Below are 163652 nucleotides of genomic sequence, written 5' to 3'. Positions count from 1 at the left end.
CAGGGTCCCGATCCGTGAGGCACTGAGCCGGCTCGAGAGCGAGGGGTTCCTGACCATCGTGCCGTTCCGCGGCGCGTCGGTCTCGGAGAACTCCGAGGCCGACGTGTTCGAGCACATGCAGATCCGGCGGGGCCTGGAGGTCCTCGCCGCGCAGCTCGCCGCGCGGAACCGCGGGGGTGAGGTGCGCGAGGATCTGAAGGCGATCGTCCAACGCGGGTTCGAGGCCGCGCAGGACAACCAGCTTGAGGAACTGCCCGACATCAGCATCGAGTTCCACCGGCTCGTCTACGCGGCCTCCGGCAACGAGCGCCTGCGCCAGATGCTCGAGACGCTGCTCAAACGCATCTCCTGGGGTTTCCGGCTCGACCTCAAGTACCAGGTGAGCACCGCATGGTCCGATCATGCGACGATCGCGGCCGCGATCCTGGAGGGTTCTCCGGTCCAGGCCGGGCACCTGATGAACGAGCACGTCGCCAAGGACGAGGAGCGCTACCGGCAGCTTTCGGCGAAGGCGCACAGCTCCGATCGGGCGGACGTCTCGATGTCCTACAACGGCTAGGACGGCAGCAGGGCTCTCGCACCCCTCCTAGCCCGAGGCACTGTTCCGCCGTGTGGTCGGGAGCGCGACCAGGACCACCGTGAACGCCATGGCCAGGGCAGGGAAGCCCGATGCCCACCATCGGCCGAACGTCAGATCCGCGACGCCGCGGGAGATCATCGCTCCCCATTCCGGTGTCGGAGAGGGCACGCCAACCCCGAGAAAGCCCAGGCCAGCGGTCATCATGATGGCCGAACCGAAGGTGATCGAGAACGTCTCCACGACCGGCCAGGTCGAGTTCGGGAAGACGTGCCGCACCATCACCCGGAACTCCCTGAGGCCCGCCTGGCGAGCGGCGTCCAGGTAGGCATCGCGGCGCACCTTGAGCACCTCGGTCCGGGTGAGCCTGGTCAGGTTGGGTGTCAGCGATGCGGCGATGACCACGGTGAGCGTCGTGACGCTTGGGCCGGTGATCGCGACGACGGCCAACGCGACCAGCATCGGAGGCAGGGCGCTGGACAGTTCGATCGTCCGTGCCATCGCCCGGGCTCCGCGCCCGATCAGGCCCCCGCGCTCCTCCCCCATCCCGATCAGGACCCCGGTGACTGCCCCGGCGATCGAGGCCAGCAACGCCACGGAGAGCCCGATCGCGAGATTGAGACGGGTCGCCGAAACGGTCCGTGAGAAAACGTCGAGTCCTACCGAGTCCGTCCCCATCAGGTGAGTGGCGCCCGGGGTATCGAAGGCTTCGCTACGACCTTCTCTGGATCGAACGGCACCAGTAGCGGGCCGATGATCGCGAACAGGGCGACCGCTGCCAAGGGAACCCAAGGCCACCAGCGGGCCCACCACAGCCTCAGCTCTGCCCGGCTACGCGACCGCCAGGCTGGCAGTTGCACCGGCACCGCAGTAGTCATCGCTCCGCTCCAGTCGATCCGGGACGCCGGCGCGGGTCGAGGAGCATGTTCGTCAGGTCGACCAGCACGAACAGCACCAGCGTCAACGCGCCGACGACGATGAGGAAACCGCGAATCGCGGTCGCGTCGGCCAAGGTCACCGCCGACACGAGGTACTTGCCGAGCCCTCCGAAGCCGAACAACTGCTCCAGTACGATCGCCCCGCCGAGGAGGGTGCCGAGCATGGTCCCGAGCATCGAGACCATGGCCGGCAGCGAGCGCCGCAGGATGCTCAGCCACACATCCCGCCGGCGCACACCGCAGGAGATCCGGAAGATCGTCGGTGGTGCCTGCGCGGCCTGGTGCATGGCGTGGGAAAGCAATCGCATCAGGACCGGTGACTGGTAGAGCGCCAAGGCCAGGACCGGAAGCACGAGATGCCCCGCCATGGACGTCGCGACCGCGACGTTGCCGTCCAGTACCGCGTCCAGAAGCGGGAAACCGGTGATGCGGTTCGGTTCCTCAAGCAGCGGGTCGAAACGCCCGATCGGCGCTGGCGCGATGTGCAGGACCGTGTAGAAGACGACGATGAGCAGGATGCCGACGACGAAGTCCGGAAGCGCACCAGCGAGATCCATGTACCGCCGAAGCACCCGGGAGGTGAACCCGTGCGGGCGGGCCAGCAGGACGAAGCTCCCGGCCAGCGCGATGAGCACCGTGACGGTGAGGCCGATGACCGCCAGTTCGATCGTGGCTGGGAGCACCGTGATGATCTCGCCCAGCACGGGCTTGCCGGAGGCCATGGACGTGCCCAGGTCGAGATGGAGGACATCGCTCATGAAGCGCGCGAACTGCTCCCAGATCGAGTCGGTCAGCCCGAACCTCGCCCGGGCCTGCTCCAACTGCTCTCCGGTCAGGCGCCCGTTGGTCATCGACAGGACGGGGTCGCCAGGAAGGGCGAAGACCAGGAAGAACACGGCCGCCGCGAAGAGGATGGTGTGCACCGGGAGCCAGAGCAGCCGGGTGAACCACCACCGATGTCGGTCGAGTGCGCGGCGTGCCCTGTCGCGCCTGATCACGACGCCGCCTTGAGCAGGCCCGCTGTGTAGGGGTCGGCGGGAGCACGGAGCACCTCGGCGACCGGCCCACGCTCGAGCACGGCACCGCGGTGCATGACCATCAGTTCGTCGGAGATGAACGCGGTGGCCGGGATGCCGTGCGAGACGAACAGCAGGCCGGCATCGTTGGACGCGCAGTAGTCGACCAGCAGGTTCAGGATCGAACCCTGAACCGAGACGTCCAGGGCGGAGACGACCTCGTCGCAGATCAGCAACGATGGTTGCACGACGAGTGCGCGTGCGATCGCGAAGCGTTGGCGCTGCCCTCCGGACACGTCGTACGGCCGACCGCGCGCGGCGGCGATGTCGAGTCCGAGCATCGTCAAGACCGCCTCGGCCCGTTGCAGAGCGGCGCCGTGGTCCAGGTCGGTGAGCCAGCGCATCGGCTGTAGGAGGCTGTCCAGCAGCGAGCGCCTCGGGTCGAACGAGGAGGAGGTGTCCTGAGCGATGTACTGGACTTCCTTACGGAAGCCCCGCCACTCGCGCGGCGTCAGGGAGGCCAGGTTGCGGCCGTTCCAGAAGACAGCGCCGCTACTCGGTCGCTCCAGCCCCACCAGGAGCCGGCTCAACGTGCTCTTCCCGGAGCCGGACTCTCCGATGACGCCGACGCGTCCGTTGCTGTCGACCTCGCCGGTGAACGCCAGCAGGGCGGCGACCTTCGAGCGCCCGTGCCCGTATGCCTTGGCCAGTTCCTCGGCCTGCAAAAGGGTGTAGTTAGCCTTCCTCATCGCGGCCGCCTAGGCCGCCGCATGATGTGCGGGGTGCCAGCATCGGACCAGATGGTCGGCCCCGTCCGACTGGCAGACCGACGTGTCCGGCATGGTCTCGCACAGCGCGGTGCGCCGCGCACAGCGGAATCTGAACGGGCACCCGTCAGCCGCGATGTCCGGATGCGGGACAGGCGCCGGGCTGATCGTGGGAAGCCTCCAGGCTGCTGCGTGGGCGAGCGTGGGCACGCTTTTGAGCAGTGCGTCGGTGTAGGAGTGCCGCGGCTGCGCGGCGAGCTCCGTCGATCTGCCCTCCTCGACCACGCACCCGCCGTACATCACGAGCATCCGGTCGCAGAATTCGCGCGAGAGACTGATGTCGTGGGTGACGACGAGTAGGGCGGTGCCTGCCTCGCTGACGACGTCGCAGATCAGCCGCATCATCTCGCGCGCGAGCGAGGCGTCCAGCGCACTGGTCGGCTCGTCGGCGATGAGGACCCGTGGGCGGCTGGCCATGGCCAGGGCCAGCATCACGCGCTGGCGCATGCCCCGGAGAGCTCATACGGCCGCGCACGCAGCACGCGCTCGGCCTCGTCCAGGCCCACCCGTCGCAGCCAGGATCTGGCCTGCGCGTCCCGCTCGGCTCTCGCGAATCCCGCCGCTCGCAGCACCGCGCCGAACTGACTGCGGACCGTCGACACCGGATCGAGCGAGGTCATCGCGTCCTGGAACATCATTGCCACGCCGTCGCGGCGCCGAGGCAGGCCCCCGGAGGTGGTGCTGATCGTCTTGTCCACGCCGAGGACTGTGAACGTGTTGGCGGCGATGGCCACGCCGGGACCAGACAGGAACCCGGCCAGTGCCAGACAGACGGTCGACTTGCCCGAGCCGGATTCGCCGACGATGGCGACTCGCTCGCCCGCTGCCAGGCGCAGGTCGAACTGCCGCACCGCTGGTACGCGTTCACCTTCGTGGTTTCGCGACGGGTAGCTGACCCGGAGGCCGGCGACCTCCAGCAGCGGCTCGCTGCCCCCGCTCTGCGGGATCGCCGGCTTGGTCGCCACCATCTCGGACATGGTCACCTCCGATCTCTGGCTCGCTGGATCGCGCCCGCTGATCGGGGTGCTCGCGGCTTCAGGGAACCAGCGATCGGTTTCAGAACCGTGTCCGAACTGTGCGGAGTGTTTTTCGCGACTGTAGACAACAGAGCCGCCGACCTGGTCGACTTCTCTAGAAGTGACCGCTAAGAACCGATCCATCTATCCAGCTCCGTATACAATTACCGTGGGCTACCTGGGCGGGACGTTCTGGTTGTGGCGGAAGACGTTCTCCGGGTCGTAGACGCGTTTGATCAGGCGCAGGCGATCCCACGTCGATCCTGGATACGCGGCCCTGACGCGATCGGGGCCTTCGTCGCCCAGGGAGTTCACGTAGGCGGCGCGGTCGGTGGCCACGACCTCCGCCAGGTCGGCGGCCCACGGCTCGTGGTCGGCCGCTTCGTCTGGGGTCGCACCGGTTGCCGAGACCCAACCCGTCCATCCGCGGTTCCGGTGTGCGAACGCCGTTGCCCGGGCCGGCACCCGCGCCATCCGGCCGCCGAGTCGGCGCAGGTTGAACCGGGCGGTCCGGGCCACGGCTCCTGCCACACCCTCGACGATCGTGTCGATGGCGTCGTCGTCGATGGCGTCGGCCAGAAGCGCGCGGCCCACCTCGATCGGCCGATCTGCGCGATCGCCGCGTGCCAGAAGGTCGGGATAGCGCAGACACGCCACGGACTCGGCCATGATCGGGAGGTTGGCCCGGAAGGGCCGCAGCGCCGTGCCGGCCTCCGACTGCACCCCCGCGAAGCAGACGGTGACCTCGACGGCCGGTCGACCGTCGGCCCCGGTCGAACGCGCCGCGTCGAACATGACGAACACCTCCTCCGGCGCATCGAGGGCGGCGTCGATGAGGCGACGCAGGACCGAGCCGGTCAGCGGCAGCCGCAGTCGCACCTGGGTCAACGGGCCCATCGGGTGCAAGCGGTAGGTGAACCGCGTGACGACGCCGAAGTTCCCGCCGCCTCCACGCACCGCCCAGAAAAGGTCGGGTTCGGTCTCCTGATCGATCTCCCGGACGACGCCGTCGGCGGTCACGATCCGTGCCGCCAGCACATGGTCGACCGTCAAGCCGTTCAGCCTGCTGAGGTGGCCGATCCCGCCGCCGAGCGTGATCCCACCCAGCCCGACCCCGCCGGCCTCGCCGAACCCGGTCGCGAGGCCGAACGCGTCGACGGTTGCCGCGTACTGCCCCACCCGTAGCCCCGTGCCGGCGCTCGCCGTTCGCGTCGACGGGTCCACCGTGATGCGACGCAGAGCGGCAAGATCTAGAACCGCGCCGCCGTCGATGACGCTGGTGCGGGCCTGGCAGTGACCACCGCTGCGGACCGCCAGCGGCAACGCGTACTCCTGCGCCCACAGGACCACCCTGCCAACCTCGGCCTCGGTCCGTGGGCGCACGATGACCGCCGGTGACCGAGGCGGATATCCGTCGTGGTTGCGACGCACCTGGTCGTACTCGCGCGACCGCGGGTGATCAGCTCGCCGGTGACCAACGACGCCAAGTGCCGGACCGCGGTCGTCCGATGACGCGCGGACTGTGTGGGCGCCATGTTAGCGAAACAGTGCCTCTCCCGCCGGGATCGGGAAGCCGCCGTCGACGAAGGACTCAACCTCACCGGCGGCGAGTACCTGCTTCGTGGTCAGGAGCAGAGACGGCATCCGTGTCCCGCCGGCCTCGTCGACGATGGCGCGTAACCGGGCAGACGGCAACGCGTAGAGCACCCGCCGGATCCCGGCGGAGAAGATCGCCCCGGAGCACATCGGGCACGGCTCGCAGCTGGCGTACAGCGTGGACTTCTCAAGCTCCTCGCGGGTCATCCGCGGCGCGACCAGCCGGACGAGCTGGGTTTCGGCGTGCTCGGTCGGATCGCCCGTGGTGAGCACTGTGTTGTAGGCACTGCCCTGTTCGAGGCCGTCGGCGTCGAACAGGACGGCACCGAAGGCGAGGTTCCCGGTCGCCTTGGCATCGGCCGCGGCCTGGATGGCCCGGTCCAAGCCGCGGCGGTCGATGCCACTGAGTTCGGCTTCGCTGTACATGCTCGTCATTCCTTTCGGCAGGTGAAATCGGATCGGCCCGTGCGGTTGCCCCGGGGTCCGTCAGCCCGGGCAACCGCGTCCAGCGAGTTAGCCGGCGGTCAGGTTCCCGTAGTCGATGCCCATGTCACTTCGGGTCGCGAAGCCCTCGATCCCATCGCGCAGAGCATCCGCCGGGAAGAGGTTGGCGATGAAGACAATCGGCGCCTCCTTGCGCCACACCTGCTCGACGGCGTTCCACTTCTGCATGCCCTCCGGACCGAGCGAGTCGGGACGGCGAGCGCGGTGGCCATGGCGGCGTAGAAGTCCTTCGACTCCCATTGCGCGAGGTTGAAAGGCGACCCTTTGTCGGTCCAGAGCCGCAGCTGGTATGCCGGCGTCATGACGAACGCGGAGTCGCGGTCCAGGAATGCCTGGAACTTGCCGCTGTTGCGACCGGCGGAGAACTCGGGTGGCGCGATCTCACGGATCTTCACGTTGAAGCCCGCCTCCTCGGCGGACGACTGGATCTGGATGGCTGTGTCCACCGCGTCGGGGATCCCGCTGTTGACGGTGAGCTCCACCGCGACCGGCGTCTGCACACCGGCCTCGGCCAGGATCGACTTCGCCTTCGCCGGGTCGTACGGGATCGTCTCCAGACCGGTGCCGACGTAGTTGGGGCTGTCGGGCCGCAGGACCGAGCTCATCCGCGCGGCCTGTCCCAGGTAGACGTTCTCGATGATCTGGTCGTAGGGGATCGCATAGGCGAATGCCTGGCGTACGGCGATGTTGTCGAACGGGGCCTTCGTGGTGATCAGCGGCATCTTGATGTGCTGGTTGGTGGGCTGCTTGTAGGTCTGCACCGACCCGCCGGTCAGATCCGCGATCTGGGACGGGAGCAGGTCGAGCGCCACGTCGGCATCGCCGGCCTGGATCGCGGCTGCGCGGGTGCCGGCCTCCGGGACCACCTTGAAGGTCAGCTTCTTGATCTCGGGCTCCCCGAGCGGGTAGTTCGGGTTCGCCTCAAGCACGACCGACTCGCCCGGGGTGTACGAGACCATTTTGTACGCGCCGTAGCCCCAGCCACCTTCGGTCTTGGACCAGGTCACCGCGAACGGGTCGTCCGGGGTCGCCTTCGTCTTCAGGAACGTCGAGTCGAAGATCTGCGCGTCCAGGTTGGACAGCAGCGACAACACGGTGATGCCGTCGCCGGCGTGCTGCAAGGTCAGGCTCACGGTGTGCTCGTCGATCTTCTTCCACGCGTCCAGGCCCGATACGTAGGGGGCGAACACGAACTGGGTGGAACTGGTGTCCGCGCTGTAGTGCCGCTCGAAGGACCAGATCACGTCGTCGGCGGTGAACGGGTTGCCGGCCTGGCTCTTGACGCCCTCCCGCAGGTGGAACGTGTAGGTCAGGCCGTTCTCGCCGACGTCCCAGGACGTTGCGAGCACGCCCTCGAAGGCCGACCAGTCCTGCTTGAGCACGCCGGTCGTGGCGTCCTTGATGTACGGGTTGCGGACCAGCGTCGCCTGGGTGTTGATCACGACCGACGTCTGCGTCTTGCCGCTGTATCCGCCCGAGTCGGCGGCGAAGGTGGCCGGGTCGTCGGACGAGACGATCACCAACTGGTCGAGGGTGTCGCTTTTGGGCTCGGAACCGCCACCACACGCGGCGGTCGCCAGGGCGATCGTGACGAGCAGCGCGGCCGGCGCCAGGCGCCGTCCGCGGATCGCGCTCGGCCCGGCGCCGCCCCTCCTGATTCCTCTGTATCGATGCATTGAACTGACTCCTTCGTAAAGCACTGCCTACATGTTTTGTATACAACTTGGCGGATGTTACGGAGCCCGGCTACGCAGGTGAACTGTCTATTGCCCGGCTCGGGACTCCGGCAGCGGACCGGCCGCGGGCCCTCGCAGGGTCATCGGAGAACAACGCGCGAGGTGCCGGCGAGCACGCGAATTGTCGACAATGGCCAGCCGTATGGGTGGGCACCTACGAGACGGAGACCAGGTTGGTCGAGAGCAAGCCGACCCGCACCGCAGTCGCGCGGCGGCGACGCCCGCGTGCTCGCCGTCCCCTCGATCAGAAGTCGAGAAGGTTTTCCCGGAATGTGGTGTGGTTGTAGCCGTCGCGGATGAGTCCGCGGCGGCGCAGGGCGGGGGCGAGTCCGTCGGCGATCTCGGCGATATGCCGGCGGGTGACGGAGGGCGAGAGCAGGAAGCCGTCCCCGCCGACCTCTGCCATCACCTCGCCCATCATCGCCGCGACCGTGTCCGGAGACCCACAAAAGTCCAGCGCCCCATGGGTCCGATACCCTCCGGTCACCGCTTCCCGCAGCGTCCTGCCGTGAGAGCGTTCGATGAAGGCGCGTAGGGTGCTGGTCTCGCCGTTGCCGACGATGTCGGCGACCGGGGCGTCCAGATCGGCCTGGGAGAAGTCGTACTCACCACCAGTGGAATACGTCAGCCCCCACAACTGGTCCTCGATCGCCTCCGGCGTGCTCGCCGCCGCGTGCATGTCCTTCTGCCGCTCCCGCGCGATCGCATCGCTGTCGCCCAGGATCGGATCGATCAGAAACATCACCTTGCACTCGCTCGGCTTACGCCCGTACTTCTCCATCCGGCGATGGATGTCCGCACGGAACGCCTTCATCCACTCGATGCTGGTGCTGTGCGCCAGCATCGTCTCGGCGTAACGCGCAGCCAGCTCACGCCCCGGATCGGAGTTGCCGGCCTGCACGATCACCGGCTTGCCCTGCGGACCCGGGATCGTGCTCAACGGGCCACGCGTCCTGTAGTACTCGCCCTCGAAGTTCGGGACGTGCACCTTCGTGTGATCCGCGTAGACCTCCACCAACTCGTCGGTGTTGACCGCGTCCGGCTCCCACGACTCCCACAACGCGTTCGCCGCGTCCATCCACTCGTGCGCCATCCGGTAACGCTCCGCGTGCCGGTAGTGCTGATCCAGCCCGAAGTTCTGCGCCGACCGATGACTCACCGACGTCACCACGTTCAACCCCACCCGACCCCCGGTCAGATGATCCAACGTCGTCATCGTCCGCGCCGCGTGATACGGGTGATAGAACGACGTCGACAACGTCACCGCCACCCCGATGTGCTTCGTCCGCTGCGTCATCAACGGAATCAACGGCACCGGATCATTCTTCGGACCCATGTGCCCATGAGCCAACGTCGGCTCCAACGACCCCCGGTAGGTGTCCTCCAACATCAACGTGTCCTCAACCAAGATGTAGTCGAAGCCACCACGCTCCAACGACGCAGCCAAGTCGACATACATGTCCGGCTTCGTCCAATCCCACCGGTTCGAGCCCGCCCACGGAGAACCGGACCACGAGTCCCGACTCCAACGCTGTACGGCGTAGCCCTCGCCGAGGAACCAACCCAGGTGAAACATGCTCACCCACCCTTTCTGCGCGCCCGGCATCCATCGGCCCTGGCGACGCATTGAGTTGTGTTCGTACGAGTTGGCTCCGCCTTCCCAGCGCGCCGATCCCCTCCTGCGGGTCGTTCAGGTGGTGGTCAGAAGCTCTAGAAGTCGAGAAGGTTCTCTCGGAATGTGGTGTGGTTGTAGCCGTCGCGGATGAGTCCGCGGCGGCGCAGGGCGGGGCGAGTCCGTCGGCGATCTCGGCGATATGCCGGCGGGTGACGGAGGGCGAGAGCAGGAAGCCGTCCCCGCCGACCTCTGCCATCACCTCGCCCATCATCGCCGCGACCGTGTCCGGAGACCCACAAAAGTCCAGCGCGCCGTGCATGCGGTAGGACGTGAGCGCTTCACGCAGGGTCTTTCCCTCGGCCCTTTGGATGAAGGCGCGTAGGGTGCTGGTCTCGCCGTTGCCGACGATGTCGGCGACCGGGGCGTCCAGATCGGCCTGGGAGAAGTCGTACTCACCACCAGTGGAATACGTCAGCCCCCACAACTGGTCCTCGATCGCCTCCGGCGTGCTCGCCGCCGCGTGCATGTCCTTCTGCCGCTCCCGCGCGATCGCATCGCTGTCGCCCAGGATCGGATCGATCAGAAACATCACCTTGCACTCGCTCGGCTTACGCCCGTACTTCTCCATCCGGCGATGGATGTCCGCACGGAACGCCTTCATCCACTCGATGCTGGTGCTGTGCGCCAGCATCGTCTCGGCGTAACGCGCAGCCAGCTCACGCCCCGGATCGGAGTTGCCGGCCTGCACGATCACCGGCTTGCCCTGCGGACCCGGGATCGTGCTCAACGGGCCACGCGTCCTGTAGTACTCGCCCTCGAAGTTCGGGACGTGCACCTTCGTGTGATCCGCGTAGACCTCCACCAACTCGTCGGTGTTGACCGCGTCCGGCTCCCACGACTCCCACAACGCGTTCGCCGCGTCCATCCACTCGTGCGCCATCCGGTAACGCTCCGCGTGCCGGTAGTGCTGATCCAGCCCGAAGTTCTGCGCCGACCGATGACTCACCGACGTCACCACGTTCAACCCCACCCGACCCCCGGTCAGATGATCCAACGTCGTCATCGTCCGCGCCGCGTGATACGGGTGATAGAACGACGTCGACAACGTCACCGCCACCCCGATGTGCTTCGTCCGCTGCGTCATCAACGGAATCAACGGCACCGGATCATTCTTCGGACCCATGTGCCCATGAGCCAACGTCGGCTCCAACGACCCCCGGTAGGTGTCCTCCAACATCAACGTGTCCTCAACCAAGATGTAGTCGAAGCCACCACGCTCCAACGACGCAGCCAAGTCGACATACATGTCCGGCTTCGTCCAATCCCACCGGTTCGAGCCCGCCCACGGAGAACCGGACCACGAGTCCCGACTCCACCACTGCAGGCTGTAGCCGGATCCCAGGAACCACCCAAGATGAAACATGCCGCTGTCTCCTTCTGCGTTCACTCCCCGGGAAGAGCGTTGAACCTTGTATACAAGGCACTGGTTTCGGTCGCGTAACGCCAGGATTGCCGGATCATCGTGTTCTCTGCCGTCCTGCGTGGTGATCCGCGTGATGCCTGGCCGCACGGGGAGCATCCGTCCCTTGTGACGACAACCTCCCCCGGAGTCGGCCTTCGCCTCCCCCCGACGTGTATACAATCAGAGGCATAGGCGACCACGGGAGGTGTCAGGCCCGATGAGCGAACGACGTGATCGACTCGCGGACGCACAGGCCGAGCGCGCTCGCCAGTTCGCGTTGCGGCGCCCGAAGCCGGCGCTGCACAACAACTCCGTGGACCGGTCCTACGAGCTGCTGCTGTCGGCGTTCTTCTCCTCGATGCCCGTCGGAACCCAGTTGGACGAGGGTGACCTGGCTCGACGGCTCTCCGCCAGCAGGACGACGGTGCGCAAGGTGCTGACGCTGATGGCGGAGCAGGGTCTGCTGGAGCGCAAGCGCAGGGTCGGGACGGTGGTACATCGCCCGGAGGTCCTCCTCGACCCCGACCTGCGCGCGCTCCGGGTGGGCGCGGCACGGGGCGGCGCGACCCTGGGTGAGCCGACGATCAGGACCTTGCAGTCACCACCGCTGATCGGGCATCCTCTGCGGTGCTCCTCCGAGGACCGCACGGTCCTGATCGAGGCCGACCTCCGGGTTCAGGATCGTCGGATCGGGAGCCTCGCCGCCTACGTGACCGTCGGATGCCAGGGCTCCCCCACGCTCCCGCAGAACTCCTCTGAACAGCTGTTCGGCGACATCCTCAGGTCCGTCGCCGTCGCTTCCACCGATCTTCGGGTCCGGATCGCGAGCGTGCCTGCCGGCGCCGAGCGGACAGCGGGGCGGGGCCCACTCTTTGGATCGAGAACTACCTGGTCTCCGACGACGGACAGGTCGTCGCGTTCGTGATCGTCCGCTGCGACGGATCCCAGGTGCTGGTGCCCCCGTCGCGGCGGGTGCTGTCGCGTGTCTGTCCGGGCAATGACCGCCGAACGCACGTGGGTGGCGCCGATCGACGGGACGCCTCGCAACGAGCTGACCATCCGCCGAGCGCGGGTGCCCGGAACAGACGGGCTTCGCGAACTGCACATCGAAGCCGGGCGCGTACGCCGCGACGCACCGCAGTCGAACACAGACCGGGAAGCCGAACCCGGTCTGGATGCTGGCGGTAACCTCCTGCTCCCCGGATTCGTCGACGCGCACGTGCATCTGGACAAGGCATACCTGCTCACCGAGGCCGAGCGCGAACACGGCATACCGGAGGCCACTCTCGCCGGTGCCATCGGGGCGGTCGAACGCCTCGGACGACGCCCGCTCGCGGAGGTCCACGCTCGCGCCACCCGGGCGGTGCGGACGATGGTCGCGTACGGGACGGTCGCCGCCCGGACCCATGTCGAGATTTCCGCGAGCACGAACCCAGGGATCGTCGAAGTCCACCTCGAGTTGCAGCGCGAGCACCACCAGGCATGTCAGCTCCAGCTCTGTGCCTTTCCGCAGCTCGGGCTGGCCGATCCAGAGATTCGCGCCCGGATGCGGGCCGCCCTGGACGACGGCGTGGAGGTGGTCGGCGGCTGCCCGTACGTCGACGCCGCCCCGGCCGCTCACCTGGACTTCGTGTTCAGCCTCGCCGAACTCTACGGCCGCCCGGTCGACCTGCACCTGGATTTCAGCGACGATCCGGCGCAGTCCCAGATCGACCTCGTCGTCGAGCGCACCCGCACGCACGCGCTGCAGGGCAGGGTACTGCTGGGCCACGTGACGACACTGGCGACGATGGACGAGTACAGCCGCCGCAAGCGGCTCGACGCACTCGCCGAGGCGGGCATCGGCATCGCCGCCGCGCCGGCGACCGACCTGTATCTCGGCGGACAGGGCGAGCCGGGGTTCAGGTCATTGGCCCCGGTCTTCGAGGCGATCAGCGCGGGAGTCGCCGTCGCCGTGGTCAGCAACAACATCGCCAACCCGTTCGCGCCGTTCGGGAATGCGAGCCTGCTCCAGGCCGCGGCCCTGGCCGGCGTCACCCACCGCGCATCGGGACCGGCACAGCGTCGCTATCTTCTCGAGGCGATCAGCACGGTGCCGGCCAGCTTGATGGGCCTGCCACCTCATGGCCCTGCGGTGGGACAGGTAGCCGATCTCGCCCTCGTCGCGGCCGAGGAACCGGACGTCGCGGTCACCCAGACGGTCCCCGTCCTGACGACCGTACGCGCCGGATCGGTCGTCGCCCGGTGACGCCGCCGCGCGCTGGCCTTGCCTGTCTCAGGGCGGCGACCGACCTCGACATCTCCCCGGCCGTCGACGTGGTGAAAGGCGTCCGCGGCCGCATCCGGAAGGCGGACTACACCCGATGAGCATCCCCGCCGGTCTGAATGACGCTTTCCAAGCCTACGAACGCGCGCTGATGCAGAACGACCTCGAGACGATGTCACGGCTCTTCGCGGACGAAGGGACGACGCTGCGCGGCGACGGTGGCGGCCTTCTGATCGGCCACGAGCAGATCGACGCGTTCCGTCGTGGCCGAAGCGGAGCCCTCCCCCGCGAGCTCGTCGATGTCCAGATCCAGGTAATCGACGACAACACTGCCCTGATCGTCGCAGTGACCGCAGCGCGACGCGGTGGACACGGGCTCCAGACCCAGCTGTGGCGACGGACAACCGCCGGCTGGCAGGTCACCGCGGCGCATGTCAGCGCACCGCCCACGACCTTCGACCCGGCGGTCTGGCGCATCGTGGGAGATCCGTTGGTCCCGCCAACGGGTACCGGGGATCTCCAGGGCCAGACGGTCGCGGTGAAGGACGTCTTCGCCGTCGCTGGCCATGCGATCGGAGCCGGGGTACCGACGTACCTCGACGGGCAGCCGCACGCCACGACGCACGCCTCGGCCGTCGCCCGGCTCCTCCGCGCCGGCGCCGCCATTCGCGGCATCGCCCGTACCGACCAGCTGACCTACTCGCTCGCCGGTGACAACCCGCACTACGGCACGCCGGTCAACGCCCTCGTGCCGGGCGCCCTCCCGGGCGGCTCATCCAGCGGGCCCGCGACGGCCGTCGCGCTCGGCGCCGCATCGATCGGACTGGGCACCGACACCGCCGGATCGATCCGGGTTCCGGCCTCCTACCAGGGGCTGTGGGGCCTGCGGACGACGCACGGGTCGGTACCGGTGGACGGCATGGTCCCGCTCGCACCCGACTTCGACACGGTCGGATTGCTCACCCGAACACCGCAGTTGCTCCGCTCCGCCGCCATGGCGTTGGCGCCTGAATCGGCGTTCGCGCTCAGCGGTGCGGTGGTGGATCTCGATGAGCTCGGGCTCACGGATCTCGCCACGTACGCCGAGGCGTTCCGGGTACACCAGGCATTCCAAGCCTGGTCTGTGCACGGCGCCTGGATCGCCGAGCATCCAAGGGCCGTCCTCGGCTCGGCAGGCGAGCGCTTCGCGGCAGCATCCAGGATCACCTCGGCCGAGGACGCACGGGCGCGTGAAGTGCTCGACCGCGCACGTTCGACCATCGACGGCCTCCTTGGCGGGGCCGTCCTACGCCTTCCCGCTGCGGCTGGGCCCGCACCGCGACTGTGGACGTCACCGCGCGAGGTCGAGCGGGCCCGCCGCGCAACACTCGAGCTGACCTGCATCGCGGGGATAACCGGCAGGCCCGCTCTGGTTACGCCGGGCAGCTCGACCTCAGAAGGCCCCGTTGGGCGTTGCCTGCTCGGACCACCCAACTCCGAGCTCGCCCTGATCGCATGGACGATGAGGAACGGCGAAGCGGAATGAGGTCGCGATCGACGCGAACACACGACGGTGCGCTGTATTCGGCGGCGTGCCAGTGCTGCCAGACTGGCACGGTGGATCTGGAGTCGGACCCGACGGTGTTCGTCCCGTACTCGGTCCGTCTGAATGGGCGGGAGGTGCGCACTCCTGCGCTCCTGGTCGTGATCGATCAGCGTGGGGTGAACATCGGTCCCGGTCGGATCCCCACGCTAGCGCTCGCCGACGTCGAATCCGGCCGAATCGAGATCCGGCCGGTGCCGGCCGACTGGCGTCGGGTCGCGAGCCGGTGGCGGAGGGTGTCCTCGTCGATCACCAGGCACACGACGAGGTCGAAAAGATCGCGGACGTCTGCCTCGTTCTCCACCGACCCGCACAAGAACGCGATTCGGAAACGAGACTCCTCGAAATCCTCGGCTGCGAGCGATCTACGAAAACCGTGGCGCGACGCCATTTGTTTGCCATCCCCGGCGCCTGCTGACCCTGGCCCGCCGCTAGCCTCACGGCCACTGCCCAGTCAGCTGGACCTGCCCGGCACCGGCCCAGCTCACTGTCGGCGGTCCTCGACCAACACGACCGCGCAGACCACTGTGGACGTTCGTTTGCTCGGCGGTGGCCGCGTGCCGCCACCCGGTATCGACAGCGGCGAAGGCGACGAGACGCCGCCCGCCAACCGCGTAGCAGCTCACGCCGACGATCTCGTCGGTTCCCATCCGTCGGCCTGGCACCACCGCGCCGGCGGCGACCCGACCGCGTTGTGGACGGCCGTCACATGCACGACGCCGCCCATGACGACCTGACCGGGGAACCGCACGATCCACCGACCGGGCGGGCCGGCGTCACCGTCGTCGTTGGTGGGAACTGTTCCGTGACCACGCCGCCGGAGAACAGCGCGAAGGACCGCCGCCCAGGACATCCAATGTCTCACCCTCAGATGCGAGCCTTTCTGTACAGCGGGACGGAAACGGCAAATATAGTTCTACGTGACTGAATGGGTAGAGTTGGATCACCGACCCCTGGTGCGCTTCACGGCGGATCCGTATCGCCCGCGCGGATACCCGCATGGGCATTGATTCTGGTCTATTTATGTGGCAGGCTCGAAGGTGATCCTGCGCCGCGGTTCCACGCCGTGCTGGAGTTGGGCGGGAACGCCGGCTGCGCGTCGGGTCGCCCGCGAGTCGAGGGGACCGTGGCATGCGCACACTTCATTCGATTCGTCCGCGTCTGTCGGCCGCGGTGGTCGCGACGGTGGTCGCCCTGGCCGGGATGGTCGCGTTCGCGGGCGCGACCGCCACGCCCGCCTATGCGGCGTCGGGCTGCCGGGTCGAGTACCGCACGACCTGGGCGACCGGTACGCAGTTCGGGACGAGCATCCTGTTCACGAACACCGGCGACGCGCTCAACGGCTGGGAGCTGCAGTTCGCCTTCCCGGGCGATCAACGGGTCACCGCCGGCTGGCCAGTGACCTGGAGCCAGGCGCTCGGCAGCAACGAAGTGACGGCCGCGAGTAACGCGCCCTGGAGCGACAATCTGGCCACCGGGGCCAGCATCACACTCGGCTTCTACGGCACCCACGGCGGCACGAACACCGATCCGACCGTGTTCACCGTCAACGGAACGACCTGCCTCAGCGTCCCCGCGGCCAACCAGCCGCCGGCGATCAGCATTACGAGCCCGCAGTCCGGCCAGCTCATCCAGGCGCCGGCCCCGGTGCAGTTGGCCGCGACCGCGATCGACGACCACGGCGTGGCCCGGGTTGAGTTCCGGGTGGACGGCACCCTCGTGCTGGCCGACACCACCGCGCCCTATGCGGGGGTCCTCACCGGGTTCCCGGCCGGCGACCACGTCCTGGAGGCCACAGCGATCGACAACGGCGAGCCACCGCTGCGGACGTCGGCCCGGGTCCCGTTCCATGTGGCCGCCCCGACCGGAGCCCTCGTCGTCACTCCGACATCGCTGGTGGTTCCCGATGGTGGCCAATCGTTCTTCGTGGTCCAGATGACCGCACCGCCCCCGAGCGCCGTCATCGTCTTCCTGACCCGGACCGGGGACCCTGGCATTACCTGCATACCGACCACGATCGTGCTCACCCCGACCAACTGGTCGACCGGGGTTGTCATCACGTGCACGGCCACGGTCGGACCGCCAGCCACCACGGTGTACACCCTCAGCGCGACGGGCTACAGCTCGGTGTCCACCATCCTCACCCGACCATAAGGTGCGCCCTTCAACTGTTGTTCGTGCTGTTGTCGTCGACGGTTGCGAGGTGGGTGCGGATCTGGTTGGCCTGCGGCATGCCGAGGTTGGTGTAGAGGGTCAGGGCTTGCTGGTAGTACTGGCGAGCGCGGGCGGAGTTGGCGAGGGTGCGGTGGGCGTGGCCGAGGCCGGTGTGGGCGCGGGCCTGCTGGTCGCCCTCGCCGGTATGTGTGGCGATGCTGAGCGCGGCGGCGTGGTGGGTGACGGCATCGGTGGGCCGGCCGGCGGCGTGGGCGGCTTCGCCTTTGCCGTTGAGTACGGACACTTCGCCGTCGCGCTCTCCGGTCGTGCGGAAGACTGTCAGTGCCCGCTGGTAGTGCTTGGTGGCTTGACTGGGCTGGCCGATGTGGGTGTGGACCCGGCCGAGACCGTCCAGCGCCCAGGCTTGCCCGCTGCGGTTGCTGGTCTGGCGGAACAGGTCCAGGGCTCGCTGGAAGTGGTCGGCGGCCAGACGGTAGCGGCCCAGTTCCAGGTCGAGGTCGCCGAGGTTGGTTGACACCCAGGCATCGCCGGTTCGGTCGCTGGCCCGTCGGTATACGGTCAGGGCCTGGTGGAAGTGGTTGGTGGCTTGCCGATAGCGCCCCAGCCGCCGGTCGACGATGCCGAGGCCGTTGAGGGCACGTGCTTCACCAATGTGGTCGCGGGCCTGTCGCTGTCGGGTCCGGGCGTGGCCGGTGGCCGGCCGGGCGCGACCCGCTGGCGATGCGCCGACGCGGTCGCCGCCACGCCGGAACAGACGCAGGGCTTCTCGCAGATGCACGGTGGCCTGTCGGTACCGGCCCATTTGCAGGTCGATGGCGCCGAGGTTGGTCAGTGCGCGGGCCTGTCCGTTCGGGTCGCCGGTACGGCGAGCGGCCTGGTGGGCGTGGTCGTGGATGGCCAGGGCGTCGGTGAAGTATCCGCTGGCGAGGTAGCGATGCAGGATGACGGACAGCCGAATGGCATGGGACGGCCAGCCGTGGGTGGCGGCGTGCGCGGCGACAGCGACCAGGTTGGCTCGTTCGGTGTCCAGCCAGGCGCGTGCGTTGTCCAGGTCGGTCAGTTTCGGGGTGGGCGTGCCGGGTGGGGGATGTGGGGCCGCCGGTACGCTTCGGCCGGGTAGAGGGCGTCCAAGGCGGTGGCCGCCGTGGCCAGGTAGTGGTCGAAGAGGAGGGTCAGGGCGGCGCGGCGTTCGGGTGGGGGATCTTCGTCGCAGGCCCGGCTGGCGGCGTAGGCGCGGACCAGGTCGTGGAGGGTGTACCTGCCGGCAGTGCCCTGTTGCAGCAGGTGGTCGCCGCACAGGTAGCGCAGGTGGGTCCAGGTGGTGTCAAGGTCGGGGCCGGCCAGGGCAGCGGCGGCGTGGGCGTCGAGGTCCTGCCCGGGGTGCAGCGCCAGTCGCCGCAGCAGCCGTTGTCGGTCGGCGGGTAGCCGCTGGTAGGACAGGCTGAGTGCGAGTTCCACGTCGGTGTCCAGGCGCCGGTCGTGGTGCCGTTCGTCGAGCCGGTCGGCGTGGTCCGTTAATGTCCAGCCGGGTGTTCCCGAATGTGTCCGGCGATCAGCCCCAGGGCCAAGGGTAGGTAGCCGCAGCGGCGGGCGATGCGAGCCGGAGCATTCGGGTCGGAGCCGACGGGTACGTCGGGTACGGCCAGGAACAGCAATCGCAGGGCCTCGTCGGGAGTGAACACGTCCACCGCGACGTGGGTTGCGGGGATCAGGTCGGTGAGGCTTCGTCGACTTGTGACCAAGGTGAGGCAGCCTGGTGCGTCGGCGAGCAGCGGCCGGACCTGATCCGCCTCGGCGGCGTTGTCCAGCACCACCAAAGCACGGGTCTGACCGAGCCGGTCACGGTAGGCGGCGGCGCGGGCGGGCAGGTCATGCGGGATCTGCTGGCCGGGCACCCCGAGCAGGCGAAGGAAGCCGTCCAGGACGGCGGCGGGGTCAGCAGGCGGTTGGGCACAGCCCGGGTGGAATCCGCGCAGGTTGACGAACAGGATCCGGTCGAACGTCTCGTCCTGGGCCAGGAGGTGCCCGGCGTGGACTGCGAGTTGGGTCTTGCCGACCCCGGCCATCCCGGAAATCACCACCGCGCCACCGTTCTGCTGGCTGTGGTGCAGTGCCTCGCGGAGCTGATCCAGTTCGGTTGCGCGGCCGGTGAACCCGGCCAGGTCGGGCGGTAGCGTGTCCTGGACCCGGACCTGCGATGCCGCCTGGGCCTCCCCGCCTATGACCTGCAACGCCTGCCGCCATTGGGTCACGTACCCCACGTCCGGGTGCAACGCCTGGACCACCGCGATCACGAGGTCGGTGTTGAGGCGTCGCCGGCCGTTCTTGAAGCAGTCCGCGACCGTCGCCCTTTTCGCCAACTCGCCACCAGGCCGGCCGGTCGTTCTCCAGGACATGTTGATGCGATGTTTGATCGTCTCGTAGGACGGATCACCGGCCCAGACCTTCAACACCCGCAACCCTTCGGTGAGCTCGTCGAGACTGCCGGCCTGGCCCGGGTCCGGCAGCCCGACGAACCCACCATCCGATCGCGGCACAGCCATAGATCCACCTAAACACGAGCCGGTGGTGAGGTCAGGGGCTATGTCCATGATCCGGCTCGCCGGATCTAACGGCGTAGCTCGATGCCCACGCATCCGGAATCGTCCGGGATTCCCCCACCCCAGCTTCAGCCGCTGAACGCTTACGACAGCCACCGCACTCACAGCACAAACCGTTCCGGGAGGCGAGGATACGTCGTTCACGCGGCGGCACCTGTCGGCGTACTCATCCCGATAACCAGCAAGGAGGAAAGACAAGTGGTAAAAGGTAGGTTGCTCATGCGAGCGTCAACGCTGATCCTGCCGGCGCTGGTCGCTGCGGTCGCTCTAGCGGGGCCCGCAAGCGCAGGCAATGCGCCGGTCTCTCCCGGCGGTGCCGACACGACCACCAGCACAGATGCCGGCACGACCATCAGCACATACGCCGATCTCATTCGCGCCGGGGTCGACCCGAACCTCCAGTCGGTCACGTGCTCGACGCAGTCCTTTCCGGTTCACTGCTTCGTCATCGAACCCACCGTCACCCAGGAGGCGACCACCTACCCGGCGATCCAATTCCAACCCGGGCAGCGCGTGGTGATCGAAGCAGGCGGGTGTGTGCAGACCGGCGGCCGCGGCCTGACCTGGAAGCGCTACGTCAACCCGAGCCCAAACAACGGTCTCTACCATGGCACAATCGCCATTCCCGGCGCCACCAACGGCCTAGTGGTGATCCAGAATGTCATCAACCGGCCGCTCCTGGTGGGCGCGAACGGCGGAGCGCTGCAACTCGGCTACCAGGACGACGGCTATTCCGACAACGGGTATTCGGCGCATGACAACGGTACCGGCGACCAGTGCAAGAACGTCGAGAACGCCTGGGTACACATCACCATCTCCTGATCACCTACACATCCCCGTCCGAGGCCATGCAGGGCGTCGAACATCACGCATACTCCTGTTCCAGGATGGCCAGGTCACGGTTGGCGAACTGCACGTGCGCCCACTCGTCGCTGAAAATGACTTGCAGGCACTCAACCGCCGTACGCTCGGCCGGCCGCGGGCAGCCCATCGTGGTGTTCGGCCCCCGCACCCGGTCCAGCTCCTCCTGCGTGACCTTCGCCAGATACGCGCGCAGATCAGCGATCCGCTCGGCGCGCACGGCGAGGATCTCACCGAGGGTGGGCGCGGCCGACTCGTCGATGCCAAACTCGGCGCCGTTGGTGATGAACGATGCGGGCACCCCGATCGGATGGAACGGATTCGGGCGAAGGGCCGCCGCATGGCCGTACCACGCGTCCACGACGAAGATCGTGTGGCGAAGGGTTTGGGCGAGCGACCATTCGTCGTTCACTGCCCTGTAGACGGCTTCCTGCGGCAGCCCACTGGCACGTCGGACCGTCGCTTGCCACAGCTCCTCGACGACATCCACCGCATCGCGCATCGCCTCGGGTGTGGTCGGCCGCAGTCGCAGCCGTTCGGGATGCAGGCGATCCAGCTCGGCCTCGATCAACGGCATGACCTCCACGCCATTAACGCGCAGCCCGTCGATCGCCCCGTCGATGTCGGCGTTGAACAGCAGCACGCCACGCATCCGGGCGCCGCTGAGATCCACCTCGCGGAAGGTCGCGCTGGCCATTGACAGGTCGATGAACTCCGCACCCTCGTAGTCGGGCTGCTGCACGAATCGCGTCACCGGCACATCGTAGGAGCCCGGTACGACAAAACCACCAGCGCGGAGAGTGAGGTAGGGATGCTGTAGGCAGGCTCGCCAGCCTCGACGCGCTGCTGGCGGGTGCGAGCGCGTATCCGACCGCGGTGGCCGTCGGCGTGGTGTGGGGTACGGCTGGGAGGGCAAGACCTGAATGTGACACCACATTAGGTTCACGTGTGGGGGTTCTGCTCTTTGGGTGAAATTCGTGAGCATTCCCCATAGGCCGGCCAGGGCTGCACCGGCCCATGAGGACAGTGGTCTATCAGGTGGCCTACGTGTGGTACCTGAGCAGAAACAGACGCTCCAGGCTGCCGCCCGCTCGGTCCGTTGCTGCGCACGGTGCGCGTCAGGCGTAGATGAACCAGTAGCCCGGGGGTAGCTGCTGCCAGTCGGATACCAGACGCACTGGAGCGGGCCGGTCCAGCCGTAGTTCTGGATGCCGTAGTTGCCGATCCGGACACATTCCGAGTAGTCGTAGACGACGCCACGAAGGATGGGTGTGGCGTGCGCGGGCGCGGCCCCGACGAACACCGTCGAGCCGACCAGGATCGTCGCCACGATCGCCATCTTGAGTCTGCGCATCTTGCCTCCATCGGTAGAACGACGGAGGTAAGAATAGATGGTGTTCGATCAAAAGGGATCGTCCGTCCCGGCAGTATGTGTCAGCCACCGGCAGGAGCGGTCTGTTACGACGACATCGTCACCGACCCGGACACCGCCGCCGTGGTAGCGATCCGCCGGGGCGACGCCGTCTACACCCGCCACCCACCCGGGCCTGCGCGGGCGGCCGCACGCGCTGAACCACCGACCCGGGTCCTGACCTCGAAGCCCGCAGGCCGCCACGGCCACCGCGCGTGCCCAGCGTGCCCCACATCCTTGCCCGCGCCCGCTGCGGGCCCTCGCCACCAGAACCCCAGCCATCCCGCGGGCAGGATTGCGCATGCCCACGCGCCGCCTATGCGCGCCCATCAGCGACCAGCCATGAAGGAGACCACGGTGGACACCGGTGACCCGTGGCCAGCGTCAGGCACGGCGCTGCGACCGCACCACGGGACTCACGGCCCAACAATCGGTGATCTTCATCATACGGAGAAAGTGCATCGGCGGCGCCCCACTGCTACACAGCGAGAAGGTCGCCCGCCCTCGCCCGCTGACCAAGTTCCATGAGTTCCCGCGAACCCAAGCGTCTCCACCCCAAGCCGGGCCACCAAATCTTGTGTCAGCTGGCTGTCGAGGCCGGCCGCACCGGAGGGATGAGTAACACCGTGGCGTTCGGAGACGGATGCCGCTCGCGCGAACCAGCCGCGGATTCCGGCCCACTACCCACACCGGCGGCCCTCGCGGCCCGGCGCCGCGGGCACCCCTTGCCGCAACGCACGTGCAGCTTCCCGAAAGGCCAGCGCCCAGTTGATGTCTACCAAGTCGACGAGAACGGCTCTAGAGACCTCTCGCGGTGAGGGTGAGGAAATCAAAAGATGTTGAGCTGCCGCGACGCCCGTCGCGGTCCGTGCCGTTGCTCCCGCGGCCTCACCCTCCGCGTCCCACAACCCACAGCCCCTGGGCCAGAGGTGGAGTGCTACCGCGAACAAGCTGACCGGCTCTTCCTCCCTATCGGAAACGGTCCGCCGTCCGCATACCCACCGGCACCGTTCGTCTGTCGATTGTGGACCGCGCAGGGCGAGGCCGCGGGAGCGACGGCACGGACCGCGACGGACATCGCGGTAGCTCAGAACTCGATCCTGAACCTAACCTCAAAATCTCCATAGCTGGCCCGGTGCGGGACTTTCGTTGGTACAAGGGTCGTTGGCGTTCGCGGCGCGGCCGCTGCAGTTGACCGGCCCCGCTGCTGGTCCACACACCGGCGCTGCGACCATTGTGGACATCATCCGCCGCGAAGGACACCGAAGGCGTGCGCGCCAAGCTCGAACGACTTTGGGTACCACACTGTCGATGAGCTGGATGCGTTAGCCTGCCAGTCGACCGAGGGCCAGTGCGTGCGCCTGGTCGAGGGACTCAGCAGCAGTGCAAGGGACGTCCGGCTGCACACCGGTGCCCTCCCAGTTCGCGCCGGAGACGGGGTTGATGGCGCGGCCAGTGGGGACGGTGGTTTCCAGGTGTGGGTGCACGGTCCAGCCCTTGCACGGATGGGCGCCGCCGCGGGTGCGCTCGCCGACGACCACGGCGCGGCCGAGTTGCTGCAGGTCGTACGCCAGCTCCTCAGCGGCAGAGAAGGTGTTGTCACTGGACAATACATACAACGGTTTGCTGCCACCGAAGCGCGCGCCGGGAACGTGCGGCAGGCTCCAGGACTGCTCGCTGCGCTCGCCGTCGCGCCAGTACATGGTGTTGAGGTGAGTGCGCTCGTCCAATAGGTAACTGCAGATGAAGGCGACCGTGTCCGGGTCGCCACCCCGGTTGGCGCGAAGGTCCACGATCAGCGCCTGGGCGCGGGAGGCCAGGGTGAGCGCGGCGCTCAGCGGTTCGGCGGCCCACTCGAGCGGAAACAGCATCGGCGCCAGCTCCACCACGGCGACCCCTCCGCCGAGCAACTCCACCCGGGGCGCACCGCCCAGCGAGGTGTCGAAGTCCCGGCGCATGGAGGCCAGGGTGGCTGCCCCTGCTGGGAGGGCACCGGGTCGGCGTGGTGCTTCAGTCTCAGGTGTCTGTCGTCGTTGGCGGACTGCAGGTCCGCGGTGACCAGACGGGCGAGCTCCTCGGCACCGTCGACGTCATAGGCGCCCTCGGCGAGGCGTCGTTGTAGCAGACCGGCGAGCTGCTCGGCTATCTCAGGGAAAACGTAGTGCTCGGTCAGCAGCCTGGCTATCTCGTCGATGACAGGGGCAGGCTGAAGCTTCGTCAGGGTCGTCACGGCAGGAAGTAGAGCACTGCCCTTACGAAAACGTCAAAGACGTATAGGCACTTTCGGTATGCATGATCAGCCTTCCCCGCGATGGCCGCTTCGGCCGGGCCGGTCCGTGGCGTCGCGCTCGCGGCCCTCGCCTTTGATAACTCGCGCGTTATCGCACGGCGTGCGAAGTTGTCGTTGATCGGGGTCCGGTGTCCAAGCAGGGTATGAGCATGCCCTTGGACATGGCGGCGAGGTACGCCGTACCCGGCGCGCTGCGTCGGGAACTGGAACCCATCGCCCGCGTCACCGCCCGGATCGGCACCGGCCCCAGGCCCGTCCTGCGGGCGTCGACCGGCTCGCGGCAGTTCGAGTTGATGCTGCGGCCATCGACGCCGCTGAGGGGAGATCGACGTGCGCGGCTATAGCCAGCGCGCCTGCGACTTCCTGGTAGGCGAGCTGATGGGCACGCAGCTGCCGGCCTACCATCCCGGCCCATCCCCATCGACCCCCGAATCGCTCGGCGAGCTGTTCGCCTGAGCGCGACACTAAGGACGAGGAATGAGAACCCAATCCCCCGCGACCACGGAGACCGGGGCGCGCGTTTACGGCGTGCATCAGCGTTCGGTCATCCGCGGCAAGGTCTTGCGGCCGGTGGCGGTCACGGCGCTGGCCGCCGCGCTCCTGACCGCGGCGGCCACACCCGGGATCGCCAGTGCGGACAGCAGCGTGACCGTGCCGAAGGCCGCTGCCGTGCAGGATCGCCCAGAGCTGCAGAAGGCCATCCAGGAGTTCGTCGATGCCGGCTTTGCCGGGATGCAGCTGCGCGTGCACGATCAGCGGGGCGAGTGGGCTGGCAGCGCCGGTGTGCGCACGCTGGGCCAGAGCGCCAAGCCGCCGACGAACGGGCGGTTCTGGGCGGGCAGCGTCACCAAGACCTTCACCGCGACCCTGGTGCTGCAACTGGTGGCGGAGGGCAAAATCGCGCTGGACGCCCCGGTGGCTGGCTACCTGCCCGCGCTCGGGCTGGACCGGCGGATCACAGTGCGGATGATGCTGCAGCACACCAGCGGGTTGTTCAACTACACCGGCGAGGACTACGACGACGGGACGGTCGTGCCGGGGATCCCGGCCACCGGCGACGAGTGGCTGGAAAACAGGTTCCACAGCTACCGGCCAGAAGAGCTGGTACGGCTGGCGTTGTCCAAGCCGGCACGGTTTGAGCCGGGCGCGGACCAGAGCTACTCCAACACCAACTACACGCTGGCCCTGCTGCTGATCGAGAAGGTCACCGGCCGCTCGTACGCCCAGGAGATGCAGCGGCGGATCCTGCGGCCGCTCGGCCTGAAGGGCACCGTCGTGCCGGGCAACCGGACGCAACTGCCCGGGCCGCACGCCCACGGCTACTACCGCTACCAGGAGGCCGGCCAGCAGAAGGTAGTCGACATCTCCCGCCAGAACCTCTCCCTCCTGGCCGGCGCCGGTGACCTGATCTCGACCACCCAGGACCTTCACACGTTCATCTCCGCGCTGAATAGCGGCAAGCTCCTGCCGGCCCCGCTGCTGGCCGAGATGCGCAAACCGTACGGGAAGTACAACTACGGATTCGGCCTGTTCGTGCAAGATCTGGGCCCGAACTGCGGCACCGTCTACCAGCACAACGGCAGCCCCCGCACGGCTACGGGGCGCTGATGTACAGCTCACCCGACGGCAGCACGACCCTGACCGCATCGGTGACCTGGGTGGACGAGGCCACAAGAGGCCCGGCGAAGGACTTCCCGACGCTGGTGGACAGGCTTGTCAAGGAGGTGTTCTGCGGCGGGCAGGATAGACCGACCGTGTCTGCTCAGCCGACGAACGACCGCGAACGGAGTGGCAAGTGATAGAGGCCGACGTGATCATTGTGGGCGCTGGCCCGACAGGTCTCATGCTGGCTGCTGAACTGCGTTTGGCCGGTGTGCGACCGCTGGTGTTGGAGCGGCTGCCGCAGCGCCGGGACACCCCGAAGGCCGGTGGTCTCGGCGGGCAGATCCTTCAGCTGCTGCGCTGCCGGGGCTTGCTGGAACGATTCGAGGCAGCCTGCACCGGCCCCGTTCCGGCGCCCCGATTCCCGTTCGGCGGTGTGCATCTGGACTTCACCCAGCTGGCGGATCCCCCGATGCACGCCCTGCCGCTGCCGCAACAGCAGCTTGAACAGTTGCTCGGCGAACGCGCCGACGAACTCGGTGTCGACATCCGCCGCGGGCACGAGGTGATCGGGGTGAGCCAGGACGACGCCGCGGTGACCGTGGACGTGCGGGGACCGGATGGGCCGTACCGGGTGATCGCCCGCTACCTCGTGGGTTGTGACGGCGCGCGCAGCCGGGTCCGTGACTGGGCCGGCATTCCGTTCCCCGGCACCACCTATCCCGAGGTCAACCGGCTGGCCCAGGTCACCTTGCCGGAAACGGTGAGCGTGCGCGGCAACGGTGATCTCGATGTCCCCGGCTTCGGCACGATCCGCGCGGGTTTCACCCGGACCGGTCAGGGTCTGCTCGGAGTCGGCTCATCGCCGGCTTCCAAGGTCGTCTCCCTCTACACGATCGAAGACGAGACCACCGAATACGACGACGACACACCGATGACCGTAACCGAACTCCAGGACAGCATCCGCCGGGTACTCGGCGCGGATCTGCCGGTGGGAGAACCGATTCGGCTGTCACGGTTCACCTTCAAGGCTCGGCAGGCCGAACGATACCGTGACGGGCGCATCCTGCTGGCCGGTGATGCGGCGCATCTGTTCCCCGCCACCGGTGTGGCACTCAACGCCGGCATGCTCGACGCGGTCAACCTGGCCTGGAAGCTGGCCGCCGACATCCACGGCCAGGCGCCGGCCGGCCTGTTGGACACTTACCACGACGAACGCCACTTCGCCGGCACCCGCACCATGCTGCACACCCGAGCTCAGGTGGCACTGCGGCGCGGGCACGACCCGGCCGCTGACGCGCTCCGGGAAGTCTTCCAGGAACTGCTCGCCGACGAGCAGCCGCTGCGCCGGATGGGAGCGCTGGTCGCCGGCACCGACATCCGCTACCCGATGCCCGGCTCCCACCACCACGCGTTGGCCGGCACCTTCACCCCCAACCTCACCCTGCACACCGACCAGGGCATCACCAGCGTCGCGGAACTCATGCACCCCGCACGGCCCATCCTCCTCGACCTCGCCGACCGCCCAGACCTTCGCCGGACCACCCGAGACTGGCAGGATCGCGTCGACATCCACACCGCCAAAACCGATCAGCGACCGGCTGACGTCCTGCTGATCCGTCCGGACGCCCACATCGCCTGGGCCGCAACCCTCGACGAACCTGACGACACCGCCGCGCCCGCGCTGCGAGAAGCACTCTCCGGCTGGTTCGGCACACCCCGCATCAGGTAAGCGGAACTGGGCCACGCCGAGCTCGCCGAGCTCGGCGTGGCTCCTGAATGATCGCCTCGTCGGCCGACGTTTCGGTCGGCCAGCGGTCCCCTCTCGCGGGGCCGCTACGCGGGCCACGTTTTCGGCGGCGGGGAGGTCGGCTGCGATGGTCAGGCTGTTGATTTGAGCAGGGCGGCGGTCACCTTGGGCCGGCAGCACTCATCACGGAGGCTGGTCGTTGTCAAGGCGGGTCCGGTAACCAGTTTGCTCGGCGGGGCGGGTCCGCCAGGATGGCAGTCATGCGGGTTCGTCGTGCCGATGTCACCGACGCGCTGGCGATAGCCGTGGTACACGTGGCCTCATCGCGGGCGGCGTATCAAGGACTGTTGCCCCAGGACGATCCGGACAGTCAGGAAACAGGCCGGCGGCGCGAGGTATGGGAGCGGATCCTGGCCGAAGCGGACTGGCCACGCTCCGCGACGCTGGTGGCTGACAACGACGATGGCATCGTCGGGTTCGCCGATCTGTGCCCGACACGAGACCAGGACGCCGACCCGCTCACGGTCGGCGAGATCACGGCCATCTACCTTCTGCCGGCCGTCTGGGGCGCGGGCGTCGGCGCGCTGCTCATGACAGCGTCCGTCAACGCGCTGGGCGAGGCTGGCTATCGACAGGCGACCCTGTGGGTACTGGAGACAAATCACCGGGCTCGGCGCTTCTACGAAGCGAACGGCTGGCTGGCGGACAAGGCAGTCAAGCAGGACAAGACACGCGGCGTCCTACGGACCATCGTGCGATACCGACGGTCACTCGGCTGACCAGCACCCACTCCACCCATTACATCGTCGATCATCTACATAACGATCCCGGGCTGCCGTACTAGCGTCGAATCCACTCTGGACATCAACACAGAGCCCTCGGCTACACACTCACCAACCTTGCCGTGCCCGTGCCATCCCCACCCGAAGTATCAAGACAGGCTCCGTACGAGGTAGCCGCGAAGAAACCTGGTCAGAGGATGGACAGGCGGGGAGTGCAGGGTCGGAGATGCTAATCAGTTGTCACTCGTAGCCGAGATCTTCTTCGGAGTGCAGGCGCCACCCGTTGTACCGCTTGACCAGGACGAAGGCGGTGCGCTCAAAAACGTCGTAGTACCCGGAATCCGGGTCGTGGCCACATGTGAACCAGAGCGCCTCGACCCGCGCCGTGTCCGGGGTCTCGCTGACGACAGTCACCTTTTCCAGTGTGGACACGGCGCCGAATTCATCAGTTTTGTTGCGGTTATGCGCTTTGGCGTACTCGGCGCAATAGTCAGCAGGGCTCTGGTAGAGCATCTGAACCTCTTGGGTGCGGGGTGCGGCCGGTATGTATGAGCATGATGGCATTGTCGTCGCTCAAGGAAGCCGTAGCTTCTCGGCTCGACACTCGAACCGCGCTTTCCCACCTGAGTTCCAGGGCGTTGAGGACCACAGCCTGCAAGGCTCTGTCCCTCATAACCCACCTTCAGGGTCTTCGCGGAAGCGGTCGGACCCAGTGCGGGCGGTCCGGCCCGCGACCGTTGCCGCCGCGTCGGCCATTCCGTCGCGACCCGGCCGACAAGCGTCGTGTTCCACGCGGACCGTCAGGACACCGAGGCGGCCGGCTGGCGGCATCTGCTGGCACTGATCGTGCGCGGAGCTGTCGGCGCGGTGACCGTAGCCAACGTGGTCTTACCTCGCCAGGGTTCGTGGCAGACTTGGGTCGCATGCTGCGTTTTCGCTCCTGGGACGGCACGGACCTGGCATATCGGGTGGTCGGCTCAGGTCCGCCCCTGGTGTGCGTCCCGGGTGGTCCGGGTCAGGCCGTCGAGTACCTCGGTGAGTTGGGCGGTCTCAGCGATCACCGGACGTTGATCCTGCTGGACAACCGCGGCACGGGCGCGTCGCGGGCCCCGCGGGATCCCACGACGTACCAGGTCGACCGGCTCGTCGAGGACGTCGAGGCGCTGCGCGGCCACCTTGGGCTGGATCGGATTGACCTGTTTGGACACTCGGCGAGCGGTGGGATCTGCCTGTTGTACGCGGCCGAGCATCCGCACCGGCTCGACCGTCTTGTGCTGATCGATCCGTCCCTGCGCGTGGTTGGTATCCAGTCCGACCTTGGCGTGGACGAGGTGCTGGCCCGACGGGAGCATGAGCCGTGGTACGCCGACGCGGTCGCCGCCCTGCGCGCCGAGGCCACATCGCCGCAGGACCTGGAGCGGTACCGCTGGCTGTCGGCGCCGCTGCTGTATGGGCGGTGGGACGCCGCGGCCCAGGCGCAGGCCGCCGCCGAGCCCGCCCAATTCGCCCAGCCGGCCACGGACGGGTTCTACACCGGCTTCGAACCGGACCCGACGCTGCCGAAACGGCTCGCGGCGCTCACGGTGCCGGTGCTGTTGGTGGTCGGTGAGTACGACATCTGGCCAACGTCCGCGGCCGTACGCGACCTGGCCGCCCTTCTCCACAACGCCGACCTGGCGGTGCTGCCCAGAGCCGGGCACTTCCCTTGGGTGGACGACCCAGCCACCTTCGCGGCGACTGTGGAGGCATTCCTCGCCCGCCGCGCGGCACCGCCCGCTACCTAGCCCCGGCTCGACCTCGTCGCGCACTAACCAACCAGGCCCGACAGGCGTGACTACGCGCCCGCCACGTGCACGTACGCACCGGTGAAGTCGTGAAGTGCAGCAACCCGCCGGCCTGCGTGAGCTGTCGACGTGCGCACCGATTCCTCGTGCTGGGCGCATGTGTGGCGCAGCAGGTGTCCGGACCACGCACACCGTCCGATCTTCCTGTATGAGCTTGACGGGAGGCTCCGCGGGCTACGACCCGGTTGGGAAGGCTGGACGTGCCGGCGAGGGATTCGGCTGGTGCGGTCGTAGTAGTTGGTGGGCAGGGTGTAGGTGCCGGGTCTGGGTTGAGCGTGAGCCTGACGTGTGGGCCGGGTCCGCTGCCGGCCGCCGCCTGGTATCCGTGGCCAGGCAGCGGCCGACGCGGCCCACATGTGCCAGCCGTTCGGTTGGCGGCGCTCGACCTGCAAAGGAGATCGGGAAGGACGCTCGACTGGCTGGCCGTATGGAGGATGCCGAAACGTTCGTCGAGCGAGTCCGCCAGCGACCTGTGCCTAGTACCCGTGCACCTCCATACAGGCTCCGACGGTCGGGTACGGGCCGTCCCAGGTGCCGTCGTCCCACTGCAACCACAGGCAGTACAGGAAGGTGTAGATCAAGTCGATGATGCCCTGGCTGGGTTCGGCGTTGGGTACGGCGAGGTCCCGCGTGCACTGGCCCAACGCGACGACGTCGTTGCGTGGCACTCGGGTCGCGCACGGCTCGATGGCGGCCAGCAGTCTCGCCTTGGTCGCCTGGACTTCGGTTGGGCTGGCCGCGGTCGCCGTCGTGCTGGCCGCCGCCGTCGGGCGTGCAGCCGTCGCCGTAGGCGGGATGCCAGCGAGCAGGGCTATCGCGAACGCGGCGGCTGCCGCGGCTCGGGCCGCCCCGCGCAGGGCCCAAGGAGCGTGGATGACAGGCATGACTTTCTCCGATCTGTCGGTGCCCGGGTGTGGTGCCGGACACCGGTGAGAGATATGCCGGCCGCTACCACCAACAACTTCCACCTGTCGGGATCGCGACAGCCGCTTCTGTACCCTCTGGCATTCCATAGGCAGGGTGGCCCCGGGGCGTGATCTTCGGGGCCACGGCTCGGGTGCGAGGGGAGCTACCGTGCCGGAGATGGACGACCGTGGGCTTGTGGCGGCGATGGTCGCCGGCGACCCGCGGGGTCTCGACGGCGCCTACCGCCGCTATGCGCCCCGGCTGTACGCGTACTGCCGGGCGACCCTGCGCGACGCGGACGCGGCCGCCGACGCGGTGCAGGACACGTTCGTCATCGCGGGCCGGCGGGCCGGGCAGCTGCGCGAGCCGGAGCGGCTCCTGCCGTGGCTGTACGCGATCGCCCGGCGCGAGTGCCTGCGCCAGATCCGCGACCGGCGGCGCGAGTCGCCCGCCGAGCTCGACGACACCACCGCGGACACCGCCGATCTCGGCGCGGGTGTGCGGGCGGCGGAGGTGCGCGAGCTCGTGCACGCAGCGGCGGCCGGGCTCGGCGACGGCGACCGCGAGGTGATCGAGCTGGCGCTTCGGCATGGACTGTCAGCGGCGGACATCGGCGCGGTGCTCGGCGTCTCCGCCAACCACGCGCACGCCCGCCTGTCCCGGGCCCGTTCCCAGCTGGAGCGCGCGCTCGGCGTGCTGCTCGTCGCGCGGGCGGCGGCCTGCCCGGGGCTGCGGGAGCTGGTCCCCGGGTGGGACGGCCGGCTCACCCCGCGGCTGCGCAAGCGGCTCGGCCGCCACGTCGATGGATGCGCCCGCTGCGTGGCGAGCCGTGCCGCGCTGCTCAGCCCGGCGGCGCTGCTGACCGGGTACGTAGCGGCGCCGTTCGCGGTGCTGCCCGCCGCCTCGTGGCGCCCGGCCGGGCCGCCGGATGTCCGGCTCGACCGCGACGGGTTTGCGGCGCGGCGGCGGCGAAGCACGCTGGCGGCGGCCGGAGCCGCGGCGGCCATGGCGATGCTGGTCGTGATCGTGCTGACCCGGCCCGGGAAGACCACGCCACCGCCCGACCTGGCGAGCGGATCCGCGCCGCCGGCACCGTCCACATCGGCGTCCGCGGGTCCACCGACACTACCGGTCGCACCCGTGGCGCCCCCGCCGTCGACCGCGCCCTCGGCCGCACCGCCCTCACCGGCCGCCTCGTCATCCGGCCCATCATCCATACCGGACCCGACCGGTCCACTGTCCACACCAGAGCCCGACAGCCCGACACCATCCACAAGCGAACGCCGGCCCGCGTTCGCCGTCACGGCGAGCGGGGACGTACGGTGCGGCTCGGACGGGGCGACGTACACGCTCTTCGCCGACGCCACCGCCAACCGCACCATGACCTCGAGTCGTCTCTACTGGCGGCCCGCCACCGAGTCCGCCCCCCAGAGCGCCGCCATGACCGCGACCACGCGCAGCACCGCCAGCGGCAGCCGCACCGGCCTGCGCCACGTACGGATCGTCTGGTGGGTGCGGGGCACGGCGGCCGACGGCACCACCGACGACAGCCCACACCGGACACTTGCCAACCCGTGCAGCCACGACATTGTTGCCGCTACGCCAGCGAGTCGGGCGCCGTCGGCAACGCGGCGGCCGGTCTCGCCGGCCTGATGCGGGCCTACGACCTGACACTGGTCGACTGGTGCCGCTGCGCCTCGGTCGGCCCGGAGTCCGTCGCGAAGTACCTGCACGCGACGCTGTAGCAGGCGGTCCAGCAACCGCACTGCCACGCCGCCATTCCCTTCCGTCGGGGTGCGGCTGCCCAGCGGCGCCTCTTGTCGCCATTACGTGGGGACGTGCCTGCCGCAGCTCACGATAGCGCCTGAGTGTCGGCTTCACGACCTCGCGACGGGTCTTGCCGAGCGGTCCTCCACAGTAGACTCCTCCTGTGGAGGAACTAGGGCTCGCGGCGGCGTTGGAAGCCTTGCGCGACGAGTTGGAGTCCGCGTGGCGATCGGGTGAGGGGCGCAGCGTGCGGTTCCGCGCCAGCGAGGTGACGCTGACCGTGGAGACCGTGGCCAGGCTGGACAGGGACGGCTCCGGCAAGGTCCGTTGGTACGTGGTCGAGGCCGGCGCTGGCGTGCGTTCCGGCAACGAGCGGACACAGACCCTGGTCTTGACGATGACGCCGCAGCTGCACGACGGCGACGACGGTTCGCCGGGTCCCTTGGACATCTCAGGCGACCAGCCCGCACCGGGCCGGTAGCCGGCTGACGGGTAGCCGGCCGTGGCTCAGCGCTTGTGGGACAGCCGGCTCGCGGAGGTCTGGGCCTGGCCCGGCCGGGCAGGCTCCGGCGTGGCGATCGGCGCGCGCGGGGTCCTGACCGCGCACCACGTGGTGGCCCAAGCGTCGCGGGAGCCGCGTCCCGGGGGCGTCCTGGTTCGCTTGATCCGGCGCGGTGAACCGGCGCCCCGATGGGTGAACGCCCGGGTCTTGGCCGCCGATTCCGCCTGGGACCTGGCCATTCTTGAAGTCGAGCCGGACGCGGACGACGCGCCCGGCTGGGCGGCGCCGCCCTCGGCCGAGCCCGGGTGGTGGCCGTGGGAAGCACGGTAGAGCACGGCTGCGAGACGGTCGGCTTCCCGGACGAGGCCCGCCAGTCCGGCGGCCCGGCCCACATGCGACGGTCCGGCAGTCCGAGCAGGTCTGGGGGACGCTGCTGCCCATGGGGCAGGCCAAGCCACCGGCAGCTCAGGGACATCCCTTGCCCCGGCAGTGGATGCCGTTGGACGTCTCGACCGCCACACCGGTGGCGCGGAGCGGCTGGGGCGGGATGTCCGGCGCCGGGGTGCTGCTGCCGGAGGGGCAGCTGGTCGGCGTGGTGGTCGGCGCCGACGCCGACCGCCAGCAACGCCGCCTCATGGTGGTACCGCTCGAAGCCGCGCTCGCCGCGTCCACCGCTATCTCCCGGGGTGGGCGGCGGTGACCGGCGCGCCGGCCGTGGTGGTCCCCCGCCACGAGCGCACGCTTCCCGATATCAGCCTCTCGCCCGGTCCGGTGGTCCGGTCGGCGTACGTCCACCAGGTGCGGCGGATAGCGCCGGAGACCCTCGTCGATCGGGAGGCGGAGCTCGCCGAGCTGTCCCGGTTCTGCATCGGGTCGGACGGCGATCCGTACCTGTGGTGGCGGGCTCCGGCGTGGACCGGCAAGTCGGCCCTGCTGTCCTGGTTCGTGCTGCACCCGCCGGCGCACGTGCGGGTAGTGGCGTTCTTCGTCACCGGCCGGCTCGCGCATCAGGACGACCGCGACGCCTTCGTTGACGTCGTCCTCGAGCAGCTGGCCGAGCTGCTCGGACAGCCGATGCCGGTGTTCCTCACGCAGTCCACAAAGGACGCCCACCTGCTCGGCATGCTCACCGACGCGGCCGAGGCGTGCCGGCGCCTCGGGAAGCGGCTCGTCCTCGTCGTGGACGGGTTGGACGAAGACGCCGGCGTCGGCACCGCGCACAGCATCGCCAACCTGCTGCCCGACCGGGTGCCGGCCGGGATGCGCGTCGTCGTCGGCAGCCGCCCGAATCCTTCCGTCGAGGCCGCCCTCCGAGCATCCGCCGTCGTACGGAGCCTCGACCAGTCCCCCGCGGTGGTCGACATCCGCGCCGGGGCGGAGCGGGAGCTCGACGAGGTCTTGCACGGCGACCGGGTCGGGTCCGAGCTGCTCGGCCTGATCACCGCCGCCGGGGGCGGTCTCAGCTGCGCCGACCTGGCCGACCTGACCGGCCGGCGGAGGCGTGACGTGGAGTCGTACCTGCAAGGACGGGCCGGACGCGTCTTCACCCGGCGGCTGAGCCTATGGCAGGCCGGTACGGCGCCGGAGGTCTACCTGTTCGGTCATGAGGAGCTCCAGCAGACGGCGGTGCGGCGGCTCGGCGAGGCCGAGCTCGCCGCGCACCGGCAGACCATCCACGCCTGGGCCGACCGGTACCGCGACGCCGGCTGGCCGGCCACGACACCGGAGTACCTGCTGGGCGGCTACCACTCCTTGCTGCGGTCCACCGCAGATCTGCCGCGGATGGTCAGCTGCGGCACCGACGCCGACCGGCACGACCGGATGCTGGACCTGACCGGCGGCGACAGCGCGGCGTTCGCCGAAGTCACCAGCGCCCAGGAGGCCGTACTCGCCGGCGGTGGCAGCGATCTACTGGCGATGGCCAGGCTGATGGTCCACCGCGACCACCTCGCCGGCCGCAACACCGGCATCCCGGAGGCGCTCGCAAGTGTGTGGGCCAGGCTCGGGCAACCCAACCGGGCCGAGGCGCTCGCCCGGTCGATCACCGAACCGGGCCGGCGGTCACGGGCCCTGGCCGACCTCATGACGCTTGCGGCACGCGCCGGCGACCAGGCCAGGGCGGCGTCCCTGGCCGACCTGGCCGAGGCGGCCGCCGTGTCGATCACGGATTCCGACCGCGACGCCGCGCTCGCGTACCTTGCCGGCGCCTGGGCCCGGCGCGGCGACCTCGATCAGGCCGTGCGGCTCACCGTCTCGATCTCGGACGAAGGCAGCCGGGCGGTGCGGTTCGCAACCCTCACCAGGATGCGGGCGGCGACCGGCGACGCCGGACACGCCACGCGGCTCGCCCGTCTCGCCGAGTCCGCCGCGTCCTCGATCAGCGACGCCGGCGAACGCGTCGACGCCCTGATCGACCTGGTGAAGCGGGCCGCGGGTGCCGGCGACGCCGACGAGGTGGCCGCGCTGGTGGCGCGTATCGAGGCGGTGGCCGCGACCATCGAAAACCAGGACGACCGCGAAGGCGTGTACGCCACGCTGGCCCGGACCATCGCCGGCCTCGGCGACGTCGAACGCGCCGAGGCGATAGCCGGCGGGATCACCGACCGGGACTGGCGGGCGGTGGCCCAGGCGGGCCTCGCCCTGGCGCTCGCGGCACTTGGCGAGACCGAGCGGGCGGTCACGCTGGCCGACGCGGCCGCGGCCGGAGCCGAGCAGTCCATCCATCCCAAGCTTCAGGAGGCCGTCCTCTACGACCTGGTCCGGGTGTACGCCCGCGCGGGCCAAATCGGACGGGCGGCCGGCCTGCGCCGGATGCTGTGGGATCCGAAGACCGGCGAGATACCCGGGTCGCGGGTGCTGAACGAGCTGGTCACGGTCCTTGTCGACCTCGGTGATCTCGATGCCGCCGAGCGCGTCGCCAACTCGATCCCTGTGCCGTACGGACGGGCCTGGACCCTGACCGACCTGATCCCGCCGGCGGCCGCGGCGGGTGACACCGAACGGGTGGCACGGCTGACCGAGCGGGCGTACCGGGCCGCGCGCTCCGTCGAGTCCTCGCGGTGGAGCGTGGACACCGCGTCGAACGCGCTAGCCAGGCTCGCGGCGACCACGGCCAGGATCGGCGACATCGACCGGGCCGAGGAGGTGGCGCGTGCGGCCAGCGACCCGCGCCGCCGGTCACAAGCCCTGGCAGAAATCGCCGAGTACGCGGCCAAGGCCGGTCAACCGCGCGCTGCCGCGCTGGCAGCGGACTCGGAGCGAGTCGCTCGATCCGACGCCACTTCCGCCCCACAGGTCGTCGTCGACCTGATCCGACCGCTGGCGGGGCTGGGCGAGTTCGACCGGGCGTCGGCACTGGCCGCCGTTATCCGCGACCCGGAGACGCGGGCCAAGGCGGTCGCCGACGTCGCCGAAGCCTTGGCCCGAGCCCAGGCCGCGTCCCGGTCGACCAACCCGAGCGGCAAGGCGTCCCAGAGCGATCACGCAAGCTTGGTGGACGCCGCGATCCGGGCCGGCGACCTCGACCGGGCCGAGGAGCTGGCCGGTACTTTGTCCGGCAGCGAAACCCGTGCGGGGGCGATTGCGAGAGTCGCCATCGCCGTCGCCGAGGCGGGCGACCTCGACCGCGCGGAGGCCCTGACCCGCTCGCTCGGAAACCACTGGGCGAGCGCGCTGACCGCTGTCGCGGAGACCTTCGCCGACCTCGACCACGTGCCACGGGCGGAGGCGTTGGTCCGGACCATCCGCGACCCCGACGCGCGCGACCGCGCGCTGACCCGGATCGCCGAGGCAGCTCCCGACGTCGACCAGGCGCAGGCACTCGCCGCCACCATCTCCGACCCCCGCCAGCGGGCCCGGACGCTTGCCACGCTGGCCGAGTCGGCGGCCGCCGCGGGAGACGCCGACCGGGCGAGAACCCTCGCCGACGGCGCGGAGGCGGCCGCCGACCTGATCGACAACCCGTACTGGCGTGCCACCACGCTTGTCGAACTGGTACGCCTGGCCCATGGCGACGCCGCGAAGGCCCTCGCGACCAAGGTCGTGGCCCTGATCGACACCACGGCGGACCCGAGGGAACGGCAGTTTGTGATCCGCCAGGCGTTCGCGGCGGTCACCGCGACGCGCGACACCGACCGCGCCGTGGCACTCGCCGTCTCGTCCGCCGACCCCCTGGACCGTCTCCGGTTGCTGGTCAAGATCTTCAAGATCACGGCCGCCGCCGGCGACTCCGGCCGGGCCCGCAGCCTCTTCGGGCTGGCCGAGGCGCAGGTCCAACTCGTCGGCGAGCCGGACCTCCGGCTGCGCGCACTGCTCGATCTGGCCATAGCCGCCGGACCCGAGAACGCGCACCGCCTGCTGGCCACCGCGCTGTTCCACGACTACCCGACGCGGAGCATGCTGTTCTACGACGCGACACCGATGCATGCCCTGGCCGCGGTCGCTCCCGCCGTGCTCGTCGCCGTGGCCGACGAGGTACTCCACCTCAGCTAAACCCTGGAAGGACGCTGTCAAACCCGCTCGGCCAGGGCTCGGGCCTCGTCCACCTCGGGCGAGCCGGCCTGCTCGAACCCGCTGATGGCCGCCGCGACTGCCTCCTGCGCTCCGGCGTCGCCTGCGGCGTGCCGCACCCGGGCCAACTCCAGTTGGGCGCGTGCCTCGTTGAGGATGTCGTCGGCGCCGCGGAGTACCGCGATCGCCTCCGCGAGCCGTTCCGCCGCCGCCTGCAGTCGCCCCTCGTCACGGTCGAGGGCGGCCAGGACCGTGAACGCGATGGCCCGGCGCCTGCCGCCGCCGAAGTCGAGGTAGGTGGTAATCGCCTCGTCCAGCCGCCGCGCGGCCTCCTCGTGGCGGCCTTGGTCGCGATGTGCCTGCGCCATGCTGACCCGCGCGTCGGCCGCGCCGAGCCGCTCGCCGATCTCGGCGTAGATCTCCAGGCACCGCTCGTACGCCGCGACGGCGTCCGCGGGCCGATCGCGCAGCCGGGCGATCCGGCCGAGGGTCATCCGCGCGTACGCTTCGCCGCTGCGGTCGCGGAACTGTGTCTGCATCCGCAGCGACTCGGCGGCGTGCTCTTCGGCCTGGTCGAGGAGTCGCTGGTCGGCGTAGACGACGGCGAGGTGGGTGTGCCCGTAGGCCACGCCGGTCCAGTCCTCGGCATCGGTCCAGGCGGCCTGCGCCTGCTCGAGGTATGAGCGGGCGGTCACCAACCGGCCTCGGTCGAGGGTGACCTCGCCGGCTCCGTTGAGCGCCGCCGCCTGGATCAGCCGGCTGTCGAGCCGGCGCCCGAGGTCGAGGCTGGCCTCGTAGCAGGCGACCGCCTTCGCCGGCAGGCCCGCATCGCGGTAGGCGTTGCCGAGGTTGCGCAGGATGAACGCCTCGCCGCGGGGGTTGTCGGCCCGCCGGGCGGCCTCGACGGCGAGTTCGTGAGTCGTCGTCCAAGGCTTCCACAGGGCGAACACGCGGCAGTGGAAATGCAGCGGATCGGCCAGTTCCCAGGTCATGTCCCACAGGCCGGCCTCGTACGCCTGGGTCACCGCCGCCACGATCCCCTGCGTTTCTACCAGGAACCAGCTGAACGGGGTGGGGCGCATCAGCTCGTCGATGTCGAGCCCGGGTGGCGGCCATTGGGTCGCCCGGCTGGCGAGCGGATCGCGCTTGCTGTTGGGGGCCAGCAGGTACAGGCCGCGCTTGGACAACGCGAGGTACGCGCCGAGAAACCGGCCGCTCGCCGCACCCAGCTCGGCCGGCTCCTCCTCGGCGCGCATCCGCTCCCGGGCGAACGAGCGCAGCAGGTCGTGGAACCGGTATCGGGGCTGGCCGGTGGCGTCGAAGCCGTCCGATTCGAGCAGTTGGGCATCGACCAGTCGTTCCAGCGCCTCCTCCGCGGTTGGGACGTCGGTGTCGAGGACCGCGGCGGCCACCCAGGCGGCGAAGTCGGAGGCGCGGATCAGGCCGAGCCGGCGAAACGCCTGGCGGTCGGCTTCGGCGAGGCCCTCATAGCTGAGCGCGAAGGCGGCACGCACTTCAAGATCACCTGCTCTCAACTCGGCGATCCGCGTGCCCTCGTCGCGTAGCCGTGTGGCCAGATGGGTCAAGGGCCAGCGGGGACGGGCGGCCAACCGCGCGGCGGCGATCCGCAGCGCCAGTGGCAGGTGGCCACAGAGCTCGGCGATCTCAGCCGCGGCGGACTCGCCGCCGGCCACCCGGGACTCTCCCAGGATCTTCGCGAGCAGGTCGATCGACTGCGCCGGCGGCATCACATCGAGGGTGAGCAGGCGGGCGCCGGGCAATGCGGTCAGCAATGGCCGACTGGTCACGATCACCGCGCAGCCGGGGCTGCCCGGCAGCAGCGGCCGCACCTGGGCCTCGCTGGCGGCGTTGTCGAGCAGGACCAGCATCCGCCGGTCGTACAGGAACTGCCGGTACAGGCTGGCCCGCTCTTCCAGCTCTTGCGGGATCGCCGCGCCCGCGACGCCGAAGGCGCGCAGGAACCCGCTGAGCACTTCGGCCGGGTCAAGCCGCTCGGCCTCCACCCCGCGCAGGTTGACGTAGAGCTGGCCATCCGGGTAGCGGTCGGCCAGCTCATGTCCAAGGTGGACGGCGAGCGTGGTCTTGCCGACACCAGCCTTGCCGGCGATAGCGAGCACCGGGACCGCCTGCCGGCTGCCGCTGCCGGCCTCGAACCAGGACAGTGCCTGCCGGATGTCGTCGTCGCGACCGGCGAAGTCGATCACGTGGGCGGGCAGCATGTGGATGCCGCTCGGCGCGGCGACCGGCTGCTGCGGGTGCTGGTGGATGATCAGGTCCCGGCCGGCCACGTACGTGCCGACCAGCCGCACGTCGCCGCCAGCCACGAGGCCGCTGCCGGACACGGTGGACGGAGACGGCGGCACGGGCTCGCCGGTCCCCTCAGGCGTCTCGGTCATGGCGTCCAGTCGATGGCGGCGAGCAGCGTTTCGGTGCCATTAGCCTAACGTCTCGCACCACGCGCAGCCGTCGTCTGACACCATCGGGTGAAATGGGGCCGGGCGTGCGCAGGTCGAGCCGATATCGCGGCCGGTGCCGTCGGCGTCGACGATGCCGGTCATCACCTCGAGCACGTGCCGGCCCAGCGCTCCGCCCGCCCGCTGCGGGCCACGGCCGCGCATCGCGTGTGCGAGATCGACGACGCCGATGCCCCGCCCCGCCGGCCAACGCTGCGGCACCGGCACCTCGATCCAGCGCCGCTGTCCCGCTCGCCGGAGCTGGACCCGGCCGCGGAAGAAGTTCGGGTCCGGTAGGACGAGCGCGCCCCGGGTGCCGTAGATCTCCAGCGGCGGCGTCCGGCTGCCCCAGACGTCGAAGCTCGCGGTGATCGTGCCGGTCACGCCGCTGGCGAAATCGAGAAGGCCGGTGACGTGGGTCGGCACCGTCGACTCGAACGTGGCGCCGGCGCGCGCACCCACGTCGATGGTGCGCAGCGGCGCGGGGCTGGCCCGCATCCCGGTCACCCGGCGCACCGGTCCGAGCAGGCTGACCAGCATCGTCACGTAGTAGACGCCCATGTCCAGCATCGGGCCGGCGCCCGGCTGGTAGAAGGCGTCGGGGGTGGCGCAGCTGCGTTCGTGCCCGGCGGCCAGCATGGCCGCGGCGGCGCCGAGCGGCGTGCCGATCTCGCCGTCGTCGATCAGGCCGCGCACGACCCGGGCGCTCGGACCAAGGAACGTGTCTGGCGCGCAGCCCAGCCACAGCCCAGCCGCGGTGGCCTCGGCGAGCAACCGCGCCCCGGTGGGGGCGTCGACCGCGAGCGGCTTCTCGGTGTACACCGACTTGCCGGCCCGCAGCGCGCGCTCGGTCACGCGCGCGTGCATCTGCGGCGGGGTGAGGTTGACGACCAGTTCGATGCCGGGATCGTCGAGGATCTCATCGACGGTGCCGGGCGCCGCGCCGGTGCGGGCCGCGAGCTCCCCTGCCCGTACGGGCAGCAGGTCCGCGCACCGGGCGACGTGGACCAGCGGGTGCCGGGCGAACGTGGCCGCGTACTTGCGGGAAACGTCGCCACAGCCGATCACGGCCGTAGCCAGCGGCCGCCCACAGAACGGTTCGACATCGACGATGCCGGAATTCTATGACCGTCCACCGTGGCCTGACAGCCTTACGGGATGAGACCGTTTCGTTTCGGCGTGGAAGCGTCCGACTCCTACGACCGGCTCGCCTGGCGGTCGCTGAGCCGCGACGTCGCCGACCTCGGGTACGCGAGCCTGCTCGTGATCGACCATGCCGGCGACCAGTTGGCTCCCCTGCCGGCGATGATGGCCGCCGCGGACGCCGCGCCCGGCCTGCGGGTCGGATCGTTCGTGCTGGCCGAGGGCCTCCGGCATCCCGCCGTGCTCGCCCGCGAGGCGGCGACCGTCGACCGCCTCACCGATGGTCGGGTCGAGCTGGGGCTCGGGGCGGGCTGGCGGCGTACCGACTACGACCGCCTCGGCCTGCTCTTCCCGAGCGGCGCCGAACGGGTGGAACGGCTCGCCGAGGCGCTGGCCATCGTCAAAGCGTTGCTGAGCGGCGGACGGGTCAGCATCACCGGCCGCCACTACACCGTCCATGACTTGGACGGCCTGCCCGCGCCGGCGCAGCGCCCTCATCCGCCCATCCTGGTAGGCGGCGGCGGCCGGCAGGTCCTCACGCTCGCGGCGCGGGAGGCGGACATCGTCGGCCTCAACCCGGTGCACACGGCCACCGAGGGCGTACCGACCGACCTGACGGCCGCGGCGACCCGGCGGAAGGTCGGGTGGATCCGCGCCGCGGCCGGTGAGCGGCTGGACCGGGTCGAGCTGAACATCCGGGCCTATCGCACGGTCGTCGCGCGCGACTGGCGCGCCGCGGCGGACGGGGTCGCCGCGGAGATGCGGCTACCGGTCGAGGAGGTGCTCGCCTCGCCGCACCTGCTCGTGGGCGACATCGAGCGATTGGTGGACGCGTTGGAACGGCACCGCGCGGAGTTCGGCGTCTCGTACGTGGTGGTGACCGCTGACGCGTACCGGGTGTTCGCCCCGGTCGTGGCCCGTATGTCCGGACGGTGAACCAGCGACGAAAGCGTACGGTCGCGACGCCGACTCGGTTAGTATCTGGCTGGCGACAAGGGGGTTCAGGATGGTGCTCGACCCGGTCAGCCAGGCGTTGATCATCAGCGGTGGCGGCGTCCTCGTGAGCGCCATCGCGACTGACGCGTGGGCCGCGGCGCGGGCCGGGTTCGCCCGCCTGTTCGGCCGCGGAGACCAGGACCGGCAAGCCAGCGCGGAGCAGCGGCTCGACCGGTCCGCCACGCAGCTGGACGGGTTGTCCGGTGACGAGCTTGAGCAGGCCCGGCAGGCCCAGGCACAGGCGTGGCAGACCCGCCTGGCCGACCTCGTCGAAGAGCACCCCGAGCTGGCCGGCGAGCTGGCCAGCCTGGTGCGCGAGATCGAGCGGCAGCTGCCGGCTGGCGGCCACCGGGTCCACATCACCGACGCGGGTGCCGTTTCCGTCGGCGGCAACGTCGAGTTGCGCGGCACCTTCGTCGCCGGCCGCGACCTCGACCTCTCCGGCACCGCCACCGTCGGCTCGGAGGGCTCGCCGGCCGAGCCACCACCCGAGCGTCGTTAGTCCAGAGTGGACCCGGTCCGCTCCGGCAAGGGAGGGCACGTCATGGCCGAGTCAGATCTCACCCACCTCCCGCTCGGATACCCGCGCTCGGCGGACCCGTGGGCGGCGCAGGAGGAGTCGGCCATGGTCAACGGGTTCGACGACGGCTGGAGCATCACGGACATCGCCGAGTTGCTGCGCCGCCACCCGGCCGTGGTCCGCGCGCGGCTGCATCTGTTCGGCCGGCTCCCCGCCTGCGATCCGATGCGTGACGAAGAGGACCGCAGGATCGCCGCGCAGTGGCCCCTGCCCACCGAGGAGGTGCCCTCGGACCGCGTCGCGCGGCCGCACGAGGTGGGCACGCCGGCGGGCCGTGGCCTGCTCGGCCGGCTGTACGACCGGTTCCTGCGCATGGGCTGACGCCACTCGCGGCTCCGGCGCCGTCACCGCTTGATCATGCGGTGACCGACCACGATCGCGTCGACGTCGGCCTCGGCCAGCACCCGCATCGCCTCGGCGGGCGTCTCGACGATCGGTTCACCGCGTACGTTCAGCGAGGTGTTGACCAGCACGGGCGGGCCGCCCTGCCGGGCGAACTCGTTGATCAGCCCGGCGAGCAACGGGTTGTGCCGGGTCTCGAGGGTCTGCACGCGGGCGGAGCCGTCGACGTGGCAGATCGCCGGCACGGCCGCGCGCACCGCCTCCCGTACCGGCCAGGAGAACTGCATGTAATGCGCCGGACCCCGGGCGTCGAAGTACCGCTGTGCGTGCTCGGCGAGCACCACGGGCGCGACCGGCCGGAACCACTCTCGTCCCTTGATCTTGTTGATCCGGGCCGGTACCTCGGGGTCGGTCGGGTTGGCGAGCAGGCTGCGGTTGCCGAGCGCCCGCGGCCCGAACTCGGCACCGCCTTGAAACCAGCCCACCACCTGCCCCTGGTGCAGCAGCCCGGCCACCCGCTGGCACAGTTGGTCCTCGGTGAGGACTTCGCCATAACCGTCCAATGTGTCTGGATAGGGCCGGCCGAGGTAGGGCCCCGCATCGATCCGCCACGTCGCACCGGCGCCCGCGGCGGCGAGCCGGGCGGCTACCGCCGCGCCGATGGCCGTGCCGCTGTCACCCGGCGAGTAGACGACGTGCACGTTCTCGAACGGCGTCAGCTCGCTGATCTTCCCGTTGAACGTGCAGTTGAGCGCCACACCACCGGCCAGGCACAGGTTGGGGCAGCGGGTGCGGTCCCACAGCTCCTGCAGCACGTGCAGCAGGACGGTCTCCAGCACCGCCTGCCCTGCCGCCGCGACGCACGCGTTGGTGATGAAGTCATCGGCCAGTGAGCCGCGCTCGATGCCGGCAAGCTGGTCGAGTATGCCGCCGGGGCCGTACATGCGGATCGCGTAGGTTCCGTCCGGACCGAGGTCGACCGGCTCCATCAGGCGATCCACGAAGCGGTCGTCGCCGTACGGCGCCAGGCCCATCGTCTTGCCGGCCTGGAGGAAGCCGAAGCCGATCGCCTCGGTCACCGCGCGGTACAAGTCGCCGAGGGAGTTGGACATCAACGCGTCCGGGTCGTTGGACGTGGCCGCACCGGCCTTGCCGCCGATGACCCGGCCGAGCACGGCGATGTCGTTGCCGCGGCCGAACGCCCAGGTCGTGGTCTCGCGCTCATGATGGTCGGCGGCCGGCCGCCCACCGCCGGCGTCGATCACACTGCCGGCGCCGTCGGCGACCAGGATCGCCGCCTCCTCGAAGGGACTCGTGAAGAAGGTGCTCGTGGCGTGGGTGTGGTGATGGTTCAGCCACGTCGGCGCCACGCCGGGAAGGCGCAGGTCCGGGTCGAGCATGTCGTTGGCGGCGAAGACCCGCACCGCGCCGGCGTCCAGGCCGGCCGCGTCGAGGCAGTACGCCAGCGACGCGCGGCAGGGATCGGGCTCGCCGTAGGCGTACCGGACCCGGCTGAGCCGCTCGTCCTCCACCGCCACCACCCGATCGTCGGGCGTCAGCAGGCACGTCGCGAAGTCGTGGATGGAGCCACCGAAGCCAACGATCACCGAGCCGCCTCGACGCTCCGTATCAGGCATGTCACCGATGGTACCATCCATTGATCAAGAGCAATGCGTCGTTCGGTCAGGGGGAAACCCGTGGTTGCACCGCTCGTCGCCCTGGCACTCGGCGCCGCGTTACTCGTCCTGCATCGGCTGAACCTCGCGGAGGCGGTGAGCCCCGACGGCCACCGCTACCGCGCTCTGGGCCGCCGCGAGCCTGTGCCCATGCCGTTCGCGCTGCGCTGGCTGCTGCCGCTCATGCTCGGCGACGCGGTGTGGCGGTGGCGGCTCAGCGCGTACCTGCACCTGCTCGCGCTGCCGCCGCTCCTCGCGATATGGCTGCGCCCCTGGGTCGACGACGCCCGGCTCCAGGTCGTCGGGGCGCTGCTGGTCTGCGGCCTGTCCGGGGTGTGGCGGATCCACATCCGGTGGCCGGTGCTCGTCGACGGCCCGGCGATGACGTGGGCGCTCGGCTGCGCCGTCGCGTTCCAGTACGACCAGCCGGTGCTCGGCGTGGCGCTCGCCGTGATTGCGGGATCCGTCAAGGAGTCCGGCCCGGTCTTCGCCGCGTGCTTCGCCTGGCACCTGCTGCCGCTGATCGGGCTCACCGTTCCGCTCATCCGGGCGCTGACCGTGCGGATCGGCGTCGACCCGATGGCACAGCCGCACGTCACGCGATACCCGGTGCTGGCCAGCCGGGTGCACCACCTTGGACGGTGGTTCGACGCGCGGTCGATGATCCTGCCCTGGGGCGCAGGCATCCTGGCCGCGCTCGCCACCGACCGGCAGGTGCAGGCGATGCTCGCCGTGACCGCGGCGCTGGCGTACGGGCAACTGGTGATCGCGACCGACACCATCCGCCTGTATCAATGGGCGGCGCCACCGGTGATCCTGGGCGCGATGACGGTCCTGCCACCCGACTGGGCGGTGCTCGCGCTCATCCTGCATCTGTTCAACCCCTGGGCAGGCACCGCCGAGGTCTGACGCGTCAGCGCCCCAGGCGGCGGAAGAGCGGGCCGGGCAGGTGCCGCAGCACCACCATGACCGGGCGCAAACGACCGGGCACCCAGACCTGGCGCCGGCCCGCCCAGACGGCCCGAACGACCACCTCGGCCACCGCCTCCGGCGTCGTGGTCAGCGGCTGCTCGCGAAGCCCCGCGGTCATCCTCGTGCGCACCTGCCCGGGGCGTACGACCACGACCCGGACCCCGCTGCCCTCCAGCCAGTAGCCAAGACCGGTGTAGAACGCGTCCAGGCCGGCCTTCGAGGACCCGTACACAAAGTTGACCCGCCGCGCCCGCTCGCCGGCCACCGACGACAGCGCGACGATGGCCCGTGCCCCTGCGCGCGCAGCCGCCGGGCGAGAAGCACCCCGACGCTCACCGCGCCGACGTAGTTGACCTGCGCCAGCGCGACCGCCTCGCGGTGGTCGAGCGCGGCCACCGGGTGCTCGCCGAGCACGCCAAACGCGACGACGGCGACATCGATGTCGCCACCGGCGAAGATCTGTTCGACGACCGCCGGATGGTCGGCCGGCTGAGCGGCGTCGAACGCCACCGTCTGCACCGTCGCACCGGCCGCCTCAAGATCGATGACCGCCTCGGCGAGGCGCCGCGACGGACGGCCGACCAGCACGATCCGCAGTGGACGGTGTGTGAGATACCGCTGGGCGATCGCGAGCGCTATGTCGGACGCGCCACCGAGCAGCAGCAGCGACTGTGGGATGCCGAGGGCGTCAATCACAGGGACAGCCTCCGGGCCAGGTTCGACATGAACACGCGGCGAGGATCCATTTGTTCGCGCGTCTCGCGGAAGGCGTCGACCCGCGGGTACATCGCCGCCAACAGGTCGGGGCGCAGCCGCGCGTCCTTCGCCAGGTAGACCCGGCCGCCCGCCGCGGCGACGAGTTCGTCGAGGCGGTCCAGCAACGTGACGATCTCAGGCGTGGCCGCGAGGTCCAACGCGAGGGTCCAGCCCGGCATCGGGAACGACAGCGGACCGCCGGCCTCCGCGCCGAGGACCTTGAGCACACCCAGAAACGGGGCGTGTCCGCAGGCGGCGACCCGGTCGACGAGGCGGCGCAGCGCGGGCTCCGCACCGAACGGGAGCGCGGCCTGGTACTGCACGAAGCCGCGCGGGCCGTACAGCCTGTTCCAGTGCGGGACGGCGTCGAGCGGGTGGAAGAACGCCGGCACGGAGGCCAGGGCGCGGGCCCGGCGGCGCGGCGCGCGCCGGAACCACGCCTCGTTGAAGGCCCGCACGCTGACCCGGTTGAGGGTGCCGCCCGGAACCACCGCCGGTACGCCCGGTCGCCGCCGGGCCGGCGCGGGCCCGACCGGGGCCTCGCCCCGCGCGGCGTGCCGTCCCCGAACGACGACACCGCGCCCGGTCGTACCGCCCCGCGCGAGCAGGTCCAGCCAGGCCGCGGCGTACGGATACCCGCGGCCGTCGGCGAGCCGCGCGATCAGCCCGTCCAGGTCGGGCGCCCGCTCCGTCTCGGTCACCAGCCAGGCGCTGGGCGCCGGCGCCAGCCGCAGCGTCGCTCTGAGGATCAGCCCCGTCAGACCCATGCCGCCGCAGGTGGCGTGGAAGACCTCGGGGGTGTCCGCCGGCCCCACGGTGCGGACCACGGCATCCGCCGTCAGAAGGTCCACAGAGGACACATGCCGGGCGAGGGAGCCTACGGCGGGATGGTTCTTGCCATGTACGTCCGCCGCGATCGCGCCGCCGGCGGTCACGTACCCGGTGCCGGGCAGGACCGGGAGAAACCATCCACGCTGGAGCGCCGCGTCAACCAGCCGGCGCAGGCTCACCCCCGCCTCCACCCTGACCGTGCCCTCCGCCAAGTCCCAGCCGAGGATGCGGTCGCGGCCCGTCATGTCCACCACCGCACCGCCCGCGTTGCAGGCGGCGTCACCGTACGACCGGCCCAGCCCGCGCGCCAGGATGCCGCGGGCGCCCGCGTTACGCACCGCCTCCGACAGCGCCGCGTCGTCGCGGCCGCTCAGCACGGTCATCCCGGTCGCCGCCGTACGGCCCCAACCGGTCAACAGCCCCCACCTCGTCATCCGGCAACGACCAACAGCAGCGATGTCGACCACACGACCAGCCACAATTGAAGGCTCCGGTCGCGTAGGACGGCGGCCTCCGGGCTGTCCGCGGCGCCCAGGTCGATGAAGGACACGTACCGCAGCACCGCCAAGGCGAACGGCGCCGCCGACACCGCGGCCCAGGTCCCCTGCCGCTGCGCGTCGAACGCCCACAGGACGTACCCCATGATGGTCACCGCGGCGGCGGTCCCCCACAGGAAACGCAGGTACGACGGGCTGTACCGGGCCAGCACCGGCCGGGCGGCGGCCGCACCCTCGCCGACCTGGACCACCTCGCTGTACCGCTTTCCGGCCGCCACGAGCAGCGAGCCTGACGCGGCGACAACCAGGAACCACGGTGACATCGGCACGCCGGCGATCACGCCGCCGGCGAACGCCCGCAGCACGTAGCCGGCCGCGATCGTCGCGATGTCGACCAGCGGCTGGTGCTTGAGATGGAGCGAGTACAGGACCATGAGGACCACGTACGTCGCCAGGAGCGCGGCGAACCCGAGACCGCCCAGTACTGCGCCCACGGCCAGTCCGGCGACCAGGAGGCCGGCACCCACGACCCCGGCCAGCGGCACCGGGACCAACCTCGCGGCCACCGGGCGCAGGTGCTTCGCGGGGTGGTTACGGTCGATCGTGGCGTCGAGGATGTCGTTGACGAAGTAGACGCCCGATGCGGTCAGGCAGAAGGCAGCGAAGCCGACAACGACCGCGCCGAACACCTCCGGACGCAGGATCTCGCCGCTGGCCAGCGCGGCGCCGGCGACAAGGACGTTTCGCCCCCACTGTCGGAGCCGGGCCATGCCCACGAGGCCGATGAGCACAGACGCCCGGCGAGCCGCCGCGGGGGCGGTGCCGGGCCTGTCCGAGGCGCCCGTCGTGGGGGCTCCGTCGACCCGGTTTGTCATCGGCGCCTCCCTGACGCCGAACGGGATCGGGCGCCGCGACGACGAACATCTCTGGCCATCGATACTACGCCGGAGCGTGTCGAGCAGATACCTCAGCGTGTCCGTCAGACAAGCTCACCCGTGCAGTGGGCGTGGGGGCCACAGCGATAACAGGTGTACGCCATGCACCCGGTGCACACGCCGAGGTTCTCCAGCAGGTACCTGTCCCCACAGACGCGGCACAGCGTGCGCTGGCACAACATGGCGTTCCAGCCGGCTCGCCCACCGAGAGCCTCGTACGAGGCGGTGACGTATTCGGCCAGTTCCGGGTCGTACTCCGGGCCAGCCGGGTCGCGGATCCCATGGTTGTGGCTCCAGCAGTACACCGTGAAGAACGCCTTGTCAGTGACCAGGAGATCACCGTCGCGTCCGGCGCGCAGCCAGGCCGCGCACACCTGCCGTACACGCTCCGGAAAGGGCTCGGCGCCGTTCAGCACCATGAGATCACCGTTCATCGCTGAATTGTGCGATGCCCGATCAACCCCCGATATGCCCCGGCCCGCGCCACCTGCGGGCCGCATGCTCCCGCGGGCACCGCGCAGGTCGGCGGCTCGCAAGCGCTCGCCGAAACCCCCGACCAGCGCTGCCAGCCCCGCGGCACAAGACCCTAGGACAACGGCAGGCATCGCCCGTCGGGGTTGGTCGTGGACCGCGCAGGGTGCGGCCGCGGGAGCGACGGCCTGGACCGCGACGAGCGCCGCGGCAGCTCAGAACTCGATCCTGACTCTGAACCTGACCCCGAAAGGTCTCCAGTCGGCCAAGTGCTGCCGGCGCCGAGGCGGGCGTTTATGGCAGGGCGAGCTCGTAGAGGTGAGTTCGCCGGAGAAAGCGGAAGCCGAGGTGCTCGCGTACGGCAAGCAGGTGGGGATCGTCCTCGGCGGCGGCGGTTTCGATCTCGTTGACGTGCGGGTGGACCTCGCGCAGGCGCTGAATCAGAGCGGCGTTGACCCAGCGGCCCAGCTGCTGTCCGCGATGGTCGGGAAGCACGGCCGGTCCGTACTGCCGAGCGCGGGGCTCGAAGAGCGCGCCGACGACCGCCACGGCGTAGGCCGCCAGGTCGCCGTTCGCGTCCGCGGCGGTCAGCACGGCGTTACCGGGGCGGCTCGGGCTGCGCAGCAGTTCTTCGACACGGGGCGCGTTGGGCAGGTCGCCGGTCCAGTGGGTCAGGCGGTAGCCGGGATGCTCGGCGTCGACGAGCTCACCGAGCCAGGCCCGGTGAACATCGCAGTAGGTGAGCAGGTCGTGGCGCCGGGATCGGGTGTGCCGGAAGCCGTGCCGCTGACAAAATGCCTCGCCCGGCGTGCCCTCGGCCACGTCCGCGACCAGGCGTGGCTCGGCGGTCTGTTCCCGGACGGTGGCCAGCAGCCGGGAGCCGATCCCGCGCCGCCGCCACTGCGGCTCGACGTACAGGCTCACCTCCGGGGCGCCCGGCGTCGTGGCCGGGGCCGGTGGCAGCAGAAGGGCGTGCCCGAATGGGGTGATTGTCCGCAGGGTGGCCACTCCGGCCACAGAGCCGCCCGGTGACACAGCCTGCCACCGCGAACCCTCGAGGTGATCCGACACCCTCACGATGTCGATCAAGGGTTGGCTCATGGCTCCCACGATCGCCCCGACCGTTGTGCGGAACAATGCGAAAGATCGAATCGCCGCATAAGCTACCGGTTATCGTTCGCCGCCAGGGGCGGGTATTCGCGTGCGTCGTGACCGGAGGGAGATGGCCTGGTGGAGCTGCGAGACATCGAGATCTTCCTCACGCTGGCAAAAGAGCTCCATTTCGGACGTACGGCCGAACGCCTCCGCATCTCGCAGGCACGAGTCAGTCAGTCGATCAAGCAGCAGGAGCGCCGGATCGGCGGTGCCCTGTTCGAGCGGACCAGCCGCAGCGTGCGACTCACCCCGCTCGGCGAGCGGCTACGCGACCGGCTCGACGCGGGCTACGGCGAGATCATGGCAGGCATCGACGAAGCTGCCGCCACCGCTCGCGGACAGGTCGGCACCCTGACCGTTGGCACCATGGCCACCCAGCACCAGGGGATCGCGGCCGTCCTCGATCTGTTCCGGCAGCGGTATCCGCAGTGTGAGCTGCGCATGCGCGAGATTCTCCCCAGTGACCCGTTCGGTTGGCTGCGTGCCGGCCGGGTCGACATCGGGCTGGTCTGGCTACCTGTCCGCGAGCCCGACCTGGCCGTTGGGCCGGCGCTGCACACCGAGCATCTGGTGCTGGCCGTCGCCTCCGATCATCCTTTGGCCAGTCGGGAGCGGATCGAGATGGAGGATCTCGGCGATTACCCGGTGGTGTATCCGGACGGGCCTATCCCGGAATACGTGTGGGAGGCGCACACCCCGTCCGTGACACCGGCCGGGCGGCCCATCCGGCGCGGAATCGCCGTGGCCACCCTCGAGGAGGCATTCACGGCGATCGCCGGCGGCAGCGTCGTGTCCCCCGTCGGGGCAGACGCGGCAGCCACCCGGCAGCGCGGCGACATCACGTTTGTGCCCATCACCGATGGACCGATTCTGCGGTACGCGCCGGTGTGGCGCATAACCAGCGAAACGACGCTGGTCCGCGCCTTCGTCCAAGCCGCCGAGGACGCGCAGACCACATAGCGCGCTTTGCCGCGTCCTGCGCTATTACTCGCAACGCCGTTCCACGGCCACTTCTGGCGACTCGCGATAACCAACGCGTTATCAGTCGATACACAAGTCGTCGTTGATCGAGTAGACAAGCCCACCGCACGCTATGGGCGGCGCTGGCCTGTCGTACGGCCACGCCGGACGGGTCTTGAGGGTCGAACGCCGTACGCAAGGGGGATTCATGATGGGACAAGGCAATAGCGGCTTCTCCAAAACGGGGTTGGACAGGGTGCGCGAGGTGCTGGCCGGGCATGTCGAGTCCGGGAGGATTCCCGGTCTGGTCGCTCTGGTCAGCCGGGGTGATGAGACACATGTCGAGGCGATCGGGACGATGCGTCATGACGGTGGCCCGCCGATGCGCCGGGACACGATCTTCCGGATGGCCTCGACGTCGAAGCCGGTCTCGGTCGCGGCGGCGATGGTCCTGCTGGATGAGTGCCGGCTGCGGCTGGACGACCCGGTAGACCCGTGGCTGCCGGAACTGGCCGACCGGCAGGTACTGACCCGGATCGACGGCCCGCTGGACGACACCGTGCCGGCGCGGCGGCCGATTACCGTACGGGACCTGCTGACCTCGACGTTCGGGCTCGGCCTGGACTTTTCGGCGCTGGGCACTCCGATCATGGCTGCCGTCTTCGAGCAAGGGCTCACCCCAAACCTGCCGACGCCGATGCCCGAGCCGGATGAGTGGATGCGCCGCCTTGGCGCGCTCCCGCTGATGCACCAGCCCGGCGAGCACTGGCAGTACCACATCAGCAACGATCTCCTTGGCGTACTCGTGGCCAGGGTCACCGGCCAGTCGTTCGAGACGTTCCTGCGCGAGCGCATCTTCGATCCGCTGGGCATGAAGGACACCGGTTTCCACGTGCCCGCCGACAAGATCGACCGGCTGCCGGCCCTCTACGCCCCCGACCCGCAGACCGGACAGTTCCACGTCTGGGACGAGCCCGCGGGCGGACGGTGGAGCCAGCCTCCGGCGTTCCCGGGCGGCGGCGGTGGACTGGTCTCCACCGTCGACGACTACCACGCCTACTTCCAGATGCTGCTCAACCACGGCATGCACGGCAGCGAACGGATCCTGTCCCGACCCGCCGTCGCGCTGATGACCACCAACCGCCTCACCCCCGAACAACAAGCCGCCCGAACCGCCATGGCCCGCAACAACGTCCACATCTCGTTCGGCCAGGGCCAACACGGCGGCTGGGGCTTCGGCATGGCGGTACGCACCTACCGCGGCGACTACGCGCCCATCGGCCAGTACGGCTGGGACGGCGGAAGCGGCACCTCCACCTACGCCGACCCAGACAACCAACTGGTCGGAATCCTGCTCACCCAGATCGGAACGTCCGTCCCGAATTCGGCATGGGCCTTCCACGACTTCTGGACCACGCTCTACCAGGCAATCGACGACTGACACCGCGTAGCGGACCGTGTCAGCGGTCATGTCAGGCCGGCGTCAGGGTCGCGTCAGGCCGGACGCCGACAGTAGCGGCATAACAGAACACGGCACACCGATCTCACCACCAGATTTCGAGGAGTACACAACCATGTCCATCACCCTTTCCGACCAGGACAAGACCACCTTGCGGACCGCCGCCTACGGCGCCATCACGCTGCTATCTGCCGCTGGTGCGGCCGGTGGCTCGCCACACAAGATCGCCACCAACGGCAGCATCGCGCTGGCCTCGGCCACCGGCCTGGTCGGGCACGTGCTCGCGGAATATCCCAAAGGCAAGGATTTGAACGGCAAGTCCGTGGCCGAGATCGCCGACCGCGTGTTGCCGGCCCTGACGGCAGCCACGAGCCTGCTCAAGCAGCAGGATCCAGCTGAGGCCGACAACTTCCGCAGCACCGTCATCGTCGCCATCGAAGCAGCCACCCGGGCCCACAAGGACGAGCCCAGCCCCACCATGGCCGACATGACCCGCAAGATCACCGCAGCCCTCGACGCCGCTTAATGGATGTCCCCGGGGCCCTCTCCGGGCCCCGGGCCACGGATAACTCTCGCTCCCGGGCCGCGTCGTAGGGGCCGGTCAGTGATTACGCAGATCACTGACCGGCGCCGACCGACAAGACCGCCAGGTTAGCGTGTGTGTTGTGACAGCTGACGTGCTCGTCCTCGCCACCGAGGATCCCTTGGCGGTCGCCGCGGCCGAGGCCATCCATGGCGGAGAGATCGCGACGTTGCGGCGGCTGCTGGCCGAGCACCCGGGCCTCTCGACGGCCCGGATCGGGGACTACGACGGCCGGCCCGACGGTGGCACGTCGCGGACCCTGCTGCACGTGGTCACGGACTGGCCCGGGCACTACCCGAACGGGGCCGCCGCCGTGGCCGCGCTGGTCGAGGCCGGCGCGGACGTCAACGCCCGGTTCACCGGCCCGCATACCGAGACGCCGCTGCATTGGGCAGCCAGCAACGACGACGTTGAGGCGCTCGATGCGCTGCTGAACGCCGGCGCCGAGATCGACGCGCCGGGAGCGGTCATCGGCGGCGGCACCCCGCTGGATGACGCGACGGCGTTCGCGCAATGGCAGGCCGCGCGCCGCCTGGTCGAACGCGGCGCGCGCACGTCGTTGTGGCACACGGCGACCTTGGGGCTGCTCGACCGCCTGCAGGCTTACTTCACCGGCACCACCCGGCCGACGCAGGCCGAGGTCAACGGGGCGTTCTGGGGAGCCTGTCACGGCGGTCAGCAGCGGGCCTGCCGGTTCTTGCTGGACCACGGCGCCGATCTCGACTGGATTCCGGACTGGGAGAACCTGACCCCGCTGGACGCCGCGACCCGCAGCGGCGCCACCGACGTGATCGCCTGGCTGCGCGAACAGGGCGCCAAGACCGCCGCCGAGCTGGGGCGGTAACGCCACCTCCCATGCGGTCTCGCCGACGAAGGGTCTTGCGGCATGAGCGTGTAACTGATCAAGCGGCATCGACGGAAGTGGTCAATGGTGGAGGCTGGCCCGGCCGGTCAGCTCGGCCAGGAGGGCGTGCACCGCGGGTCGTTGCGGCGTGCCGCCGAGTGCGCGGGTGACCGCGAAGATGCGCCGCTCGGTGACCGGTTCGGCCAGAGGCGCGGTGTGTACGCCGGGCGGCACGTGCCGCAGGGCCAGTTCAGGCACCAGTGCGGCGCCCAGTCCGGCGGCGACGAGGTCGAGGGTGAGCGCGAAGTCGACGGCGCGGTGCCGGATGTCCGGCTCGAAGCCGGCGAGCCGGCAGGCGTGCAATGTGGACCGCAGGCATGGGGTGTGCTCGGTGCTGGCGATCCACGGCATGTCCCGCAGCTCGCTGAGCCGGCCGGTGTGCCGGCGCCATCCGATCGGGGTGATTAGGTGCATCGGGTCGGTGGTGACCGGATGCCGGTCCAGATCGTCGACCAGCGGCGCGGGCACGTGGTCGTACTCCTGCAGCACCACCACGTCGAGGGTGCCGGAGTGCAGGTCGAGTCGGCTCTGCTGGTCTTCGGCCTCGATCACCCGTACGTCCAGCTCTGGGTGCTTCGCCCGGGCGCGGGCGGCCGCCGGGCCACCAACGCGCCGGCCGCGGACGCGAACGCGCCGACCCGCACGGTGCCGCTGACCCCGTCGCGAAGCGCGGCGAGCCCGGCCACTGCCTGCTCCACCGCGCCGAGCACCTCCCTGGCGTGGCTGGCCAGTACCTGGCCGGCCGGTGTGAGCACGATCCCGCGCCCGGCCCGCTCGACCAACTCGTGCCCGGCCTCCCGGGACAGCTGGACGAGCTGCTGGGAGACCGCCGACGGGGTCACATGCAGCGCCGCGGCGGCGGCGGTGACGCTGCCGCGCAGCGCCACCTCGTGCAGCACGCGGAGCCGGCGTACGTCAAGGTCCATGTAGCGACGCTACAACGCCGATGAAGAGCTTTGAACTGGTCCTTAAGCATTTCGTCGGGCAGCGTTGCCGGCATGAAAGCGTCACACCGACTTCTCGCCGTGCTCGTCGCCGCCATCTGGGGCGTCAACTTCGTCGCCATCGAACTGGGCCTGCGCGACCTGCCGCCGCTCGTGTTGACCGCGCTGCGCTTCGTCGCGGTGGCGGTGCCACTGGTCTTCCTCGTGCCGCGCCCCAGCGCCCGGCTCCGCTACGTGGTCGGCTACGGGCTGGTGCTCGGAGTACTGAAGTTCGGGGCGCTGTTCACGGCGCTCGCCGCTGGCATGTCAGCCGGCCTGGCCTCGCTGGTGCTGCAGGCGCAGGCGCTGATGTCAGTGCTACTGGCGGCGGCGGTACTCAGCGAGCGACCGGCGCGGTCGCAGGTAGCCGGCGTACTGGTCGGATCGGTCGGGATCGGCGTGCTGGCGGTCGGCAGCGGCGGCCACACCACGGTGATCGGCTTCGCGCTGACACTCTTCGCGGCCGCCTGCTGGGCCGTAGCGAACCTCGTCATGCGGGCCAGCGGCGAGACGCGACCGCTCTCGCTGCTGGCCTGGTCGAGCCTGGTGCCGCCGCTGCCGCTGCTCGGCCTGGCCGGCGTGGTCAACGGCGGACAGGCGGTGCTGGATGCGATCACCGGCCTGTCCGGACGCGGGCTGCTCGCCGTGGCATACGTCGCCTACGTGTCAACCCTCGTCGGCTTCGGGATCTGGAACCGGCTGATCGTCCGATACTCGATCGCACAGGTAGCACCGTTCAGCCTCCTGGTGCCGGTCTTCGGGCTCAGCTCGGCGTGGCTGCTGCTCGACGAGCCCATCGGCCCCACCGAACTGGCCGCCGCCGCCATCGTCCTCGCCGGGCTGGCCCTGGTCGTCCGGCACTCCACAGCAGACCGCAACAACGCCACCACCGCCGGACAGCGCCACGAGCCTGAGTACACCCCGGCCACGGCCGCGTCGGCTCAGACCAATGCCTTCTCGTCGGCCAGGAGCGCGGGCAGCTCGCCCACCGCCCGGGCCCCGATCCCGTCCTCGGTGATCAGTCGAACGTCCATGGCCTACCCCTGTCAGCCGCCCACGTGGGTGCGGGGGCGGCGGTCCGTGCGCGGCTCGCTCTTGCGAATGATCTCGCGGACGACCGGGGGCGCGTCACCTCGTCCGAGCAACAGGTAGCGGAACAGATGAGCGACCAGGCTACTTACGGTTGGGGCGGTTGCTCCGCACCTTGTGTGGCTTGGGCGTCTTCCTCCTCTACCCGGATATAGCCCGCGCTATGAACGGCCACACCCAAGCCCGTGCCAACCAGGATCGCGATCCCGGCGATCGGCATGATGTGCCAGAAGCCGCCGACCACCCCGACGAACCCGAGCCCGAGCGCCACCTGCTGCGCCACCAGCACGACAACGGAACTCGTCATGCGCCGGCGATAGGTCTCATGCCGATTCAACATGATAAGAGCTGACAAGAGTGGGATAGCCAAGGAGAACGCGATCACGCAGATCTTGGCGGACAGATCCAGGGAAGCGGCCCCGGGGTCAGGAACGGCTGCACCATGACGGCTCCGATCGCGATCAGACCGCCGTACATCAGGCTGTTCTGCCGGAGGGACTCCTCCTGCTGTGCTGCCGCCCGTTTCCGCCACCATTCCGCCTGTGCGGCGGCCCGCCGCTTCCACCACGCTTCGTTCGCGATGCTCTCGTCCATGGCGACCATTGTGCAGATGGCGCGAGCCTGGCTGCACCGGCCAATGCCGCTGCTTGGAGCCCCAGCACGGCGTCTTAAGGGGCCGCGTCAGGCAACGGATAGCCCGGCCAGGCCGGCGGCCAAGCCGAGCGTGGCGCTGACTCCGAGGACCCGCAGCACAGACCACCGGAGCCGGAAGATCAGTACGGCGGCGATCGCGGTGATCGCGGCGGGTACCGGCCGAAGGCTGGCCACGTCGGGTACCTGTAGGTGCAGCGGTCCGTCGGTGATGGTGTGGCTGTCGGCGAACAGCGTGTGGACGGCGAAGTAGAGGCCGAGGTTGGCGATGACCCCGACGACCGCGGCGGTGATGCCGGTCAGGGCGGCGGACAGCGTGCGGTTGCCGCGCAGCCGCTCGACGTACGGGGCGCCGAGCAGGATGAACAGGAAGCATGGCACGAATGTGACCCAGGTGGTCAGCAGTGAGCCGACCACCCCGGTCAGCCACGGGTTCAGCGAGCCGGGATGGTGGTAGGCGCCGAGGAACGCCACGAACTGCACCACCATGATCAGCGGGCCGGGGGTGGTTTCGGCGAGGGCGAGGCCGCGGACCATGTCACCGGCCGACAGCCAGCCGAAGTCCTCGACGGCGCGCTGCGCCACGTACGCCAGCACCGCGTAGGCGCCGCCGAAGGTGACCACGGCGGCGCCGGAGAAGAACACACCCTGCTGGGTGTAGACGCTGCCCACGCCGGTGGTCGCGGCGACCACCGCGACCGGGACGAACCAGGCCAGCAACCCGACGCCCAGGATCGTGGCCGCGCGGCGGGCGGTGGGCTGGTCGTGGTGCAGCGCGTCGTCCGCCACCAATGGCGCCGGCCCGCTCTCACCGCCGTTGCCGTGCCCGCCGGTGACGGCCAGGGCGGGCCGCCAGCGGTGCAGCGCCCAGCCGGCCGCGGCAGCGGCCGCGATGACGATCGGGAACGGCACGCCGAACACCGCCAACGCCGCGAACGCGGCCACGGCGAACCCGACCAGGACCGGGTTGGTCAGGGCCCGGATGCCGACCCGCCACACGGCTTGGGCAACGATCGCGACCACGGCCGGGGCCACGCCGGCGAACACCGCCGTCACCGCGGTGGTCTCGCCGTACCCGACATAGATCGCCGACAGGGCCAGCAGCGCCACCATCCCGGGCAACACGAACAGGGAGCCGGCGATCAGGCCACCGCGGACGCCGTTGAGCAGCCAGCCCACATAGATAGCCAGTTGCTGGGCCTCCGGGCCGGGCAGCAGCATGCAGTAGTTCAGGGCGTGCAGGAACCGGCGCTGCCCGATCCAGCGACGCTCGTCGACCAGGTGCCGCTGCATGACCGCGATCTGCCCGGCCGGACCACCGAACGTCTGCAACGAAATCGCGAACCACGCCTTGACCGCGTGCCGCAGCGGCACCACATCGCGGTCGGTCTGCTCCACGCTCGTCATGCCGGCTCCCGGCCCAACAGCGTGGCCCGGCGGTGGTACTCGTACAGGCCGTCGAACAGCGGCCCGGTCAGCTCCAGCACCTCGTGGTCGTCGCGGACCATCGACAGTCCACGCAGGACCACGTCCAGCCCGGCGGCTTCCGGCGCGTCGAACCGCCCGTCGTCCAGGTCCGCCTCGTGGACGATTTCGGCGAGCTTCCACAACACCGGGTCAGCCACCTCGTACCGGCGCAGGATCGTCTCGAACGTGCAGTCCGCGCCGTGGTGGGACAGGTCAACGCCGCGCATGTCGAACGGCGTCGCGTCCGCCGGGACCTCGGCCGGATCGGCGACGAACACGAACCGCGCCCGCGGGTCTATGTGCCGGCGGATCAGCCACGCGCACGCGGCCCGGTCGATGTGCACCCCAGCCCGGGTCGCCCACCTCACGACACAGCCCCAATCACCGGCGCACCGGTGGCCAGATCTCGGATCGCCTGCTGGGCGATCTCCCGCTGCGGGGGCGGGAAGAAGTCCCGCCGCCGGATGCGGTGCAGCTCGGCCCGCAGCCGCCGCACCGCCGCATCCCGGTCCCTGCCGGTCAACGCCCCGGCCGCCTGCGCCTGCGCGGTCACCTTCTCGTACTCGCTCGCGCGGGCGGCAGCCATCTGCCCGGCCAGGTCACGCTCCTGCGCCGCCGACGCCGGCCGGGCCAGCCACACGCTCGCCGACCCACCTGCGGCGAGCACGTCGTCGGCCACCCACTCCAAAGACTCGCGGGTACGCGCGTCCGCGGGCAGCCCGACCAGGCCGTCGCCGAGCTGCGCGACCCCGAGCCGTTTGAGGTTGCGCCAGATCGCGATCCGCGGCGTCGACGGCTCCCGCGGCACCCGGTACGACAGCAGCACCCACTCCCCCGTACTCATCAGGACAGTTCCTCAACCAGTGCCGCGGTCATGGCCCGTAGCTGCGTGCCGGCCGCGGCGTCAGGCCATTGCGCGTCCAGCCGCCAGCGGCGCGCGGTGGGCACCTCGCAGTCGATCCCGACCAGCAGGTCACCGCCCACCTGTGCCAACGCCTGCGGCGCCGACGTGTCAAGCCATCCCGCGGCGTCGCCGAGCAGCCCGGCAGCGTACGGGCTGACCGCGTCCTGCGGCTCCAGCCCGGCGGACGCCGCACGCCAGCCCGCCGGCGCGGCCGCGTTGAACCACGCCGCCGCCACCCGGCTCTTGCCCGCGCCGTGCGCGCACACGAATACCACGGTTCGTTCCATACCCCCAATGTAACCACGGTTGCATCGCAGGGAAAGTGGTCAGCGAGCTGGCCGGAACGGCGCTAGGGCCTGTATCAAACTCGGTCACAGCCACTCGTTGATCGCGGCGATGTGAATGGTGGCTTGGTAGCGCACGGCGAGTTGGTCGAATCGGGTGGCGACGGCAAGGTTGCGTTTGAGGCGGTTGATGCCGCATTCCACGGCGTGGTGGCTCTACGGAGACCACCAGCCGTCCAACCTCAGAGATCATGTCCCGAGATTCTCCAGGGCCGCCCCACAACATCAAAAAGCGGCTTCCCTTATTGAGGGGAGCCGCCGCTGACCTGCCGTTTCTCTGGTGGACCGTACGTGGCGGAATAAGAACCGCGTTTCCCAGTTCACGCCAGATGTGCCAGTCGCAGCGGCGCGCCGACGCACACTGTCATGATCCACCAGTGCCCACCACTACGCACGTGGGTGGGCAACTACCGATGCACCTCATCACACCCGCCAACGCCCGACCGCCGCCGGCAAACCCACGATCGGAGCCGGGCCGCTGACCGCCGACGGGGCGTTTTCGGGCAGTCCTTTCGGGCCGCGGAGGGTGCCCAGCAGTCGAACTCCCGGTGCACACTGTAACTCGGCAGTCCGGTCTTCCCTTAGGCATGCGGCTTCCCCTGCCGCATTCGGGGGTTTCCGACACCAACACGGAGGTGGGCATGTCGACGACGAGAACAGTCCTCTCGGGCCTGGTGACAGCAACTGTGCTCAGCACAGTGGTGGTCGCGGTGCACGCGACGCCGGCGCAGGCGGTGCCGGCCCCGACGCTGTGCGTGGTGCCCTCGACCGGCGGGGTTGCCCGATTCAACCTGGGCGGATCGGGCTTCACCCAGATCCGCACCACGGCCACCGCGACGGTGTACGGCGGCGGTGGGTATGGCGTGGTGGCCGTAAACCCGAGCGTGCCTGAAGCCTGGCTCAAGCGGCCGACGTCGTCCACCTGGACGATGGTCGCCCGTCCAGGGCTCCCTGCGGCGTGGGACTATCAGACGACCGACACAGCCCTCTACCTGCTGCTAGGCCCGTCGCCCACCCAGAAGACGGTGCGCCGGTACAACGGGTCGGGCAGCAGTTGGACCACGATCAGCGGACAGTTCCGGACCATGTACACCGGCAACTACGGCCTGTTCGCCCGGCAATCGAGTGCCGGCGACATCTACCGGTACTCCGGCTCGGGCAGTTCCTGGTCGGTGGTCGGCGGACCGGGCTACTCCTTCGCCGTCACCAACACGGCGCTGTACGGCCTCAACCCGGACCGTACCGGAATCTTCCAGTACAACGGCTCCGGCACCGCCTGGACCAACATCGGCGGTGGGGCGTGGGCCATCTACGGTGGCGGGCACGGATTGTTCGCGACGCTCAAGACCAACGGCAACCTCTTCCGGTACCTGGGCACTCCGGGCGCCTGGGAGGACCTCGGGCAGCCGCCGGGTGGCATCCGAAGCGCGACAGTCACCAACAACGCGGTGTTCGCGGAGGACGCCACCTTCTCCCGGGTGTTCCTCTATGAGGCGTTCGACGGCGGCGGCTGGGCGACGGTCAGCACCAGCCCGGTGGGCAGCATGGTCGCCTGCCCGTAGGCCGGGGCTGGTTGAAGCGTCCGGGGACCCCACCGACCCGGACGCTTCACAAGCAGCCGAAGGACTCGGCGCCGGCACCGCCAGCAGGCACGGCTCATCGGCGGCGGCGGCGAAGTGGACGGGGTGGTCGCCTATCGCGTCAACGGGCCTGCCCTGCGCAGCACGATCGTGTTCACGCCCGACGTGCGCGACGAGCGGCACATCACGGACCGCATCGTCGTGCAAATCGGTGACGGCGACCATCTGTTCGCCACGCACCTGGAAGACCTGCCGGTCGCCGCCGGCATCACCCTGATCGGCGGCGGTCACGACATTGACATCAATGACCCGTCCTGGACCGAACGGCTCCGGCTGGCCCCACACCGCCGCGCCGATCCGGATGGCCCGCATGCTGCAAAACCTCGGCTTCACCCTCGACGAGATCATCGAGATGCTGCACGCCCACGACACCGGCACCGCCACCTGCGACAGCGAACAGTGGCGACTCGAAAGCGCCCTCGACCGCATCGACACCAAGATCGCCGAACTGCGCCGCACCCGCCGGCTGATCACCACCACGATCCAGGAATGCCGCACCGGACACTGCCGCTTCGCCGCTCAGTCGGCTGATGGTTGGCAGATTGCTCACCGTGACCGCCACACCGCAGGATGAGCCCACCGCCGCGGCCGAGCCCGCGAGCGGCGGCTCCTGGCTGACGCGCGGCGTCGCCGGGATCGGCAGCGCCAGCCTGCTCGCCGACGTCGGTCACGAGGTGCCCACCGCCCTGCTGCCCAGCCTGCTCACCTCCACCCTCGGCGCACCCGCCGCCGCCCTTGGCGTCATCGAGGGCGTCTCCGACGCGCTTGCCGGCGGCGCCCGCTTCGTCGGCGGCGCTATCGCCGACGACCCGGGCCGGCGCCGCCGCGTCGCGGTCGGCGGGTACACCACCACCGCCGTGCTCGCCTCGCTCACCGGCGCCGCGACGCAGGTGTGGCAGGTAGGCGTTCTGCGCGCCGGAGCCTGGGCTACTCGAGGGCTGCGGGTACCCGCCCGTAACGCCCTGCTCGCCGACGTGGTCCACCCCTCCGCCTACGGCCGGGCGTACGGGTTCGAGCGGATGATGGACAACCTGGGCGCGATCTTCGGCCCGCTGCTCGCCCTCGGCCTGGTCGCCGCCGTCGGCACCCGCTGGGCGATCGGCCTGTCCGTCATCCCCGGTCTGCTCGCCGCTGCCGCGATCGTCTACGCCATCCACCACGCCCCCCGCGCCGAGCAGCGCGACCGGGTACCGCTACGCATCCGCGTCCGCCCCGTGCTGCATGGTCAGCTCGGCCGGCTCCTGGCCGCTGTCGCCGCGTTCGAGGTCGGCAACGTCGCGGCGACGCTGCTCATCCTGCGCGCCACCGAACTGCTCACCCCTGGTCGAGGCACCGACGCGGCGACCGTTGTCGCGCTCGTCCTCTACGCCGGCTACAACGTCGCAGCCACCGCCGCGTCGCTGCCCGCCGGCCGCCTCGCCGACCGGTTCGGACCCACCGGACCGGTGCGGGTGCTCACCGCCGGGGTGGCGCTGTTCGCCGCCGCATACGCCGGCTTCGCCGCCGCCGGAGACAACCTGCCCGTGCTGGCCCTGGCGTTCATCGCCGCCGGCCTGGCCATCGGCTGCGTCGAAACCGCGCAACACTCCGCCGTCGCCGCGCTCGCACCCGCTCACCTGCGCGGGTCGGCGTTCGGACTGCTCGCCACCATCCAAGCGGCAGGCAACCTCGCTGCCAGCGCCGTCGCCGGCATCCTGTGGACTGCCGTGTCTGCAACGGCGGCGTTCGGCTACCTCACCGCGTGGATGCTGATCGCGCTCGCCGTTCTGGCCTTCAACCACCCTGGTCCTGGCGCCAACTCGTCAGCTATTCCTTGAGATTCAGCGGAAATTCCGCACGTACGAGACACAATCCGCGTGTACGGCCTTCCAGGGCTGGCCGAACTGTTCCATCGACGCCGATTCGAGGGCCTTGTCGTCGTGGACGGCCGCTTTGAAGAACGCGAGCATCTTCGCCATGCCGAACCGTTCGACCAGACGGTGCACGGCCAGAAGGCTGACGCCGTACGCGCCGCCGGCCTGATCCCGGGTGGCCTTGGCAGGCGGCGCGCTCTCCGGGAGCGGCCCCTTCCACCCGCCCTGGACGAGCTTGCGGACCGCGGGCAGATCGTTGTACCGGCCCAGCGGTTGTCCGGCCAGGCTGGCGTGCTCGGCGATGCCCTCCACAAGCCACCATTTGGACTGGGTGTACCCGCCGTCGAAAGGCAGCGACGACACGTGCGTCATCTCGTGCCTCAGAACGTCATCGAGCACGGTGGCATGCAGACCCTTGGCCTTGATCACGACATGGTGCGGCCCCATGCCGGTCGGGGCGGCGAAACCGGCGGCCCACGCCGACGGGGCGCCGCCGTACCAGCGCTTCCACTCAGCGTCGCCGGCGTAGAAGATCAGATACCGCTCCGGTTTCGTACCGCCGACCGCGTACTTGTCAGCGACGGCCGCCGCCTTCTCGGCCTCGCGCGACAGGACGGTGAGCTGGCCCCGCTGCGCGGGCGTCGTCGCGACGACCGTACGCTGCCCCACCGCGGCCCGCAGCGCGCTGACCTCCCACGGCCGGGGTCCACCCCGCTGCGACGCCTGCACCGCCACGATCCGCACCGTGCCGTCGCGGTCGACCCATCGGGTCTCGAAAAGCGCGGGTGCCGGCTCGCAGGCCGCAACGACAAAGCAGTGGTTGACCGTCACGCCGACCTTCAACTCGCCGGCGTCCTGTTCGGGCTCTTCGGTGATCTCGGGCACCCAGATGGCGACCTTCAACGCGCGCAGCGAGTGGAACTGCTGCCGCAGCACCGCAACGGCCGGCGAGCCCGGTTCGGCAGCGGCAAGGAACCCGCGCTCGTCGCCGGCGATCAGGGCCGCAGCCTGCTCCGTCAACGCCGCCTGGATCCGCCTGGGCAAACTGTCCAGGCCGGCGGCCCGCAGCTCGGCCGCCGACTTGGAACGAGCGACCACCGGCGGTTGCACGCCCCGCTCACCACACGCCGGCAGCGCGGCGATCAGAGCCAACCCCAGCCCCAGCCAGACCCGCCACCGCCGCGCCGGTGTGCCGGACTCCTCATTGGACACACGCGCAGACTACGACGCGGCCCGGCACATCCGGATCAACCATTCAGCCCTTCGCCGCGAGTCTGAACCGTAGATCGCCGCGACCCGGTCGCTGGACCGCACCACCGCTCGGACGGGCACCGGCCCGGCGGGCGAACCGGATTTTGCTGTCAGCTGTCGCCCAGTTGGATCTGGTCCAGCGACAGTCTCGACCAGGTGGAGTCCGGGGTTTCCCCGGGCCGGGCGCCGGGTGTGTCGTGGATGGCCATGACGAGTACCACGTGGGGAAGGCGGCGGCGTATCCCGGTGAGGAGGTGTTCGGCGGTTGCGGGGTCGAGGCCGGTGGTTGGTTCGTCGATGAGGAGCACGTCGGGTTGGGTGGCGAGGGCGCGGGCGATGTGCAGGCGACGCTGTTCGCCTCCGGATAGGCCGCGTCCGCCTACTCCGGTGCTGGTCTGCGGATCGAGCCGGGCGCGGTCCAATGCCGTGTCGGTGAGCAGGTCCGTGATGTCGGCGTCGGTCGCGGCGGGATGGGCCAGCCGGATGTTGCTGGCGACCGTGCCGGTGAACAGGTAGTCGTCGGCCAGTACGGCGGTGACCACTCCGGCTGACGGTTGCCGCTGTAGGGCGGCGGCGACGCTGGTGAGCAGCGTGGTCTTGCCGCTGCCGGACGCGCCGGTCACGACCAGGGTTTGGCCGGCGGTGACGGTGAACCGGATCTGGCGCGCCGCCCGCGTCGGTGTCTCGGGCAGGCGGTATCCGGATACGGTCAGGCCGCGGAGGTCGAACGAGGTACGGAAGGTTGCCGCTGCCGGCGGTCTGGCCGGCCCTTCTTCGCCGATCGACGCGAGGCGTTTCCTGGCTTGCCGGGCCTGGGTCCAGGTGATGGCGGCGGGCAGCAGGCGTTCGCCGTTGGCCAGCACGCCGGTGGCGAGCAGCGCGACGAAGGCCAGCGCCGCGACGGTGGCGCCGCTCCGTGCGGCGAGCACGAGGGCGAGCGGCATGGCGGTGGCGGTGACGGCGCGGGCGCTGGCGGCGAGGCGGGCGGCCGCCACCGCATGCCGGTTCTGCTGGCTCTCGAAGGTGGCCAGGCGCCGCAGGGTGCGGTCGGCGAGTAGGCCGGCGGCGCCCAGCGACGCCATCTCGGTCCAGGCGCCGGTAGCGGTGACCAGTTCGGTGCGCAGCAGGCTCCGGGTTCGGGCCGCGTCGTCGGTCCGGTACGCCGCGGCGGCGGCGAGTCCGGCGTGGACGGTTGCCGTCACGGCGAGAACCACGGCCACGGGCGGGTAGCCGGCGAGCACGATCGCGAGGCAACCACCCGCGGTCATCGTCGCGGCGCAGACCGCGGGTGCGGCGGCTTGGATGAGCGCCATGCCGGTGGTGTCGGCGTCGGACATGACCCGGTCGAGGGATTGGCCGGACCAGGCGGTCGCACCGGATCCGGCAGCGCGGTCGTAGAAGGCGATTCGGGCGGTGCTGATCCGGCGCAGCGCCGCGGCGTGCAGGACGACGCGGTTGGCGTAGTTCGCCGCGATCCGGCCCACCGCGAACGCGCGTACGCCGCCGCTGGGGGCCAGGTAGGAGAAGGCGCTGTATCCGGCGGCTCCGGCAACGGCCGATGCGGCGATGAACCATCCGGAGAGCGCGAGGAGCCCGATCGAGCACGCCTCGGCCAGGACGGCGAGGGCCAGTCCGGCAGCGGCGAGGGCGCTGGTCTTCATACCCGCGTCGCCTCCCGCACCGGATGGACGGACCCATCGGCGAGCTCGAGCAACAGGTCCGCGGTGTGGGCCAGGGCCGCCGAGTGCGTTGCCACGATGACGGTACGGCGACGGGTTGCGCGGCGCAGCGCGGCGATGACCCTTGCCTCCGTCTCGGGGTCGAGGTGCGCGGTCGGCTCGTCGAGGATCCAGAGCCCGGCGCCGCTGAGGTACGCGCGGGCGATCGCGACCCGTCGCGCCTCCCCTGTGGACAGTCCGAAACCGCCTTCCCCTAGCGGCGTGTCCAGTCCTTGTGGCAGCCGGGCGACGACGTCGTCCAGCCCGGCCGCGGCGACCGCCCGGTTGATCTCGGCCCGGCCGGCGCCCGGCCGCGCGACGCGGATGTTGTCGGCGACGGTGCCGGGCAGCAGCACCGTCTGCTGACCGATCCAGGCGCAGGTGCCCAGCCGCGGCGGCGACGATCCGCCGGGGGTGAGCCACCGCACTGTTCCCCGGCTCGGCGGGCGAGTCCCGGCGATCAGGGACAGCAGCGTGGTCTTGCCGGCGCCGGACGGTCCGGCCACGACCGTCCATGATCCTGTGTGGACGGTCAGGTTCACGTCGTGCAGGACCGGCGCTTCGACGCCGGGATAGCGGAACCAGAGGTCGTCGAGGACGACGGTGACCGCTCCGACGGGTGCAGGTCGTTCGCGCTGGTACCGCACCGGTTCGGTCCCCGCTTCGGCTGCCTCGAGCAGACCGCTGATCACCGGTACGGCTGACAGGGCCCGCTGCCGGCTGTGGTATCCGGTGGCGGCGGCGCGCATCGGTTGGAAGTACAGCGGGCACAGCAGCAGCGTGAGCAGGCCGCGGAACAGGGTCATCCCGGGTGCGAGGTCCAGCCGGACGTAGCCGAGCAGGGACAGCCCGATGTACGTCGCATTGGCCGCGATGCAGAAGGTGACCACGACCTCCATCACCGCTGCGGACAGCAGCGCCCGCCGTACGACCGCCATGGTGGTGGTGTTCAGGTCGGCGGCGGTGTGGGCGAGTTCGGTGCGCCGTCGGGTCAGTGCCCCGATGCCGCGCAGGGTGGGCAGGCCGCGGAAGCTGTCGAGGACGACGGCGGCCAAATGGGTGGTGGCGGCTGCCCGCTCGTCCGCGCCTTCCTTGGCGAGCAGGCCGGCCAGTCGCATGTTCAGCGGGACGAGCAGGCTCGCCAGGAGCAGGATCACCGCGGCCGGCCACTGTACGGCCGCGGTGGTCAGGAGGATGACGGCCATGCAGGCGGGTGCGGACAGCCGTTGGGGAATGGTCTGGGCGTGGTGGTCGGCGATGTCGTCGGTCAATTCGACGGCCGCGAGCGCGGCCGTTGCCGGGTCCGGTTCGGCGCGCCGCTGCCCGGTGGGCAGCACGGCCGCCACAAGGCGCCGCCGGATGGCGTGGGCGATCCGGCGGCGTCCAGCCGCCTGCCAGCGTGTCGCGCTCCACGCCGCCCCGGCCGCGAGCAGCCCTCCGGCGAGCAGGACACCCAGTCCGAGCCCGCTCGGTCGCCCGCCGCGGAGCACGTCGCGCGCGACCCACGCCAACCCCGTCCACTGCACGACGGTGAAGATCGTCTCCAGCAGCTGGCAGCCGGCGGCCAGCCGCAGCCGGCGAAGGCCCGGTTCCGCCGCGCCGGTGAGCCACTGTTCAGCCGTCATCACGGATCCGGTGTTCGTCGATGATCCAGGCGGCGCCGCCGGTGACCGCGAGGAGGATCATGCCGGCTAGGCTGAGCAGGCCGCTGTGGTAGCGGGGTAGCCGGCGAACATGCCTTGGCAGACGAAGTAGCAGAAGAGGCCGCCGATGATGCCGGCGACGGTCAGCACGCCGCGCAGCAGCCGAGACCTAGTTGCCATGGGTGCCTCCGAGCTTTCCGTGGAAGGTGTGGTGGGCGAACCAGGTGTAGTAGAGGATCAGCGGCACGTTGAGCCCGATCCCGACCGCCAGGAACGCCATGGTGTGGTGCGGCGCCGCCGCGTCCGCGAGCGTCAGATCGGGCGTCAGCGCCGGGTAGCGGGTCACGACGAGGGCGATGGCAACCGTCACCACGGCGGTCACCAGGCCGACCAGCGGCAGGCCGTCGTGCGGGGAGCCCCGCCGCAGGGTCGCCAGGGTCGCCGCCACCCCGGCCGCGGCGATCAGCAGCAGCCCACCGGCGGCGACGGTCCGCGCCGGGTCGTGTAGGTGCGGCGGCGCGGCGGTGACGTTGACGGCGACCAGGCACGCCGCAGCCAGCACCGTCGCCAGCACCGCGGTGATCGTGCCGCGGCGTCCCGCCCGCGCCCGCAGCCGCCCGGTTGTCTTCCACTTGGTGTATGCGTAGCCGAGGGCCAGGTACCCGCAGGTCACCGTCAGCGCGGACAGTGCCGAGAACCCGCCGATGGCGCCGGTCAGGGTGCCGGCGGCGGCGCCTTGCGACAGCGCGGCGGTCAGCGACGCGACCCCGAACGCTGTCTCCCATCGGGGCGCGGGATGGGATTGGGAGGCCATCTCCACGCTGACCCCGCGCACCACGAGGGAGAACAGCATGACGATCAGCGGAAGGTAGGCGTGCGGGAGGATGGTGCCGAACGCCGCCGGGAACCCGGCCCACAGGGCCACCGCGAGCAGGACCAGCCAGGTCTCGTTGCCGTCCCAGGCTTGAGCGACCTGTTCGAGCATCTCGTGCCGGTACCGGGCGTCGCGTTCGGCCAGGGTGGCGATGCCGATGCCCAGGTCGTACCCGTCGAGGACGACGTACATCAGCAGGCACAGCAGGATGAGCCCGAACCACACGGTGGTCATCAGCGCATCCCCCGCCGATCAGGCTGGGCAGCGGCACCGAATCAAGATCTGGGCGGCGCTCGTCAGGCCAGTCCCGTTCCGGGCCGATCCGCACCGTGTGCACGATGTAGCCGATGTACGCGGCCAGCATCGCCAGGTACAGCAGGGAGAAGCCCACCACGGAGAACACCACCTCGCCGGGCGCCAGGTGCGAGACGGCGTCGGCGGTACGCAGCTGGCCGAACACCAGCCATGGCTGACGGCCGGTCTCCGCGGTGGTCCACCCGCCCAGGATGGCGAGGATGCCCACCGGTGTCGTCCACACCAGGAAGCGGTGGAAGCGTTTGGATGTCCATAGTTTGCGGCGCAGGCGCAGGATCGTGGCGTAGAAGACGGTGCCGAACATGAGCAGCCCGCCGAGGAACATGACCCGGAATCCCCAGAACACCGCGGCCATGTCCGGCCGGTCGGCCTTCGGGGTCAGGTCCAGCCCGGGGATCGCGGTCCGGCAGCTCAGATCCTTGTTGAGCGCGCTGCCCAGGCAGGGGATGTTCAGCTCCGCGAGGTTGCGCTGGGCCTGCTGGTCGGGGATGGCGAACAGGACGAACCCGGTGTTGGGCTGGGCCCAGTTGCCTTCGAGGGCCTCCAGTTTGGACAGTTGGTAGGGCAGCACCGCGCCGGCGGTGTGGTCACCGACGAAGATCTGTACCGGCAGCAGGATCGCCGCCACGCCCAGCGCGATGGACACCGACCGGCGGGCGAACGGCAGCGCTCTGCCCTTGACCAGGTAGTAGGCGCCGATGCCGGCGACGAAGAAGCTGGCGGAGATCAGCACGGCCAGGACCATGTGCGGCCACCGCCACACGAACGACCGGTTGAAGATCGCGTCCAGCCAGTCGGTCGGCTCGAACCGCCCGTCCCGCACGACAAACCCGGCCGGCGTCTGCATCCACGAGTTAGCCGCGATGATCCAGGTGGAGGACAGGATCGTGCCGATCGACACCATCACCGTCGAGGCGAACATCGTGCCGTGCCGCACCCGGCCGTCGCCGTAGAGCAGGACGCCGATGAACCCCGCCTCCACGAAGAACGCGGTGACCACCTCCATCCCGATGATCGGACCGATGACCGGGCCGGTCTTCGCGGCGTAGCCGCCCCAGTTCAGCCCCATCTCGAAGGTGATCACGATCCCGGCCACGACGCCGATCGCGAACCCGACCGCGAACACGCGCCGCCAGAACCGGAACATCTGCAGATAGACCGGCTTGCGAGTGCGCCAGTACGCCCCGTACAGGATGCTCAGCAGGATGGACAACCCGACCGTGATGGCGGGGAACGTCATGTGGAACATCACGGTGATGGCGAACTGCCACCGCGATAAGTCGAGCAGACTCATCAGGACTCCTCAGGCTTCGGCCAGGGGCATGGTGGCGACGGCCGTGGTGAAGCGCGGTAGCAGGCCAGCGCCGACGGCGAGCAGGGCGACGATGGCGATATGCACGGACTCGACCATGGCGAAGGCGTGTGGGACGCCGTGCGGTGCCAGGGCGAGGTAGAGGGTGCCGAGGGTGGCCACGCCGAGGGCGAGACCGCTTTGCTGCAGGGTGATCAGCGCTCCGCTGCCGACGCCGCCGAGGTGGGCGGGCACGTCGGCCAGCACGCTGCGGAACAGCCCGGCGAACAGCATCGACTGCCCGCCGCCGACCAGGGCCAGCGGCCCGGCCATCGCCCATAGGCTCACGTGCGGCCAGTCCTGGACGACGACCGTCACCAGTGCGGCGAGGCCGGCGATCTGGATGACCGCGCCCGCGGACAGCGCGGCCCGGCCGAAGCGGCCGATCAGGCGCGGCGCGAGCATCGAGCCGGCTAGGAACAGCACGGCCATGGGAAGAATCGCCAGGCCGCCGTGCAGGGCGTCGGCGTGCAGGCCGTCCTGCACCATCAGTGCGAAGACGAACATGAACGCGCCGAAGCCGGCGCTGAAGGCGAACACCATGACCAGGCCGCGGGACATCGATGGCAGGCGCAGCAGCGACGGCGGCAGCAACGGCACCTCGCCGCGCCGCTCGGACCGCTTCTCCACGAGGTACGTGGCCACGGCGAGCACGGCCGCGACGGCGAGCAGCAGCCAGATCCACCACGGCCAGCCCAGCGAATGCCCCTCGGTCAGCGGTACCAGCACCGCGGTGAGGGTGGCGGCGAACAGCACCGTGCCGACCCCGTCGACGCCCACCGGGTGCGGGGACCGGGTGTTGGGCACGATCCGGGCCGCCACCACGAGTACCACCAGGCCGATCGGCACGTTGACCAGGAAGATGGGCCGCCACCCGGTGCCGGCGATGTCGGCGCTGACCAGCAGCCCGCCCACCAGTTGCCCGACGACCGCGGCGATGCCCGAGGTTGCGCCGTACAGGGCCAGCGCCCGCGCCTTGCGCTCGTGCTCCAGGGTGTGGTGGAAGGTCGCCAGCACCTGCGGGATGAGCAGCGCGGCCGTCGCGCCCTGCGCGATCCGGGCCGCGATCAGTACCCCGACGGTTGGGGCCAGACCGCAGGCCAGCGAAGCGAGAACGAAGCCGGCGAGCGCGCCGAGAAACAGCCGGCGCCGGCCGTAGCGGTCCCCCAGCCGGCCGCCGAGGACGAGCAGCGCCGCGTACGCGACGCCGTACCCCGCGATCACCAGCTCCAGCGAAGACGTCGACGCGTGCAGCGAGGCGTCGATGCTCGGCAGCGCCACGTTGGTGATGAAGAAGTCCATGATCGGCAGGAACGCGCCCGCCAGCAGGAAGAACACTCCCACCGGGTGCAACTCGCTCTGCCGCGACGGATGGGTGACGGTCATCGCTCCCCCTACTGATTATGTCCAGATAACTATGAAGACAGAATCAGTATGTGCCCATAACTATGAGCCGGCAACCACCTATGCTGCAGGTGTGACGAAGAACCGACCACGGCGGAGATCAGACGAGCAGCGCTGGGCCGATCTCGCCGACCTGACCCTGATCATCAGCAGGGAGATCCAGTACCGCGGCTACGCGGACGAACGCGCCCAATCGCTGACCCAGTCCGAGGGCATGGTGATGCGCTACCTGCTGCACAGCGAACCGGCCGCCCCCAGCCAGATCGCCGCCGCCACCGGACTGCAGCGCACCAACCTCTCCACCGTCCTGCGCGGCCTCGAACACAAAGACCTCATCCAGCGCCAAGCCGACCCCAACGACGGCCGCGGCGTGACCGTCAGCCCCACCGACCACGGACGCGCCAACTACGCCCTCGTCCGAGGCGAATGGGCCACCACCGTCGCCGCGGCCGCCGACCACGACACGGCCCACCTCGACGCCGCCCTCACCCTGCTCACCGCCATCAAGGACGGCCTGAGCCGGACGCGGCCCGAAGCCCATCCCGGCACCCACCCGCCTAGCCCGAGCCGCGGGTCGGCCAGCCGGAACCTCATGGCCCGCCCTCAGGTGTGTTTTGGCTGGTCCGGCGGTTGACAAGCGGGCCACCGCCCAGTTGAATCATGCCGTGCTGATATCAGCCGAGCATGATGTGATCCGGTTGTTGGCCGACCCGCTACGTGCCCAGATCGTGGAGCTGCTGGCCGGCGGGCCGGCGTGTACGTGTCATCTGGTCGCCGACACGGGTGCCTCGCAGTCGAACGTGTCGAATCATCTGCGGGTATTGCGGCAGGCCGGTGTGGTGGTGGCCGAGCCGCGGGGCCGGTACACGTTCTACCGGTTGCGGCCTGAGGTCTTCGACAGCGCGGCGGGCTATTTGGCGGGGTTGGCGGAGAAGGCGCGGGCGAGCGTGGACGCGCGGCGGGAGTGCTGATGGGCGTGGCGTTGTGGCGGCGCGCGATCGCCGAGCTGGTGGGCACGGCTCTGCTGGTGACGGTGGTGGTCGGCTCCGGGATCATGGCCGCGAATCTGTCGCCGGGTGATGTGGGTGTGCAGTTGCTGGAGAATTCGATCGCGACCGCGTTCGGGCTGGCGGTGATCATTTTGGTGGTGGGTCCGGTGTCCGGGGCGCACCTGAACCCGGTGGTCTCGCTCGCGGATTGGTGGCTGGGCCGGCGTACCCGGGCCGGGCTGGCGGCGCGGGACCTCGGCGTCTATATCCCGGCCCAGGTCGCCGGGGCGATCATCGGTGCGGTGTTGGCGAACCTGATGTTCGACCTGGCGGCGGTGGACTGGTCGAGCAAGGCCCGGGACGAGCCGTACCTGTGGCTGGGTGAGGTGGTCGCGACCTGCGGGCTGGTACTGCTGGTGTTCGCGCTGGCCCGGTCGGGGCGGGCGGCGGTGGCGCCGGCCGCGGTGGGTGCCTACATCGGGGCGGCGTACTGGTTCACCTCCTCGACGAGCTTCGCCAACCCGGCGGTAACGGTGGGGCGGGCGTTCACCGATACCTTCGCTGGTATCGAGCCGGCCTCAGTGCCGGGTTCGTGGTCGCGCAACTGGTCGGCCTGCTGGTGGGGCTGGGGTTGCTGGCGGCGCTGTATCCGCACCCGGAGAAGGGCGTGGAGCAGGTGGTGGTCCCGCACGAGGATGGGCTTGCGACCCGACCCGGGACGCGCTGAGAAAGGGATGAGTCAGATGACGCAGGGCAAGCCGACGGTGTTGTTCGTGTGCGTGCACAACGCGGGCCGGTCGCAGATGGCCGCCGGGTGGCTGCGCCACCTGGCTGGCGACGCTGTCGACGTGCGCTCGGCCGGGTCGGCGCCCGCCGGTCAGATCAACCCGGTCGCGGTCACCGCGATGGCTGAGGTCGGCATCGACATCACCGGCAACATTCCCACCCTGCTGGAGTACGACACCGCGTACACGAGCGACGTGATCATCACGATGGGCTGTGGCGACGCCTGCCCGGTGTTTCCCGGCAAGCGGTACGAGGACTGGAAGCTGGACGACCCGGCCGGTCAGGGCATCGACGCGGTCCGCCCGATCCGGGACGAGATCCGTGTACGGGTCGAGCAGCTGGTCGCCGACCTGGTGCCGGGACGGTAGTCGGGTGAGCCGGCTCGTGATCGTCGGCGGCAGCGACGCCGGGATCAGCGCCGGCCCGCGATCTGGGCAGCCCCTGGGACGCCGTCCAGACCGCCACCCTCGCCTGGACCGCCACCGCCATCGGTTGACACCAGCAATCTGACTCAGCCATCATTGACTCAATGAACGCTGATGAATCCCTGATGGTGCGGGCGCGGGTGCATGCCGCGCTCGGTGACCCGGCCCGGCTGGCAATCGTCGACACCCTCACGTTGGGGGACGCGTCACCGGGCGAGGTCGGCGCCGCCCTGGGCATGCCGACCAACCTGGTCGCCCACCACCTGAAGGTGTTGCAGGAAGCCGGTCTGGTCGTACGCACCCGCTCGGAGGGCGACCGGCGCCGCACCTACCTGCGGCTGATCCCGGAAACCCTGGCCGTGATCGCCGCCCCGCCCCTGGACCCGCCGGCCCGGGTGGTGTTCGTGTGCACCCACAACTCGGCCCGCTCCCAACTGGCCGCCGCCCTGTGGCAGCGGCGCAGCCCGATCCCGGCGGCCTCAGCCGGCACGCAGCCGGCCAAACGGGTGCACCCGCGCGCGGTCCGGGTGGCCCGCGCCCACGGCCTGCACCTCGACCCGTCCCGCACCGCCCACGTCTCCGACGTCGTACGCGGCGACGACCTGGTCATCGCCGTCTGCGACAACGCCCACGAGCACCTACCGGCCAGCGTGCGACCCCGGCTGCACTGGTCCGTACCCGACCCGGCGCCCGCCGACACCGACGCGGCGTTCGAGGCCGCCTACCGCGACATCGCCGACCGGATCGACCGACTCGCGCCGTCCCTACCTTCGGGAGCCGACCATGACTGAAACCACCTACCACCGCGACGGCCTGTCCGTCGACCAGCAACTGGCCCTGCGCACCGCCGCCGCCCGCCTCCGCGAGGAGTTCGACGGGGTGTACGGCACCGAAACCATCGAACGGTTCCTGCACTCCAGCTACGACCAGTTCGCCACGTTCAGCACCGTGCCCAACTTCCTGCCCCTGCTCGCCGAACGGTTCGCCCGGCAGCGGCTGACCGCCCTGGCCCGGGTCGAAGGGCTGCGCACCGACGGCCGCCCGGTCGTGCTGTTCCTGTGCGTCCACAACGCCGGCCGTTCCCAGATGGCTCTGGGCTTCTTCACCCACCTTGCCGGCGACGCCGCGATCGCCTGGTCCGGCGGCTCCGAACCCGGCATCGAAATCAACACCGCCGCGGTCGCCGCGATGGCCGAACGCGGCATCGACATCTCCGGCGAGTACCCCAAGCCGTGGACCGACGAAGTCGTCCGCGCCGCCGACGTGGTCATCACCATGGGCTGCGGCGACGCCTGCCCCATCTTCCCCAGCAAGCGCTACGAGGACTGGGTCCTGGACGACCCGGCCGAACTCACCGTGGAACAGGTCCGCCCGATCCGCGACGAGATCGAACGCCGGATCCGGCAGCTACTCGACGAGCTGTCCGTCCCCGCCCAGCACTAACCACCACATCGCCCGGCTCCAGCGTCCACGCGGGCAGCTGTGTCGCGTCGGGTACGACTATGGATTGGAGATCCAACCATGTCCGTTGGGCATGTCCATTACAGGATGCCGAGTTGGTTCGCGCGGGCGAGGGCTTCCACGCGGTTGCGGGCGCCGAGCTTTTCCAGGGTGCGCTGCAGGTAGGTCTTGACAGTGTTGCGGGTCAGCCCCAACGCGACGGCGATCTCTGGGTTTGTCTGGCCCATGGCGACGTGCCGCAGGATCTCAAGATGCACAACACCGGCAAGGCCCGCCAGGTCATCCTGGCCGCCCGGGACCTGCTCGGTGGCAACGGGATCCTGCTGGACTTCCACGTCATGCGGCACCTGGCCGACATGGAGGCGATCCACACGTACGAAGGCACCGAGACGATCCAGGCACTCATCGTCGGACGGGACATCACCGGTGTGGCCGCGTTCGCATAGGCGGGCCCACCACCTCCTCGACGTGGACGGAGTGGGGCTGAGGGTGGCGGTCCGCGGGAAGGGCCGGCCGCTGCTGCTGCTCATGGGCATCGGCGGAAACATCGAGATGTGGACGCCGTTCGAGGACGCGCTCGACGCTCGCGCCCACCAGACCATCACCGTGGACGCGCCAGGTACCGGCGGCTCCACCCCGTACCGCGTGCCGCGCCGGATGCCCGGGCTGGCACGCACGATGGAACGGCTGCTCGACGCCCTCGGCCACGATCAGGTCGACGTGCTCGGCGTGTCGTTCGGCGGCGTACTCGCCCACCAAGCCCCGCACCGGGTCCGCCGCCTCATCCTCGCCGCCACCGGACCCGGGCTCGGCGGCGTACCCGGATCGCCCCGCGTCCTGCTCGCCCTGGCCACACCGCGCCGCTACCACCAGCCCGACTACTTCCGCCGCGTCGCCGGGCGGGTGTACGGCGGGGCCGCCGGCCGCGACCCGGACACGATGCTGCACGGCTCACTCGCCCGGTTCGCCCACACGCCCACCGCCGGCGGCTACCTCGCCCAGCTGTACGCCATCACCGGCTGGACCAGCCTGCCCTGGCTGCACCGGCTACCCCAGCCCACCCTCGTGATCGCCGGAGACGACGACCCCATCGTCCCGCTCACCAACGGCCGCCTGCTCCGCCGGCTCATCCCCGACGCCAGACTGCACGTCGTACCCGGCGGCGGCCACCTGTTCCTCCTCGAACACCCAGCCGAGATCGCGGCCGTCGTCCAGGAGTTCCTCCACTGACCGAGCGGTCGCTGCGCTTGCGCCCCTCAGTCCCAGGAGTTGGCTGGCTGGTCGTTGATGGAGACCCAGAAGCGGTTGGTCGTGGGGAGCGTGCCGTACGCCCAGAAGCTCCAGCCGCTGGGGAAGACCCGGAGCGGGAAGCCGGGCGGGCGCGGGAGGCCGCCGCTGACCATGTACCACCCGTCGTGGAACTCGGCCATCCGCCAGCCCGCGCCGAAGCTTGCGGCGCAGAGCCTGTTCGCCTCGGTGGGGCCGGTCAGCGCCGAGCCGGATACCGGCGCGGTGAGCTGCACCCAGGCATCGGTCCAACCGGCGTACTGGCTGGTGGTGATGTCGGCGGGCTTCCTGGCGAACAACTCGGCCAGGGAGCCGGCGTTGCTGGGCAGCAGGCACAGCAGCGGCAGGCTCGCGCTGGCGGGCGTGTCGCCGTGGTACGGGTCGGTCTGCCCGCCGGTGCCCACCCGGATCACGTTGTCGGCGCGCTGCTCCAGGACCTGCCAGGTCATCCCGGCGTGGGTGGCGGGCGTGGCGGCGTACAGCAGCAGATTGGGGGAAAACGCGCCGATGTCGGACAGGACCCCCGGCGTGGCCCGGCTGGTGATCCAGTCCAGGACCAGGTAGTAGGGCGCGGCCGGCTGCGTCTGCAGGTACAGCGCGGCGGCGCCGGCCACGTGCGGGCTGGCCATCGAGGTGCCGGACTTGTTGGTGCCGGCGACCGTCGACGAGCTCGCCGCCGACGTGATGTCGACGCCGGGGGCGAACAGGTCGACGCATGGCCCGTGGTTGGAGAGGGAGTAACGGGCGTCCGTGATGGTGCTGGCCCCGACGGTGATCACCCTCGAGCCCCGGCCGGGAGACTTGGCACAGGCGGATCCGTTGTCGTTGCCCGCAGCCGCGACGTAGGTGACGCCGGAGTCGATCGAACGGTTGATCGCGTCGTCGAGCGGCTGGTAGGCGTTGACGCTGAGGCTCAGGTTGGCCACCGACGTCGCGGCGTGGTTGTCGGTGACCCAGTCGACCGCGGCGATGACGGCCGCCACCGAACCGTCGTTGATGCAGCCCATCACCCGCACCGAGACCAGGCTGACGGCCCTGGCCACACCGTACGTGGCGCCACCGATGGTGCCGGCGACGTGGGTGCCGTGGCCGGAGCAGTCGTTCGTGCCGTAGCCGTCGTTGACGAAGCTGACGCCCGGGGAGGCCCGCCCGCCGAACTCGGTGTGGTCGGTCCGGATGCCGGAGTCGATGACGTACACCGTGACGCCGGCACCGGTCAGGCGGTAGTCGTACCGGTTGTCCAGTGGCAGCTCGCGCTGGTCCACCCGGTCCAGCCCCCATACCGCGGGAGTCTGCGCGACCTGGGCGCTGGCGGCCTCGTCCAGGGTGGTCCGCACGTCGGGGCCACGTACGCCACGTCGGGGTCGTCCCGCACGGCCGCGAGTTGATCCGGCGTGAGCCGCGCGGCGAAGCCGTTCAGTGCGTTGTCGTACCGGTGCTCGATGGTGGCGCCCAGCGCCTGCGCCCGGGCCACGGCCGAGGCGGCCCGCGCGGTGCCGGGCGCCCCGGTCAGGACCACGACGTAGCTGCCCGGCACGGTGGGGTCGGACACGTCGAGCAGCGGCGCGGGCCGGCCGGCCGGGCGGCATCCGCGCCGGCCGCCGGTCCGGGCACGACCAGAGCCGCGGCCACGATCGCGAGGATGGAGGCGGCAGCTACGCCACCGCGCCGACGCCCATCACGAGCATCCACCATGGACAGTCTCCTATTCGGCGATGAACGGCTACCCGGCCGTCCGCAGCGGGCACGGCGACTTCGTCGGCTGCACCCCGCCGCCGCCCCCGGGTTCGGGTCGCAGGGCGGACCGTTCGGCAGCGGGATGATCTCCAGCTGACCGCTCGCGTTCGTCCGCATCTCGAACCAGGCGCCGGACGGATCCTGTACGTATTCACTGAACCCGGTGCCCGGGTTACCGGGGTTGCTGTTCGGCCAGCCGCCGCCGGTGGTGTGCCCCGTGCCACCCACGCCGATGTAGACGCCGTACAGGTAACCCTCCATGAACCAGCCCGGATCTCCCGGATCGCGGCCGATCGGCGGTTCGGTCAACGGGTTGCCGACGCTGTCGCTCCCGCCGGACCCGGGCGGGTCGCACAGGGCGCCACCGCGGGAAAACGCACACAGCTGCGCCAGGTTGAGGTTGAGCCAGTTCTCAAGCCGCTGGCCGACCAGGTAGTCGGACAGCGCGTACGCCTTCGGGTCGGTGATCACCGCGTCGAAATCCGGACCGCCCGGGAACAGGTCCGGGTACTGCTGTGCGGTCCACGTCGCGAGCGCCTTGCCCACCGCCACCGTGCCGAACTGGTTGTAGTGGAAGCTCTCCTGCGTGGCGTGCAACCGGTGGCCCTTTTGGAACTCGTCGGTGTGGATGACGAGCCCGTTGAAGTAGGAGTTCTGCTGGCCGAGCTCGTGGCCCGCGATGACGCTGGATCCGTTGGGGCCGGCCGTGTTGGGGTCGAAGATGCGCGGTTCCGGTGCGGCCGGGTAATCGCGGGCGAAGCGTGCCACCCCTTCGCGGATCGCCGCGTTGAGCGCCAGGCCGAAGCGGGCTATCTGGTCAAGCGCCGTTCCGTAGACGAACGGGATGTCCGCGTTGCCGGTGGGCTTCACCCCGTCGGGGTAGAGCATCACCGCGATGCGGGCGTTCGGCGCCCACTCCCACGTCTGGATGAGGGATGTGTAGATGTTCGCCGTGACCTGCGGCATCAGCGCGAGCATCTCGTCCACCTTGAGCCGGACCGCCTCGGTCTGCAGGCGGCGGCCCAGGTTCTCGTAGCCGGGCGGGCGGGGCCGCGGCTGCACGATGTCCTCGAGCGTGCCGACCAGCAGCCACTCGATCGCCACCTTGAATACGTCCGAGTACTGCGCGTCGTTGCCGCCGAACCCGAAGTAGATGAGGTCGCTGAGCCGGTCGATGCCGTCGAGCTGTTTCCAGTTACGCAGCATGCCGGTGTCGGGGTCCATCTGCTCGGTGTTCTTGAGGTGCTCCGTGCGTGCCCCGGACGAGGCGGCGAACTCGAAGCGGTCACCGCCCCAGTCGAACTCGAGCCGCGGCGAGTCCACCGTGTACGGCGTGCCGATGGGCCGGCGCTTCGCCATCAGGTAGAGCCAGGACAGATGGACCTGCGAATATGCCGTCTGATGGCGGAATTCCTCGGCGCCGGTGATGGTAGGCCGGTAGCGCCCCATGCCGGCGCCCTCGCCGACGGTGTAGCTGTCACCGACCCCACCCACCCTGATGGGCCGGAGCGCAGGGCTGGGGTGGGGTTGGACAGCGAGAAGCCGAGCGTCGGCGGCCGGCCGAGGGTGAACGTGGGTCGGGGCGGCAACGGGTCCGCGCCGGCCACACCCCCGGTGACGATCGCGCCCGCCGCCGTCGTGAGGACCGCGACAACCGCGGACAGCGCGCGGACCACGCGCCAGCGCCGCGGCGCGGACCGCGCCGGCGGCGGGGAAGAATTGGTTGGGCTGGTGCCGGGTCGGCTCGAGCGCAGCGGACGTTGCTCGTTCGGCATGGTGTTTCTCCCTCTGGCCAGGCCACACGGGGGTCGGCGGGCTCGAGCGACGCACCGAGTATGGCTGCATGATCGGCCGGCGAGCATCGGGAGACTCCCCTATGGACACCCTTAAAAAACGGGCCGTCTGGACGTGCCCGACCGGTGGGCGCACCACCTAACATGTGGTAGACCACGATCGATCTTCCGCTGACATCGGGGGCGGCGGTGGTGCGTACGAGACCGGATGCCCCCGCCACGAGCGGGTCGCAGGCGGCTGACATGTTCGGGCGGCGCGACGAGATCAGCCGGATCGAGGCGGCACTCGCCGAGCAGGCCGGCAACGGCTTCCTGGTGATAACGATCGACGGCGAGCCCGGGGTGGGCAAGACCCGGTTGCTGACCGAGCTGCTGGAGCGCGCCCGCCGCCACGGCCTCACCGTGCTGTCGGGCCGGGCCACCGAGTTCGAGCGGGTCGTGCCGTTCGGCACGTACGTCGACGCGCTGGCCCCGCTGACCGCCGGCTTCACCAGCGCGGCCCTGCGGACGCTACTCACCGCGGCCACCGGCCGGGTCCCGGCCGACGACCGGCTCGACCGATACCACACCTACCGCGGCATCCAGCAGATGCTCGGCCGGCTCGCCACGGAACGCGCCGCGGTGCTGGCGCTCGACGACCTGCACTGGTCCGACGAACCGTCGCTGGAGCTGACGGAGTACCTGCTGCGCCGCCCGCCGCCCGGACGTCTGGTGCTCGCCCTCACCAGCCGCACCGGCCTGACCCCGCCGCCCATCGCGGAGGCGGTCGCCTCGCTGGACCCACCGGCGATACGGCTCAATCTTCGGCCGCTGGACGAGGCCGCGTACGCGGCGATGTTGCCCCACGTCGACCCGGACCGGCGACGGCTGCTGCACCGGGCCAGCGCCGGCAACCCGCTCTATCTCAAGGCGTTGATGAGCGCAAAGGACCGGGTGCTGGCCCATCTCGCCGAGGGCGCGCCCGAGGCCGCCGAGCCGATCGAGGACGCGCTGCTCGCCGTGTTACGCCGCGAGCTGGACGGGCTCGGCTCGCGGGCTCGGCTGATGGCCGGCGCCGCGGCCGTCGCGGGCGCGCAGGCCTCGCTCGACCTGGTCGCCCACATCGCGGAGGTGGATGACGGCCGCGCGGTCACCGCGTTCGACGAGCTGTCCGACCGGGCCGTGGGCACGGTCACCGGCGCGCGGTTCACGTTCCGGCATCCGCTGCTGCGCGCGGCCGCGTACTGGACGGCCGGGCCGGGCTGGCGGATCGCCGCGCACGCCCGCGCGGCCGAATACCTGAGACTGCGCGACGGGCCGGTGGCCCTGGTCGCCCACCACACCGAACGATGCGCCCGATACGGCGACGAGCAGGCCGCGCGGACGCTCGGCGACGCCGGCGTCGGCTACCTGGACACCGCCCCATCCACCGCGGTCCGCCTCCTGCGGGAGGCGTTGCGCATACTGCCGGACCGCGCCGGCCTGGTCCCGTACCGCTGCTCATTGCTCGTCGCGCTCGCCCGCGGCACCGGTGTCGCGGGTGACCTGGCCGAGAGCCGGCGGCTGCTGCACGAGATCATGCAGACGCGGGACCAGGCCCGAGCCGCGGCGATCGCGTTCTCGTCCGTCATCTCGCGGCTTCTCGGCCAGTACGACGAGGCCAGGGCGCTACTCACCGCCGAGCTGCGCCGGCCCGGACAGCAGCGGCGAGTACGGGCCCAGCTCCGGGCCGAGGCCGCCGCCACCGCCGTGCTCTGCGGTGACCCGCAGGACGGCCTGCACCAGGCGACCGAGGCGATCCGGCTGGTCTCCGGGACCGAGGACCCCGCACTGGCCGCGGCGGCGCACGCGCTGCGGGCCCTGGCCCACCTGCAGACCGGCCAGATCACCGACGCCCGAACGCACAGCGAACGCGCCGGCTGGCTGGTGGACAGCGGGCCGGACGCCGCGCTGCTGCCCCATGTCGAGCTGGTCGCGCCGCTGGCCTGGGCGCACACCTCCCTCGAACGCCACGACGACGCCGCCCGCCACCTCGCCCGGGGGATAGATCTGGCGACCCGCGCCGGCCGCAGCCACGCCCTGCCCTATCTGCTGATCGTGCAGGCCACGCTGTGGGTGCGGCTGGGCCGCCTGGCCGACGCGGTCGAAACCGCCGAACACGCCGCCGAAGCGTCGCGGCACATCAGGAGCACCGAGACCCTGGCCATGTCGCAGGCCGTGCTGCTGCTGCCAACACTGTGGCGGCACGGGACCGACGCGGCGCTCACGGTGGCCGGTGAGGTGTCCGCGCGCCGGCCACGGTCGGCCTGGTGGTCCGGGCTGGCGCGGCTGGACCTGGCCCGCGTGTACCTGGCGGCCGGTCGCATCGAAGACTGCCACGCGGAGTGTGACCTGCTCGACGTACGGCCCACGGCACGCCCGTGGCCCACCGACATGGAGGTGCGCCTGCTCGCGCTGCGGGCGGTCGCCGCCGCGGCGGCCGGCCACCAGCCCGCCGCTCGGGAGCAGTCCGCGGACGCTCTTTCCCAAGCGCGCACGACGGGCCTCGCCTACCCGCTCGGCACGGCACACGAGGCGCACGCGCGCGTGCTCGCACGAGACGACCCGCACGGCGCGACGGAGTCGGCCCGCGCGGCGGCCGGCCACTACGCCACGGCGGGCGCGCTCGTCGATCGCGGACTGACCCACCAGCTCCTCGCCGAGATCTCCGCCTCGCTCGGCGAGGTGGAGGCGACCCACGCCGAGCTCGGCCGGGCGAAGGTGGCGTACCAGGCAGCCGGGGCAACCTGGCTGTCTCGGCAACTGGCCCGGGTACAACTTCGGCTCGCCGCTCGGGTCCGCCGGCCAGCCGGCGCCCGCCGGTCCGAGCTGACAGCCCGGGAACGGCAAGTCGCCGACCTGATCGTCCGAGGGCTGACCAATCGGGAGATCGCCGAACGCCTGCATCTGAGCCCGAAGACCGTGGAAGCTCACGTATCCCGCGTCTTCAGCAAGCTCGACGTGCGCTCCCGGATCGCCCTCGCCAGCCGCCTGATCGGCCACGATGCACCAGCCGACCTGGAGAAACCGGACGCCTGACGCTCGTACAGAAGGTCTGAACGTCAGTGGACACCGCACTAGCCGGAGCGACAGCCCGCGCCCTGGTCGCGGCACGGGCGGGTGTCCCGGTAGCCGCAGGCGCGGTGCGGTGCAGCGCGACGATCGTTAGCGGGAATCGATTCCGGAAGTACAACGTCCGCAATGAGTTCTAGGGTGCCGACATGACCGGGTAATGACCACCCCTTGGGAGGAGCGCGGGTGCGATCTCGAACGAACGGCATGTGGTGGGGAACCGCTATCGAGGCGCCTGACCCCGGCGCGTTGGCGAGGTTCTACTCCGAGCTGCTCGGGTGGCCCATCGGTCACGAGGGGCCGGGCACGACGGTCCTCGCCGCTCCCGAGGGGTCCATCTATGTCGTGTTCCAACAGGCGACCGGTTACCAGGCCCCCGTGTGGCCACCAGTCGACGGGCAGCAGCGCCCGATGATGCACTTCGACTTCCAGGTCGCAGACCTCGACTCCGCCGTCGCCGAGGCCGTCGCCCTCGGAGCCTCGATCGCCACCCACCAGCCGCAGGACAATATCCGGGTGCTCTTCGACCCGGCCGGCCACCCGTTCTGCCTCTGCCGCGACGACGGCTGATCGCGCGACCGCTCATCGGCAAGACAGGACGGCGAGATAGGACGGCGTGGCCGTGTTTGCGGATGCCGACCACGCCGCCAAACAAGACCGTGGAGCAGACCCCGACAGCATCCGGTCACGCCGCGATCCGGACACGCAGGCCGCCGACGCGTCCGTCGCCGGTCCGTACGTCTACCCGCTGTGCCTCAACGCCCGGTCGTGCCGAAGTTCGCGCGTCCGGCTTGGCAGAATGTCGAGTCGGCGGTTGGCGGCGGTTTAGTTTGCTGATCGAATGACCTGGTCGGTCAAAGTTGCCGCGCAGATGACGGGGAGGATCGCCCGTGGTGAAACAGGCTCCGCAGCGACGTGGTGGGTGGCGTCCACCGGGGTGGCGTCGCAATCCCAAGGCGTACGGCTTGTCCGTCGCGGGTGGTGTGCTGATCCTGGTCGGGTTGGCGGTCTTCGACATGCTATGGCTGGTGCTGGTCGGTTTTGGTTTGACGCTCGCCGGATTGTTGGTCGCCCGGCGTAGCTGACCGCCGCGAACGCTACTGTCCGTGCTGCCGCGCACTATCGTGCCGCTGACGGCGTGTCGTGTCGTGGGGTCAGGCCAGGTAGCCGACCTGGTAGGTCAGGGTCAGGCTGTTGTTGTTCTCGTCGTACTCGGTCCACCCGTAGGTGTCGGCGTAGGTAGTCAAGGTGTGGCTTCCTACGGTGCGTGGAGCCTGGAAGGCGACGGTGAACTGGCTGGTCGTGCCGTTCGGGATGCTCTCGGTGTGGCACACCAGGCCGTTGCCGAGGTAGCCGTAACAACGGAACGGGGCGCCGGTGAAGGCGTAGCCGGTGTAGTCGGCCCTGGCGACCGGGTACTCCTCCGGCGAACTGGGCTGGAAGACGACGTACACGTCGCCGGAGTCGGGGCCGAGCCCTGGCGTGGGCACGCTGGCTCCGCCGGTACGCCAGCCGGTGTTGGTCACCCGCACCGTGTAGTAATGGGTGCTGCCCGGGAAGACCGGAATTGACGGATCCGTCCATGCCGTGATCGTGATGTCCGCGTAGTACCGATAGCAGTTGACGCCGGTGCACGGTGCGGCGGCTGCCCGGCTGGCGGGGAAGACGGCCAAGATGAGCACGAGGCTGGCGGGCAACAAGCGCCTGAGCCAACGTCTACCAGACATGTCCTGACGCTAGGCGAAGATCCTTGATCAACCAGAACGTCAGCCGTGAACCCGACAGTGCCGTAACGGCCGTCATCCTCCACAAGATCATGCACCCTTAACCGTCAAAACGGTCAAGAGTCGAGGATCGCGGCCGTTCACGTCCCTTCTCATACGGTGAATGACCGAACATGCCGAAGACAGCACGTTCCGTCCGGGCCGCATCTGGTCGAGAATCGTCGACATGGATGGAGTTACGGTCGGTGCGGTAATCCTGCCCCTTGTTGGAGTGGCGCTGGGAACCGCGGGAACGCTGACAGGCCAGTACCTCGCAACCCGAGGAGAGTCCAGACGACACGCCGACCAACGCGCGGCAGCGGCTCGGGCCGAGCGCAAGGAGGCAATCGTAAACTTTCTTGACGCCGCTCAGCGAGTAGAGCAGGTTGCGGGCGATCGAATGAATCGTGCCTCGTCCGATGACACGCCCCTGCACGATCTTCTGAATGCCTTGTGGCTCTCCAAGAAGCTGCTTGAACTGGTCTGCAGCTTCCGCTTGGCTTCGGTCGCGCACAAATACACGTCGACCCTTCACACCTTGGCGACATCATCGACAGGTGGATCATCAGCCAGGCAAAAGGAGTACCGTGCCGAGTTCATGGAGGCGGCACGAAATGAACTCGGAATCGACGGACCTCGTCTCTACCCGGCCACCGATACAGACGGCAGATCAGACCACCACCTGTCAACTCCGCGACGCTCATCTTGAGATAGCCACTCAACCCGATTTGAACCAGGAGGCACTGACCTGCCGCCCGACCCGGCGGTCACTCAAGTGCTGAAACCCAGTACGTCTACTCGGAAGCATTCACGCGTCGCGGCTAGTGTCGCGTGTCAGCCCTCGGCTGTCGTCTGGAAGGTGAACGGTAGGCAGTCGTTGTACCTCTCCACTACCGCGAAGGCCACGCTGCCCCACTGCATGCCTTCATTGATGTGTTCGATCCACGCGGCGTCGGCTACCTCGACATGCAGCAATGCCGAGGGCATTAAACCCCCGTCTGCTCCATCGCATGGACCGCCCTAACGAAGCCTCGCGCATACCTCTGCTGCCAGGACTTGTCCAACAGGAGCATGAGCGATGCGCGCCTGAGCTGCTCTGGCGATGCAGATGGGGTCCGGGGTTGACACAATCTTGGCGTGAGGGAGCCTGTGGGGGCCGGCGTTCCGTACCGATGGGATCTTGTGACGCCTGCTCAGCTGGGCTCGTTGCTGGCCGATACGGTACGGCCGGATCTGTGGTTCCTTGATGATCTTGTTGGTTGTGCGGGCAAGGTGCTCGCTCGCAGCGACGACGGTGACCTGTTCTTCGTAGGTCGTTCGCTGGACTCAATGTTCGACCTGCTCAGCGGCGCGCTGGCAGACGATGTGTCTGGGCCGCAGACGTTCCGCCTACCGTTCTCGTTCCAACGCCCCGCGGTGCGGGTCGGATCCTGGCGGTGGCGTCGACGCCCGCTGACTGGCGGCGAGCAGCTGACGGCACGTCGAGTGCTCGGCGAACTTGGTTTGGCTCCGTCGTTGCTGGCACGGCGGGATCGCCCCGCCACGTTCGTGGATGTGGTCGACGCCGGCTCGACCTTCGGCGAACTGCTCGGGGTGCTGGCCGCCTGGATCGAACAGGAGCGGGAAACGTGGCCGGTGATCCGACGCAAGCTGCGGTTCGTGGGAGTGACCAGCCGTCGCAAGACCAGCCCGAACACGTTCCGCTGGCAGCAGCACGCAGACTGGACTGACCGCCTGCCGGCCAGATCGGTGGTCAACGTGTCCCTCGACTCCACGGTCTGGTCCTACCTCGGCAACACCCAGACCAAGCTGACCCGCTCGTACCGGCCGGAACGGTGGCTGGCCGAGGCTGACGGCCCCGATCGGGACGAAAAGACCCGCCAAGCCCTCGCCGAAGCGGTGGCGATCGTGGCCCACGGCCGCAGCACAGCAGGGCGCAGAGCGTTAGCCCGGTCGATCGACGGCGAACCAGCCCTGAGCCAAGCCTGGCTCCGATCCATCGTCACGCGCCTGAACCGCGCAGGCGAACCATCCTAATTTGCCGATGTGAGTGCGTGCGTCGCATGAATCCTGCGCCGTGGGTCGGCGTCAGGGGAGTTTGTTCATAATTTCCCCAAGCTGGTCGGCGGTGAACGCGCGCAGCGTCGTTGTCCGGACGTTGCCCTGCCCGCCTAGAGCCAGAAGGAAGGCCGTGCCGGTCTCGTCGTCGGGGAAGTCGGCGACCGCGACGATGTGGGTGGCGGCCTCGCTGGCTGTCCTGAGGTGTAGTGCTCCACCGGAGCGTCATAGCCAACGTGCGCGACGGCATACCCTCGGCGCGAAGCACACGTTAGACACCGCTGACGGCGCTCTGTCATGCCGAGTTGAGTGCACGCTCGATCTCGCCGACGAACCTCAGTGCTCTGAGCCGCACCACGCCCCAATTCTCGGGCCCCTACTTAAGCCTTGCCGAGGGATATCTGGCCCACTACCGTACGGAGGATGGCTCAACGTCCCGCCGGCTTTACGTGGAACGGCTTCAGGACTTCGCCGACTCCGGAGTTGCGCTGGCGCAAATCAAAGAAGCTATGTATCAGATCGGCTACAACAAGCACGCACTCCACCAGCTTGACCGGTGGGAGTCCAAACGCACGACCGGGCGCTTCGGTAGGTGACGGCGACGCGTCCGTATCTGCGCCAGCCGTGTCTGTTAAGCAGCCGGGGCCATCACGGTCGTAGCCGCCGTCAGGCTGAGTGGGCATCCTGAACTGCCGATGAGCGGAACGCCCGCTCCGGCCAGATTGACAATTGGCCGACGCGAAAGCATTCTCTCCGTGGCACCACCTTCAACGACGGTGCCTGGATCAAATTTTGTGAGTGGTGGAGGGCAATGAGTAGCGAGGATTCGGCCGCAAGGCGGGTTCGGTTCTACGGCGCCGCAGACCTTGCGACGTACTTGCGGTAACTCTCTGCGGCCACAGCTATTTGACTGACCCCCAGCAGTAGAAACCTCTGCGCGGCAACAAGCACCTCATTGAAGGACAGTGAAGCCGAGTCGCCAGACACAGGGAGCGAGAAACTGCTTTCATGGCCGCTGGCACCTGTCGGACCGACGTCCCCATTCGACGACCTGCCGAGGGTCCAGACCTGCACACCTGGAACGAGTTTGCCGCCTGACCTGTCCCTTGTCCACTGAGCGCTGCGGGTTCCGCAACCTAGTTAGCACTCGGACCAGCGGCTATTCGCGGAATGTCGTACCCCCTGGCTATCGTCGCCGCGCACGCACCCCCGATCCAGAAAGGTGCCCGCGTTGAGTGCCAACACGACCGACGCCGAATCACCGGTGGCGTACCGCCCAGGGTCTGCCGAGTACGACGAGCACCGTGCCGGCTTCCAGTTGCGGGAGCGACATCAGCCAGCCCACGTGGTGGCGGCACGGGCTGCCGGCGACGTCGTGGCGGCCGTCCGGCACGCCGCGGAGTCATGTATGCCGATCGCGGTCCAGGCCACCGGACATGGACTCGCCAACCCGCTCGCCGGTGAAGGTGTATTGGTGTCGACGCGAAGGATGGACAGCGTCGATGTCGACCCCGGTGCCGGCACCGCATGGGTGGGCGCTGGAGCGCGGTGGCGCGACGTGATCGAGGCCGCCGCACGCTACGATCTGGCACCGCTGTCTGGGAGCATGCCCGGTGTCGGCGCTGTCTCCTACACGCTCGGCGGCGGCATCGGGCTGATGGCTCGTCGCTACGGCTTCGCCGCGGACCATGTCACGCGCTTGGAGTTGGTCACCGTCGACGGCTCCCTGCTGACGGTTTCGGAACACGAGGAGCCGGACCTGTTCTGGGCGCTCCGCGGCGGTGGCGGGAGCTTCGGCATCGTGACCGCGCTGGAGATGGCTTTGATGCCGGTCGCCAGGCTGGTCGGGGGCGGTCTGATGTTCGACCTGGGCGAGACGCCGGACGTGGTCTCAACCTGGTTGCATTGGACGGCGACAATGCCCTCGGAGATGACCTCGGCGATGACCACGCTTGAAGTTTCTAAGCGGCACATGGCCCATGTCCAGATCGCCTACCTGGGTTCGGCTGCGGAGGCAGACGAGTTGGTGGCCCCGTTGCGGGCGTTGAAACCTGCGTACGACGGTTTGCAGGAGATCCCGTACCGGCGGTCCGACACCGTCTTCAGCGAACCGGATCAGCCGCATGCGTATGTCGGCGACAACGTCTTGTTGCGGGCGATCGACGAGGAACGCCTCCGCGACGCCATCGCCGCGTCGGCGCCAGGCCGGTCGGTTCGCTCCATCATTTCGGTTCGTCATCTCGGTGGGGCGCTGTCCACTCCGCCGAGGGTGCCGAACGCAGTCAGCCACCGCGAGGCGATGTACCTGCTGTGTGTGGTAGCCCCGACAACCAAGTCGAACGCGGCAAGTGCGCGGGCGCTGCAGGATGAACTGTTGGCCAGCTGGTCCGGGAGCGCCGTAGGCAGCTCGCCGAACTTCACTTTCGGACGACCCGACCAACGCACCGCCGCAGCACTGTTCGACGCCGAGCGTCGTGACCGATTGCTGCAGCTGGCCCGTAAGTACGACCCCGCCGGACTGTTGCACCCCAGCTTCGTCATCGCCTGAGCACCTCCTACGAAAGGCTCAGCTTGCCAAGCATCGAAGGTGGTTCGCTGGTCTGATCGTCTTCCAGCAAGATACGACAAACGCCCAAACCCAGCTCGCCCGGGCACATGCAATCCTCGAGCAAATCGGCGCAGCGCAGAGACAGCAGATAGCCGTCGAACTAGCCGAACCGTGAACGCAGCAGCGCGGTCACCCAGCCGCGGTCCGCGTGGACGGCCGCAGGAGGCCAATCTCGTCATAGTGATGCAGCGTGCGGACGGTTCGCGACGTGAGGGATAAGCGCTTCACAGTTCGGTGCAGATGTTCCGTTCGGAACCGTGGTAGATCGTCACCCTCTTGTAGGAGTTGGCGTCGAACGCGACCGTGTAGACGCCGTCGAAGACCCACATCCCGCGCGGGTGGTCGCCGCCGCCCTCCCGGAAGCCGAACCCGGCGGGGCCTACGGCGTACCAGGTGGAGTTCCTGGTCGGCGTGCCGCCCGGCTGGACCACCACCAGTCCGCTGCCGCTCGCGTTCACGTCCACGTAGGCACCGGTCGCCGTGTTCGTGACCCGTACGACGAGGTCACCCACGAACGCCTGCCGCTTCGGCGAGCCGTCCGGATGGGTGGCCAGTACCCGGGTGCGTACCTCGTCGACGAGCGGCTCGCTGTGCATCGGGAAGTCGCACAACACGCCCGCCGGCACGTCGACCGGCGCGGACGGCGCCGGCACCCACCCGCCGCCGGTCGCGGCCCGAGCCGGAGCCGGAGCGACGACGACCGCCACGACGGCGGCAAACAGAACAACCATCAATCGACGCATGGCCATAAGTATGGCGTAGCTACCTGACCACAGGCTCACCATTGAACGGCCGCGCAGTCACCGGCGCCACTTGCGCAGATAGCCCTCGAAATCCCACGTCGTGAGGAAGTCGTTGGCGGCCGCCCGCCCCTGAGCGTACAGCTTCTCGCGGATGCTCTCGGAGAGGTCGAAGTCGGTGGACCGCACGCCGTCGGTGGGCACGAACATCGTGCGTGCGCAGACCGCCGGGTCGTCGAGGTAGAGGCGGTCGTGCGCGTTCATCATGGTCGCCATCAGCGCCTTGCCCAAGCCGATCGGACCGCGTACCGGCGCCCATGTGCTGTCCCACAGGCCGTCCGGTGGCCTGGCCGACAGCTTGACGCCGAACGTGGGCCAGCGCGGCGTCCCCTCGGCGCGGTCGAAGATGTTGATCGGGTAGTTGGACAGCATCCCGCCGTCGGTGCAGATCGCCGTCTTGCCCCCGCGCGGCAGCCGGAGCCGGTACGGCCGGAAGAAGAACGGGATCGACGACGAGGCGCGTACCGCGTCGGCCACCGGCTGCTCGTCGGGATCCAGGCCGTACCGCGCGTAGTCCCACGGCAGGCGCACCATCCGCCCGTTCGTGGCGTCCGACACGATGACCACCAGCCCGTACTGCTGCTCGGGCGGCAGGTCGCTGCCGGGATCGCGCAGCCGAAGGTCGCCGAACGTGCGCACCCCCAGGCTGGCCAGCTGCGCGGCGATCCACCCGCGCAGGTGGTCGCCCCGGTAGCGGCCGAGCTGGGTGAGCAGCGAGAGCCCCCGCCCGAGCGCGCCGAACGGCGGCCCGTCCTGGAAACGGCGGTAGTCGAGGTCGCGCATGACGTCGACCATCTGCGACACCGGCATGCCGGCGGCCACCAGTGCGCCCACGATGGACCCCGCCGAGGTGCCGGCCACCCGGCCGGGCCTGCCGAAGCGGTATCCGGCCTCGTACAGCGCCGACACCGCGCCCACCAGGCCGATGCCCTTGACCCCGCCGCCTTCGAGCACGAGGTCGGCGTTCCGTTCCGTTGTCTCCATTGGGATCCCCCTCGGGTGCGCCAGGTTCGGCGTCTTGAAGGAGAGATCCACCGTGGGCGGGCCGTGATACCCCCGGTCAGGTGACAATCCACGCGGTGGCGAACCGGCCGCCCTGCAGCGTGCACTCCAGCCGGATCGGCCCGCGGCGCCCCGCCGGGAAGCTGAAGCAGCCGACCTCGTCGGCGATGGTCTCCGCCTCCGCCCCGGCGATGCTCACCAGCCGCACGACGCCCGGCTCCGGTGGCACGAGTTGCCCCTCGATGCCCGTCTCGCTGAGCTCGATCTCGACGTTCAGCGGGCCGCGTCCGAACACGAGCGTGCGTGGTACGCCGGTCAGCGGGCCGCGTACGAGCGCACTCTGGTCGAGGTCGGAGTCGTAGAGCAGCGCGGCCAGTTCCACGTCGGCGTCGGCGGTCCCCCACCGGTACGCCGCCGTTGCCGAGTCAATGACCTGCTGCTCGGTCGGGTCGGGCCACAGGGCCTCCCGCAGGTCGCGCATGAGCTCGTCATCGTCATTCCAGTTCCGCGAGGGCATGCCGGGCACCTCCTGTCCGTGCGGCCTTCCCGTTCGTCTGAAGGTAGGTCTTGACGGCCGCCGTTTCGCGCAGCTTGTCGAGGGCTCGGCTGCGGGTCGGCCCGATGCTGCCGATGGGTATGCCGAGGATGCGGCTGATCTCGGCGTAGGGGCAGGGCGGGTCGGCGGCCAACAGCACGAGCAGCTCTCGGTGTTGCGGGCTCAGCTCGGCCAGCGCGGCGCGCAGCACCTGGACCCGCTCGGCCGCCAGCAGCTCTTCGTCGACGTCGTGTGCGTCGACGCTGAGCTGGGTCATCGCCGCCGGGTCGACCGACACGCTGCGGCTGTTCACCCGCAGGTACCGCTGGCACTCGTGCCGGGTGGTGGTGACCAGCCAGCCGGGCAGCGCGGCGGGCTCGCGGATCTGCGCGAGGTGCTCGATCAGGTGGAGCCACACGAGCTGACTGACGTCCTGAGCGTCAGCTGTCGAGAGCCGGTATCGCCAGATAACGCCCGCGACCAGGCCGGCGTGCCGGCGCACCAGCTCGTTCCAGGCCCCTTCGTCGCCGTTGACGCTGGCCCGGACGAGCGTGGCCAGGTCGTCGGTCGGCACGGTTCCCATGACATCCCCCTTCGCCGGAGGATCTGGCGGCAGAGCCGGTCTTTGCTCGACAAAGACCGGCCGCCGCGGCGCTGATACCCGCCCCGGGGGAACCGTTCCACTTCAGCGTACGCCTTCCAGGATCCGCATTCCGCGCCCGAACTTCGATATCGCCAGGCCGCGTTCGGCGAGTAGGTCGGTCGCCTCCCGCGGCGGCATCTCCAGTTCCTGGCAGATCCTGGCGATCGCGCCCGCGATCTGCGGCGCCGCGAACGATGTGCCGCTCCACAGTGCCCACGCGTCCTCGGGGAACGACTCGGGCTCCCGGTCGAACACCGGGGACTCGTTTCCGGGGACGAACGTGGATCGGATCCCCTCGGCCACGGCGGAGAACCGGACGTGGTCGCCGTGGCTGGACCAGCGCGACGGTTGCAGCTCGGCGGTCAGCCCGGCCACCGCCTCGACGCCGGCCAGCGACCCGGGCCAGCACGGGTCCTCGTCGCCGAAGTTGCCGGCCGCCGCCACGATCACGGTCTGGCCGCCCGAGTCCGCGTGGATATGGGCGACCGCGCCGGCGAGGCCGGGCGGTGGCTCGTCGTCGGGCGTCCGGATGCCGAGCGACAGGTTGATGATGCGCGCCCCGTCCGCGTACGCCCGCCGCAGCGCGGCCGCGATGTCGGCGTCGGTCGCGAACCCATCGCTGTCGGCGGCCCGGTAGACCCGGATGTCCGCGCCCGGCGCCACCCGCTGCACGATGCCGGCGACGAAGGTGCCGTGCCCCGCCTGGAAGTCGAGGAATCCGTCGCGGCCACACGGGAAGGCGTCGAGAAGGTCGACGTTGTCGGCGTCGCGGGGCACCGCGTCGAGCCACCCGTCGCCGCGACGGGACGCCGGAATGCCCGTGTCGATCACGGCCACCCGCGGGCCCGGCTGACGGTCGCCGGTCGGCGCCGCGAACGCGCCGGGCCCGTCGACCGGCTCCGGACCGCCGGTCCCCTTGCCCACGGCCGCCATGGCGCCGACCGCGTGGAACCAGCCGGCCCCGCCTTCGCGCCGGAACTCGTCGATCGTCTCGCGCACCCGCGCCTGGAACGCGCCGCCGTGCCGCAGTACCCGCAGCCCGCCGCGCTCGGCCACCTGGTCGAAGCCGCGGGCCTTCACGACCGCGTTCACCTCGGGGCTGGCGAACGAGTCGGCCGGCATCACGATCTCGCCGCGGGCGATCAGGCTGCCCCCCGCGCCGCCACGCTTGCGCGGCAGCACCTCGATCTGCGCCAGGTCCTGCCGGCCGCTGCGGCGGCCGCGCAGGATGCCCAGGAGCTCAGGCGCGCGCGGTGACGACCCGACCGAATTCAGCTCGGCGAGCTGACGCGCCACAATTTCGCGAAGGTGGGCCGCGTATTTCCCATAGGATTCCGGATAGTCACCCTCGAAAGCCTCGCCCGCTGGGGCATTCCACAGATCCATGTCCATCACCCGCTTCTTTCATAGGCGACGCGGAAGTTTGAACCGTTGATTGAAATAGAGCCCGCCGCAGACCTCGTAATACACGCTAGGCAGATACACGAGGGCGTCGTAGCAGATCCGCAGCGTTACCACCCGATCGCGGCAGATCTGGTAGGGCGGGCGCGGCGCACCGGGCCGCCGGAGGCGCTGGTGCTCGCGTTGCGGGCGCTGGCCTGGGCCGAGCGCGCCCGGCTCGCGGACGTGGCGGCCAAGCACCTGCTTGACGAGGCGGCGCGCATCGCCCGCCGGCATGGGCTGGACGAGTCCCTGGCCGATGTGCTGATCAGCCGCGCCGCGGTCAACCAGGAGCTCGGCGCCCTCGGCGCCGCACAGCGCGACCTCGACACGGCCGGCGAGCTGGGCGGCGGGACCAGCAAGGCGGTCGAGCTCGCGTTCCAGCGGGCCGTCCTGCACCAGAACATCGGGCGGCTCGGCCCGGCGGCCGCCGCCTACCGCGAGCTGCTCGGCCGGCCCGACACGCCGCAGCGGATCATGGTCATCGCGGCCAACAACCTCGCCATGATCGACGCCCAGCACGGTCGGCACGGCGACGCCCTGCGGCTCCTGGACGACGCGGCGCGCCGGGCCGATGAGGTGGGACCGGCGCTGGTCGCCATGGTGCTGGAGACCCGGGCCTGGGTCACCGTGCAGTCCGGACGGTTGGCCGAGGGCCTGCGGCTGTTCGACGAGGCCGGCCGGGCGCACGAGGCCGCCGGCCTGCCGCTGGGCGAGCACCACGTCGAGTACGCCGACGCCCTGATCGACCTGCGGCTGCTACCGGAGGCCGGGGCCGCCGCCCGTACCGCCACCGAGATCTTCCGTCGCAACGGCGTACCGCTGATGGGGGCCGAGGCGGAGCTGAGGGTGGCGCAGCTCGCCATGCTCGCCGGGAACGCGGCCGAGGCGGAGACCGCCGCCCGGGCCGCCGCGGAGACCTTCCAGCGGCAGCGCCGCGGCGCCTGGCGGGCCCGCGCCGCGCTGGTCGCGGTCGAGGCGCGGCTGCGCCGCGGCGCCGCGTCCGCCGCCGACCTGCGCGAGGCCCGCCGCGCCTCGCGCGCGCTGGAGGCGGCGCGGACCCGGTCGGCGGCGGTGCAGGCGTACGTCGTCGCCGGGCGCGTCGCGGCCCACCTCGGCCGCGCCGGCGACGCCGAGACGGCCTATCGACGCGCGGCCGACCTGTCCCGCGGAACCCCGATCCTGGTACGCCTGCGCGGCGCCGTGGCCGCGGCGCTGGCGGCCCGCCTGCGTACCCGAGATGCCGACGTGCTCGCCCACTGCCGGCGTGGCCTGGCCGACCTCGCCCGGCACCGCGCCGCACTGCCGTCGGTGGAGCTGCGCGCACTGGCCTCCGGCCACGGCGAGGAGCTGGGGCAGTTCGGCCTCGAAGCAGTGGTACGCGGCGGCACGCCTCGCCGGGTCCTGGAGTGGCTGGAGCGGACCCGGGCAGCCGCGCTGCTGGCCGTGGAGCCCGCCGGCGCAGCCGACGTCGAGGACGACCTGGAGGCGCTCCGCGCGGTGCACACCGAACTCGACGTACTCGCCCAGCAGCCGGACCGGGGTGCCGACGCGCCCGCGTCGCTGGTGGCGCGGCAGATGATGATCGAAAGCCGCATCCGGCGGGCCACCTGGCACCGTGGCAGTGCCGCGGCCGCCGGCGACAGCGCCGCCGCCGCGCTCCCCACCCGGCTACGCGAGCTGCTGGCCGGGCGGATCTTGATCGAGTACGGGATCATGGGCGACCGCCTGCTGGCCGTGGTCGTCGAGCCCCGGCGCAGCCGGGTGGTGCCGCTCGGTCCCACCGGCCCGGTGCTCGACCACCTCCGGGCGCTGCTGTTCGCCCTGCGCCGGATGACCCAGCCGCGCCCGGGGTCGCTCTCGGCCGCCCGGCAGAGCGCCGACGTGCGTGTCGAGCGGCTCCGCGAGCTGCTCATCCGGCCGCTCGCGCCGCCGCCCGACGCCGAGCTGGTCGTCGTGCCGGTCGGCCCGCTGCACGGGGTGCCCTGGTCGGCGCTGTACGACGGCCCGCTCTCGCTGGCGCCCTCCGCCCGCTTCTGGGCCCGGTCCCGGCAGGCCACGATGGGCCGCCCCGCCGGCGGGCTGGTGGTGCTCGTCGAAGGGCCGCACCTGCCCGGCGCTACCACCGAGGTGCGGCGGCTTCGCCGGCTGTACCCGCGGGCCACCGTCGTCGTACCGCCGGCGAGCACGGCCGCGGCCGTCCAACGGATCCTCGACGGCGCCGACCTGGTGCACTTCGCGTGCCACGGCCGGCTGCGCGCCGACAACCCGATGTTCTCCTCGCTGATGTTGAGCGACGGGCCGCTGACCGTGCAGGAGCTGGAGGCGCGTGGCGTCGCGCCGCACCGGCTGGTGCTCGCCTCGTGCCAGTCCGGCGCCGACACCACGTACGCCGGCGACGAGGTGTTGGGCTTCGTGAGCGCGCTGATCGCCCGCGGCACCGCTGGCATCGTCGCGAGCGTGGCCGCGGTGCCCGACGTGGCCGCCGTCGGCTTGATGTGCGCCCTGCACGAGCGCCTGATCAACGGCCGCACGCTGGCGCACGCGCTGTACGAGGCCCGCGACGGGCTCGACCGCGACGAGCCGGGCGCCTACGTCAGCTGGTGCACGTTCGGGGCGCACGGCGCCGCCTGAGCCGGTATCTCGATCTTGGTCGGGGTGCTCTTACTCCGTGTCCGAGCCGGCGGGGGCCGGCCGCTGACGGTATGGAGTGAAGCATGTCAAGAGACAAGTTCGAGCCGAGGCTGACCGAGGCGATCGGCGCCCAGCGGGTCCGGGCCGAGGCGCGGGGGGCGCGCGCATCGGAGGTCGACGAGGGGGAGACGTTCGAGGTCACGATCTCCCACCACGAGCGCCTGGGCGCGCCGGAAGGCGGCGGCCGGGAGGGCCTGGAAGAGCTGCGCGCACGCGCCGTGCGGAGCCAGGACCCGATCCTGGAGCGGCTGCGCGAGGCCGCGCCGGGCGCCAACCTCCGTCAGCACGTGCTGGCGAACGCGGTGACGGTCAGCCTGACGCCCGCGCAGATGGAACGGGTCGCCGAGATCGACGAGGTGGAGCTGGTCCGGCTGGCACGCTTCGACCGGGTAACCACGATGCACGAGAGCACCTCGGTGATCGAGGCACGCGACGCGTGGGAGGAGTTCCGGACGGCCGGCCGCGGAGTGCGGGTCGCGGTGCTCGACACCGGCATCGATGGCGCGCACCCGGCGCTGTCCGGCAAGGTCGTCGACGAGGTCTCCACGGTCGGCGAAGACGTGGCGATCCCCGGCGACCACGGCACCCACTGCGCCGGCACGATCGCCAGCAACGACCCGGTCTACCGCGGCGTCGCGTACGAGGCGAGCCTGATCAACATCAAGGTGCTGACCGCGGCCGGATCCGGCACACCGCAGGCGGTCATCGACGGCCTCGAACAGGCGGTGCGGCGCGACGCGCAGGTGGCCAGCCTCAGCCTCGGCTGGAGCGAGATCTACCACAACTGGGTGTGCCAGGACGCCGACTGCATCCTCTGCCAGGCCGCTGACAACGCCGTACGGCTGGGCGTCACGGTCGTCGTCGCGGCGGGCAACGAGGGCGCCGCGGCGGGACCGGGCCAGTCCAACATCCGCCACCCGGGTGCCGCCCGACGGGTCGTCACGGTCGGCGCGGTCGACAAGGCCAAGCAGCTCGCGCCGTTCTCCAGCGTAGGCCCGAGCAGCGGCCGGGTCAGCCCGACGTCAACCATCCGGCTCACCAAGCCGGATCTCGCGGGGCCGGGCGTCGACATCATGTCCTCGGTGGTGGGCGGCGGCTTCGCGGCATTCAACGGCACCTCGATGGCCACCCCGCACGTGGCCGCGGTGGCCGCGCTGGTGATCGCGCAGAACCCGGGCGCGCGCCCGGCGCTGGTCAAGAAGGTGCTCGAGGCCACCTGCGAGCGGCTCTCCTACGAGCCGAACCTCACCGGGTACGGCCTCGTCAACACCGTGTCCGCGATGATCCCGACCTTGGCCAAGGCGGCGTAAGCCGAGCCAAGGTCGACGCCGGCGTCTTCCGCGAACTGGACAGGTTGTCGGAAGGCGCCGGCCCGTCAAGCCACGAGCCGAAGGCAAGCACACCGAGGGAGGCGTCATGCCCGCGGACCGATGGGGGCGGCCAAATCGGCCGAGCGCCGACACGGCGCTGCTGCGCCCCGCAGCCATGCTCGTCATCACCACGCCGCCGGCGCAGGCCGGACGGTCGGTGGCCGTCGGGCCGGAAGGCGTCGTGCTCGGCCGCGACGCGGCCTGCGACCTGGCGCTGTCGAGCGAGCACGTCAGCCGCCGCCACGCCGCGGTCCGCGCCGGGGCCGGCGGTTACCTGATCGAGGACCTGGGCTCCAGTAACGGCACCTCGCGCAACGACGAGCCGGTTGTGGCCCCGACCCCGCTGCGCGACGGTGACCGGTTGCGGCTGGCCGACGTCGAAATCGAGTTCAGTTTGACCGTGCCGTGGGACGCGCCCCCGCGCCGTTCCGAACCGACGACCGGCGAGCCGTGGAGGCCCGACGAGCCGACCCAGCTGGCGCCGGTCTCCCGGCAGTCGCTACGCCAGGAACTGCGCGAGGCCCCCGGTTTCTCCGCCTCCGCGCTGCTACTCGCGGTCGCCGGCTCGGTCGTCGGCGCCACGCTCAGCGGCGCCGCGGGCACCGGCCCGTGGGGAAGCCTGGCCGCCGCCGCCATCGGTCCGGTCGTCAGCAGTGCGTTCTCCACCAAACGCGCCGGAGAGAAGGGCCGGGTCCGCCGCGCCGCGATCCTCATCCTCAGCGCGACCGCGCTCGCGGTCACCTGGGCGGGCATCTCACTGGCCGAACAGGCCACCGGCAAGCCGGTGCTGCCGGGCACCGCGGAACGCGAACACACGTTCCCGGGCTCCGCGGTCATCGGCGGGGGCGGCGGCACGACCGCGTCGTCGCTGACCGTCACGGACGGCTTGGCGGTGACCGCGACGAACTCGGTGGACTGCGGCACCACCGCAGTCGGCGCAACCGTCCACTGTGCTCCGGCCGTCGAGGTGCGCTCCACCGGCACCGAGCGGTTGCACATCACCGGCGTCGACGTGACCGGCGACGGCGGCGACTTCAGCGCCGACGACGGCTGCGCCGACCGATGGCTGAACACCGGCGAGACGTGCGAGATGACGGTGGCGTTCACACCATCACAGGCCGGTAAGCGCACCGCGACCCTCGTGATCCACCAGAACCTGCCGGCGCCCGACACCGGTACACCGGTCGCGCTTTCCGGCACCGGCGAAGGCGAAGCGCCCCCGCAGGACTCCTGTGTGGACGGTTACGTGTGGCGGGAAGCCGTGTCGGACGACCTCGTCTGCGTCACCCCGCAGACCCGCGCGCAGGCCCAGCAGGACAACGCGCTCGCGCAGAGCCGGCGCTCGCCGGACGGCGGGCCGTACGGGGCGGATACCTGCCTCGACGGGTACGTGTGGCGGGAGGCGGTGCCGGGCGACCTCGTCTGCGTCACGCCGGACACCCGCGCCCAGACCCAGCAGGACAACGCGCTTGCCGAGAGCCGCCGCGCCGGCTAGCTGCGGTTTGCGTCGGCGTCCTGGGCCTGGGTTGCTGACCAGCTGGCGAGCAGGCGTAGTCCGTCTTCGGAAGCGGTGCCGGGTTCGGTGCCGTAGGCGACCAGGCTCAGGCCCTCGTCGGTGGCCAAATCCATCACCTCGAAGGTCAGGTGCAGCTCACCGATGACGGGGTGCCGGAAGTGTTTGATGCCGGTGCGGTGCAGGCGCACGTCGTGCGCGGCCCACCGGGTACGGAACTCCTCGCTGCGGGTGGACAGCTCCCCGATGAGGTCGGTCAGCGCCCTGTCGTAGGGGTCACGGCCGGCCTGCGCGCGCAGCATCTCGACGGTGTCGTCGGCTATGCGGTCCCAGTCACCCCAGAAGTCTCGGGCACGGGAGTCCAGGAAGGTGAACCGCGCGAAGTTGGGCGGCCGGCTCGGGCCGGCGTAGACGGGTACGAACAGGGCCCGGCCCAGCTGGTTGGCGGCCAACGCGTCGGTGCGGCCGTTCATGACGACGGCGGGCGCTTCGGTCATCGCGTCCAGCAGCCGCTGCACGTTCGCGCGCACGCCCTGCGGCGGGGGGCGGCGGCGCTTGCGCGCGGCCGGTCCGGCGGCGCGGGCGAGGTCGTACAGGTGGGCGCGTTCAGCCTCGTCCAAACGCAGTGCGCGGGCGAGAGCGTCCAGCACGCTGTCGGAGACGCCGGTGAGGTTGCCGCGTTCGAGGCGGGAGTAGTACTCGACGCTGACGCCGGCCAGCTGCGCGACCTCGGCGCGGCGCAGTCCCGCCACCCGGCGGCTCCCATACGACGTGACACCGGCCCGCTCGGGGTGATCTTGGCCCGGCGGGAGGTCAGGAAGTCGCGGATCTCGCTGCGGTTGTCCACAACCCCAGGCTAGGCAGCCCGCCGCGCTCGTGGGGTGCCCTGCCAGAACACCTTTCAGCCGTGACTTCCTGGTCGGCGGCCCGGCGCGTTTTCTGATTGTTGACCTTGCTTGATCAACGACAACGAAGGACACCACGGACATGAGTACCAAAAAGGTTTGGTTCGTCACCGGCGCCGGGCGGGGCATGGGCGTCGACATCGCCAAGGCCGCCCTCGCGGCCGGACACGCCGTCGTCGCCACCGGCCGCAACACCGACATCGTGACCAAGGCGCTCGGCGCGCACGACGACCTACTGGTCGTCAAGCTCGACGTCACCAGCCCTGCCGACGCGCAAGCCGCCGTCACCGCCGCGGTGGACCGGTTCGGCCGCATCGACGTACTGGTCAACAACGCGGGCAACTTCTACGCCGGGTTCTTCGAGGAGATCAGCCCGCAGGACTTCCGGTCGCAGATCGAGACCACCCTGTTCGGCCCGATCAACGTCACCCGCGCGGTACTTCCCGCCATGCGCGCCCAGCGCTCCGGCCTCATCGTCGCGATCTCCTCGACCGCCGGCATCGTTGGCCAAGAGTTCTGCACCGCGTACGCCACCGCCAAGTTCGGCATCGAGGGCTGGATCGAGTCACTGAGTCCCGAGGTCGCACCGTTCGGCATCCACACGATGCTCGTCGAGCCCGGCTTCTTCCGCACCGAACTGCTCACACCGGAGTCGACCAACTTCGCCGAACCCGCGATCGACGACTACGCCGCGCGCACCAAGCAGACCATCGCCGCCTGGCAGAGCATGAACGGCCTACAGACAGGCGACCCCGCCAAACTCGCCGACGCGCTCATCCAGCTCGCCGGCCAGGACGAGCCGCCGCAGCGCTTCGCGGCCGGCGCCGACGCGGTCACCACCGTCGAACAGAAGGCGAGGAACCTCCTCACGCAGGCCGGCGCCTACCGCGAACTGTCCAGCAACCTCGCCCACGACGACGCCACAGCCTGAGCATTCAAGGAGTCATCACATGAAGAACGCACACCTCGGCGGTCTGACCGTCTCCCGCATCGGCCTCGGCGCGATGACCATGGCCGGCACCTACACGAGCGAGGGCGGCCTCGACAACGCCGAATCGATCCGCACCATCCACCGCGCTCTCGAACTCGGGGTGACCCACATCGACACCGCGGAGATTTACGGCCCCTTCCTCAGCGAACAGATCGTCGGCGAGGCGATCAAGGGCCGCCGCGACCAGGTGAAGATCGCGACGAAGTTCGGCCTGGTCGCCCATTCCGGAGCCGGCCCCGGGGTGATCGACAGCAGTGCGGCGAACGTGAAGGCCGCCGTCGAGGGATCGCTCAGGCGTCTCGGCACCGACCACATCGACCTGTACTACCAGCACCGTGTCGACCGGAACACGCCGATCGAGGAGACCGCGGCAGCGGTCGCCGAACTTATCGCACAGGGCAAGGTGCTGCACTTCGGTCTGTCCGAGGCATCGCCGGAGACCATCCGCCGCGCCCACGCGGTGCAGACCGTCTCGGCCCTGCAGACGGAGTACTCGCTGTGGACCCGCGACGTGGAAGCGGAGATCCTGCCGCTGCTGCGCGAACTCGGCATCGGATTCGTACCGTACTCACCCCTCGGCCACGGTCTGCTGACAGGACAGATCCGCACCGTCGACGACTTCGCCGACGACGACTGGCGCAAGACCAACCCGCGGTTCACCGGCGAGAACTTCCACCGCAATCTCGCCATCGTCGACGAAGTGACGGCCATCGGAGCCGAGATCGGCGCCACCCCCGCGCAAACCGCCCTCGCCTGGATCCTGACCCGCGGCGACGACATCGCGCCGATCCCCGGCACCCGCCGGGTCACCCGGGCCGAGGAGAACACCGCAGCGGACGCCCTCGAACTCACGACCACGCAACTCGAACGCCTCAACGCCCTCCGACCGGCGGCCGGAGCCCGTCACGACGAAACGAACATGGCCTCGATCGACCGCTGACTTCCCATCGCCCCTTCAAGCGGTGGCGGATCGCGGCGGCAACGCGGCCAGGCATCCCGGGCGGGTCGAGCGGAGCCCGCCCGGCGACCTGGCGCGGAATGAAACGCTGCCGCCCGAGGTCAAAGCAAGGATCTCCGGCGCCGGAGGCTCGTACCTGCGGGGCATCCGGTGAGTCTGGCAGCCCTCGCCTGGACCTACCACACGACGAGCCGAAGGCGACGTGCGCATTACCGAACGTAGTCGCGGTGTCCAGCCTTCACCGGCTAACCACATCGCGGACCTCTTCGGCGATCGCGGATACCGCAGCACCATTGGTGATTCCCGCGATGCAGGTTTCGATCGCCCGGCAAATGACGCTCTGCTCCCGATGACTGACCTCAATGACGGTATCGCCGCGAAAGTCGGGCCGGACCACGACCAACCGGTAGGCGCCGGTCGGCTCGCCATCCGGATACCAGCCAAGATCCACAAGGAAGCCGTCCGGGTCGACCTGCCAGACGCCGTCAACCACCTTGCAGCTACGTATCTGCAACAGGTCCTGGGTGTGGTGCCAGCGGTAGTCATCGACCGTCGGCGGACGGTCGGGGCCGAACTCGACGAACGTGTTGTACTCAACCAACCAGCCAGCCGGAACGCGTAACGGCACCAGGGCTCGCATTCAATCCTCCCATTCGTATGTCAAATGCTTCAGGTCGTGCCCGTCTCGTACTGCGGGCGACCCGTGGTGCGGTAGGTCTGGATCGTTAGCCCCCGCGGGGTGGACTGCAGATCGGTCAACTCCAGTCCAATGTCCGGGCCGGTGGCGGGGAAGAGCCGCGTGCCCTGACCGACGACCACGGGATAGGTGAGCAGTACGATCTCGTCGACCAACCGGTGGTGCAGCAGCCAGCGGATCAGCGTGCCGCTGCCCCACACTTGCAGCTCACCGCCCGGCCCGGCTCGCAGCTCGCCGATGGCGGTCGCGACGTCCCCGGACAGGACGGTCGTGTTCGCCCATTGCGGGTCGGTGAGCGAGGTCGAGGCGACATACTTGGGCCGCGTGTTCAGCGCCTCTCCCACCGGGTTTCCGGGATCCATGCCTGCTCCCCAGGAGCCGGCGAAGATCTCGTAGGTCCGCCGGCCGAACAGGAACGCGTCGGCGCGCTGGAAAGCCTGGCTGATGAATGTCGAGGCCGCGTCGTCCAGCAGCGGCGGGGCCCATCCGAAGCGCTCGAATCCGCCGCCACCCTCCTCGTCCGGCGCGCCGGCTTCGGGTCGTGTCCCTGCGTCAATCCGTCGATGCCCTTGTGTCACTCCGTCGAGGGAGACGTTCGTGACGGTCGTCAGTTTAATGGTCACAGGTCCCTTCGGCCTTGCGGCGTCGTTCAGTATGACCGGACCGCGGTCACCAGGGCGCCGGATCTGCGCCAGGTCGTTGAGCCGGCTGGTCGCCGCTGATGCCGTCGGCCAGCCCCGGGAGCAGCCGGCTTGACCGGAGGTGCGGCTTGGATGCTCGGATGGTCCGTAGGCGGACGGACCGGCCACACCATCACCGACCGTTCACCTTGTCCAGGGCTACGACGAGTACGTGGTGGCGTTCGTGCGCTCGCTCCCACCCGGCACGGGTCGCTAGCGCAGGATGTCGCAGAACCCTGGCAACGCTCGCCGGATGTCGAAGCTGCCGTCCAGGAGGCGACGAATCGGGTGCGGGCCGGCGGCAAAAAGAATCCTGCCGGTCTGGCCGTCGATGAGGATCGGGCCGCGGTCGACCAGGTGCTGGCTTCCGCGGCGCACGTTCACCGAGGTGCCTACGACAAAGATGTGCGTGCGCAGCCCCGTCTCCGGATTGAACATCGACGTCTGCACGAAATCGACGGGACTGTCCGGCAGGGTGAGCCCGGTGACCGTGTTGCGGACGGTGTTGTCCTCCGTGATGTGCTGGACCAGCTTCACGCGGCGCCCGGCCTGGTCGAAGAACGTCAGGTTGACCGAGTGCAGGTCGATGTTCCACTCGACGCCGTAGTCCCCGCACGCCGCTGGATCGCTGTGCACGATCTGCACGTCGGTCTCGGTCCTGGTCGGCGGAGTACCCTCGGCGGCTTCAGCCCCGCCGGTGCTGCCAGGCCCGCCAACGCCAGCGTCGTCAGAGCCGCCACCAGGACGCCTCGCCAGACCATTGTCATCGCGCCCTCCCCTGGTCGATCCCCCGCCAGGCAGACTATCGCGTACCAGACGCATTCGGCGCGATCAATTCAGCGAGGCGCAAATCCGACCCGGTGACGGCGCCGCCAGGTACGGCGCGGCCCGCAACGTGAACAGCTCGGCGTCGCGGCCGCCGAGGCTCATCGGAGTGCGCGGTCATCTGCTTTCGAAGACGCACCTCTCGCTCGCTCAGCACCCTCCGGGGTTGGGCGATGGCGAAGGGCTGGGCGACGGTGACGGGCCGGGCGACGGTGGCACGGTGGGCTGAAGGATTGCGGCGCCGCGGTGACCCTCGGGCCGCAGGGCGATGGTGGTTTTCATGAGCATGGTGTTGTACGGGTTCCAGGTGGACAGAACAAAGAACATCGTGGTCGTGCCGTCCGGGTTGGGCGTGGTGAAGGGCGCGATGATGTATGGCCCGTAGGCGCCACCACCGATGTCCTCGCGGCCCGGGTCGCTGAGGCCGTCGTCGAGTTTAGGGTCGTGCATGTAATGCCCGAGGGCGCTGGGGTAGTCGAAGATGTTCTGGGCTTCGCTCCAACGGCCCCAGGGGGTGGGGCTCTGGTGTTCCAGTATGTTGCCCGGGTTGTCGCCGTTGTACATCAGGATGAAGCGGTGCAGGAAGGGGTTCCAGCGCACGCACAGTTCGCCGATCGAGCCGGACAGGAACAGTGGCGCCGCGTGGGCCTCCTCGCCGCTCCACTGCGGTTGCCCGGATGCGTTGGTGCCGGTGTAGAAGCGCATGGCGCAGCGCTGCTCGATGCTTTCGAGGGGAATGTGGGCCAGGTAGACGTTGCTTCGCCGGTAGCCTCCGCTGCCCCACAACAGGATTCCGTCGCCTGAGCGCTGCGGCAGTCCGGGGAAGTCCGCGTTGCGGACCACCTGGATCGACAGGTTGATGAACTTGTCGGTGGACATGGTGTACAGCGGCGGGGAGAAGGAGTTGCCGCCGTCGTTGGAGCGGGCCAGGATGCTTCGCCCCATCGAGGTGGCTTCGGTGCCGGGATCGCCGACGTGGTCGGAGGTGAAGTAGACGTACATACTGGCCCGGTTGACCGGGTGGGGGCCCTGCCAGGGCAGTGCCACATCGGCGTTGTCGTGCCAGTAGTGCATGACCCTGCTGTCCTCCAGCACGAGGACTTCGAAGTTGCCGTGCTCCCCGGAGCGATAGTCGCTCTGGACGATGCAGCCGCCGGCGGTGGCGCGGGTGCTGATGGTCTGCCCCGCCCGCCATGGCATGTTCACATTGGAATTGTCGTGCCAGTAGTGGGCCAGGCGCTTTCCTTCCTGTACCACCACTTCGAAGTTGCCGTACGCGCCCGGACCGAGGTCGCTTTGGATGATGCAGGCGCCGCCGGTCGCACGGGTGGTGATCGTCTGCCCGGCCCGCCACGGCAGGGCGACGTTGGAGTTGTCGTGCCAGTAGTGCATCAGCGCGTTGCCTTCGCGCACCACCACTTCGAAGTTGCCATGCTCGCTTGAGCCGAGGTCGCTCTGGATGATGCAGCCCGGCCCGGACGCCCGGCTGGTAATGATGTGCCCGCGCAGCCACCGCTGGCTCACGTCGGAGTTGTCGTGCCAGTAATGGACCAGGTTCGTGCCTTCCAGCACGACCACTTCGAAGTCGCCGTGCTCATCCGAACCGAAGTTGCTCTGGATGATGCAGCCGGGTCCGGTGGCGTTGCCGGTGATCGTCTGGCCGCGGCGCCATGGCGAGTTCACGTTGGCGTTGTCGTGCCAGTAGTGGACCAGGTTCTTGCCTTCCAGCACGACCACTTCGAAGTTGCCGTGCTCGCCCGAGCCGAAGCTGCTCTGGATGATGCAGCCCGACCCGGTGGCGCGGGTGGTGATGGTCTGCCCCCGGCGCCAGCCCGAGTTCGGGGTGGCGTCGCGCCACCAGTGGACCAGGTTGCTCCCTTGGAGCATGACCAGTTCGAAGTTGTGGCTGTCGTTGTAGGTGAAGTCGCTCTGGATGAGCCAGCCCGGTCCGGTGGCTGGGTTGCCTGCCTCCAGCCCGTCGGTCGGCACGCAGAACGCGCCTTGGTCGATGTCGGGGACCTGGGGGGAGGCCCGGTTGAACTCCAGGGTGATCCCGTCGGGTCCGACTGAGGTGTCGCTGGTGAAGGCGATGCTGTCGAGGGTTTTGGCGGCGTCGCCGTCGTCGCGGATTTCGCCGTCGACCTCGGTGTCGCCAAAGAGAAAACAAATTCTTCCTTCGTACAGGAAAGACTGGCCCAGATCGGTTCCGGTTACCCCGAACCGGCTGGCGGTGCGGCTGAGCGTGGCCGCGTTGCGCTGCCGGTCCCATTCACCGGTCAGCTGGGCGACCTTGACCGTGCTCGCCAGCAGGGGCGAGTCGGCCCAGTCCTCGGCGAAGCCCGGTACGTGAAAGCCGTTGCGCCACCACGGGAGCGCCACATCCACGTTGTGGTGCCAGTAGTGGATAACCGACTTGGTCAGCTCCTGGACGAGTATCTCGTAGTTGCCGGGGCCGCCGGGGCCGAACGAGCTCTTCGCGATGCAGCCCGGCCCGGTCGTCGCGACGCTGACCGTCTGCCCGCGCGACCACGGCAGGTCCACATTGGAGTTGTCGTGCCAGTAGTGCACCAGCGTGTTCCCCTCCGGCACCACGACCTCGAAGTTCTTGTGCGCGGCCCCGGAGTACCCCTGGATGATGGAGCCGGGTCCGGTGGCGCGGGTGGTGATGGTCTGCCCGCGTGTCCATGGGAGGTCGACGTTGGAGTTGTCGTGGAAGTAGTGGACCAGATTGCTGCCTTCCAGCACGACGACCTCGAAGTTCTTGTGCGCGCCCGAGCCGAAGTCGCTCTGGATGAGGCAGCCGGGTCCGGTGGCGCGGGTGGTAATGGTCTGCCCGCGTGTCCATGGGAGGTCGACGTTGGAGTTGTCGTGGAAGTAGTGGACCAGATTGCTGCCTTCCAGCACGACGACCTCGAAGTTCTTGTGCGCGCCCGAGCCGAAGTCGCTCTGGATGAGGCTGGCGGGACCGGTCGCCTTGGAGCTGATCAACTGGGCCTGCTGCCACGGAAGGTCCACATTGGAGTTGTCGTGAAACCAGTGCCACAGCTCGTTCCCGCTCCACAGGACGACCTCGAAGTTCTTGTGCGGGGTGGAGCCGAAGTCGCTGCGGATCAGCGATCCGGGGCCCGAGGCGAAGGCCGGCAGGATCTGCCCGGCACGCCATTCCATTCCGGACGGACCCGGTAGACCCCACACATGGTGCAGCGCACCGTCTCGGTACAGGACCGCCTCGAGGTTGTGGTGGTCGGTGCTGACGAAGTCGCCTTCGATGAGGCAGCTCGGGCCGACGCTGTTGGCCCCGAAGGCGCTCAAGTCAAGCTCGCCCGGGCCGGCTGGACGGTTCAGATAGTGAGCCCCCAGCACGGCCGCCACCCCGGCGGACATGCCGCCACGCAGCACCGTGCGCCGCGACAGCCGCACCGGCGTGTACCGCTGCGGCAAGGCTGCCGCGGCCGTCGGGGCCTGGGGTTGTGGTTCGGGCAGCGGTGCCCGGTGTACGTGGGTGGCCTTCGCCGTGGCATCGCTCGGGATCGGGATCGGGCGCCTACTCATGCTTCCATTGTCGGGTATCGATTCCTCTGGCACCCTCGAGCTAGTGCGGAACTTGTCTCAGTCCGAGCGCCCGTTATCGGCGGGCCGCCGTTGCACAACGTCGGCAAGCGTCGTTGTCACGAGCTTGTTGACGGTTGCCGTGGTCGGCGGGCCGGGGTCGCGGTCTGCGAACAGCAGATGCCCGCCGCCGACCAGCGAGAGGGTGAGTGAGTCGATGTCGGCGTCAGCCGCGATGCGGCCCAGTTCACGCTCGTCGGCCAGGTAAGCGGAGACTGCGGTCGTGGCCTGCGCGAGGATCGCGATGCCGCCTCCAGGCGCGGCTCGCCGCAGCCGTGTGCGCAGCTCGTCCCGGAAGGTGATGAGCGGGATGATCGCCACCGGGACCGGTCCGAACAAGGTGATCAGCGCGCTGGTCAGGTTGTCCGCCACCGTGCCGGTGCCGGCGGACTCGCGCAGCGCACTCGCCTGCGTCTCAAGCTGCGCGGCCCGGTCGAGCACGAGGTCGGTCAGGAAGGCGTCGAAGTCGGTGAAGTGCCGGTGCAGGACGCCTTTGGCGCAGCCGGCCTCGTCGGTGACGGCCCGGCTGGTCAGCCCTTCCGGCCCGTCCCGCAGCAGCACCCGCTCGGCAGCGTCGAACAGCTGCTGCCGCGCATCGCGCAAATGCACCCCAGTCGGCACTCACAGATCCTCTCGATACGTCAACCAGTCGGCACCCGTTGTCTAGTGGGCACACGCCCACTAAGGTGGGCACGTGACCACTTTACCGCGAGAGCAGCCAGCGCCGTCCCCCGCGGAGCTGCATCATGCCCGGCCGATGGCCGAGTCGTTCGGTGCGGACGCGCAACGCTACGACCAGGCCCGACCCGGCTACCCCGATGCCTTGGTGGCGCGGATCGTCGCCGGGAGCCCCGGGCCCGACGTGCTCGACGTGGGCTGTGGTACCGGCATCGCAGCCCGCCAGTTCCAGGCCGCCAGCTGCGCGGTGCTCGGCGTCGAGCCGGATGCGCGGATGGCCGACCTCGCGCGAGCCCGCGGCCTACGGGTCGAGGTGGCGACGTTCGAAGGCTGGGAGCCGGCCGGCCGGACGTTCGACGCGGTGATCGCCGCCCAGTCGTGGCACTGGGTCGATCCGGTCGCCGGCGTACTCAAGGCGGCCCGGGTGCTGCGCCCGGATGGACGGCTGGCGATCTTCGGGCACGTGTTCGAGCCGCCCATCGAGGTGGCCGAGCCGTTCGCCGCCGCCTACCGCAGGGTGGTACCAGACTCACCGTTCAACAATCTGCCGGCTCGACGTCCCCTGGACATGTACCAAGCGGGTTACGCGAAGATCGCCGACAAGATCCGCGAGACGGAACAGTTCCACGACCCCGAACAGTGGCGATTCGACTGGGAGCAGCCCTACACGCGCGACCAATGGCTGGCCCTGCTCCCCACCACCGGCGGCCTCACCCACCTGCCACCCGACAAGACAGCCGACATCCTCAACGCGGTCGGGACCGCCATCGACACGCTGGGCGGACGCTTCACGATGCAGTACACCACCCTGGCGACCACCGCCGTACGCACCGGCACCTCCCGATACCACCCGAAGGACACGTAGCTCGGCGAAGCGCTTGCCGTACGTCAGCGCCAGGCAGACAATCACGATGGACAACCTTAAACTACATAGGTAGGCTACGGTCCATGCAGCAGCTCGGGCGCATCGGCAGGGCCACCGTGGACGTGCTGACCGTGCTGCTCGACAGCGACCAACCCCGATGGGGGTTGGAGATCATCAAGCTGACCGGACGACCATCAGGAAGCGTCTATCCGCTACTGGACCGCCTGGAGCAGGCCGGCTGGGCGACCTCCAGTTGGGACGACGCCAGCGACCGGCGCGGACCGCGGCGGCGCATGTACCGGTTGACGGCCGAAGGGGCCACCGAGGCACGCCGGGTATGCGCGCGGGCCGCCGAAAGATCGCCATCGTGGCGGCCATCGTCCTCACAGGTGGCCCAATGAAACTGCTTCACCTGCGCGCCGCGCTCGCCGTGGTGCGCTGCGCGGCGGCGCTGCTCCCCGACCCCGAACAGCGTGCCCGCTACCTCGAACAGTGGCGAGCCGATGTCCAAGCCGCAGCCGACTTCGACCTATCTCCCCTACGCCTAGCGCTGGGCGCCATGAGCGCCGCACCGCGAATCGCCGCGCCCTCCTCGAAAGGATCCACCACCATGCTTCCCATCGGTCCCCTGGCTCTTGCACTACGCGTCGTCGGCGGATCCCGCGTTCGCCAGCGCACCGCCGCCCTCGCCGTCCTGTCCGCTCTTACCCTGCTCGGCGGCATCGCCATGCTCGTCACCAGCTGAGCCCTCGGAGGAAGCGCCAACAACGCACGTCAGCCGGCGCGGCCGGCGGCGGGTTGTGGACGGCACGGCCAACCGCCCCCGCCCCGACACCTACGACCACTAGCCCGGCCCCTGACCACCCCCGAAATACCGATCAACGATCTAGGTGGCCGGGTCGGGGTGCACGACCATCGCGAACGTCGTCCGGCGCCGCCGGCCACCCGTCCGCACCCGCAAGGGGCGTAGCAGGTCGGTGATCGTGGCGGCGAGTTCGCGCGACTCGGCCGGAGTGACCCAGACCGGAATCTGCTGGTACGCCACGCCGTCGCGGTTGGGGGCGGCGCCAGCGGTTCGCAGGTACTGCTCGAACCCGGCGACCAGCGCGCCGACGAACGCGGCGAAGTAGCGCTGGTGGTCGGCGGGGATGCGGCGTCGAAGTCGCGGGGGCCGAGGGCGACGGCGGACTCCACCACCGTGTACGTGCGCTGTGTGCCGCCGCGCACCCGCTCCTCGCGGGTCACTCGCAGCACCCCCGCGTCTACCAGGCGCCCGACGTGTCGGTAGAGCGATGCCTGCGGGATGTCGCTGAGTTCGGCGATGAGCTGGCGTGCGGTCAGCTCGCGATCCATGAGCGCGTGCACGATGCGCAACCGGACCGGATGCAGCACGGTCTCCACGATTCCAGCGCCGGGTCGCGCCGGGTCGGCGTTGATTATCACAATCGAGAATGTTAGCTTGAGCTCCGATTATTCTCAGGAGTGAGAACGAAGGGTGGGTCGTTGCGGGAACAGACTGTCGAGATCCGGGCAACCGGAGCGCTGTTGGCCGGCGCGCTCACTCGGCCCGACGGGGACGGCCGCCACCCGTCCGCGTTGCTCATCAACGGCTCAGGGCCGATCGACCGCGACTCCGCCATGCCCGGGATGGCGCTGGGACTGGGCCAGGCGCTCGCGGTGGCACTGGCCGACCACGGCTGCGTCCTGCTGCGCTACGACAAGCGGGGCGTGGGCGCCTCGGGCGGTGACTACCTGAGCACCGGCTTCCACACCGAGTGCGGCGACGCCGCAGCCGCCCTCGCCGCGTTGCGTGCCCACCCTGGGGTAGACCCGGAGCGGGTCTTCGTCGTCGGGCACTCGACCGGAGCTGTGTTGGCGGCCAACCTCGTACGGGCCGCTCCACCGCCAGCCGGGTATGTGCTGCTCGCGGGTGCCGCGCAGCCTGGCGATCGAGTGATGGCCTGGCAGAGCGACCGGATCGCGACCACGCTGCCACGGCCGCTGCGACCGTTAGGCCCGATACTGGCGCGCCGTCAGGCCCGCGAGCGCGACCGGGTCCGCGGGTCCACCGCCGACCGGCACGAGCGGATGCCACGCTCGCGCCTGACCGACAGGTGGCTGCGCGAGTACATGGCCCACGACCCGGGCCCGGACCTGGCCGCCATCGACCGGCCGGTGCTTGCGATCACCGGCGGCAAGGACATCCAGGTCGACCCGGCCGACGTGGCACGCATCGGCCGGCTCGTGACCGGCCCGTTCGACGCCGAAGTGCCGACCGACCTCACCCACCTGCTGCGCCGCGACCCCGGCCCGCCGGGATTGTGGCGGTATCGGGGTCAGCTCACCAGGCCGATCGACGGCTGGGTCACCGCACGCATCGCGGAGTGGGTACGGGCCCGTCTCGCGCACTGAACGCCCCCTCATCCCCCGTTTGCCGTGCGTCACGGTCGAACCTAGGTCGAGCAGTCACCGGCGGGGCCGTCCGGGGCCGCGTGCGAACAGGCCGCCCCCGGCTCCGGAGATGGGCGGCAGTGAGGTGCTCGTACCCGGTCGCATGCCGTCCAGCAGCAGGCGAAGGTATCGCCGCCACAGGTCTGGCTGTCCAGTGTGGTCGGTGATCGCCGCGACCATCAGCTGGATCATCGGCAGGTCCACACCCACGACGTCCTCGCGCAGCGAACCCTGCGCCTTGGCCCGCTCGACCAACCCGCCGACGAGGGGCTTGACCCGCCGGCCGACCAGGGCCTGCCGCCCACCGGCCCGCCGGTGCCGAGCATGACCTCGCGCAGCCCCCGGTTGAACGCCTGCAGCTCGCAGATCTTGTCCAGCGAGGCGGTCAGCCCGACCCAGGCGTCGGGATTCAACTGGGCGCTTCCAGCCTTTCGAGGTTCCGCCGTGCCGCAGCCGTCTCCGGGTGCTGCTTGCCGTACCGCGTGAGGCAGCCGTCAAGGACGGCGGCCAGTTCCGTCGCGGCGTTGACCACGTCGCCTTGCAGGAGCATCACCTGGGCGATCCCGTTACCCGCTGCCAGCTGCTGTGGGTGTGGCCCGCCCGGTAGCCGGCCGCACAGCTCGGCGGCCCGTTCGTACATACGGTATGCCGCGGTCAGGTCCCGCTGTTCGCGCAGCACCATGGCGAGGTCGTTCAGCGCGGCCACGGTACGCGGGTCGGCCTCGCCATGCCGCTGCACGCAGTCCGCCAGGGCTTGCGCGGACAACGCCCGGGCGCCGCCAAGATCACCGATGGCCAGGCAGGCGGCCGCGGGATCGTCCGGGGCGGCCTGCCGCTGCGCGATGAGCGTGTCGGGATGCGACGGCCCGAGGATCCGCGCGTACAGCTCGGCAGCCTGCTGGTGCAACGGACCCACCTGCGGCGTGGGGGCGCTCCTGGCGACACCGTTCAGCGCGGTGACGGTCTCCGGGTGGGCTGCGTCCAGCAGCCGCCGGCAGCGCGCGAGGGTGTCCTGGTACCGCTCCCCGGCCGCCTCCCGCTCACCTTGTGTCAGCAGCACCGCCGCGATTCCGTTCGCCGTGGCGAGGGTCTGTGCAGCATCGTCGCCTTGCTCGGCACGGCTTAGCGCGTGCGCCCGCTGCCAGACCGCCACGGCACGCCCGAGGTCACCCTGAGCCACGCGCACCGAGGCGAGCCCCTGCAGGAGGACCATCACGTACTGCCCGGCGTCGCCACCCAGCCGACTCGACGCCGCAATGGCCTCCTCGAAACGCTCGGCGGCGCCGGTCAGGTCCCCGCACTCAGCGCGGTCCAGCGCGTCAACGTACACCTCATGAACGACATCGACACCGCGCCGCCACGCCCGGGCCTTGCGCACCTGCAGCCACTTCAACCAGCCCACGCCGCCGACAAGCGCTGCCAGCACGACGAGCACCCACCAGCCCAGGCCCTCCACCAGCCCGCCAACTAGGAACACCACGACACAACCGATGATCACGATCGCCACGGCCATCGCGATACCACGGCTCAGCCGCTGCCCGGGCGAGAACCGTTCGGTCTCCTGCACCGCCACATCATCGCGGGCACCTGCAACAACCGACATCCCTGCGCCATCGCCCGGCCAACCGACGCCGGTGAGCCGATCGCGAACGACCCCTGTGGACCAGGAAAGCCGAAAAGGTTTCGCTTCCTGTTGACAGTCATCGACGTCTATCAGACTCTGAAATGAGTTCACACCGGCCGCCGGATCAGGCGATCCGGCACGCATGAAGGGGCACCATCATGTCCCTGTCGCCGTGTCACCGACCGCGCCGATCCCGCTTGGCCGCCTTCACGGTTGGCTTACTCGTCTCGCTCGCGGCGGTCACGGTCGTCGCCGCGCCGCCGGCCTCGGCCGGGTCGATCACGGCCAACGCCGACGCGCTGGACGGCACCTGCGCCTCGCTGCGTGTCTACAGCGGCTCCAGCTCGGTCGGTTACGTGGCGCGCAGCGGGGCTGGCTACGGCTTCACCTCGTCCGCGTCCGGTGCCACGTCGTTCCGGCTGGAGGCTACCCAGCTCGGCCGATACGAGGTGATCGGCTCCGACGGCAAGCCGGCGTACCAGAGCATTGTCGGTTTCATCCTGGCTGGAGACTCGTACGGCGACCGGGCCGACTTCACGGTGACCAAGGCCGGCGACCGGTACCGATTCACCGCGACGGCCACCGGCCAGGTCATGGGCTCGTTCCTGTGGAGTCTCGGCGCGGCCAGTTCGTCGTACACCATCGCGCTGGCGACCGCGACGGGGTGCTACATCCCACCGGACATCGACCCGGGCGTCACCGGCACTGCCGCGCCGGGCATCGACGGCAGCGGCAAGCTCGTGGGGACGATCGACGCGCACGCCCACGTCACCGCCGCCGCCGCGTTCGGCGGTCGGATGCACTGCGGCGAGGCGTGGGCGTCCGGTGGCGTGCAAGTGGCACTCGCTGGCTGCGACACGCACCGCAGCTTGAACGTGGGTGCGCTGTTCGAGGCGATCATTGGGGGAACCGACCCGGTGAACTCGCCAGAGGACGGCTGGCCGACGTTCGGCGACTGGCCACAGCACAACTCGCTGCTGCACGAGCAGTCGTACTTCCGGGGCATCGAGCGGTCCTGGCGGTCCGGCCAGCGGGTGCTTAACGCGCTGCTCGTCGCGAACCGCGCCATCTGCGAGCTGTTCCCCTACCGCGACACGTCCTGCGACGAGATGGACCAGATCCGGACCCAGTCCCGCTATCTCTACTCGATGCAGGACTACATCGACGCGCAGAACGGCGGCGCCGGCAAGGGCTGGTTCCGCATCGCCGCCACGCCGGCGCAGGTGCGCAACATCGCGGCACAGGGCAAGCTGGCCGTGACGATCGGCGTCGAGAACTCGGAGATCTTCGGCTGCCGCGAGATCAACGACGTCCCGCAGTGCACCACGGCCCAGATCGACGCCGGCCTCAACGAGCTGCAGGCACTCGGCGTCTCCGGTATCTACCCGGTACACAAGTTCGACAACGCCTTCGGCGGCACGCGGTTCGACTCAGGCGTCAGCGGGGCGTTCGTCAACCTGGGCAACCTGCTGTCCACCGGGCACTGGTGGACAGCCACCAGTTGCACCGGCCCGTCCGACAACGAGCAGCCGCTGGTCAACGACGACCTCGTCCGGCTGCTGAGCTTCGGCGCCGTGGGCCTGCCGCCCGGCGCGGTGCTGCCGATCTACCCCAGCGGCAAGATCTGCAACACCCGCGGGCTGACCAGCCTCGGCCGCTACCTCATCCAGACGATGATGCAGCGCGGCATGATCATCCACGTTGACCACATGAGCGTGAAGACCGCGCAGGCCGTGCTGGACATGGCCACAGCGGCCCACTACCCGGGCGTGACCTCAGTGCACAGCTGGTCCGATCCGGCGATGATCGACCAAATTCTCGCACTGGGCGGGTTCGTGGCCACGTACGCGCACTCGGTACCGGAGTTCCTCAGCGAATGGCGCGCCAACAACGCCGCACCGCACGGCAGCACCATCGTCGGCTACGGCTACGGCACCGACGTCAACGGCCTCGGCGACCAGGCAAACCCGCGCCCGAACGCGACGGCCGACCCGCTCGTCTACCCGTTCACCGCACCCAACGGCACCACCGTGAACAAGCAGACCTTCGGATCGCGCACCTTCGACCTCAACACCGACGGCGCCGCTCAATACGGCCTGTTCGCCGACTGGACCACCGACCTCATCCAACAGTCCGGCAGCGACAGCCCCCTGCTACGCAAGCAGCTCATGTCCGGGGCCGAGGCGTATGTCCAAATGTGGGAGCAGGCCATCGCCTGGTAGACACGGCCCCACTCCTACCCCCGCGCCACGACTCGACGGCACTCCACAACGACGCCTCCGGCTTCGAGTACCTGACGAGCCGCGTCTTCCGGTCGCCGGTGGCCCCGCTCCGGGCCGCAACACGCCGAGACGGTCAATAGCCGGCCTGCGCGCAGATCTGGGCAATGTCTATCAGGACCAGCTCCAGTGTCAGCTCCGGTGCACCGTGAACCGCCCCGGGTTTGGTACGACGCCCATCCAGGTCATCCCGGACCCTTCGCTCCGTTCCGGCTTCGGCGTCCGCCAGCCTCAGAGCGCGGACCTGGCAAGACTCGGCAGGAACGCACGCTATCGGCGGCATGATAATGCGCTCACTTGATCACGAGTCCGATGGCCCCGTTACAGTTCACTGGACAGACTGCGAGTCGGGTGTACGCTGGGCCGAGAAATAAGCAAATCGGGAAGACGACGACTCTCCTCCCGGATCGGCATCGCCTCTTAGGCATCGTAACTGCTTCTCGTGGATGTCGCCGAGCGTATCTTCGATTCGGATTCTTATGTCAACGAGACGGAGACGACCTAGCGCCGCTTGCCCAAAAGCGATCAGCTCGATGCCGTCCCCACTCTTCGTAGTAAGCGGGATGCTGGTCCCAATACCGAGATGAAGAACGAATATTTCTTCGGGCCGCCTCAGTCCGAGACCTTCGATCGACTTCACGAATTCGTACCAGCCGAGCCAGGGCCCGAGTGAGGATCGCGACTCTCCTTCCGTCGTCGTCAATTCATGTCGGTACTCTATCGCCTTGACGATAGCCCGGCCGCCCCCCGCGTTGAACAGGCGCACGGTACGCAGGGAGCCCTTAACAAAGTCGCTTCCACCTGGGTACGCCGACCAATTCAGTATTGGCAGTGTCGCCTGCGCGTACTGGCTTCTGGTGACAAGGATTCCGGCCATGAGAGCCGTGAGCGTTGCGCACGTTGACGGGTCCAGAACCGTGAATCGCCAAGGCCAATCGCTCTTCTGTGATGCATTGACATTTGCCCGCAGAACCTCCCACGCGAGGTCGATCGCAAAGAATATCAGCATCAGCTTCAGTGCCTGAATAGGCTTCCGGTCGCGGGAAATCCGATGCTGATCCCAACGGTCGGCCATGTAGCCTCCAAACCTCTGCCCTCGATGCTCGGAGTAGCTTCTACGGCTTGGGGGAACCCCAAGGTAGTTGGCTCCCAGGCTAGCCTCGTCGCGCCACCAAGATCGGTGAGCTAGCGGCGACCACGCATCGGGATGCCGCCATAAATGCGGCGACAACCGCACTGTCTTCGGCACGACAGCGCATGAGGAACCGCCGCGATCGTCAGGAACACGGAGAGTGATGGCTGCCGCGACTGGCGCGGTAGGAGTTCACTGTCGGCCGCTGGTGCATCTACGGTGGGCGGGGTGTTGACCGTAGGAGTGGATCTCGCCGCTGAGCCGGCGGGTACCGCGCTGGCCGTCATCGAGTGGTCCTCCGGTCGGGCCCAGTTGCGCGATGTGCGCGTCGGCGTCGACGACAACGCCATCGTGGACGCGGTCGTCGGGGCCGACAAGGCCGGCATCGACTGCCCGCTGGGATGGCCGGCGGCGTTCCTCGAGTTCATCACCGCCCATCACACCGGCCACGTGACGGTGCCCAACGATGCCGCCGGCCTGGTGTGGCGTCGCAAGCTGGCCTATCGAGTGACCGACGAGATCGTCCACCGGGCCGTGGGCCGATGGCCGCTGAGCGTAGCGGCGGACTGGATCGGGCACACCGCCATGCGCGCCGCCGCACTGCTCGCGGTACTCGCCGACCGCGGATACCCGGTCGACCGCACCGGCGCCGGCGTGGTCGTCGAGGTGTACCCGGCCGCGAGCATGCACATCTGGGAACTGCCGACCCGTGGCTACAAAGGCACCGCCAACCTGCCCCGGCTCGCCGAACTCGTCCACCGCCTACAGGCACAGATCCCGTGGCTGGACCTAGGCTCGCACGAGACGTTGTGCCGGGCCTGCGACCACGCCACCGACGCCCTCATTGCCGCCCTGACAGCACGGGCCGCCGCCCTCGGGCTAGCCACCCGCCCCGACGACGAGCACCTAGCCACCGCCCGCACCGAAGGCTGGATCGCCCTGCCCACCTCACCACTGAACGGTCTCCAACCTCCATCAACCACCAGTCAACACAAAGATCCCTAACGGGCACCACCAGAACGGCACGTGAGGTTCCCTGACCTTGCACGAGGACTCGCATGGTTGTGGGGGCGTTGAAAAGCAAGTGGAATGCAAAGGTCAAAGTAGTGCTCGCCATGCCAGTTCGCGACCGTGACCATCGGATCGTCGGGCGCATCCGCGCCGATCTCCAGTGCCGTCCTCGTCAGCGTCGGGCATGAACTCAAGCGGGTCACACACCCACTGTTTGGGGTCGGGCAGTTCCGGTTCAACCTGGTCACTTCCAACGGTCAGGTCGTGGCGACCAGCGAGACGTACACCCACAAGCAGCCGGCTCTGGACAACATCGAGTCGACCAAGAACAACGTCGCCGCGGCCCTATCGACGACGAGACCGATTAGCCGACCTCGACCACTGATCTAGGTGCTCGTCGAACTCGGCAAGCGGCTCGCCCCGCTGCGTCTCGACCAGATCGTCCTTTCGACCGGCCGGTACCCCGGCCAGACGCCCCGCGACGCCCTCTGAGTTAGACCCTAGGTCGGCGATGTCGAGGACGGCACGGTCAACAGGGCCGGATGGCCGCTTGCGCCCCGCTCCCGGCGCGGCCTGATTCCCGACCGCGAACCAGACGAGGTGCGTGTGGACAAGCTGCACTGGCGGCATCCGCGCCGGGCTGCCCGTCGCCGCCGGCCGGTTCTGGCGCAACAGTGGGAGGTGTGTAAGTGGTCGGACGCCTCTAGGATCGCGGCGTGATCCGGCTGCGAATGGGTGTCGCGGATGTGGCGCGGATACGGTTCGGCTACTCGCCGCTGGCCGAGGTGGTGCAGAGCCTGTATCAGCTGTCGTCGCCGGGGGTGTCGAGGCTGCACCGGCCGTGGTGGGAGGCGACCCAAAGCGGCCTGCGCGGTGTCGACATGGCGCTGCTGCGCGCGGTGTTGCCGGCGACTGCCTACGTGGCCGACTTCCTGTTTTCGGCGGCCAGCCACGCCGGTGGCATCGACGAGCAGCTGCGTCTGGTGGCGGATGCAGACGTAGAGGAGATCCGCACCGACGTGGCGGCGGCGTGGGGCCGCGATCCGATGCCGGCGCGGGCACGGGACCTGGTCGCTGAAGGGGCCGCCGGTGCGCGGCGGCTGGCCGACGCGCTGTGGCGCTACTGGTCGGTCGCGATCGAGCCGCACTGGCGGCAGCTGCACGCTGTGCTGGAAGACGACGTCGCGTACCGGGCGGGCCAGTTGACCGCGGGCGGCGTGGACGCGCTGCTATCGGGCCTGCACCCGGAGGTCAGCGTGCGCGGGGACGTGCTGCGGATCGACAAGCCGCGGCATTCGGTGCAGCACGACCTGGCCGGTGACGGGCTGACGCTGTTCCCGTCGGTCTTTGCCTGGCCACGCCTGATGGTGGACAAGGTCCCCGGCCGGCCCGCGACGCTCGTCTACGCCTGCCGCGGCGTTGGCCGGCTGTGGGGGCACGGCAGGGACGATCCTGGCTGCGACGGCGACGCGCTGGGCGCGTTGTTGGGGCACAGCCGGGCGGCGATCCTGGACCGCCTGGCGTTGCCGAAGTCGACCACGGACCTCGCCGGCGAGCTGGGTCAGAGCCCGCCGTCGGTCAGCTTCCACCTGTCGGTGCTGCGGCGCAGCGGCCTGGTGACGTCGTGGCGCTCCGGACGCCGGGTGGTGTACCGGCGCACCCAGCTCGCCGACGGGCTCGTCGCGGCCAGCGGCCCGGACGGCGATCCGGGCTGAACCCGGCCCCGATTCCATCACGGTCGAATCGTTGGCCGCTCGCCGGCGGGCCTGCCACCGTGTACCGCATCGATGAACACCTCGGGAGGAATCGTGCGGAGCGCAAGCAGTGGTGGCCCTACCCGTCGCGGCGTCCTCCAGGCCGCCGCCACCGCGGGCGCCGTCGCGGTGCCGCTGGGCTGGACGCAGGTGGACGCGTCACCGGCGTCCGCCGAGCCCGGCATGACGCTGCCTGCGGCGACGACGGACGTCACCCCGTTTCGGCTATCGGTGCCGGACGCCACGCTGCTGGACCTGCGGCGCAGGCTGGTCGCCACCCGATTTCCGGAGCGGGAGACCGTCGCGGACGGGTCGCAGGGCGCCCCGCTGCAGCGGGTGCGCGCGCTGGTCGAGCGCTGGCGCACCGGGTACGACTGGCGCCGGGTCGAGGCCCGGCTCAACGAATTCGGCCAGTTCCGTACCCGGATCGACGGGTTGGGCATCCACTTTCTGCACGTGCGGTCGCGGCACGCCAACGCCATGCCGGTCCTGCTCACGCACGGCTGGCCAGGCTCGGTGGTGGAGTTCCTCGAGGTGATCGGGCCACTGACCAACCCCACCGCGTTCGGTGGCAGCGCCGCGGACGCGTTCCACGTCGTGGCGCCGTCGCTGCCCGGCTTCGGCTTCTCCGACAAGCCCGCGGCGACCGGGTGGAACGTCCCCCGCATCGCGAACGCCTGGGGCCAGCTGATGACGCGCCTCGGCTACCGCCGCTGGCTGGCACAAGGCGGCGACTTCGGCGCCTCAGTGACGCACGAGCTGGCCAAGCTCGGGCCCGCCGGACTCGCCGGGGTCCACCTCAACTTCTTCCCGGTGTTCCAGCCGCCGGTCGGCGACCCGCCGACCCCGGAAGAACAGGCGGCACTGGACAAGCTGCAGCGGTTCTTCGACAACGGCGCCGGGTTCATCTACCAGCAATCCACCCGCCCACAAACCCTCGGGTACGCGCTGACCGACTCACCAGCCGGGCAGGCGGCATGGATCTTCGAGAAGTTTCTAGAGTGGACAGACAGCGACGGCAACCCCGAGCAACTCCTCGGCGTCGACCGGATCCTCGACGACATCATGCTGTACTGGCTGCCCGGCACCGCGGCGTCCTCGGCGCGGATCTACTGGGAGGACGCGCGCACCGCCGCCACTCCCAACAACTTCCCGGTACCAGTCGGCTTCACAGCCTTTCCCCACGAGATCATCCCCACGCCGCGGGTCTGGGCCGAACGCGTCTACCAGTCCCAACTGATCTACTTCAACAACGCCACCCACGGCGGGCACTTCGCCGCGTTCGAGCAACCCACCATCTTCACCGACGAGCTCCGCGCATTCGCCCGGCTGCTGCGCTGAGCGGCCCACCGGTAGACGGCGACACACTGGCACAGACAAGCTGATCCGGCCAACGGTTGTCGGCAACATGAAGTCCGAGATCGAACGCATCATCGCTGGCAGCAAGCGCTACGAACCAGCGTGACCTCGCCTGCGGACGGCGCCTCGACCAGAGCACAGGCAGGAACGCGGTTCGGTGTCACGCAGTCTTGCTGCGGGCCAGTTCGGTCAGCCAGTGCTGAGCGTTCGATTCTCCGGCCAGTTCCGCTTCCTTCCACAGTGCGATGCATTCATCGAGTCGTTCCGCCCGCAGGAGCAACGCGGTCAGTCGTGGCCGGGCGGCAGGGACCCGGACGGTGATGGCCTGCTTCCATGTGTTGATTGCCTCGTCGATGCGGCCGGCTCGCTCATAGATTTCGGCGAGTCCGTCGTACGCGTCGCGGTCGCCGCGGTCGATCGCGGCGCACCGCACGGCGATCGCTTCCTCGGTGCGTCCCTCGAACTGCAAAAGGACGGCGAGGCCGCCGGCGGCGCCCGGTTCGCCGGCGGCAACACCCTCGCGCCATACCTTGACGGCGGCGTCTACCCGGCCGCGGTAGTGCAGCAGTTCGGCGAGCCTCGCGCGGGCGCCCACCACGCCGGCGGCGAGTGCCTTGTGCAGTTCGTCGGTTGCTTCGTCGTGGCGGCCCTCGGATTGCAGGAGGACGGCCAGACCGTCGAGAGCGCCGTCTTCGCGTGCGGCGACGCCGTCGCGCCACACGTCCAGTGCTTCGTCTACCCGTCCTTCGTCGTGCAGCAGCGCGGCCAGCCATTCGCGTGCCCCGTCAACCCGGGCGGTGACTGCCTGGCGCAGCTGTGTGATCGCCTCGGCGGTTCGGCCCACAGACTTGAGCATGAACCCGAGCCGGACGTGCGCGTCGGGATCTCCGGTCGCGGCTGCGTCCCGCCACACGTTCATGGCCTCGTCCATCCGTCCCAGCGATTGCAGCGTGACGGCTAGTCGCAGGCGGGCGCCCGGGTCGCCGGCGGCCACGCCGTCGCGCCATACGTGGATTGCCTCGCTGATCCGGCCGAGCCGGCGCAGAAGCAGTGCCAGCCGGGGGCGGACTTCAGCGTCGTTCCCGCGGTGCAGCGCCGCACGCAGGAGGCTTTCGGCCTGGTCGGGCATTGAGAGGTGGTCCGCGGCCCGTGCGGCGGCGAGCAGATCGCCGACCTCGCATAGGTACGTGCGGTAGCTGGCCCATGCGGTTTGGGGTGGGATGTCGCGGCGGCGCCGATCGACGCCGTCCTGTAACAGGTAGTCCGCGACGGTGTATCCGGCCACGACGCCCATGCCGGCGCCGACCGGAACGAGCGCGGACACCGCGCCGTGTAGCTCGGTGGAGGCGTACGCCATTGCCTCCTCGAACCAGTTCTTGGGCGCCTTCGCCTGCTGTGCCGCGGTGAGGTATCCGGGAACTGCTGCTCGGAGCAGGTCAGCGGCCAGCGGTGACTCGATTCCCATCCGCCGTGCGTCGATAGCGGCGGTGATCAACGCTTCGATGTGGCCGTCGGGTGCGTGCCGCCAGCGGTGGACCAGAGCGGGCGCGGCCGCCAAGGCTTGGGTCATGCCGTACGCCGAGCCCAACGCCTGTTGGATCCGTGGATCGGAGGCGGCAACGGCCTGCGCTCGTTCGCGTTCATCGTCTGTGAGCTCCGGATGCAAACTCACGACGTCGGCGAGGTCAAGAAGCTCACGTTCAGCTGGGTAAGGGTCCTCCATAGCGCGTGGTGACGGCAGCAGGGTGTACTTCTGGTATCGGGCGGGCCAGAGCGTAGCGACCACGATCGAGGGGTGGTTGAGACGACGGACGGCGCGGATGTCTCCGGCGGTGAGGCCGCCCACCAGGTACTTTTGCAGCTCGTCCAACCAGACCACGGTGTGGGGTGTGCGGGAATCGGCGAGGCGGCGCAGGTCGTGAGTGTCTGTCGGGTGCAGCAGCGTCCAATCGGGAACGATGTGGCGCAGCGCTTCATAGAGGGATCGACTCTTGCCGACCGACGATCCGCCAACGAGCAGCACGAAGCAGCCGTCGGTGGCACCGGCCGTGAGGATCACGCGAAGGTCGGCGTCGATGTCCCGGGCTACGTAGGTGGGAAGGTCTGCCGCGGTACCGGGCACCGTGATCGCGGCGTGCACGCCGAGGCTGCGGGGGTCGCTGTCGGCAACCCGCGGCCGGGCCCCCGCCGGCTGGTGCATGTCTACCGAGTTGCCGGCTCGCTCGGCCCGCGCCGTCCGATACAGCACCCGTGCCCGGACGACGTCGTCATCGCCTCCGCCCAGCGCGCGAACAAGCTGTTCCAGTTGCCGCTCGTCCGCCGGCAGGGCCCCGTCGACGCCGCGCAGCAGGCAGCTCACACGCGACCGTGACTCGAGGTTCATGCCGGCGGCGATGGTGCGCAGGCTCCGTATCCCATTGTCCGCGTGGACGCGGTCGAGGAACTCCAGCAGCTTTCGGTACGGGCCAGCGGCCGGCCACAACGCGCGGTCGACCCGCCGTCCCGTCGCCACCGCTGCCCTCCCCCAGCCGCTGTCCGCACACCTCGGTCCACCTTGGCAGGTCACGCATCTCACCGACAGTGTGACGGCGGTGTTCCGTGAAAGTGCCGTCCGTGACAGCGAACGTGCCGGTCAAGCCTGTGACGGCTGCCTACCGATGTGTAGGGAACATCGAAGGCACCCTCGAGGCTGCTGCTGACCCTCACGCTGAGCCGTAGCCGCACCGCAGGCTGCGGGTATCGAGCCAGGAGGGCTTGCCGTGATCCGAATTGTCTGTGACGCGTTGGGTGTCGTCGCCGGCCTGGTGACCCTGGCAACGGCCGTGATCAACCTAAGCAGCCGGAGACGGCACGATCACCCGACGGCCAGCCCTCTGAAGATCATCCATGCACCAGTCGGGCGGACCCGCGCGAATCGGCGCGTTGGCCGATGGTCGCGGGCCGACAGGCGACGCGACAGCGGCGCCGCGTGACCGTGTCACCGGCGTCCATGCGGCGGGAACGCGGCGACGGCGTGAAATGTGGCCGACGTCGGTACCCCTAAATGTCAGCTCGTGCCCGGCCCGGGCCGGCGACACCCGGGGACTAGGGGCAGGTGCAGGTTGCTAGGACAGTGGCAGTGGCTGGCCCCTTGAACATCTCTCCGCGATGCCGGGTGACATGCTCCGCGGCCGGCATGGCCGTGCCTTGACAGCCTGGCGTACCGTGATGGACGGTCGGCGCTAGCTGATCTTGGCCGGACCTGCTAGATCATTTTCCCCACCCAGATAGGCCACCCGTGGGGCGGCGGCCTGCGTTGGGTGCGTCACCCCCAACTCAGTCGGTGGCGGGTTGAGCGTGGCCACCACAACACCCGCCCCATCCCACTGTGGGCGGACGACCCGAACGGGGCAGATCCGCCAGCGCCTCGATACGACCAGCGGAAGTAAGGGGCGCTTCGGGTCTTCATCCTCGTGGCCGGCCCAGCTTCGCCTGCTCTGAAGCCCGTGCTGTGCAAGAAACCCCGATGGTCTAGTTCTATATCGACGAAGACCGCAACCGACGCGATCGCTCCTGAGTCTGGCCGAGCTCCGGTTACCCCTAACCGGCTTTACGACGCGCGTCGGCCGGCAGTTCACGTTTGGCGATGACGTCGAAGACGACGCCCTCGATCTCGTTGGCGCCGGCCGTTGGCAGCGAGCAGCTCTAGAACTCGCCCACTCCGGGGTGTGTCCCGGACCCGTCATGCCGGCCATCCGGCGAACCGACGCCGAAGCTGACCTCGCCGTACCCGTCCTCGACCCGGACGCCGGCCCAGAACGGACCACTCCGCACGACGCGCGCACCCTCGGCCGGGCGGTTGCCTGCCCGGCCCTCGAGGAGCTGGATAGTGGCCCCAGCCACCCCCGCCCCACCCAAAACGATCGCGAGCAACCCGACCACGACACGCTGCACGAGCGTGCCTTCGCCCCAGCCAGCAACGGTGACGACACCAGAGACGATCAGCAGCGCCATGACAAAGAAGAAGGCCCCGACGAGATAATTTACGACAACGACGGCCACGAACTCTGTCCGCGACATGGCCGCCGAACGCTGGCGCTCCATCTATCGATGATAGACAACCATCCCTCCCCGCGAACAAGGCAAGCCCGGGCCGACGAACACCCTCATTGGCATGGCCGCACGTCGAGCGCGCCGCACGTGCGGGACGCACCGTGACGCCCGGTCGGCGGGCATGTTTAGTGCGTACCTGGCGCTGCGTACCGGACGAAGCTGTGCCTATCGAAAGGTTAACCAATCTGGCCACCACGGAGGGCTGTCGTCGGGACAGCGGGCAGTGGCTGTCTCAGCAACACCGTGGTAGTCAGCGTAGAAATCAATGCCGTTGAAAAACGCGTAGTCGGCCACGAACAGCGCTCCGGCGGTTGCCACCGCGACGACGGCTGCGATGGCGACCTGCCGGAAGGCCGTCCGGTAACGGGTGACGAGCAACGGGATCCCCGCCGCGCTGGCCAGCGCAACGCCATAGACGGCCATCCGGGTAAGGGCGACAACCAACACGGCGAGCTGGGGACCGGCATCCTGGTGGATGTCCTCAGTACCGAGGCAGTAGGTCAGCCCCCGATAGATGTGAACCTGCTGCAGCCAGCCCAGGACGGCACCCCCAAGACCTACAACGACCAGGACGGCGGCGACTGCACCGACACGACCCCGCCGTGCCGCCCGCGCTCGGACCATCCGAGCACGGTCTCACGAAGGCGGGGACGCATGGTTCATCGGACCGGCACCCGCAACGGGCGCGACCACCCAGCCGATACCTGGGATGCTGTTCAGATGACAGCCGACGTGGGTGGACGGCTCACCGAAGCCGAACTGCGCGACCTCGCGCAGTTGCTTGCCAGGTACGCGTCCCACGACCTCGATCAGTGGGACAACTGGCGCATCGAAACCTCCCACCACGGACCGGTGTACGTGACCATTGCAAACAGCCTGCACCCCGGATGGCCAGAGGAAGCGTTCACCACCATCTGGCCGTTACCCCCGCGCCTCACCGAGGATCCAGCCACCGGTCAACCGGATAGATAACGCAGGCAGACACCCCCAAAACGTCGCGGAACAGGCCGCGTCAACCATTTGGCTGACATGGCACCGCGAACCTGGCACATCCTGCAGGTGGCACAAGAGGGCGAGGCGGGCCCTCGATGTCCTCGGCCACACCCGCGCCGAGCAACTCCACTCGCGGATCATCAACGAGTGTTGGCGTCCCGTTGCGGCGCCGGCCGGGTCGCCGCCTCTGGCGAGGGCCCGGCCGACGCCGCGGAGAATGCGGCGTGATCGGATCAACTGGTGATCAGCGTCGCACCGTACAGCGAAAGAAGGTTGCCAATCGGGTGATAGAAGTAAGAGTCGCCGTTGGCCCCGACGATGGTGCCAACCGCCTTGACGGCACTGCCGAAGCCGGCGTATACGGGCCCCCCACTATCACCCAAATTGACGTGGGCCGCGCCGGTGTAATCGGCCCGTGTCAGGTGACAGATAGTGGTCCCGTCGCTGAAGCCCTGGCATATGTCCTCCGCGACCACCTGGTTCGCACAGGATGATACCGAGAAGGAGCCAGATGTGCAGGTCGCACCGCCGATCGGCGGATCATAGGTGCCTATGACGCTCCGAATAATCGCGTCGTTCCCGCCGGTGAACATTGTGGGCGAATAGTTTCCACCGCGCAAGATCGCGGAGTCGTAGCCCATGCGCCCATTGAATCCCAGATCCGTGTAGCCGACATAGATGCCGTTGTTGTACCAGTTCGTGTTCAGGCCACCGCAGTGCCCTGCCGTAAGCATGAACTGGACGCCGTGGTGGTAGATCGCAAAGGCGCCGGTGCAGGCGAGTCCGTTCGAACCGTTGATACGCAGCCCGGCCGTCCACGGGCTGAAGTCGTCCAGCCGGGTTGTCTTTGACGCCCTGTCGGCTTGGTGCAGCGTGACAGCGTCGCCGTAGGTGGTCCGGGCCGCGTCGACGATGTCGCTGTCGAGCTGAGTGACGCCGACGGCAACGGTGTTGGTGCGGGGGTCAACATACCAGTTGGCCAGCCGGTCGTGGGCCACGCCGGCGAATGGCTGCCTTGTAGGGACGCCGTCCTTGATGGTTGTCAGGTCGCGCAGGGTCCGTGCCACCGTGCGGTACTCCACGCGCCAGACCGGTTCGGCGGCGGCCGCACGAGACGCGGCGCGCTCGGTGAGCTCAGCGACGCGCAGGCGCGCGGCAGCCGGGTCGGCACCCTGCTTGGCCAAGGTGACGACCAGCGTCCTGGTTTCGGGGTACTGGGCCAGCCCGCCGTACGCGGTGTCATGCTGCTTGACCATCTGCTTGAGATCGGTGATCGCCGATTGGGGAACCACCTGTTGGCTGTCGGCCGCCTGCGCGGGAACCGCCAGGCCGACCAATGCCACGGTTCCGGCGGCCACGGCAGCCAGGAACTGTTTGCGCGTCAGAGCCACGGAAATACTCCAATCCTGAATAGGAGCGCGCCCCTGAACACCGAAGCGCAACGGCGGATATCAGTCGCTTGTGGATGCCCACAATTGTCCAAAATCTGCAACTCCCCCGTACTACCGAATTGACTGCAGCCGCCGCCGGACGGCGGCGTCGTTTCGCCGAGCAGTCTGCGCGGAAGCGCTCTTCCACTGGTCTCGACGTTGTCTCGAACATGTGGTTTACGTACTGCGGCGGCGGTCCATAGCCGTGGTGCCCGCGATTGAGCGCCTGACAGTAGGCACTCAATCGCCGTCCGTTATCGAGCCGCCGGCATCGCACGGCGGATCGCGACCGGTCCGGTTCGGCGTCCTGTGCGGCGTCGTACTGTCGCTACGCTGACTACGTGATCCGTACATGCACATCCGTCTGGTTGGCATGACGCGAACCACCCATCGGCGACCGACCAACCGATGCGCGCAACGAGGCGGGTCGCGATGATCTTGGAGTTCCGGCTGCTCGGACCGCTGCAAGTGTTGGCCGGGTCCGCCGTTGTCGACCTGGCCGGTGAGCGCCAGCGGCGCATCCTGGCGCTGTTGCTCCTACATCCACGCCAGGTCGTCACGGTCGCCGACGTGGTCGCGGCGGCCTGGGACGAGGACCCACCGGCCACCGCCCGCCGCCAGGTCCATACCGCACTGTGGCAGCTACGTCGCGTCCTGACCCAGCACGGCGGCGCTAGCCTCCTACTCAGCGAGCCAGCCGGCTACCGCCTTGACGTCGAGCCGCTGCAGGTGGACCTGTACCGGTTCGAGAGCCTCGTCGCCGAAGGTCGCCGACTCGGCGCGGCGGGGCAGGTCACCGACGCGGTGGAGAAGTTGCGCGCCGCGGTCGCACTCTGGCGAGGTCCGGCGCTGGCCGGGCTCCACAGCACCGTACTGGAGCGCGAAGGCGCCCGCCTGGAGGAACTGCGACTTGCGGCGATCGAGGACAAGATCGATTACGAGCTGGTGGTCAACGACAACCCCGACCTTGTTGCCGAGCTATCCCTGCTGGCCGTGGAGCATCCGTTGCGGGAACGCCTCGCCGGCGCGCTCATGCTCGCCCTGTACCGCAATAGCCGGCAGGCCGAGGCGCTCCAGGTGTTCCGGCGGACCCGCCGGACGCTCGTCGACGAGTTGGGTATCGAGCCCGGCGCAGAACTACGCGAGCTGGAGCGGGCGATCCTGGCCGACGATCCGCGGCTCGCGCCGCCGCCCGCCGCGGCACCGGCGATCGCGCCGGTGCCTGTGCCGCGCCAGCTTCCACCTGCGATCGCCGACCTGGCCGGCCGGGACGAACTGGTTGGGCGGCTGGTCGGGCTGCTGACGCCGGCCCACGCGGCGCAGGCGATGCGGATCATCGTGGTCACCGGACCCGGGGGCGTCGGCAAGACCGCCCTCGCCGTCCACCTCGCGCATCAGCTCAGTGACCGGTTCCCCGATGGCCAGCTTTTCGCCCACCTGCGCGGCGCCGAGCCGTCGCCGACCGGCGCCGGACGGTTGCTGGGCCGGTTCCTGCGGGAGCTCGGGATGCCCGGCGCTGCCGTCCCGGCCACGCTGGAAGACCGCCAGAGCGCGTTCCGCAGCATGGTCGCCGGGCGCCGCATGCTCGTCCTGCTCGATGACGCGGCCGCTGAGGAGCAAGTGGGTGCGTTGCTACCGGGCACGGCCGGTCACCTCGTCGTGGTCACCACACGACGCCGCCTTACCGGCCTCGCTGGCGCGCGGCATGTCGAGGTCGGCGTGCTCGACGAAGCCGCATCGGTCGAGCTGCTGAGTGCGACAGCCGATCCCGAGGTCGTGGCAGCGTCCACAGACGCGACTCGGGCGCTGATCGAGTGCTGCGGCGGGCTGCCGCTCGCGCTGCGGATCGCCGCGGCGCGGCTGGCCGCACGTCCTCATTGGAAGGTCGGCGACTTGCTCGAACGGCTCCAGGACGAGCACCGTCGGCTCGACGAATTCGTGCACGGCGATCTGTCGGTGCGTTCGAGCATCGCCCTCACGTACGAGGCGTTGCCCGATCCGGCGCGCCGGCTCTTCCGGCTGTTGAGCCTGCCGACGTGGTCGACGCTGCCTCAATGGGCCGCCGCGCCACTGCTCGACCTCGACTCGGCCACGGCCGGGGAGTTGCTGGAGGTGCTGGTCGAGGCGCGTGCTGTCGAGGTCGTCCCGAGCAGCGAGCGCACGTATCGGCTACATGACCTGGTGCGGGTGTACGCGCGGGAGCGGCTCGCCGCCGAGGAGCCGCCCCAACAACAGCTGGAGGCGTTGCGCCGGCTGCTGGGCTGTCAGCTGCATCTCACCGAGCGGGCGCACCGGCTGGACTACGGGGGCGACTACACCGTCCTGCACAGCCCGGCACCGCGCTGGACCCCCGACCCACGGACCGTCGCCGACCTGCTCGTCCAGCCGTTGGCATGGATGGAGCAGGAACGCGGCCGCATCGTGGACAGTGTCGGGCAGGCCACGCAAGCAGGGCTGCACGAGTACGCCTGGGACCTTGTGATGAGCGCGGTGTTCCTGTTCGAGCGCGGCGTGCACTACGACGACTGGCGGGAGACGGCCGAGATGGCTCTGCTCGCCGCTCAACGGCACGGCGACACCCTCGGCGAGGCGGCGATGCTCTACACGCTGGGCGCGCTCGCGGTCCATCAGGTGCAGCCCGAGCCGGCACTGCGGCACCTTACCGCGGCCGAGCGGCTGTTCGCGCAGCTGCGCTTCCCGCACGGGCGCGGCCTGGCACTGCGCCATCTCGGGTTCATTGACCGGGTGCAGGGCCGGCACGACAGCGCCGCCGCCAAGTTCGGCGAGTCGTTGCAGTTGCTGCGCTCGGTCGGCGACCGGAGCGGTGAGGCGCACGTCCTCAGCATGTTGGCGCGCGTCGATCTTGACCGCGGGGAGCCGGAGCGGGCGCACGGACTGCTGGATGAGGCGCTCTCCATCTCCCGCGCCACCGGCAACCGGCGGGCCATCGCGCAGATGATGCACGCCATCGGCGACCTGCAGTTGGTCCGTAAGGAGTACGAGGACGCGCAGCGGCAGTTCGCGGCCGTACTCACGCTCGTCCAGCAGACCGGTGACTCCACCGGTGAGGCGTACGCCCGGCTCGGTCTCGGCGTCGCCGTGCTGGGCCAGGTCCGGCTGGCCGGGGACGAGATGGAGAAGTTGCTGCGCCAGGGCCGGTTCGCCGAGGCGGACACGGCCGACACGGCGCGGCGCCGGCGGCTGCGTGAGGCGGCGGAGCAACTACGCGGCGGCATCGAGCATGCCCGGCGGACAGGCGATCGGATGGTCGAGGCGCGGCTGCTGCTGGCGACCGCGGAGGCGCACGCCGCGGCGCAACGCCAGACGGCGGCCACCGCCGACCTCGCCCAGGCATTGGGCATCTTCGGCGAACTGGGCGCGAAGCGCTGGCAGGCGCAGGCGTACCAGCAACTGGGCGACATGCACCTGGCCGTAGGCGACGACGCCGCGGCCGTGGCCGCCCACGCCGCCGCGGCCACCGTCCTGGCGTCACTATCGGCATCGATCAACGCCTAGACGCGGTGGGTGTTGCGGAAGTCTCCTGGGCTGGTGCCGGTGCGGCGGGTGAAGAAGTTGCCGAAGTTGGTGGGTTCGGTGAAGCCGAGCTGGCGGGCGATGGTGGCGATCGGGTCGCCGGTGTGGGCGAGCAGGCGTTGGGCTTGGAGGATGACGCGGGCGTCGGCCTGGCATGCGCGGGTGAGGGTCTTGACGGAGTAGCCGAGTTGGTCGGCGTAGTCCTCGGCGCGGCGGGTGGTGGCGTAGGAGCGTTCCAGCTCGGCGTGGAAGCGGGCGTACGCGTCGCCGCCGGCCTGGGGTGTGAGTCCGCCGGGTCGAGGGAGCCGGCCGATGTGCAGCAGCAGGGCGGCGAGAAGGTACTGCAGGATTTCGAGGGAGGCGGTGCCGGGCGGGCGGTGGTATTCGGCGGTGAGTTGCGCCCACAGTCCGCCGAGGGTGGCGTACTGCGGGCCGGTGCTCAGTTGCCAGCAGGTGGGGCCGTACCAGTTGGCGAGCAGGCGTCTGGCGGCGCTGAAGTCGGGCGGGAAGGCGGCGGTGAACATCAGGTTCCTGGGCAACAACGACATCCCGGGCTGGCGTTCCGCCGTGGATCGGCTGGCCGCCGACCCCGCGTACGACATCATCCTGGCGGGGCACGGCGCGCCCGCGGACCGCGGCGTCTTCACCGAGATGGCCGGCTACCTCGCGGTCGCAGCGGAGTTGCTCGGCGACGACGGCGAGGCGTACAAGCGGGCCATCCTGGCACGCTTCCCCGCCTATGACGGGCCTTTCCTCATCGACATCGGCAACCAGTACCTGTTCGGCACCGGGCAGGCGTAGCCGATGAACAGCAATGCGGCCCCCGCATCAATCGATGCGGGGGCCGCAGAGTCAGGGCCGGTCGGGGAAGGGGTCCTTGGTGGGAGAGTCGCCCTGCGGGGCGCCGAGGTGGAAGGTGATCTCACCGACCCGACTTCGATCACGACAACATGCCCTTGCCTCTGAGCGAGCTTGAGCCGTGCCCGCAGCCTCTGGGCCTGCGCGCCAGCATTCCCGACGGCCGGTTCGTCGGACCGGCCGTCGAAAGCCCCAACCTGCCCAACCCGTCGCCCAGAACGAAACAATCCTCATAGAACCCAGCGCCACCACCGACGTAGGGATCCACTCGATTGACGACCACCACCCACTGGAACCACCCGCTCGCCGTATCGCTGCCGTTGACCCCTATCCCCCATCGAACTGGTACCTGCCTGGCCCTCATCAACCGCGGCAGTCAATCAGCTCCACGCGCCGTGGCCCAGCTGGCTTGCCGTTCGGTCGTGCACACCTGGCGCACCAGCGGCAGTGTCCAATCCTTGGCCCGCAGCCTTCTCCGCGGCCCGGAATTCCAGCTCAGCGGAGCTACCGACCACTACATGAAAATGGCACACACCGGCCTCCTGCTCCGCGATCAGACCGCGAAACCGCTGCTGGAATCCGGTGAAATAGTCAACATCCCGGCCCCGACCTACCTGTGGATGATGTTGAGCGCGCTGGCGGGGACATCATCGGCCCAGATGAGGTCGATCAATTCTCTCGTGCTGACCGGATGGCCCACACGCGCAGGAGCAGGGCCGGCAGCTGCGCCTCCTGCTCCGAGACGCGTAGCCGGCCCTTCATCCGGTTGCCACGCCGGTCTGCGTCTCGAGATCGGCCAGGAACCTCTCGGCGCGGCGGGCGAAGAGGTGGGCCCCCCGTTCGCCGGATCTGACCCGGGCTTCGTCGGCGGCGGCTCGCACGACGTCGACGGGTTCGCCGCGGGCGTGCAGCAGGCGCGCGCGCAGCAACAGGAGAAGTCCTTCGGCGTAGCGCTGGCCGTGGGCCTTGACGGCCTGGTCGGCCCGGTCGAGGGCGGTCGCGGCCTTGTCGGGCATCTCGGCTGCCAGCCACATCTCGGCGATCAGTCCGTGCCAGTAGGCGAGGCCCCATCGTGGCGGGTCGAGCAGGGTCGCGGCCAGGAGATGTTCGGCCTTGGCCGCGTTGCCGGCCGGGTCGTCGCCGGTGAGGGCACGGGCCCAGTACCAGTCCAGCCGTATGTAGGTTTCCTGCGCGACGCCGGGAAGGTCGGCGCCGGCCGCGACCCACCGCTCGGTCGCGTGCATCGCCCAGGCCGCGTCACCGGCCATCGAGGCGGCCATGGTTTGGTATCTGGTCCAGCCCGACATCTCAAAAGGGTCTCCCTCGGCCTGGTACACCGTGCCGAGCAGGGACCGCGCCGTCTCGACATCGCCCTGCAGCGCGGTGATCACGGCCAGATAGCCGACCCACTCATCCGGGACCCGCCAACGTCCGAGGTCGTCGCGGCGTCGAACCGGGGCACCCCCGACCTGGCCGGCAAGGTGGTACAGGCTTTCCTGAGCCGGTCCTGGGTGCGGGTCGGCCGAGTTCGCGAGCAGCGAGGCAACGCCGTCCACAGTGGTATGGCCTAGCCAGCTGAAACATTGATACGCCGCGCCGATGTCGCCGATGTCCCAATTGTACAGGCCCCAGGCCTGCCGGCCGTACGCCTGGATGATCGGGTCCGCGGACGCCTGGCCTTGCTCATGCAGCCGGCGAGCCCACATCCCACGGTCTTTCTCGGTGGAGACGTAGGCCCCGGTCATCCGAACGAAGAGAAACTCGGCGGCGGCCGTCTCGTGGCCGAGTTTGCGGGCAAGATATGCGCCCCGTTCCAGCAGATCGAACGTCGAGCCGCCAAATCCCGGGGGCTCGACGGCGAGGAGGTTGAGCAGGGACAGGACGGACAGTTCCAGCTCCAGCAGCCCTGCCGTCCGGGCGATCTGGATGGCCGATTCCAGGTTCCGATAGGCGGCTGCGAACGCGAGCTTGGTCGCCGCGCGGCGACCGGCGCGCGCCAGTGCCTTCGCGGTGCGACCCGGGTCGGCCAGGGGGCCGGCGCCCCGCAGGTGGTAGGCGAGGCGTTCGGCGACGGACTCGTCGTCCGCATGGATGTGTTCGAGGGCGTTGGCGACGCGCAGATGCAGCTGGACGGACTGCTGCCGCGCAGTGGTCTCGGTGATGGACTCGCGGACCAGGTCGTGCGTGAAGCGCCACGAGAACGGGTCTTCCGGCTTGGTCTCCAGGAGACCGAGTGCTTGCAGCGGTTCGAGGCGTTCGAGGCAGTCCGCGATGTCGACGCCGATCGCGCGGGCGAGCAGGTCGAGGTCCACGTCGCGGCCGATGACCGCGGCGATGCGCAGCAGGCCGTGAGCGTTGTCGTCGAGACCGGTCATCCGATCGCGGACGACGTCTCGCACGGTGGCCGGCACCCCGGCCAGTGCCGATGCGCCGCCGTCGCCGAGCGAGCCGCCGTCGCTGAGCAGCCGGGACAGCTCCTGGACGAAGAACGGATTGCCGGCGGTGCGGACATGGATGTCGCGGGCGACCTCGGCACCGGGATCGTGGCCGGTTTCGCGGCGGATGAGCTCGGTCACGTCGGTCAAGCCGAGCGGGCCGAGCCGGATCCTGCGGTGGCCGGGCAGCCGGCTGGCCTCAGCCAGCACCCGCGACAGGCTGGAGCCGGGTGTGGGTGCGCGATCGCGCAGCGCGCCGATGACCACCGTGCCGGCGGGTAAGCGGCCCGTTAGGTGGCCGAACAGCTGGAGCGAGGCGGCGTCGGCCCACTGCAGGTCATCGACGATCAGCAGGATGGGCCGTGGCGCCGAGGCCTGCCCGACGACGGTGACGACCTGCTCGAACAGTCGGAACTGCGCACCGCTGTCGGGAATCGCCGGCGCGGCCGCATAATCGTCGTCTCGCGATTCGAGGAGGCCGCCGAGCTCACTGGCGAGCCACTTCTCCCGCAACGGCGCGGGCAGGCTGTCGAGAATCGGGCGGAGCGTCTGTTCCCAGGGCCACATCGACGGTGTTCCGTCGCCTTCCAGACACGAGCCCCACACGACCAGCGCGCCACGCCGGCTCGCTTCGGTGGCGATCTCTCGCACCAGGCGGGTCTTGCCCACGCCCGGCTCGCCTTCGACGATGCGGAGCGCTGGACGGCCGGTGAATGCCATCTCGACGGATTGCCGCAGTAGGGCGAGTTCCTCGGCCCGGCCGACCAGCCCAGCTGCCGTTCGCACCGACGCGCCGTCACCCCCACCGTCCGTACGCGCCACGAGCGGCGACGCCGAGGGCTGCGACAGCACTCGCAGGTGTGCGGCTTGCAGCTCCGGGCCAGGATCGATACCGATCTCGTCGGCAAGGCGGGCGCGGACCTCGCGGAACAACGACAGTGCCTCCGTCTGACGTCCCGCCGCCCCGAGGGTGGAGATGAGGCTGGCCTGGACGGGTTCGTGGAACGGCGCCATCGATGCGGCCAGCTGCAACGCCGCCAGCACCCGTGCCGGTCGGCGCAGCGACACGGCCAGTTCGGCCGCTTCAGTGCACGCGGCGTAGAACTCGTCGTCGATGGCGGCGAAGATCGGCAGCGCGGTTGACCTGTGCGTGAACCCGTCGCCCGCACGGCCCCGCCAGAGGCCGAGCGATTCGACATAGCGATCGAGCGCCATTTCAAGGCGTTGCTGTGCGAGGGCCTCCTCGGCCGTCTCGACGAGTTCCCGGAAGGTAACGAGATCCAGGGTGCCGGGGGGTGCGGTGAACAGGTAGGCGTTTCCGCGGCGGTGCAGGTAGGAACCGTGTGTACGGGCGGGGACCGCGGGTTCGAGCAGTCGCCGCAACGCGCCGACGTATTTATGGATGACGTTGAGCGCACTGCTGGGGACCTCGTAGTCCCAGATCAGGTCCATCAGCTCGCTCGTGCTGACCGGCCTGCCCACCCGGGCCAGCAGCAAGGCCAGCAGATAAGCCTGTTGCCGGGGACCGGCATCCACTTCGACACCGTCGCACCACACCCGCAACGGACCAAGGACCTGAAGGCGTAAGAGAGTGCCACCGGCCGGCCGATCTTCGTTGCCCGGCCGGACAGGACGAACGGGCAGGGCCACGCCGACTCCCGGGTGATACGACAGATTTGCCAGCTAGCAAACCGTCAAAATCGCACGCTAGCAGTGTGAACCCTGCAGGTCCACGGTCGATGTCGCTTTCGTCGTTTGATCGGCGGCGCGATGATCCCGGCGCCCTAGCCAGCCTGCTGTGTTCCGGTGACACCCCTCGGCGGGTCGGCGGACCAGAGAGGCTCACATTCTTCGTGCGGGCATGGACCGGACGGACCCGGTCAGCCGCCACCGAGCCGGCGGGCATGCATTGGTCTGCCGGTTCTGCATTCCGGTTACCCGTTGTCGTGGTGATCGCTTTCGGTAAGGGAAAACTCGGTCGTGTTGCCGTCCAGGCCCTGGGTGGCAGGGCGATGGCGCAGCCGGTTGATCCGGGCGAGCGTGGCGCGGGTGGCGGGCTCCAGCGCCTCGGGGTGCCGGGTGACTTGGCGGACGCCCAGGAGGAGGAGCAGGGTGGCCACGCCGAGGCCCGCGAGGGTGTGCCATTGGGGGGCGCCATTGGCGGCCAGCCCGCCCACGGCGGTGAGGATGGCCAGCGCGGTGGCTGACAGGATGCCCGACAGGGCGATGCACCAGGAGGCGACGGCGGGGGTCGCGCCGAAGCGGCGCATCTGCTGGTAGTTGAGCTGAGTGGAGAACGCCGGGCCTCCCGGCAGGGTGACGCTGAGAGAGTGGGCGGCGTAGGTCAGGGCGAGGTGCCGGTGGATCGGCACCTTCACCCCGGCCGAGCGCAGCAGGCGGCGCTGCATCTGCGCGTAGGCGCCCATCGCGGTCACCTCGGCGGCCACCGCGACGGCGAGCCAGCGGGCGTCGGGCGCTTGGAGTTGTGCCAGGGCCGCTGTCAGAGACGGCCAGGCCAGGGTCAGTTCGACGGCGAACAGGGCCAGCAGCGCCGCCACAGCCGAGCCCCGCACCCAGGAACGTCGTGGGTGGGTCATCGTGTCGGCCACCCCCAGGCCACGACATTGCCCCGACGTCGCGCGCATTCGACATTCAACCCGCGCGACGGCTCGGACAACGGGACTACTCATCTCGCTCGTCACAGTCGGGTGTACAGGGCCGCGTCTATCGACTCCGCGACCCGGGTGAGCGCCGCCGCGCTGCCAGGCAGCGCGCCGATCAGGGGAAGAAGGCGTGCATCTGGCCGGCGGCGCGCTGGAGCTGGACGGGCACGCCCGCCTGACGCAACCGCTCGGCGTAGGCTTCGCCCTCCTCACTCAGCACGTCGTGCTCAGGGAGCACGAACACGGCGGGCGGCAACCCCGACAGGTCCGCGGCCCGCAGCGGAGAGGCGTCCGGGTCCGCGCGCTGAGCCGGGTCGGGCACGTAATGGTCCCAGAACCAGACCATCGCGTGCCGATCGAGCAGGAGCTGATTGGCCGGGTCGTGGTAGGAGGCTCTGTCCAGGTCGCAGTCGGTGGCCGGGTAGATGAGCACCTGCAGGTCGATGACCGGGCCGCCATCGTCCCTGGCACGCCGGGCCACGAGGGCCGACAGATTGCCGCCCGCGCTGTCGCCCGCCACGACGATCGGCTGTCCGGGCAGGGCGGCGGCGGCCCAGCACAGGGCGGCGTAGGCGTCGCGGGGCGCAGCCGGGAAGCGGTGTTCGGGGGCGAGGCGGTAGCCCACCAGGACGACGGTGCAGTTCGTGCGCTCGGCCAGATGCCTGCCCACGGCGTCGACGTCGTCGATGCTGCCGACGGTCCAGCCGCCGCCGTGGTAGTACACGATCACGCCGCGCGAGGCCGCCGTCGGGGTCAGGACGCGGGCCGGGAACGAGGCGCCGTCCTCCGATTCGATGGTGACGTCCTCGGCGCGGGCCATAGGCGGTCCCTGACCGGACAGGCTGTGCAGCTGCGCGTACATGGTGCGGGCCGTTGCCAGGGTCAACTCGTGCAGCGGGCTGCTGCCCGCCTCGCCCAGTTGCTTCAAGAACTGGGCCGTGGCTTCGTCCAAGGCCATGGGTGTCACCTCGCCGAAGAAGGGGGCCTTTTGACGGTCAATGTAGATCCCGGCTAATTAACGAGCACTGGACGACCCGATCCAGTCGTCATCAAGTGCCTCGATCTAGCCTGTGAGAATTGGGATCGGCGAAGAGCCGCGGCGCCAAAAAAAGGTTGGGCGTGCAGGTTCATCTGTCGCCGATGGATTTCAGCCGCCGGCTCCATCGACGAGGCGCGAGGCCACCACGGTGCGGGCACGTTAACCGATGAAAAAGGCCGCGGCATGGTCAACGCCGAGTCGGTGGGCGGCAATCTCATCATCCAGCACTACCGGGTCGTGCGGGCGGAAAAGTCGTTCGTCGAAATGTACTCGGCCGCGAGCCGCATCTTCCTGTTCCATCTCGTCCCGGTGACTGGCGCGGTGCGATGGACGCTCACAACCGGGGTCGGCACCATCACCGACGGCGATCACATCGTCGACGGTGACGACCGTTCGTACCCGGTGACTGTCCGGATGTCATGGCGAACGTGCGGGTGCGCGGAGCGCCAACGGGGGCGGCGTTCAGGCATCGCGGCGTTTGAGAAGGACGGCCCGCGGCACCGAGGAGTATGGCGCCTTGGCCCACAGCACCGGCAGGCGTGTCGGCACCGCGGCCAGGGTGGCGCGGATGGTTCCGGTGGCGTACTCGTCGGCGCTCATCAGCACCCCGAGCGTCGCGATGGCCAGCGCGCTCCGTGGTGGAAGCGGGAGATCTCTGGTTCAGAACAGAACCTGCGTGGCGATGCACGGGTCGTCTGCGATCACCTCAACCGCCAGTTCGACCGTCGCGGTCGATCGATCGGCGAACACCAGCAGGACCTCGTAGCCCTTCCCGTGGCCCTCCATCATCGACGACCAATCCCATGCGCGGACGATCGCGAAGGACTCGACACGTCGCAGGTGCCAGTCCGGCCGGTACATGTCAGGCAGGTCAGCGGTGCTCGTGTCGTCTGCGCCGCACAGCATCGCGTCGGCGGCCACGCGATCACGTGCCTGCACGAGGCTCAGATAGCGACTCATCTCCTTGTCCGCCTCGCGCGACTCCGCGCCGTCAGAACGCCCAGCCAACCCCAGCGACAACCCGCAGAAGAGAAGTAGGCAAGCCACCACCGCCAGCGCCCACCCGAGCCGGCGACCCATGTTCTTCGGCACCGACCGCAGCGGACTGGACACAGTCGACGATCCTTCCAAACGGTCCCCGGCCAAGACCACGACAACGCAGGGATCGAGGGAACACTACCCATCTACGTAGTCGATCGGTGCGTGGGACCGGCTGTAGATCATGGATGTCGATCTTGAAATGGCGCCTACGGGCGGCGCCGTGGTCTAGAACTCGCCCACTCCGGGGTGTGTCCCGGACCCGTCATGCCGGCCATCCGGCGAACCGACGCCGAAGCTGACCTCGCCGTACCCGTCCTCGACCCGGACGCCGGCCCAGAACGGACCACTCCGCACGACGCGCGCACCCTCGGCCGGGCGGTTGCCTGCCCGGCCCTCGAGGAGCTGGATAGTGGCCCCAGCCACCCCCGCCCCACCCAAAACGATCGCGAGCAACCCGACCACGACACGCTGCACGAGCGTGCCTTCGCCCCAGCCAGCAACGGTGACGACACCAGAGACGATCAGCAGCGCCATGACAAAGAAGAAGGCCCCGACGAGATAATTTACGACAACGACGGCCACGAACTCTGTCCGCGACATGGCCGCCGAACGCTGGCGCTCCATCTATCGATGATAGACAACCGACCCTCCCAGCGAACAAGGCAGGTGGCGGTGGATCGAAGTCCCGACGGACCGCCTCAACGACGAGATCCGATCAAGATCGTGCCTTACGATGCCCGCTGGCCGAGCAGCTTCGCCCAGCAACAGACCCGGATCGAGTCGGCACTGCGGGACTACCTCGTCGGTCGCGCCGAGCACGTGGGTAGTACCGCGGTCCCCGGCCTGGCCGCCAAGCCGATCATTGACATGCTCGCCCTGGTCGATGACTACGACCAGACCGCCGGCATCGTGGCCAAACTCGGCGACATCGGCTGGGTCCACGCGCCCGAACCGGGCGACCATGAGCGGCGCAAGTGGTCATTTTGCTTTCCCGACATGGCGTGGCGTACCCATCATCTCCACATCTGGGAGGCCCGGTCCCCGGACTGGCGGCGCTTGCTGCTCTTCCGCGACCACCTACGACGCCACCCGGACCTCGCCGCCGAGTACGCGCGCATCAAAACTGAACTCGCAGCGGTGGACAACCACGACCGACCGAGGTACCGGTCCGGCAAGACACCCTTTGTCGAGGACGTTCTTCGACAGCTGGACACCTCCACTGACGCTGCTTCGTAGCGGGGCGCTTTGCGCTGCCCCGCGTCTCAGGCATTTCGAGACGGTGAGCGACGCCAAGCCGGGATGCAGTCATGCTCATCGAATGGTACCGACGGTCTATCGACCGCCTGAAGTCGAAGGGACGGCCGGTGGATGCCGGCGCGGGCATCGGCAGCCGACAATGAGGCCACGACACCTCCGAGCCCGGACAGGTCGAGACCGCCATGCAGCTGCTCTGCCCGATCCTGATCGGCCGCGACGCGGTGGTCGACGACCTGGTCGGCGTGATTGCGAGTGCCCAGGCCGGCTCCGGCGCCATGCAGCTGGTGCTGGGTGAGGCCGGGGTCGGCAAGACTCGGCTGGTCGAGCACATCGCCGGTCTCGCGCGCGAGCGCGGACTGTGCACGATGCGTGGACGGGCCGTCGAGGTGGAGCTACCGGGGGCGTTGCGCCCGTTCACCGAGGCGCTGACCGCGGCGGTCCGCGCGTACGGCGCGCCGACCGGCCCGCACTTCGAGCCGTTCCGCCCGCTGCTGGCCGGGTTGGTGCCGGAGTGGACTGGCGACGCCCCGCCGGACGCGGTGCCGCTGGTCTTCGTTGCCGAGGGCATCCTGCGATTCCTGCGGCACATGGGCGACGGTCGCGGCGCGCTCCTCGTCGTCGAAGACGCGCACTGGGCCGACCCGGACTCCGTCGCGGTGCTGGAGTATCTGGCCGACCACCTGTCCGGCGAACCGGTCGCGGTGATGGTGACTCTGCGCGGCGACGGACCCTGGGCCACAGTGGACTGGGCAGCTCGTCTCGTCGCGAGCCGCGCGGCGACCCCGGTGCCGCTGCGCCCGCTGGCTCCGGACGACATCCGCCGGATGATCCGTGGCTGCCTCGGGGAGGATCCGCCCGACGCGCTTGTGGAGGCGGTGGCGAGGCGCGCGGACGGCCTGCCGTTCCTGGTGGAGGAGTTGCTCGCCGGCTTGGCCGACGCCGGCGGCCTGGTGGCTACCGGGGACGGGTGGCGGGTCGACGGGCAGCGGCTGCGGCCCGCCGTGCCCGCGACACTCGCCGTCTCGGTCGGCCGACGGCTGCACTCGATCGGGTCCACCGCGAGCGCGGTCATTGCCGCCGCCGCGGTGCTCGGCACGGTCTTCGACTGGCGGCTGCTGGCGGCCATGGCCGGCGTGGACGAACTGGCAGTTTCGGCGGCGTTACGCGCCGCCCGCGATGGACAACTGGTCGCGGCCACCACTGACGGATTCCACTTTCGTCACGCGCTCAGCCGCGAGGCGGTGCTCGCCGACCTGACCCCGCCGGAGCGGGCGAGGCTTGCCGGCATCGGGCTGGCCGAGCTGACCCGCCAGCACGGGGAACTCGATGGTGAGACCGCCGCGCTCGCCGCAAACCTGGCATTGCGCGCGGAAGACCGGCATCAGGCCGCCGAGTGGTACCTCTACGCGGGCCGCCGGCGGCTGGCCGCCGGCAAGATCTCCGACGCCGTACGCGCCCTGGAGCGCTGCTGTGCGCTGGCCACCGAGCCCCGGCAGGAGCTCGCCGGCACCGTCGAGCTGCTCGGTGCCCTCGTCCTCGCCGGGCGCAACGATCAGGTGTTCGCGATCGGCAACCCGCTGATCGATAGTGGACAGTCCGGAGTGGACGACGCGATCCGGGCCCGCCTGCTCCTGTTGCTCGCCCGCGCCGCCGTCTCCGCCGCGGACTGGCCCGCCGCGGCCGGGCACCTGACCGCGTTGCAGGGCCTTCCGGCCATCGCCGACCCGCTCGTGTCCGCCCAGGTCGCCGCGCTGCGCGCCGCACTCGCGTACGGGCAACATCGCTTCGACGACGCCATCTCCGCCGCCGGCGAGGCGCTGAGCAGGGCGGCGCCGCTCGATGCGCCCGCGATCGAGGTCGCTGCCCACCTCATCGTCGGCCGATCCCGCCGGCTGCGCGACTTCGAGGCGGCCGAGGAGTCCCTGCGTGCCGCGCAGCGGATCGCGGCGGGGCACGGCCTGCCCGCCGAGGCGCGCATCGCCTCGTTCGAGCTGGCCGAGCTGCACTACATCCGGACCGGGGACAACGCGGCCCTGCGGCAGGTGCGCGACGACGCCGCACAGTCCGGCGCCTTCGCCCTGGTCGGGCTGGCCGACCTGCAACTGGCCGTCGCGCTGGCGGTGCGGCACCGCATCGACGACGCGCTCGACGCCGTGGCCCGCATCGCCGCCGACGCACACCGGTACCGACTCGATGGGTTGATCTCATCGGCCTTGGTGGTGCGCGGCTTCTGCCATGCGGTGCGCGGCCAGACCGTCGAGGTCTCGACGATCGCGGCCGAGCTCGAGCGGCGCACTGTCCACGACCGGGAGCACCGCTCGTACCTGTGGGGGTACGTCCGGCTCGTGCGGGCGCTCGCCGCCGACGACCTCGACGCCGCGTCCGAGGCCGCCGAACAGGCTCGCCAGCTTCTGGTCGACAACACCTCGCACGTGTTGGGCATGTGGGTGCTGCTGCGCACCTGCTCGGGCTGGTCGGCCGACGACGCCGTCCGCACCGCCGGTCTGACCGCCGCCATGCAGCCGCTCTGCCTCGCCGCCGTCGTCGCCGCGCGGGCCGTGGACCTCGGGCGAGGCGGCGCGATCGAGGCGGCGCTGCACACGTACGGGCAGGTCGAGCGGATCCTCGCGGACGCGCCGTGGTGCCGGCACGTCTTCCGCCACCTGGTGGCCGGTGCCGCCCGCGCCGACGGCTGGCGGTTCCCGCCAGAATGGATGGCCGAGTCGGCGGACTTCTTCGCCAGCGAAGGGCTGTTCGCGCTGGCTCGCGCGGCCAACACCTGGCTGCGCGCGGCGGGCGTACCCGCGCCGACCGCCGGCCCGCCGCGCGATCGGACACCGCCGGCCCTGCGCGCCTACACGTTGACCGACCGGGAGACCGACGTCGCGCTGCTGCTGCTCGGTGGCCTGACCAACAAGCAGATCGCCGAACGCCTCCGGCTCTCGCCGCGCACCGTCGAGAAGTACGTCGAACGGCTCTTCCAAAAGACCGCGGTGACCAGCCGCGCCGCGCTGGTCGCGCTTGCGCTCAGCCCACCCGAGAGTGCCGCACCATAGCGGGTGCGGCACTCCCGGGTGGGTTTGCTTACCAGACCGGAGTCGTCCACCGCTGGTTCCACCAGTTGTGGCAGTACCACTGGACCAGACTCGCACCGTCGGCGACACTGCCGCCCCACACGTCGACGCACTGTCCACTGTGCGCCGAGCGGATCTGGAACATACCGTCACCGGTCGGCAGGAAGTACCAGCGCTGCGTGGTCGATCCGACGCACTCGCGCTGGACCAACTTGGCGCCGGCACCCGCGCTGGTCCCACCCTCGATGTCGACGCACTTCTGGCTCCCGCCCAGCCGCAGTTGGAAGCCGCCAAAGCCGGTGTCCTCGGCCCGCCAACGAGCCCACCCCTCCGGATCGCGCGGCGCCTGGACGACGTACGCGCCGTCCACCGTGCTCTGGCCCGGCGTGCTCGCCACCTTGGCACTGTGCGCCGCCGTCAGGTAGAACACGTCGCCGTGCCGCACCCGATTGTCGTTCAGGTAACGGAGCCGGCTGTAGATGACGTCGCCGAGTGCCTGGTGACCGACGTTATCCGGGTGCATCGCACCGGAAGTATCGAGTTGGCTCACCATGCTGTCGCCGACCGTGTTCATCCAGCGCTGCCCGTCCGAGGCGCACCAACCGTGCCCGATGAAGCTTGGTGCCTCGATGACATACCAGTTCGGCCGGAACGCCAGGGTGTTGTTGGCCCGAGCAACCGCCTCCTGGATGGTCTGGTTCAGCCGGGGCAGCGCAGAGGTCGACATCCATTCGGCCTCGCCACGGCTGATGTTGCCGAAGAAGTCGAACGTCGGTCGGTTCGCGCACCGAGCCCCGCCGTCGTCGGTGGTCGGATCCGGATAGGTCAGCAGATAAACGTCGCGCACCGCGGGCGTGAACCTCCGGTTGTTACCGCCCAGGTCGCCCTGGATGGCCGTGATCAACTCGTCGTACTTGCCCGGCAGTTCGGCGAGGTCGGCGTCGAACTGTGCGCCCAAGTGCTCGTGGCACTCAAACGCGAGCGGGGTCGCGCACGAGGTGATGAGGTTTTCGAATCCCAGGTCGTTGATGCCGGCGCCGATGACGAGGGCGTCGAGCGTGGCGGTGCCGTAGGCCGCGTTGAGCTGGTCGAGCTGCGAGAGGCTCTGCCCGTCCGCGGTCTGCGGGCCGAGCAGGCCGCCGCCGCTGAGCTTCGCACCGCTGCAGGTCACGTTGACGATCCGCACCGCCTCGGCGAACGGGTTGGTGTTGTAGAGCGCGGTGAACGCGCGGTTGATGCCGGACCGCGACGACCGATGGCAGGTGTCGTCTTGCCACAAGGGCGCACCCGGGTCGTGGTTGGCGGCACCGTCGCCCGAGGCGAACGAGTCGCCCATGGCGGCAAGTCGCAGCGGCGTGTTGCCAGGACGGTGCGGTCGCGGCGGCGCCGGCTCCGGGTCCGGGTCGTCGGGGCAGACGTACTGCGTGCAGGGCGCCGCGAACGCGGGAGCGTCCGGCACCGCCACAGCCACAGCTGTGCTCAGCGCGAACCCGAGCACGCCCAGCGCCGTCCACCGGCGGCGGGAAGCTGATTTCATTTGGTACTCCTGGAAATCGTCAGGCGGGCTGAGCTGCCCGCTGACCAACATGCTCGGCAAGCACTCGGTGGCCGGAGCATGGTGAAAGTACGTACCGCGTCGGGGAGGCGCGTTACGTAGATCGCGATGGCGGCACGTTGGCGCTGGTCAGGGCACGCGTGTGGCCGATGGTTGCACGCTGTCGCGATTGCGACACCCGGTGGGTCAGCCGGCACCGCGACCGTTGTGCCGAGAAGCGAGTACCTCTACGCTCACGCTTCGTGGCTGGGAATTCGCGCAGCTCACTGCGTCTACAGATCCTCGGCTCACTACGACTCTGGCGGGATGGCGTCGAGCTCGATCCCGGTCCCCGACAGCAGGCCCAACTCCTCGCCGTACTGCTGACCTGTGCCGGCCAGCCGATCAGCACCACCCAGCTGCTCGACCTGATTTGGGACGAGGATGTCCCGGCCAGCGGGCTCAACATCATCCAGAAGTACGTCGGCGCGCTCCGGCGTCTCCTGGAGCCTTCGCTTCCGGCCCGCGGGAGCGGCTCCTACCTGCTGCGCCGCGGTAACGGGTATCTGTTCGACCCGGCCCCAGGCATGCTGGACGTCGTCGACTTCCGGGAACTCGTTACTACGGCCCAGGAGTGGGCTGGCGAGCGGGCCCTCGAGTCCTACCTGGAGGCCCTGGATCTTTGGCGCGGCCCCGCCGGAGAAGGACTGAGTCACGGAACACGTGTGACGCCGATCTTTGCCGCACTGAACGGCGAGTTCCTTGATACGTGTGTCGCGGCCACCGAGATCGCGGTGGCGCTGGACCAGCCCGGGCGGATACTCGCCCATGTGCAGCGTGCCGCGTCGATGGCACCGTTCCACGAACCAGTGCAGGCGAGTCTCATCACCGCGCTGACCGCCGCCGGGCAGCAGGCCGAAGCGCTGGCCGTGTTCGGGACGGTTCGCGCCCGGCTCGCCGAGGAACTCGGCATCAGCCCCGGGCCAGCCCTGCGGGCCGCACATCAACGGGTGCTGAATCCGGCCCGGCCCACGAGAGCCGTTCCCGATCCGGACGACGATGAGGACGCCGAGCCGCTCGACGGCCCGGTCGGCCGCGTCGACGAACTCAGGATCCTGCGACAGGGCCTGGAGTCCGCGTTCGCCGGCGGCCTCGGATTCGTTCTCGTCGAGGGCGAACCGGGCGTGGGCAAGTCGCGCTTGCTCGAGGAGACCACCACGATCGCGGGCCGGAGGGGTGCGCTGATCGTCTGGGGCCGCTGCCTCGAAGGCGACGGAACGCCGACGATGTGGCCATGGGTGCAGGCCATCGGCACGCTGCTCGGCAGCCTGACGTCCGCCGAGCGGCAGCAACGGCTCGCCGGTGAACTGGGCCGCCTCGTGCAGCCGTGGCACGGCGTGACGGGCGGGCCGTTGATGCCCGACAGCGGCGCACAGTTTCGCCTGTTCGAGGAGTTCGCGGACGTCGTCGGCCAGGTCGCGGCGCGGCGACACACCGTGCTCGTGATCGACGATCTGCAGTGGGCCGACGGCTCCTCACTGCAGCTGCTGAGCCATTTGGCGGCCCGCCTCCCGGGCGGCACCGCGCTGATCGGCGCGCTCCGCAACCGCGCGCCCACCCCCGGCTCGGAGCTCACCCGATTCCTCGCCACGGCCAGCCGGGTACCCGGTCACCGCCGGATCCGGCTCGGTCCACTAGCACCGGACGAAGTGGCCGAACTCGTCCGCCGCGAGACCAGCCAAGAACCCGTCGCCGGCGTTGTCCATAGGATTCATGCCCGCACCGCGGGCAATCCGTTCTTCGTCCGGGAGTTGTCCCGGCTGCTCGTCACCAACCAGGGCGTCATCACGATGGCCGCCGCGATGCGGGCCGAGGTGCCGGCCACCGTGCGCGACGTCGTCCGGGACCGCATGGCCGGGCTCGATACCGACGCCCGGGACCTGTTACAGATCGCCGCACTGGTCGGCCGTGACGTCGAACTCCGTCTGCTCGCCGACGCCGCCGACCTGGACGCGCAGACCTGTCTCGCTCGCCTCGAACCCGCGGAGGCCCTCGACCTCCTCCGGCCGGCCCCCGACGATCCGTTCTCGCTCCGCTTCGCCCATGACCTGGTCCGCGAATCCGTTGCCGAAGGCACGCCGTCCCGGGCGGCTGCCCGGCTGCACCTGCGGGTCGCGGACGCGCTGGAACACACCGCCGCGGGCGCCGAAGCCGTTGCCGAGCGCCTCGCTCACCATCTGTGGGCCGCCGGCCCGCTCGCCGACCCGGCCCGGACGGCCATCGCGCTGGTGCGCGCGGGCAGCAGCGCGGCGGCGAAGTCGGCGCTGGAGGCCGCCGAGCGACATCTGCGGTCCGCCACGCAGGTTGCCCGGGCGGCCGGCCTGGCGGAGTTGGAGCTGTCCGCGCTGAAGCAGCTCGCCGCGGTGGTGGGGATGCGATCGGTCTACGGCGGCACCGCGGCGCTGGACCTGCTGGAGCGCAGCGAATACCTCGCACGCAGTCTCGGCAGGCACCGGGAGGCCACCGACTTCCTCTTCTCCCGCTGGGCCGGACACGCACAGTGCATCGAGCTCGACCGTGCCGCACCGCTGGCACGCCAGCTGTTCGAGAACGGCATGGCTTCCGCCGACCCGACCATCAGGGCCTACGGCCTGAACGCCTGGGGGATCCATCAGTGGGCCATCGGCAACGTCGGGCAAGGGGTCAGGTATCTGAGCCAGGCCGGCGAGGCGCTGAGCGATGACGCGGCGCGGCGCGGGGACGACCCGCTGCGGCACGACCTGCAGATGCTCCCGGCCTCGATCTTCGCGGAGATGACCGCGCAGCACGGTGACCTCCACACGGCGCGGGTGCTGTTCGACGCGCTGGAGGTCACCGCCGGGGACGACCCGTACATGGTCACGGTCTGGGCCTCGATGGCGGCGAGGACCGCGGCGAACATCGGTGACCCCGTGTGGGCACTGCGTGCGGCGGAGCGGGGCATCGCGGTGGACCCCGAGTTCACGTTCGTCTTCCAGGGCACGTATCAGCGGCTGGCCCGCGGCTGGGGGCGGGCGATGACCGGCCAGAACCCGGCCGACGCCGCGGCCGAGATGGAGCGACTGATCACCACGAATCTGCTCGACCCGCCACGCTCGTGTGTCGCCACCTGGTTCGGGCTGCTCGGCGAGGCGTGGCTTGCGGCCGGGCAGCCGGATGAGGCTGCCGCGGCCCTTGACCGGGCCGACTGGGCGCTCGACGCGTTCGGCCAGCGCTACCCCGAGGGACTGATCCTCCTGTTCCGAGCGCGGTTGCTGCATGCCCGCGGCGAGCCCGCCGCTGTCGTCCGAGCCGCCGCCGAACGAGCGCGCTCGTTGTCCGTTGAACGCGAAGCCCATCTGTTCGCGCGCCGCGCCGAGGAGCTGTTGCGGGAGCTTGACGGCTAGAGACGTTTTGGGTTTGGGGTCACGCGGCGTCTTGGGGTTTGTCCAGGCAGATATGCCCCGGCCCGCGTCACCTGCGGACCGCACGCTCCCGCGGGCACCGCGCAGGTCGGCGGCTCGCAAGCGCTCGCCGAAACCCCCGACCAGCGCTGCCAGCCCCGCCGCACAAGACCCAAGGACAACGGCCGAGCGCGCCGCCCGGGAGACGGTGGTATGCGTCGCCGTCTGTGCTCCGCATCCGTTCCAGAGACTAGTTTTAGGCCCCATACCTGAGAGTGAGCTTCCCCCGGTTCTCCGGACACCTGAGGTGAGGTGGACGGCGGCTTCCAGGAAGGATGTCGTCTCATGCCTGCCCCACACCCTGCAGAGTTCCGCCAGCGAGCCGTGCAGTTGGCCCGGACCGGCGACAAACCGGTCGCGATGTTGGCGAAGGATTTGGGTATCAGCGAGTCGTGTCTGCGTAACTGGATGGCCCAGGCCGACGTCGACGACGCCGGCGGCGGCGGTGCGGGTCGGTTGAGCAGTGCGGAGAAGAAGGAGTTGGCCGAGCTGCGCCGCCGTAACCGGCAGCTTGAGGTGGAGAATGAGATTCTCAAGCGGGCGGCTGCTTACTTCGCCCGGGAGAATGTGCTCCCAAAGTAGCGTTCGGGTTGGTCCGAGAACTCGCCGATGACGGCATCGACGTCGCGGTGGCCTGCCGAGTGCTGGGTGTGTCCCGCTCCGGATTTTACGAATGGAAGGATCGGCCGGTATCGGCGCGGGAGCAGGAGAACGAGATGCTGCTGCGGTACATCGAGAAAATCCACGCTGATCCGCGGAAGAAAACGTACGGGTCGCCCCGGGTACACGCTGAGTTGACCCTCGGCGTGGGCCTGCACGTGAATGAGAAACGGGTGGCCCGGCTGATGCGGTCGGCGGGCATCCAGGGCCTGTACTACCGGCGCCGGTCCTGGTGCACCGTCCGTGACCCGCAGGCCACGCCGTCGGCGGACCTGGTCAACCGACAGTTCGATGTGGACGCGCCGAACCGGTTGTGGCTGACCGACATCACCGAACACCCTACCGAGGAGGGCAAGCTGTACTGCGCCGCGGTCATGGACGCCTACAGTCGGCGGATCATCGGCTACTCCATGGCCGATCATCTTCGTACCGAGCTGGTCCTGGACGCGTTGTCGATGGCGATCGTCCGCCGCCCACCAGCCCGGCAGGAAACGATTCTGCATTCCGATCACGGCACCCAATACACATCATGGGACTTCGGTCAGCGTCTGCGGAAAACCGGTCTGCTCGGCTCGATGGGTACCGTCGGCGACTGCTACGACAACGCCATGATGGAATCCTTCTGGGGAACTCTACAACTAGAGGTACTCGACCGCAAGAAATGGAAGACCCGCGACGAGCTTGCCAACGCTATCTTCGAATGGATAGAATGCTGGTACAACCCGGTAAGACGCCATTCCAGCCTCGGAATGCGCAGTCCCATCGAGTTCGAGAAACTCCACACCCCGTCTGATCACGACCGTTGACCCCACACCTCGGGTGTCCGGCCTACGGGGGGAAGCTCAAGAGGCATATTTATGACTGTGAGGTATAGGGCCCAGAAACCAGCCTGCCCTGTGACGGCGTCACAGGCTGTGAGCATTTTCGTTCGCCGCCTTCTCGATGAGGCCCACCGTCGCGCCGGGGCGAGAGACGAACACCATGTGCGAGGCGCCCTCGACCATCTGGACCTGCGCGCCGGACCGCTGGGCCATGAACTCCTGGGCCGCCGGCGGGATGATCCGGTCGGCGCCGCTGATCAGGTTGTAGTTCGGGATCGTCTGCCACGCCTGCGGTCCGGTGGCCGGCTCGCCGAGCGCTTGGCCGGTGGCCGGACGTTGGGTGATGGCGAAGAGGGCGGCTTCCTCCGCGGGCACGTCGGCCGCGAAATGGGGATGGAACACCCGGGGGTCGATGTAAAGATCGACCTGTCCGCCGGGCAGCGGAACGGGTTTCAGGGACTCGCCCACGGTACTGCCCGGGAACTTCTCGACCAGTGCCTGCGCGCTCTCGCCGGCCTCCGGCACGAAGGCCGCCAGGTAGACCAGCGCCTTCACCTCACGGTTTCCGGTGGCGGCGGCGGAGATAACGGCGCCACCGTACGAATGACCGACCAGGACGATCGGTCCCTCGATGTTGGCCAGCAATGCCTTGACCTGCGCCGCGTCGGAGGCGAGCCCGCGGAGCGGGTTCGGCGCCGCGATCACCGGAAAACCGTCGGCGACCAGCCGCTTGGTGATCACGTTGAAACCGCTGCTGTCGGCGAAGGCTCCGTGCACGAGCACGACCGTCGGATTCTCTCGTACCATTCTCGTCCTTTCGTCCAGCGAAAACTACGACGGGGCGCTGAACGGGAAATGGACGAGATCGAGCGCCTGCTCCGCCCGGCGTTCACAAATGGTTCCGTCGCCGTCAAGTCAGAGGAGCGTCAGGTCCCAGGTGAGCAGGTGGTTGTCGAAGCAACCGATCAGCGTCCGGCCGTCGGCGCCGAAGCGGAGGTCGGGGCCTTTGCGCTGCTTTATCTGGGCCGAGTAGTAGTCGGCGATGTCGTCCACGGCGGCTGCGGCGGGCTGGCGGCTGGCGACGTCCCACAGCCGCAACGTTGTGCCGCCGAGGCTGGCCAGGGTACGTCCGTCGGGGCTGAAGGCCAGTGCCGCGACCCGGTTGTTGTGCGCACCGGTGAACTCGGCGACCTTGCGGCGGTTGGCCACGGTCCACAGGACCACCGTGCCATCGGCGCCACCGACGGCCAGCGTCTTGCCGTCCGGGCTGAACGCCAGGGCCGCACCGGGGTCGGTCATCGGGACGCCGCCGGGCCGGAATCCTTGTAGTACGCCCAGCCGCTGTCGGGTGCCGACGTCCCACAGCAGGGTGGCGCCTTGGCCGCCGTCGGTGGCCATTGTCCTGCCGTCCGGGCTGAACGCCACGTACCGGATCGCTGCGGGGTCGTCGCTGGCGACCCGGCCCAGACTCCGGCGGGCCGCCGGGTCCCAGAGCCGCACCGTCTGGCCGGGACCGTCGCAGACCGCGAGGAGCTTCGCGGTCGGGCCGAAGGTGAGGCACGAGGTCCAGAACGCGTCGCTGAGGGTGCCGTAGTACCCGTGGATGCTGACGTCCCAGACCCGTACCGCCGCGGTGCTCAGCCCGTCGGCGGCGGTCACCAGGGTACGGCTGTCCGGGCTGAACGCCGCGGTCCAGTACGCGTCGCCCGGCGAGTCGATCGGGTCGCCGAGCTGTTTGAGTGTGACCGCGTCGTACAGCCGCACCGACTTGGTCCGGACTGCGGCGATCAGCTTTCCGTTGGGGCTGAGCGTGACGTACCGGACCGCGTCGCTGTCGCCGCCGTCGTTTGGCACGTCGACCCGGCGCGGCTCAGGCACCACCGGCGGTCCGGTCGGCGACGGCGAGACCGACGCGGCACCGGTGGGGCCGGTACTCCGATCCGCCGCGCCGCCCGGGTCGCCGCCACCGCCGCCAACCATGTCGACCGCCACGACCACGGCGACCACTGCCGCCGCGGTCGCCGCCAGCGCCACCCGGGTACGCCGACCGGTCCGCGCCGCCCTCGGCGCGGTGGCCGGGACAACCCTGGCGGGCGGTGGCCACAGCGCCTCGCCCTCAGGCGGCACCGGGACCGACGCGGGCGATACCGTGACCGGCAGCGGCAAGGGCTGGGCACGCAGGCTGCCCTCGGCAACCACCAGTTCGGGCTGCTCCACAACCGTCGGAGCGACGCCCAGCCGCTGGTGCAACAGGCTCGCCACCAGTGGCATCCGGCTCGACCCGCCCACCAGGAACACGCCGGTCAGGTCCGCCGCGGCCACACCGACCGCGGCGAGCAGCGACCGCGTGACCTCGACGGTACGGGCAAGAACCGGGCGGGCGAGCTCCTCCACCTGCTCCCGGGGCAGGGCCGCGTCGTCCTCGAACAGCGGGATGTGCACCACCGTCGCCGCGCTGCGCGACAGCAGCTCCTTGCCGGTACGCACGTCCTCCCAGAGGGCGCGGCTGGCGCGCCGGTCGCCGGAGGTCTGCGGCCGGACGAGCCGGGCCCAGGTCGCCGCGTCCCGAGCCGCGTATGTGCGCCCCAGGCTCGCCACGATCGCCGCGTCGATGTCCAGCCCGCCCGCGTCCGGCAGCCCGTCGCTGGCCAGCACCTCGAATCCGTCGGCGGTGCGGCGCACGATCGAGACGTCAAAGGTGCCGGCACCCAGGTCGTACACCAGCAGCCGGGCCCCGACCGGCATCCGATCGCCGGCCATGGTCAGGAAGTAGCTGGCCGCCGCCACCGGTTCCGCGGCCAGCACCGCTTCCTCGAACACTTGGCCGGCGGCGTCGAGCAGCCGGCGCTGCCGGACCCGCCCCCAGCCTGCCGGACAGGTGATCACCGCCCGCACCGGCGGACCCTCCCCGGCCGGCGCGGCTTGCGCCGCGACCCGGCGCAGCACGGCGGTGATCATCTCCTCGACGGATACCGGTACACCGCCCAGCAAAACCGAATCGTCGTCGACGCACCGCTTGGGATAGGGCTCGAAGCACTCCGGGCGGATCCGGGCCGCATACGCGGCGTCGCGGCCGACCACAAGGTCATGACCCGGCTCGGCATAGACACCCGAGGGCAGAACCGGCGAGCCGTCGAACAACAACGGCCGCACTCGCCCATCCGACCAGGACACCACGGCGGTGGTGTTCGACGTGCCGAGGTCGATCCCCAACCGCGGCCCATCGATACCCACCGACCCAATATAGGGGCAGCCGCACAACCCTCCCCCGACACACCATATTGGACACCGGTTGTACGATCCCAAGCTCGATGGCAATAACCTTCGAGTCAAGGAGAACTGTGCGGCGTATATCTACGGCCACGGCGGCCGTGCTGACCATCATCGGGGCCGTTGTCATCGTCCCCGGACCGGCCGCCGTCGCGGCCGAACGCCCGCGTATGAGCGAAGCACGCGCGGTCAACAACGCCGGCCTGGTCGTCGGCTCGTCGGACACCTGGGCGAGCGACGGCAGCATCGGCCCCACGCACGCCGTCGTGTGGTCACCGGCCGGTTCGGGGTACGGGCGGCCTCAGGACCTCGGGACGCTGGGCGGCCTCGTGAGCAAGGCGTACGCGGTCAACGACCTCGGTGAGGTCGTCGGCTGGAGCCACGACACCGGCGGCGCCCCGCGCGCCTTCCTGTGGTCGAGCGCGCTCGGCGGGATGACCGACCTCGGCGGGTTGCCCGGCGCCATTTCCTGCCAGGCATTCGACATCAACGACCGTAGCCAGGTCGTGGGCGACTGCATCGTACGGATCAACGGCTTCCCCACACAGTTCCCGGTCCTGTGGTCCGATGGCCAGGTCATCGACCTGAGCGCTGGCATCGGCTACAGCCGGACGTATGGCATCAACGACCGCGGCGAGGTGCTCGGCACCTGGAACGGCCAGCTCGTGCTCTGGAGCGGCGGCGAACGTATCGTGCTGAGTGAGAGCCTCGTCACCAACGGCGCGGACGTCAACGACCGATCCGAAGCGGCCGGCACCTACTACGACGGCGGTGACGAGGGCCGGCACCTCGCCCGGGGGCCGGAGGGCTGGTACCAGGAAACCGTCATCGAAACCCTGAATGGCCCCCAGAACAACGCCATGGACATCAACGAACGTGGTGAGGTGGTCGGCAGCTCCGACGCCGGGAACGTCACCCACGGATACGTCTGGGACCGGGGCGTCCTGACGGAGATCGGCACCCTCGGCGGCACCAACAGCTACGCCTACGGCATCAACGACCGCGGCGAGGTCGCCGGCCAGTCACACGATCCGGCGCAGGGGCTGCACGCCTTCATCTGGTACCGCGGCGCCATGACGGACCTCGGCGTCCTGTGACCCCCTGACCATCCTGGCTCACCCCGCCGCGTCTGTTGATTGTGGAGACGCGGCGGGTGGGGCCGCGGGAGCAACGGTCTGCAGCGCGGCGGACGCCGCGGCAGCCCTCCATGAGTTTGGCGACGGATACCCCCGGGGGTATGCTGCGTCTTGTAGGAGGTGGCGAGATGAAGCTTCGACCCGAGATGACCGGCGAGGCGTTGACCCGGCTCAAGCGGGCCCGTGGGCAACTCAACGCGGTGATCGAGATGATGGAGGAGGGTGGCGACTGCCGGGAGGTGTTGATCCAGCTCGCCGCCGTTTCAAAGGCGATCGACCGGGCCGGCTACAAGATCATCGCGTCCGGCATGCGGCACTGCGCGGATGCGCGTGAACGGGGCGAGCAGGCCGAGATGACCGAACAGGAACTGGAGAAGTTGTTCCTGGCTCTGGCGTGAGCCGTCCCGGCTGACTGTGCGCAGCCCACGTCGCGGGTCCGTGGCGTGGGCGGGTAAGCGGCCGTCGACTTCCACCAAGGGTGGATTCTGTCTCTTTCATACCCCCGGGGTATGTCGGTTTAGTACAGGAGTGGCGCATGACAGTCCATGTTTCCGTGATTGCGACCTCGTCGCTGGGCGACCGCAGCTACCTGGCCACCGACGGCCAGGTGGCCGTGGTGGTCGATCCACAGCGCGACATCGATCGGGTCCTCGCACACGTCGGCGAGCTAGGGGTGCGCGTCACGCACGTGGTGGAGACGCACATCCACAACGACTACGTTTCCGGTGGGCTGCAGCTGGCCCGGCTGACGGGGGCGGAGTACCTGGTTTGCGTTGACGACGAGGTGAGCTTCGAGCGGGTGCCGGTGGCCGACGGCGACGTGGTGAGCGTGTCCGACGGGCTACGGATCCGTGTCCTCGCCACCCCCGGCCACACCTTCCACCACCTGTCGTACGTCGTGGACGGGGCCAGCGGTGGTGGGTGGTCTCCGGTCGGGGTGTTCACCGGCGGGTCGCTGCTGTTCGGCACAACCGGCCGGACCGACCTGCTCGGCCAGCAGCACGCCAACGTCCTCGCCCACCACCAGCACGCCTCGGTGCGCCGGCTGGCGGACCTGCTTCCGGACGGGACACAGGTGTGGCCGACCCACGGCTTCGGCAGCTTCTGTTCGGCCGGCCAGGCCGACGCAGACGAGTCGACCATGGGCCGGGAGAGGCACGCCAACCCCGCGCTACGGCTGGCCGCGGACGACTTCGTCACCCAGATCCTGGCCGGGCTGGACGCTTACCCGGCGTACTACGCGCATATGGGAGTGGCCAACGCGGCCGGTCCGGCGCCGGTCGACCTGAGCCCGGTCGCCCGTGCCGACGCCATGCAACTGCGGACGCGGCTCGCCGCCGGGCAGTGGGTGGTCGACCTGCGCCACCGCAAGGCATACGCCGCATCGCACCTGGCCGGAACGGTCAGTCTCGGCCTCGACGGGCCCATGGCGACGTGGCTTGGTTGGCTGATCGACTGGGGCGTGCCGATCAGCCTGCTCGCCGAGACGCCAGAGCAAGTCGCCGACGCCCAGCGGGAGCTCGTCCGCATCGGCATCGACCGGCCCGCCACCCAGGCCGCTGGAACCCCCGACCAGTGGGCCACCGACCCTGCCGACCTGCGCGCGCTGGCCGTCGCCGACTTCCCTGCGCTGGCCGCCGCCCAAGCCGGGAACACCCCGGCCGGCCTACCCGACCCCGACGTCGTCCTGGACGTGCGGTTGACCAATGAGTGGAATGCCGGCCACATCGACGGGGCGATGCACATCCCCCTGCCGGAACTGCCGAAGCGGCTGGCCGAGGTCGCTGCCGGCACGGTGTGGGTGCACTGCGGCTCCGGCTATCGCGCCGCCGCCGCCGCGTCGCTGCTGACCAACGCTGGCCGCGACGTCGTCCTGATCGACGACATGTTCGGCACGGCCGAGCAGGCCGGCCTGGCGATGACCGCCGGCTCCTGACCCATACCCCCAACGAGGAGACATGGACACACCCGACACCACCGCGCCGTCCACGCTGGACGTCCCCACCCTGCGCGAGCTGCTCAACTCCGGCCACGCCCCCGGGTGCTGGACGTGCGCACCCCAGCGGAATTCGAGACCGCGCACATCCCCGGCTCCTACAACGTGCCACTGGACCTGCTCAAGGAACACCGCGCCGAGCTGGGCGACCACCTGGACGAGGACGTGGTGCTGGTCTGCCGCTCCGGCGCCCGGGCCGCCCAGGCCGGGCAGGCACTCGAACAGACGGGACTGCCCAACCTGAAGGTCCTCACCGGCGGCATCCTCGCCTGGCAGGCGACGAACGCGCCGGTCAACCATGGCCGACCCCGCTGGGATCTGGAACGACAGGTACGCCTCGCCGCGGGCTCGATCGTCCTGGTCAGCATCCTCGCCTCGCTAGTCTTGCCGGGCGCGAAGTGGGTGGCCGGCTTCATCGGCGCCGGGCTGACCTTCGCCGCGGTCACCAACACCTGCGCCATGGGCATGCTGCTGAGCAAGCTGCCCTACAACCGGGGTGCCAACTGCGACCTCGACACCGTCGTCGCCCAGCTGCGTAACAGCAGGCCCACCGCGAGCCGGTCGTGACCGCCCTCGCCCTCACCGTCGCCGGTGCGGTACTGATCGGGATCAGCCTTGGCCTGCTCGGCGGAGGCGGATCCATCCTCGCCGTACCGCTGCTGGTCTATGTCACCGACCTTCCGGCCAAGGAAGCCATCGCCACCTCGCTGCTCGTCGTCGGCGCTACCAGCGCGGTCGGCGTCCTCCCGCACGCCCGCGCCGGCCGGGTGCGCTGGCGCACCGGACTGGTATTCGGCATCGCCGGCATGACCGGCGCCTACACCGGCGGCCGGCTCGCCGAGCTCATTCCCGCGAGTGTGCTGCTGACCGCGTTCGGGCTGATGATGCTCGCCACCGCCGTGGCGATGATCCGCGGCCGACGCGCCGCCGGCCGGCCCGCCCCGCACGAGCTGCCAGTGTTCCGGGTGGTACTGGACGGTGTCGTGGTCGGCCTGGTCACCGGCCTCGTGGGCGCTGGCGGCGGCTTCCTCGTCGTGCCCGCCCTCGCATTGCTCGGCGGCTTGCCGATGCCGGTCGCGGTGGGCACCTCGCTGCTGGTCATCGCGATGAAATCCTTCGCCGGACTCGCCGGCTACCTGTCCAGCATCACCATCAACTGGCCGCTGGCCGCCGCCATCACCGCCGCAGCGGTCGCCGGCAGCATGCTCGGCAGTCGACTCATCGGACGGATCCCAGAGGACCTGCTGCGCAAGACGTTCGGCTGGTTCGTCGTCGTCATGGGCCTATTCGTCCTCACCCAGCAGACACCTGCCAACCTGCGTACCAACCCCCTGCTCTGGGCGCCCGCCGCGCTGGCCGCCGCCGCAGTGCTAGCCATGACGCTCGTCCGGCACAGCAAGCGGGCCGGACCACCCACCAGGCCGAACGCGCCAGTCACCCGCCGGCTACAGCCGACCCCAGCGGTCGCCGACACCCCGGACCCACAACGGGAAGCGCAGTACTAGCGCACACCGCGACCAGGTCCGCGCCAGGCCGCAGACAACGCGCGGCCCGACCGCCAATCATTGCTGTACGTAAGCGGTCGGCGGTGTCACTGCCAGTCGGGCAACATGGCCTCGTTGTACCGGGCGCCGGCGGCGCCGCCGGGCAGAACCTGCTGGACGTCCTCCAGGTCAGCCGGGGTTAGTTCGACCAGCGCGGCGGCGACGTTCTCGGCGAGACGCTTCGGGCTGCGGGTGCCCGGGATGGGCACGATGTCGGGGCCCTGTGCCAGCAGCCAAGCGAGAGCGAGCTGGGTGACCTTGATGCCTTTGCTGTCGGCCAGAGCGGCCAGCTCGCGGATCGCTGCGGCGTTCTTCTCATAGTTGCCCGGTTGCCAACGCTCGTCGTGTCGGCGCATGTCGTTCTCGGGGTACTCGGCGGCCGGCTTGACCTCGCTGGTGAGGAACCCGCGGCCGAGCGGCGAGTACGCCACGAAGCCGATGCCCAGTTCCCGCACGACGGGCAGGACGTCGTTCTCCACAGCGCGTTCGAAGACCGAGTACTCCGTCTGCAGGACAGATACGGGGTGCACGGCGTGGGCGCGGCGGATGGTGTCCGGGCCGGCCTCGCTGAGCCCGAAGTAGCGGACCTTGCCTTCGGCGATCAGCTCGCCGACGGTGCCGGCAACTTCCTCGATGGGCACGTTAGGGTCGACGCGGTGCTGGTAGAGCACGTCGATGTAGTCGGTGTCGAGGTAGCGCAGGCTGTTGTCGGTGACCTCGCGGATGTGCCCCGGGCGGCTGTCCAGGGCGACCCCGAGCTTGGCCGGGTCGCTGAGGTCGAAGCCGAACTTGGTGGCGATCACGACCTCGTCGCGGAAGCCCTTCACCGCCCGCCCGACGATCTTCTCGTTGCTGCCCGTCCCCATCCCGTACAGCTCGGCCGTGTCGATCAGGTTTACGCCGAGTTCGTGGGCGCGGCGGATGGTGGCGACGCCGCCGTCCTCGTCCGCCGCGCCGTAGGCCAGCGTGATACCCATGGTGCCGAGCCCGAGCGCGGAGACCTCCAGGCCCTGGCCGCCCAGCTGGCGGGTCGGGATGCTATTGCCGTTCTGTGTCATGCCACCAACGGTATGAGCGCATATGAGCTGGTGTCATGAGCGCGCCGTCGCGTATTTTTGCCTAAAAATCTCACCGGGAGGATTGGTGCTCGACCAGCTAGCCGCCGCCGTCACCCGGCACAGCGACGCCCTGTGGACCAGCACGGCCGTCCCGCGGCTGAGCCTGATCAGTGTCGACGAGTTAGGCGGAAACGCCGAACTGCTGTACGAGCCGATGATCTGCTTCGCCGCCGACGGCGCGAAACGCACCACTGCCGGGGACCGCACCTGGCTGACCAGTCGTGGGCACATGTTCCTCAATTCCCTCGAGGTGCCCGTCACCGCCACCCTCGAACAGACGCCGTACCGCTCGGCCGTGTTGCACCTCGACCCAGCCCTGCTCGCAGACCTGCTTCTGGAGTTGGACGAAACCGACCTGCATGCGCTGCCCACACCCGGCGGGCAGGTCGCCGCACCGATCACCCCGGAACTCACCAATGCGCTCACCCGCTGGGTTCGCCTGCTCGACACCCCCGCCGACATCAAGCTGCTCGCCGCCCGGATCGAGACCGAGATCCTCTACCGGCTGCTGAACAGCCCACTCGGCCCGGTGCTGCGTCAGTTCGCCATCGCCGACTCCAGTCTCTCGCGCATCCGCGCCGCAGCCGGTTGGATCCGCGCGAACTACGACCAGCCGCTGCGCATCGACGCCATCGCCGCGGCCGCCCGCATGAGCGTCGCCACCTTGCACCGGCAATTCAAAGCCGCCACGGGTATGAGTCCCATCCGCTTCCAGAAACAACTGCGGCTGCAAGAAGCGCGCCGGCTCCTGCTGGCGGGTACCAACAGCGCCGCTCATGTCGCCAGCACGGTCGGGTACGCCAGCCCGTCCCAGTTCAACCGCGAATACCGCCGGACCTACGGCCTGCCACCAGCACAAGACGTCACGCGCCTACGGCACCGCTTGACCACCACGTGACCGACGCGCGCTGGACCGGATTGACCCATCCTGCCCGCAAGCAGAATGTCGGCCTCACCCTGACCGCGGCGCCCGCCCGCAAGGGCCACACCGTGTACGGGCTCGACACCCAACCCACCGTGCTGGACCCGCTGGCCCGGGGCCAACCACACGGCACGGCACCGTTTTGGTGATTTGATCATTTCATCATGCTCTACTGAGAGAGTCTCGTCGCAAAGGAGACTCGGATGACCAGCTACGAGGAGACCCGGCATCGGCAGTTCGCCCTCGCGGGCACTCGGCTGCTAACAGTTCTCCCGCTTACCACTTCAGGGGACCATCAAGGAAGGAGCGGATACAATCCGTTCTGCTTGTGTGGCTGGCCGCCCTGCTCGTGCCCGGACAATGGTCCTATCATTTGGATTCCTGACGACGACGTGATCGACTCACAGCCAGTTAGGGGTGGCGAGCGCGGCGAGGATCACCGCGAGATTGTCGTGCGGCGAGGATCCCGAGTCCTGGTCGAGACACTTGAAGAGCTGCCGCTTGAAGAGCTCGTGAGTCCTTCAAGACTGGCGCGGAGGTCCTCCATCCCATATAACAATTTCTACGGTTACTATGCCATCTGGGATTCCACAGTCGGGGCTTTCGTTGGCAGCATTCACTTCACGGCAAGCCAGGCCGCGATGGAGGCAGCGCACATCGCAGGCGACGGTGCTGGCCATCATCTCGCTGTAGTTCACGTCCATTGAGGCGGGTGGCGGCTGCCTGCTTCGTGAACGCCACTCCGCCGCCGAGCACCGCCACATCGACCCCCATCGCGGGCACCACGGCAACGGCCTTCACCAGCCGCTCCAACTCCTGCCGGCATGCCGCCAGGAGAGTGCCGATCCACTCGGCCGCTAACGTTTTTGCGGCAGGTTCACGGACCGGGATCATGTCGCGGTGCAAGATCAGCAATCGGTTGGGTTGGTACCGCGTCATGCCCGCCAGACCGTGTCAGGGTCGGTGCGTGACCAATCCGCACGTCGATGTCGATGACCGAGTGAGGCAGTGGGTACAGGCCTCGGTCGCGGCCCGACTCTAGGTAGTCCAGGTGCTCTGTCGGCTGCGGTGAGGCGTCCCTACCGTTCGGGCCAGGCTTCCAACGGCCACGGTCAGGAGGGACGACATGACCCGATTGGACATGCGAGCCGCCGCTCGCCGCCTCGCTGTTCTGCTTCTCCTACTCCTACCCGGAATGCTGGTAGCGCCGGCTGCCGCGCATGCCGGTCCCACGTCCGTAAGCATCGTGAACTCTGCCTCGTTCGCGGGCAGCCCTTTGGCCCGCGGTGCGCTGCTGACGGCGTTCGGCTCGGGCGGCAGCTTCCTGTTGCCGGGTTCGCCGTCACAGAGTTACTCGTTCCCGTCCTGGCCAACCAACGCGGGCGGAGTGCAGGTATACATCAACAACTGCACGCTCAGCACCGGGAAGTACCTGCCGATCCTGTATGTATCGCCCACCCAGATCAACTTCTACCTGCCCAACTCATTCGACCCGGCCCGGGAGGTCTTCGGCACCTGCGCGGGCAGCACGCCCGGGACGAGCTTCACCTCCACATTCACGATTACCTCGCAGGACGGCACGACGGCCAGCACGACGCTAACGACCACAACGTTCCGCCCTGGCGTGTTCTTCGAGCCGGGCACCAACAAGGCACAAGGGTTGCACTACGACGCCTGGACCGGGGCGCTCACCGACCTGCGAAGCTGCAACGGAAGCAACTGCCCGGTGTATGGGGAATACGCGCCGACGTCCAACCGGATCGCGGTGCTCACCACCGGCGGCGAGGGCGCTAGCTGCGGCGGGCCACGGGCGGCCTGCACCAACGGCTTCTTCTCCGGCGTCGGCTTCCGGCTGGGCGGCTCACAGCAGCGGTTGCTGTACCACGGCCCGCCCGGCGACAATCCCTACTCCTACCTGAACCCGCCGGGCACGACACTCGGCCAGGACGTCGCGATCATCGACATAACCCTCGGGACCGCCGGCACGTACACCCTGCAGATGACGTACAACGGCGCGGTCACCGGCAACACCACCAATGTGGTGCTCGGACCGCCCAACTAGCCACTCTTCCCCCTTGTGATCCAGGCCGCGCGGGCAACGGCCTGGATCACAAGGGCGAAGCTGCTGTTGGAGGCGAAGGACCGGCTGGTCGCGGGCCACCAGCAGGCGCGACGGCTGGAGCACCGCTCGGCGTTGGCCACCTATTCGGTGGCGCTGCACCCCGGTGCCATCCGATACGGTCGGGACAACAAGGTGCTCGCCTTGGGCGGTCCAGCCGTCGGGGCCCCTACATCGGTTCGTTGATGGCGTACTGGTCGTAGCAGTCGATCCAGGTGCCGTTGGGCAGCAGCTTGCAGACCCGGAACCTGATCCGGTCACCCACGTACGGCCCGGCCGGCGCCTTCTTCACGTCCACGTAGTTGGAGCTGCCACAGCCCCGGACGCTGGCCAGGGTGGTGCGCTGCCACTCACCGCCGCGGAACGCGTAGAGAGCGGCGATGATGCCGTTGTCCTGGTCGCAGAACAGGTCGTGGACCTCGATCAGTCCGTTCCAGTAGTAGCCGGTGTCGGCCGAGAACCAGGTC

147 protein-coding genes and 8 pseudogenes (1 of these 155 only partly in view) are annotated in these 163652 nt (G+C 69.6%); 70 read left to right on the top strand and 85 right to left on the bottom strand.

From position 1 onward, the window contains the following. Window positions 1-559: GntR family transcriptional regulator (locus Prum_RS43525; protein ID WP_173083231.1), on the top strand; the 559-nt coding region annotated here is incomplete at its 5' end. A 27-nt stretch (window positions 560-586) separates the two neighbouring features. Here Prum_RS43525 and Prum_RS43520 read toward each other — a convergent pair. From Prum_RS43520 to Prum_RS43475, 10 genes and pseudogenes are all read right to left on the bottom strand, one after another. Then, entirely contained in the window at window positions 587-1390 is an 804-nt protein-coding gene (locus Prum_RS43520; protein WP_173083229.1) for an ABC transporter permease, read from the bottom strand. A 61-nt stretch (window positions 1391-1451) separates the two neighbouring features. Then, complete coding sequence (locus Prum_RS43515) at window positions 1452-2513, bottom strand: ABC transporter permease (RefSeq protein ID WP_173083227.1); 1062 nt, start codon at window positions 2511-2513, stop codon at window positions 1452-1454. Continuing rightward, the gene (locus Prum_RS43510) at window positions 2510-3280 is read right to left on the bottom strand and encodes an ABC transporter ATP-binding protein (RefSeq protein ID WP_173083225.1); all 771 of its coding nucleotides are present in this window, start codon (window positions 3278-3280) and stop codon (window positions 2510-2512) included. Before Prum_RS43510 ends, Prum_RS43515 begins: the two co-directional genes overlap by 4 nt. 9 nt (window positions 3281-3289) lie before the next feature. After that, the gene (locus Prum_RS55540) at window positions 3290-3598 is read right to left on the bottom strand and encodes an oligopeptide/dipeptide ABC transporter ATP-binding protein (protein WP_371871419.1); all 309 of its coding nucleotides are present in this window, start codon (window positions 3596-3598) and stop codon (window positions 3290-3292) included. A gap of 192 nt (window positions 3599-3790) precedes the next feature. Continuing rightward, window positions 3791-4326, bottom strand: a pseudogene (locus tag Prum_RS43500) (ATP-binding cassette domain-containing protein); the annotation flags it as partial. Between the two features lie 222 nt (window positions 4327-4548). Further along, window positions 4549-5757: an FAD-binding oxidoreductase gene (locus Prum_RS43495; RefSeq protein WP_173083219.1), complete on the bottom strand. Its 1209-nt coding sequence runs from the start codon at window positions 5755-5757 to the stop codon at window positions 4549-4551. Window positions 5758-5910: 153 nt separating this feature from the next. Further along, window positions 5911-6396: a nucleoside deaminase gene (locus Prum_RS43490; protein WP_173083217.1), complete on the bottom strand. Its 486-nt coding sequence runs from the start codon at window positions 6394-6396 to the stop codon at window positions 5911-5913. A 98-nt stretch (window positions 6397-6494) separates the two neighbouring features. Next, on the bottom strand, window positions 6495-8150 hold the full coding sequence (locus Prum_RS43485) for an ABC transporter substrate-binding protein (RefSeq protein ID WP_173083215.1): 1656 nt from the start codon (window positions 8148-8150) through the stop codon (window positions 6495-6497). Between the two features lie 304 nt (window positions 8151-8454). Continuing rightward, a complete protein-coding gene (locus Prum_RS43480) occupies window positions 8455-9669 on the bottom strand; it encodes an NtaA/DmoA family FMN-dependent monooxygenase (RefSeq protein ID WP_218577660.1) in 1215 nt (404 codons plus the stop codon). Then, the gene (locus Prum_RS43475) at window positions 9611-11248 is read right to left on the bottom strand and encodes an NtaA/DmoA family FMN-dependent monooxygenase (protein WP_281369152.1); all 1638 of its coding nucleotides are present in this window, start codon (window positions 11246-11248) and stop codon (window positions 9611-9613) included. Before Prum_RS43475 ends, Prum_RS43480 begins: the two co-directional genes overlap by 59 nt. 256 nt (window positions 11249-11504) lie before the next feature. Here Prum_RS43475 and Prum_RS43470 point away from each other — a divergent pair, with 256 nt between their 5' ends. The 3 genes from Prum_RS43470 (at window position 11505) to Prum_RS43460 (ending at window position 15078) form a co-directional block, all read left to right on the top strand. Further along, window positions 11505-12212, top strand: a complete 708-nt coding sequence (locus tag Prum_RS43470; RefSeq protein WP_173083213.1) for a GntR family transcriptional regulator — start codon at window positions 11505-11507, stop codon at window positions 12210-12212. Between the two features lie 57 nt (window positions 12213-12269). Continuing rightward, a complete protein-coding gene (locus Prum_RS43465) occupies window positions 12270-13535 on the top strand; it encodes an amidohydrolase family protein (protein WP_173083211.1) in 1266 nt (421 codons plus the stop codon). Between the two features lie 115 nt (window positions 13536-13650). Continuing rightward, a complete protein-coding gene (locus Prum_RS43460; protein WP_173083209.1) occupies window positions 13651-15078 on the top strand; it encodes an AtzH-like domain-containing protein in 1428 nt (475 codons plus the stop codon). Between the two features lie 166 nt (window positions 15079-15244). Here the strand turns inward: Prum_RS43460 and Prum_RS43455 are convergent, their stop codons facing one another. Next, complete coding sequence (locus Prum_RS43455) at window positions 15245-15526, bottom strand: hypothetical protein (protein ID WP_173083207.1); 282 nt, start codon at window positions 15524-15526, stop codon at window positions 15245-15247. A gap of 740 nt (window positions 15527-16266) precedes the next feature. Here Prum_RS43455 and Prum_RS43450 point away from each other — a divergent pair. Next, on the top strand, window positions 16267-17289 hold the full coding sequence (locus Prum_RS43450; protein ID WP_173083205.1) for a cellulose binding domain-containing protein: 1023 nt from the start codon (window positions 16267-16269) through the stop codon (window positions 17287-17289). 10 nt (window positions 17290-17299) lie between these two features. Here Prum_RS43450 and Prum_RS53015 read toward each other — a convergent pair whose 3' ends face one another. The 3 genes from Prum_RS53015 to Prum_RS53005 all read right to left on the bottom strand — a co-directional run bounded on the left by Prum_RS53015 (window position 17300) and on the right by Prum_RS53005 (window position 19853). Further along, window positions 17300-18205, bottom strand: coding sequence for a tetratricopeptide repeat protein (locus tag Prum_RS53015; protein ID WP_246278715.1), 906 nt, complete (start codon window positions 18203-18205; stop codon window positions 17300-17302). 161 nt (window positions 18206-18366) lie between these two features. Further along, on the bottom strand, window positions 18367-18768 hold the full coding sequence (locus Prum_RS53010) for a hypothetical protein (RefSeq protein WP_246278727.1): 402 nt from the start codon (window positions 18766-18768) through the stop codon (window positions 18367-18369). Between the two features lie 56 nt (window positions 18769-18824). Beyond that, on the bottom strand, window positions 18825-19853 hold the full coding sequence (locus Prum_RS53005; protein ID WP_246278502.1) for an AAA family ATPase: 1029 nt from the start codon (window positions 19851-19853) through the stop codon (window positions 18825-18827). 276 nt (window positions 19854-20129) lie between these two features. On the opposite strand from Prum_RS53005, the gene Prum_RS43440 reads away from it, so the two are divergent. Then, on the top strand, window positions 20130-20732 hold the full coding sequence (locus Prum_RS43440) for a hypothetical protein (protein ID WP_173083203.1): 603 nt from the start codon (window positions 20130-20132) through the stop codon (window positions 20730-20732). A 43-nt stretch (window positions 20733-20775) separates the two neighbouring features. On the opposite strand, the gene Prum_RS43435 is transcribed toward Prum_RS43440, so the two are convergent. The 3 genes and pseudogenes from Prum_RS43435 to Prum_RS55535 all read right to left on the bottom strand — a co-directional run. Beyond that, complete coding sequence (locus Prum_RS43435) at window positions 20776-21525, bottom strand: DinB family protein (protein ID WP_173083201.1); 750 nt, start codon at window positions 21523-21525, stop codon at window positions 20776-20778. Window positions 21526-23507: 1982 nt separating this feature from the next. Beyond that, window positions 23508-24140 carry a S41 family peptidase gene (locus Prum_RS50310; RefSeq protein ID WP_246278501.1) on the bottom strand — a complete coding sequence of 211 codons (633 nt, stop codon included), beginning with the start codon at window positions 24138-24140 and terminating at the stop codon, window positions 23508-23510. Between the two features lie 83 nt (window positions 24141-24223). Continuing rightward, window positions 24224-24412: pseudogene (locus tag Prum_RS55535) on the bottom strand (hypothetical protein); the annotation flags it as partial. 209 nt (window positions 24413-24621) lie between these two features. Between Prum_RS55535 and Prum_RS43425 the strand changes: the two are divergent. The 6 genes from Prum_RS43425 (at window position 24622) to Prum_RS43410 (ending at window position 28603) form a co-directional block, all read left to right on the top strand. Continuing rightward, window positions 24622-24816, top strand: coding sequence for a hypothetical protein (locus tag Prum_RS43425; protein WP_173083199.1), 195 nt, complete (start codon window positions 24622-24624; stop codon window positions 24814-24816). Next, window positions 24803-24928 carry a hypothetical protein gene (locus tag Prum_RS54200; RefSeq protein ID WP_281369108.1) on the top strand — a complete coding sequence of 42 codons (126 nt, stop codon included), beginning with the start codon at window positions 24803-24805 and terminating at the stop codon, window positions 24926-24928. The genes Prum_RS43425 and Prum_RS54200 overlap by 14 nt, the downstream gene beginning before the upstream one ends. 21 nt (window positions 24929-24949) lie before the next feature. Further along, complete coding sequence (locus Prum_RS43420) at window positions 24950-26080, top strand: serine hydrolase domain-containing protein (protein ID WP_246278500.1); 1131 nt, start codon at window positions 24950-24952, stop codon at window positions 26078-26080. Continuing rightward, a complete protein-coding gene (locus Prum_RS53000; protein ID WP_246278499.1) occupies window positions 26080-26271 on the top strand; it encodes a hypothetical protein in 192 nt (63 codons plus the stop codon). Before Prum_RS43420 ends, Prum_RS53000 begins: the two co-directional genes overlap by 1 nt. Continuing rightward, entirely contained in the window at window positions 26268-27806 is a 1539-nt protein-coding gene (locus Prum_RS43415; RefSeq protein ID WP_281369107.1) for an FAD-dependent monooxygenase, read from the top strand. Before Prum_RS53000 ends, Prum_RS43415 begins: the two co-directional genes overlap by 4 nt. Before the next feature lie 269 nt (window positions 27807-28075). Then, window positions 28076-28603, top strand: a complete 528-nt coding sequence (locus tag Prum_RS43410; RefSeq protein WP_173083197.1) for a GNAT family N-acetyltransferase — start codon at window positions 28076-28078, stop codon at window positions 28601-28603. A gap of 243 nt (window positions 28604-28846) precedes the next feature. On the opposite strand, the gene Prum_RS43405 is transcribed toward Prum_RS43410, so the two are convergent. Next, window positions 28847-29119, bottom strand: coding sequence for a hypothetical protein (locus tag Prum_RS43405; protein ID WP_173083195.1), 273 nt, complete (start codon window positions 29117-29119; stop codon window positions 28847-28849). Between the two features lie 410 nt (window positions 29120-29529). On the opposite strand from Prum_RS43405, the gene Prum_RS43400 reads away from it, so the two are divergent. Continuing rightward, window positions 29530-30390 (top strand): alpha/beta fold hydrolase, encoded by an 861-nt coding sequence (locus Prum_RS43400; RefSeq protein ID WP_173083193.1) that lies wholly within the window; start codon window positions 29530-29532, stop codon window positions 30388-30390. Between the two features lie 536 nt (window positions 30391-30926). Here Prum_RS43400 and Prum_RS43395 read toward each other — a convergent pair. Continuing rightward, a complete protein-coding gene (locus tag Prum_RS43395; protein WP_173083191.1) occupies window positions 30927-31334 on the bottom strand; it encodes a hypothetical protein in 408 nt (135 codons plus the stop codon). Between the two features lie 199 nt (window positions 31335-31533). On the opposite strand from Prum_RS43395, the gene Prum_RS43390 reads away from it, so the two are divergent. The 5 genes from Prum_RS43390 (at window position 31534) to Prum_RS43370 (ending at window position 38116) form a co-directional block, all read left to right on the top strand. Continuing rightward, window positions 31534-33009: an RNA polymerase sigma factor gene (locus tag Prum_RS43390; protein ID WP_173083190.1), complete on the top strand. Its 1476-nt coding sequence runs from the start codon at window positions 31534-31536 to the stop codon at window positions 33007-33009. Window positions 33010-33286: 277 nt separating this feature from the next. Further along, complete coding sequence (locus tag Prum_RS43385; RefSeq protein WP_173083189.1) at window positions 33287-33604, top strand: trypco2 family protein; 318 nt, start codon at window positions 33287-33289, stop codon at window positions 33602-33604. A gap of 21 nt (window positions 33605-33625) precedes the next feature. Next, the gene (locus Prum_RS43380) at window positions 33626-33955 is read left to right on the top strand and encodes a S1 family peptidase (protein ID WP_173083188.1); all 330 of its coding nucleotides are present in this window, start codon (window positions 33626-33628) and stop codon (window positions 33953-33955) included. Window positions 33956-34103: 148 nt separating this feature from the next. Further along, complete coding sequence (locus tag Prum_RS43375; RefSeq protein ID WP_173083187.1) at window positions 34104-34325, top strand: hypothetical protein; 222 nt, start codon at window positions 34104-34106, stop codon at window positions 34323-34325. Next, window positions 34322-38116 carry a P-loop NTPase family protein gene (locus Prum_RS43370; protein ID WP_173083186.1) on the top strand — a complete coding sequence of 1265 codons (3795 nt, stop codon included), beginning with the start codon at window positions 34322-34324 and terminating at the stop codon, window positions 38114-38116. Before Prum_RS43375 ends, Prum_RS43370 begins: the two co-directional genes overlap by 4 nt. A gap of 17 nt (window positions 38117-38133) precedes the next feature. Here the strand turns inward: Prum_RS43370 and Prum_RS43365 are convergent, their stop codons facing one another. Next, a complete protein-coding gene (locus Prum_RS43365) occupies window positions 38134-40551 on the bottom strand; it encodes an ATP-binding protein (protein ID WP_173083185.1) in 2418 nt (805 codons plus the stop codon). 39 nt (window positions 40552-40590) lie between these two features. Then, complete coding sequence (locus tag Prum_RS43360; protein ID WP_173083183.1) at window positions 40591-41676, bottom strand: Gfo/Idh/MocA family protein; 1086 nt, start codon at window positions 41674-41676, stop codon at window positions 40591-40593. 90 nt (window positions 41677-41766) lie between these two features. Here Prum_RS43360 and Prum_RS43355 point away from each other — a divergent pair, with 90 nt between their 5' ends. The 3 genes from Prum_RS43355 (at window position 41767) to Prum_RS43345 (ending at window position 43648) form a co-directional block, all read left to right on the top strand. Beyond that, window positions 41767-42687 carry a TIGR03621 family F420-dependent LLM class oxidoreductase gene (locus Prum_RS43355; RefSeq protein WP_173083181.1) on the top strand — a complete coding sequence of 307 codons (921 nt, stop codon included), beginning with the start codon at window positions 41767-41769 and terminating at the stop codon, window positions 42685-42687. 70 nt (window positions 42688-42757) lie between these two features. Beyond that, on the top strand, window positions 42758-43249 hold the full coding sequence (locus Prum_RS43350) for a hypothetical protein (protein WP_173083179.1): 492 nt from the start codon (window positions 42758-42760) through the stop codon (window positions 43247-43249). Between the two features lie 42 nt (window positions 43250-43291). Further along, a complete protein-coding gene (locus Prum_RS43345; protein ID WP_173083177.1) occupies window positions 43292-43648 on the top strand; it encodes a hypothetical protein in 357 nt (118 codons plus the stop codon). A 23-nt stretch (window positions 43649-43671) separates the two neighbouring features. On the opposite strand, the gene Prum_RS43340 is transcribed toward Prum_RS43345, so the two are convergent. Beyond that, window positions 43672-45306: a carbamoyltransferase family protein gene (locus Prum_RS43340; protein WP_173083175.1), complete on the bottom strand. Its 1635-nt coding sequence runs from the start codon at window positions 45304-45306 to the stop codon at window positions 43672-43674. A 60-nt stretch (window positions 45307-45366) separates the two neighbouring features. On the opposite strand from Prum_RS43340, the gene Prum_RS43335 reads away from it, so the two are divergent. Next, window positions 45367-46254 carry a hypothetical protein gene (locus Prum_RS43335; RefSeq protein ID WP_173083173.1) on the top strand — a complete coding sequence of 296 codons (888 nt, stop codon included), beginning with the start codon at window positions 45367-45369 and terminating at the stop codon, window positions 46252-46254. A gap of 4 nt (window positions 46255-46258) precedes the next feature. Here the strand turns inward: Prum_RS43335 and Prum_RS50300 are convergent, their stop codons facing one another. The 6 genes and pseudogenes from Prum_RS50300 to Prum_RS43310 form a co-directional block, all read right to left on the bottom strand. Beyond that, window positions 46259-46435, bottom strand: coding sequence for a Rossmann-fold NAD(P)-binding domain-containing protein (locus tag Prum_RS50300; RefSeq protein WP_218577656.1), 177 nt, complete (start codon window positions 46433-46435; stop codon window positions 46259-46261). 36 nt (window positions 46436-46471) lie between these two features. Next, window positions 46472-47013: pseudogene (gene dprE2, locus Prum_RS43330) on the bottom strand (decaprenylphospho-beta-D-erythro-pentofuranosid-2-ulose 2-reductase); the annotation flags it as partial. Continuing rightward, complete coding sequence (gene dprE1 / locus Prum_RS43325) at window positions 47010-48338, bottom strand: FAD-binding protein (protein ID WP_173083171.1); 1329 nt, start codon at window positions 48336-48338, stop codon at window positions 47010-47012. The pseudogene dprE2 and the gene dprE1, both read right to left, overlap by 4 nt. Further along, a complete protein-coding gene (locus tag Prum_RS43320; protein ID WP_173083169.1) occupies window positions 48335-49276 on the bottom strand; it encodes a decaprenyl-phosphate phosphoribosyltransferase in 942 nt (313 codons plus the stop codon). Before Prum_RS43320 ends, dprE1 begins: the two co-directional genes overlap by 4 nt. Window positions 49277-49380: 104 nt before the next feature. Next, window positions 49381-49770, bottom strand: a complete 390-nt coding sequence (locus Prum_RS43315; protein WP_173083167.1) for a hypothetical protein — start codon at window positions 49768-49770, stop codon at window positions 49381-49383. Between the two features lie 331 nt (window positions 49771-50101). Then, the gene (locus Prum_RS43310; RefSeq protein ID WP_281369106.1) at window positions 50102-50908 is read right to left on the bottom strand and encodes a GNAT family N-acetyltransferase; all 807 of its coding nucleotides are present in this window, start codon (window positions 50906-50908) and stop codon (window positions 50102-50104) included. Between the two features lie 129 nt (window positions 50909-51037). Between Prum_RS43310 and Prum_RS43305 the strand changes: the two genes are divergently transcribed. The 4 genes from Prum_RS43305 (at window position 51038) to Prum_RS43290 (ending at window position 54808) form a co-directional block, all read left to right on the top strand. Further along, entirely contained in the window at window positions 51038-51922 is an 885-nt protein-coding gene (locus Prum_RS43305; RefSeq protein ID WP_173083163.1) for a LysR family transcriptional regulator, read from the top strand. Window positions 51923-52187: 265 nt separating this feature from the next. Next, window positions 52188-53363: a serine hydrolase domain-containing protein gene (locus tag Prum_RS43300; protein ID WP_246278497.1), complete on the top strand. Its 1176-nt coding sequence runs from the start codon at window positions 52188-52190 to the stop codon at window positions 53361-53363. Window positions 53364-53496: 133 nt separating this feature from the next. Next, a complete protein-coding gene (locus tag Prum_RS43295) occupies window positions 53497-53907 on the top strand; it encodes a hypothetical protein (RefSeq protein WP_173083159.1) in 411 nt (136 codons plus the stop codon). A 139-nt stretch (window positions 53908-54046) separates the two neighbouring features. Further along, on the top strand, window positions 54047-54808 hold the full coding sequence (locus Prum_RS43290; protein ID WP_246278496.1) for an ankyrin repeat domain-containing protein: 762 nt from the start codon (window positions 54047-54049) through the stop codon (window positions 54806-54808). 81 nt (window positions 54809-54889) lie between these two features. Here Prum_RS43290 and Prum_RS43285 read toward each other — a convergent pair whose 3' ends face one another. Both Prum_RS43285 and Prum_RS43280 read right to left on the bottom strand, forming a co-directional pair. Next, window positions 54890-55420, bottom strand: coding sequence for a LysR substrate-binding domain-containing protein (locus tag Prum_RS43285; RefSeq protein WP_246278495.1), 531 nt, complete (start codon window positions 55418-55420; stop codon window positions 54890-54892). Next, the gene (locus tag Prum_RS43280) at window positions 55417-55794 is read right to left on the bottom strand and encodes a LysR family transcriptional regulator (RefSeq protein ID WP_173083157.1); all 378 of its coding nucleotides are present in this window, start codon (window positions 55792-55794) and stop codon (window positions 55417-55419) included. The genes Prum_RS43285 and Prum_RS43280 overlap by 4 nt, the downstream gene beginning before the upstream one ends. 72 nt (window positions 55795-55866) lie before the next feature. Between Prum_RS43280 and Prum_RS43275 the strand changes: the two genes are divergently transcribed. Then, complete coding sequence (locus Prum_RS43275; protein WP_173083155.1) at window positions 55867-57003, top strand: EamA family transporter; 1137 nt, start codon at window positions 55867-55869, stop codon at window positions 57001-57003. Window positions 57004-57028: 25 nt separating this feature from the next. Here Prum_RS43275 and Prum_RS43270 read toward each other — a convergent pair whose 3' ends face one another. The 7 genes and pseudogenes from Prum_RS43270 to Prum_RS43240 all read right to left on the bottom strand — a co-directional run. Beyond that, on the bottom strand, window positions 57029-57247 hold the full coding sequence (locus Prum_RS43270) for a hypothetical protein (RefSeq protein ID WP_173083153.1): 219 nt from the start codon (window positions 57245-57247) through the stop codon (window positions 57029-57031). A gap of 74 nt (window positions 57248-57321) precedes the next feature. Further along, the gene (locus tag Prum_RS43265) at window positions 57322-57534 is read right to left on the bottom strand and encodes a hypothetical protein (protein WP_173083151.1); all 213 of its coding nucleotides are present in this window, start codon (window positions 57532-57534) and stop codon (window positions 57322-57324) included. Window positions 57535-57621: 87 nt separating this feature from the next. Beyond that, a complete protein-coding gene (chrA, locus tag Prum_RS43260; protein ID WP_173083149.1) occupies window positions 57622-58998 on the bottom strand; it encodes a chromate efflux transporter in 1377 nt (458 codons plus the stop codon). Beyond that, window positions 58995-59426, bottom strand: a complete 432-nt coding sequence (locus Prum_RS43255; RefSeq protein ID WP_173083147.1) for a chromate resistance protein ChrB domain-containing protein — start codon at window positions 59424-59426, stop codon at window positions 58995-58997. The genes chrA and Prum_RS43255 overlap by 4 nt, the downstream gene beginning before the upstream one ends. Further along, on the bottom strand, window positions 59423-59902 hold the full coding sequence (locus Prum_RS43250; protein ID WP_173083145.1) for a Chromate resistance protein ChrB: 480 nt from the start codon (window positions 59900-59902) through the stop codon (window positions 59423-59425). The genes Prum_RS43255 and Prum_RS43250 overlap by 4 nt, the downstream gene beginning before the upstream one ends. Then, window positions 59902-60249, bottom strand: a complete 348-nt coding sequence (locus Prum_RS43245) for a hypothetical protein (protein ID WP_173083144.1) — start codon at window positions 60247-60249, stop codon at window positions 59902-59904. The genes Prum_RS43250 and Prum_RS43245 overlap by 1 nt, the downstream gene beginning before the upstream one ends. Window positions 60250-60333: 84 nt before the next feature. Next, window positions 60334-60456: pseudogene (locus Prum_RS43240) on the bottom strand (IS5 family transposase); the annotation flags it as partial. Between the two features lie 491 nt (window positions 60457-60947). Here Prum_RS43240 and Prum_RS43235 point away from each other — a divergent pair. The 3 genes from Prum_RS43235 (at window position 60948) to Prum_RS43225 (ending at window position 63763) form a co-directional block, all read left to right on the top strand. Further along, complete coding sequence (locus tag Prum_RS43235; RefSeq protein WP_173083143.1) at window positions 60948-61868, top strand: hypothetical protein; 921 nt, start codon at window positions 60948-60950, stop codon at window positions 61866-61868. Between the two features lie 388 nt (window positions 61869-62256). Further along, window positions 62257-62520: a MerR family DNA-binding protein gene (locus tag Prum_RS43230; protein WP_173083142.1), complete on the top strand. Its 264-nt coding sequence runs from the start codon at window positions 62257-62259 to the stop codon at window positions 62518-62520. After that, window positions 62498-63763, top strand: a complete 1266-nt coding sequence (locus tag Prum_RS43225; protein WP_218577654.1) for an MFS transporter — start codon at window positions 62498-62500, stop codon at window positions 63761-63763. The genes Prum_RS43230 and Prum_RS43225 overlap by 23 nt, the downstream gene beginning before the upstream one ends. A gap of 3 nt (window positions 63764-63766) precedes the next feature. Here the strand turns inward: Prum_RS43225 and Prum_RS43220 are convergent, their stop codons facing one another. From Prum_RS43220 to Prum_RS43195, 7 genes and pseudogenes are all read right to left on the bottom strand, one after another. Beyond that, window positions 63767-65011 (bottom strand): hypothetical protein, encoded by a 1245-nt coding sequence (locus Prum_RS43220; protein WP_173083140.1) that lies wholly within the window; start codon window positions 65009-65011, stop codon window positions 63767-63769. Between the two features lie 149 nt (window positions 65012-65160). After that, complete coding sequence (locus Prum_RS43215) at window positions 65161-66711, bottom strand: ATP-binding cassette domain-containing protein (RefSeq protein WP_173083139.1); 1551 nt, start codon at window positions 66709-66711, stop codon at window positions 65161-65163. Next, the gene (locus tag Prum_RS43210; RefSeq protein ID WP_173083137.1) at window positions 66708-68393 is read right to left on the bottom strand and encodes an ATP-binding cassette domain-containing protein; all 1686 of its coding nucleotides are present in this window, start codon (window positions 68391-68393) and stop codon (window positions 66708-66710) included. The genes Prum_RS43215 and Prum_RS43210 overlap by 4 nt, the downstream gene beginning before the upstream one ends. Before the next feature lie 66 nt (window positions 68394-68459). Next, window positions 68460-68591, bottom strand: coding sequence for a hypothetical protein (locus Prum_RS54195; RefSeq protein WP_281369105.1), 132 nt, complete (start codon window positions 68589-68591; stop codon window positions 68460-68462). Next, window positions 68581-69519, bottom strand: coding sequence for a cytochrome d ubiquinol oxidase subunit II (locus tag Prum_RS43205; RefSeq protein WP_173083135.1), 939 nt, complete (start codon window positions 69517-69519; stop codon window positions 68581-68583). Before Prum_RS43205 ends, Prum_RS54195 begins: the two co-directional genes overlap by 11 nt. A 139-nt stretch (window positions 69520-69658) precedes the next feature. Further along, window positions 69659-70840: pseudogene (locus tag Prum_RS55530) on the bottom strand (cytochrome ubiquinol oxidase subunit I); the annotation flags it as partial. A 63-nt stretch (window positions 70841-70903) separates the two neighbouring features. Then, window positions 70904-72337: an MFS transporter gene (locus Prum_RS43195; protein WP_173083133.1), complete on the bottom strand. Its 1434-nt coding sequence runs from the start codon at window positions 72335-72337 to the stop codon at window positions 70904-70906. A 91-nt stretch (window positions 72338-72428) separates the two neighbouring features. On the opposite strand from Prum_RS43195, the gene Prum_RS43190 reads away from it, so the two are divergent. The 5 genes and pseudogenes from Prum_RS43190 (at window position 72429) to Prum_RS54730 (ending at window position 75998) form a co-directional block, all read left to right on the top strand. Then, window positions 72429-72989 carry a MarR family winged helix-turn-helix transcriptional regulator gene (locus Prum_RS43190; RefSeq protein ID WP_218577653.1) on the top strand — a complete coding sequence of 187 codons (561 nt, stop codon included), beginning with the start codon at window positions 72429-72431 and terminating at the stop codon, window positions 72987-72989. Between the two features lie 31 nt (window positions 72990-73020). After that, window positions 73021-73326, top strand: a complete 306-nt coding sequence (locus Prum_RS43185) for an ArsR/SmtB family transcription factor (protein WP_173083129.1) — start codon at window positions 73021-73023, stop codon at window positions 73324-73326. Further along, a pseudogene (locus tag Prum_RS52990) lies at window positions 73326-74498 on the top strand (aquaporin). Before Prum_RS43185 ends, Prum_RS52990 begins: the two are co-directional and overlap by 1 nt. Window positions 74499-74659: 161 nt before the next feature. Continuing rightward, window positions 74660-75346: an arsenate reductase/protein-tyrosine-phosphatase family protein gene (locus Prum_RS43170; RefSeq protein ID WP_173083125.1), complete on the top strand. Its 687-nt coding sequence runs from the start codon at window positions 74660-74662 to the stop codon at window positions 75344-75346. After that, entirely contained in the window at window positions 75339-75998 is a 660-nt protein-coding gene (locus Prum_RS54730; protein ID WP_173083123.1) for an arsenate reductase ArsC, read from the top strand. The genes Prum_RS43170 and Prum_RS54730 overlap by 8 nt, the downstream gene beginning before the upstream one ends. A gap of 98 nt (window positions 75999-76096) precedes the next feature. Here Prum_RS54730 and Prum_RS50295 read toward each other — a convergent pair whose 3' ends face one another. After that, complete coding sequence (locus Prum_RS50295; RefSeq protein ID WP_218577652.1) at window positions 76097-76243, bottom strand: response regulator transcription factor; 147 nt, start codon at window positions 76241-76243, stop codon at window positions 76097-76099. A 6-nt stretch (window positions 76244-76249) separates the two neighbouring features. Here Prum_RS50295 and Prum_RS50290 point away from each other — a divergent pair, with 6 nt between their 5' ends. Beyond that, window positions 76250-76462, top strand: coding sequence for an acyl-CoA dehydrogenase family protein (locus Prum_RS50290; protein WP_218577651.1), 213 nt, complete (start codon window positions 76250-76252; stop codon window positions 76460-76462). 43 nt (window positions 76463-76505) lie between these two features. Beyond that, window positions 76506-77246, top strand: coding sequence for an alpha/beta fold hydrolase (locus Prum_RS43155; RefSeq protein WP_218577650.1), 741 nt, complete (start codon window positions 76506-76508; stop codon window positions 77244-77246). 26 nt (window positions 77247-77272) lie between these two features. Here the strand turns inward: Prum_RS43155 and Prum_RS43150 are convergent, their stop codons facing one another. From Prum_RS43150 to Prum_RS43145, 3 genes are read right to left on the bottom strand one after another with little or no spacing between them, the layout of a single operon-like run. Continuing rightward, window positions 77273-78568: a S8 family peptidase gene (locus tag Prum_RS43150; protein ID WP_281369150.1), complete on the bottom strand. Its 1296-nt coding sequence runs from the start codon at window positions 78566-78568 to the stop codon at window positions 77273-77275. Then, a complete protein-coding gene (locus Prum_RS52980) occupies window positions 78520-78855 on the bottom strand; it encodes a protease inhibitor I9 family protein (RefSeq protein ID WP_246278493.1) in 336 nt (111 codons plus the stop codon). The genes Prum_RS43150 and Prum_RS52980 overlap by 49 nt, the downstream gene beginning before the upstream one ends. Next, window positions 78813-80534, bottom strand: coding sequence for an SGNH/GDSL hydrolase family protein (locus tag Prum_RS43145; protein WP_173083115.1), 1722 nt, complete (start codon window positions 80532-80534; stop codon window positions 78813-78815). Before Prum_RS43145 ends, Prum_RS52980 begins: the two co-directional genes overlap by 43 nt. A gap of 542 nt (window positions 80535-81076) precedes the next feature. On the opposite strand from Prum_RS43145, the gene Prum_RS43140 reads away from it, so the two are divergent. After that, on the top strand, window positions 81077-83890 hold the full coding sequence (locus tag Prum_RS43140; protein WP_173083113.1) for an ATP-binding protein: 2814 nt from the start codon (window positions 81077-81079) through the stop codon (window positions 83888-83890). 240 nt (window positions 83891-84130) lie between these two features. After that, on the top strand, window positions 84131-84493 hold the full coding sequence (locus Prum_RS43135; RefSeq protein ID WP_173084813.1) for a VOC family protein: 363 nt from the start codon (window positions 84131-84133) through the stop codon (window positions 84491-84493). Between the two features lie 584 nt (window positions 84494-85077). Here Prum_RS43135 and Prum_RS43130 read toward each other — a convergent pair. Continuing rightward, window positions 85078-85650: a hypothetical protein gene (locus Prum_RS43130; RefSeq protein WP_173083111.1), complete on the bottom strand. Its 573-nt coding sequence runs from the start codon at window positions 85648-85650 to the stop codon at window positions 85078-85080. 97 nt (window positions 85651-85747) lie between these two features. Further along, on the bottom strand, window positions 85748-86200 hold the full coding sequence (locus Prum_RS43125; RefSeq protein WP_173083109.1) for a hypothetical protein: 453 nt from the start codon (window positions 86198-86200) through the stop codon (window positions 85748-85750). A 623-nt stretch (window positions 86201-86823) separates the two neighbouring features. Between Prum_RS43125 and Prum_RS52975 the strand changes: the two genes are divergently transcribed. Next, entirely contained in the window at window positions 86824-87723 is a 900-nt protein-coding gene (locus tag Prum_RS52975) for a hypothetical protein (protein ID WP_246278492.1), read from the top strand. A gap of 51 nt (window positions 87724-87774) precedes the next feature. Here Prum_RS52975 and Prum_RS55525 read toward each other — a convergent pair whose 3' ends face one another. Continuing rightward, the gene (locus tag Prum_RS55525) at window positions 87775-87918 is read right to left on the bottom strand and encodes a GYD domain-containing protein (RefSeq protein ID WP_173084809.1); all 144 of its coding nucleotides are present in this window, start codon (window positions 87916-87918) and stop codon (window positions 87775-87777) included. A 1084-nt stretch (window positions 87919-89002) separates the two neighbouring features. Beyond that, the gene (locus Prum_RS54185; RefSeq protein ID WP_281369153.1) at window positions 89003-89137 is read right to left on the bottom strand and encodes a hypothetical protein; all 135 of its coding nucleotides are present in this window, start codon (window positions 89135-89137) and stop codon (window positions 89003-89005) included. Between Prum_RS54185 and Prum_RS43110 the strand changes: the two genes are divergently transcribed. Then, complete coding sequence (locus Prum_RS43110; protein ID WP_173084807.1) at window positions 89090-90292, top strand: FAD-binding oxidoreductase; 1203 nt, start codon at window positions 89090-89092, stop codon at window positions 90290-90292. The two genes, Prum_RS54185 and Prum_RS43110, sit on opposite strands and share 48 nt — an antisense overlap. A gap of 284 nt (window positions 90293-90576) precedes the next feature. Here the strand turns inward: Prum_RS43110 and Prum_RS43100 are convergent, their stop codons facing one another. The 5 genes from Prum_RS43100 to Prum_RS43080 all read right to left on the bottom strand — a co-directional run bounded on the left by Prum_RS43100 (window position 90577) and on the right by Prum_RS43080 (window position 94628). After that, the gene (locus tag Prum_RS43100; RefSeq protein ID WP_218577648.1) at window positions 90577-91083 is read right to left on the bottom strand and encodes a hypothetical protein; all 507 of its coding nucleotides are present in this window, start codon (window positions 91081-91083) and stop codon (window positions 90577-90579) included. Between the two features lie 69 nt (window positions 91084-91152). Next, entirely contained in the window at window positions 91153-92136 is a 984-nt protein-coding gene (locus tag Prum_RS43095) for a patatin-like phospholipase family protein (RefSeq protein ID WP_173083105.1), read from the bottom strand. Window positions 92137-92212: 76 nt separating this feature from the next. Further along, window positions 92213-92671: a hypothetical protein gene (locus tag Prum_RS43090; protein WP_173083103.1), complete on the bottom strand. Its 459-nt coding sequence runs from the start codon at window positions 92669-92671 to the stop codon at window positions 92213-92215. Next, entirely contained in the window at window positions 92649-93272 is a 624-nt protein-coding gene (locus Prum_RS43085; RefSeq protein WP_173083101.1) for an RNA polymerase sigma factor, read from the bottom strand. Before Prum_RS43085 ends, Prum_RS43090 begins: the two co-directional genes overlap by 23 nt. A gap of 102 nt (window positions 93273-93374) precedes the next feature. Then, window positions 93375-94628, bottom strand: a complete 1254-nt coding sequence (locus tag Prum_RS43080; RefSeq protein ID WP_173083099.1) for a S8 family peptidase — start codon at window positions 94626-94628, stop codon at window positions 93375-93377. A 279-nt stretch (window positions 94629-94907) separates the two neighbouring features. Between Prum_RS43080 and Prum_RS43075 the strand changes: the two genes are divergently transcribed. From Prum_RS43075 to Prum_RS43065, 3 genes are all read left to right on the top strand, one after another. After that, complete coding sequence (locus Prum_RS43075; protein ID WP_173083097.1) at window positions 94908-97406, top strand: CHAT domain-containing protein; 2499 nt, start codon at window positions 94908-94910, stop codon at window positions 97404-97406. 83 nt (window positions 97407-97489) lie between these two features. Beyond that, the gene (locus Prum_RS43070) at window positions 97490-98776 is read left to right on the top strand and encodes a S8 family peptidase (RefSeq protein WP_173083095.1); all 1287 of its coding nucleotides are present in this window, start codon (window positions 97490-97492) and stop codon (window positions 98774-98776) included. 106 nt (window positions 98777-98882) lie between these two features. Beyond that, window positions 98883-100331, top strand: coding sequence for an FHA domain-containing protein (locus tag Prum_RS43065; protein WP_218577647.1), 1449 nt, complete (start codon window positions 98883-98885; stop codon window positions 100329-100331). Here the strand turns inward: Prum_RS43065 and Prum_RS43060 are convergent. Then, window positions 100328-101101: a helix-turn-helix transcriptional regulator gene (locus Prum_RS43060; protein ID WP_308785421.1), complete on the bottom strand. Its 774-nt coding sequence runs from the start codon at window positions 101099-101101 to the stop codon at window positions 100328-100330. The two genes, Prum_RS43065 and Prum_RS43060, sit on opposite strands and share 4 nt — an antisense overlap. Window positions 101102-101336: 235 nt before the next feature. Here Prum_RS43060 and Prum_RS43055 point away from each other — a divergent pair, with 235 nt between their 5' ends. After that, a complete protein-coding gene (locus Prum_RS43055; protein ID WP_173083093.1) occupies window positions 101337-102185 on the top strand; it encodes an SDR family oxidoreductase in 849 nt (282 codons plus the stop codon). Between the two features lie 19 nt (window positions 102186-102204). Continuing rightward, window positions 102205-103185 carry an aldo/keto reductase gene (locus tag Prum_RS43050; RefSeq protein ID WP_173083091.1) on the top strand — a complete coding sequence of 327 codons (981 nt, stop codon included), beginning with the start codon at window positions 102205-102207 and terminating at the stop codon, window positions 103183-103185. Between the two features lie 256 nt (window positions 103186-103441). Here the strand turns inward: Prum_RS43050 and Prum_RS43045 are convergent, their stop codons facing one another. The 5 genes from Prum_RS43045 to Prum_RS43025 form a co-directional block, all read right to left on the bottom strand. Beyond that, window positions 103442-103843 (bottom strand): hypothetical protein, encoded by a 402-nt coding sequence (locus Prum_RS43045; RefSeq protein WP_173083089.1) that lies wholly within the window; start codon window positions 103841-103843, stop codon window positions 103442-103444. Window positions 103844-103872: 29 nt separating this feature from the next. Then, window positions 103873-104523, bottom strand: a complete 651-nt coding sequence (locus Prum_RS43040) for a dihydrofolate reductase family protein (RefSeq protein WP_246278491.1) — start codon at window positions 104521-104523, stop codon at window positions 103873-103875. A gap of 270 nt (window positions 104524-104793) precedes the next feature. Then, window positions 104794-105225, bottom strand: a complete 432-nt coding sequence (locus tag Prum_RS43035) for a hypothetical protein (RefSeq protein ID WP_173083087.1) — start codon at window positions 105223-105225, stop codon at window positions 104794-104796. A 330-nt stretch (window positions 105226-105555) separates the two neighbouring features. Further along, window positions 105556-108957 (bottom strand): DUF4185 domain-containing protein, encoded by a 3402-nt coding sequence (locus Prum_RS43030; RefSeq protein WP_173083085.1) that lies wholly within the window; start codon window positions 108955-108957, stop codon window positions 105556-105558. Window positions 108958-109014: 57 nt separating this feature from the next. Next, window positions 109015-109635 (bottom strand): TetR/AcrR family transcriptional regulator, encoded by a 621-nt coding sequence (locus Prum_RS43025; RefSeq protein WP_173083083.1) that lies wholly within the window; start codon window positions 109633-109635, stop codon window positions 109015-109017. 73 nt (window positions 109636-109708) lie between these two features. On the opposite strand from Prum_RS43025, the gene Prum_RS43020 reads away from it, so the two are divergent. From Prum_RS43020 to Prum_RS43010, 3 genes are all read left to right on the top strand, one after another. Further along, window positions 109709-110557, top strand: a complete 849-nt coding sequence (locus tag Prum_RS43020; RefSeq protein WP_246278490.1) for a class I SAM-dependent methyltransferase — start codon at window positions 109709-109711, stop codon at window positions 110555-110557. An 83-nt stretch (window positions 110558-110640) separates the two neighbouring features. After that, the gene (locus tag Prum_RS43015; RefSeq protein ID WP_173083081.1) at window positions 110641-110958 is read left to right on the top strand and encodes a helix-turn-helix transcriptional regulator; all 318 of its coding nucleotides are present in this window, start codon (window positions 110641-110643) and stop codon (window positions 110956-110958) included. Further along, window positions 110955-111302 (top strand): hypothetical protein, encoded by a 348-nt coding sequence (locus Prum_RS43010; RefSeq protein ID WP_173083079.1) that lies wholly within the window; start codon window positions 110955-110957, stop codon window positions 111300-111302. The genes Prum_RS43015 and Prum_RS43010 overlap by 4 nt, the downstream gene beginning before the upstream one ends. 141 nt (window positions 111303-111443) lie before the next feature. On the opposite strand, the gene Prum_RS52970 is transcribed toward Prum_RS43010, so the two are convergent. Further along, window positions 111444-111602, bottom strand: coding sequence for a hypothetical protein (locus tag Prum_RS52970; RefSeq protein WP_246278489.1), 159 nt, complete (start codon window positions 111600-111602; stop codon window positions 111444-111446). 209 nt (window positions 111603-111811) lie between these two features. Continuing rightward, window positions 111812-111949, bottom strand: a pseudogene (locus Prum_RS55520) (helix-turn-helix domain-containing protein); the annotation flags it as partial. 111 nt (window positions 111950-112060) lie between these two features. On the opposite strand from Prum_RS55520, the gene Prum_RS43000 reads away from it, so the two are divergent. Next, the gene (locus tag Prum_RS43000) at window positions 112061-112969 is read left to right on the top strand and encodes an alpha/beta hydrolase family protein (protein WP_173083077.1); all 909 of its coding nucleotides are present in this window, start codon (window positions 112061-112063) and stop codon (window positions 112967-112969) included. Between the two features lie 54 nt (window positions 112970-113023). Here the strand turns inward: Prum_RS43000 and Prum_RS48930 are convergent, their stop codons facing one another. Together Prum_RS48930 and Prum_RS42990 are read right to left on the bottom strand one after the other, a co-directional pair. After that, a complete protein-coding gene (locus Prum_RS48930) occupies window positions 113024-113263 on the bottom strand; it encodes a hypothetical protein (protein ID WP_178132685.1) in 240 nt (79 codons plus the stop codon). 154 nt (window positions 113264-113417) lie between these two features. Beyond that, a complete protein-coding gene (locus Prum_RS42990) occupies window positions 113418-114776 on the bottom strand; it encodes a tetratricopeptide repeat protein (protein WP_173083075.1) in 1359 nt (452 codons plus the stop codon). 53 nt (window positions 114777-114829) lie between these two features. Here Prum_RS42990 and Prum_RS42985 point away from each other — a divergent pair, with 53 nt between their 5' ends. After that, window positions 114830-116854: a membrane dipeptidase gene (locus tag Prum_RS42985; protein WP_246278488.1), complete on the top strand. Its 2025-nt coding sequence runs from the start codon at window positions 114830-114832 to the stop codon at window positions 116852-116854. 385 nt (window positions 116855-117239) lie between these two features. On the opposite strand, the gene Prum_RS42980 is transcribed toward Prum_RS42985, so the two are convergent. Next, window positions 117240-117986, bottom strand: a complete 747-nt coding sequence (locus tag Prum_RS42980) for a hypothetical protein (protein ID WP_173083071.1) — start codon at window positions 117984-117986, stop codon at window positions 117240-117242. A 285-nt stretch (window positions 117987-118271) separates the two neighbouring features. Here Prum_RS42980 and Prum_RS42975 point away from each other — a divergent pair, with 285 nt between their 5' ends. The 4 genes from Prum_RS42975 (at window position 118272) to Prum_RS42960 (ending at window position 122149) form a co-directional block, all read left to right on the top strand. Continuing rightward, the gene (locus Prum_RS42975) at window positions 118272-119048 is read left to right on the top strand and encodes a DUF429 domain-containing protein (RefSeq protein WP_173083069.1); all 777 of its coding nucleotides are present in this window, start codon (window positions 118272-118274) and stop codon (window positions 119046-119048) included. A gap of 126 nt (window positions 119049-119174) precedes the next feature. Further along, window positions 119175-119444, top strand: coding sequence for a YegP family protein (locus Prum_RS42970; RefSeq protein WP_218577645.1), 270 nt, complete (start codon window positions 119175-119177; stop codon window positions 119442-119444). 326 nt (window positions 119445-119770) lie between these two features. After that, entirely contained in the window at window positions 119771-120769 is a 999-nt protein-coding gene (locus tag Prum_RS42965; RefSeq protein WP_173083067.1) for an ArsR/SmtB family transcription factor, read from the top strand. Window positions 120770-120862: 93 nt separating this feature from the next. Continuing rightward, on the top strand, window positions 120863-122149 hold the full coding sequence (locus tag Prum_RS42960; protein ID WP_218577644.1) for an epoxide hydrolase family protein: 1287 nt from the start codon (window positions 120863-120865) through the stop codon (window positions 122147-122149). Between the two features lie 178 nt (window positions 122150-122327). Here the strand turns inward: Prum_RS42960 and Prum_RS42955 are convergent, their stop codons facing one another. After that, entirely contained in the window at window positions 122328-124679 is a 2352-nt protein-coding gene (locus Prum_RS42955; RefSeq protein ID WP_173083063.1) for a tetratricopeptide repeat protein, read from the bottom strand. Between the two features lie 1172 nt (window positions 124680-125851). Next, window positions 125852-126250 carry a hypothetical protein gene (locus Prum_RS42950; protein ID WP_173072785.1) on the bottom strand — a complete coding sequence of 133 codons (399 nt, stop codon included), beginning with the start codon at window positions 126248-126250 and terminating at the stop codon, window positions 125852-125854. A 252-nt stretch (window positions 126251-126502) separates the two neighbouring features. Between Prum_RS42950 and Prum_RS42945 the strand changes: the two genes are divergently transcribed. Continuing rightward, entirely contained in the window at window positions 126503-127231 is a 729-nt protein-coding gene (locus Prum_RS42945) for a hypothetical protein (RefSeq protein WP_173083061.1), read from the top strand. 254 nt (window positions 127232-127485) lie between these two features. On the opposite strand, the gene Prum_RS42940 is transcribed toward Prum_RS42945, so the two are convergent. Further along, window positions 127486-128643, bottom strand: a complete 1158-nt coding sequence (locus Prum_RS42940; RefSeq protein WP_173083059.1) for a S1 family peptidase — start codon at window positions 128641-128643, stop codon at window positions 127486-127488. 471 nt (window positions 128644-129114) lie between these two features. On the opposite strand from Prum_RS42940, the gene Prum_RS42935 reads away from it, so the two are divergent. After that, a complete protein-coding gene (locus Prum_RS42935) occupies window positions 129115-132198 on the top strand; it encodes an AfsR/SARP family transcriptional regulator (protein ID WP_173083057.1) in 3084 nt (1027 codons plus the stop codon). Here Prum_RS42935 and Prum_RS55515 read toward each other — a convergent pair. Continuing rightward, window positions 132195-132740 (bottom strand): helix-turn-helix domain-containing protein, encoded by a 546-nt coding sequence (locus tag Prum_RS55515; protein WP_371871345.1) that lies wholly within the window; start codon window positions 132738-132740, stop codon window positions 132195-132197. The two genes, Prum_RS42935 and Prum_RS55515, sit on opposite strands and share 4 nt — an antisense overlap. On the opposite strand from Prum_RS55515, the gene Prum_RS42925 reads away from it, so the two are divergent. Further along, window positions 132733-133017 carry a hypothetical protein gene (locus Prum_RS42925; protein WP_218577859.1) on the top strand — a complete coding sequence of 95 codons (285 nt, stop codon included), beginning with the start codon at window positions 132733-132735 and terminating at the stop codon, window positions 133015-133017. The genes Prum_RS55515 and Prum_RS42925 overlap by 8 nt on opposite strands. 815 nt (window positions 133018-133832) lie before the next feature. On the opposite strand, the gene Prum_RS42920 is transcribed toward Prum_RS42925, so the two are convergent. The 7 genes from Prum_RS42920 to Prum_RS42890 form a co-directional block, all read right to left on the bottom strand. Continuing rightward, a complete protein-coding gene (locus tag Prum_RS42920; RefSeq protein ID WP_246278487.1) occupies window positions 133833-137045 on the bottom strand; it encodes an AAA family ATPase in 3213 nt (1070 codons plus the stop codon). A gap of 398 nt (window positions 137046-137443) precedes the next feature. Then, window positions 137444-138106 (bottom strand): hypothetical protein, encoded by a 663-nt coding sequence (locus tag Prum_RS42915; protein WP_246278486.1) that lies wholly within the window; start codon window positions 138104-138106, stop codon window positions 137444-137446. A gap of 181 nt (window positions 138107-138287) precedes the next feature. Then, the gene (locus tag Prum_RS42910; protein WP_218577643.1) at window positions 138288-139130 is read right to left on the bottom strand and encodes an alpha/beta hydrolase; all 843 of its coding nucleotides are present in this window, start codon (window positions 139128-139130) and stop codon (window positions 138288-138290) included. A 240-nt stretch (window positions 139131-139370) separates the two neighbouring features. After that, window positions 139371-139583, bottom strand: a complete 213-nt coding sequence (locus Prum_RS42905) for a hypothetical protein (protein WP_173083049.1) — start codon at window positions 139581-139583, stop codon at window positions 139371-139373. A gap of 90 nt (window positions 139584-139673) precedes the next feature. Beyond that, window positions 139674-139811 carry a hypothetical protein gene (locus Prum_RS50285; protein WP_218577642.1) on the bottom strand — a complete coding sequence of 46 codons (138 nt, stop codon included), beginning with the start codon at window positions 139809-139811 and terminating at the stop codon, window positions 139674-139676. A 60-nt stretch (window positions 139812-139871) separates the two neighbouring features. Then, window positions 139872-140324 carry a hypothetical protein gene (locus Prum_RS42895; RefSeq protein WP_173083046.1) on the bottom strand — a complete coding sequence of 151 codons (453 nt, stop codon included), beginning with the start codon at window positions 140322-140324 and terminating at the stop codon, window positions 139872-139874. 153 nt (window positions 140325-140477) lie between these two features. Continuing rightward, a complete protein-coding gene (locus Prum_RS42890; protein ID WP_173072785.1) occupies window positions 140478-140876 on the bottom strand; it encodes a hypothetical protein in 399 nt (132 codons plus the stop codon). A gap of 99 nt (window positions 140877-140975) precedes the next feature. On the opposite strand from Prum_RS42890, the gene Prum_RS42885 reads away from it, so the two are divergent. Both Prum_RS42885 and Prum_RS42880 read left to right on the top strand, forming a co-directional pair. Next, a complete protein-coding gene (locus tag Prum_RS42885; RefSeq protein ID WP_246278485.1) occupies window positions 140976-141488 on the top strand; it encodes a GrpB family protein in 513 nt (170 codons plus the stop codon). A 203-nt stretch (window positions 141489-141691) separates the two neighbouring features. Next, complete coding sequence (locus tag Prum_RS42880) at window positions 141692-144565, top strand: helix-turn-helix transcriptional regulator (protein WP_173083044.1); 2874 nt, start codon at window positions 141692-141694, stop codon at window positions 144563-144565. A gap of 28 nt (window positions 144566-144593) precedes the next feature. Here the strand turns inward: Prum_RS42880 and Prum_RS42875 are convergent, their stop codons facing one another. Beyond that, window positions 144594-146120, bottom strand: coding sequence for an RICIN domain-containing protein (locus Prum_RS42875; protein WP_173083042.1), 1527 nt, complete (start codon window positions 146118-146120; stop codon window positions 144594-144596). A gap of 260 nt (window positions 146121-146380) precedes the next feature. On the opposite strand from Prum_RS42875, the gene Prum_RS42870 reads away from it, so the two are divergent. After that, complete coding sequence (locus Prum_RS42870) at window positions 146381-149542, top strand: ATP-binding protein (RefSeq protein WP_246278484.1); 3162 nt, start codon at window positions 146381-146383, stop codon at window positions 149540-149542. A 342-nt stretch (window positions 149543-149884) separates the two neighbouring features. Then, window positions 149885-151065, top strand: a protein-coding gene (locus Prum_RS42865; RefSeq protein ID WP_371871390.1) for an IS3 family transposase whose coding sequence is annotated in 2 segments (ribosomal slippage) — window positions 149885-150179 and window positions 150179-151065 — 1182 coding nt in all. Because the reading frame shifts where the segments join, the coding sequence is not laid out codon by codon here. 99 nt (window positions 151066-151164) lie between these two features. Here the strand turns inward: Prum_RS42865 and Prum_RS42860 are convergent. Then, window positions 151165-151887 (bottom strand): alpha/beta fold hydrolase, encoded by a 723-nt coding sequence (locus tag Prum_RS42860; RefSeq protein ID WP_173083038.1) that lies wholly within the window; start codon window positions 151885-151887, stop codon window positions 151165-151167. A gap of 108 nt (window positions 151888-151995) precedes the next feature. Further along, window positions 151996-154314 carry an Hsp70 family protein gene (locus Prum_RS42855; protein WP_173083036.1) on the bottom strand — a complete coding sequence of 773 codons (2319 nt, stop codon included), beginning with the start codon at window positions 154312-154314 and terminating at the stop codon, window positions 151996-151998. Between the two features lie 107 nt (window positions 154315-154421). Here Prum_RS42855 and Prum_RS42850 point away from each other — a divergent pair, with 107 nt between their 5' ends. The 5 genes and pseudogenes from Prum_RS42850 (at window position 154422) to Prum_RS42830 (ending at window position 158987) form a co-directional block, all read left to right on the top strand. Next, window positions 154422-155447, top strand: a complete 1026-nt coding sequence (locus Prum_RS42850) for a hypothetical protein (RefSeq protein ID WP_173083034.1) — start codon at window positions 154422-154424, stop codon at window positions 155445-155447. 167 nt (window positions 155448-155614) lie between these two features. Beyond that, complete coding sequence (locus Prum_RS42845; protein WP_173083032.1) at window positions 155615-155884, top strand: metal-sensitive transcriptional regulator; 270 nt, start codon at window positions 155615-155617, stop codon at window positions 155882-155884. 137 nt (window positions 155885-156021) lie between these two features. Next, window positions 156022-157422, top strand: coding sequence for an MBL fold metallo-hydrolase (locus tag Prum_RS42840; protein ID WP_173083030.1), 1401 nt, complete (start codon window positions 156022-156024; stop codon window positions 157420-157422). A gap of 22 nt (window positions 157423-157444) precedes the next feature. Continuing rightward, a pseudogene (locus Prum_RS42835) lies at window positions 157445-158049 on the top strand (rhodanese-like domain-containing protein). Next, the gene (locus tag Prum_RS42830; protein WP_173083028.1) at window positions 158046-158987 is read left to right on the top strand and encodes a sulfite exporter TauE/SafE family protein; all 942 of its coding nucleotides are present in this window, start codon (window positions 158046-158048) and stop codon (window positions 158985-158987) included. Before Prum_RS42835 ends, Prum_RS42830 begins: the two are co-directional and overlap by 4 nt. Window positions 158988-159073: 86 nt before the next feature. Here Prum_RS42830 and Prum_RS42825 read toward each other — a convergent pair whose 3' ends face one another. After that, entirely contained in the window at window positions 159074-160084 is a 1011-nt protein-coding gene (locus tag Prum_RS42825; protein ID WP_173083026.1) for an aldo/keto reductase, read from the bottom strand. Between the two features lie 85 nt (window positions 160085-160169). Between Prum_RS42825 and Prum_RS42820 the strand changes: the two genes are divergently transcribed. After that, window positions 160170-161042, top strand: a complete 873-nt coding sequence (locus Prum_RS42820; protein WP_173083024.1) for an AraC family transcriptional regulator — start codon at window positions 160170-160172, stop codon at window positions 161040-161042. Beyond that, the gene (locus Prum_RS42815; RefSeq protein ID WP_173083022.1) at window positions 161039-161215 is read left to right on the top strand and encodes a hypothetical protein; all 177 of its coding nucleotides are present in this window, start codon (window positions 161039-161041) and stop codon (window positions 161213-161215) included. The genes Prum_RS42820 and Prum_RS42815 overlap by 4 nt, the downstream gene beginning before the upstream one ends. A gap of 472 nt (window positions 161216-161687) precedes the next feature. Here Prum_RS42815 and Prum_RS42810 read toward each other — a convergent pair whose 3' ends face one another. Beyond that, window positions 161688-162005 (bottom strand): hypothetical protein, encoded by a 318-nt coding sequence (locus Prum_RS42810; protein WP_173083020.1) that lies wholly within the window; start codon window positions 162003-162005, stop codon window positions 161688-161690. Window positions 162006-162312: 307 nt separating this feature from the next. On the opposite strand from Prum_RS42810, the gene Prum_RS42805 reads away from it, so the two are divergent. After that, window positions 162313-163128 carry a hypothetical protein gene (locus Prum_RS42805; RefSeq protein WP_173083018.1) on the top strand — a complete coding sequence of 272 codons (816 nt, stop codon included), beginning with the start codon at window positions 162313-162315 and terminating at the stop codon, window positions 163126-163128. Window positions 163129-163354: 226 nt separating this feature from the next. Here Prum_RS42805 and Prum_RS42800 read toward each other — a convergent pair whose 3' ends face one another. After that, window positions 163355-163652, bottom strand: the 3' portion of a protein-coding gene (locus tag Prum_RS42800; RefSeq protein WP_173083016.1) for a hypothetical protein. Its footprint extends 158 nt past the window's final position; 298 of the gene's 456 nt are visible here — the last part of the coding sequence; its start codon lies beyond the right edge, outside the window; the stop codon is at window positions 163355-163357.

The sequence above is a fragment of the Phytohabitans rumicis genome (assembly GCF_011764445.1).
In the GTDB taxonomy this organism is placed as follows: domain Bacteria; phylum Actinomycetota; class Actinomycetes; order Mycobacteriales; family Micromonosporaceae; genus Phytohabitans; species Phytohabitans rumicis.
This window is presented reverse-complemented; position numbering and strand designations above follow the sequence as displayed.

What these genes read in the sequence shown, in the direction of transcription:
- Prum_RS43510 (WP_173083225.1), bottom strand. Translation starts at nt 3,280, where the DNA reads ATGAGGAAGGCTAACTACACCCTTTTGCAGGCCGAGGAACTGGCCAAG.
- Prum_RS55540 (WP_371871419.1), bottom strand. Translation starts at nt 3,598, where the DNA reads ATGTACGGCGGGTGCGTGGTCGAGGAGGGCAGATCGACGGAGCTCGCC.
- Prum_RS43490 (WP_173083217.1), bottom strand. Translation starts at nt 6,396, where the DNA reads ATGTACAGCGAAGCCGAACTCAGTGGCATCGACCGCCGCGGCTTGGAC.
- Prum_RS43485 (WP_173083215.1), bottom strand. Translation starts at nt 8,150, where the DNA reads ATGCATCGATACAGAGGAATCAGGAGGGGCGGCGCCGGGCCGAGCGCG.
- Prum_RS43480 (WP_218577660.1), bottom strand. Translation starts at nt 9,669, where the DNA reads ATGTATGTCGACTTGGCTGCGTCGTTGGAGCGTGGTGGCTTCGACTAC.
- Prum_RS43475 (WP_281369152.1), bottom strand. Translation starts at nt 11,248, where the DNA reads ATGTTTCATCTTGGGTGGTTCCTGGGATCCGGCTACAGCCTGCAGTGG.
- Prum_RS43470 (WP_173083213.1), top strand. Translation starts at nt 11,505, where the DNA reads ATGAGCGAACGACGTGATCGACTCGCGGACGCACAGGCCGAGCGCGCT.
- Prum_RS43460 (WP_173083209.1), top strand. Translation starts at nt 13,651, where the DNA reads ATGAGCATCCCCGCCGGTCTGAATGACGCTTTCCAAGCCTACGAACGC.
- Prum_RS43455 (WP_173083207.1), bottom strand. Translation starts at nt 15,526, where the DNA reads ATGGCGTCGCGCCACGGTTTTCGTAGATCGCTCGCAGCCGAGGATTTC.
- Prum_RS43450 (WP_173083205.1), top strand. Translation starts at nt 16,267, where the DNA reads ATGCGCACACTTCATTCGATTCGTCCGCGTCTGTCGGCCGCGGTGGTC.
- Prum_RS53005 (WP_246278502.1), bottom strand. Translation starts at nt 19,853, where the DNA reads ATGGCTGTGCCGCGATCGGATGGTGGGTTCGTCGGGCTGCCGGACCCG.
- Prum_RS43440 (WP_173083203.1), top strand. Translation starts at nt 20,130, where the DNA reads ATGCGAGCGTCAACGCTGATCCTGCCGGCGCTGGTCGCTGCGGTCGCT.
- Prum_RS50310 (WP_246278501.1), bottom strand. Translation starts at nt 24,140, where the DNA reads ATGCGCCGGGACTTCGACACCTCGCTGGGCGGTGCGCCCCGGGTGGAG.
- Prum_RS43425 (WP_173083199.1), top strand. Translation starts at nt 24,622, where the DNA reads ATGCCCTTGGACATGGCGGCGAGGTACGCCGTACCCGGCGCGCTGCGT.
- Prum_RS43420 (WP_246278500.1), top strand. Translation starts at nt 24,950, where the DNA reads ATGAGAACCCAATCCCCCGCGACCACGGAGACCGGGGCGCGCGTTTAC.
- Prum_RS53000 (WP_246278499.1), top strand. Translation starts at nt 26,080, where the DNA reads ATGTACAGCTCACCCGACGGCAGCACGACCCTGACCGCATCGGTGACC.
- Prum_RS43410 (WP_173083197.1), top strand. Translation starts at nt 28,076, where the DNA reads ATGGCAGTCATGCGGGTTCGTCGTGCCGATGTCACCGACGCGCTGGCG.
- Prum_RS43405 (WP_173083195.1), bottom strand. Translation starts at nt 29,119, where the DNA reads ATGCTCTACCAGAGCCCTGCTGACTATTGCGCCGAGTACGCCAAAGCG.
- Prum_RS43400 (WP_173083193.1), top strand. Translation starts at nt 29,530, where the DNA reads ATGCTGCGTTTTCGCTCCTGGGACGGCACGGACCTGGCATATCGGGTG.
- Prum_RS43395 (WP_173083191.1), bottom strand. Translation starts at nt 31,334, where the DNA reads ATGCCTGTCATCCACGCTCCTTGGGCCCTGCGCGGGGCGGCCCGAGCC.
- Prum_RS43390 (WP_173083190.1), top strand. Translation starts at nt 31,534, where the DNA reads ATGGACGACCGTGGGCTTGTGGCGGCGATGGTCGCCGGCGACCCGCGG.
- Prum_RS43365 (WP_173083185.1), bottom strand. Translation starts at nt 40,551, where the DNA reads ATGACCGAGACGCCTGAGGGGACCGGCGAGCCCGTGCCGCCGTCTCCG.
- Prum_RS43355 (WP_173083181.1), top strand. Translation starts at nt 41,767, where the DNA reads ATGAGACCGTTTCGTTTCGGCGTGGAAGCGTCCGACTCCTACGACCGG.
- Prum_RS43350 (WP_173083179.1), top strand. Translation starts at nt 42,758, where the DNA reads ATGGTGCTCGACCCGGTCAGCCAGGCGTTGATCATCAGCGGTGGCGGC.
- Prum_RS43345 (WP_173083177.1), top strand. Translation starts at nt 43,292, where the DNA reads ATGGCCGAGTCAGATCTCACCCACCTCCCGCTCGGATACCCGCGCTCG.
- Prum_RS43340 (WP_173083175.1), bottom strand. Translation starts at nt 45,306, where the DNA reads ATGCCTGATACGGAGCGTCGAGGCGGCTCGGTGATCGTTGGCTTCGGT.
- Prum_RS50300 (WP_218577656.1), bottom strand. Translation starts at nt 46,435, where the DNA reads ATGACCGCGGGGCTTCGCGAGCAGCCGCTGACCACGACGCCGGAGGCG.
- dprE1 (WP_173083171.1), bottom strand. Translation starts at nt 48,338, where the DNA reads ATGACGAGGTGGGGGCTGTTGACCGGTTGGGGCCGTACGGCGGCGACC.
- Prum_RS43320 (WP_173083169.1), bottom strand. Translation starts at nt 49,276, where the DNA reads ATGACAAACCGGGTCGACGGAGCCCCCACGACGGGCGCCTCGGACAGG.
- Prum_RS43315 (WP_173083167.1), bottom strand. Translation starts at nt 49,770, where the DNA reads ATGAACGGTGATCTCATGGTGCTGAACGGCGCCGAGCCCTTTCCGGAG.
- Prum_RS43310 (WP_281369106.1), bottom strand. Translation starts at nt 50,908, where the DNA reads ATGAGCCAACCCTTGATCGACATCGTGAGGGTGTCGGATCACCTCGAG.
- Prum_RS43295 (WP_173083159.1), top strand. Translation starts at nt 53,497, where the DNA reads ATGTCCATCACCCTTTCCGACCAGGACAAGACCACCTTGCGGACCGCC.
- Prum_RS43280 (WP_173083157.1), bottom strand. Translation starts at nt 55,794, where the DNA reads ATGGACCTTGACGTACGCCGGCTCCGCGTGCTGCACGAGGTGGCGCTG.
- Prum_RS43275 (WP_173083155.1), top strand. Translation starts at nt 55,867, where the DNA reads ATGAAAGCGTCACACCGACTTCTCGCCGTGCTCGTCGCCGCCATCTGG.
- Prum_RS43270 (WP_173083153.1), bottom strand. Translation starts at nt 57,247, where the DNA reads ATGACGAGTTCCGTTGTCGTGCTGGTGGCGCAGCAGGTGGCGCTCGGG.
- Prum_RS43265 (WP_173083151.1), bottom strand. Translation starts at nt 57,534, where the DNA reads ATGGACGAGAGCATCGCGAACGAAGCGTGGTGGAAGCGGCGGGCCGCC.
- chrA (WP_173083149.1), bottom strand. Translation starts at nt 58,998, where the DNA reads ATGACGAGCGTGGAGCAGACCGACCGCGATGTGGTGCCGCTGCGGCAC.
- Prum_RS43250 (WP_173083145.1), bottom strand. Translation starts at nt 59,902, where the DNA reads ATGAGTACGGGGGAGTGGGTGCTGCTGTCGTACCGGGTGCCGCGGGAG.
- Prum_RS43245 (WP_173083144.1), bottom strand. Translation starts at nt 60,249, where the DNA reads ATGGAACGAACCGTGGTATTCGTGTGCGCGCACGGCGCGGGCAAGAGC.
- Prum_RS43235 (WP_173083143.1), top strand. Translation starts at nt 60,948, where the DNA reads ATGTCGACGACGAGAACAGTCCTCTCGGGCCTGGTGACAGCAACTGTG.
- Prum_RS43230 (WP_173083142.1), top strand. Translation starts at nt 62,257, where the DNA reads ATGCTGCAAAACCTCGGCTTCACCCTCGACGAGATCATCGAGATGCTG.
- Prum_RS43215 (WP_173083139.1), bottom strand. Translation starts at nt 66,711, where the DNA reads ATGAAGACCAGCGCCCTCGCCGCTGCCGGACTGGCCCTCGCCGTCCTG.
- Prum_RS43210 (WP_173083137.1), bottom strand. Translation starts at nt 68,393, where the DNA reads ATGACGGCTGAACAGTGGCTCACCGGCGCGGCGGAACCGGGCCTTCGC.
- Prum_RS54195 (WP_281369105.1), bottom strand. Translation starts at nt 68,591, where the DNA reads ATGGCAACTAGGTCTCGGCTGCTGCGCGGCGTGCTGACCGTCGCCGGC.
- Prum_RS43205 (WP_173083135.1), bottom strand. Translation starts at nt 69,519, where the DNA reads ATGACCACCGTGTGGTTCGGGCTCATCCTGCTGTGCCTGCTGATGTAC.
- Prum_RS43195 (WP_173083133.1), bottom strand. Translation starts at nt 72,337, where the DNA reads ATGACCGTCACCCATCCGTCGCGGCAGAGCGAGTTGCACCCGGTGGGA.
- Prum_RS43170 (WP_173083125.1), top strand. Translation starts at nt 74,660, where the DNA reads ATGAACGCTGATGAATCCCTGATGGTGCGGGCGCGGGTGCATGCCGCG.
- Prum_RS54730 (WP_173083123.1), top strand. Translation starts at nt 75,339, where the DNA reads ATGACTGAAACCACCTACCACCGCGACGGCCTGTCCGTCGACCAGCAA.
- Prum_RS50295 (WP_218577652.1), bottom strand. Translation starts at nt 76,243, where the DNA reads ATGGGCCAGACAAACCCAGAGATCGCCGTCGCGTTGGGGCTGACCCGC.
- Prum_RS43140 (WP_173083113.1), top strand. Translation starts at nt 81,077, where the DNA reads ATGTTCGGGCGGCGCGACGAGATCAGCCGGATCGAGGCGGCACTCGCC.
- Prum_RS43135 (WP_173084813.1), top strand. Translation starts at nt 84,131, where the DNA reads ATGTGGTGGGGAACCGCTATCGAGGCGCCTGACCCCGGCGCGTTGGCG.
- Prum_RS43130 (WP_173083111.1), bottom strand. Translation starts at nt 85,650, where the DNA reads ATGTCTGGTAGACGTTGGCTCAGGCGCTTGTTGCCCGCCAGCCTCGTG.
- Prum_RS43100 (WP_218577648.1), bottom strand. Translation starts at nt 91,083, where the DNA reads ATGGTTGTTCTGTTTGCCGCCGTCGTGGCGGTCGTCGTCGCTCCGGCT.
- Prum_RS43095 (WP_173083105.1), bottom strand. Translation starts at nt 92,136, where the DNA reads ATGGAGACAACGGAACGGAACGCCGACCTCGTGCTCGAAGGCGGCGGG.
- Prum_RS43090 (WP_173083103.1), bottom strand. Translation starts at nt 92,671, where the DNA reads ATGCCCTCGCGGAACTGGAATGACGATGACGAGCTCATGCGCGACCTG.
- Prum_RS43085 (WP_173083101.1), bottom strand. Translation starts at nt 93,272, where the DNA reads ATGGGAACCGTGCCGACCGACGACCTGGCCACGCTCGTCCGGGCCAGC.
- Prum_RS43070 (WP_173083095.1), top strand. Translation starts at nt 97,490, where the DNA reads ATGTCAAGAGACAAGTTCGAGCCGAGGCTGACCGAGGCGATCGGCGCC.
- Prum_RS43065 (WP_218577647.1), top strand. Translation starts at nt 98,883, where the DNA reads ATGCCCGCGGACCGATGGGGGCGGCCAAATCGGCCGAGCGCCGACACG.
- Prum_RS43055 (WP_173083093.1), top strand. Translation starts at nt 101,337, where the DNA reads ATGAGTACCAAAAAGGTTTGGTTCGTCACCGGCGCCGGGCGGGGCATG.
- Prum_RS43050 (WP_173083091.1), top strand. Translation starts at nt 102,205, where the DNA reads ATGAAGAACGCACACCTCGGCGGTCTGACCGTCTCCCGCATCGGCCTC.
- Prum_RS43045 (WP_173083089.1), bottom strand. Translation starts at nt 103,843, where the DNA reads ATGCGAGCCCTGGTGCCGTTACGCGTTCCGGCTGGCTGGTTGGTTGAG.
- Prum_RS43030 (WP_173083085.1), bottom strand. Translation starts at nt 108,957, where the DNA reads ATGAGTAGGCGCCCGATCCCGATCCCGAGCGATGCCACGGCGAAGGCC.
- Prum_RS43015 (WP_173083081.1), top strand. Translation starts at nt 110,641, where the DNA reads ATGCAGCAGCTCGGGCGCATCGGCAGGGCCACCGTGGACGTGCTGACC.
- Prum_RS43010 (WP_173083079.1), top strand. Translation starts at nt 110,955, where the DNA reads ATGAAACTGCTTCACCTGCGCGCCGCGCTCGCCGTGGTGCGCTGCGCG.
- Prum_RS42990 (WP_173083075.1), bottom strand. Translation starts at nt 114,776, where the DNA reads ATGCGTGCCGGATCGCCTGATCCGGCGGCCGGTGTGAACTCATTTCAG.
- Prum_RS42980 (WP_173083071.1), bottom strand. Translation starts at nt 117,986, where the DNA reads ATGGCCGACCGTTGGGATCAGCATCGGATTTCCCGCGACCGGAAGCCT.
- Prum_RS42950 (WP_173072785.1), bottom strand. Translation starts at nt 126,250, where the DNA reads ATGGAGCGCCAGCGTTCGGCGGCCATGTCGCGGACAGAGTTCGTGGCC.
- Prum_RS42935 (WP_173083057.1), top strand. Translation starts at nt 129,115, where the DNA reads ATGATCTTGGAGTTCCGGCTGCTCGGACCGCTGCAAGTGTTGGCCGGG.
- Prum_RS55515 (WP_371871345.1), bottom strand. Translation starts at nt 132,740, where the DNA reads ATGTTCACCGCCGCCTTCCCGCCCGACTTCAGCGCCGCCAGACGCCTG.
- Prum_RS42915 (WP_246278486.1), bottom strand. Translation starts at nt 138,106, where the DNA reads ATGACCCACCCACGACGTTCCTGGGTGCGGGGCTCGGCTGTGGCGGCG.
- Prum_RS42910 (WP_218577643.1), bottom strand. Translation starts at nt 139,130, where the DNA reads ATGGCCTTGGACGAAGCCACGGCCCAGTTCTTGAAGCAACTGGGCGAG.
- Prum_RS50285 (WP_218577642.1), bottom strand. Translation starts at nt 139,811, where the DNA reads ATGAGCGCCGACGAGTACGCCACCGGAACCATCCGCGCCACCCTGGCC.
- Prum_RS42890 (WP_173072785.1), bottom strand. Translation starts at nt 140,876, where the DNA reads ATGGAGCGCCAGCGTTCGGCGGCCATGTCGCGGACAGAGTTCGTGGCC.
- Prum_RS42880 (WP_173083044.1), top strand. Translation starts at nt 141,692, where the DNA reads ATGCAGCTGCTCTGCCCGATCCTGATCGGCCGCGACGCGGTGGTCGAC.
- Prum_RS42875 (WP_173083042.1), bottom strand. Translation starts at nt 146,120, where the DNA reads ATGAAATCAGCTTCCCGCCGCCGGTGGACGGCGCTGGGCGTGCTCGGG.
- Prum_RS42860 (WP_173083038.1), bottom strand. Translation starts at nt 151,887, where the DNA reads ATGGTACGAGAGAATCCGACGGTCGTGCTCGTGCACGGAGCCTTCGCC.
- Prum_RS42845 (WP_173083032.1), top strand. Translation starts at nt 155,615, where the DNA reads ATGAAGCTTCGACCCGAGATGACCGGCGAGGCGTTGACCCGGCTCAAG.
- Prum_RS42840 (WP_173083030.1), top strand. Translation starts at nt 156,022, where the DNA reads ATGACAGTCCATGTTTCCGTGATTGCGACCTCGTCGCTGGGCGACCGC.
- Prum_RS42825 (WP_173083026.1), bottom strand. Translation starts at nt 160,084, where the DNA reads ATGACACAGAACGGCAATAGCATCCCGACCCGCCAGCTGGGCGGCCAG.
- Prum_RS42810 (WP_173083020.1), bottom strand. Translation starts at nt 162,005, where the DNA reads ATGACGCGGTACCAACCCAACCGATTGCTGATCTTGCACCGCGACATG.